The sequence below is a fragment of the Candidatus Chlorohelix allophototropha genome, assembly GCF_030389965.1.
In the GTDB taxonomy this organism is placed as follows: Bacteria; Chloroflexota; Chloroflexia; order Chloroheliales; family Chloroheliaceae; genus Chlorohelix; species Chlorohelix allophototropha.
This window is the reverse complement of record NZ_CP128400.1, coordinates 1,038,087-1,268,772: the sequence shown is the minus strand read 5'-3', so window position 1 is coordinate 1,268,772 and position 230,686 is coordinate 1,038,087. Positions and strand designations below refer to the sequence as shown.

At 46.9% G+C, this 230,686-nt stretch carries 186 protein-coding genes, 1 tRNA gene and 1 riboswitch (1 of these 188 running past the window's edge); of the genes, 91 read left to right on the top strand and 96 right to left on the bottom strand.

Annotated features, from left to right (window positions below):
* From priA to OZ401_RS18035, 4 genes are all read left to right on the top strand, one after another.
* Positions 1–2,376, top strand: the 3' portion of a protein-coding gene (gene priA / locus OZ401_RS18050) for a replication restart helicase PriA (protein WP_341469914.1). 321 nt of this gene lie to the left of the window's left edge; 2,376 of the gene's 2,697 nt are visible here — the last part of the coding sequence; its start codon lies off the left edge, out of view; its stop codon occupies positions 2,374–2,376.
* Positions 2,377–2,457: 81 nt separating this feature from the next.
* Positions 2,458–3,000 carry a peptide deformylase gene (gene def, locus OZ401_RS18045; RefSeq protein WP_341469913.1) on the top strand — a complete coding sequence of 181 codons (543 nt, stop codon included), beginning with the start codon at positions 2,458–2,460 and terminating at the stop codon, positions 2,998–3,000.
* A gap of 310 nt (positions 3,001–3,310) precedes the next feature.
* The gene (locus OZ401_RS18040) at positions 3,311–4,015 is read left to right on the top strand and encodes a PIG-L deacetylase family protein (protein WP_341469912.1); all 705 of its coding nucleotides are present in this window, start codon (positions 3,311–3,313) and stop codon (positions 4,013–4,015) included.
* A gap of 41 nt (positions 4,016–4,056) precedes the next feature.
* Entirely contained in the window at positions 4,057–5,724 is a 1,668-nt protein-coding gene (locus OZ401_RS18035) for a DUF885 domain-containing protein (protein ID WP_341469911.1), read from the top strand.
* Positions 5,725–6,018: 294 nt separating this feature from the next.
* On the opposite strand, the gene OZ401_RS18030 is transcribed toward OZ401_RS18035, so the two are convergent.
* From OZ401_RS18030 to OZ401_RS18015, 4 genes are all read right to left on the bottom strand, one after another.
* Positions 6,019–6,531 carry a chromate transporter gene (locus tag OZ401_RS18030; RefSeq protein ID WP_341469910.1) on the bottom strand — a complete coding sequence of 171 codons (513 nt, stop codon included), beginning with the start codon at positions 6,529–6,531 and terminating at the stop codon, positions 6,019–6,021.
* Entirely contained in the window at positions 6,528–7,142 is a 615-nt protein-coding gene (locus OZ401_RS18025) for a chromate transporter (RefSeq protein WP_341469909.1), read from the bottom strand. Before OZ401_RS18025 ends, OZ401_RS18030 begins: the two co-directional genes overlap by 4 nt.
* A 96-nt stretch (positions 7,143–7,238) precedes the next feature.
* Positions 7,239–9,791 (bottom strand): alpha-glucan family phosphorylase, encoded by a 2,553-nt coding sequence (glgP, locus tag OZ401_RS18020; RefSeq protein WP_341469908.1) that lies wholly within the window; start codon positions 9,789–9,791, stop codon positions 7,239–7,241.
* Between the two features lie 114 nt (positions 9,792–9,905).
* Positions 9,906–10,334 (bottom strand): MGMT family protein, encoded by a 429-nt coding sequence (locus tag OZ401_RS18015; protein WP_341469907.1) that lies wholly within the window; start codon positions 10,332–10,334, stop codon positions 9,906–9,908.
* 219 nt (positions 10,335–10,553) lie between these two features.
* Between OZ401_RS18015 and OZ401_RS18010 the strand changes: the two genes are divergently transcribed.
* On the top strand, positions 10,554–12,557 hold the full coding sequence (locus OZ401_RS18010; RefSeq protein WP_341469906.1) for a vWA domain-containing protein: 2,004 nt from the start codon (positions 10,554–10,556) through the stop codon (positions 12,555–12,557).
* 99 nt (positions 12,558–12,656) lie between these two features.
* Positions 12,657–14,216 (top strand): hypothetical protein, encoded by a 1,560-nt coding sequence (locus OZ401_RS18005; protein ID WP_341469905.1) that lies wholly within the window; start codon positions 12,657–12,659, stop codon positions 14,214–14,216.
* Here the strand turns inward: OZ401_RS18005 and OZ401_RS18000 are convergent.
* Both OZ401_RS18000 and OZ401_RS17995 read right to left on the bottom strand, forming a co-directional pair.
* The gene (locus tag OZ401_RS18000; protein WP_341469904.1) at positions 14,213–14,629 is read right to left on the bottom strand and encodes a c-type cytochrome; all 417 of its coding nucleotides are present in this window, start codon (positions 14,627–14,629) and stop codon (positions 14,213–14,215) included. The genes OZ401_RS18005 and OZ401_RS18000 overlap by 4 nt on opposite strands.
* Positions 14,630–14,634: 5 nt before the next feature.
* Positions 14,635–16,029, bottom strand: coding sequence for an aspartate aminotransferase family protein (locus tag OZ401_RS17995; protein ID WP_341469903.1), 1,395 nt, complete (start codon positions 16,027–16,029; stop codon positions 14,635–14,637).
* 249 nt (positions 16,030–16,278) lie between these two features.
* On the opposite strand from OZ401_RS17995, the gene OZ401_RS17990 reads away from it, so the two are divergent.
* The gene (locus tag OZ401_RS17990) at positions 16,279–16,818 is read left to right on the top strand and encodes a c-type cytochrome (protein ID WP_341469902.1); all 540 of its coding nucleotides are present in this window, start codon (positions 16,279–16,281) and stop codon (positions 16,816–16,818) included.
* Positions 16,819–16,872: 54 nt separating this feature from the next.
* On the opposite strand, the gene OZ401_RS17985 is transcribed toward OZ401_RS17990, so the two are convergent.
* Complete coding sequence (locus tag OZ401_RS17985; protein WP_341469901.1) at positions 16,873–17,694, bottom strand: J domain-containing protein; 822 nt, start codon at positions 17,692–17,694, stop codon at positions 16,873–16,875.
* 391 nt (positions 17,695–18,085) lie between these two features.
* Here OZ401_RS17985 and OZ401_RS17980 point away from each other — a divergent pair, with 391 nt between their 5' ends.
* The 3 genes from OZ401_RS17980 to ychF all read left to right on the top strand — a co-directional run bounded on the left by OZ401_RS17980 (position 18,086) and on the right by ychF (position 21,800).
* On the top strand, positions 18,086–19,315 hold the full coding sequence (locus OZ401_RS17980) for a S1C family serine protease (protein WP_341469900.1): 1,230 nt from the start codon (positions 18,086–18,088) through the stop codon (positions 19,313–19,315).
* A gap of 110 nt (positions 19,316–19,425) precedes the next feature.
* Positions 19,426–20,664 (top strand): ornithine cyclodeaminase, nickel-pincer nucleotide-dependent, encoded by a 1,239-nt coding sequence (locus OZ401_RS17975; protein WP_341469899.1) that lies wholly within the window; start codon positions 19,426–19,428, stop codon positions 20,662–20,664.
* A 23-nt stretch (positions 20,665–20,687) separates the two neighbouring features.
* A complete protein-coding gene (ychF, locus tag OZ401_RS17970; RefSeq protein ID WP_341469898.1) occupies positions 20,688–21,800 on the top strand; it encodes a redox-regulated ATPase YchF in 1,113 nt (370 codons plus the stop codon).
* A gap of 48 nt (positions 21,801–21,848) precedes the next feature.
* Here ychF and OZ401_RS17965 read toward each other — a convergent pair whose 3' ends face one another.
* The gene (locus OZ401_RS17965) at positions 21,849–23,717 is read right to left on the bottom strand and encodes a S9 family peptidase (protein ID WP_341469897.1); all 1,869 of its coding nucleotides are present in this window, start codon (positions 23,715–23,717) and stop codon (positions 21,849–21,851) included.
* Positions 23,718–23,982: 265 nt separating this feature from the next.
* On the opposite strand from OZ401_RS17965, the gene OZ401_RS17960 reads away from it, so the two are divergent.
* The 9 genes from OZ401_RS17960 (at position 23,983) to OZ401_RS17920 (ending at position 35,060) form a co-directional block, all read left to right on the top strand.
* Positions 23,983–25,476 carry a LysM peptidoglycan-binding domain-containing protein gene (locus tag OZ401_RS17960; protein ID WP_341469896.1) on the top strand — a complete coding sequence of 498 codons (1,494 nt, stop codon included), beginning with the start codon at positions 23,983–23,985 and terminating at the stop codon, positions 25,474–25,476.
* Positions 25,477–25,649: 173 nt separating this feature from the next.
* A complete protein-coding gene (locus OZ401_RS17955) occupies positions 25,650–26,051 on the top strand; it encodes a hypothetical protein (protein ID WP_341469895.1) in 402 nt (133 codons plus the stop codon).
* A 156-nt stretch (positions 26,052–26,207) separates the two neighbouring features.
* On the top strand, positions 26,208–27,698 hold the full coding sequence (locus tag OZ401_RS17950; protein WP_341469894.1) for an MATE family efflux transporter: 1,491 nt from the start codon (positions 26,208–26,210) through the stop codon (positions 27,696–27,698).
* Between the two features lie 161 nt (positions 27,699–27,859).
* Positions 27,860–28,072: a hypothetical protein gene (locus OZ401_RS17945; protein ID WP_341469893.1), complete on the top strand. Its 213-nt coding sequence runs from the start codon at positions 27,860–27,862 to the stop codon at positions 28,070–28,072.
* Between the two features lie 41 nt (positions 28,073–28,113).
* Positions 28,114–28,905, top strand: a complete 792-nt coding sequence (locus OZ401_RS17940; protein WP_341469892.1) for an SDR family oxidoreductase — start codon at positions 28,114–28,116, stop codon at positions 28,903–28,905.
* A gap of 4 nt (positions 28,906–28,909) precedes the next feature.
* Entirely contained in the window at positions 28,910–29,458 is a 549-nt protein-coding gene (locus OZ401_RS17935) for a hypothetical protein (protein WP_341469891.1), read from the top strand.
* Positions 29,459–29,663: 205 nt separating this feature from the next.
* Positions 29,664–30,197 carry an NADH-quinone oxidoreductase subunit NuoE family protein gene (locus tag OZ401_RS17930; protein ID WP_341469890.1) on the top strand — a complete coding sequence of 178 codons (534 nt, stop codon included), beginning with the start codon at positions 29,664–29,666 and terminating at the stop codon, positions 30,195–30,197.
* 17 nt (positions 30,198–30,214) lie between these two features.
* Positions 30,215–32,017: an NADH-ubiquinone oxidoreductase-F iron-sulfur binding region domain-containing protein gene (locus tag OZ401_RS17925; RefSeq protein ID WP_341469889.1), complete on the top strand. Its 1,803-nt coding sequence runs from the start codon at positions 30,215–30,217 to the stop codon at positions 32,015–32,017.
* A 106-nt stretch (positions 32,018–32,123) separates the two neighbouring features.
* Complete coding sequence (locus OZ401_RS17920) at positions 32,124–35,060, top strand: molybdopterin-dependent oxidoreductase (protein ID WP_341469888.1); 2,937 nt, start codon at positions 32,124–32,126, stop codon at positions 35,058–35,060.
* A 69-nt stretch (positions 35,061–35,129) separates the two neighbouring features.
* Here the strand turns inward: OZ401_RS17920 and OZ401_RS17915 are convergent, their stop codons facing one another.
* Positions 35,130–36,302, bottom strand: a complete 1,173-nt coding sequence (locus OZ401_RS17915) for a hypothetical protein (protein WP_341469887.1) — start codon at positions 36,300–36,302, stop codon at positions 35,130–35,132.
* Positions 36,303–37,057: 755 nt separating this feature from the next.
* Entirely contained in the window at positions 37,058–39,424 is a 2,367-nt protein-coding gene (locus OZ401_RS17910) for an NYN domain-containing protein (RefSeq protein ID WP_341469886.1), read from the bottom strand.
* Positions 39,425–39,566: 142 nt separating this feature from the next.
* Here OZ401_RS17910 and rph point away from each other — a divergent pair, with 142 nt between their 5' ends.
* Positions 39,567–40,313: a ribonuclease PH gene (gene rph / locus OZ401_RS17905; protein ID WP_341469885.1), complete on the top strand. Its 747-nt coding sequence runs from the start codon at positions 39,567–39,569 to the stop codon at positions 40,311–40,313.
* 42 nt (positions 40,314–40,355) lie between these two features.
* Here the strand turns inward: rph and hisC are convergent, their stop codons facing one another.
* Entirely contained in the window at positions 40,356–41,471 is a 1,116-nt protein-coding gene (gene hisC, locus OZ401_RS17900) for a histidinol-phosphate transaminase (protein WP_341469884.1), read from the bottom strand.
* Positions 41,472–41,847: 376 nt separating this feature from the next.
* Between hisC and OZ401_RS17895 the strand changes: the two genes are divergently transcribed.
* On the top strand, positions 41,848–43,200 hold the full coding sequence (locus OZ401_RS17895; protein ID WP_341471819.1) for an alkaline phosphatase family protein: 1,353 nt from the start codon (positions 41,848–41,850) through the stop codon (positions 43,198–43,200).
* Positions 43,201–43,243: 43 nt separating this feature from the next.
* Here OZ401_RS17895 and OZ401_RS17890 read toward each other — a convergent pair whose 3' ends face one another.
* A complete protein-coding gene (locus OZ401_RS17890) occupies positions 43,244–43,912 on the bottom strand; it encodes a redox-sensing transcriptional repressor Rex (protein ID WP_341471818.1) in 669 nt (222 codons plus the stop codon).
* Between the two features lie 77 nt (positions 43,913–43,989).
* Positions 43,990–44,757: a bifunctional demethylmenaquinone methyltransferase/2-methoxy-6-polyprenyl-1,4-benzoquinol methylase UbiE gene (ubiE, locus tag OZ401_RS17885; protein WP_341471817.1), complete on the bottom strand. Its 768-nt coding sequence runs from the start codon at positions 44,755–44,757 to the stop codon at positions 43,990–43,992.
* Between the two features lie 302 nt (positions 44,758–45,059).
* Between ubiE and trxA (OZ401_RS17880) the strand changes: the two genes are divergently transcribed.
* Both trxA (OZ401_RS17880) and trxA (OZ401_RS17875) read left to right on the top strand, forming a co-directional pair.
* Positions 45,060–45,398: a thioredoxin gene (gene trxA / locus OZ401_RS17880; protein WP_341471816.1), complete on the top strand. Its 339-nt coding sequence runs from the start codon at positions 45,060–45,062 to the stop codon at positions 45,396–45,398.
* A 69-nt stretch (positions 45,399–45,467) separates the two neighbouring features.
* Positions 45,468–45,800 (top strand): thioredoxin, encoded by a 333-nt coding sequence (gene trxA, locus OZ401_RS17875; RefSeq protein WP_341471814.1) that lies wholly within the window; start codon positions 45,468–45,470, stop codon positions 45,798–45,800.
* Positions 45,801–45,853: 53 nt separating this feature from the next.
* On the opposite strand, the gene galE (OZ401_RS17870) is transcribed toward trxA (OZ401_RS17875), so the two are convergent.
* A complete protein-coding gene (gene galE, locus OZ401_RS17870) occupies positions 45,854–46,840 on the bottom strand; it encodes a UDP-glucose 4-epimerase GalE (protein WP_341471813.1) in 987 nt (328 codons plus the stop codon).
* A 212-nt stretch (positions 46,841–47,052) separates the two neighbouring features.
* On the opposite strand from galE (OZ401_RS17870), the gene OZ401_RS17865 reads away from it, so the two are divergent.
* Positions 47,053–49,155, top strand: a complete 2,103-nt coding sequence (locus tag OZ401_RS17865; RefSeq protein WP_341471812.1) for a DNA polymerase — start codon at positions 47,053–47,055, stop codon at positions 49,153–49,155.
* 71 nt (positions 49,156–49,226) lie between these two features.
* Positions 49,227–49,760 carry a LysM peptidoglycan-binding domain-containing protein gene (locus tag OZ401_RS17860; protein WP_341471811.1) on the top strand — a complete coding sequence of 178 codons (534 nt, stop codon included), beginning with the start codon at positions 49,227–49,229 and terminating at the stop codon, positions 49,758–49,760.
* A 309-nt stretch (positions 49,761–50,069) separates the two neighbouring features.
* On the opposite strand, the gene OZ401_RS17855 is transcribed toward OZ401_RS17860, so the two are convergent.
* Both OZ401_RS17855 and OZ401_RS17850 read right to left on the bottom strand, forming a co-directional pair.
* Positions 50,070–51,515, bottom strand: coding sequence for a phosphodiester glycosidase family protein (locus tag OZ401_RS17855; RefSeq protein WP_341471810.1), 1,446 nt, complete (start codon positions 51,513–51,515; stop codon positions 50,070–50,072).
* A gap of 85 nt (positions 51,516–51,600) precedes the next feature.
* Positions 51,601–51,673: transfer RNA gene (locus OZ401_RS17850), tRNA-Ile, on the bottom strand.
* 54 nt (positions 51,674–51,727) lie between these two features.
* Here OZ401_RS17850 and OZ401_RS17845 point away from each other — a divergent pair.
* The gene (locus OZ401_RS17845; protein ID WP_341471809.1) at positions 51,728–52,483 is read left to right on the top strand and encodes a SpoIIE family protein phosphatase; all 756 of its coding nucleotides are present in this window, start codon (positions 51,728–51,730) and stop codon (positions 52,481–52,483) included.
* A 3-nt stretch (positions 52,484–52,486) separates the two neighbouring features.
* Complete coding sequence (locus OZ401_RS17840; protein ID WP_341471807.1) at positions 52,487–53,938, top strand: peptidase MA family metallohydrolase; 1,452 nt, start codon at positions 52,487–52,489, stop codon at positions 53,936–53,938.
* Between the two features lie 61 nt (positions 53,939–53,999).
* Here the strand turns inward: OZ401_RS17840 and OZ401_RS17835 are convergent, their stop codons facing one another.
* On the bottom strand, positions 54,000–54,509 hold the full coding sequence (locus OZ401_RS17835) for a VOC family protein (RefSeq protein WP_341471806.1): 510 nt from the start codon (positions 54,507–54,509) through the stop codon (positions 54,000–54,002).
* A 24-nt stretch (positions 54,510–54,533) separates the two neighbouring features.
* A complete protein-coding gene (gene hppD, locus OZ401_RS17830) occupies positions 54,534–55,685 on the bottom strand; it encodes a 4-hydroxyphenylpyruvate dioxygenase (protein ID WP_341471805.1) in 1,152 nt (383 codons plus the stop codon).
* Positions 55,686–55,920: 235 nt separating this feature from the next.
* On the opposite strand from hppD, the gene OZ401_RS17825 reads away from it, so the two are divergent.
* The 4 genes from OZ401_RS17825 (at position 55,921) to OZ401_RS17810 (ending at position 61,518) form a co-directional block, all read left to right on the top strand.
* Positions 55,921–56,736, top strand: coding sequence for an HAD family hydrolase (locus OZ401_RS17825; RefSeq protein ID WP_341471804.1), 816 nt, complete (start codon positions 55,921–55,923; stop codon positions 56,734–56,736).
* Positions 56,737–56,740: 4 nt separating this feature from the next.
* Positions 56,741–59,695, top strand: coding sequence for an exonuclease domain-containing protein (locus OZ401_RS17820; protein WP_341471803.1), 2,955 nt, complete (start codon positions 56,741–56,743; stop codon positions 59,693–59,695).
* A 37-nt stretch (positions 59,696–59,732) separates the two neighbouring features.
* A complete protein-coding gene (locus OZ401_RS17815) occupies positions 59,733–60,812 on the top strand; it encodes a P-loop NTPase (protein WP_341471802.1) in 1,080 nt (359 codons plus the stop codon).
* Between the two features lie 502 nt (positions 60,813–61,314).
* Positions 61,315–61,518, top strand: coding sequence for a hypothetical protein (locus OZ401_RS17810; RefSeq protein WP_341471801.1), 204 nt, complete (start codon positions 61,315–61,317; stop codon positions 61,516–61,518).
* 34 nt (positions 61,519–61,552) lie between these two features.
* Here the strand turns inward: OZ401_RS17810 and OZ401_RS17805 are convergent, their stop codons facing one another.
* Entirely contained in the window at positions 61,553–62,908 is a 1,356-nt protein-coding gene (locus tag OZ401_RS17805; protein ID WP_341471800.1) for a helix-turn-helix domain-containing protein, read from the bottom strand.
* Between the two features lie 226 nt (positions 62,909–63,134).
* Here OZ401_RS17805 and cobT point away from each other — a divergent pair, with 226 nt between their 5' ends.
* Positions 63,135–64,301: a nicotinate mononucleotide-dependent phosphoribosyltransferase CobT gene (gene cobT, locus OZ401_RS17800; protein WP_341471799.1), complete on the top strand. Its 1,167-nt coding sequence runs from the start codon at positions 63,135–63,137 to the stop codon at positions 64,299–64,301.
* A 47-nt stretch (positions 64,302–64,348) separates the two neighbouring features.
* Here cobT and OZ401_RS17795 read toward each other — a convergent pair whose 3' ends face one another.
* The 5 genes from OZ401_RS17795 to OZ401_RS17775 all read right to left on the bottom strand — a co-directional run bounded on the left by OZ401_RS17795 (position 64,349) and on the right by OZ401_RS17775 (position 70,548).
* Complete coding sequence (locus OZ401_RS17795) at positions 64,349–65,401, bottom strand: ABC transporter ATP-binding protein (RefSeq protein ID WP_341471798.1); 1,053 nt, start codon at positions 65,399–65,401, stop codon at positions 64,349–64,351.
* A gap of 111 nt (positions 65,402–65,512) precedes the next feature.
* The gene (locus OZ401_RS17790; RefSeq protein WP_341471797.1) at positions 65,513–66,538 is read right to left on the bottom strand and encodes an ABC transporter ATP-binding protein; all 1,026 of its coding nucleotides are present in this window, start codon (positions 66,536–66,538) and stop codon (positions 65,513–65,515) included.
* Positions 66,539–66,554: 16 nt separating this feature from the next.
* A complete protein-coding gene (locus tag OZ401_RS17785; RefSeq protein ID WP_341471796.1) occupies positions 66,555–67,538 on the bottom strand; it encodes an ABC transporter permease in 984 nt (327 codons plus the stop codon).
* Positions 67,539–68,486, bottom strand: coding sequence for an ABC transporter permease (locus OZ401_RS17780; protein ID WP_341471795.1), 948 nt, complete (start codon positions 68,484–68,486; stop codon positions 67,539–67,541).
* A gap of 229 nt (positions 68,487–68,715) precedes the next feature.
* A complete protein-coding gene (locus tag OZ401_RS17775; RefSeq protein WP_341471794.1) occupies positions 68,716–70,548 on the bottom strand; it encodes a peptide ABC transporter substrate-binding protein in 1,833 nt (610 codons plus the stop codon).
* A gap of 696 nt (positions 70,549–71,244) precedes the next feature.
* Between OZ401_RS17775 and OZ401_RS17770 the strand changes: the two genes are divergently transcribed.
* The 6 genes from OZ401_RS17770 (at position 71,245) to OZ401_RS17745 (ending at position 77,360) form a co-directional block, all read left to right on the top strand.
* Positions 71,245–71,739: a RusA family crossover junction endodeoxyribonuclease gene (locus OZ401_RS17770; RefSeq protein WP_341471793.1), complete on the top strand. Its 495-nt coding sequence runs from the start codon at positions 71,245–71,247 to the stop codon at positions 71,737–71,739.
* A 49-nt stretch (positions 71,740–71,788) separates the two neighbouring features.
* Positions 71,789–73,390 (top strand): glutamine-hydrolyzing GMP synthase, encoded by a 1,602-nt coding sequence (gene guaA / locus OZ401_RS17765; RefSeq protein ID WP_341471792.1) that lies wholly within the window; start codon positions 71,789–71,791, stop codon positions 73,388–73,390.
* Positions 73,391–73,402: 12 nt separating this feature from the next.
* Entirely contained in the window at positions 73,403–74,197 is a 795-nt protein-coding gene (locus OZ401_RS17760) for a response regulator transcription factor (protein ID WP_341471791.1), read from the top strand.
* An 88-nt stretch (positions 74,198–74,285) separates the two neighbouring features.
* Positions 74,286–76,040 carry a sensor histidine kinase gene (locus tag OZ401_RS17755; RefSeq protein WP_341471790.1) on the top strand — a complete coding sequence of 585 codons (1,755 nt, stop codon included), beginning with the start codon at positions 74,286–74,288 and terminating at the stop codon, positions 76,038–76,040.
* Between the two features lie 40 nt (positions 76,041–76,080).
* Complete coding sequence (locus OZ401_RS17750) at positions 76,081–76,446, top strand: response regulator transcription factor (RefSeq protein WP_341471789.1); 366 nt, start codon at positions 76,081–76,083, stop codon at positions 76,444–76,446.
* 14 nt (positions 76,447–76,460) lie between these two features.
* On the top strand, positions 76,461–77,360 hold the full coding sequence (locus OZ401_RS17745; RefSeq protein WP_341471788.1) for a phosphoglyceromutase: 900 nt from the start codon (positions 76,461–76,463) through the stop codon (positions 77,358–77,360).
* A gap of 6 nt (positions 77,361–77,366) precedes the next feature.
* Here OZ401_RS17745 and OZ401_RS17740 read toward each other — a convergent pair whose 3' ends face one another.
* Positions 77,367–78,122, bottom strand: coding sequence for a Type 1 glutamine amidotransferase-like domain-containing protein (locus tag OZ401_RS17740; protein WP_341471787.1), 756 nt, complete (start codon positions 78,120–78,122; stop codon positions 77,367–77,369).
* 379 nt (positions 78,123–78,501) lie between these two features.
* On the opposite strand from OZ401_RS17740, the gene OZ401_RS17735 reads away from it, so the two are divergent.
* Entirely contained in the window at positions 78,502–79,068 is a 567-nt protein-coding gene (locus tag OZ401_RS17735) for an acyltransferase (RefSeq protein WP_341471786.1), read from the top strand.
* A gap of 19 nt (positions 79,069–79,087) precedes the next feature.
* Here the strand turns inward: OZ401_RS17735 and OZ401_RS17730 are convergent, their stop codons facing one another.
* Positions 79,088–79,654, bottom strand: coding sequence for a hypothetical protein (locus tag OZ401_RS17730; protein WP_341471785.1), 567 nt, complete (start codon positions 79,652–79,654; stop codon positions 79,088–79,090).
* A 187-nt stretch (positions 79,655–79,841) separates the two neighbouring features.
* Between OZ401_RS17730 and OZ401_RS17725 the strand changes: the two genes are divergently transcribed.
* The gene (locus OZ401_RS17725; protein WP_341471784.1) at positions 79,842–80,480 is read left to right on the top strand and encodes a Maf family protein; all 639 of its coding nucleotides are present in this window, start codon (positions 79,842–79,844) and stop codon (positions 80,478–80,480) included.
* Between the two features lie 95 nt (positions 80,481–80,575).
* Here the strand turns inward: OZ401_RS17725 and OZ401_RS17720 are convergent, their stop codons facing one another.
* The gene (locus OZ401_RS17720) at positions 80,576–82,273 is read right to left on the bottom strand and encodes a TolB-like translocation protein (RefSeq protein ID WP_341471783.1); all 1,698 of its coding nucleotides are present in this window, start codon (positions 82,271–82,273) and stop codon (positions 80,576–80,578) included.
* 128 nt (positions 82,274–82,401) lie between these two features.
* Here OZ401_RS17720 and OZ401_RS17715 point away from each other — a divergent pair, with 128 nt between their 5' ends.
* Entirely contained in the window at positions 82,402–83,562 is a 1,161-nt protein-coding gene (locus OZ401_RS17715; RefSeq protein WP_341471782.1) for a glycosyltransferase, read from the top strand.
* 12 nt (positions 83,563–83,574) lie between these two features.
* Positions 83,575–85,215: a mucoidy inhibitor MuiA family protein gene (locus tag OZ401_RS17710; RefSeq protein ID WP_341471780.1), complete on the top strand. Its 1,641-nt coding sequence runs from the start codon at positions 83,575–83,577 to the stop codon at positions 85,213–85,215.
* Between the two features lie 9 nt (positions 85,216–85,224).
* On the opposite strand, the gene OZ401_RS17705 is transcribed toward OZ401_RS17710, so the two are convergent.
* From OZ401_RS17705 to OZ401_RS17690, 4 genes are read right to left on the bottom strand one after another with little or no spacing between them, the layout of a single operon-like run.
* Positions 85,225–86,178 (bottom strand): cyclase family protein, encoded by a 954-nt coding sequence (locus OZ401_RS17705; RefSeq protein ID WP_341471779.1) that lies wholly within the window; start codon positions 86,176–86,178, stop codon positions 85,225–85,227.
* Between the two features lie 17 nt (positions 86,179–86,195).
* Positions 86,196–86,330 (bottom strand): hypothetical protein, encoded by a 135-nt coding sequence (locus tag OZ401_RS17700; RefSeq protein WP_341471778.1) that lies wholly within the window; start codon positions 86,328–86,330, stop codon positions 86,196–86,198.
* Positions 86,331–86,362: 32 nt separating this feature from the next.
* Positions 86,363–87,316 carry an ABC transporter permease gene (locus OZ401_RS17695; protein WP_341471777.1) on the bottom strand — a complete coding sequence of 318 codons (954 nt, stop codon included), beginning with the start codon at positions 87,314–87,316 and terminating at the stop codon, positions 86,363–86,365.
* Positions 87,303–88,301 carry an ABC transporter ATP-binding protein gene (locus tag OZ401_RS17690; RefSeq protein ID WP_341471776.1) on the bottom strand — a complete coding sequence of 333 codons (999 nt, stop codon included), beginning with the start codon at positions 88,299–88,301 and terminating at the stop codon, positions 87,303–87,305. The genes OZ401_RS17695 and OZ401_RS17690 overlap by 14 nt, the downstream gene beginning before the upstream one ends.
* Before the next feature lie 234 nt (positions 88,302–88,535).
* On the opposite strand from OZ401_RS17690, the gene OZ401_RS17685 reads away from it, so the two are divergent.
* Positions 88,536–89,591 (top strand): ferritin-like domain-containing protein, encoded by a 1,056-nt coding sequence (locus tag OZ401_RS17685; protein WP_341471775.1) that lies wholly within the window; start codon positions 88,536–88,538, stop codon positions 89,589–89,591.
* 1 nt (position 89,592) lies between these two features.
* Here OZ401_RS17685 and OZ401_RS17680 read toward each other — a convergent pair whose 3' ends face one another.
* Entirely contained in the window at positions 89,593–90,948 is a 1,356-nt protein-coding gene (locus OZ401_RS17680; protein WP_341471774.1) for a fumarylacetoacetate hydrolase family protein, read from the bottom strand.
* 236 nt (positions 90,949–91,184) lie between these two features.
* Here OZ401_RS17680 and OZ401_RS17675 point away from each other — a divergent pair, with 236 nt between their 5' ends.
* The 3 genes from OZ401_RS17675 (at position 91,185) to OZ401_RS17665 (ending at position 96,399) form a co-directional block, all read left to right on the top strand.
* Positions 91,185–95,456, top strand: a complete 4,272-nt coding sequence (locus OZ401_RS17675) for an alpha-2-macroglobulin family protein (RefSeq protein ID WP_341471773.1) — start codon at positions 91,185–91,187, stop codon at positions 95,454–95,456.
* Between the two features lie 143 nt (positions 95,457–95,599).
* A complete protein-coding gene (locus OZ401_RS17670) occupies positions 95,600–95,878 on the top strand; it encodes a hypothetical protein (RefSeq protein ID WP_341471772.1) in 279 nt (92 codons plus the stop codon).
* A 203-nt stretch (positions 95,879–96,081) separates the two neighbouring features.
* Complete coding sequence (locus OZ401_RS17665; protein WP_341471771.1) at positions 96,082–96,399, top strand: hypothetical protein; 318 nt, start codon at positions 96,082–96,084, stop codon at positions 96,397–96,399.
* Positions 96,400–96,465: 66 nt separating this feature from the next.
* Here OZ401_RS17665 and OZ401_RS17660 read toward each other — a convergent pair whose 3' ends face one another.
* The 4 genes from OZ401_RS17660 to OZ401_RS17645 form a co-directional block, all read right to left on the bottom strand.
* Positions 96,466–98,268, bottom strand: coding sequence for a Rieske (2Fe-2S) protein (locus OZ401_RS17660; protein ID WP_341471770.1), 1,803 nt, complete (start codon positions 98,266–98,268; stop codon positions 96,466–96,468).
* A gap of 148 nt (positions 98,269–98,416) precedes the next feature.
* Positions 98,417–99,730, bottom strand: a complete 1,314-nt coding sequence (locus OZ401_RS17655; RefSeq protein ID WP_341471769.1) for a histidine kinase N-terminal 7TM domain-containing protein — start codon at positions 99,728–99,730, stop codon at positions 98,417–98,419.
* A gap of 149 nt (positions 99,731–99,879) precedes the next feature.
* Positions 99,880–101,856 (bottom strand): tRNA uridine-5-carboxymethylaminomethyl(34) synthesis enzyme MnmG, encoded by a 1,977-nt coding sequence (mnmG, locus tag OZ401_RS17650; protein WP_341471768.1) that lies wholly within the window; start codon positions 101,854–101,856, stop codon positions 99,880–99,882.
* Positions 101,857–101,993: 137 nt separating this feature from the next.
* Positions 101,994–103,625: a sensor histidine kinase gene (locus tag OZ401_RS17645; protein ID WP_341471767.1), complete on the bottom strand. Its 1,632-nt coding sequence runs from the start codon at positions 103,623–103,625 to the stop codon at positions 101,994–101,996.
* A gap of 202 nt (positions 103,626–103,827) precedes the next feature.
* On the opposite strand from OZ401_RS17645, the gene glpK reads away from it, so the two are divergent.
* The 5 genes from glpK to OZ401_RS17620 all read left to right on the top strand — a co-directional run bounded on the left by glpK (position 103,828) and on the right by OZ401_RS17620 (position 109,100).
* The gene (glpK, locus tag OZ401_RS17640) at positions 103,828–105,333 is read left to right on the top strand and encodes a glycerol kinase GlpK (protein WP_341471766.1); all 1,506 of its coding nucleotides are present in this window, start codon (positions 103,828–103,830) and stop codon (positions 105,331–105,333) included.
* A gap of 61 nt (positions 105,334–105,394) precedes the next feature.
* Complete coding sequence (locus tag OZ401_RS17635) at positions 105,395–106,387, top strand: sugar phosphate nucleotidyltransferase (RefSeq protein WP_341471765.1); 993 nt, start codon at positions 105,395–105,397, stop codon at positions 106,385–106,387.
* 87 nt (positions 106,388–106,474) lie between these two features.
* Positions 106,475–107,437, top strand: coding sequence for a thioredoxin-disulfide reductase (gene trxB, locus OZ401_RS17630; RefSeq protein WP_341471764.1), 963 nt, complete (start codon positions 106,475–106,477; stop codon positions 107,435–107,437).
* A 93-nt stretch (positions 107,438–107,530) separates the two neighbouring features.
* A complete protein-coding gene (locus OZ401_RS17625) occupies positions 107,531–107,695 on the top strand; it encodes a hypothetical protein (protein ID WP_341471763.1) in 165 nt (54 codons plus the stop codon).
* Between the two features lie 547 nt (positions 107,696–108,242).
* Positions 108,243–109,100, top strand: a complete 858-nt coding sequence (locus OZ401_RS17620; RefSeq protein WP_341471762.1) for a helix-turn-helix domain-containing protein — start codon at positions 108,243–108,245, stop codon at positions 109,098–109,100.
* Positions 109,101–109,348: 248 nt separating this feature from the next.
* Here OZ401_RS17620 and OZ401_RS17615 read toward each other — a convergent pair whose 3' ends face one another.
* On the bottom strand, positions 109,349–110,854 hold the full coding sequence (locus OZ401_RS17615; protein WP_341471761.1) for an ATP-binding protein: 1,506 nt from the start codon (positions 110,852–110,854) through the stop codon (positions 109,349–109,351).
* Positions 110,851–111,849 (bottom strand): ParB/RepB/Spo0J family partition protein, encoded by a 999-nt coding sequence (locus OZ401_RS17610; protein ID WP_341471760.1) that lies wholly within the window; start codon positions 111,847–111,849, stop codon positions 110,851–110,853. Before OZ401_RS17610 ends, OZ401_RS17615 begins: the two co-directional genes overlap by 4 nt.
* 281 nt (positions 111,850–112,130) lie before the next feature.
* On the opposite strand from OZ401_RS17610, the gene OZ401_RS17605 reads away from it, so the two are divergent.
* The gene (locus OZ401_RS17605) at positions 112,131–112,568 is read left to right on the top strand and encodes an SRPBCC family protein (RefSeq protein ID WP_341471759.1); all 438 of its coding nucleotides are present in this window, start codon (positions 112,131–112,133) and stop codon (positions 112,566–112,568) included.
* A 63-nt stretch (positions 112,569–112,631) separates the two neighbouring features.
* Here the strand turns inward: OZ401_RS17605 and OZ401_RS17600 are convergent, their stop codons facing one another.
* The 4 genes from OZ401_RS17600 to OZ401_RS17585 form a co-directional block, all read right to left on the bottom strand.
* Positions 112,632–113,150 (bottom strand): GNAT family N-acetyltransferase, encoded by a 519-nt coding sequence (locus OZ401_RS17600; RefSeq protein WP_341471758.1) that lies wholly within the window; start codon positions 113,148–113,150, stop codon positions 112,632–112,634.
* Between the two features lie 14 nt (positions 113,151–113,164).
* Entirely contained in the window at positions 113,165–113,953 is a 789-nt protein-coding gene (locus tag OZ401_RS17595; RefSeq protein ID WP_341471757.1) for a ParA family protein, read from the bottom strand.
* Between the two features lie 128 nt (positions 113,954–114,081).
* Positions 114,082–116,355 carry an MMPL family transporter gene (locus OZ401_RS17590; protein WP_341471756.1) on the bottom strand — a complete coding sequence of 758 codons (2,274 nt, stop codon included), beginning with the start codon at positions 116,353–116,355 and terminating at the stop codon, positions 114,082–114,084.
* Between the two features lie 264 nt (positions 116,356–116,619).
* Complete coding sequence (locus tag OZ401_RS17585; protein ID WP_341471755.1) at positions 116,620–117,954, bottom strand: AI-2E family transporter; 1,335 nt, start codon at positions 117,952–117,954, stop codon at positions 116,620–116,622.
* A gap of 276 nt (positions 117,955–118,230) precedes the next feature.
* Here OZ401_RS17585 and OZ401_RS17580 point away from each other — a divergent pair, with 276 nt between their 5' ends.
* The 5 genes from OZ401_RS17580 (at position 118,231) to OZ401_RS17560 (ending at position 121,017) form a co-directional block, all read left to right on the top strand.
* Complete coding sequence (locus tag OZ401_RS17580; protein ID WP_341471754.1) at positions 118,231–118,416, top strand: hypothetical protein; 186 nt, start codon at positions 118,231–118,233, stop codon at positions 118,414–118,416.
* A gap of 38 nt (positions 118,417–118,454) precedes the next feature.
* Entirely contained in the window at positions 118,455–118,598 is a 144-nt protein-coding gene (locus tag OZ401_RS17575) for a hypothetical protein (protein ID WP_341471753.1), read from the top strand.
* A gap of 179 nt (positions 118,599–118,777) precedes the next feature.
* The gene (locus OZ401_RS17570) at positions 118,778–118,927 is read left to right on the top strand and encodes a hypothetical protein (RefSeq protein ID WP_341471752.1); all 150 of its coding nucleotides are present in this window, start codon (positions 118,778–118,780) and stop codon (positions 118,925–118,927) included.
* Positions 118,928–119,057: 130 nt separating this feature from the next.
* Positions 119,058–120,056 carry a CobW family GTP-binding protein gene (locus OZ401_RS17565; RefSeq protein WP_341471751.1) on the top strand — a complete coding sequence of 333 codons (999 nt, stop codon included), beginning with the start codon at positions 119,058–119,060 and terminating at the stop codon, positions 120,054–120,056.
* Positions 120,057–120,096: 40 nt separating this feature from the next.
* On the top strand, positions 120,097–121,017 hold the full coding sequence (locus OZ401_RS17560; RefSeq protein ID WP_341471750.1) for an alpha/beta hydrolase: 921 nt from the start codon (positions 120,097–120,099) through the stop codon (positions 121,015–121,017).
* A gap of 37 nt (positions 121,018–121,054) precedes the next feature.
* Here the strand turns inward: OZ401_RS17560 and OZ401_RS17555 are convergent, their stop codons facing one another.
* The gene (locus OZ401_RS17555) at positions 121,055–121,789 is read right to left on the bottom strand and encodes a hypothetical protein (protein ID WP_341471749.1); all 735 of its coding nucleotides are present in this window, start codon (positions 121,787–121,789) and stop codon (positions 121,055–121,057) included.
* 176 nt (positions 121,790–121,965) lie between these two features.
* Here OZ401_RS17555 and OZ401_RS17550 point away from each other — a divergent pair, with 176 nt between their 5' ends.
* A complete protein-coding gene (locus tag OZ401_RS17550; RefSeq protein ID WP_341471748.1) occupies positions 121,966–123,072 on the top strand; it encodes a homospermidine biosynthesis protein in 1,107 nt (368 codons plus the stop codon).
* A 535-nt stretch (positions 123,073–123,607) separates the two neighbouring features.
* On the opposite strand, the gene OZ401_RS17545 is transcribed toward OZ401_RS17550, so the two are convergent.
* The 7 genes from OZ401_RS17545 to OZ401_RS17515 all read right to left on the bottom strand — a co-directional run bounded on the left by OZ401_RS17545 (position 123,608) and on the right by OZ401_RS17515 (position 134,088).
* Complete coding sequence (locus OZ401_RS17545) at positions 123,608–124,297, bottom strand: HAD family hydrolase (RefSeq protein ID WP_341471747.1); 690 nt, start codon at positions 124,295–124,297, stop codon at positions 123,608–123,610.
* A 134-nt stretch (positions 124,298–124,431) separates the two neighbouring features.
* The gene (gene galE / locus OZ401_RS17540; protein WP_341471746.1) at positions 124,432–125,460 is read right to left on the bottom strand and encodes a UDP-glucose 4-epimerase GalE; all 1,029 of its coding nucleotides are present in this window, start codon (positions 125,458–125,460) and stop codon (positions 124,432–124,434) included.
* A gap of 59 nt (positions 125,461–125,519) precedes the next feature.
* Entirely contained in the window at positions 125,520–127,391 is a 1,872-nt protein-coding gene (gene glmS, locus OZ401_RS17535) for a glutamine--fructose-6-phosphate transaminase (isomerizing) (RefSeq protein WP_341471745.1), read from the bottom strand.
* 120 nt (positions 127,392–127,511) lie between these two features.
* Entirely contained in the window at positions 127,512–128,627 is a 1,116-nt protein-coding gene (locus OZ401_RS17530) for an MJ1477/TM1410 family putative glycoside hydrolase (RefSeq protein ID WP_341471744.1), read from the bottom strand.
* Positions 128,628–128,737: 110 nt separating this feature from the next.
* Positions 128,738–130,282, bottom strand: a complete 1,545-nt coding sequence (locus OZ401_RS17525) for a hypothetical protein (protein ID WP_341471743.1) — start codon at positions 130,280–130,282, stop codon at positions 128,738–128,740.
* Positions 130,283–130,310: 28 nt separating this feature from the next.
* Positions 130,311–131,927: a GT4 family glycosyltransferase PelF gene (pelF, locus tag OZ401_RS17520; RefSeq protein ID WP_341471742.1), complete on the bottom strand. Its 1,617-nt coding sequence runs from the start codon at positions 131,925–131,927 to the stop codon at positions 130,311–130,313.
* 13 nt (positions 131,928–131,940) lie between these two features.
* A complete protein-coding gene (locus tag OZ401_RS17515) occupies positions 131,941–134,088 on the bottom strand; it encodes an Agd3-related carbohydrate deacetylase (RefSeq protein ID WP_341471741.1) in 2,148 nt (715 codons plus the stop codon).
* 1,176 nt (positions 134,089–135,264) lie between these two features.
* Here OZ401_RS17515 and OZ401_RS17510 point away from each other — a divergent pair.
* The 4 genes from OZ401_RS17510 (at position 135,265) to OZ401_RS17495 (ending at position 138,755) form a co-directional block, all read left to right on the top strand.
* Positions 135,265–135,702 carry a DMT family transporter gene (locus OZ401_RS17510; RefSeq protein ID WP_341471740.1) on the top strand — a complete coding sequence of 146 codons (438 nt, stop codon included), beginning with the start codon at positions 135,265–135,267 and terminating at the stop codon, positions 135,700–135,702.
* Between the two features lie 212 nt (positions 135,703–135,914).
* Positions 135,915–136,508: a non-canonical purine NTP pyrophosphatase gene (locus OZ401_RS17505; protein WP_341471739.1), complete on the top strand. Its 594-nt coding sequence runs from the start codon at positions 135,915–135,917 to the stop codon at positions 136,506–136,508.
* Complete coding sequence (locus OZ401_RS17500; protein WP_341471738.1) at positions 136,501–138,069, top strand: ArnT family glycosyltransferase; 1,569 nt, start codon at positions 136,501–136,503, stop codon at positions 138,067–138,069. Before OZ401_RS17505 ends, OZ401_RS17500 begins: the two co-directional genes overlap by 8 nt.
* A gap of 38 nt (positions 138,070–138,107) precedes the next feature.
* Positions 138,108–138,755 carry an HAD family hydrolase gene (locus OZ401_RS17495; protein ID WP_341471737.1) on the top strand — a complete coding sequence of 216 codons (648 nt, stop codon included), beginning with the start codon at positions 138,108–138,110 and terminating at the stop codon, positions 138,753–138,755.
* Between the two features lie 3 nt (positions 138,756–138,758).
* Here the strand turns inward: OZ401_RS17495 and OZ401_RS17490 are convergent, their stop codons facing one another.
* The 7 genes from OZ401_RS17490 to modA all read right to left on the bottom strand — a co-directional run bounded on the left by OZ401_RS17490 (position 138,759) and on the right by modA (position 145,510).
* A complete protein-coding gene (locus OZ401_RS17490) occupies positions 138,759–140,060 on the bottom strand; it encodes a hypothetical protein (RefSeq protein ID WP_341471736.1) in 1,302 nt (433 codons plus the stop codon).
* Positions 140,061–140,117: 57 nt separating this feature from the next.
* Positions 140,118–140,774, bottom strand: a complete 657-nt coding sequence (locus OZ401_RS17485) for a translin family protein (protein WP_341471735.1) — start codon at positions 140,772–140,774, stop codon at positions 140,118–140,120.
* Positions 140,771–141,526, bottom strand: coding sequence for an ADP-ribosylglycohydrolase family protein (locus OZ401_RS17480; protein ID WP_341471734.1), 756 nt, complete (start codon positions 141,524–141,526; stop codon positions 140,771–140,773). The genes OZ401_RS17485 and OZ401_RS17480 overlap by 4 nt, the downstream gene beginning before the upstream one ends.
* A gap of 397 nt (positions 141,527–141,923) precedes the next feature.
* Positions 141,924–142,520 carry a PadR family transcriptional regulator gene (locus OZ401_RS17475; protein ID WP_341471733.1) on the bottom strand — a complete coding sequence of 199 codons (597 nt, stop codon included), beginning with the start codon at positions 142,518–142,520 and terminating at the stop codon, positions 141,924–141,926.
* A gap of 5 nt (positions 142,521–142,525) precedes the next feature.
* On the bottom strand, positions 142,526–143,647 hold the full coding sequence (locus OZ401_RS17470; RefSeq protein ID WP_341471732.1) for an ABC transporter ATP-binding protein: 1,122 nt from the start codon (positions 143,645–143,647) through the stop codon (positions 142,526–142,528).
* Positions 143,644–144,570: an ABC transporter permease gene (locus tag OZ401_RS17465; RefSeq protein ID WP_341471731.1), complete on the bottom strand. Its 927-nt coding sequence runs from the start codon at positions 144,568–144,570 to the stop codon at positions 143,644–143,646. Before OZ401_RS17465 ends, OZ401_RS17470 begins: the two co-directional genes overlap by 4 nt.
* A gap of 22 nt (positions 144,571–144,592) precedes the next feature.
* Positions 144,593–145,510 (bottom strand): molybdate ABC transporter substrate-binding protein, encoded by a 918-nt coding sequence (gene modA, locus OZ401_RS17460; RefSeq protein ID WP_341471730.1) that lies wholly within the window; start codon positions 145,508–145,510, stop codon positions 144,593–144,595.
* Positions 145,511–145,664: 154 nt separating this feature from the next.
* Between modA and OZ401_RS17455 the strand changes: the two genes are divergently transcribed.
* Positions 145,665–146,657 carry an alpha/beta fold hydrolase gene (locus OZ401_RS17455; protein WP_341471729.1) on the top strand — a complete coding sequence of 331 codons (993 nt, stop codon included), beginning with the start codon at positions 145,665–145,667 and terminating at the stop codon, positions 146,655–146,657.
* A 17-nt stretch (positions 146,658–146,674) separates the two neighbouring features.
* Positions 146,675–147,844: an aminotransferase class V-fold PLP-dependent enzyme gene (locus tag OZ401_RS17450; RefSeq protein ID WP_341471728.1), complete on the top strand. Its 1,170-nt coding sequence runs from the start codon at positions 146,675–146,677 to the stop codon at positions 147,842–147,844.
* A 40-nt stretch (positions 147,845–147,884) separates the two neighbouring features.
* Here the strand turns inward: OZ401_RS17450 and OZ401_RS17445 are convergent, their stop codons facing one another.
* The 7 genes from OZ401_RS17445 to OZ401_RS17415 form a co-directional block, all read right to left on the bottom strand.
* On the bottom strand, positions 147,885–148,274 hold the full coding sequence (locus OZ401_RS17445) for an FHA domain-containing protein (RefSeq protein ID WP_341471727.1): 390 nt from the start codon (positions 148,272–148,274) through the stop codon (positions 147,885–147,887).
* A gap of 22 nt (positions 148,275–148,296) precedes the next feature.
* Positions 148,297–150,801, bottom strand: a complete 2,505-nt coding sequence (locus tag OZ401_RS17440) for a protein kinase domain-containing protein (protein ID WP_341471726.1) — start codon at positions 150,799–150,801, stop codon at positions 148,297–148,299.
* A gap of 128 nt (positions 150,802–150,929) precedes the next feature.
* Entirely contained in the window at positions 150,930–151,781 is an 852-nt protein-coding gene (locus OZ401_RS17435; protein ID WP_341471725.1) for an HNH endonuclease, read from the bottom strand.
* A gap of 78 nt (positions 151,782–151,859) precedes the next feature.
* Positions 151,860–154,379: a WD40 repeat domain-containing serine/threonine protein kinase gene (locus tag OZ401_RS17430; protein ID WP_341471724.1), complete on the bottom strand. Its 2,520-nt coding sequence runs from the start codon at positions 154,377–154,379 to the stop codon at positions 151,860–151,862.
* An 18-nt stretch (positions 154,380–154,397) separates the two neighbouring features.
* Positions 154,398–155,540 carry a 2Fe-2S iron-sulfur cluster-binding protein gene (locus OZ401_RS17425; protein ID WP_341471723.1) on the bottom strand — a complete coding sequence of 381 codons (1,143 nt, stop codon included), beginning with the start codon at positions 155,538–155,540 and terminating at the stop codon, positions 154,398–154,400.
* A 60-nt stretch (positions 155,541–155,600) separates the two neighbouring features.
* Positions 155,601–158,216 (bottom strand): FHA domain-containing protein, encoded by a 2,616-nt coding sequence (locus OZ401_RS17420; protein WP_341471722.1) that lies wholly within the window; start codon positions 158,214–158,216, stop codon positions 155,601–155,603.
* A gap of 531 nt (positions 158,217–158,747) precedes the next feature.
* A complete protein-coding gene (locus tag OZ401_RS17415; protein ID WP_341471721.1) occupies positions 158,748–159,632 on the bottom strand; it encodes a class I SAM-dependent methyltransferase in 885 nt (294 codons plus the stop codon).
* A gap of 493 nt (positions 159,633–160,125) precedes the next feature.
* On the opposite strand from OZ401_RS17415, the gene OZ401_RS17410 reads away from it, so the two are divergent.
* Complete coding sequence (locus OZ401_RS17410) at positions 160,126–161,520, top strand: alpha/beta hydrolase family protein (protein ID WP_341471720.1); 1,395 nt, start codon at positions 160,126–160,128, stop codon at positions 161,518–161,520.
* A gap of 46 nt (positions 161,521–161,566) precedes the next feature.
* On the opposite strand, the gene OZ401_RS17405 is transcribed toward OZ401_RS17410, so the two are convergent.
* Positions 161,567–162,586 (bottom strand): GNAT family N-acetyltransferase, encoded by a 1,020-nt coding sequence (locus OZ401_RS17405; protein ID WP_341471719.1) that lies wholly within the window; start codon positions 162,584–162,586, stop codon positions 161,567–161,569.
* Positions 162,587–162,862: 276 nt separating this feature from the next.
* Here OZ401_RS17405 and OZ401_RS17400 point away from each other — a divergent pair, with 276 nt between their 5' ends.
* Positions 162,863–163,063: a hypothetical protein gene (locus OZ401_RS17400; protein ID WP_341471718.1), complete on the top strand. Its 201-nt coding sequence runs from the start codon at positions 162,863–162,865 to the stop codon at positions 163,061–163,063.
* A 148-nt stretch (positions 163,064–163,211) separates the two neighbouring features.
* On the top strand, positions 163,212–163,586 hold the full coding sequence (locus OZ401_RS17395) for a hypothetical protein (RefSeq protein WP_341471717.1): 375 nt from the start codon (positions 163,212–163,214) through the stop codon (positions 163,584–163,586).
* A 57-nt stretch (positions 163,587–163,643) separates the two neighbouring features.
* Here OZ401_RS17395 and fabG read toward each other — a convergent pair whose 3' ends face one another.
* The 4 genes from fabG to OZ401_RS17375 form a co-directional block, all read right to left on the bottom strand.
* Positions 163,644–164,390, bottom strand: a complete 747-nt coding sequence (fabG, locus tag OZ401_RS17390) for a 3-oxoacyl-ACP reductase FabG (RefSeq protein ID WP_341471716.1) — start codon at positions 164,388–164,390, stop codon at positions 163,644–163,646.
* A 258-nt stretch (positions 164,391–164,648) separates the two neighbouring features.
* Positions 164,649–165,935: a DUF5666 domain-containing protein gene (locus OZ401_RS17385; RefSeq protein ID WP_341471715.1), complete on the bottom strand. Its 1,287-nt coding sequence runs from the start codon at positions 165,933–165,935 to the stop codon at positions 164,649–164,651.
* Positions 165,936–166,383: 448 nt separating this feature from the next.
* Entirely contained in the window at positions 166,384–168,273 is a 1,890-nt protein-coding gene (locus OZ401_RS17380; protein ID WP_341471714.1) for a hypothetical protein, read from the bottom strand.
* A gap of 19 nt (positions 168,274–168,292) precedes the next feature.
* Positions 168,293–170,428, bottom strand: a complete 2,136-nt coding sequence (locus OZ401_RS17375) for a hypothetical protein (RefSeq protein ID WP_341471713.1) — start codon at positions 170,426–170,428, stop codon at positions 168,293–168,295.
* Between the two features lie 365 nt (positions 170,429–170,793).
* On the opposite strand from OZ401_RS17375, the gene OZ401_RS17370 reads away from it, so the two are divergent.
* From OZ401_RS17370 to OZ401_RS17355, 4 genes are all read left to right on the top strand, one after another.
* On the top strand, positions 170,794–171,978 hold the full coding sequence (locus OZ401_RS17370) for an OmpL47-type beta-barrel domain-containing protein (protein WP_341471712.1): 1,185 nt from the start codon (positions 170,794–170,796) through the stop codon (positions 171,976–171,978).
* Between the two features lie 360 nt (positions 171,979–172,338).
* Entirely contained in the window at positions 172,339–173,529 is a 1,191-nt protein-coding gene (locus OZ401_RS17365; protein ID WP_341471711.1) for a hypothetical protein, read from the top strand.
* A gap of 315 nt (positions 173,530–173,844) precedes the next feature.
* Positions 173,845–175,011 carry a hypothetical protein gene (locus tag OZ401_RS17360; RefSeq protein WP_341471710.1) on the top strand — a complete coding sequence of 389 codons (1,167 nt, stop codon included), beginning with the start codon at positions 173,845–173,847 and terminating at the stop codon, positions 175,009–175,011.
* 214 nt (positions 175,012–175,225) lie between these two features.
* Positions 175,226–176,062, top strand: a complete 837-nt coding sequence (locus OZ401_RS17355; protein WP_341471709.1) for an SGNH/GDSL hydrolase family protein — start codon at positions 175,226–175,228, stop codon at positions 176,060–176,062.
* 18 nt (positions 176,063–176,080) lie between these two features.
* On the opposite strand, the gene OZ401_RS17350 is transcribed toward OZ401_RS17355, so the two are convergent.
* The 5 genes from OZ401_RS17350 to OZ401_RS17330 are packed head-to-tail and all read right to left on the bottom strand — an operon-like array spanning position 176,081 to position 182,570.
* Complete coding sequence (locus OZ401_RS17350; RefSeq protein WP_341471708.1) at positions 176,081–177,397, bottom strand: glycosyltransferase family 2 protein; 1,317 nt, start codon at positions 177,395–177,397, stop codon at positions 176,081–176,083.
* A 59-nt stretch (positions 177,398–177,456) separates the two neighbouring features.
* On the bottom strand, positions 177,457–178,641 hold the full coding sequence (locus tag OZ401_RS17345) for a glycosyltransferase family 4 protein (protein ID WP_341471707.1): 1,185 nt from the start codon (positions 178,639–178,641) through the stop codon (positions 177,457–177,459).
* A gap of 14 nt (positions 178,642–178,655) precedes the next feature.
* Positions 178,656–180,041, bottom strand: a complete 1,386-nt coding sequence (locus tag OZ401_RS17340; protein WP_341471706.1) for a glycosyltransferase family 2 protein — start codon at positions 180,039–180,041, stop codon at positions 178,656–178,658.
* Positions 180,038–181,285: a glycosyltransferase family 2 protein gene (locus OZ401_RS17335; protein ID WP_341471705.1), complete on the bottom strand. Its 1,248-nt coding sequence runs from the start codon at positions 181,283–181,285 to the stop codon at positions 180,038–180,040. The genes OZ401_RS17340 and OZ401_RS17335 overlap by 4 nt, the downstream gene beginning before the upstream one ends.
* Positions 181,275–182,570 (bottom strand): glycosyltransferase family 2 protein, encoded by a 1,296-nt coding sequence (locus OZ401_RS17330; protein ID WP_341471704.1) that lies wholly within the window; start codon positions 182,568–182,570, stop codon positions 181,275–181,277. The genes OZ401_RS17335 and OZ401_RS17330 overlap by 11 nt, the downstream gene beginning before the upstream one ends.
* Here OZ401_RS17330 and OZ401_RS17325 point away from each other — a divergent pair.
* Positions 182,535–182,768, top strand: a complete 234-nt coding sequence (locus OZ401_RS17325) for a hypothetical protein (protein WP_341471703.1) — start codon at positions 182,535–182,537, stop codon at positions 182,766–182,768. The genes OZ401_RS17330 and OZ401_RS17325 overlap by 36 nt on opposite strands.
* A gap of 146 nt (positions 182,769–182,914) precedes the next feature.
* On the opposite strand, the gene OZ401_RS17320 is transcribed toward OZ401_RS17325, so the two are convergent.
* The gene (locus tag OZ401_RS17320) at positions 182,915–184,126 is read right to left on the bottom strand and encodes an alpha-hydroxy acid oxidase (protein ID WP_341471702.1); all 1,212 of its coding nucleotides are present in this window, start codon (positions 184,124–184,126) and stop codon (positions 182,915–182,917) included.
* A 199-nt stretch (positions 184,127–184,325) separates the two neighbouring features.
* On the opposite strand from OZ401_RS17320, the gene OZ401_RS17315 reads away from it, so the two are divergent.
* On the top strand, positions 184,326–184,706 hold the full coding sequence (locus tag OZ401_RS17315; protein WP_341471701.1) for a hypothetical protein: 381 nt from the start codon (positions 184,326–184,328) through the stop codon (positions 184,704–184,706).
* A 22-nt stretch (positions 184,707–184,728) separates the two neighbouring features.
* Here OZ401_RS17315 and OZ401_RS17310 read toward each other — a convergent pair whose 3' ends face one another.
* From OZ401_RS17310 to OZ401_RS17295, 4 genes are all read right to left on the bottom strand, one after another.
* Entirely contained in the window at positions 184,729–185,175 is a 447-nt protein-coding gene (locus OZ401_RS17310) for a VOC family protein (protein ID WP_341471700.1), read from the bottom strand.
* 54 nt (positions 185,176–185,229) lie between these two features.
* A complete protein-coding gene (locus tag OZ401_RS17305) occupies positions 185,230–185,928 on the bottom strand; it encodes a pirin family protein (protein WP_341471699.1) in 699 nt (232 codons plus the stop codon).
* Between the two features lie 127 nt (positions 185,929–186,055).
* Positions 186,056–186,592 (bottom strand): YceI family protein, encoded by a 537-nt coding sequence (locus OZ401_RS17300; protein ID WP_341471698.1) that lies wholly within the window; start codon positions 186,590–186,592, stop codon positions 186,056–186,058.
* Positions 186,593–186,726: 134 nt separating this feature from the next.
* Positions 186,727–187,257, bottom strand: coding sequence for a GNAT family N-acetyltransferase (locus tag OZ401_RS17295; protein ID WP_341471697.1), 531 nt, complete (start codon positions 187,255–187,257; stop codon positions 186,727–186,729).
* A gap of 791 nt (positions 187,258–188,048) precedes the next feature.
* Here OZ401_RS17295 and OZ401_RS17290 point away from each other — a divergent pair.
* From OZ401_RS17290 to ribH, 6 genes are all read left to right on the top strand, one after another.
* A complete protein-coding gene (locus tag OZ401_RS17290; protein WP_341471696.1) occupies positions 188,049–190,640 on the top strand; it encodes a hypothetical protein in 2,592 nt (863 codons plus the stop codon).
* A gap of 202 nt (positions 190,641–190,842) precedes the next feature.
* Entirely contained in the window at positions 190,843–192,420 is a 1,578-nt protein-coding gene (locus tag OZ401_RS17285) for a hypothetical protein (protein WP_341471695.1), read from the top strand.
* Between the two features lie 125 nt (positions 192,421–192,545).
* Positions 192,546–192,693: riboswitch (FMN riboswitch) on the top strand.
* 128 nt (positions 192,694–192,821) lie between these two features.
* A complete protein-coding gene (ribD, locus tag OZ401_RS17280; protein WP_341471694.1) occupies positions 192,822–193,958 on the top strand; it encodes a bifunctional diaminohydroxyphosphoribosylaminopyrimidine deaminase/5-amino-6-(5-phosphoribosylamino)uracil reductase RibD in 1,137 nt (378 codons plus the stop codon).
* Between the two features lie 12 nt (positions 193,959–193,970).
* Complete coding sequence (locus OZ401_RS17275; protein ID WP_341471693.1) at positions 193,971–194,609, top strand: riboflavin synthase; 639 nt, start codon at positions 193,971–193,973, stop codon at positions 194,607–194,609.
* Between the two features lie 60 nt (positions 194,610–194,669).
* Positions 194,670–195,950 carry a 3,4-dihydroxy-2-butanone-4-phosphate synthase gene (ribB, locus tag OZ401_RS17270; RefSeq protein WP_341471692.1) on the top strand — a complete coding sequence of 427 codons (1,281 nt, stop codon included), beginning with the start codon at positions 194,670–194,672 and terminating at the stop codon, positions 195,948–195,950.
* A gap of 22 nt (positions 195,951–195,972) precedes the next feature.
* A complete protein-coding gene (gene ribH, locus OZ401_RS17265; protein WP_341471691.1) occupies positions 195,973–196,464 on the top strand; it encodes a 6,7-dimethyl-8-ribityllumazine synthase in 492 nt (163 codons plus the stop codon).
* 296 nt (positions 196,465–196,760) lie between these two features.
* Here the strand turns inward: ribH and OZ401_RS17260 are convergent, their stop codons facing one another.
* On the bottom strand, positions 196,761–198,446 hold the full coding sequence (locus OZ401_RS17260; RefSeq protein WP_341471690.1) for an RCC1 domain-containing protein: 1,686 nt from the start codon (positions 198,444–198,446) through the stop codon (positions 196,761–196,763).
* A gap of 545 nt (positions 198,447–198,991) precedes the next feature.
* Between OZ401_RS17260 and OZ401_RS17255 the strand changes: the two genes are divergently transcribed.
* The 3 genes from OZ401_RS17255 to OZ401_RS17245 all read left to right on the top strand — a co-directional run bounded on the left by OZ401_RS17255 (position 198,992) and on the right by OZ401_RS17245 (position 202,198).
* Positions 198,992–200,161, top strand: coding sequence for a class I SAM-dependent methyltransferase (locus OZ401_RS17255; RefSeq protein WP_341471689.1), 1,170 nt, complete (start codon positions 198,992–198,994; stop codon positions 200,159–200,161).
* A 91-nt stretch (positions 200,162–200,252) separates the two neighbouring features.
* A complete protein-coding gene (locus tag OZ401_RS17250) occupies positions 200,253–201,395 on the top strand; it encodes a FecCD family ABC transporter permease (RefSeq protein WP_341471688.1) in 1,143 nt (380 codons plus the stop codon).
* The gene (locus tag OZ401_RS17245; protein WP_341471687.1) at positions 201,395–202,198 is read left to right on the top strand and encodes an ABC transporter ATP-binding protein; all 804 of its coding nucleotides are present in this window, start codon (positions 201,395–201,397) and stop codon (positions 202,196–202,198) included. The genes OZ401_RS17250 and OZ401_RS17245 overlap by 1 nt, the downstream gene beginning before the upstream one ends.
* Here the strand turns inward: OZ401_RS17245 and OZ401_RS17240 are convergent, their stop codons facing one another.
* The gene (locus OZ401_RS17240; RefSeq protein WP_341471686.1) at positions 202,199–202,630 is read right to left on the bottom strand and encodes a nitroreductase family deazaflavin-dependent oxidoreductase; all 432 of its coding nucleotides are present in this window, start codon (positions 202,628–202,630) and stop codon (positions 202,199–202,201) included.
* 214 nt (positions 202,631–202,844) lie between these two features.
* Between OZ401_RS17240 and OZ401_RS17235 the strand changes: the two genes are divergently transcribed.
* From OZ401_RS17235 to OZ401_RS17215, 5 genes are all read left to right on the top strand, one after another.
* Positions 202,845–203,486, top strand: a complete 642-nt coding sequence (locus tag OZ401_RS17235; RefSeq protein ID WP_341471685.1) for a TMEM175 family protein — start codon at positions 202,845–202,847, stop codon at positions 203,484–203,486.
* Positions 203,487–203,585: 99 nt separating this feature from the next.
* Positions 203,586–204,110, top strand: coding sequence for a cysteine hydrolase family protein (locus tag OZ401_RS17230; protein ID WP_341471684.1), 525 nt, complete (start codon positions 203,586–203,588; stop codon positions 204,108–204,110).
* 262 nt (positions 204,111–204,372) lie between these two features.
* Positions 204,373–205,662, top strand: a complete 1,290-nt coding sequence (gene eno / locus OZ401_RS17225) for a phosphopyruvate hydratase (protein WP_341471683.1) — start codon at positions 204,373–204,375, stop codon at positions 205,660–205,662.
* Positions 205,663–205,770: 108 nt separating this feature from the next.
* Positions 205,771–206,946, top strand: coding sequence for a coiled-coil domain-containing protein (locus OZ401_RS17220; protein WP_341471682.1), 1,176 nt, complete (start codon positions 205,771–205,773; stop codon positions 206,944–206,946).
* Between the two features lie 79 nt (positions 206,947–207,025).
* Positions 207,026–207,532: a phage tail protein gene (locus tag OZ401_RS17215; protein WP_341471681.1), complete on the top strand. Its 507-nt coding sequence runs from the start codon at positions 207,026–207,028 to the stop codon at positions 207,530–207,532.
* Between the two features lie 27 nt (positions 207,533–207,559).
* Here the strand turns inward: OZ401_RS17215 and argC are convergent, their stop codons facing one another.
* The 5 genes from argC to OZ401_RS17190 form a co-directional block, all read right to left on the bottom strand.
* Entirely contained in the window at positions 207,560–208,621 is a 1,062-nt protein-coding gene (argC, locus tag OZ401_RS17210) for an N-acetyl-gamma-glutamyl-phosphate reductase (RefSeq protein ID WP_341471680.1), read from the bottom strand.
* An 89-nt stretch (positions 208,622–208,710) separates the two neighbouring features.
* A complete protein-coding gene (locus tag OZ401_RS17205; RefSeq protein WP_341471679.1) occupies positions 208,711–209,187 on the bottom strand; it encodes an HAD family hydrolase in 477 nt (158 codons plus the stop codon).
* Positions 209,188–209,189: 2 nt separating this feature from the next.
* Positions 209,190–211,844, bottom strand: a complete 2,655-nt coding sequence (locus OZ401_RS17200; RefSeq protein ID WP_341471678.1) for a flippase — start codon at positions 211,842–211,844, stop codon at positions 209,190–209,192.
* 1 nt (position 211,845) lies between these two features.
* Entirely contained in the window at positions 211,846–212,160 is a 315-nt protein-coding gene (locus tag OZ401_RS17195) for a hypothetical protein (RefSeq protein ID WP_341471677.1), read from the bottom strand.
* 145 nt (positions 212,161–212,305) lie between these two features.
* Positions 212,306–213,763, bottom strand: a complete 1,458-nt coding sequence (locus OZ401_RS17190) for an NAD-dependent malic enzyme (RefSeq protein WP_341471676.1) — start codon at positions 213,761–213,763, stop codon at positions 212,306–212,308.
* 219 nt (positions 213,764–213,982) lie between these two features.
* Between OZ401_RS17190 and OZ401_RS17185 the strand changes: the two genes are divergently transcribed.
* Entirely contained in the window at positions 213,983–215,341 is a 1,359-nt protein-coding gene (locus OZ401_RS17185) for a Glu/Leu/Phe/Val family dehydrogenase (protein ID WP_341471675.1), read from the top strand.
* 162 nt (positions 215,342–215,503) lie between these two features.
* Here the strand turns inward: OZ401_RS17185 and OZ401_RS17180 are convergent, their stop codons facing one another.
* Positions 215,504–215,782 carry a hypothetical protein gene (locus OZ401_RS17180; protein ID WP_341471674.1) on the bottom strand — a complete coding sequence of 93 codons (279 nt, stop codon included), beginning with the start codon at positions 215,780–215,782 and terminating at the stop codon, positions 215,504–215,506.
* A 232-nt stretch (positions 215,783–216,014) separates the two neighbouring features.
* Between OZ401_RS17180 and OZ401_RS17175 the strand changes: the two genes are divergently transcribed.
* Positions 216,015–216,422, top strand: coding sequence for a DUF2203 domain-containing protein (locus OZ401_RS17175; protein ID WP_341471673.1), 408 nt, complete (start codon positions 216,015–216,017; stop codon positions 216,420–216,422).
* Positions 216,423–216,425: 3 nt separating this feature from the next.
* Here OZ401_RS17175 and OZ401_RS17170 read toward each other — a convergent pair whose 3' ends face one another.
* Together OZ401_RS17170 and OZ401_RS17165 are read right to left on the bottom strand one after the other, a co-directional pair.
* Entirely contained in the window at positions 216,426–217,985 is a 1,560-nt protein-coding gene (locus OZ401_RS17170) for a tRNA nucleotidyltransferase/poly(A) polymerase-related protein (RefSeq protein ID WP_341471672.1), read from the bottom strand.
* 8 nt (positions 217,986–217,993) lie between these two features.
* Complete coding sequence (locus tag OZ401_RS17165; protein WP_341471671.1) at positions 217,994–218,674, bottom strand: hypothetical protein; 681 nt, start codon at positions 218,672–218,674, stop codon at positions 217,994–217,996.
* A 73-nt stretch (positions 218,675–218,747) separates the two neighbouring features.
* Between OZ401_RS17165 and recF the strand changes: the two genes are divergently transcribed.
* On the top strand, positions 218,748–220,007 hold the full coding sequence (gene recF, locus OZ401_RS17160; RefSeq protein WP_341471670.1) for a DNA replication/repair protein RecF: 1,260 nt from the start codon (positions 218,748–218,750) through the stop codon (positions 220,005–220,007).
* An 8-nt stretch (positions 220,008–220,015) separates the two neighbouring features.
* Here recF and OZ401_RS17155 read toward each other — a convergent pair whose 3' ends face one another.
* The 3 genes from OZ401_RS17155 to thpR form a co-directional block, all read right to left on the bottom strand.
* Positions 220,016–221,575, bottom strand: coding sequence for a glycosyltransferase family 39 protein (locus tag OZ401_RS17155; RefSeq protein ID WP_341471669.1), 1,560 nt, complete (start codon positions 221,573–221,575; stop codon positions 220,016–220,018).
* Positions 221,576–221,589: 14 nt separating this feature from the next.
* On the bottom strand, positions 221,590–224,916 hold the full coding sequence (locus OZ401_RS17150; protein ID WP_341471668.1) for a VWA domain-containing protein: 3,327 nt from the start codon (positions 224,914–224,916) through the stop codon (positions 221,590–221,592).
* Between the two features lie 301 nt (positions 224,917–225,217).
* On the bottom strand, positions 225,218–225,820 hold the full coding sequence (gene thpR, locus OZ401_RS17145) for an RNA 2',3'-cyclic phosphodiesterase (protein ID WP_341471667.1): 603 nt from the start codon (positions 225,818–225,820) through the stop codon (positions 225,218–225,220).
* Between the two features lie 135 nt (positions 225,821–225,955).
* Here thpR and OZ401_RS17140 point away from each other — a divergent pair, with 135 nt between their 5' ends.
* Complete coding sequence (locus OZ401_RS17140; protein ID WP_341470342.1) at positions 225,956–227,476, top strand: IS4 family transposase; 1,521 nt, start codon at positions 225,956–225,958, stop codon at positions 227,474–227,476.
* Positions 227,477–227,546: 70 nt separating this feature from the next.
* On the opposite strand, the gene OZ401_RS17135 is transcribed toward OZ401_RS17140, so the two are convergent.
* From OZ401_RS17135 to OZ401_RS17120, 4 genes are all read right to left on the bottom strand, one after another.
* Positions 227,547–228,086, bottom strand: coding sequence for a hypothetical protein (locus OZ401_RS17135; RefSeq protein ID WP_341471666.1), 540 nt, complete (start codon positions 228,084–228,086; stop codon positions 227,547–227,549).
* Positions 228,087–228,102: 16 nt separating this feature from the next.
* A complete protein-coding gene (locus OZ401_RS17130; protein ID WP_341471665.1) occupies positions 228,103–228,855 on the bottom strand; it encodes an RNA polymerase sigma factor in 753 nt (250 codons plus the stop codon).
* 144 nt (positions 228,856–228,999) lie between these two features.
* Complete coding sequence (locus tag OZ401_RS17125) at positions 229,000–229,569, bottom strand: Fe-S-containing hydro-lyase (protein WP_341471664.1); 570 nt, start codon at positions 229,567–229,569, stop codon at positions 229,000–229,002.
* A 52-nt stretch (positions 229,570–229,621) separates the two neighbouring features.
* Entirely contained in the window at positions 229,622–230,467 is an 846-nt protein-coding gene (locus tag OZ401_RS17120) for a fumarate hydratase (protein WP_341471663.1), read from the bottom strand.
* Positions 230,468–230,686: the final 219 nt, after the last annotated feature.

Below are 230,686 nucleotides of genomic sequence, written 5' to 3'. Positions count from 1 at the left end.
GCACGCTGGCTCTCTGAATATTATTGTGCAGGACTTTACGAGTGCGCCGTTTTAATGCTCCCTTCGGGTTTTACTAGATACGCTAAACCAACTTTGATACTGGCAAACGAAGCTCGAGAGGGGCTATTACCTACTGGGCTAAACCAGAACGAGTATTTCCTAGTCGAGTTATTGCGCCAGATGCTTGGCGAGCGTACCGTTGAACCCGAGGAGGAGGAAGAGACAGGCGAAGTACTGTTGAGCGATGCCCAGAAGGCGTATAACGCAAAACGAGCAAAATCGGGTTTTGAAAAAGCAGTTAAGTGCCTAGAAGAGTATAAATTGGTAAAGCGGGGTTTCTTCTTACCGCGCCCCGGTATCAAACCCCAAATAAAACTGTTTGCCCGTCTATCTCCGCTGATTTCACTGGAAGACGAAAGCTTGCTAAAAAAACTGGCACGCGCTAAAAAGCAGAAAACTGTACTGGAGTATATTAACACTTCCGCAGAACTGGACTACCTGTTACCAGCAGACGAAATCTGCGAAGCAACCGGAGTACAGCCAGCTTTTTTGCGAGCTATGGCTGAGAAGGGTTTGCTAGAAGTAGAGGAACGAGAAGTCAGACGTGACCCGCTGGCGAATCGCCCACAGCGAGAACGCGCCGAAGAACCCCCAATCCTCACCTACCGACAAGCGCAAGTATGGCGGGAACTGCTGGATGGTCTTCAAACCCCCGGCTATAAAACTTACCTGTTACATGGAGTAACGGGCAGCGGAAAAACCGAACTCTACCTACGGGCTATCGCGCGAACCTTGCGGGAGGGCAAACAAGCAATCGTACTGGTTCCTGAAATCGCGCTCACTGCCCAGACGGTAGATCGCTTTGCTGCTCGCTTTCCCGGTAAAGTGGCGGTTAAGCATAGCAAACTTTACCCCGGTGAGGCTTACGATGAGTGGCGGCGCACCCGTGAAGGTGAAGCGCAAATTGTTATAGGGGCACGCAGCGCAGTTTTTGCCCCATTGGTCAATCCCGGACTGATAATTATAGATGAGGAGCATGAAGGTAGCTACAAGCAGGACGAATCCGAGGGTAGGCTCGGCATGCCGCTGTACAATGCGCGGGAGGTGGCATGTGAAATCGGACGGTTGACCGGAGCAAAGGTTATCCTTGGCAGCGCAACCCCAGCCATTGAGAGCTATTTCCGAACGCAAATGGGTGAATTTAAGCTGCTGGAATTGCCCGACCGAGTTGCAGCGCCGCAGTCAGCCACCGAAACATCCTTTGATAAAACTGTCGGTACACTTCCACTACCCCCTATCCAGATTGTAGATCTGCGTCAAGAATTAAAGTCGGGCAATACCAGCATATTCAGCCGAGTTCTGCGACAGCAACTCAAACAAACCTTGGAACGAGAGCATCAGGCAATCCTTTTTTTGAACCGGCGGGGAACTGCCACCGTTGTAATGTGCCGAGATTGCGGTTATAACGAGCAATGCCCGGATTGCGAAACACCGTTGGTATGGCATGCCGACCTTGAAATATTAATCTGTCATCGCTGTGGGCGACATGCGCCCCATCCGGTACGTTGCGCCAACTGTAATAGCCAGCGCATTCGATATTTCGGAACAGGCACAAAGCGGGTGGAAGAAGAAGTTTTAAAACTCTTTCCCCAAGCGCGGGTTTTGCGCTGGGATCAGGATACCATTGGGGAAGGTGGCAGGGATAGTTACCAAACCCTTTACGATAAAATGGCAAATCACGAAGCGGATATTCTGGTTGGTACGCAAATGATAGCCAAAGGGCTAGACTTGCCGCTGGTTTCGCTGGTAGGCGTAGTAACTTCCGATACCGGCTTATACTTGCCCGATTTCAGAGCAACCGAACGCACCTTTCAAATTCTCACTCAGGTAGCGGGCAGGGCTGGTCGTCGTGCCGGTTCAAATGGAGTTGCCCGCGCTATTCTCCAAACCTATACTCCAGATCAGTATGCAATACAGGCTGCCAGCCGGCATGATTACATCTCTTTCTATCGACAAGACCTTGAGTTCAGGGCGCAAAGATTATACCCACCCTTTTGCAAGCTCATCAAGTTTGTATACGCCTACCCTAAAGAAGAACGTGCCCAGCTTGAAATTAAGCGAGTAGCCTCCGATTTGAAATTCCAATTTAACGAACTGGATATCCCACCCGAAAGTTGGAGCATGGTAGGACCTGCCCCCTCTTTCCAGCGAAAGTATAAGGGTTTGTATCGCTATCAATTTGTTTTGCGTATCCACCGTCCCGAAAGCTTTCCACCGGACGAGGCTGAACTAGCTATGCGACATGTTATAATGCGCCTGCGCCCCCAACTTGTACATGGTTGGACTTTAGACGTTGACCCACAAAATATGCTGTAATATAATTTCAGTAGAGGATATTATTCAAATTTATAAAAGGGATCGCAAAACCCATTTATTGATAAAAGTCGGAGTAAGTTAATGGCAATATTGAAAATTCTAACTGATGATAACCCACGCCTACGGCTTAAATCTCAGAAAGTCGTCAAGTTTGATAAAGGATTGCGTCAGTTAGCGACAAATTTGATTCAGACGATGCAGCAATCTAATGGGGTTGGCATCAGTGCGCCACAGGTCGGCGAATTGATCAAGCTGATAGTGGTGGATGTTCCGGAAGATATGGATTATGAAGGAAGTCCGGGATTTAAAGCGGTTGTAGTTAACCCTGAGATTGTAAAATGCGAGGGCGAGCAGTTGGGCGAAGAAGGCTGCTTGAGCGTACCGGGTTGGTATGGTGAAGTTAAACGCTTCAAAGATATAACCGTCAGAGGGCAAGATGTATTCGGTAAGCCGGTAAAAATTAAAGCCAGTGACTTTACAGCGGTGGTTTTCCAACATGAAATTGACCATCTGAGCGGTATCCTGTTTACCGATCTGGTGCTTCCCAACACCTTGCACAAAGCAAAAGCGGCGGAAGACTCCATTAAGGATGAAATCGAGGAAAAAGTAGGTGAGACCATTTAATCCATAGGTAGTCGAATCAGCATCGAGAGAGTGCACGCTAATGTACTCTCTTTTTTTGCTTGCTTACCTATTGACTTTATATCTTCAGAATGCTATTATGCTTTTGACAAGCTTTAACCAAAATCTCATATAGCTTGTTAGAAGTAAAAGGAGGTGATGCCCATGATTGATAACCGTAAGGGCATCGCCGGAGGTCTGGTTCGCTAGATCGCCTGCGATGCCCCACTAACTGCCTCGGCAGTATAAAAAAAGCCGCATGCCAGCAAGCTGGTTGCGGCTTTTTGAATTATAGGAGGGATTTATTTCAAGAATGAATATAGAAATTCCGCATAGCGCCTTGGTAGTTGGCGCACACCCTGATGATGCTGAGTTTGGTTGCGCCGGTACAGTTGCAAAATGGACACGGGCGGGTTGTGAAATCCACTATCTGATGTTGACCAGTGGTGACAAAGGCTCTGAAGACCCAGAAGCCGATCTAGCTGAATTACGCCAGATTCGCGAACAGGAACAACTTGAAGCAGCAAAAATACTTGGGGTGGCGGGTTGTACCTTCCTGCGCTTGAGTGATGGTGAGGTTGTCAATAATCTTGAATTGCGAGGATTGATAGTACGCGAGATTCGCCGCTTCAAACCGGAAGTAATTTTTACATGGGATCCGTTAACGCGCCTCTATCGTATGCATCCCGATCATCGCGCTTGCGGTCAAGCAACACTTGATGCGGCTTTTCCCGCCGCAATGATGCCGCACAGCTACCCGGAGCATCTTCGCAAGGAAGGGCTAAGTGTACACCGCACCAAACGGCTGCTATTGTTCGGTACAGATGACCCCGATTATGTAAGCGACATAAGCGATACACTTGAATTGAAATTTGAGGCAATGCGCAAGCATCCTAGCCAATTCAGTATGGACAATCCGGCTTTCATGGAACGGATGACAAAACGCGCTCAGGATGCCGCCAAAGAACAATCTTTTGAGTTCGGCGAAAGTTTCAAGCTGGTGCAGTTAGAAATGTAACTGTTCCCCTTATGCCAAAACATTCTGGAAGGAAAGAAAAAGTGACTGTAACAACTGATAACGAAACTCTTGAAACGCTTATAGATATTTATATCAAAGATTTGCTAGAAACATTCCCCATAGTTGGCACCGCTTGCGGGTTACATGAATACGATGGGCGACTGCCCGATACCAGCGCCACTACTTTCCGAAATCGTATGTTGCAATTAAAAGAATTCAGGGAGCGTGTACGCATAATCGGCATTTCGCTGGATGATAAAGAAAGTAAGTTCGATTACGAACTCCTATTGCACTGTATTGACAAAGAATTGTTCTCGCTAGAAGAAATGCGTGAACACGAAATCAGCCCCTTGTATTACGGGGGATTAACCGATGTCAGCGTGTACATAAAACGGGATTATGCTCCGCTGGAACATCGCCTCGAAATGGTCATCCGGCATCTAGAAAAGCTTCCGAAAGCGTTAGGGCAGGGACTCGAAAACCTTGAGATGTCACTATCCCGCCCGGCATTGGAAACTGCATTGGAAATGTTCAAAGGCATTATCACCTATCTTGAAGGTGATGTAACCACGCAGTTTGTGGAGTTGAACAACGCCACGTTAACCGCACAGTACACCGCCACTTGTCAGAAAGCCATTGAAGCGATAAACAACTACATAGATGGTCTAGAAAAGCGTCTGCCGCTTTCTCATAATAACTTTGCTATAGGCGCAGAACGCTATCGTAGAATGCTTTTCTTTGGTGAAATGGTTGGGCTTCCTCTCGATGAACTGCTTGAGGTGGGGCAGCGAAACCTGCGCGTGAATCAGGAGTTGCTAAGGAGTGCTTGCCAAAAATTTGCACCTGATCTTACGGTTCAGGAAGCGATGGCAAAAATGGCGAGCCATCATCCCACACCTGAGAGCCTGATAGCCGATACCACCGCCAAGTTGGAAGAAGTGCGTCAATTTCTAATCGAACACAATATTATAAGTGTTCCAAGCGAAGTCCGTTGTATAGTGGCTGAAACTCCTCCTTTTATGCGCTGGGCTTTCGCATTCATGGATACTCCCGGTGCATTTGAGGAAATCGCTACCCAATCTTATTACTATATCACTCCGGTAGAATCTCACTGGACTGAGCAACAAAAAGAGGAATGGCTAACCAAATTTGATTATTTTACCCTACAGGATGTCAGCATCCATGAAGCCTATCCCGGTCATTATTTGCATTACATGCATTTCAAATTATTGAATAATAGATTGCGGCGATTGTTATGGTCTGCCAGTTACAGCTATTCTTTTGTAGAGGGTTGGGCGCATTACACCGAGCAAATGATGATAGAGGAAGGCTACGGGACAAATGACCCACGTTACCATATGGCGCAGCTTTCTGAAGCCCTACTGCGTAATTGCCGCTATATAGTGTCTATCATGATGCACACACAGGGCATGGGCGTGGAGGAAGCCACCCGCTTTTTCATGGAAAATGCCTATATGGAAGAAACCCCTGCCGCCAGCGAAGCCCGTCGTGGCACATTTGATCCGGGATACCTCAATTATACTTTGGGTAAATTGCTGATTTTGAAGTTGCGCGAGGATTACAAAAAGGAAAAAGGCGAGGCGTTTAGTCTGCGCGAATTCCATGATCAATTATTGGCATATGGCGCACCACCGGTGCCGTTGGTCAAAACTATGCTCTTAAATAACAACAACAGCGAAGTGCTTTAACTAACAAGGTTCAATCGGGAATTATCAGACATAATAAAAAGAGCACCGCTGCTCATCAGTGCCCTTCTGTCTAGGAGGAGTTTAAGAGAAGATTTTGGAGGAAATTTACTTACTAAAAATAAAATAAGTAAAAATTATTGCTGTTATAAGTATCAGATTTTTCTACCTGTTTTCTTACATTTACATTCTAGCCTTTAATCACCTATCCCTTTATGTGGTATATCACATAAGAAGTGTGATTTAAGTCACATGAAAAGTGTGATGCAGATCACATTGCTTCCAAAGCATAGCCGATTAGAAGCTATACAGAAGAAAACCGCCGCCAGCCGCCAATACTAAGATCACTATAACCGGAACACGATTGCTGAAAGCAAGCAAAAAGGCAGCGCCACCAACGATAAAACTTCTTATATCAAAACCGAGCGAGATAACTATTGACCAACTAACAGTCAAAACCAACCCCACCGAGGCGAGTTGGATTCCGCGCATCAAACCCTGTGCCCATGCTTTGCTCTCAATTCGGTTGTACACAGCAGAAACAACCAATACAAGAGCGGGAGGGATCATTATTGCCAGCAGCGTCAGAATAGCTCCTAAAAAGCCATTTGTGAGGTAGCCGAGGCTGATAACCCACAAGCCGTTTGGTCCGGGACTTAATTGCCCGATAGTAACCGCATGCCCAAAATCAGCTTCCTGCGCCAAACCATTATCAATTAAATCCTGATGCAAGCTGGGAAGATTAGCTAAGCCACCCGAACTGAATAAAGAAGCCTTTAGAAAATAAAGGAAATAGGCAAATTGATTCACTGGTTTTCAGCTTTTTCCGTAGATTTTGAAAATAAGGGCAAGACTAGCGCGCCAAAAAATCCCATCCCCACCAATAAAACAAATACCTGCACTTTTGCCAGCAATATCAAGGCTACGCACAAAGCAATAATCAAGCAAGCAACCAACACACTGAACCAACCTTCTTTCTTGCTTTTTCTCAAAAGCGGGCGCGCGGTTCTGAGTCCAACTAGTAACATCAAGCCACTAGTAGCCGGAACTATTCCTTTTAGCATAGCCTGAACTGCCGGGAGATTCTGGATTCCTAGGAAAACGATGGTAAGCAATAAAGTAATAGCCGCGCTGGGTAACATAAGAGCCAATCCTGAAACCACCATACCCTTTGCACCACCCAGTTTGCGCCCGATTAAAATACAAAGAGAGAGCAAGTTAACGCCGGGCACAATACCGCACATCGCCCAGTAACGAAGGTATTCTTCTTCGCTAAGCCAATGGTATTTTTCCACGAAGGTGCGAAATATAAAGAACTGGGTGGAAGGTCCTCCCCCAAACGATTGAATCCCTATTGCAGCCCATAGTTTGAGCAGCTTAAACAAACTAACTGTGGGTTGACTGCTTGTTCCGGTTACCAAACTAAATCTCCTCTTTGTGCTATAAAAGCAGGAGGGCGCGCAATTAGCACGCCCTCCGACTACATATTGGTTTATCTCAAAACCGTAGCAACTACTTTAAGCCCAGCGTACCAGACCCAGTTCGTGCTTACTGGTAAGTGCAGGGTGTGTGGGCAGCACACGTACACCCATCACAATACTACCACCTTGCGAAACTTTGACGTTGGCAGCGTAATTATAGAGTGAGTTCTGGTCGGGACCACTGACAAGCTCCATAGTGATTATCTCTTGGTTTACCAGATTACCATCGTCATCGCGCGCCATCAAAAATTCTACCACCACGTCCGAAGGTCTTAGTTGTCCTAAGAACGTTTGCGCAGTTACTTTAAACTCCTGACCCAAAGCCAACTTGGATTCAGCAGGAGTTTTAGCGGAAATCGCCACCCGATTCCAACCATCGTAAATTGCACGTTTCCACGAGCTTAAAGTTTTAGCTCCGGCATAATTTTCGGTCGAAAGCATCAACGTTTGCTTGATGGAAGAAATGTAGAATTTGTTAGTGTAATCCTTCAGCATGCGTCGGGTGCTAAAGTAAGGAGCAACCGTTTTGATTGACTCTTTCATAACCTTGATCCAGCCTAGGGGCAAGCCATTCTCATCACGATTGAAGTAAGTAGGTACAATATCGTTTTCCAGCAAGTTATATAGAGCAAGACTATCTGCCTCATCCTGTATATCTTGGCTCTGGTAGGTGCGTTCTTCCCCGATAGCCCAACCGTTTTTACCGTTATAGGCTTCTGGCCACCACCCGTCAAGAATGGAGGCGTTAGGAACACCGTTAAGGGCTGCTTTCTGTCCACTGGTTCCGCTGGCTTCATTAGGGCGAATAGGGTTGTTTAACCACATATCAACCCCCTGCACCAAATAGCGACCCATATTCATATCGTAATTTTCAAGGAACACGATACGACCTTCAAAGCCCTCTTGCCGGGAAATCTGATGGACGCGCTGGATAAAGCTCTTTCCGGGTTCATCGGCAGGGTGCGCTTTTCCGGCAAACACAATCTGTACCGGGCGTTTTTTATCGCCTAAAAGTTTCTGGATTCGCGCCACATCTCTGAACACAAGGGTAGCACGTTTATAGGTGGCGAAGCGACGGGCGAAACCAATCGTAAAGGCGTTTTCGTCAAAGATATGCCCTGCCTCTTCTACCGAGCCAGTACCTTCACCCACCTCTACCCGCATTTGGATAACTCTTTTACGGAGGAACTCAATCAAGGTCTTTTTTGCCCGACAGTGAATATCCCACAACACTTGATCGGGGATTTTATCAATCGCCTGCCACATCGCCGGGTCATCAATCCGCTCTTTCCAATCCGCGCCCAGATACTGGGTATAAAGCTCATCTAGTTCAGGAGCAAGCCAAGTTTGGGTATGAATACCGTTGGTAACATGGTCAACCGGCACTTCATCGGCATCTACACCGGGCCATAGCCACTGCCACATCCGACGTGATACCGAACCATGCAAAGCACTCACACCATTATGCTGGTTAGAAAGGCGCATAGCCAGCACGGTCATGCTATAACCGGGACCCCAAGGTTGGTCGTGACGGGCGAGATTCATGAAACCATCGCGGTCAATTCCCAAATAAGGCCAGAAGCTACCGAAATAGCGGTCTACGAGGTCGTGATTGAAAACATCGTTTCCTGCTGCAACCGGGGTATGAGTAGTAAACACGCCAGATGCGGCAGCCGCTTCTTTAGCCTGATCAAAGCTAAGCCCTTGCGTCTGTACTAATTCGCGCACCCGTTCCAAACCTTGAAATACTGGGTGGCTGTCGTTAGAGTGATATACGGTGGCAGCAATACCGAGCGCTCGCAAAGCGCGTACACCACCGATACCAAGTACTATTTCCTGCATAATCCGTAATTCGTGGTCGCCGCCATAGAGCCGTGCGGTAAGGTCACGGTCGCTGGGAAGGTTGGGGTCAACGTCGGTATCCATCAAGTATAAAGGCACTCTGCCCACTTGAATTTTCCAGACTTTGGCATAAACCTTACGTCCGGGTAAATCGACCGAAATTACTACTTCCTCGCCCTTTGCGTTAACTGCGGCAGTAGCAGGCACTTCCGAAAAGTGTATTTTCTCATAGAAGGCTTCCTGTCGCCCATCGTAGTTTATGCGCTGAATAAAATAGCCCTGTGGATAAAGGAAGCCCACTCCTACCAGAGGCAAACCAATGTCGCTAGCTGCTTTGCAATGATCACCAGCCAATACGCCCAGACCACCGCTATAAATAGGCAGCGCTTCGTGCAAACCGAATTCTGCGGAGAAATACGCGATTACTTTATCCTTATATTCAGGATAAGTATCCTTATACCAAGTGGATGTGGGGTTCATGTAAGCATCGAAAGCTTCCAGAACGCTATCGTATTTTTTTAAGAACTCCTCATCGGCAGCAGCCTTCTCTAGCTTGGCAGGTTCCACATTGCTAAGAAAGCGTACCGTGTTGTGATTCAATTCATCCCACAGTTCAGAATCGATGGTACGATACAATTCTTGGGCTGTATAATTCCAACTCCACCAGAGGTTGAAAGCCAGCTCATAGAGTCGGGTGATGCGTTGCGGCATTACGGGGAAGACCGAAACGCGGCTGATAATTTTCACTAGTTACAGCTCCTTTTTGCGTTAACTACATATTGGATGAAACAATGGTTAAGAACGAACCCCGTTGTTCATCGTGTATTTTACCTTAAAAATAACATAAATGCTAAAGGAAAACTAATTCTTAGAGTTTTTCCTTCTCGGCTGACTCAGCCGCTCATTACTGAAAGCCAATTTTTGATTCAGCCGTTCGAGCGATTCGAGAGGTAGCTGAAGTAGCACAATCTCAGCTTCAGTTGGATGCCACTGATATTTTTCAAGATCAACGGTGAAATCCTCGCGAATCTCAACGCCATCTGCCTCAAGTTCGGCACGATGTGCCAGTTGCCCACCCCAGCCATAGCCTGCCGCCAACCCGCCATAGCGATTTACCACGCGCTGGCAAGGCACTTGATATTCTTCGGGAACGCTATGCAAAGCCCATCCTACTTGTCGGCTGGCACGTGGCACACCTAGCAGCAAAGCAATCTGCCCATAGGTCATCACTTTGCCTTTGGGTATAGCTTTTACAATTTTATAAACTTGTTGCGAGAAGGTGCTTTCCATATACCCTAACAAGGATTCTGAACCAAGAACAAGGGAGTTTGAACTCCGAATTACAGTATCTCTACTTTTTCACAAACAGGTTTGGGCGACAGCGACCTAGACGAATTTACTGTTGCATTAATTTTATCAGGGATGTATCATCTCCCTATCCGAGCCAAGTATATCAGAATATGAATCTAACCTCTAACCGCCGATAAGCGGCAGACAGGAACAATATATATGCTGTACCGATATTCCCGTTGGGATGGCACTCAACAGGTATTCCCTTTTGACGCTGAAGAAATAATGGAAGAGCTGAGCAAAGAACTGATAGATGATAATTTCAGTGATTTGAATAATGCTCTCCAGAAACTTTATCGCTGGGGTTTGAACGGACCTATGAATGAACGCATGCCCGGTTTGCAGGACTTGATGGAAAAGTTGCGAGCAATGAGGCAAGCGGAAATGAATCGCTATGACCTCGATTCGGTAATGCAGGACATCAAAGAAAAACTGGATAGTATAGTCAATAAAGAGCAAACGGGCTTACAACGCCGTCTGGATGAAACCGCCAACAGTGAAGAAAAAGCCTTGCGCCAATTGCTTGAAAAGCAAGTTGCCAAAAAACAACAGTTCCTCCGTGACATGCCTAAAGACCCAGGAGGGCAATTGCGCAAACTCTCCGATTACGAATTTATGGATGCAGATGCACGGCAAGAATTTCAAGAGCTAATGCAGATGATCCAGCAGCAGATTCTGGGTAGCTATTTCCAAGGCATGAAACAGGCAATGGAAAACATTACGCCTGAAGATATGAACCAAATGCGCGAAATGGTTCAGGATTTGAACCAAATGCTGCAAGACCGAGCGCAGGGCAAAGAACCCAAGTTCCAGCAATTTATGCAGAAATGGGGGCAGTTCTTTCCACCCGGTATAAATAGCCTAGATGAACTCATCAAGCATATGCAAAAGCAGATGGCACAAATGCAATCCTTGATGAATAGCATGTCGCCTGAACAGCGTCGCCAGCTTGAAAGTATGATGCAGGCAATGTTGAAAGATGACCGGATGCGTATGGAGTTGGCGCGGTTGGCAGCGAACCTTGAACAGCTTTATCCAATGCGCGGAATGAACCAGCGTTATCCTTTTCAGGGGGATGAACAACTGGGTTTAGGCGAAGCGATGGATTTGATGCAACGCTTACAACAGATGGATCAGCTTGAACAAGAGCTTAAGGACATCCAGTACGGCAGAAAAGGTTTAAACAGCCTCGATGAACAACAACTACAAGACTTGATGGGTGAAGAAGCTGCCGCTACCCTAGAGCGTCTCAAGGAATTAACCCGCATACTGGAAGAAGCAGGTTATATTGAAAAAAATGGCAACCGCTTCGAGCTTACCCCGCGTGGTATGCGCAAAATCGGACAGAAAGCCCTCAAGGACATTTTCACACAGTTGAAAAAAGACAGTTTTGGCAAGCACAAAACCAGCCTAGTAGGTTCAGGTGGTGAGCGCACCGACATTGGCAAGAAATACGAATTCGGCGACCCCTTCCTGCTAGACCTAGAAGAAACGGTAATGAATGCAGTTTTCCGGGAAGGGCAAGGCACACCTGTGCGAATCCGCCCGGAAGATTTCGAGGTGTACCGCACCGAGTTGATGACTTCCTCCTCTACCGTACTGATGCTGGATATGAGCCGTTCTATGATTCTGCGCAATTGCTGGGCAGCCGCTAAAAAAGTGGCAATGGCGCTCAATGCCCTAATACGTTCGCAGTTTCCAAGAGATAATTTGTATATCATCGGTTTTAGTGATCGGGCACGAATGCTTCAACCGGAGAGCCTCACCCAAATTACTTGGAACGAATATGTCTATGGCACTAATATGCAACATGGTTTTATGATGGCGCGTCAGTTGTTGGGTAGGCATAAATCCGGCAACAAACAAATCATCATGATTACCGATGGTGAGCCAACCGCCCATATCGAAGAAGACGGAGAAGTTTTCTTCAGCTACCCGCCCACCAGTCGCACCTTCCAAGAAACTTTAAAAGAGGTTACACGCTGTACCCGTGACCAGATTGTGATTAACACCTTCATGCTAGAAAAAAGCAAATATCTGGCGCATTTCGTCGAGCAAATGACCAAAATCAACAAAGGGCGCGCCTTCTACGCCTCGCCGGAAAGTTTAGGCGAGTATATCTTGGTTGACTACGTAAGTAGTAAGAAAAAGCATGTAAAGTAAATCAAATTTTAAATTATTGCCTCTTTCCTGACTTGGAAAGAGGCAATTTTATTGTATAATAAATACAGTAAACTTTGAATATGAGGGAAACAAAAGCTTATGCCTCAATTCGATTTGCAAACAATAGTTGCAACTGTTTCCTTCAGCGCCTACCTCTGGGTTGGTTTATATTTACTATCTCGCGCTTCTACCTTTAGCCCGCTTATAACCATCAGCGTAGTTGGTTCACTTCTCCAATCGGCTTATTTCTTTCACAACGTAGCGGTCAACATTGTGACAGGCTATGAGCTAAGTGTAGCGGTAAACCGCCTCGGCTGGTGGACTAATACTTTGCCTATTGCCTTCTGGTTTCACGTGAGCTTGCTAGTATGGCGGCGCGGCAAACCTGCCAGTATCTTTCCGCCTATCGTGACTATCATATATACCCTTGCGGTTTTAATTACCCTTATCGGTTATTCCACAAACCTGTTACTGGATTATGATGGGAAATTCTATGATCGCCCGGAACATCTGTATGTCAAAGCCGGACCTTTTTACTGGTTTTTCATTGTATATCTCGCACTGGCAGGGTTCGGAGCTTGCATCAATTTAATCCGATTATATATTCTAATGAGAAGCGGGAAAGAGCCTTCCTCAGCATCAAGTCGCACAAAAATAGTAATGTTAGCGACAGGGGCGTTCTGTTTTATCATAGGTGGCATCTATCTTGCCATTAAAGTAAATTTCTACCTCACCGAATTTCCCGACCTGCCAGCCCATATACTGTTATTGGTAGGCTTAGGTTTGTTCGGTTACGCTATAACCCATTACGACTTGCTGGTAGAAGGTAAAGAAATCGGGCGTGACTTTGCCTATAGCTTCATTTCAATTCTATTGTTCAATTTTATCTATATTGGATCGATGGCAATCGTTGGTTTTAATTCGCCGATTTCGGTACTGATAATGACCGGGCTGATAACCACCAGTCATACTTTATACGACCGCTTGCGCGACATATTGGATAAATTCTTCTTCAGTAAAGCCGAGCAAGTAGCCCGTACTGAAGCGCGTGAATATGCCTCAGAATTAGCTTTCCAGCCTGCGCCCGTGCCAGAAATTCAGCCGTTGGAAGAAAATACGATTCCACTTGTTACCAATCAGGGTCAAATACCGGAAGTAGAAGGGGGATTCAGCCAAAAAGCCTTTAAAGATGCGGTACGGCGCGCCATTTCCAGCCTCAAAAATTCCCCCCAACTCGTTAAAAGCCCCTTGTTGAGCCTGAATGTCGTGGAAAAAAGGCTCAAATTGCAGGATTTAGAAGATAATCGCCTAAATCGTGCCACAACCCTCAAAAGCCTTTTAACAGAGCTGATTGAGCGATTGCGCCCGGATGGCGCAATTTTCGGTACTTCAGAAGCGTGGCGCTATTACAATTCTCTATATTTCCCCTATATTCGAGAAGTTTCCAAGAAAAACGCCTTTGCCGAAGCCCGCAGATTGGCAGAAGAAAGACGTAAAAATGGCAATCGGGAACCCGGAGAAATAGAAAAGGTGTTGGAATGGCTCAGCGATGTGGACGAAGATACCTTTTACAAGTGGCAGCGACGCGGTTCCGATACCATCGCTGAAATCTTAATGGAAGAAGAAACCAACCTCAAGTCCGTTAAAATTGCGGTTTAGGTACCCGCGGCTGCCAATTTGAGCGCTTTCATATATGCCATTATTTTAGTAATATCGTCCTCACTGAGCACCGTATTGGCGGGCATCGCCTCTCTACCATTCCGAATTATATTGCGAATTGTAGCATCACCTAAATTGAGCGTACTAAGGCGAGGACCGATTCCAGCTTTGCGTCCCTCTGCCGAGTGGCAAACGTCACATTTTCCTTGTTGCGAGAAAAGCGCCTTGCCTTGCAAAGCAATTGGATCAAGATTAGCAGGAGCAGGGGTCTCTTTGGTATCGTTAAGTGTTAAAAGGAGCATAACGAATACAGCTATCAGCAATATACCGAACAACACCAACCCGAAAAATACGGGCGAAACGCCATTTTGCGCATCGCCCGATGGATTATTTTCTTTTACTTCATTGGACATAGGGGTTATAGTACTCCTGCTTTCTTGAGAGCGGCAAGTGCTTGCGAAAAAGCCTCGACCGTTTGGTCAATATCTTCTTCGGTGTGTGCAATTGATACAAACCCTCCATGACCACCCATTAACTGCACTCCTCGCAAATCCATCTCAAGGCGTAGCGGTTCCACCACTTCGGGTAAAAGACTCGTTTTGAGGCGGGCTTGCACTTCGGGTTTCTTAAAGTAGGGCAAAAAATCCTCTGATAACAAGTTTCCGTCTTCGGGCAATTCCACTACATAAGGCGCACCAAGCAACACATGGAAAACCGACCCGCGACCGTAAGAAGTAGCTTTCCCCTTCAAACCTGCATCGAGAATAGCGCCACGTAATCCACTACGAAGTCTTTCAGCCAATCTTCCAATATAATCATAAAGCGTAGTTTGCGCGTTTGGCTCTGCAATCAGCGAAAGCGCAGCCACACCTGCCGCGGCAGAAAGAGGATTGCCGTTGAAAGTACCATGATGGCGAATGAATTTTTTCCCGGAAGCAGGATCGAATACCGCCATTATTTCACGGCTACCAACCACCGCACCACCGTTCAAACCACCCGCCAGTATTTTGGCAAGGCAAGTTAAATCTGGTAATACCCCTTCGATTGCCTGAATACCACCCGGTCCGTAGCGAAAGCCGCTTACAATCTCATCGTAAATTAATAGCGCCCCTTCCCGCCGGGTTAGATCTCGCAGTCCCGCCAATAAACCGGGCGGATTTGGAACAGCGCCATAGCTTGCGCCATCGGCTTCCAATATAACCGCCGCTATATTTTTATCCGCCGCAAAGGCTTTCTCAATCTCTTGTAGGTCAGGGCTTAACACCAATATGTTGTCCGCTACCGCCTGTGGAATACCTATCGGTGCAACTTTGCTTTGATTTACACTGCTATAATCGTTCCAACCGTGAAAGCGCCCTTCCAGCTTCAGAATTTTCTCGCGCCCGGTAACGGTTCGGGCAAGACGCATCGCCATCATAGTAGCTTCGGTGCCACTGCTGAAGAAACGCACCTGCTCGGCGCTGGGAATCAATTTGCAAATTAGTTGCGCCCAACGCACCTCACCGGGATGGTTGCCGCCCAGATGAGTACCGCGAGAAGCTTGTTCTACCAGTGCCTGAGTAATAACCGGATGAGAGTGACCAAAAATAAGTGAGCCGTGTCCCATCCAATAATCAATATAACGATGCCCATCCACATCCCATTTATAAGCTCCCTGAGCGCGCTCGAAATATAAACCCGGCGCTGTTTCCCAATAACGACTGGCATGCGTTGCCCCGGTTGGGAAAACCTGTTGCGCTTCTTCGTATAATTCAAGCGAGGTGGGGTTTTGTGCCAGAAATTCATCAAGGCTATTAGTAACTTTAGCAGTCATTTTTTTATCTCCCTGCAAGCGGATTAAATAACAGGAGCGATTGTAACAAAGCATAGGCGGGCTTGGCAAACCAGCGGTATAGTGTCAAAGAGATGTCGAAAAAACCGTTTGTAGCCTATGCTATATTTTTTTTGCTCAAAAAAGATTACACTTTTTTTCAACGAGTATAAGGGCACTCGCAGGTTTTTTGCTCATGCAACGCTGCGGAGCCTGAACATGTAATAGGCTCAAGCTAGAGAGGATGGTCTTATGCCCATTAGACAGCCAAAACAATCGCGCAACGTTACCTCTGTATTAGGGGATGTGCCGGTGCAGCTTACAGTACTAGGAGTCTGGCTTACTGGCATTGCCATTGGCGTTGTAATGCTTCTGCTCATCGTACTTCCCAATTCGCTTGGCAATAACAAGGTGATTCCGGCAAACTTGGCTTCTGCTGATTTTACCAACTACAGCCAGATTGATCCGGTAGTTTACAAACAGTATGCCACAGATGGCAAAAAGGTTTTCAGTCTGAAATGCCAAATTTGCCATGCAGTAGGAGGTACTGCTGCAACAGGGCTTGGACCACGCCTTGATCGCAGCTTTAACGCCCGTGATGCCAATTTTATAATTAAGCAGGTGCGGTTTGGTGTTTATGGTCCGCAGCAACAAACAGGTATGCCTTACTTTAAAGAAAAATTGGCAGATGATAATGACCCTTATCCATACGTTATCAGCCCTCAAGAGCTTTACCAAGTAACCGTTTACCTGCGCTCTATTCAGTTAGCACCACGTGGTCCCAAGCCGTAATTGGCAAAAGCGGTAACGGAAGAATTAAAGAGGGGGTATTGCTACCCCCTCTTTTTAGCGCATTGTCGCAAAAGCCTCGGTAAATATTTTCTCCAATTGTTTTAACTGCGCCTGAGTCTGGGAAGCTACTACGCCTTCACCACGTCGTTCTCCTATCAAAAACAGAACAATCTTGGCATCTGATTTCAAGCGTTTGATTACTTCCAAAACCAGATAAGTGCTGTTAAGTCCATTAATCTGGCGACGATAAAAAACGTTATGATCACTATTGGTTTCAATGGGATAGAGTGGTTTTTCCATCGCAGCCAACGCTTCGGTTATTGCATCGGTCAGGTCAAACATCTCCAAGGATTGGATGAAAACCGAACCACTGCTAATTTTCCCGCTCACGTCCGGCGCGGTGGCATTGATATTGCAAATTTTCCCGAATAGCTTGTCGTGATACACCCCTATCCGAAGCAATTTATGTTCCTTATCATCTACCAACCTTTTCTGGTACAGATAGAAAGTATTGTCATCGGGAGTGGCTACATAAATCCGCTCTGTTCCTTTACTAACCGGCTGATTACGCTGAAATCCGCCCGTTCCATAATTTTGGGGGGGGTTGTAATTGGGTTGAGTATAAGAAGGGCGCATACCCTGCCCGCTACTCTGGGAAGAACTCTTACGGGCAAGCTCTGCATCAACTTTAGCGCGAGAGACGGAGTCTTTTAACATTTCGTAGGCGCGATTCACCTGTTGCATTTGGGTTTGCGCCTCCGCAGATTTATTCAAATCAGGGTGGTACTTTTTGCTTAATGCTCGATAAGCTGCGGAAATAACCTCTTCGTCAGCAGTAGGGTCAACTTTCAAGATCTTATAAGGGTCGAAATCCATATTTGTTCCAGTTCTTGCCTGTTACCCGGCACTAAAATGCTACATGCACGAATTAGGGAAGGAAAACGTTGTGCCGGAAATTCCAAACTAATTTAAAACCTCCCCTTTTCAGGATAGCTATTAGCATTTCAACTATTATACATCAGCTATTAAAAGTTTTGAATCTGAGTTTCTGTTTACCATATTTTTACAATTTTAGAATACTTTATTAGCAAATTAATGAGATAATAAAACCATAAGAGGCTAGTTAAGCTCTTTAACATAGATTTATAAAACCCATTAGGGTTTGAAGATATCCCCGGCATCGCCGGTTTTATATAGATTTTGTGACGATGACCGGGTTTGATAATCCGGTCATCTTTTACTTTATAACTCTCGGAAGGTGCTACCTATGTACCGACTTAAGATTAGTATATTGTTTATTCTCCTGCTGAGTCTAGCTTTATCCGCCTGTAGTGATACTACCCCTACCGCTACTACGACCACTCAGGTTTCAAGCCAGACAGTTACTGTTCCCACCACTATATCTACCGATACTAGCAAACCTGCTGCCACTGCTGCCGCAACTAGCACAGCCGCAAAAATTACACCAACCGCCACCACGGTTTTGAGCGCCGATCAAGTTGAGAGCAACTCGGTAGTAGGCGTAGTAAAAAGCGCCAGCCCTGCCGTCGTAACCGTTTATACCAAAGCTACGCGCACTACTACAGGTAGCCAATTTACTGTTGGTACCGGAAGCGGCGCAATAATCAGCGAAGACGGTTACATCATTACAAACGCGCACGTGGTAACCGGAGCGCAGGGTATCAGTGTTGCCTTCAATAACGGTCAGAAAGTCGTCACCGCCAAACTGATAGGTGAGGATGATGATGGCGATATTGCGGTCTTAAAAGTAGATGTAAAAGTGCCTGCCGTACTTAAATTCGGCGATTCAAGCAAATTGGAAATTGGGGAAACAGTTATTGCCATCGGCGCTGCTCTTGGAGACTTCCGCAATTCGGTAACAAAGGGAGTTGTGAGCGGAATTAACCGCACCATCCCCGGTGATACCTCACCCAATGTTTATATCCAAACCGATGCTCCGATCAATCATGGCAATAGCGGCGGACCATTGTTAAACCTGAAGGGTGAAATTATAGGGATTAATACAGCGGTAGTACGCAGCGTCAGCGGTAGCAGTAGCACTTCAAGCGCAAGCGATGTAGCAGAAGGCTTGGGCTTCTCGATACCTAGCAATGTGGCGGGCATGATATCTGAGCAGTTGATGACCAAAGGAGTTGCTTCCAAACCTTATTTCGGGATACGTTATCAAATGATAACTCCAGCTATAGCCGGTACGAGTCTATCAGGCATTAGCATACCCGAAGTGGAAGGCGCATGGATCAGCCCTAGCGGAAGACAGCCGGGAGTAGTTGCGGGAGGACCTGCCGATAAAGCCGGACTGAAAGATAACGACATTATTACTGCCATCAATGGCGTGCCACTAAACGACCTGAACCCGCTTGTAACCGCTATATTAAAATATAAACCTAATGACACCATTAGCCTTACGGTGCAGCGTGGTAAAGATACACTCACCTTACAACTCACTCTGGGCGAACGCCCCAAAACCCTGAACTGATTTCGCCTCATTCTTGCCCTCGGTTAGTCCGGGGGCTTTATTTTTCTGTACTTTTTCTGCCCAAACCGCTATAATCAGCAAAGCTTAACCAAATTTAGGTGAGGAGAATTATGACTCAGCAGCTTTACCAGCAAACCATTGAACTGCGCGGACATATAGTTGATAGCCTGATTTTGCCGCAATTGATGGACGGCATTATGGATCTCGGCGGAAACTACGAGGTTGAGGAATTCGAGCTAGGGCGTAACAAAACCGAACCCAGCTACTGCCGCATGCGTATCATTGCCACTACCGATAGAATTCTGATGGATGCGCTCTTAGTAGCACAACGACTCGGCGCAGTTATTCTTTCCGATGCCGATGCCAAATTTGAACCTGTTCCCCGCGATGGGGTTTTCCCTCTAGACTTTTACGCTACCACTAACTTGCAAACTCATATTCGTATAAACGGTGTATGGTTGCCGGTAGATAAAACCGAGATGGATTGCGGCATTATTTATGATGCCGAAAAGGGAACAGCCGAATGTATCCCTATGACCAAAGTTAAAAAGGGTGATTTATTGGCAGTGGGGCATTCCGGCATCAGGCTGGAAGTGCTGGAACGCGAACGCCAACGTGAAATCTTTGGCTTTATGAATAGCGCGGTCAGTAGCGAAAAACCCAAAGAATTGGCAATAAGCGGGCTGGTAGAAGAAATCAAGCATGTAAAAGCGCGGGGCGGAAAAATCCTGCTGGTGGGTGGTCCGGCAATCGCGCACACAGGTTCAGCTAAATATGTGAGTCGCCTCATCGAAATGGGCTTTGTGGATGTTTTATTCGCGGGTAATGCGCTAGGGGTACACGACATCGAAACCGCCCTTTACGGCACTTCATTGGGAGTATCGTTGTCGAGCGGGTTGAATGCGGAACATGGTCATCAACACCATTTGAAAGCCATTAACACCATTCGCTATTATGGCAGCATTGCTCAGGCGGTTGAACAGGGTGTATTAAAGAGCGGGATCATGTACACCTGTACCAAACACAATATTCCGTTTGTGCTGTGCGGCTCTATCCGCGATGATGGTCCGTTACCGGAAGTAATTACCGATGTGCTGGTTGCGCAGGATGTTATGCGCGAACATCTCGAAGGAGTGGAAATCACCCTCATGGTATCTACGATGCTACACAGCATCGCGGTGGGCAACCTGTTACCGGCACGAGTTCGATTGGTTTGTGTAGATATAAATCCCACCGTAGTAACCAAACTGGCGGATCGAGGCAGTAACCAAGCGCTAGGTATCGTTACCGATGTGGAAAGCTTCTTGGGTGAACTTTACCGGCAACTGAGCGGAAACAACGGCAACTAACTGGGTTCTTATTTTGGAGATATATGGCACTTACTTTAGGTATTATAGGTTTCAGTAAAAGCGGCAAAACTACCGTTTTTAACATTCTTACACACGGACACGCCGAAACCAGCGCATACGGTTCGGCTGCTACTCCCAACCTCGGTACTGTGAAAGTGCCGGACAAACGGCTGGAAGTGCTAACCGAAATGTTCATCCCCAAAAAAACCACCTACGCTACGGTTGAATATACCGACGTAGCGGGTATGAACCCCGGCGCTACCAAACAAGGGCAAGCACTTCCCGGCTTGAACTATATCCAGAAGGTACAAGCTCTGGTTCATGTGGTGCGAGCTTTCGAGGACACCAACATCCCACACCCTTCCGGCAAGGTTGACCCTATCCGCGATATTGAGACGATGGATTTAGAACTGGCTTTCAGCGACCTTAGTATTATCGAGAAACGCTTAATCAAGCTGGAAGAAAACATTAAGAAATTCAAATCTGGTCCTGAGCGCGATGCTTATGTTTTTGAGCAGGAAATTATGGTGCGCTTGAACGAGTCGCTTTCAAACGAAATTCCGATTCGCGATCTGGATTTGAACGAAGACGAGCTAAAAGTGATTCGCGGCTACCAATTCTTGAGTCAGAAACCGTTACTTACCATCCTGAACCTAGGCGAAGAAAAAGTAAGCGGGGCTGACCAACTACTGGCAGAAGTGCGAACATTAGCGGGCAAACGCAAACAAAGTGGAGTTGAAGCCCTGCGCGGGAAAATTGAAATGGAAGTCAGCCAACTTGACCCGGAAGAAGCCGAGATGTTTATGGAAGAGTTGGGCATCAAAGAAAGCAGCTTAGATAGAATTATCAAAGCGTCTTACGATTTGCTAGGCTTGATTTCCTTCCTAACCGCCGGAGCAGATGAAGTACGCGCTTGGACTATTCGGAAAAATACCCCGGCAGTACAGGCAGCTGGAGAAATCCACAGCGACATCGAAAAGGGGTTTATTCGCGGAGAAATCGTTAGCTATGACGATTTGATAAAAACAGGGAGCATGACTGAAGCAAAGCGGTTGGGTGTGTACCGCAGCGAAGGCAAAACCTACATCATGCAAGATGGCGACATCGTAAACTTCCTGTTCAACGTCAAAAAATAACCAGTTGCCCCTCCACCGATACATGTTGGAGGGGCAAGCAATCGCTTGCTAGGTGCGCTCTAGCACCCAATGTTTCAGAAAGCGCTCCATCCGCCGGTAGTAGTCCTGAATATTCTCGGACTTGCGCCAGCCATGACCTTCCCCTTCATATGCCACATATTCGAAATCGGATTTACCTGCTTTCTTGAGTGCATCTACCATTTCTTCACCCTGTTTAGCGGGAACGCGCTTGTCCTCAGCGCCCATCATAATCAAAAGAGGCGCTTTAATATTAGCGGCATAGGTTACTGGTGAACGTTCTACGTACAAGTCGTAATTTTCAGGACGTGCACCGAGCAAATCTTGCATAAGATAGCGCGCAAGTCGGTCAGTTTGATCGGGAAAGCTGGCGAAATTGGAAACCCCCACCAATGCCACGCCCGCTTTGAATAGTTCGGGGAATTTGCCGAGCAACAGCATAGTAGCATAACCACCACCGCTACCGCCCCAAGCTACAACTTTACGGGGGTTTACCAACCCTTCCTTAGTCAGATAATCTACCGCCCCGATATTATCGAGCATATCTTCATTGCCCCATGCCCCATTCAAGAGGTTGCGGAAAGTCCGACCATAACCGGTACTGCCCCGGAAATTCGGCTCAATCACTGCCCAACCCCGATTAACCCAATATTGCACGCTACCGTCCCAACGGCGATTATATTGTGCCACCGGACCACCATGCAAATGTAACAATAAGGGGTGTTTACCCGGTAGCTCCTTGCGGGGTCTGAAAAGCAGCCCTTCAATATTCAACCCATCGGGGCTAGTCCAGTGTACCGCTTCAGCCTTAACCAAACCGGACTGCTCTAACCCTCCTATCGTATTATGCGTTACTTGTTTTGCGGTATTCAGCGCAAGGTCGTACACAAAAATATTGGGTGGGAAATTTACACTTTGCTTGAGATAAGCCAATCGCTTCCCGTCCGGTGAAAATACCAGTCCGGTACAAACCGCTTCGCCATTCTCGATTACCAAAGTTTGACCTTCGCAAGTGGTATAGCTTATCCCTACATTACAATTCCGGTTTACAGTGTAGGCAATACCACGTCCATCCAGTGACCATACCGGCTCGCCCTGTTCAAATTCAGCCGATGCAAAGGGTGTTGCCTGACCCGTCTCAAGATTCAGAAGTTGAACGTTAGCCCACCCGCTTTCCTCAGTTACATAGGCAAGCCATTTCCCATCCGGTGAGGGGCGAGGCTGGTCATTTACCCTGTTTTTGCCCCAACCATCCACCAGCGTTTTACTTTCTCCGGTTTGTAGATTTAGAAGGTTGATACTGGTTTCACTCCACCAAAATTTCCGGTTATCATACTCACCATAGATCAAATACTTACCACCCGGAACCCATTGCGGATCAAAAACGATGTGATCGGTTTTGTTAAGCTTACGACCCCAACTCTCGCCGTCGCTGTCGCAAACAGCCAAGTCTATACGATCACCATAGCCCGTTACATAAGCGACTTGCTTGCCATCCGGTGAGAAAGAGGCGCTAAATTGCAGCCCTTCTCCCTGCAATGTCAGACGTTTAGCCACGCCACCCCTAACCGGAATACACCATAATTTCCCATCCTTACCACTCATATAAAGCAAAATCGCGCCATCTGGAGATACATCCAAAGCGCTTTGGGAAATTCGCAAAAGCCCGCCTGCCTCCACATCGGAAGTTAGTTGAATTGAAACTCCAGTTTCAAGATCAAGGCGAATAATATCGGTACGACCATTATAATCTTGGGGATAAAAAAGGGTATGTCCATCCGGTGACCATACCGGAGTACCAATATTTTTTAGCTGCGAAAGCATTCCTGAGGTCAGGGTAGGTTCCCAGTAACCGGGATTTTCACGTTCAAGCTCCGATAACGTTTTATATTCAGCCATAATGTCTGAACCTTTCATGTCTGGGAAGTAACTTGTATTTTATATGGCAGTAGAAATTTTATTATACCTCAGCTTTACCGTGTTATAACGGCTTAAACCTTGCTATAAGTATATTAAACAACCCTCTAGACATAATATGATATAATGGAAATAATCATGATATGTTAAGTTAATGGCTTGCAAATAAAAGAGAACTTCCGCAAAAATAATGTATAAAAACTCTAAGAGTGCCACTTTTCTAGGCGCATATGGGGGGGGGCAGAAAGTGACAGAAACGAGCGCAAACGATATTAATGCTCTGTTGGTGCAGGGCTTTAAGGCTGCGAAAGAGGGAAAACGTGAGGAAGCGTATAACCTTTTCTGCAACGTGGTCAACCTTGACTCAAATAATGAACACGGTTGGCTGTATCGAGCCGCAACCACAGATGACCTTTCGGAGGGATATGTTTGCTTACAACGAGTGTTGAGCATTAATCCTAACAACGCAAAAGCTCAGCGTGGCATCGAGCGAATCAAAGCCCGATTAGATGAGGAAGCACAAGAAACTGGCAAACCCGCCGAAACTTCTGCACAAGTGCCAGAAACCACCACACAAGAGAACCTTAGAGTAGGGGAACAAGAATTAGTTTCGGGGCTTGGTGTGAGTGATACACATGTAGAAAAGCAATCCCAAGACTTTGATAATGTTCAAACCAGCCAAACCTCCCGGATGAATCTGAGCAATATGTCATCTGGCACGCCTACCGTCTCATTTCGCCAACCACCCGGTCCTGCAATACCGCCATTTACCAGCCCACCTCCGGTTCAAGCAGAAGAAGTGGAGGAGCCAAGTTACGCCAGTAAGGATACCGTCCCTACTTTTAGCATTCCAAGCTTGCAAGTTGATTACTCTGCCGCAGAGGAAGATATACCACCGATAATTACTCCTCCAACCTATAGCCAACGTGCCAAAGGAGCTTATGAAGAACCCGGTTTGGACTCTTTAAGGGCTGAAATAGGAGGACGCAACAAGAAGAAGGAAAAACCGCAGCTTCAGGCTTTTGGAGGCGGCACTGCCACCAGCCTCGACCGCAGCGGCAGAGAACGTCAGACTAAACAGCGACGAAGATTATTACTGATATTAATTACCTTGATTGTTGCGTTTATTCTTTTAGCAGCAGTTGTTTCATATCGCAACCGTAATCAGACGACGGCTGATAATAGCAATGATAGCGCAACTGGCGTAGTGGCAACGACTGTGGCTACCACTATATCCACTACTGCTTCGCTCGCTACTACCGCCGCACCTGCAACTACCAATGCGGTTGTGACTACTGTAGCGGCTACCACTGCGCCCGCTACAACTGCCGCACCCGTTGTTACCACTGCCGCTCCAGCAACTACCGCGGCACAAGCTCCTGCGACTCCCCGACCAATAATCAGGGTGATTGTAAGCGGTGACAACCTGACCACTATAGCAAAACAATACAATACCTCGGTTGAGGCGATTGTGGCTGCGAATAGCAACCCGGCGGCAGTCGGTTCGAATATCCCGCTAATCACGGGTCCGAGCAACAATCTGCAGATTTACTTCAATACTAAGCTCGTTATTCCGGTTAATCAGCCTAATTTCCGGGGTAAGGCAGTGGTACTTAAAGCAGGCGAAACAGTTGAAAGTATCGCCCAGCAATACAAAGTAGCCGCATCCGACATCCTTAAGCTGACCGGATTGACTGCACCGGGTGATGCTAAAGTTGGCGACGCGCTGTTATTGCCTTAGCAGTTCGAAAATCGTGAGAGGTTGCACCTAAACCGTGCAACCTCTTTTTTGTCTTCAATATTACCCCTTATTCACATCGAATAAACATTAAAAGATTCTTCCCGAAGTATATAATGTTTGTAGAAGAATTGTTTAGGTTTGTGAAGATATGTACAAATTGAGGGTAGTAGTTTATGGCGAAGCTTATAAGTAAGTTACCGCATTGGGCATTTGTTGGCTGGGTGGGTCTTTTCGTATTATTGAGTGTCATCTGCCAGCAATTTCTAGACCTATCAGCAGCATTCGGCTGGGGGGTACTAACTCTTAGCACGTTTGCCTTCTACCTTCTAACGATAGAACAACAAGAAGTGCGCTGCGAAAAAGCCGGGTGGATTCTAACCCCCGGTGGAGTGCTAGCAATGCTGGCGTGTTTGCCCGATATTCAACTTTTTCTGGTTATAATTAGCATAATCGCTATCCTATACGCCGTTCTCTTGCAAATGGCGCAAAAGAACAACACTCTTCGACGACTTATATACCACAAGCAAGTAAAAGCGCCGCTCATAAAAGAACCGAAAGCGGCAAGACGTCACTAAACCCAAATAGCATAAACATATAACTTCTAACAAGCCCTTTCAATGGATTATGAGAGGGTTTGTTTTAGTATTACCGCCAAATTACCAATTGACATGACAGCAGCTTAATGTTTGAATTTTTACTATGGAGAATAATCTATCAAGGAAAGTACAAGGGTGAGCAAAACCCAAACGAAAAAGGAAATAGTATTTGAAGGGGAAATAACTCCAAACAGGTTACGTAAGCAAGTCTGGAGTTTGGCTTGGCCCACTATCGGAGAGCAATGTTTGAACCTGTTGGTAGGGCTTTCCGATGTGTTTTTCGTAGGTCATTTGACTTCAACGGCAGTGAATCAACTTGGATATGGCAGCGCCGAAGCATTAACCTCCGCTGCTTTGGCAACCTTCTTTACATGGGTGTCATTTGTAATATTCAGCGCAGTGAGCATTCCCGCTACCACACTGGTAGCGCGCGCTTATGGCGCACATGATATAAAACATGCTGCCCACATAGGACGGCAAGCACTGGTAGTTGGGCTGATTACGGGCATTATCGTGGGAATTATTCTCCACTTTTCTGCCAGTTACCTTATCTTAGCTTTTGGCGCAAGTGGAAATGTCGCACAGATTGGCACAATATATCTGGAAACCGCTGCTTTTGGCTTGCCGCTTTGGGCGCTTTTAACGATCGGTAATGCATGCCTACGTGGGTCGGGCGACACTCGTACCCCATTACTAATTATGCTACTGGTGAATAGCATAAATATTGTCGGTTCGGCGCTACTGGTAAACGGTACGCTTGGCTTCCCTATAATGGGCATTAGAGGAGCAGCTATGGCAGCCGCTACCGCTTGGACAGTGGGAGGGTTGGCGGTGGCTATCCGCTTGTATAAAGCACCGCGACTGGGAAATATAGGGGCACTTTATATTCCCTTCGGAGTTAAACTTGAGGCAGCCACAATTCTAGCTATGCTCAGGATTGGACTCCCTACGCTAGGAGAACAACTCGCTTTCCAATTCGGAATTTTCTTCTTCGCCCGCATGGTAGTTGGGTTGGGAACCACTAACTATGCCGCCCATAATGCCATAATCAGTATAGATAGCATAGCTTTTTTACCGGGTATGGGTTTTGGGATAGCAGCTACGGTGCTGGTAGGGCAATGCCTAGGAGCAAACCGTCCCGATCTGGCAAAACGCTATGCTATCACCTCTTACCAGTTGGGACTGGTTTTTATGACATTTATGGGTATCACCTTTGTACTTTTCCCTCAATTTTTTCTAAGTATATTGGTAAACGACCCCAATGTAATCGAAGCCGCTACCAATCCTCTACGCATTGCGGGAATGTTTGACCCGTTGCTGGCAACCGTCTTTATCTTCATCGGCGTGCTACGTGGCGCAGGCGATACCCGCTATCCGATGTACGCCCGGATAATTTCATCCTGTGGAGTACGCTTCATCCTCGGGTACATCTTTATTGAATTGATCGGGTTGAGCTTATATGGAGCGCGTCTAGCTATGGGTTTGGACTCGGTTGTGCTATCAATAATGGTGGTATGGCGTTTCAAAAGCGGACGATGGCAAAGCGCCATCAAAGACGAACCCGAACAACTAGAGGAATCTTCACTTCCCCAACTTGCAGCCATCCAATCTTCTGCTAATGAATAAAGAAGGTTGGGTTATCCTGAAAAGGCGTGCAAATTCGCCTTTTTTGCTTTTACTAGAGCTTGAATTTTCGCTTTGAAACTACTTGGGCTTTACAAAGTTATTCCTAAAGGTTAAGATTACGAACACACTTTATCGTTATTTTCAACTAGGAGAAATATATTATGGACGCCCAACAGTTAGAAAAAGAATTAAACGATTGGATGAGAGAACACGAAAGTGAGCTTTTCGAATTCATTCCCGATGCTATCCAAGAATTTGAAGAAGCGCATCCCGGTATAGATACAAATATGGTACGGGTAAATGCGCTATCTATGGCAGATCGCAAATTTATGGCGCGTGCTGTAGCAGAAGTTGTAAGCAAATACCTCAAATAGTGCCAAGCCCTGCTATATAATCAGCATAGGGAGATTAAAAAATGGACTTTGGAATAAAAGGCAAAGTGGCGCTTGTAGTTGCATCAAGTAGCGGAATTGGCAAAGCGGTTGCAATGGAACTTGCAAAAGAAGGAGCTAAGCTGAGTTTGTGCGCACGCAACGAGGCGCGATTATTGGCAGCAGCACAGGAAATCAGCGCTGCCACCGGAGTCGAAATACTGGCAGTTCCGGCGGATGTCACCAAAGCTTCAGATGTGGAAAGTTTGGTTAACAAAACAGTGGCACGGTTCGGGCAGATAGATATTCTGGTCAACAACGCGGGAGGCCCACCAACCGGGGCATTCGAATCGTTCAACGATGAAGAGTGGGCTAAAGCCATCGAGCTTAACCTGCTAAGTACAGTTCGCTTAACTCGCGAAGTATTACCGCACATGAAGAAAACAGGGGCTGGGCGTATTATTAATATTACCTCGATGACCGTAAAGCAACCTCTTGAAGGCTTTGTACTCTCCAACTCGGTCAGGGCAGGCGTAACAGGTTTGGCAAAAACCCTATCAAACGAACTGGCAAAACACAACATTACAGTCAATTGTGTTTTACCGGGCTGGACAGCTACCGATCGCGTGTTGGAAATTCAGAAAGCACGCGCCAAGCGAGAGAACCGCACCGAAGAAGATATACGCACTGAAATTGAACGCTCCATTCCAATTGGTCGCATGGCTGAGCCTGAAGAGTTTGGCGCAACTGTTGCTTTTCTGGCAAGCGAACGAGCCAGCTATATCACCGGGGTATCCTTACAGGTGGACGGTGGTTTCATTAAGGGCTTAATTTAAGCAAATGCGAAGCAAAGAAGATTTCGACTCGGAAATTCAACAGGTGGTCGAGCGAGTCTACGAAGATGAAATGCTACGCGCCGACCTGACCGACGAAGAAGCTCAGCCTGTGCTGGACTGGGCTTCGAACTATCTATACCAACGGCTGGAAAATAAATATTCGAATGCCACATCCGATACTGAATTGGAAGGCGCGCCGGACTATGAGTATGGGCTGGTAAAACAAGTGGTGCTAGCGATAATAGCGCTTTCTAACCCTCTGTTAAATGAGTCAGAAGCGCCGCAGCATGCCATCATGTTCAGTGCGGTAAGAACTCTGGCACAATCAATCGGTGGGCTTCTAGGAAACAAAAAGCTAGAATCAGTTGGAGAACCTGCAACGTCGGAAGGAAAATCGGAAGTATCCGATAAAGAGCTTGACCCCCACCAAACGACCCTATTTAATTTAGGATTAAGCCCAGCCACAGTTCGTAATTTACCACGACAACTCGCAGGGAAAAATCGACAGGAAAAAATCGATTTGCTGATGAGCCTATTGCAAACGGTAAACTAACCAAAATTTTCACAAAGCATTTTCCAATTTGTGCTATAATACGTGAAGTGAAAATGGAGAAACAGGCACGCTTAATTTTTTTTACGTGAGCGCCTTTTCTTAGCACGCTTATATCTGCTTAAAATGTTCCCATAGCGTGGGAGTAAAACCCCATGCATAATCACCAAATAAATAAAACCAATTCCTTTCCTTTGGAGGTGTGGTGTTGTCTCTCACAGTTTTCAACAATGGTGGTGCCGGCAGTAGTATAGAGCTTGCCAAAGCCAATGCTATACTGGATAAGTACGATTCGTGGGATATCAAACGCGAAGCTTTAATACCAGTTCTTCAGGATTTCCAGCACGAATATGGTTACATTCCCGCGCCAATTGCTGCTCTTATCGGTCAGCGATTGGATCTTACCCTTCCTGAAATCTATGGGGTAGCTACTTTCTACACTGACTTTAAAGTTCTCCAGAAAGCCGAACATCGTATCCTGCTGTGCGAAGGCATTGCATGTTATATGTGTGGTTCGAAGGGGCTAGGTAAGCTCGTTAAGGAAAAACTAGGTATCGAACATACCGAAGTTACTCCAGACGGAAAGTGGACGGTTGAGCGGGCTAACTGGTGCTTTGGGGCATGCAACTTGATGCCGATAGTAGAAATTGATCACACGGTTTATGGCAATGTGACTGCTGAAAAGCTAAGCCAATTGATTGATGATATCAATGCAGGCAAAATTAAAGAGCATCATCACTAGAGGAGTGCATCGAATAAATGAACCGCCAACAATTTCATGAGCTGCAAGCCCGTCTGGCTGGACAGCGTAAGGCGCTTTTTGAAAATAACACCGTCATTCAGGTTATGATGGATGGCGGTTCAATCCTTTCAGGTGCCAAACAGACATATGAGTATTTTCAAAAGGAAATTGTCAGTCGCGGACTGAAAAACGTGGTGGTCAAAATGGTGGGTAGTTTTGGCGCTATGTGGGCTGATCCTACCGTTTTCATCAGCAAACCCGGTGGTCCAAGAGTCCTTTATGGATTTGTAGATACCAAACGAGCAGGTGAATTGCTCACCAGATTTGTACTAGGTGATGACCCTTGCGCTAATTGGTCGCTTGGTTGGGTTTCAAATGACCCCTATCACTATCCAGATTTCGCTTGGGCAAAAGCCCCTGATGAAGAATGGCGAGGCATCTTGCCGATCGGTCGCACCGAATGGGGCAAGTTACAACAGCGCATTTCTGGGCGCAACCTAGGCTTTATTGACCCCGAAGACATCGAGGACTATATCGCAATCGGCGGCTACAAATCGCTGGAAAAAGCGTTACTCGATATGGATCCGCAAAAGGTTATTGACGAGGTTAAAGCCTCCAAATTGCGTGGACGTGGTGGTGCAGGTTTTTCAGTCGGTACTAAATGGCAATCAACCCACGATGAAACCCGCATGCCAAAGTATGTGGTGGTAAACGGGCATGAAGGCGAACCAAACGTATTCAAAGATCGCCGCCTGTTTGAAGGTGACCCTCATTCCACCCTCGAAGGATTACTTCTGGGCTGCTATGCTGCCGGAACTGGAGATGCTTACATCTATGTCGGTTCTGAACACCCCCTAGCCTTCAAACGTATTGGCATCGCGGTGGAACAGGCGCGCAAAGTAGGCTTATTAGGTAAGAACATTCTGGGTAGCAATTTTAGCTGCGATGTAAAGGTAATTATCGCGGCAGGCTGCTATATCTCCGGTGAAGCAAGTGCAATGCTCTACGGTATTCAAGGCTTACGTGGTATGCCCCGTGTAAAGCCGCCTCGTTCCTACGAAGCAGGTTTGTGGGCGCAGCCAACTACCGTTAACAACGTGGAATCTTTCAACAACGTGCCGGAAATCATTCTGAGAGGCGGCGCTTGGTATGCCGGGTTTGGTAGCGAGAAAAGCAAAGGTACTAAGCTAATTATGCTTTCAGGACCTTTCAAGCGGCAGTGCCTAGCAGAAGTCCCCTTTGGCGGTCCTATCTCCGACTCGATTAACATCGTCGGCGGCGGTTCATCAGATCCCAAACATCCGATTAGAGCAGTGCAAACTGGTTCGGTTTCGGGTGGTTGTTTCCCTCCTTCTATGTTCAATATACCCTTTGATATTGATGCTTTTGGCAAATGGGACTGTTTGTTGGGTAGCGGTAGCTTCACTGCCTATACCGATCAGCAGTGTCTCGTGGACGCAGCATACTATGTGCTTCGCTATAATCGCGACGAAAGTTGCGGCAAATGCGTCCCTTGTCGTATTGGCAACGAAGGGCTAACCGAAATGCTCTGGCGTATCAAGAATGGCGACGGCAAGGAAGAAGATGTGGAAAAAATGCTCCAAATCTCCGACCTAGTTATTGAACACTCAATCTGCGGTTTAGGACAAGCAGCGCCGCTGCCAATCCGCAACATGCTCAAGATTCCAGAGTTCAAAGCAGAGTTGATGGAACATATAATCAACAAGCGCTGTCGTTCCAATGTTTGCTCGATGGAACACTCTAATTTCAAAATGCTCGGTTTCGGTACCGGGGTACGAGCAAATCACCAGTATAAATAATGATAAAAGGGGCTTGGAAGATACGATTTCTTCCCGCCCCGTACAATTTTACAGTCAAACAAGAATCAGTAGTGTACTGAAAAACCCTTAGAGGAGTTTGATATTTATGGCTGATGCGACCCAGGGTGTGCAACTGGTCAAAGTAACTATAGATAATGTCGAGGTAAGTGTGCCGAAAGGTACATTCGCGATTGAAGCGGCTAAGAGAGCGGGTATTTATATATCCAACATGTGCGCTCACCCCGATGTACGTCCCTTCGGCTCTTGCCGTATGTGCACGGTAGGTACAGTTAGCAAGTGGGGGTTTGACTTTGAAATCTCCTGCGCCTTAGAGTGCAAAGACGGCATGGTAATCTTTACCGAAAACAGCAATGACCAAGTACGCGAAGTCAAGCAGTTTATTCTCGAATCTCTATTGATAGACCACCCGCTCGATTGCCCCATTTGCCCTTCCAGCGGCGCATGCGATCTACAAAATGCAACTTGGCACTATGGCATAAGCGAAAACCGCCTGGCACGTCCAAAAGACTGGTATGAGGTGGATTATCTCAGCCCTGCTATTGTTATCAAGCGCGATCGCTGCGTGAATTGCGGGCAATGTGTGCGTGTTTGCGAAGAACTGGTCGGTGCAAAAGCCCTGTGTTTCGCCAATCGCGGTATTGAATCTTACATCGACTCAGCTTGGGGCGGAGACCTCACCACTACAACCCCCTGCACCAGTTGCGGTATGTGCGTAGAAGTTTGCCCGGTAGGTTGTCTGATGCATGTGCAATTTGAAAATACCTTCTTGAACTGGAATCTCAAACGCACGCCCACTACTTGTAACTATTGCAGTACAGGTTGCCAAGTGAATCTTGAAGCCGAGGTAAATACCGGGCTGATAGAAAAAATAACCTTCAACGAAGCAGCAGGCGTAGGCGATGGACGCTCATGCGTAAAAGGTCGCTACGGACACCAATATATCAATAGCAAAGACCGTTTGACCTCACCGTTGATGCGCAAGGGCGAAGAATTTGTCGAAATAAGCTGGGATCAGGCTTATAACGAAATTCTAAATCGCCTCAACAAATATAAGGGTGATCAATTCGCGGCAATTGCCAGCGGGAAACTCACCAACGAAGAGAATTATCTTCTCCAAAAATTCACTCGTGGCGTGATGAACTCGAATAATATCGACAACTCAATCCGGTTCAATCACGGGGCATCAATAAACGCGCTGCTAAGCCAGTTCGGTATGTTTGGAATGACCAACACCGTACACGATGTGAAAGATTATTCCGGTTGCATGCTTATCGCTGGTTCAGACCTAGAAAATACCGCTCCGGTTATTAGCTACCACTGGCAAGAAGCAGTACAACGGCGCAAAGCTTTGAAAGTTATAGTGGTTGACCCACGCCCTTCCCGCTGGACTGAACGCGCCCATCTGTGGTTGCAAATCAAGCCGGGAACTGATGCCGCGCTGTTTAACGGTCTCGCCTACATCATCTTCAAAGAAAACTTGTTAAACACTGATTTTATCTCGGCACGTACCACCGACTTTGAAGCTTGGAAATCCTCGCTGTCTGAATACACGCCAGAGAAAGTAAGCGCGATTACTGGTGTTCCGGCGGCTAAATTGCTGGAAGCGGCGCGTCTATATGCTACCGGAGGTGCTGGTAAAGGCAACACGGGCAAGGATGGGAAATATCCAGCATCTGCCATAGTCTACGGTACTGGCATTACACAATGGACTAATGGCGTTGAGAATGTGCATACGTTGGCAAACCTAACCCTGTTAACCGGAAACCTTGGACGACAAGGCGGCGGTTTGAACGGTATTCTTGATCAAGCAAATGATCAGGGTGCTGCGGATATGGGATGCTTACCGGATTTCTTGCCCGGCTATGTACCCGTTACCAACAATGAAGGTCGCGCGGTACTGGAAACCCTATGGTTCGGACAAGCCAATGAAGCTATACCGGCTAAACCGGGCTTGAAATTTATGGATATTTTCAAAGCCGCCGAAGCCGGACAAGTTAAAGCATTGTACATTGTAGGTGAGAACCCGCTGGTAACTGCGCCTAATCTGCAATTGATACAAAGGGCACTCGAAAAGGTAGAACTGTTAATTGTACAAGACCTTTTCATGAGTGAAACTGCCAAATTTGCCGATTTCATTCTCCCTGCCGCTGGTCATGCCGAGAAAGATGGTACTTATACAAGTACCGAACGCCGAGTCAGCCGAGTTCGCAAAGCATTGTCAGCTCCGGGAATTGCGAAACCGGACTGGAAAATCCTGACCGAACTGCTAAATCGTCCCGGTTTCGCCAATAACTATAAATCGGCAGCCGACATTCTCGAAGAAATTGCACGGACGAACAGGTTGTATCAAGGTGTTACACTCCAGAAATTAGAGCGAAGTCGCACTATTTCCACCTTCAAGCCGGGTTTGTTGTTCCCGGGAGCAGATTATAGTCGCAAATATCCTTATGCTTTAACCCGCTTTGGTCCACAGACTCCGGTTAGCACCGAGGGAGTAGCCGAAGACGGTACACCGATCCTGTTCAAAGACAAATTTGCAACGGCATCGGGTAAAGCAAGGTTTGTAGTAGCGCGCTACAATGCCAGCAAAACAACCGTAAGCCGTGATTACCCGCTAATCCTGTCGGTAGGGCGTGCTTCCTACGCCAACGACCGCAGCGGGGTAATGCTGCGCCGCAATTACGTGCCTGAAGCGCTCGATCCTGAACCGGAGTTGGAGATTAATGAGGTTGAAGCGAAGAAACTCAATATCGAAAGTGGCGATATTGTAAAAGTTGCTTCGGCTTATGGTGCAATTGAAATCAAAGCTAAAGTCACCGACACTCAACCGCGAGGTTATGTATTTATGCCTTGGATGTTCCGTGAAGCGCCCGGTTTCGTGGTCACAAGCCGCGCTACTGACGAGCGTAGCGGTTCTCCTGAGCTTAAAAATACCGCTGTTTCGGTACAATTCGTGCGGAAAAGCCTTGCCGGATTGCTGCAAACTGCAGAAGGTTTACAGGTAGTACCAAGCCGCTCATAATCTAGTTTGGAATAAAATTAAAAAAGGGGGGCGGTTTTTAGAACCGTCCCCCTTTTTCTTGAGAAATTATTATAACTGCAAAATTCCCGGCTCAAAGGTCGTGCGACCGAGTATTGCCCCGCTACTACCGAATATAATCACAGTAAGGCGGATTTTCTGCGAAACACTCTTGCGTAGTTCAGCGCAAGCGCCTTCGCAAATTTTATCGAATATCCAACCAAGACCGTCATGGTTTATGAGTTTCATCAGGTTTGATAAGCTGAAGGCTTCTCGCAAGCTCTGAACCGTTCCTATCGGTAAATTAAAACGAGTTGCCAGTTGAGTTACTAGGCTGGTATCAAATTCGGTATTATTCTGCTCTGCCTGTCCCCCAAGTGCAATTTGCTGAATCGAATTAAAATTACCGCAAATCGTTATAGAATCAAGTAATTCAAATGAAAAAGCATGATTCAGGGCAGCTTGTAGCGACAAATTATGCTGAGACAAATCTATGAATACTTCATTTGAATTGTTAAGCATAGGTAAGATACCGCTACCGACCGAATCGAGCGATAAAGCGAGGTGAGTTAGAGCCGTAGTGTTATCCAGATCGGACAAATTCACCCCATCGTTATATTGGTATGACTGTTCTAACTTGGTTTGCAGGTTAGGTAATTTGAAGGAACTCTCATGAGCCAATCCAATCATAACTCGCACTCCGCGCTCCAGCCTGTCGGGAGATATTGAGTTAATAGCTTCGGTGATCGCACTAGCTACCAGTTCACGTGGAATTAGGCTTAATGCTTTTTCTTCTTCATGAGTGGAGGCGATAAAGTGAAGCAATAACGGCACTGCTTGGAGTGCGGTGGATTCATCAGTATTTACAGGAGAAAGAGTAAGCCAGTGTAATTCAACGCGGGGATCTAAAGCTGGAACAGGTTCAAGTGCTGAATCTACAACCGGGCTAAGGCTATGTTCCCACATAACTCTAACCCAAACTTCTGGGGTTTCAGTTTCGGGCAATGCTTCAGGGGTACCAATAATTGAGCACAGTGCACTTCCGGATTCAATAACGCATTTTTGGACTTTGAAATGTGCTACACCACCACCGGGCACATTCATTCGCACCCTTTTTATAACCTGATTTGTTAATAATGCAGTAGCAGCGGCTTTAGCGGCGGCAGCAGCCGTCAGATGGACAATATCACTTTGCGAACCACCGATATCCGCTCTGGACGCATCTTTTCTGATTTCGCGTCCCATAAGATTTCTTCTTTCTGAGCCCTTGAGTTAAGTACACCCTACTCGATTTAGCTTAGCTTACCTGCATCATCGAAAGGTAATGGCTGGAACAAGGCATAGCTTGATTTCCTAAATAATTGCCTAATTCTTAATTGTGTTAACGTCCAGATGCATCGCAAGAATTACGAGTGGACTCAACTCCGCAATTCTCATTATACTTCGACATCATTTTCTTACCGGAACAAGCATCAATATTTTGGCTTGCTGGAACACTTTTAAAACTGCAATTTTCAAAAATAAAATTCGGCTAAACCAACCACTACCAGATTTGGTAATAAATTAATATATAACATCAAATTACCGATTCCAGTTTTGTTGGAGTCATTTGCAACCTTGCAAATAACATTTTTAAGCCAAGCAATCGTTCAAATATTACCCGTTTAGAGTCCGTATCAGGTATCGTTACCTGCCGTCTCTATTTCATCGCTGTTGTTAGAATTCCTCTTAACGATTTGTTAATTCTTCATTCTTTATATTAATCATTTAGAGCTTCTCTAGATTGAGAAATTTAGGTTCAAATCATACTATGTTGTAAATGATTAATTAAGAAATCCGAAAGGATTCGTTATAAAAGAGTGAGGAATCCATTAAGATTAAATAAAGTATAACTCATGGGGGGAAGCAATGTCAATATTAATTGGTATTAACTCTGATTAGACTTTATTATCAAAAACCCCCTCTTTTTGAATAGAAGAGGGGGTTTTGAAAAGGCTATTTTAGTTTTCTGAATTTCCGCCTTCGGCATTTTCAGAACCGTTTCCATGCGGTATCTTTATTGGACGACGACGACGTGGAAAAGGCTTGCCGTCCATATCGAGTTTAACCCTGAGCGGTGGACGACGGCGAGGGCGTGGAGTCGCTTCCAAACTATCTGCCGTATCAGCAGACATAACCTCATCCTCAACCGCGCCTTCCTCAGTAGCTACTTCGATATCATCTACCCCTTCTTCGGTCTGATCTTCTACCTCTACCACTTGCTCCGGCTGTTCCACCTCTGCTACATCCACTTCATCAGTCGGAAGTTCCGGCAACGGTTCAGCGGAGTAGCTCAAAAGCCCGAAATAACCAAAGGTATCAGGCACGCTTGGGGATGAAGCTTCGATTTCTGGAGCCGACTCAACTTCGGCTACTTGCTCGACAATTTCATCTTGCGCAATTTCCTGAGTAGCAGTCATTTCAGGATGCGGCGCAACCATGGGCGCGGCATTCAATTCGTCAGGCATCTGCTCCATATGCGATTGTGCTTCTGCTGCTGCCAACATTGCATATTTAACCGCTTTGTGATCTTCCTGCAAATGTGCTACCTGTACGCGCATCTTGCGAGCGCCACGGGAATGCACTTCCACCGCCATTTTCAAGACACCTTCACTTAAAAGACGAGAGAGTATTGTTCCGGCGTGGCTCTTGGCTTCATTCTCGTTCATACCATGTTTATTTAAATAGTCGCGAACGTTGGAAAGCAATAATTCGTAACCAAGCCAGCGATTGCGATGGCGTAAACCCTCTATCAAAACAATAACTTCCTGGAAGTGAGGTTGGTCAAGTAATGTAGGTTTAGGTCCAAAAGGTGATACGCTCGTTTCCTTATGGAAGGATGAAACCGAACGTCCGCGGTTGCTGGAAGTAATCGCCGCCGCTTCCTGTTCTTCTGATTCAACGACAGGAGCAGGCGCTTCAGTGGCTACGTCCAATTGAACTTCAGGTGTCCCCGATTGATAGTCATCCGACAAGTTCTCAGCCGTTTCAGCAACTGCTTCAGTTACCGTTTCTTCACCGGCAACCTCATAGTTTTCTTCGGAATCCATATCTATGGAAGACTCGCCATCGTTAACCCCATCGGTATCATCATACCCACTCTCGGAAGCATCCATTCGAGGTGTGCCCGGCATAGAAACCCATAAAATATGTCCGATTTGATCCATTTGCAGGATATTAGCAAGCTCTAAAGCTGAAAGTAGGGCTTTGAATTTGCTGAATCCATAGCGGCGTTCATTAAAACTAGGTATTCGGCGTAGCAAATCTTCTTTGAGATCGCGGGCGCGCATTTGCGCTCTACCACTGGTAGAACGTTGGGACAGAATATTGCGGATTACTTCTTTAATATCCTCAAAATTGGAAGCATGCGAAGTTGCCTGTGCGTTAGTCGAGGCAGCAGGCTTGGTTGGGGCAGGTGGCGGAGTTGTTACTACCGGAACTGCTTGAACCGGAGCCTGCACAGGCTGAGGCTGCGGTTGCTGAACAGGTTGGTAAGAGTTTGTCACAACAGGATAGTTACCTGATGTTGCTGGTTGATATTGTCCAGTATAAGCGGTCGGAGCAGGATAGGAAGGCTGTTGCTGCTGCGGGATAGGAACCTGCATATAGGGTTGACCCACGCTTGTCGGCGGAGGAGTACCACGTCGATTTCCTGCCAAGCGTCGTCCATTTCGCCCTACAACAGTGGTTTGCTGTTGGTTTTGGGGTGGGGTGGGCTGTTGTTGGTAATATTGCTGTGCAGATGATTGCTGTGAATAAACCCCTTGATAATAGGCAGCATACGGGTCGGAAGGCAGCGAAGCTTGCGCCAACAATACGCGGTAAGGCACAAACTCATCACAAATTTGCTGCAAAACATTTGCCACATAATCCGGTCCGACAACAACTACCCGCCGCCCACGCATTTTAGCAAGGCGCACCACCGGCATCATATCTTTATCACCGGTTACAAGTACGTAAGTGCGGACACTGGGCATCAAATGTAAGAAGTCCACACAATCGGTCACCATCACCGGGTCTGCAAGGCTCTTGCCCTTACCGGTTTGTCCGCTCAAATCACGATCAGCGTGAAAAACGGGAGCGTAAACGGTTTCAACGCCAGCTTTGTAAACTTCAAGACGATCAACGGTATTTGACCATTCGGCGTAAGCACGGGCAAGCACCAAAGTGCCATAAGATTGTGCCTTTGCAATCAGCACGTCGAGATTAGGACGATTGCTGCCACGGTCGGCATAATTACTAATTACAAGGTTATCCCAATCTATGAATAAGGCTACCTGATCTGTTTCTTCTTCCTTGCGGTTATATATATTTGGATATATTGCCATGTTAAATCTAATCCTTTCAAGCCTCTAGCAAACTCTCAATAGAGTTGACCCGCTTCATTGCCGTGTCTATACTTGATACTGCATATATAGAAGCCGTGTTTTTTGTAACATTCTTTCGGACAAATGATAGGGGGTACTTAAGTTGTCTAATTCCAGAATAAAAAAGGTCGGGCGAGGCGATGAGCGATTGCTCGACCAATTGCGCGGAGTACGTATTACACCCAATGTTGTGGAGTGGGCGGAAGGTTCTGCTTTGGTTGAGTTTGGAAAAACCCGGGTGCTTTGCACTGCCAGCGTAGACGAGAAGGTTCCGCCCTACCGTGCGGGCAAAGGGATTGGTTGGGTTACTGCTGAATATTCGATGCTGCCACGGGCGACTCACTCCCGAACCCCTCGTGAAGCGGCGGTTGGAAAGGTCAGCGGTCGAACCCAGGAAATTCAGCGCCTCATCGGGCGTAGCCTGAGAGGTATTGTTAATTTTGTCAGCCTCGGAGAGAGGCAAATTATTGTTGATTGTGACGTTTTGCAAGCCGACGGAGGAACTCGTACCGCTTCGATAACGGGCGGTTACGTGGCGCTCGCGCTTGCCTGCAAGTGGTTGCAAAAAAAGGGTCTTATAGATACTTTTCCTCTTACTAACGCAATCGCCGCGGTGAGCGTAGGGATTGTACAGGGACAACATGTCCTTGATCTTAATTACAGTGAAGATAGCGCGGCGGCGGTAGATTTCAATGTTGTGATGTTGGACAGCGGCGAATTCGTAGAAGTACAGGGGACAGCAGAAGGTAGTCCGTTCAGCCGGAACGACATTGATGCCATGCTGAGCCTTGCTGAAAAGGGTATTCGTGAACTTTTTGAAATCCAGAAGCAAGCTATCTCCGAGGCATAAGCCCGGAGCAAGCCCAACTTTTTTGATTTTCAGGTACAACGTTCAAAGTTCCTCCGCCATTGCGAACAGGCATCGCATAAGCGCGTCGGTGTCTTCGGCGCGCCCCACGGAGATACGGAGATATTCAGGTAAACCAGGGAGGTTCAGGTATCTGACAAAAATACCTTGCCTCTCTAAACGCTTTTTTATTTTAAAAGCATCACCCCGGACTACCTTGCAGAGGACGAAATTTGCATTTGAGGGGTACGGTTGCAGAAAATTTAACTTGCGCAATTGGCGGAACAAGCGACCACGCTCATTCTTTATCCAGCCAATTACGGTCTCATAGTAGCGTGGATCATCCAGAACAGCCTCTATGGCTAACTGCTGCGCAGCGTCAAGCTTGTAAACTGCACGCAACTTCCAAACGTGCTTGAGAATCTCTTGTGAAAAGAGACCGTAAGCAACACGCATTCCAGCCAACCCAGCCCAATGACTAAAGCTTCGGGCTACTACTAGGTTCTCAAATTCCGTAACCAGGTTGGCAACACTATTTCCTGCAAATTCGTAGAAACTTTCATCTACGAGTACGACCACTCCAGTTTTAAGGAGTTTTACCACCTCGAGTGGAGATATTAAGTTGCCGGTGGGATTATTCGGCGAGCCGATCACTACTAACTTGGTGCGCTCGCTTACTGCCGCCAATACGTGTTCAACTTGCACTTCAAAAGTGCTAGAATTGCGCGGCACCTCCACTACCTGTGCTCCCGCCAAATTAGCATAGAAGCGGTAAAATTGCACAGTTGGAGGACAAATTATGACCTCATCACCCGGTTTTAGCAAAACCCGCATCACGAGGTCTGCCAGTTCGCTCACGCCATTTGTCAGCAGTATTCGCTCTCGACGTATACCGGTATAAGCTTCCAACCTGCTGCGCAACCCGGTCATCAATGTGTCCGGGTAACGATGATAAGCGTCGAAACTGGCTAATAATTCCTGTACCCGTACCGAACAACCAAATGGGTTTTCGTTAGCATCCAGCTTAATGATTTCTTCAGGCTCAAAACCCAATCGTCTACTGGCGACCTCTAACGAATCCCCCGGCAGATGGCTCTCCATCTCCACTATATCTGGGCGGACTAATGCCTCTATATCCACCTCATATGGTTCAGAAGGCAATATGTGAGCCACTCCTCTGCATCACGCCGTCCGTGTTCTTATCTCTTTCTCTCTGTTAAAGTCTGTTCTTGTTTTCTGACTTAACAAATTACTACTATGATTTAGCAAAAAACCTGCTCAGCTTTTTGTCCGAACATTGTTTTAATATTTTGCCTGTGCCATTATACACATTATTTAATATGTCAACAAGGGGCATAGCGAAAAGCTTAGTTTTCCGATTAGGTTTTGTTGCTTTCTAAAACCTGAGTTGATTTCTGCTAAAACTGGTTGCACCATTCCCTGTTAAAGTCTAGAACAATAGAACTATAAAAAGAGGTCGAATACTGCTAAAATTGAAACGCGATAATTCGACTGGAGTTTGATCAGGAGTAGATAGATGAGTAATCTCAAAGAAATTGCAGAGAGAAATTTGCTGCAAAAACAGCAGTTACCGGATTTTTTTGGTTCCGATATGGTTCGCCCTAGTTATGACGGCTTGGGGCTGACTAATATTCCCGCGCTTGCCTTGAAATTACTTGGGGCAGAGGGCGCAACCGTTCCGGCTTATAACCCGACAATGTATAACTCCAATGAGATAAGCGGCGCTTTTGAACAATTGACGAAACAAAGCCCGATTAATCATATTGTAGTTTTGTTAATAGATGCGCTTGGGTATGACCAACTTGAAAACCAGATCAAAGCGGGCAAAGTGCCGAGCTTCGAGCAAGTGACCCAAAACCCACATAATTTCTATGCGCCCATCACTTCGGTTTATCCCAGTACCACCACCACCGCCCTGACTTCGGTAGCAACTGCACGCGCACCTCAAGATCATGGCATTATGGGGACTTATAACTTCTTTCCAGATTTGGGTGTAAGTGTGAACTTGATTCGCTTCGCTGCTGCTTTCGATTCTTCTCTTTCCATTTCTACCCAACATCTGAATCAGGAAACGCTTGTGCCTGTACCGAATATTTTTACCATGCTAGAGCGTAAAGGCATCAAAACTTCGCAGATAAATTATTACGCTTTTGAGAATTCTGGCATCAGCCGTTTCACCTCTTCAGGGTCGAAGGCAAAATATAACGGGTATTATACGCCTGCCGATGCAATGGCAACTATACGCCAATCAATCGAACAATTACCTGTCGGGGGTAAGCAGAAAAGTTATACCTATGCCTATATCTCCACTATTGACACTACTGCACACGCTTACGGTCCACTTCAGCCTAACTATGAGGCGGAACTGGCAGCGATTGACTTTTCGCTAAAGCGTGAAATACTCTCGCGTTTGCAGCGCGAGGATGTACTTTTGATCATAACTGCCGATCATGGGCAAATTCATGGTCCCGACGACCGTATTGTGTGGCTGAATGATCACGCCGCGCTTACCAGCGCACTGATTACGCCTGTTACCGGAGAAAGTCGCGCTACCTATTTACATCTACGTAACGGAACAGGGGTACTGGAACGAACGCGCGCCTACATTGAAGCCAAATTCAAGGGGCAAGTAGTAGCATTGACCCGCAACGAGGCATTGGCTGCCGGGCTATTTGGTGAACCTGAGAAAGAACCCTCTCAGCAATGCCTCGACCGGGTAGGTGACCTTGTATTATGCCCGTTGGATAATTGGCAAGTCAGGCAAAGACTCAAGGGCGTTGACCGTCTGAGCTTCCTTGTAGGGGTACATGGCGGACTTACACGCGCGGAGATGCTTGTGCCATTTCTGGCTATGCGCTTAAACCAGTAAAAAGTTAGGCAAAGAAAAAGCGGGTTTTGCAACCCGCCTTTTTTTATTTGCTGTGTTTTCCGTTTCTGCTACGCGCTTTAGGGTCAGGGTTGAGGTAATAAGTCATACTTTGAAGCGCTGCAACCGGGTCTAGCGAACGAATACGCACATCCGCCGGAACCTGAACCGTGATGGGTGCATAATTGAGAATGGCTTTTACTCCAGCTTTTATCAGCAGATCGACTACCTCCTGAGCGCTATGAGCAGGCACAGCCACAATTGCCACGTTCAGCCCTAGTTCGGGAATAATTTCGGGGATTTTAGAAAAGTGGTTTACAGTCATTCCCATCTCTTCACCGCCCAGTTTGCGGGTATCAGAGTCGAAAAGAGCTTTTATCTCAAAGCCTTTATCTTTAAATCCGGTGTAATGAACAATTGCTTTGCCTAGTAAACCAACACCGACCAACGCCACTCCCCAAGAGTGCCCAAGATGTAAAATATCGCGAACTTGGTTTAATAAAAACTGGACATTATAGCCTTTGCCCTGCTTGCCAAATTCACCAAAATAGCTCAGGTCACGTCGGATTTGAGCAGCCGTTACGCCAATTCTAGCGCCAAGCTCACTACTACTTACAGTAGTTACGCCTTCACCTGTTAAATAGGTCAAAGTTTGAGCATAAATCGGCAGTCTTCTGATAACAATATCCGGTATCTCCGGGTCATTTATGGACATGGAGCTAGCATCCTTTCACGTCAACCTGCACCTTCGCCGGATAAGCCGGTCTGTGCTATCTATCCACACATAGGTTGCTATTTAGAGGCAACGTGTATAGCAACTGCGCCTAAGCCATACAGCTTGAATCGCACATCACGTAGTCCCGCTTTTTCCATTATCTGTTTAAGCTGTTCCGGCGGAGGGAAGTTCTTAGCTGATTCGGGGAGATAAGTATAAGCTTCCCTGTGCCCACTAATAAGACCACCGATAATGGGTACTATACGGTTAAAATACAATTGGTGTCCCCACCGCACCAACGCAAACTTTGGCTTGGCTACTTCGAGGCAAACTACGCGACCACCCGGTTTAACCACCCGGCACATTTCGGAAAACGCCCGTTCAATGTCCGACACATTGCGCATAGCAAAACCGGTTGTAATTGCGTCAAAAGTGTTATTAAGGTAAGGCAGATCAAGAGCGTCGGCTGCCATGAACTGTATCACCTTGCCTACACCTTTTTTGTCAGCCTTTCCAGGACCCGGACGCATCATCTCAAGGCTGAAGTCACTAGCTATAATCTTGCCAGTCTGCCCAACTGCCTCTGCAAGCGCAAGCGCGATGTCGCCCGTTCCGGTTGCAACATCTAGCGCAATGCCACCGGGCGTAAGCCGTGACTCTTGCACTACCACCTTACGCCAGCCCTGATCTAGCCCGAAAGTCATTAAACGATTCATCAAATCATATTTCGGAGCAATTTGCCCAAACATACGATTTACATAAGTTGACTTAGCTTCGGATTTAAATCCCGGAAGGCGCTCGGTTGGAATTACATGTTCAACCGAATCTTTTGTTTCCCTGTTCATGAACCTACTTCTTACTCTCCATAAATTTGAATGATCATCGATAATTATATCACAATTTCACAATGTGAGGCAAACCACATCGATTCTTATCCAACTACTGGGCTAAATTCGGCGCTTTTTAGCTGCATAGAGAAGGGATATGAAGATTGTGAATATATTGACATAGTAAATAGGGATAGCTATACTAGATTGTTAGCCGAATTAATATGGTTTATATATAAAACTTTACCCTTACTTTTACGTAAAAGTATTAGTATGTGTAATAATTAAAAGTGTTTGATCAAACGAGGAGTCCTTTTTTTATGGCGGTTAAACCCTTAACAATCAGTGACAATTCTTTTTCACAGGATGTTATCGCCAGCAGCAGTGACAAACCTGTTTTGGTAGATTTCTGGGCTGAATGGTGTGGTCCCTGTAAAATGATAGCGCCAACGCTTGAACAAATTGCCAATGAAAATTCCGATAGACTCAGAATAGTAAAGTTAAATGTGGACGAAAACCCGCAAACTGCACGAAATTTGGGTATAATGGGTATTCCAACCTTGATACTCTTCAAGGATGGCAAAGCCGTCAAACAAATTGTAGGTAACCGACCAAAAGATCAGATTTTAGCCCAAATCGAACAATTTATTAAAAACTAGGGCAAAGTGGTAGCAATCACAACGCTCTTATAATCAGATTATTTAGCAAATTAGAGGAGTTATTAAAAAATGGCTAAACCAGCAGTAGTTTCCGACAATACCTTCCAGCAGGAAGTTATCAACGCCAGCAACGAGCAACCGGTGTTGGTAGATTTCTGGGCAACTTGGTGTGGTCCGTGCAAAATGCTTTCACCGACCCTTGAACAGATTGCAGATGAGAAAATCGGTAAACTTAAAGTCGTTAAGATGGATGTGGACGACAATCCGGAAGTTGCCAGCAAATTCGGTATCCTGAGCATTCCTACTATGATTTTGTTCAAGAACGGCAAGCCTGCCGCTCAACTGGTAGGTAATCAGCCCAAGGCACGCATTCTTTCCCAGATTGACCCGCTACTCTCTTAAAGCAGAACCGTAGTAATTAAAAGACCCTCCCGACATTGGGAGGGTCTTTTAGCTTATTTATACCCGTTTGGATGTGTACTGTGCCATTCCCAAGCAGTACGAATTATTTCTTCAAGTCTGTATTTAGCTTTCCAGTTCAACTCAATTTCTGCTTTCGAGGTATCCGCCCAAATACCAACCGGATCGCCTAATCGCCGGGGAACCACTTCCGCTACAAAATCTACGCCACTGATACGCTTTGCCAAATCAACTACATCCTGTACTGTGCTGCCCTCTCCAGTACCAAGATTATACGCAGTAGTCTGATTGGTTGCACGCAGGTGTTCGAGCGCTGCCACATGTGCATCGGCGAGATCAACCACATGGATATAATCCCGGATACATGTGCCATCACGGGTAGGGTAATCATTGCCGAAAATCAACACTTTGGGAGTTACACCCAACGCCGCTTTCAACACCACCGGCACCAGATTTAATGACATCGTCCAGTCTTCCCCGATTTTAGAATCAAAAGATGCTCCGGCAGCATTAAAATAGCGAAGGCTAATAGAACGTAGTCCAAAAGAATGGTCGTACCACTTCAAAATCTGTTCCACCATATATTTGGACAAGGCGTAAGGGCTTTCAGGGTTAAAAGGGTTATTAGTTTCGCTGGCGGGCAAGTTTTGAGGTGTACCATACACCGAGCAACTTGAAGAAAAAATAAAATAGTTTATGTTATTGCGTACCATTGCATCTAACAAGCTCAAAGTTCCGGTCACATTGTTATTGAAATATTTGGAGGGGTTTGCAACCGATTCACCCACATTTTTGTAAGCAGCGAAGTGCATTACTCCATCGGGTTTTTCTGTCTGGAAAAGGCTATCCAATAAAGCTGAATCGGCAATGTTTCCACGTACCAGTTTTGCCTGACCCAGTAAGGCTTTTTCGTAGCCGTATTCCATATTATCTAACACAACCACTTCGTAACCACGATTGACCAATTCGCGCACGGTATGCGCCCCGATATAGCCTGCACCACCGGTCACAAGTACTTTCATACGTATATTAGCTCCTTCTTATTTTTAACATTGAACTTCTTAGCGATATTACGGCACTTTAAACCTTAACGCAACTGTGCATATGTGGAGAACGGTGGAAAAGTAGTGGATAAAATTGGTGGATAAAGGGATTAACTTTTTTGATGAATTATTATAAAATAAACATCGTAAAATTGTTCTAAAAACTCTTACAGGAATCAAAAACTACATAAATGTTAAAACTGGACGAATCACTAAAGCAAGACAAATCAGAATTACCCGCCTTCGAAGAATTGCTTCCTACTGTTAGCAAAAGTTCAAGTAATCCTGAAATTACTTTCCGTAGTGAAAATGAGTATCTAGAGATACTGAAGCAATATACGGAAGAAACTTCCGCGCGTAAAGCTGCCCAGTTAGTAGCGCTCGAAGAAACGAAGAAAAAAGCGCCTGTAAAAACTGTGCCTACACCCACCGAACCTAAACCACGAGTAGCCTATAACAAAGTTGACCATAGCAATATAGCCGAGAACTTCGGCACTACTACCTACCCGGTCATTCAGTCCGATGGGATGCCACCGATCAAATTCGAGCTGATTTCGGACAATTTGCGGTTAGAACAAGTAATAGACCTACTTCTCCATGAGCAATTGTTGGGAATTGACACTGAAACTAGCGGTTTGGATCCTTTTACCTCCAAATTGCTACTGGTACAGGTTGCCTCTCCACAAATATGCTACATTATCGACGCTACCAAAGTACGTCTGACACCCTTAAAACGTTTGCTAGAGAACCCGCGCATCCTGAAGATTTTACAAAACGCCAAGTTCGATTATGAAATGCTGAAAGAGCGCGCCGATATCGTGCTGGAAAATATCTATGACACAATGTTGGCAGAACGCTTGCTAACCGCCGGTGTCAGCAAAGAAAATAATTTGGCAGCGCTGGTAAAACGCTATACCGGGGAGATTATGGATAAGGAGGTGCGAAAAACCTTCTATGGGGCTAATTCCGTCGGGCATGTTTCGCAAGATCAGCTAGCTTATGCTGCCCGTGACGCACTGTGCCTTTTCCCAATATATGCCCAACAACTCGCCAAACTTAAAGAGGAAAAGATGTTCAAGGTCGCTGATCTTGAATTCCGTTGTGTAGCCGCAGTAGGCGATCTCGAACTGGCAGGTTGTAAGTTGGATACCAATAAATGGCGCGCCATCCTCGCAGAAGTAGAAAAGAAACGTGATCTAGCGCGGGACGAGTTAATGTCAATGCTACCCGGAGGCGCTACCAAACAAGGCTCAATGTTCGGAAACGATGAATATTTGATCAACCTGAACAGCAGTCAGCAAATTATGACCGAGTTCGGTAAGCTAGGTATCGTGCTGGAAGATACCTCTGAAGCCACGTTGAATAAATATAATCACCCTGCAGTTAAAAAGCTCTTGGAATATCGCAGCCACGAAAAAACGCTTGGATCCTTCGGCGAGGGCTTATTGGCGCAAGTCAGAACCGAAACCGGACGCATTCATCCTGATTTTATCCAGTATGGCGCAGATACAGGGCGTTTTAGCTGCTCGAACCCCAATGTGCAGCAAATTCCCGCCACTTCCGATTTCCGCTCCTGCTTCATCGCACAAGAAGGCTACAAGCTGATTACCTGCGACTATTCTCAAGCAGAGTTGCGTATTCTGGCAGAACTGAGCAGTGACCCCGCCTTCCTTGAAGCTTTCCGCACAGGCGGAGATTTGCATAAGTTAGCAGCCAGTCAAATGTTCCAGGTTCGCGTAGAAGATGTATCAAAAGAACAGCGCAATGCCGCTAAAGCAATTAACTTTGGGCTGGCTTATGGGATGGGTCCGCAAGGGTTAGCAGTACGCATTGATAAAACAGTGGATGAAGCACGCGAATTGATTAGCGCCTATTTTAAAGCCTTCAGTGGTGTACAAAAATGGCTGGATAAAGCCGGGCGCGACTCGGTGAAAAAGGGATATAGCCCTACCCCTCTGGGGCGCAAACGTTATTATAATCTGCCATCTTCAGATGACCCGGATTACCGAAAGCGTTCTTCTGAAATCGAGCGGCAGGGTAAGAACGCCCCTATTCAGGGCTGTAATGCCGATATGACTAAGATGGCGCTGGTATTTTTGCGCGAACGTCTGGTAGCCTATGATGCCAAAGTAGTTAACACTGTACACGACGAAATTGTAGTGGAAGTGCGCGAAGATCAGGCAGAAGAAGTTTGTAAACTGGTAGAACATGAAATGATACGCGCCGGTCATGAAATTCTTAAAGAAGTTCCAATCGTCGCCGATGCAAAAATAGGCGACTACTGGAGTAAATAAGGTTTCACCCGTCCTTCCTCCCGACAAGAGTAGGGCATTTCCAGTCAAGAGCAACGGGTATCGAGTGGATTTTGAAATCATTCGTTACTCGTTTCTCAATCTGGAAACTTGACTCGATCGAGTTGTGGGGGTATATTCTGAATATGAAAATCAAATTGCGGGCACAACTTGTAACTTGTTTTATTCTCCTGCTATCCTTAGCTACTCTTACTGCTTGTGGATATTCTACCCCTATCGGTGGAACACTTCAAACACCTTATATTGTTATTGTCACGCCCACCCTATCCTATGAACGCCTTACTGTAAATGCGCAGTCAACCTTTCAAGCCTTACCTACAGCGACTCCTTTGCCAACAGCTACACCGGCACAAACCCCTCGCCCAACTACTACTATTAAAGGTACGCCTTCCTCTACGCCAACCCTATCGGTAAGCGGTGATGTTTATGTGGTGCAGGCAGGAGACACCTTAACCGGAATTGCAGTACGCCTTAAAGTTGATATTGATGATCTAATATCGCTCAATAATTTGAATGACCCTAACTCACTTTTAGTCGGGCAAAAACTGAAAATCCCGCCCCGTGTCACGCCAACACCTACTCGATAATAATAGTTGTTAAGCTCTGGCTAAATTATTTTAAATCTACGTCACCCATAACTATACGCTGCGAGACTGCCGTACCGTTATGTGCTAGTTGATTATTTCAACCGAGCGTTAGTGAACCCTTTCAAGGGAACTTTTACTGGTCGCACTTTCCGGGCTTGCTACTACCGTTTTATTTCCAATTTACTGTACTATTACAAACCTTGAGTATGGTGTCAGGCTAAAGCGGGGGTTCTACAGCTAGTTCACAGCGAATCTAAAATATTTATGAGACCACTTACTAGGTTCAAAGTAACGGGGTTTCAAATTTCTCTAGCGGCTTCCGATATTTCGAGGAAGCGGTGGATCTTTCCAGTAAAATACTACGGCGTTTGGAACCTGACGTTCCACCAAACCGCTTCCGTCACTGGGACGACTTACCAACTTACCATCCAATGCCATTGTACTGCTACCACCACCATCCAATTCCATAGCAGTAGTCGCGCCAAACTCAAGAAACAGGTCGGCAAATTCCTTCTGAGTCATACCAATACTGAAGCCGGGCTGATAGCCATCAGATTGTGCCACCACTAGCAGGGTTTTCTTATCGTTATAACCAATACCCGTGCGAGGCATGCGAGTGGTTAGATAGTGGCTCATTTTCCATTCAAGGTCAAACTCTTCACAGCGCGCACCTTGATATTGCTTTTGAGTTACTTGGCTGCAATCTGTCAGATTGCACAGACAGTCCTGAACAAAGTCGCCATCTTTTAAGAAGATAGGACCGCCACTCACCGCTTGTTGGAAAAGTCCCAGATTATAATTTGTATTAATCATTATGTAAAGTGGCTCATATTTTACAGCATTTTGTTTGAGCCAACGCCAAGAATCTGTCCCCTGACGTGCCAAGAGCACATTGTAACCTTCGGTGATTTTCCAATCCTTGCCGGTATCGTCAATATCTATAACCATATTGTTTGGTGAAACCATCACCTTTAAATCGCCGCTGCGCCCTGATACTGTCCGCGCCATTTCATTGTAGATACATAGCAAATCTTCGCCTCGCCCACCACTACACGAGGTATTAAGCAGCTGAAGGCTATGTTTTTCGCCTTTAGCAGTAGAAACTGTGGAGGGCCATGTCCAATCCTGGGTAAAATAGCCAATAAAGGGCTGCCGATCTTTTGTCCAGCCAAAAGTAGCCCGATATTTCGGAGCCATCGCTACTTTGCCATCTGAAATCACCAAACCTTGAGGCAACCCCTGACCGCTGAACAAATCACCGTTTACCGCCGCTAAACCATTAAATTCCTTTAGCAGTTTACTGGTTGGCGCAACTCCGCTGAGGTAACCGTTCTTCATAACCACACGCAAGTCAAATTCGGGCGCAGTCAAATCGAATAGCATTATATTTATTTTCAGTGGTCCCGGTGAGGTAAGTTCGCGTCTGATATAAACTACACCGGGTCTTATTTGGCTTACTACATCTTTGGGTTTATAATAAAAACGGTTAGAAAAAGGCAATGGGGTAACAGTAGGCAATGGAGTTGGACTAGGCGTTGGCTTTGGAGTAGCGGTAGCAGTAGGCGTAGCAGTAAGTACTTCAATAGTTGACTCAAGCGTTGAAGTTGCAGTTGGTAAGGATGTATTAATAATAACGGTTTCGATTTTATTGCTAGGCTGTGATAAAATTATCGAAACCACTATTCCTAAAACAACCACCGATAACACAAAAGCAAACCAAACTTTAAGCTTTACTAAAGCCTTGAAAAGCTTCACCTATTGATTTTTCCTTCTATTTATACAACGGGAATTATGCTATAATTTGACCACAACAGTGTGGTAGATTGAGAAAGAAGGAAGATGGGCCCAGCAGGATTCGAACCTGCGACCTGTCGATTATGAGTCGATTGCGCTAACCGCTGCGCTATGGGCCCCTACATCTCAAAAAGTATACGGATTATAGCCGATTTGAAGACAGTTTTCAACTTATGCTGGAAGTACAAATAGCTACGGCTAAAGTGAATAAATATGCCAGCCGCGAGAGCGGAGATACCCTTGAAATTGTTGAAAAACCGGGAATGGCGGGCGGTTTTACCGCTATTCTGGTAGACGGGCAGGGCAGCGGTCGCGCGGCTAAAGCTATAAGCAACCTTGTGGCGGGAAAATGTCTTTCCTTAATCAAGGATGGGGCACGAGATGGCGTTGCGGCGCGAGCCGCCAGCGATTACCTATATTCGTTACGATATGGGCAAGTCTCAGCCACCTTAAATATACTATCAGCCGATTTCGCCACCAATACAATGGTTATAACCTGTAACAACCCCATACCAGCCTATGTAGTCCGCCCGTCCGAAAAAACCGCGTCAGAATTAGTAACATTGAAACTAGAAGTCACCCCTATTGGAATTTATCCACGTACTCGCCCCCATATATATGAGTACCCGCTCGAACCCGGTTGGTGGGCTTTCGCTTTCACCGATGGGATTACTGGGGCAGGATCGCGTTATAATAAATCAATTGACCTACCAACCGTAATTACCAACCTAATCTCTCAGGAAGATGCAAATGCTCAAAGCTGCGCTGATGCCTTACTTGAATTGGCAATAAGTTATGACCAGCGAAGACCTGCGGATGATATGAGTGTAGTGGTGATGGCGGTCAAGAATGGGTCTGGTGAAGATGGCGACTCAATTCCCCGACGCATTTCCATGAATATTCCTTATTTGCCTGTTATCGGGAGCTAAGAGTTGAAATCATTAATATATCCTCACAAAAGCTATCCTTTTGTTTTCGCCATCACTATTTTAGTGCTTTACAATGTCCTGATTCTATTTACAGCGCCGCCCGCACTGGCGCAAGTAAAAACTCCGGTGGTAGAATTTACCGATACATCCGCCCAAGCACGTTACAAAGTGGGTGTTAAATTCAACCTTAAAGCACAGGTATCCAACGCTTTATCTGACAAACTTGAGTTAAAGGTAAGGTTTGGGCGACAAGGAACCGAGCGCACTTATTCGGTTGATATACAAACCGGAACGCAGGTTAATGCAGATTATACTGTCCTGCATAATAGTACCAATATGCCCACCGGTATACCCCTATTATATAGCTGGGATTTAACCCTCGATAATGGGGCGCACGCCATTTCTAACCAAAACATTGTTGTTTACCAAGATACTAAAACTTGGAACCAACTTGAAGGGAAAAACGTCACTATTCGCTGGTATTCGGGTGATAACAGCTATGGGAACCTAATGTATAATGTTGCCACCGATTCACTGGCTACTAATGAAAAGCGTTTCAATATGATTATCTCAGATCATATCTACATTTCGATTTACGCCAGCGATAGTGATTTCTTTGAAGCGGTGGATGGGCGAATACCAGCATGGGCAGGTGGGGTTGCATATCCTGAAACGGGGGAGGTGCTGCTAATTGCAGCACTGGATAGCAACGCCAGCCAATATATCGGCTATGGCATACCTCATGAAATGGCTCATATGGCGCTTTATCAGTTTGTACGCAAAAGCGTACCACACTGGTTCGATGAGGGCTTTGCGGTATTCAACCAGAATACCCAAAATCCGAATTATCTAAAAATAGTTAAAGATGCAGTACAGAACAATACCCTTTTAGGATTCGATTCAATAACACACGGATTTCCGGTTGATTCAAAACTGGCAGAACTGGCTTATGCGCAAAGTGTAAGCTTCATTACCTTTTTAATAAATAAGTTGGGAGATGCTGCATTCATCAACCTGCTAGATCAGTTGCGTACTAAAGCCTTCAACGATGCTTTCAAAGCAACCTATGGAGTATCCTTTTCCGAGATTGAGCAACAGTGGCATAACAATATTATCGGTAAACCCATAACATTACCTACTCCTCTACTTAGCGGCAAGGTCAGTGCTTTTCTTTCCAGTGATAAAATAAACAGTGTTACGGTTAGCGGGCTGCGCTGGGAAATGTTTTTTGGCGGTGGGGTATTGACGCTGGTGATTCTATTTTTCTTGATCTTTTATACAACAAGACACGCCCGCCGCAAAGCCGACCGACAAAGAGCATTGGAATCTGCAAAAGATAACAATTTTTTCGATATAACATTGCCACCTTTTCAATCTAAGTATTATAGACAAATTCGATCAGTAAAATCGCCACCACCACCCGAATACTATTCTGATGATTATCTTACTCACTAATAACAAAAGAGCAGCTTAGCATTTCTGCCAAGCTGCTCGAAGTATTTAACCTATCCTCTGTTTATGCCTTTGCCATCAGAATTTTCTCGCGCTTGATAGCCCATTCTGCGGCAGCCTGATACGCTCGGTGGGAATCCTCTTCGGTCAAGGCACGTACTTGGCAGGCAAATTCAAGCCGAAGCCCATTCGGGTCATAGAAGTAGATGGACTTAAAAGCACTATGGTCAGTTATGCCTACAACCGAGTGCCCGCATTTTTCCAATTCAGCCTTCGCCGTATATAAATCTTCGAGGCTGTCCACTACAAAAGCGAGATGCACGAATAGTTTGTCTATTGCCCCACGCGGCTCAGGGTTTGGCAAGCTGGGAACCTCAAAAAAAGCAATTACACTGCCATCCGGCAATTCAAAAAAAGCATGAAAATAGGGGAACGGGTCGCCGGTGCTCGGCAACCGCTCTTCCTCAAAATGCTCGACCAGTTTAAACTTGAGTACCTCGGTATAGAACTTGATAGTTTCGGGCATATTCCAAGTCATATAAGCGGCATGATGAATCATACGAGGAGTTTTCATACTAACTTGCTCCTTTCTAACGGCTTAAAGATTGCCTCTAAGCGCTTGATCACGTTCAATAGCTTCGAATAATGCCTTGAAATTACCCTTACCGAAACTACGGGCATGATGTCGCTGGATAATTTCAATAAAGAAGGTGGGGCGATCTTGCAAAGGTCGGGTAAAAATCTGAAGCAAATAGCCTGAATCATCCCGATCAACCAACAAGCCAAGTCGCTTGACCTCTTCTAGAGGCTCTTTGATGTTCCCTACCCTTTCTTCGAGTTCAGCATAATAAGACTCAGGCACAGTAATGAATTCCACGCCTCGTTTGCGCAACTCACTCACGGTATTGAGTATATTTCCGGTTATAAGCGCCAGATGTTGCACGCCCGGACCATGATAATAATCAAGGTATTCCTCGATTTGAGATTTTTTGAGTCCTCGCGCCGGTTCATTAATTGGCAATTTAATCAAGCCACTGTTGTTGGTCATTACCTTGCTCATCAAAGCGCTATATTCGGTGGAGATGTCTTTATCATCATAGTGAACCAATTGGTGAAATCCTAGCACCTCACTATAAAACTCAACGGTTTTATCCATTTGGTTCCAATCAACATTAGCCACAATATGATCAAGTGCGGCAAGTCCGGTACCATGGGTGGGTTTAAGACTTTCGGGAGCATGTGGTAAGCTGTGAAAACCGGGCATGAAAGCGCCGATATAATCGGTACGGGTAAGGAAAGTATGGGTGGTATCGCCGTAAACTTCAATTGAGACTTTACGTACAGAACCGAATTCATCCTCAAGAGTAACAGGCGCGGCAGTAGCCTTTGCCCCATGTTTGGTAACTATGTGGTAGGCATAATCAACATCCGGTACTCTGAAACAGATATCTTTCACGCCATCGCCATGCAAACGCACATGCTCGGCTATCGGGCTATCAGGTGCAAGCGCAGAGGTCAAAACAAAAGTGATATTACCTTGACGCAACACATAACTGGTACAGTCACGTACCCCTGTTTCCAACCCACAAAACGCAACAGGAGTAAAACCAAAAGCGGTTTGATAGTAGTAAGCGGCTTGTTTAGCGTTGCCAACGTAGAATTCAACGTAATCTATGCTTTGTATCGGAAAAAATTCGTCGTTTCTAGCAGACAAGGCGCTGCTATTATCGGTTCTTAATAACTTTCCCATAATTGAAAGCTCCTTTGCAATCAATAACTGTTACTACCAAATAGTGGTAACATTTTGTATCTTCATTTGTAGCATTGTTAAATATTTCTGTCAATACTTTTCTAAAAATCAATTGACTAAGAGGGGGCTTTGGGATATATTGAACATTAGAAAGGTACTAAGATTGTACAAATGCTATTGTGGATGAATCTGTTGGGCGCTACTGTCGCTTGACCTAGATTGGATTTCTTCCTCATTGTCTTTAACTCCTGAATTTAAAGTTGGTTCCCAACGCTACGATGTGGTTTTCTTTGATATAGGTTCTACACTGGTGGGCGTGACCCCCTCATTCACAAAAGTCTACCACCAAGTTTTTCAACGAGCCGGGTATGATTTACCTATCGGCGAAGTAGAAGAAGCGGTTTCATATAGCTGGGATATTGTCGCCAAACAAGACCCACATGCTGAGTTTGAGCGTAGCCTTGAAGGTAATAGGCTATGGCAAAGGGCTGTAGAGCAGCGGGTAATGGATAAACTCAATATACACCCAGATATTCACGAAGAACTGTTCTGGCAAATTATTGAAGCCTTCGAGAATCCCGAAACATATATGCTCTACCCGGATGTAATGGAAACATTACAACGTCTAGAAGAAACAGGCTACCGGATGGGAATTATCAGCAATTGGAGTTGGCACTTGCCGGAATTGCTGGAACATTTAGGTATTGCCCGATACTTCAAGTATATAGGCGCTTCTGCGCGAGTGGGTTACGCCAAACCTCGCCGAGAATTCTTTGAAATAGCATTGCATAATTTGGATGTCACCCCTGACAAAGCGATACATATTGGAGACAGCTATACGGCGGATATTCTAGGCGCGTGGTCAGTAGGTATGGCGGCGCTTTGGTTGGAACGGCAAGGACAGGCGCTTCGCTTTGCGCCACCCGGTGACCCGAACAATCAAGCGAACAAAATCAAAATTGAAAACCTAGATAGTATGTGGAAGTATCTGGAACACGGAGTTTCCGTGGTAGCCCCCGGTTTTGGAAATAAGCAAGCGGACGCGGAGTAAAAGAATGAGTGTGGACAGAAACAAAAAACAGGGCTACCGCGATAATCACCCTGCGCGTGTGTATGTGGCGCTGGATATCGAAAGTACCGGGGGTGGCGAAGCTGATCAGGGCGAAATAATCGAGGTTGCGGCTATACGCTTCCGTTTGGAGGAAGGTAGTGTAGCACGGGTTTTGGAACGCTGGCAAACGCTGGTACGCCCGCGCAACCCCATCCCTTACAAAATCTCCCACTTGACGGGCATACGTCAAACGGATGTAGAGCACGCCCCTACCTTTAGTGAAATCCGAGACAAATTACAACAATTTCTGGGCAATTTCCCATTAGTTGGGCATTCCATCGAGAGTGATTTCGCTTTTCTGTCACGCCAAGAATTTCGAGTCTCGAATATTCCCTTAGATACCTACGAATTGGCTACCCTGATTCTGCCACAAATGGGCAATTACAGCTTGGTAGCAGTTGCCAATGCGCTGGAAATTCAGGCTAACGGTGAAGCGCATCGCGCCCTTGCCGATACTTACATGGCAATGAATGTTTTTGCAGCGTTGCTAGGTAAGTTGGAAGAACTCCCCCGTAAAGTAATAAATGAGGTAAATCGGATTGCCTCAAATTTGCAAGAGTGGCCCCTACGCCGTCTTTTTGAGGAAGCTTCAGAAATTCTGGCGCGGCAAGAACGCAATAGTGGCGGGTTAGGCAGCCTCGGCGCTTTGCTCAAGCAACAACTTTCTGAAAAGCAAGGTAGCGATAATGATTTAATCTTTCTGGTTTCAGAGGACAAGCCGCAACCGCTCCAGCCACGTCCAGATTTTAAATTTCCCTATTCGGAATTAAACGAGCGAGTTGCCAGCGCCAGTTTGCCGATACGCGCTATACTCGATTCAAACCAGCACATGCTCCTTGAGATGCCCGGAAATGACCATACCCGCGCCATGGGCTTATTAGCGCCGGCAATAGAAGTAGCCGTCCAGAGCGGTCAAAGCGTGGTTATCGCTGCCAATAGCGAAACCCAACGAGATCGTATGCTCAACAAAGCGATTCCGGAATTGCAAAAACTTCTGGCAACGCAGGAAACACCGGATGACAATTTCATTGCTACTAAAGAAAAGCGGCGACGGCGGAGTGAAGAAAAACCAACTTTTATTGCCAACACCGTCAAACATCAAAACTCCTATATATGCTTGCGCCGTTGGGAAAACTTCCGCAATATGGAAGGGCTGACCTCAGATGAGTTAAAGTTGCTAATCAAAGTGCTTTTGTGGTTGCCTAATACGACAAACGGCGACGGCGCGGAATTGCGCATAATGCAACAGGAAAGGTTGTGGTCGCGCATAAACACCCAGAAGGGGCTTTGCCTTGCCTCACACTGTCAGTATAATCAGCGCCACCAGTGCTTTTATTTCAAGGCGCGCGACCGGGCAGAAGCCTCGCACATCATCGTAACCGATCAAGCGTTGGTGCTTGCCGATGCAGCAGGGCAAGCAGGAACGTTGCCTCATTTTGATTACACCCTCATTGACGACGCGCATCACCTTGAAGATGAGGCAGGTCGCCAATTCGGTTCAGCCATCACCCCCAATACGCTATTCGATTTCCTAGATTGGATATACCGTCCTGTAACCTGGAAAACCGAAGGAGGAAGTAGCGGTTTCCTATCCACTTTCTTCCGTTACTTTGGTGATGATACCAGTACAGAAATCAAAGAACCCATAAATAGCAAACTTTCCGCTGCAATTTCCCATATCGAGATTTGCCGTAGCTCTACCGACAATTTGCTTCGAGACCTAACCGAGTTGGTTAACCAAATTAATCAGGATTCGGGGCAAGGGGATGGGCGTATCCGCTTAGATGGCAAATTCTACAGCAGCCCAGAATGGGGCAGCATTGCCGGAACGTGGGAAGTGTTCAAACAGGATTGGGAAGAGCTATATTATCATTTGCGCGATTTGCGCGACGAAGCGCATAATTTCAAAGGGGCGCTGCTCAATACCGAAGAAATGATGCTAGATTTGAATTATTACATCAATCAGGCAAACTATCTTCTCAACCGTCTTTCTCCCGCCTTTGACGGTTCTGACAATGCTCAGGTTCATTGGATGGCTTTGCATCCGCGTACCCAACTGGTCGGGATTTTTAGCGCACCGTTACAGGTCGATTCGGGTTTGCGGCATATGCTCTTCAACCATAAAAAAAGTGTGGTGCTGGCTTCCCCAACCATGACCACCGATGGGGATTTCAAGTTCTTGAGAAATCGATTAGGCTTGCATGAAGCAAAAGAACTGAGATTACATCCTGAGCGTGATTATGCGGCTACCACCCTGCTCTATCTACCCAACGATATGCCTGAGCCTTCACAACCGGGTTACCAGAAATCAATCGACCAGCATATCATCGACATGGTAAAAGGGTGTGAGGGGCGCATGCTGGCATTGTTCACTTCCAATAGCTCGTTGCGAATGACCTATAAAGCTGTACAACGCCCGCTGGAACAGCAGAATATTCTGGTGCTGGGTATGGGACTAGACGGTACTCGCCGCAGCGTGCTTAATCGTTTCAAAAACACGCCCCATGCCCTTCTGCTCAGCACATTGGGACATTGGGATAACCCAGAGCTTTTTAACGATGAAGAAAACAGCGCATTATCTTTCTCGGTACTCGCCATTACAAAGTTACCTTTCGACCCGCCCAGTGACCCTGTATTTGCTGCCCGTATCGAAAGCAGGCAATATAATGACCCATTTCTGCAATACAGTTTGCCGCGTACCATTCTGAGGTTCAAACAAGCCTACGAACGACTACTAGAGGCAATGCCGGGACGTGGGGTAGTAGTGGTTTTAGATAGTCGCTTGACTCGTCGCGCATATGGTCCGACTTTCCTAAACTCGCTTCCGGCGCTGCGTACCAAACATGATACACTGACGCATTTGGTGCCAGAATTGAGAAATTGGCTGGAATTATCCTAAGAAACTTATTACATGTTCTTCGAGGTATTATAGCTAGATGGCAGAATTTCAAAAAATCCAGTCTGACATGACTATTAAAACAGTGGTAACGGAGTATCCCGACACAATCCGGGTTTTTGCCAAACACGGGTTGGGATGCGCTACTTGCCACATTGCCGGGCTGGATACAGTTGAAAAGGGTGCGCGCGCTCACAAAATAAAGCTCGAACCATTGTTGGCTGATTTAAATTTGGTGCTGGAAAACCCTGCTGCTTTTCCCGAAATCGAAGCAGGCGGCTTGATGCCTAGCACACCCGGCAGCGAATTTGAAACTACCGGTCTGATAAAAAATGTTGTCGCAATAGTGAGCGGTAAGGGGGGCGTGGGGAAATCCTATGTCACCAGCATGCTGGCGGTTGGGCTGAACCGAATGGGCAAAAAAGTGGGGATACTCGATGCTGATGTAACGGGCCCAAGCATTCCGCGCACTTTTGGTATTCTGGCAAGACCAGCTTTACAGGATAACGGCAAAATTATTCCAGTGATTAGCTCTCAAGGTATCAAAATTATGTCCAGCCTTTTCTTTGTAGCAGATGAAGATGAGGCAGTTATTTGGCGTGGACCGTTGATTACCCGCATGATCCGAGATAATTTTTACAATAATACGCTCTGGGGAGAACTCGATTACCTCTTAGTGGATTTACCCCCCGGTACTAGTGACGCGCCTCTGACCGTAATGCAATCACTGGATGTAAAAGGCATAATTCTGGTAAGCTCACCACAATTGCTTGCCAACAGTATTGTTCGCAAAGCCATACGTATGGCTGATAAAATGCATACCCCCATTTTGGGTGTAGCCGAAAATATGAGTTGGTTTGTAATGCCCGGCAGCGATAAAAAGCTGGAGTTATTCGGGACATCGCAAGGGGAGGAACTGGCAACTTCGGCAAATGCCCCGCTTTTGGGACGGTTGCCGCTAGACCCGCAGGCGCGCTTGTTGATTGATGAGGGGCGAGTGGAAGAGTATCGCTCAATTGAAACAGACGAACTGGTGCAAAACTTTCTGAAATATGCCGAACCGCAAATGAAGAAACGTACATTGGTAATTCGGGATACAACCGAACCTGCCAAAGATTGAGCGCCACGGATTATTAATCTACCGCTTCTTCTTTCGCCCAAAGTACCAAACACTCCAAGAAAGATTGTACAGCAGTTCTAGTATAGCTTTACTAACTTTACCTTTACATACAATCATGTGATTTCCGATTGAGTACGCCTTGCCAACCCGCAAACCAGCGCCTAATAGCATTACACTTGCCGACTTGGAAGCAGCCTCCGAGTAAGCCTACAACACAAGCATAGAACCAGACAAGCGCAGAAGTTTTATATCTTAATAAGCCCCTAAAAACAATTATTAAAACCTACTAAGATTATTTGCATAATAAGATGCAGCAATTTTGTCATTTCCTGACCTTCAGAATTCTTGACAAGTTCAAACCTGTTTGCTAACATAAAAATCAGGCACAGTGAGATGAACATTTCACTTTGTTTGGTTCAGTTTTTGTGAGTTAGTTTTTTTATTAATGGCGTGAGTCAACCTTACATGCGACTCGCCATTTACAAATCGGAGGTAGAATACGATGGAGTTCTACAGCGTAAAGCACCGCGAAAAAATTAATGTGCCTGACAACGACATAAAAAAACGCAAGTTTAACAGTGGGGAAGGTGAGGGGCGTATCCGTTACGCTGCTGTAGCCGAAGTTACTCACAAAGGAGATAGTGTAAAACTAACTAAGTTTATCAACAAAGCTACATACGACGAACTCAAAGTTCCTGAAATATAATTAAACTGAACCGAATGAGCTTTGAGTTAAATTCTCAAAGCTCATATTTTTCTAGAAATTGATAGCGATTTGCCTTGTTGCGGGTGTTAAAAGCCAGAGACAGGTATTTCATACCGTTGTTTGAGTCGCCTCTTTCCACCAATAATTTCCCGTAAGTATAGTAAGCTTCAGCCAATTCGGTAAATCTGGAACTTTTTTCCAATAAGTTCAAGCCCTGTTCAAAGAAAGTATCTGCTTGTTTCCGGTCTCCCGCTTTCTCATAGATTGAGCCAGCAGTAACAAATAACCGTCCTTCTTCATGCATAAAGCGACCATCTGGAATTAATGCGTTCGCCATACTAATTACTTCCAACGCTTTTTGATCATTTCCCGACTCAAAGTTCAGGCGTGCAATATCGTTAAGCGCTAACAGCGGCATTGGGTCAGGCATGAAATTTGCAATTGAGCCTATCACCCGTTGATAAATAGTTAATGCTTCTTCAGTTTGTCCTTGGCGCAGATATTCTCTGCTCACTTCGTATAAAGAGCTACGAATTGCATAGCCGGTAGTCAAACTGTTGATCAAAGCATGACCTTTCTCCAGAAGTTCAACCGCTTTATTAATCTCGCCACACTCTTCAAGATTGCAGGCTTCCTGCAAATAATATTGCCTTAAATCTTCTACGCTATTGATATTAGAGGCTAATTCAAGGCATTCCCCAAGTAGCTTCTGGACATTCTCTTTATCAGCCAGAAGATAATAAACGCGCATAAGCAATGTTAAGATTCTCAATCTCAACTCAGGCGAGCTAATTTTACCGATATTTCTGGCTTTTTCGAGACAAGCAAGTGAAGAATGCCAGTTATTCTGCTGGATAAAAAGCAGCGCTTGATTAAATAGCAAACGTGCGACCCATTCGGTTTCGCCTATTTTTTCCCAAAATTCTAGCGATTCCTCAAAACATTTAGTAGCTGCTACCAACTGGTTATGAGAAAGTAAAAACCGCCCCTCAAGATAAAGTAGTTCCGCTTTCTCAGTATCCTTTAATTCTTCCCTTTTCAAGTCATTTATAATAATTGCGTAACTCTCATCACATATTGTAAGAGGGTTAGAAAGAATAAACCGTAAGCGAGCAAATTGAAGATCAGCCGTAGCCTTATTTTTCACTGTATGATTTGTATCAAGGAAAAACGAAACGGGCAAACCCAAACGTTCTGCCAATAAACCCAACGCCTTGATAGAAGGCTGCATCTTACCCAATTCTACGGCAGATACATAACTTTTGGAAAGAATATCTTTACTCAGGTCTTCCTGTGTCATTTGGAGAGTACGTCGGGCTTCTTTAATTCGTAACCCTACTGATAAGCCATTACTATTGAAGATTTTGTTTTTGTGATTACTTCTAGGCATATTTACTCTCTTATAGGTTATAATAATGTGCTATTAGGATACTAACAAGTTGGCATTGCAATTGTTTAAGTGCAATTATGCCAAAATAACGAATATCAACCGAATAGAAGACTAGTTGATTTATTTATGTTCCAATCCTAACAATAGGAAATCAAAAGTTATAACACACCAATTTAATTTGTATTAAAAATAACATACTATAGTAAGGATAAAATTCAGGTAAATCATGGTGAATATTAATAAAAAATTAATAGGTGTATATCATTTAGAAATCATTAACGACTTCCTTAACAGCATTAACGGGTTAACTCCCTATTTTTCATTAGTTGCTGCTTACACCGCGACTGTACAAATTCCGGGAGTTAGTGGCGCTGGTATAACCTCAGAATTACGGGAACTGACTGCTACCGCAGATGTAGAGATTCTGGCACTTGGTAAAGCAGTTTGCTTACAGGAAGGAGTACCGTCTAACCCGTCCGGTGCGCCTGGACCCTCTATCATAACCCATGCAGCTTTCAAACTGATACCGGAAATGACTTATCTTCCTATTGATGTTGGTTTAAAAATAATGCCAGCCGTAAAATCAATTGTTAAGTTAGAAGGCGCTTCACAGGCTAAGGCAGTTTCCAGCGGTCAAGCGTTGGAAAACGAGGCACAAGCGCAAAAGTTATTTTATTCCGGCTGGAAACTAGGGGTAAAACTCGGCAGCGAGTGTGCTAATAGTGGACATTATCTGATCATAGCGGAAACTATACCGGGAGGAACTACCACCGCCCTCGGTTTGTTACTGGCGTTGGGAATTAATGCTGAAGAACTGGTGAGCAGTTCGATGCCAGGCAATGCACACCATTTGAAGCTGGAAGCCGTTAAACAAGGATTCCAAGCGTTAGGTAAAGAAAAGGGCGCTTTTGCCAAAACACCACTGGCAGGTGTTGCCGCTTTAGGGGATACAATGCAACCGGCAGTAGCAGGTATGGCAATGGGCGCATCTATACATTGTCCGGTAATGTTGGGCGGAGGTACTCAGATGGCGGCAGTAGTGGCGCTGGCGGCGGCTCTAGTAAAAAATGGAGAGGTTGATAGAACTCGAATTAAGCCTGAAAATATTGCACTGGTTACAACCCGGTGGGTCAGTGAAGATGCAACCGCCGATTTATCCGGGCTAGGCGCAGCGATCGAAACGAAATTTGGACCATTTCCGGTCTGCTATATGTCCGCAAACCTTGACTTCAGCCAATCTAAATATCCCGGAATGCGTCAATACGAGCTTGGATTTGTTAAGGAAGGGGTCGGAGCAGGCGCAGCAGCGTTAGCGGCAATGCTAACAAAGAACCTTGACCCAGATGAATTTCTTCCTTACATTGAGCGTTCCTACGAACAGCTATGTCTTTAATAAAAAATCCCCCTTCTGGTTATTGAAGGGGGAAAGTAATTTCTTTATTAGTCAGGCTGTGGCAACGTTTCGAGGGCTTTCTCTGCAAAATGGCATGCCACTAAATGGTTGGGGCGTTTCTCCACAAAGGGAGGTTCTGTCTTGCAGATCTCCTGCGCTAACGGACAGCGAGTACGGAAATGACAACCGCTAGGTGGATTGATCGGACTAGGCACATCACCTTCAAGAATAATACGCTTGCGCTTTTCTTCTATTATCGGATCAGGCACAGGAACAGCCGATAGCAAGGCTTTCGTATATGGATGCATCGGCTCACTGTAAAGCTTGTTTCGGTCTGCCAATTCCACTACCTTGCCCAAATACATAACTGCAATACGATCGCTAATATGGCGCACTACCGAAAGGTCGTGGGCAATGAAAAGATAGGTTAAGCCAAACTGGGCTTGCAAATCTTCCAGCAAGTTGATAACCTGCGCTTGAATTGATACGTCCAATGCGGAAATAGGTTCGTCTGCCACGATAAAATCAGGCTGAACTGCCAAAGCGCGGGCAATACCGATACGCTGTCGCTGACCACCGCTAAACTCGTGCGGATAACGATTCACATAGTTCGGGTTCAAGCCTACTATACGCAAAAGCTCGCGCACCCTTTCAAGCTTTTCCTTACCTTTGGCAAGATTGTGAACTTCGAGTGGCTCACCTACGATACTACCAACCGTCATACGCGGATTAAGAGAGGCATAGGGGTCTTGGAAGATGATTTGCATTTGCTTACGCATCTTGCGCAAAGTCTCGCCTTTTAGCTCGGTCAGTTCAAGTCCCTTATACTTAACCGAACCAGCGGTAGGGCGATAAAGTTGAAGAATTGCCCGCCCGGTAGTGCTTTTGCCACAACCAGATTCTCCCACTAGACCAAGCGTTTCACCCTTCTTCACATTAAAAGAAATTCCGTCCACCGCTTTGACGGTACCCACACGACGCTGGAAAATAATACCTTCCGAAATGGGAAAGTGCATTTCCAAATTGGTGACTTCAACCAGATTATCCTCGGCTTTTATCGACCCGGAAGATGATCCGGACTGTTGCGTTCCTATTGTCATTCCTGCTATTTCTCCAGTGGCTGAATCTCAAAATTATAAGCCCCATGCGGGGAATCTGTACTATTTCTAGTTATTTACAGGAAATATCGCTCTTGAGATCGCCTAAATAATTTATGCAATCACCTTTTCAGCTAGATTAACGGTGGTAGGAGATTCTTTAGTTATATCGAACAAACAAGCCGAATTATGCTCGGCTTCCACTTCGCGCAATTCGGGAGTTTTGCTCTGGCACACCGCGCTATTGCGGTAGGCACAGCGTGGTTCAAAAGAACAACCGGGCGGCATAGTGATCATATCGGGCGGCAACCCTATAATCGGTACCAATCGGGCGGCACGATGCTCATCCAAGCGAGGGATAGAATTAAGTAACCCGATAGTATAGGGATGGCGCGGATTCACATAGAGTGGCTTTGCTTTAGCAGTTTCAACGATGCGTCCGGCATACATCACCTGAATCCGATCGCACATACCCGCCACAACACCGAGGTCGTGGGTAATCAGTATAATCGAACTACCAAGCTCATTGCGAAGTTTCTTTAACAATTCAAGGATTTGCGCCTGAATAGTCACATCCAAAGCAGTGGTCGGCTCATCCGCTATCAGTAATTTTGGGTCACAGCTAATCGCCATAGCAATCATCACCCGCTGACGCATACCGCCGGAAAACTGATGGGGATAATCGCCTAGGCGTTTATCGGCGGAAGGAATACCTACCAATTTAAGCAACTCAACGGCACGGTTTTTAGCCTGAATATCGGTCATTTTCAAATGAAGCTTAAGACTTTCGGTAATCTGCTTGCCGATGGTAAGCACCGGGTTGAGGCTGGTCATAGGGTCTTGGAAAATCATGGCAATTTCCCTGCCACGCACCTTCCGCATTTCATCCTCTTTGAGCTTGAGCAGATCACGACCTCGAAAAATAAGCTGACTGGTAGGATCAATACGAGAAGGAGGACTAGGCAATAGGCGCATAATTGCAAGGCTGGTTACCGACTTACCGGAACCGCTCTCGCCTACAATACCCAGTGTTTCGCCCTCGTTTAAGTAAAAGGATACATCATTGACGGCTTTAACCATGCCATCATCGGTTTTAAAGTTAACTTTTAGGTTTTTAACTTCGAGAAGAGGTTGAGCCATCCAAACTACTCCTGCTTTATTTGTTCTTAGTCTTGGGGTCAAAGGCATCGCGCAAACCGTCGCCGATAAAGTTCAGCGACATACAGGTTAAGGCAATTGCCATCGCCGGAATTAACAAAATGGTAATAGGGTTGGACTGAAATGCCCTGAAACCTTCATTTACGAGTTGACCCCAGCTAGTAGCCGGAGGTGGCACGCTGATGCCGATGAAACCGTAGAAAGCTTCTATCTGGATTGCTTGCGGTACGCCAAAGCTCACCGACACGATTATTGGACCGAGCGTATTGGGGAAGATGTGCCGGAACATCAGCTTTGAATTTTTCACACCAATAGCACGAGCGGCTTCTACAAATTCTTTTTCGCGCAAGCTCAACACCTGACCACGAATAAGGCGCGCCATCGGGGGCCAAAGCCCAATACCTACTGCTATCAACACCCAGATGATACTACTGCCAAAGGCGGACAAGAAAAGCAAACCGGCAAGAATAGAGGGAAAGGCATAAAATATGTTGACTATAAACATTATAAATGTGTCAATTTTCCCGCCGAAAAAGCCCGATATCAAACCTAAAGGTACACCGAGAGTAAGTACCATAACCTGAACAAAAACACCAACGAGTAACGAGACGCGCCCACCATGCAGCATACGCGCCCACAGGTCCCGATCTTGCCCATCAGTACCGAACCAAAATTTTTCTGAGGGAGCTTGATAGTTCTGGTCAAACAATCTTGGAGCGCCCGGTGCACGATTGTATTGCGAAATGGTGGGATCATAGCGCTGGAAAACATCTGCCCCGATCACCGGGATAACAATTATCAGCATTATCACAATCCCGGCAATCGCCAGTTTGTTTTTTATGAAGCGGCGACGGGCATCTCGCCACAGGCTGGAAGGTTTCGCGCTTTTGGGCGCTCCCAGCGTTTGAGCGGCGATGGCTGCCGCATCTAGATTGGGTTGTTCTTCAACCACTGTGCCTTTTGGCGTGTGTACTTCTGCCATCTATCCCACCTTCCTCGTAGTATATTTAATGCGAGGGTCGATAAACCCGTAAAGTAAATCTACTACTAGATTTATCACTACTACAATCATTGCATATAGCGAAGTGGTAATCAAAATCATTGCATAGTCACGGGCTTCAATACTGGAAACTAGATAAGCGCCGATGCCGGGAATGGCAAACACTGTTTCAATGGTTACACTACCCACCGCCAACCCCCCGAACTCGTCACCCAGTACCGTTACAATCGGAATAAGGGCATTTTTGAGCGCGTGACGGGTAATTATCATTCCACGACTCAAACCTTTTGCCCCGGCAGTGCGAATATAATCCTGTCCCAATACTTCAAGCATACTTGAGCGAGTAAGGCGAGTGACGATGCTGGCAGGGCGAATACCAAGTACAATACCCGGAATCAACAAATCAATAAAAGTCGGGTTTGTATTGGTCAATTTCGTAGTCCAACCGAAAGTATTATTCGACCACAGAATCAGGATTAGGGTCAGGATACCGAGAACAAAAGAAGGAATAGAGTAGAAGAAAAGGGATACCCCGGTAGCCACATAATCCAGCCATTTGTTATGGTTCAGAGCGGCAATAATACCGAAGGGTACACCGATTACAATTACAGTGGAGATAGCAATCACGGCTACCTGTAGGCTAAAGCCTATATGCTCCGCGATAATTGTACTAATTGGGCGACCCATTTGGAGCGATAGACTTACACCCCAGTCCCCACGCACAAAGTTGAATACATAAATTAGGTATTGTTCCCAGATTGGTTTATCAAGACCGTACGCAGCAAGGATTCGGTGCTGGGCATCAGCGGACAATTTGTCGCTGGTAAAGGGGTTTCCCGGTAACAAGTGCATAAAGGTAGAGGTAATGAGTGTTACCCCCAAAAAGACCGGGATTATCCAGAGAATGCGGCGAATAAAATATTTAATCATGTATTTCTTCCGGACAAAGGATTTATTTGCAAGTTAGTGTGAACAAATTTAGCAGGATTCCCTCTAATTTGCAACATAAAACCGATTTCAGATAAACAGATAAAGGGCGTAAGCCCCTTGTTTTTCTATAGCCAGATAAAACCTGTTTATAGTTGCAATCCCTATAATCTTAATTTAAGAAGCGCCGATCTAAAGCAGATCGGCGCTTCAAAATTCACCAGTTTAGAAATTATGGCTTGATAGTCATATACTTCCACTGGTAAGGGCTTTGCGCATTGTAACCATAGCCCTGAAGCTTAGGATTGATCAAGCGTACAACAATACCGGAAAAATTCGGTATGTAAGCTGCATCTGCTTGAAGCAGAGCTTCTGCCTGCTGATAGAACTCAGCCCGTTCCGCCGGAGTCTTACCCAAATCAGCCTTTAATACCAAAGCATCGAACGCAGCACTCTTGTACTGGCTCTGGTTGGTACCCGACTTGGACTGGAACAGTGCGGTGTAGAAATTCTGAGCGTCCGGGTAGTCAGCACCCCAGCTACCGCGATAGATTCCCTGGAACTCATGGTTGGTGTCGCGGCGTTCTAGGAATTCCTTGAAGGTTGCTACCGGGTTCAGGTTGAGACTCAGACCCAGATTGGTCTTAATCTGCTGCTGGACATTTTCCATCCAAGCTTTGGCAGCACTGGAGTCATTATTGAAAGCAATACCGCCGCTCTTGCCGCCACCGTAACCGTTGATGGTATCTTCAAGCGCTTTCACCTTGTCAGCGGTGTCATAGCCAGCATCCTTAAGCGTCTGCTTGGCTTTGTCTGCGCTAAAAGCATAGCTATCAAGTTGTTTAGCGCCCGGAATACCGGCTGGCAGCAAGATAGTAGAAGGCAGAGCCGAACCCTGCAAAGCGCCGTCAGTGATTAACTGGCGGTCAATCGCATAGGAGAAAGCTTGGCGCAACTTCAGGTTCTTGGCAAAAACGTTGTCACCACTCATATTGAAAGCCAACCAGCTAATACGAGCCTGCGGGAATTCGTGGTACGAATCCTTGTACTTCGCATCTTTCTTGGTTGCCTGGATATCGGATACCGGCACAATAGTGTCATCGAGTTCGCCGTTATCAAACTTCAGTTTGGCGGTGGCATCTTCTTTAATAATGTCCACAGTTACCTTGCTGATTTTTGGCTTGTTATCACCCACATAATTAGGGTTCGGGGCGAAAGCCATACTGACATCGTGCTTCCAGTCAGTAATAATAAAAGGTCCGTTTGTAACAATCTTGGAAGCATCAAGTGACCATGTGTTTTTATCATCAAACTTATTACCATTGCTCTCTACTGCTTTCTGGTTTACGGGCCAGTAAGCCCATAATGCGTTCTCGGTCAAGAAGTAAGAAGCAGCATCGGTGAGCGTAATAGTGGCAGTATAATCATCTACCAGTTTGATACCGGAAACGGTAGCCGCCTGGCGCTTGGCATCATCCTTCTCAGTACTGACCGCATCAAAGCCATCAATCAAGGAGAAAATGAAAGCGTACTGAGCCAATACGCCCAACTGAGCGACCCGGTTCCAACCGTACACAAAGTCCTTCATGGTCAACGCATCGCCGTTGCTCCACTTGAGACCCTTTTTCAGCTTGTAGGTATAAGTCTTGCCGTCCGCCGAAACGGTGGGCAGGGCTTCAGCCGCCGCCGGAACTACCTGAAGGTTATTATCAAATTCAACCAAACCTTGGAAAATGTTCTGACCGTAGCGAATACTGATTTCATCGGTGATTAAACCGGGGTCAAGGGTTTTGGGTTCGCTAGCCCAGCGGTCGCGGAAAGTACCGCTAGCCGCAGCCGCAGCGGTAGTAGCTGCCGCAGTGGTAGCTGCCGCAGTAGTGGCTGCCGACGCAGTAGTAGCTGCCGCAGCGGTGGTAGCTGCCGATGCAGTGGTAGCAGCGGCGGTAGTGGCAGCAGCGGTAGTGGTAGCAGGCACGGGAGTTGCAGTGTTATCACCGCAAGCCGATACCAGCGCAGCAATGAAAATGCCCACCACTAAAAGATGCAATTTCTTCTTAAGTATCATTCATTCTCCTCCTGAGATAGGGTAACCAATTATGATATTTGGTTAAGGTCACGCTAATTCGAAAGGTTAATAGCCGACTCCGATTTTACAACGGAATATCCTAGTTAAAGCCAGTTACCTTTAGGACTTTCGCTTCAGGCAAAGGACTTAAGCCCCTTGTCTCTAGGTACATTTTTACTGTTCCAAGCGAAAGCTCTAATTTAAATGGCAATCTTGCCATATGCTCAAGCAAATTGTTTGGCAAATGAACTAAGATCAGGATTGGTTTTTTTCGTATTGAAAACAGAAAGCTTATACCCATTCGCACCAATACGATGCGAGTCCTGTTGCTTTGTAAAATTACCAGGTATTGCAAAATAGAATCTTATGAATATGAGTGTGGTCAACCCTTGTAACTTCCTCAGCAGCCGGGACATTTTATGTGCATAGGGAGAGATTATAAATGCGATGTAGGCTCACCGCAACCTCAATACAACATGTCGCTATAATAGCAAAAAGCTATACAGTTTGCAAGCCAGAATGTATTTTCTGTTCAAAAACAAGAGTGAAATAATAAAACTAAGCTAAAGAGGATTGGATATTTTAGAAAGCACCCGCTAATGCCATTATTTTTAGAATAAATGCTTAACTTGAAGTGCTATTAATTTGAGTTGATTTATTAGTGACAAAAAAGTATTTCTTTAATATAATTATGTCATGATTAAAAAGAGTAAGGAGTCGGGTAACACCAGAGGAAACAAATTACCGACTCTTGAAATAACTTTGCCTCTACCTCCAAGTATTAATGTTCAGTATGCAACGGTTGAAGGGAAGCGTACTCTGACAGAAACCGCCCGAAAATGGAAACGGCAGGTCGAACGACGAGTCGAACAAATGGAAGAGGAAGAAGTTCTCACCGACGAGATGCTTACAGCTTTTACGCAAAATTATTTATCGGTATTTATGCAATTCTTCTTTCCTTCCCCCCACCGTCGGGATTTGGATGGCGGTTTAAAAATTGCCCTTGATGCGCTATGTGAGGCTTTACATCTTAACGATAACCGGGTAGTCGAAATACACCTTCAAAAGCGGATTGACCCTCTCGACCCTCGTGTTGAAGTTTTCCTTGAAGGAGTAAACGACTGGGTCTTCGACGAACAATATGTGTTGTTGGAAGATAACCCGGCGCAAGTTAAGAAAGTTGGAAACTGACTAAGAACTAAGCCATCACAAAATGGTCAACTAAAGGAGAATAGCCCCGATGTCCGGCACAGTACCAACCAGCAGGTCTTATACCGCGCCAGCGAATGAGTCCATTATCATCTTTGATTTCGGCTCTCAATTTACCCGACTTATTGCGCGCCGGATACGTGAAGCACATGTCTATTGTGAAATTCTGCCTGCCGATGCCCCCAAAGAGCAAATCGATGCCCTTAACCCACGCGGGTTCATTTTGAGTGGTGGACCTGCCAGCGTTTACGAAGAGGGATCGCCCCAACTCGCCAGCTACATCCTAGATTATGGTGTACCCGTACTGGGTATCTGCTACGGTATGGGATTATTGGCACGTGCCCTCGGCGGCAATGTGCAACCTGCCGAACTTCGCGAATACGGACAAGCTGATGTACAAATCGATCAGCGCAACCTCATATTCGCGGGCTTACCTAGTCCTCTTAGCGTTTGGATGAGTCATGGCGATCATATTGAGGCAGCGCCACCTAATTTTGAGATCATTGCCCATACGGAAAACAGCCCTGTTGCGGCAATGCTTGGCACGCTGCCTGCTACGGGCGCACTTGCAATCGGGTTGCAGTTTCATCCTGAAGTAAACCACACAGCTCATGGCGCAGAAATTATTCAGCATTTCCTGTTTCAGATTTGCCATTGTTCAGGAAACTGGACTCCCGACTCATTCATCCAAACTGCTATTAGCCGTATTCAGGAAACGGTCGGACCTGAAGGGAAAGCAATTTGTGCGCTTAGCGGAGGAGTCGATTCGGCAGTTGCAGCCACCCTCATATCCAAAGCGTTGGGAGATCGCCTTACCTGTATTTTCGTGAATAATGGCTTATTAAGGCAGGGCGAACCGGAGAGTGTCCTCAACACTTTTGGCAATAAAATGGGCTTGAAGCTAGACTATGTAGATGCTTCCGCTCGTTTTCTTGAGCGGTTGGCAGGTGTAGAAGACCCGGAAGAAAAACGTAAGATCATCGGCAACGAATTTATTCGTATCTTTGAAGAAGAAGCCCGTAAAATCGGACCGGTTGATTGGCTGGTACAAGGCACGCTTTATCCCGATGTAATCGAAAGCGCTACGCCCGAAACCAAAAATGCCAGTCGCATCAAAACCCACCATAATGTGGGAGGCTTACCCCCGGACATGCAATTCAAACTGATTGAACCGCTGCGTTATCTCTTCAAAGATGAGGTGCGCCAAGTTGGGCTGGAACTGGGATTGTCACGAGAGATAGTTTGGCGGCAACCTTTCCCCGGACCCGGTTTAGCAGTGCGGGTAATCGGTGCAGTCGATGAAAACCGCTTGGTTATTTTAAGAGCAGCGGATGCAATTGTACGCGAAGAAATTGTGAATGCAGGGCTGGATGGTGAAGGGGCAGTTTGGCAATACTTTGCCGTTCTGACCCCCTTGCAAAGCGTCGGCGTTATGGGAGATGGGCGAACTTATAATAATGTACTGGCAGTGCGCGCTGTCAGTAGCCGCGATGGTATGACAGCCGATTGGGCGCGTTTGCCGCATGAATTACTGGCGCGTATCAGTAATCGCATAGTCAATGAAGTAAAGGGCGTAAACAGAGTAGTGTATGACATTACCAGTAAACCGCCTGCCACCATCGAATGGGAATAGGGGGATATTAGCATGAACAGACCTACCATATTAGTGGTGGATGATGACCCAAATATCCTTAAACTGGTACGGAGCGCGCTGGAAGCTGAAAATCTTGACGTAAGCACCGCTATTACCGGACAGCAAGCCCTGACTAAAATAACCAAAGAATTGCCTAGCCTTGCAATTGTCGATCTCAATTTGCCGGATATTCACGGCTTTGAAGTTTGCCGCAGGTTGCAGCAATATGCCATAATCCCGGTAATAATGCTCACCGGAGTTGACTCCGAAGATACTATTGTAGAAGGTATCAATTCTTACGCTGAAGACTATATTACCAAGCCCTTCAACGCGCGTGAACTTGCAGCGCGGGTACGCCGGGTTTTGCGGCGCTTCGGAGATGTACAATCCACCAGCTCTTCAGCCGAAGTAGTGGTTGACCAAGAACTCAAAATCAATTTTGGACAACATTGGGCAGAAGTGCGCGGCAACAAACAAGAACTTACCCCAACCGAATCGAAGTTATTACATATGCTCATACGGCATGCCGGGCAGGTTCTAACTACCGACTCACTACTGGCGAGAGTATGGAGTTCCGATGAAGAAGTCTATGTAGAAGGCTTGCGAGTACATATCCGCCGCCTCCGTGAGAAAATAGAACCAGATCCCGGTAAGCCTAGCTATATACTTACCGAACGAGGGGTTGGGTATCGTTTCAAAACCTTCAGTAACAATCAGGAAAATGAAACCGAAATAAAAGAAGAGGGTAGCGACGAAAAAAAAGAGGGGATTTCAGAGAGCGAAAATGATGCATTAGCGCTTCCCTAACCAAAATCTCAATACCTCAAAATCCATTACAATCACAGTTATGTTCAAAGCACATAAACTGCCTTCACAAAAAGAGAGATGAAAAAGTATGAGCATCTCTGATGCTTACAACCGTGACCGATCAAAGGCGAGTTCAGATACTTCTACCACGCCTAATCGCTCCTCGAATAATTCAAAAAAAGGTGCGGACATTTCGCTTGAGTCTGAGGTGATTTTGCTGAGGCAGCGACTTGCCGAATATGAGGCAGAACTGCGGTCATTACATCTTCAGAATGAGCAATTGAGAGAACGTTTAAGCAATAGCCACGTAAGTGAAAAAGAACGGGCTGAATTCATTTCAAATGTAGCCCATGAACTTCGCAGCCCCCTCACCTCTATCAAAGGTTATGTGGATTTATTATTAGAAGGTGAAGCCGGAGACCTGACCGAATTACAAAATGAATTTTTATGCGTGGTAGGTGCGAATAATGAAAAACTCGCTCGTATAATAAGCGATTTGCTGGATGTTTCGCGTCTCGAATCGGGACGATTAAGCTTTAACCCCGGTCCTCGTAGCCTACGTGAGATTGCAGAACAAGCAATTGAAGCTACCAAAGCGCAGTTTGAAGCAAAATCTATTAATTTTGTGATTGAATTACCTGTAGCTTTAACCCGACACGGGGTTCTGGAAGTTAACGTTGACCCGGACAGATTGATTCAAGCTATCAAAGTATTGCTTAGCAACTCGACGCGCTATACCCCCAATGGAGGTACAGTAAAGTTTAGTGTTCAAGCGGATGAAGCCGATATGCAGGCTATAATCAGCATTACTGATCAAAGTCCTCCTATCAACCAACATGAGATTCCCGCTCTTTTCACTAAATTCTGGCAATCCGAAAATCCAGCATGGAGAGAAACAGGTAGCCCCGGATTAAGTTTAGCGCTTGTAAAGGCAATCGCCGAAATGCACGACGGTAATGTTAGTGTTGTACCCAACCCTGCCGGAACCAATACCTTCACTATAACATTGCCGCTCCTGATTACACCACAACCACACAAAGTTACAGAACTTACCGGAAATATCGAGGTACAGCACGCCGTACTGGTAATAACCCAAAACCCTATGTTTGCTAAATTTGCGGAAGAGGTGCTGTCGGATAGTGGATTTCAGGTGGTTGTAACAGAAGATTACTCGGTAATATCGTCTCCTATGCCTGCTTGGATTCCTGATTTAATCCTTGCAGATGGAAATGCCATAATTTCTGAGAATAAAAATCCGGTAATTGGAAGTGTGCCGTTATTACAGGTGTCGCTTTCGGAATTGGAAATGATGGTGTTGGCAGAAGGAGCAGTTGCCGTACTACCCTATCCTGCTTCAGATAGCGCCACTCTCGAATATATTTTGCAAATTATCGGCACTGAAGTACCGGAGGTTTTAGCTGAATCCTATCGAGCTACCGAGACTATCTTATTGGTTAGCCAAGTTAGTTCAAATCTTCGAAACCTTGACAAGTTGTTACGAGATGCAGGCTTTACTAAAGTATATCGTGCAACTATGGAATATGATGCACTGGCGTTAGCACGTAGATACCGCCCCTCTTTCATGTTGGTGGATTTAAATAATGGGAAAAAAGTAAGCGGGGCTTTATTCGAAGCACTAAACGAAGACCCATTACTTAGGAAAACTCTCTCATTGATATTTGTGCCACCCGATTATATAATGCAAACGGTAGTTCCGGATTACCAACCCGGTACATCTAATGTTGAAAAGTTTGACTCGAAGACTTATACCAATCACGTGCCTAAGCCTTTTTTGCGCCGACGCTTTTTAAGTCTCGCTAAGAGATTAGTTGGCAAAAGTTGACAAACGTCTCCAGTTTTCTTACACGTCGTTGGAGTATTCAATGAAGGTTCTTATCGCAGAAGACGAGAAAGATATAAGGCGCTTGATCAGTTTTACGTTGGAGAGAGCGGGCTTTGAAATTGTGGAAGCCGTAGATGGCAAACAAGCGATAGAAATGGCAAAGCTACACAATCCTAATTTGATTCTTTTGGACGTTATGATGCCTTATATGGATGGTTATGAAGTTTGCCGCCGTTTACGCTCCGAACCAGCCACTACCAATACCCCTGTACTTTTCCTCTCCGCCAAGGGGCAACACCACGAAATCGGTGAGGGCTTAAGCGCGGGTGCAACTGATTATATTGTAAAACCCTTCACGCCCCGTGAGTTAGTGGCTAAAGTAAAAGAACTTACCGGGACGGGTTAGCCCGGATAAAAGAAGTGCAAAAAAATTTTATATTCCTCTTTCTGGATGGGGTGGGTCTTGGAACAGATTCACCAGAAAATCCGCTTGCTCATAAAGAAGCAACTCCTTTTTTAAATGGCTTGTTAGGCAGTAAACCTCTAAGCGGTTATGAAGCTGATTATACCAATCTGCTGTTCAAATCAATTGATGCTCAATTGGGGATACCGGGTTTACCACAAAGCGCTACCGGACAAGCCGCTCTATACACCGGACAGAATGCACCCGCTTATCTTGGTAGACATATGACCGGCTTCGCCAATGGTTCGTTACGAGTTTTGATAGAAGAAAGCGGGATTTTTAAACAGGCGAAAGCGATCGGTGCAAAACCTACGCATGCCAACCTCTACTCTCAAGGCTATTTTCGGGCAGTGGAACAGCGCCGAATCCGTTATTCGGTTGGCACTTTGGTAGGGCTTACTGCCGGAGTGCCTTTTCGTATGCCCGAAGACTATGAAAGAGGTGAAGCAGTTTTCTGGGATATTACCGGAGAGCGAATGCCAGACCGAGAAGTACATATAAGCCCGATTGCGGCTACCGAAGCAGGAAAACGGCTGGCTAATATCGGAGGCAACCACAATCTTACGCTTTTTGAATGTTATCTACCGGATTTTGCAGGGCATAGTCAGAATATGGAGTTATCGCTCTCCGTATTGCAATTGATTGATCGATTTCTAAATAGTGTTATTCAAAATCTTTCCGGCGATACCACATTATTAGTAACAAGCGATCATGGTAATGTTGAGGATTTATCGACTAAAGGGCATACCTATAACCCCGTGCCGCTATTGGTAGTGGGACCTGATGCAGGTAAGTTCCGTGCTGTAAAAGATATTACCGGATTAACGCCTAAAATTATCGAATTATTGGGTGAATGAACGAGTTTAAATCTCCAAATTGAGAGTTTCGCCACTTCTGAAGATCTGCTGGTTATCTTTACCCCGAAAAAGAGTGACACTTTGCCTGCCCATTACAGACCACTCCCAGCCATTATCTTTGCGACTACGTACCAAAGCGGTATCTTCATCTATGCCAAGTTGCAACACTCCGAGAGGTGCATTAGAAATAATAGCTGTAAAAAGCGTAGGATTAACAAAACTATGCAAGCGATCAAAGTGGGGATATGTAACCAACGAGGGTTCTACGTTGAGCGCATTCATCCATTCCGGTGATTGTCCCTTAAAAGCAGAGCGCATATTGAGAGTGAAACCTCCAAACGCCATCGCTCCAGCGCTACAACCTGCCAACACTGCCCCTTGGCGATGTCGGTCTAATATAATTTCCCATGCAGGTGTATCCAGCAGGGTATCCACTAAATACATCGGGTTGCCGCCGGAAAAATAATAGAAATCGGCATCACGGAGTTTATGTAAAATTTCCGGTCGGGTAGTATCTTCGCGTTTGATAATCATAGCAGGCTCAACTTTAGCCCCTATTTTTACGAAATGCTCTACGCCCAACTGAGACCAACGGGCTGGCATTCCGGCTTCAAGACCACTAGCAGTAGGAATTAAAACAACCTTAGCTTTTTGGGGATTACCCAAAGTATTAAGCAAAAATCGGTCGGTTTCTTCCATCACGGGCAAATATTCCCCAGACCCAACCAGCGCTAACGCACCTGCAGTCATACCAGTTTCCATCTTTCTCTCTTGTTTTTAATCAGCTACAGCAAGGAACTGTTCATAGAGTTCAAATTTAATTACCCTATTATCGCAGGAATTGTCATATATTGGCAACATGGAGAATTTCCCGATTCATCCTTCCACAACGTTTCTAGCAGGTAGATTTTATACGAGGTTAATCTTTAGAATCGTACTAATAAAGATTAGGGCGTTTTTTAAGAAATGTCTCAAAATATACGTTATTTGTAGACTAGAATTAGCCTTACTGCAAATAAACAAATTGTAACAGCCTTTCAGGCGACTGTAACTTAACTATAACCATTGCTTGCTAAAATCAAACTAAGCTATAAGCAAATTTTATCATAGGTCAAGGTATTATTAGTTGAACGCTCTATCTATGTTACTAGATAATCAATACAAAATAAAAACTGCAATCCACGAAACTGCTGAAGTTTCAGATGAAGCATTTATCGGTATAGGAACCCAAATTTGGCACCAATGCCAAATAAACTCAGGGGTTGCCATTGGCAATAATTGTGTTATCGGTAAAGGCGTTTTTATAGATCATAAGGTTCTGATTGGCGATAATGTCAAAATTCAGAATCGCACTTCAATTTTTCTTGAAGTTATTATTGAGAATGATGTACATATCGGACCGCACGTTTGCTTCAGCAACGGTAAAAAAATTCTATTAGGAAAAACCAATAATAATAATCAACCAACCTTAGTTAAGGTGGGAGCCGCTATAGGAACAGGCACAATTATTACGCCCGGTGTAGTAATTGGAGCATATTCAATTGTAGAGGCAGGTTCGGTTGTCACTCAAAATATACCCGATTATGCCTTTTTTCAAGGCAATCCTGCCACTCTAGGAGGTTATATTTGTCAGTGTAACCGAACACTAGTCCTCAAAGAGGAAGCCATCTGGATTTGTGCGGGTTGCGGCAAGCAATATAATTTTTAGTCGCACTTTATCAAACTAGCTAAGCTTTAATCATTCCCCAACGCTTAGCCAGTTTCAATGCTCTTTTCTCCCCTACAATCGAAATAAAGAAAACCGGTAAGCAAGCGAGCCACCAGAAAACATAAGCTACCAACGCTACGGTAGCATGGAAGATCAACCAGCCCTTGCGTTCTCGTATCCGCAAATGCCAACGCCTTGCTCCAAGTACAGTCAGACTCATCGAAGCAGTTGGCACAAGTCCGGTTATAGCAAAGAACCAAAACAAAGGACGAGGGGTGTTTTTCACATCGTAGGTTAAGCCACCCACCTTGATCAGTTTTGGAGTTATTGCCCCAAAATAGGCGGATATAGCTAAATCCATACCGAAAGCAATCGCGGATAGTGTGAAACGCCGTTTATCACTTAAACGTCTAGAGGCATTAATACGCCCTGCACGTTTACAATCAATCAACACGTAGGTATAAATCGCCAGTGTAAGCAAACTTAACAACGACATCAAGCGCATGCTCCAATGAAAACCCTTTTCCACTTCCGATTCATTATGTAAATTAGCAGATTCAGAAACTTCCCATGGCTGTACTGCCATTGGCAACCTCTCTTCTAAGACAATCACGTTATTAGTTGTAAAAAAGTATCTTTTCGTGTTTACTCACTAATGCGAATATTCAGTTTGGTCAACGATTGCTAGAATAACATATGTCAATACTTGCTGCCGTAACGTGGAATTCACTTTTTGCACAAATAATTACTTTTTTAAGAAGATGGAGAAAGCATTGACCGGAAAATATCCTGAAATCAATATATTCGATAAAGTTCAAGTTATACTCGCAAGTGGTTCTCCGCGCCGCCGTGAACTTCTGAGCAGGTTGCTTCCAGCCGATAATTTTCACATCATAGTCTCTGAAGTAGATGAAGCCTTGCACCAAGACGAAGATTATCTAGACTACGTAAAACGGTTGGCATTATCTAAAGCAATTGCCGGCGGAAAACTCTGGTTTGAAAAAAATGAAGAGGCTGGCAGAGATATACTGGTTATCGGTGCCGATACTATTGTAGTATTGGATAATGTAGTTTTTGGCAAACCGCGCGATGCAGCACAAGCCGGGAATTTTCTGGAAAGCTTGAGTGGGCGAACTCATCTGGTAATCACCGGATTTGCCGTAATCACTATGAACCGACAAAAAGGAATAGAGCGTCAAGAGGTAAGCCATACTGTGAGTGAGGTAGAATTTCGTAATATAAGCGCCGCTGAGATAAACTGGTATGTAGCAACTGGTGAACCGGCAGATAAAGCGGGCGCATACGCGATACAGGGCTACGGAGGCGCGTTAATCGCAGCGGTACGGGGTGATTATTACAATGTAGTAGGATTGCCTTTAGGTCCGCTTATAGAGCAGCTCAGAAAGTTTTGAAATTAATCAGAACTTTCGCTTAGAACAGTAGAAAGAAAAATGTACCAAAACAAGGGGCTTAAGCCCCTTGCCTGAAAACCGTTCTGAAACCGAAATCAACTTGGCACAAACCAAAAGACCTGTTCTACGGCGCGAGTTCCCAAAAACTGGCGCATAATTTGACCACTAGGGCTTACCACCACCACCGAACCATCCGAACCGCGCCGAGAAGTGGCAATAAATGAACCATCCGCCGACCAAGCGGGACAACTACCCCCTGCTACAGTGCCAAGAGTTGAGCCGTCCAATTTGATAATCATAGTATCGTTACTATCCCAGTAAGCCAGTTGCTGCCCGGTTGGTGATAGCGCCGCGCAGTTCATTTTATCGCTGATAGCCGAACCGATTACACCGGGAGCAGTCAGAACACCTGCCAATTCTCGTTCCTCGCCGGGAATGTTTTGCCAGATTAGCAGCAGCGCGTTATTTGCGCCGGGCAACCACAGTGTTTTCTCCAGAGCAAAACCGCGCGGTTGACCGTAGAGCATGCGGGGAATACCACCGGCAACGCTTGCTACCCCTACATAGGAAAACCTATCTGCAAAAGTTAGGTTGCGCCCATCACTCGACCAGTTGATATACTGTACGGCGCTGCCCCCGGTTGGATAAGCTGCCCCATCGTTGGCAGGGTAAGGCGGTAACTGATTGCTGTAGAATAGTATATTCTCGCGCCGATCCGCGATACTCATAATCGCCAAAGCGTTATCATAGGGCACCAACATGCGAGGGGCATTGTAATAGGGATTCGCGGTTGGTGAAGTGCGGGTTTCAGGGGTAGCCGAACGCTGAGGCTTGATAATTGGAAATGGTGTAGCGTTTACTTGCGAAATAGACTTGACCGGAGTGGTAGTTACGTCCGGCGTTCCGGCGGGCAAGCTAGATTTGGTAGTAGCTCCAGTTGGCGAGGTGGTAGCAGAACTTTGCAAGGGTACATACTCAACCACCTCAAGGCGACGTGCGTGGGTAGCATAGGCTAACTGCCGCCCATCCGGTGACCATGCAAAACCGAAACCACTGGCAAGACGCTGCGGAGGAATCTGCTGGCTAGTTCCATCAAGGCGGGGTGAATTTGCAACGGGCAGTTGGGTATCAATCAGATAAATTTCCCCATCGGTAGTAAGCGATTGGGGCAAATTGCCATTAGACGGGCGAGTGGCTACTATCATATCAAAAGCGAGGTAACGCCCATCCGGCGACCATGCCGCAGTATTCAAAGTTTGAGATAGTGGATCGGGGCGGTATAGCGAAAGTTTGCGACCCGCTAGGTCGAACAGAGCTAAGCCATCGCGCAAGTCCATCACCGCTACCTTATCATGCAAAGGCGACCAGTAAACCTTATCAGCAGTAATAGTGCCGCTCTGGGTTAACTGCCTTCGATTACCGCCACGTTCGTCTGAAACCCAAAGATCGCCCGCTTGCAAATAGCCCATTTGCGCGGTAGCCAGCAACGTTGGTTGAATTTGCCCGAATCCCTGACTGTCTTCAGAGGAACCGCTTGCCCGATTCTCAATAGGGGTAGGATTCGCGGGCTTTATTGCACTAGATGTTGTCGTTACTGGTAAGGCGGGTTGAGCGGTAATCAGCGACGGTTTGGTGGGTGGAATTATCGGTGAAACATTCGGCATTTGACGTTCTATCGGAGTAACCGGAGGGGGCGTTGGTAGCTCGGAGCCACAAGCGCTCAGCACTAAACCGGCTACAGTCGCCCATAGCACCGTCCAGATGGCAAGTTTGACTCTTTTCGGTGGTTTCACTATGATTAATCCTTAGCGAGGTTGTATAATTACGGTTTTTTAGTTATGTCTATCTGACATTATACAATACTCTGTCTAGAGGGTAGTAGGTTAGACAATTAAAACCTGCTGATAACCGGGAGATACATTTGTTACTCTACCAAATCATCGTCACAGCGCCTATAGTATATATGCTATTGGTGTTGGTGGTAAACTTCTTTACCTTACGTGCGCTGGGTTCTTACGGCTACAACAGACGTTTTTCGGCAGCGGATGCTGCGCTGATTTCGGTGTTGGTTCCAGCGCGAAATGAAGCCGGAAATATTGCGCGTTGTATTCGCTCTTTGCTGAATCAGGATTATCCCAACCTTGAAATTATTGTGCTGGATGACGGCAGCGATGATGCTACCGTAGCAATCCTTGAGAGCATTGCCCGTGAAGATTTTTCTCACCGTTTACGTCTTGTTAGTGGGCAGGAATTACCGGAAGGGTGGCTTGGCAAAAACTGGGCATGTTACCAGCTTTATCATTATGCCGAAGGGGATTATCTGCTTTTCACCGATGCAGATACTGTTCACGGAGTACGCTCAGTTTCCAGCGCAATTTCGGCGCTTGAAAAAAACGAGGCGGATTTTCTAAGCATTTTCCCACGACAGGAAACTGATTCATTAGCCGAGCGTCTGGCAATCCCGCTAATGATGATGTACCTGATTGGGTTATTACCTACCTGGATGGTGAGTCGTAGTCCACGCCCTTCAATCAGCGCCGCCAACGGTCAATATATGTTCTTTACCCGGAATGTTTATGAGCAAATCGGCGGACATGCGGCGGTAAAAAATATCGTGCTGGAAGATGTCATCATGGCACGACGAATCAAGCAAGCCGGATACAAAGTTATATTACCGGATGGTACCGATTCAGTCTCCTGTCGGATGTATCGCAACATCTTTGAAGTATGGCAGGGCTTTAGTAAAAATCTTTTCGCCTTTTTTAACTATAAAGTTCGGTGGTTAGGACTTTTCCTGCTATTAAATATTTTGGCGTATATAGGACCATATTTCTGGCTGTTGGCAGGTTGGGTCACGGGGCAACCGGCATCCGTAGAGTGGTTATGGCTGCCAATCGCGCAAATATTAATGACCTGGATTATCCGATTTGGGGTGTCATTGCGATTCGGTTTCAGAGTACTTGATATTATCCTGCATCCCCTCTCAATAATTTATATGGTTATTATCGGAATTAATTCGGTGCGCTGGAGAAAACGTGGTGTTCAGTGGAAAGGCAGGGTTTATTCCCCTGAAATGCATTAAAGGAGGGATTTGATGTCTGAATCCAACGAAGCCGTAGAGTCCATCAAATCGGTAGAAACGCGCATCTCTGAAGTGACCGTTTACACCTCCCAAGCGTTGGTAACACGGCGTGGCAAGGTGAGCCTGAGCGGTAGCGAAAAAGAGTTGGTAGTAAGCGATCTGCCCAGCACCATTCAAACCGAATCATTCCGAGCAGGCGGAACGGGAACAGTAGCAGTACGCTTGCTCGGAGTACGCAGCGAATATGCCTATACCACCGAGCCTGTAGGTGCAAAACTTGCCGAATTAACCCACCGCCTCGAGGAACTGGAAACTCGCAAGCAGGAAACTCAGAGCAGGCTCGATACTCTGGAAATGCAACGCAGCTTTGTTGAAAACCTTAGCCAACACACCGTCGAAGAATTTTCCAAAGGACTAGCGCGTAGCCGGGTTGGATTGGAGGAAGTGCGCAATTTGCTAGGTTTCATAGGAGAGCAACGCACTGGCTATGAAGCTACCCTGCAAAAAGAGGAATTGGCTAACCGGGAACTGGATAAACAAATCGAAGTATTACGAGCGGAGATAAACCGAATTAGTATTCCCCGTGCGCGTGAGAGCTACAAACTTGTAGTTTCAATTGAGACGGCGGGCGAAGGCGAGTTTGAACTAGAAGTCTCGTATATGGTCAGTCGCGCCGGATGGACACCGCTATACGATTTACGAGTCAGCAACGCCGGAGATAAAGTAAATCTGAGTTACCTTGCCGAAGTGCAGCAGAGCAGCGGCGAAGAGTGGCAGGGGGTGCGGCTTACCCTTTCTACCGCCAAACCCGCATTGGGAACACTCCCACCTCGCCTCAGCCCGTGGTATCTCGATAGCTATCGCCCAAGCCCACCACGCACCTTTCAGGCAATGGCTCCCCAAGCAATGGTTATGGCTGCGCCATCACCCAAGCAATTTTCTGAAGAGTCGACAGGCGCATATGCATTTGCAGATTTGGCAGAACCTTTGCCCGAATTTAAGGCGGCAAGTGTCTCCGCAGAAGTTGCCAGCGAGGGGGGCGTAGTGACCTTCCGACTCGAACGGGATAGTAACATCCCTTCAGATGGCGCACCGCACAAAACCACCATTTTCAACGAAGATTTCCCTGCTCGTATCGAATTTATCAGTATTCCCAAGTTGGTCAGCTTCGCCTATCTACAAGCAACAGTTACCAATCGAGCAGTGGGCGTTACCTTACTACCCGGTAAAGCCAACATCTTCCGCGAGAATACTTTCGTAGGCACAACCATGCTGGAAAATATCGCACCCGGTCAGGAATTCAAGCTCAATCTGGGTATTGACGAAGGCCTGAAAATTGAGCGTGAGTTGGTAGAGCGCGAAGTGGATAAGAAGTTCATCGGCGGACAGCGTCGTACCACTTTTGGATACCGCATCAGCATAACCAATTTGCGCGAACAGGAAACGACCTTGCGCCTAACTGAACAAATTCCGGTCAGCCGCAACGAGCAAATCAAGGTGCGTCTGATTAAAGCCACCCCGCAAATCCAACCCGGTGAAATGGGCGTGCTGGAATGGGTTTTGGCTCTGCAACCGCAAGCCAAACGCGAAGTGAGCTACCAATTCACGGTTGAGCATCCCACAGATTTGAATGTTACAGGCTTGAGCGTCTAAACTCATCCATTATTTGATTGCCAGCGCGTTGGGAGGCGAAGCAATACCTCCCAATTTGTTGAGCGGTGCAGAGGTAAAGAAAAACTCGTAAAACCCATCGGCGGCGCAAGCCTCTGCCAATTTCTCAAGGAAAAACATTTCACCGATTGGCATGCCCCAAAGCCCTATAATGGTTTCATGCATGAAACCGTGTATTTCGTGGCGTGGATATGCCTCGAAAGCAAGTGTATCGCCGCCTACCGCCGCAAAGTGATTGTCCCACAAGAAGCGCAACGTATCCTCGCCCTGTGCTACTCCTACCGCAGTAGGGGGCATTTGCGCCACCGTCACGCGCTGTTCATAGCTCAAGCCCAGATACCACTCGATAAAGCCAGAGCGCACCAACAATATATCGCCCGTCTGAAATGTCACCCCTTGTTCGGAGGCAGCCGCTTGCAAAGCCCCTAAAGATATTTCGTAGCGTTCGCCCGGGTTATAGTGAATATCATGCTTTGTAGCCCAGCGTCGGAAATCCACCAGAACGCCGCGCCCGGCAATACCCTTTCGCGCCATCACCTGTATTCCGTTACGTGTCCCCGCTTGCCCGGTAATCTGTTCCTCTTGCACCCCGTTGTAATAGCCATGATAGTGAGGGTTGCCGTAATGGCTAGGACTATCCCACTGGGTGGACGATTGCGTATTAAAATCGTGGTACACATCGTCATTAACCCACGCACGTTTGTGTTTAATCTGATGGCGCAACTTCTCGCGACCAAAGAAGGGCGGATCGGGCAATTCCAGTTCCCAGTTCAGGGCAAAAACGTCACCGCTACGAACCAGTTTTGCCGCTTCTACCACACGTTCGGAAGTAAGCAAATTAAGCGTGCCGAGTTCATCTTCATCACCCCAAAGCCCCCATGCAGAGCGGGGCGGTTTGCCTACTACTGCTGGAAGTTCATCAAAAGATGGCAAATTTTTCGGCATAATCGTCCCTTCTTAGGCTAAATGTTGCGCTCTCGACCGCTCCAGAAACGTTCCCAAGTTTGAATCTGACGGAAAGTATATTGCTTATCCCCGTCGATAAACGCCAAGCTATCAGGGTACAGATTTGCTCCCCCATCAAAAAAACCGATCATGCGTATGGCTTATCTTCCTCCTCGAAGATGGTTTATTCGGTGATATCACGTCTGCTAAAAAAGTAAACCGCCAGCGCGGTGAAAATAAAAAGATAAATAGCCAGCATAATCCATGCCCACCACACTGGGTTGCTGATTACGATTTGCTCGTTTGGTATCGGCATACCTGTGGTAGAACCCAAGAAAGTTGTTTCCTGCATTATAATGCGGTTAAAGTTGCTATTGAGCAGAAACGGATTTATGAATTTTAAAATCGCAGCCAAAATCCCAAATATTCCGTCAGGATTGAAATTTTCGTTAATTGCGACAGTACTGAGCGAACTCAAGGAGGCATCAATGCTGTTATACACGAAATAGACAATAATACCCGCTACCACCGATTTAAACTGGAAAGTCAACGCAATTGCCAGCGAAGAATAGATAAAAGCCAGTAAACCTTGCAGGGCGAAATATTTCAGACCGCCCCCAAAGTCTGCCCAATCGCTGGCAGTAATAGTAAAGGGTTGGTCAAAAAAGTATCGGGTAAAGGGAATATAAAGCAGCCAGCAAAGCATAAAAGATACAGTGGCACAGAGAATAAAAGTAAAACAAAAAAACCACTTTGACAATACCAACCGCATACGATCAGGTTGGCGGGTTGCCAGAACTTTCATGGTGTTCCAACGATATTCGTTCGAAACCATCAGCGCACAACCGATGATTAACAACAGGCTGAAGACCCCGTAAAGCGGGGTAAGGGTGCCACTGGCAAAAGCCACGCTCCCTTCCAAGCCAAGCCCGTAAACATCATTAAGGTTAGTCAGGCTACTGGGACTCAACTTTGGATTGCCAAATACCTTCACCAGCGTTTGTATCAGCATTATTACAGCGGTTAGTAGTGGGGGCAGCAATAACACATAGCGATAGTATTTGAGCTTGGAACCCTTAAAAAACTCATGCCGATACGAATTAATCAGAGAAGGTCTTGAGAGATTATTGATTGCCAATGTTGTTACCTCCTGAGATATTCACGGCGGGTAGTTGATTAGAGCTGGTTAGGTTCAAATAATATTCCTCAAGGGTTTGACTACGCGACATTATCTCGCTGGCGTAAACCCCGGCAGTTGCCAGCACACGGTTTATGGTTGCGCTTTCGGTAGCGGGGGCTGTTACCAGCAAATGGTAGCCCTCCGCCCTAAGTTGCCCGGCGTAGCCTGCTGCTTGCAAGGTGTACCAAGCTTTTTCCCATTCTTCCTGACTTACCCGGATATATATCGCGCTGTTGGCGGAAAGTAGTTCTTCCACCAAACCTTGCCCGATTATCTGCCCGCGCTGGATAATAGCCACGCGGTTACAAACCTGTTGCACCTCGAACAACAGATGGCTGGATAAAAATACGGTGCGACCCTGTGCAGCAAGCTCTTTAATCAACTGACGAATCTCAGCCATACCTGCCGGGTCAAGCCCGTTAGTTGGCTCATCCAGTATGATAATATCGGGATCGGTGAGCAGAGCAGAAGCTATGCACAAGCGTTGCTTCATGCCGAGCGAGTAGCGCGAAAAACGCTCTTTCGCCCGCGCCGCCAAACCCATTTTCTCCAGCACCTCATCAATTTTCTTTTCAGGGTGGGAAAGCCCTGCTACCAACGCCATTGCCCGCAAGTTATCACGCCCAGTTAGGTCGGGGTATAGCGCGGGAGATTCTACTATGGCGGAAACTCGCTTTGATACTTCGACTCGCTGCTGAAAAGTATTTAGCCCAAAAACCTCAGCATTGCCGTCAGTAGGCTTAATCAGCCCCAGCAACATACGGATTATCGTGGTTTTGCCCGCCCCATTGGGACCGAGCAAACCAAATACATCGCCCTTCTGTACTTCCAGCGTGGCTTTATCTACAGCGATGGTTCGTTTAAACCGCTTGGTGAGGCTATTGACTCGAATTACGGCGGAGGGAGCGGCTACCTGTTCACTACTAAGAAATTGAGCTTGCAAAACTTGCATCTCCTTTAGTATTGATCCAATTGAATCTACGCTTCAAGTTATCCGTTCTTTAAACGTCTTACGGCTGGTGGAAGTTTCTTCAGCGCAAATTAAGCGCGGTTATCGCTGTAATTTAGACTTTGTGATCGATTCAGTAGGACATTTTTTGGGTATAATAAAGCTCATCTCATTATAGACCATCGAACTGAGCGTTTAAAATTAACCCGGCAGTGGAGGGTATTTTATATGTGGCAAGAACGTTTGGGATATTTGCAAGATGTCTATCGAATAACCGGGCGAAGGTTCGGTTATTTCGTGGCAAATGTGGCGAATGGTTCGTTAACCAACCGCCTGAATGCGCCTAGTTCAAGTAGCGCACTTTGGAATCTGGAATACGAACCAGATTTCGCTAAAGGACGCAAGCTCTATGACCTAGCAAAACTCAAAGGTTGGAATCCGGAAACCGACATAGAGTGGGATAAAATTACCTCATCAGACCAACCCTTGATGCGAGATGAATATTGGGGAGCGGCTTCGATGGGACTCACCGAAGTGCTGACTGAGGAAGAAACACTGGAACTGAATCGCTACGACTTAGGTTGGATTATCAGCCAACTAATGCATGGTGAGCAAGGTTCGTTATTGATTTGTGCGCAACTGGTGGATATGCGCCCCGATATGGACGGGAAGTTATTTCTGGCAAGCCAAGTTATGGATGAGGCGCGCCATACTGAGGTTTTCCGTCATTATCTGGATAGCCTCAAAGTAGTACCGCCCGATGTTAATATCAAGTTCATCATTGATAGTTTGCTTGGCACGGCTAACTGGTATAAGAAAGCCATCGGTATGCTCATCTTGATAGAAGGCTATGCGATGGGTGTCTTTAGTTATGTAAAGCGAGCTACACTCGACCCCTGTTTATTGCAAATACTCGATTTTGTGATGCAGGATGAGGGGCGGCATGTAGGTTTTGGCATTGAAAGTATTGCCGAAGAAGTACGCGATATGCTGGTGGATGAGCGGCAAGAACTGGAAGATTACGCCTACAGCCTTTGTCGCACTCTCTTTTTCGGACGAGAACGAGGCGGATTCCGCAGCCAGTTAAATAAATACTGGGAGATGTCGCAAGGGCGTACCGGACTAACCCGCGCCGAATTTGAGCATAAAGTTTATAACAGCAGCGCAATGATAGAGTTCCAGCACGATACTTTTTACAACCACCTCGCCACGAATCTAGATAGAACCGGACTATTCAGCGAACGAGTTAAGCCCAAATACCGGGAATTAGGCTTGCCTGTGTAGTTTAAGCTTTTATAACCTGAATGATTTCCGCGCTATGTTCTCGATAGTGGTTAGTATAGCGCTGCAACCGCTCATGAATAGTAACCTTTGCGCCACTGGACATAGTTGACGTAGTTTGAGTTTGCTCGTCAGTCAGCGAAAGATATAAATCTGCAACCTGATAGTGTGATTTTACCAGTTCATCCACCAATTCTTGCAAACTCTTTACGGCGCGTTCCTGTACCTGACTGGCATTGCGCTCATTCATGGCTTGGATTCCGGCTACAAGAGTACCATCGAGATGGCGCTGAATGGCGGTCGCGGCAAAGGTAATACCACCTGCCAGATGCGCCACCAATTCTTTTACCGACCAATCCGGATTGACAGTGGCAAGGTCATAATGTTGGGGTTGTACCAGACTTAAAGTCTGGAGTAATTCGTCCCGCGCCCTGTCAAAAGCTGCTACCAATGCCACCCGCTCAGGGGAAGCAATCAGGTGGCGCATCGTGCCAATGCCCTCAATAATGGTCTCCATCACATCCCGATGTGCTAAGTATTCGGGCGGGTTGCGGAAGTTACCCACGCCATCCGGTGTCCCGGTAGAAATAATATCGCCCGGTTCAAGCGTCATAGTTGTCGAAAGGTCGGCAATGATAGTAGGAATATCGAACATCAACTGTCCGGTGTTAGCCTCCTGTTTGATAATGCCATTAACCTTGAGGCTGATAGGTACATGCAACGATTCGGGCAGTTCATCGGGGGTTACAACAAACGGACCAATTGGGCAACTGCCATCCAAACCTTTTCCCTTAAACCATTGCTGGTGTTTGTATTGCACGTCTCTGGCGCTCAGGTCATTAATTATAGTGTAGCCGAAAACATGCTTAAGGGCATTTTCTTGGGCTATTTTCTTGCCGCCTACCCCGATAATCACCCCAAATTCTACTTCCCAATCGTACTTCTGGGTTATCTCATAATCAAGCGGGATGGGGTCAAAAGCGCCTGTTATGCTGGTAGGCGGTTTGGTGAAATAGATAGGCGCTTCGGGGGGCTTTTCTCCACTCTCACCACGCGCAACTGCTCCTTCCAAATAATGCTTGTAGTAATTGCGACCGAGGCAGATGACATTTTTTGGCGGGTTAGTATAAGGTGCAGACACCAGACCTTCGTGATAGAGTACCGCCGCGCCCTTTGCCTTTAACTCAGCCAGATTTGCGGACTTTAGTTTCTCAGCAACCGTGTCCCACAAAGCAATCCCGCCTTTTATCAAAGACAGTAAATCGCCAACTCCGGCAACTTGCTCTACATCTACAATATAGCCCTGTTGCAAAGAACCGAGACGGTTAATACCGCTCCGCCGATAGGTCAGGTAGCGCATTCTATATCCTCGCTCTATTTTACTTTTATGAATACCTGTTGGAAAGGCTGGCTAACGCAGGCAAATTTAACACTCGCAACGAACGGTGTCAAGAAAATAACCCGTCTAAAAACTCGTCCGCAAGTGCTGTAATTTTTTGCTATAAGTTTGCGTTTCTAAAATTAGGAACAACAAAAGCAATTATTAATCTCTTCCGCCGATCAATGTTTGTCAGTCAAAAAACAGGAGCGGGTACAATGATAAGCAACAAAGATTTCAGTCGTAGACACTTTATAAGAATAGCCGGTATCGTAACAGGTTCGGCAGCGTTAGGGGCGCTGGGAGCATGCAGCGATAATAACAGCAGCCCTACCGCCGGGATAACCCCTATTATTTCAACCACCAAGCCTACAGTGTTACCGGTGGGCAATCCCATTGATAGCTACATGGCTTTAGCGCCCGGCACTATGCGGGCTGGACAGGTCGAAAAAGTTTCCGTTTCGCTGTTCAGCGGCGTAGCGTTGGGAACCGATAACGTAAAGGTGGATTTGCTGCTAAACGGACAAAGCAAAGCCAATATAACAGGCGTTATACAAGGGCGGGGGGATTTAGCTTTAAATCTGCCTGCGTTAAGTGAGGGTACTTATACCCTACAACTTGCTACCTCTAATTTTCAGGCGCAAGCACAGGTTAAAGTAGAAAGCGGCACATTGGTTTTTCTGGAAACCGACAAGCCGATCTACAAACCGGGTCAAACAGTGCATATCCGCGCCATGACGCTTGACCCGCGCCTGATGCCTGTGCGCGAACAAGTCACGGTCGAAGTGCAAGACGCGAAGGGTATTAAAATCTACAAGAAAAATCTACAGACCGATGAATACGGCATGGCAACTGCCGATTTGCCGCTCTCAAGTGAACCGAACCTCGGCACATGGAAAATTTCAGGAGTAACAGGCAAACGGCGCGCGCAACTGGACATCCGAATCGAAAAATACGTGCTGCCCAAATACGAAATCACTACCCAATTTACCAAAGGTTGGGCGTTGGTAAACGAGTCTATCAAAGGCACAATCAAGGCAGAATACAGCTATGGCAAAGCGGTGCAGGGCGAGGCAGAAATTCACGCCTTCAAATACACGGGGACTTGGCAGGAATTTTCCACCCTTACCAAAACCATCAACGGGCAAGTGGATTTTGAATTACCCGCAGTAAATTATGTGGTGGGAGTGCCGGGGGCAGGCGGACAAGGGAATGTACGCCTAGAAGTGACGGTGCGAGAGAAAGACACCGGCTATGAGGAAAAAACCACCGAGTTGCTAACCATCGCTTCTGCACCGATAACCTTAAAGGTGATACCCGAAAGCGTGATTTTCAAACCGGCATTGCCCTTATCGCTATTGCTGGTAGCGCAAACTCCCGATAAAAGCCCGGCAGACGCACAAGTTAGCATCGAAGTGATATATACCAAAGCCGATTACAGCACCAGTCGCGAAACCCGGCAAGCGGAAGTAAAGCAGGGTACAGGTTCGGTGAAAGTTAATCCGCCCGGTGATGCGATTTCACTCACGCTTTCGGCTTCCAGCAATACCAGTTCGGGTAAAGCCTATACCTCGCTCACCATGCAAGCCGGATACTCGCCTTCGGGCAATTTTATCAGCTTGCAACAGGTCAGCAAGGGTGGGCTAAAAGTGGGCGATACCGCCAGTTTCAAAGTAAACGCTACCAAACAGGCGAGCGGCTTCTATTACGAGATAATGGCACATGGCACTTTGGTTTTTTCCGATTACTCCGCCTCACCCGACCTAGCTTTCACCGTTACGCCACAGATGGCGCCACAAGCGCGTTTGTTGGTTTACCAGATTATGCCCAACGCCGAAGTAGCTGCCGATTATCTGCCCTTCTCGGTTGAAGCGAGCTATACCCACAAGGTTGAAGCCAAATTTGATAAGGCAGAGGTAGAACCGGGGCAGGAAGTCAGTTTGAGTCTAAAAACCGAAGGAGCAGCAAAAGTGGGCGTGGCGGTTGTTGACCGCTCGGTCTTTATTCTGGCTGAGAATCGCTTGAATCTGCAACAAGTCTTTGACGAACTGGAAAAGCTGTATCAAAAACCGCAGATTGAGTTGCACGATGCACAACCTGTAGCGGGAGATGTAATACCAGCGCCCGGTATGAGCGGGAAAATGGACACGCTAAGCAGCAAAGAGATGTTCGCTAACGCCGGGGTAGTGGTGCTGACCAACAAAAATGTACCACAGGGCAAGAGCTATCAGCAACAATTCTTTGCCGAAGCGGGCGGAGTAGTAAGAGGTGCGCCGCTTGCCGCTGCGCCTAACACTGCTGCTGCCACCACCGCTGCGGCCCAAAATTCAGCCGCCGATGCCAGCAAAGCCGCCGATCAAGTTGGTACATTGGCGGAAGTGCAGCGAGTACGGCAGTTCTTTCCCGAAACATGGATTTGGGAGGATTTCAAAACCGGAGCAGACGGCACAGCCAGCAAGAAATTTCAAGCGCCTGACAGCATCACCACATGGATGCTGCATGCGGTGGCGCTCTCTCCCAAATTGGGCATGGGCATGGCAGAAGCGCAACTAAAAGTGCTGCAACCTTTCTTTGTAACGGTTGACTTAGTATATTCCGCCATTCGGGGCGAGCAATTTCCGGTTAAAGTGGCGCTCTACAATTACACCTCGCAGGAGGAACAGTTCACAGTTGAGCTAAATCCTGAAAGCTGGTTCGAGTTGCTGGATCAGAGTTCTAAAACGATTAAAGTGGGCGCAAACGGCACAGGCGGGGTATCCTTCACCATTAAGGCGAAAGAGCTAGGCAATAAGCAACTCAAAATCACGGCACGATCGCGCAACCGGGCAGACGCAGTGATCAAAGAATTGCTGATTGAGCCGGAAGGCGTAGCGCGCGAAGTGGTGGAAAACTATGTAATAACAGCGGGTAAGAATCTGCAACTGGATATGAGCGTTCCGGCTGGAATCGTAGCAGATTCGGCGCGAGCGTATCTGGCAGTAACAGGCAACTACCTGACGCAAACAATCGAGGGATTGGAAAATCTGCTGCGGATGCCCTACGGCTGTGGCGAGCAAAACATGATTTTATTCGCGCCAAACGTTTTTGTGGCGCGTTACCTGAAAGAAACCGGGCAGATTAAACCCGAATTGCAGGCAAAAGCGGAAAGCCTTATGGTGACGGGCTACCAACGCGAACTGACCTACCAGCGCACTGACGGCAGTTTCTCTGCTTTCGGCAATAGCGATAAAATCGGCAGCTTGTGGCTTTCAGCCTTTGTACTGAAAACGCTGGCTATCGCTAAAGATTTTATCTTCATAGATGACAACGTTTTGAATGTAACCCGCAGCTGGCTACTCAAGCAGCAAAAAGCGGATGGTTCTTTCGAGCCGGTGGGTTTCTTGCACCATCAGGATTTGCTAGGCGGTTTAAAAGGCAACCAAGCACTAACGGCTTATTTAGCAGTGGCATTGCAGGAGTCGGGCGATAAAACCGGAGCAGGCAAAGCGATTGCCTATCTGGAAAAGAATCTGGATGGCATGAGCGACCCCTATACATTGGCTCTTACCTCTTACGCGCTGGAACTGGCAAAAAGCGGACAAGCGGGCAAAGCCTTCGATATGCTGGTCAAGCTGGCGAAACAGGACGAGAACGGTTTGTACTGGGGTGAATTAGAGCAGATACCTGTAAATCCACAAACAGGGGCTAATCGCTATAACCCACCAAACCGCAGCGCCACTATCGAAACTACCGGCTACGCACTGTTGGCGCTTGTCGCTCACGGCGACCGGGTAACGGCAGCACAGGCAGCGCGCTGGTTGGTTTCAAAGCGTAATTCTTATGGCGGCTGGGATTCAACTCAAGATACGGTGGTGGGCTTGCAAGCATTATCCCAATATGTCGCAGGCAGCAAAACGGACGTGGATGCTACCATTACATTCCGCAACGGGAACTGGCAAAAAGAGGTTCGGGTCAATCCCGATAACGCCGATGTACTACAAACGATCGAGGCGCAATTGGGCGGTACGGTAAGCGTAGAGGTAGCAGGGCGCGGGCAGGCAGTTCTGCAAACGGTTCGTCGCTTTAATGTACCGGAGGCAGAGCGCAAAGAGCAAGCTACTTTCCAATTGAGTGTGGATTACGGCGCGTCACAAATTGAGTTGAGCAATCAGCTTAATGTAAAAGCGACAGTGCAATTCACGCCGCCCGAACCTATCAAGGCGGGTATGGTAGTACTGGACGTGGCGTTGCCAACCGGCTTTGCGCCTGTAACTGACACGTTAGCGGCATTGGCAAAACAGCAACCCAAAATCAAACGCTACGATGTAGCAGGGCGCAAGGTGATTCTGTATATCGAGGACATGTCACCAAACGAAACTCTAACCTTCGAGTTCAAGGCGGTAGCGCTCTACCCCATTAAGGCACAGGCAGTTACTTCACAGGCGTATTCTTACTACCGCCCGGATTGGAAAGGCGAGTCGTTGGGAGGCGCAATTGTAGTTAACGGCTAGCATAAGTATGTTAATAATTTCTCAAGCGTGGGGAGTAATCCTCACGCTCAATTTATTTTGAAAAAAGGTCTTGTCAGCGCGAAAAAAAGAAGGTATCCTTAACATTACCCAAACTAATAAATAGCAGTTCAGGAGGTTTGAATATGTGCCCATATGCTGCCGCTTCAGGAAGCGCAATGATGTCAGCTTTGCCGCTGGTTATCGGTCTGATTCTCGCCCCCTTCGTAATAACTTTAGCAATGAGTGGCTGGAATCGCTGGAAAGCGAATCGTGCCGCTAAAGCCCTTATCACAAACGAATTGGAACAGAGCATCGCTACCAACGCTGAACCTCGCCTCGACATTGTGAGTGAGGCAGAAGCAATTGCCGCATCTGCTTGGAACCAACCAATAGAAAATGATTCCTACGAAACAAAACTATAGATCGGTCAAAGCTACGTCCGCTGGCGGAGTTAAGCTCCGCCTTTTTTATTACACCACTTGACTAGAACCTCATATAGTTATATACTATATTCTGCTAACCAAGCTCTATGCGGTTACGCTGGTTAGAATCAATTATACAATGCTGGAATTACTCATTTATACGTACTGGGGATATGTCTCTATAACGTTGGTTATATAATATTATGCGTGAATTAGTCAAACAATTTAATTATGCCTCGCAGCAATTTCGTTTGTTGATGGATAATGCCGGAAACGGGGGTATTCCCAAATTGCGTCGTGTCCACGCTTACGAGGAGGCTTTCGCGCAGCTCGTTAAATGCCATGAAATTTATGAGCTGCTGCGGGCGCAGACTGACGAAGCCGAAATAACACGCCTACACCGCACTCTAAACGAGAATTTCAAGCTCTACACCGAGGGTTGGGGTAGAGTCAAGCGGGTAGTACAAGAGTCGAGGCAGGCGCGCCACGAGCGCAAACGCGAAGAAAGTTTTGATTACTAATGAGCGCGCCCCAATGTAACCGCAAGGATTACACCTTAACCTCGTCAAGCAAGCAAATTTGATCTTTCATTCCTCAAAAACCTTCTCTCCTCGGTTGAGTCGCAAAGCTATCTGATAAGTCTGGTTGGCGCTGCGGGCAGTGGGGGAATGCGCCGCTAGGTAACGCACCGCCGCAAGCAAGGCGTGGTTGGCTATTTTAGGATCGCCGGGAAATTCCAGCAGCATAGCGTACTGGCGAAAACAAGCTTCGAGCGATTGGATAGGATGAAATCCGGCATCCTCTCGCAAAAGCGCCTTGCCGAGAGTCGCCCGCAACTTATCCGGTGCGCCACCCATATTGAGATAAAGCGCCACCAATTCTGCTGCCTCGTTCACCTGTTGTTGTAGATTGAACAAATCAAAAAGCTTTTTCAAAAGCTCATCAGGAGTAGCCACAACCTGCTGTTCCAATAATGGCGCAGGCAAACGAGTGGGTGGAATATTCAGGAAGCGGTCGAGATAAATACTCAGCGCGGCATCAAATACACCACGCACCAGTTCAACCGAAGGAGCACGTCGCATTCCCATATGAACCGCATTGGCAAAGGTAAAGGTATGGTGTACTGTATTCCAATCTGGGTATTCGTTTGTAATGCCGTAATGTACTATTCTTCGCAGCGCGGTATATGCCACTATCCCTGCCAGTTGCTCGTAAGTTGCACCTTGCCTCAAAGCTTCCAACAGAAAGGTAACGATTGCTACAGGGTCATCACCAAGCAAAACATCTATTAAGGAATCATCCGAGTGCCAGCGCCACTCTTTGCCAGCACCTTGTGCAGCGGCTTGTTCAATTTGCCCGAAAGTATTCTCCAGTAAAGCTACGAGATCAATGGGATGCCGCCACTCGTTAGATTCTTCCATGCGGTCTGCGCCGGTATAATTCGGAACAAGACTTGCTAACACCGGGGCAGCTAGGTCAGTATCCCAACCTGCCAGATCAAGGGCTTCAAAGGCTTTGGTAGTAAAATCGAGCGGATGACCAATATCAATGTAGCGGTGATCCGTAGCAGCAGCATAGAAAATGTCCACCACCTGTGCAGGCGAGTAACCGGCACGCACCGCCGTTACAATGCAGCGTTCAGCGCCTTCAGAGTCGCGCACTTCTATGAACTGGCGAAACCACTTTTTCAAAAGGGCAATGTCAGCGGAAGCATCCGGTAAAGGTTCAACGGCAAATCGAGCGGGTTGTCCATCACAATCACGCGAAACGGCATTAAGTCCGGTAAAGAGCGCGCGTGGCTTATCCTCTTCATCAAGATGGGGCAGTAAGTTTTGCATCACCGCTAGAGTAGTTGCGCCGATACTCCAACCGCCACGCCGATTCGTAGCAGCAAACTTCAAGCCAGCGCGAAACGGTTCTAGGGCAGCGGTATCCAAGTTAGCCTGTCCGCTTAGCAAACCGAGCGTAGCTTTGGCGATAACCAACCTGATATTGCGTTCCAATCCACTGGAAAGGTTTTTTAGATAGCGGACGTGCATGCCCGGTAGCGGAGTAAGGTCGAGCCACACTAACCCATCCTCAAGCTTAACCGGAAAGGCGCGGACATCATCCGCCCACAGGTCAAAGGTTCCACCGCTGGCTAGGTCAAAACGGGCGTGATGCCAGTGGCAGGTAAGGATTCCTTCACGCACGTTGCCCTTATCCAATGGAAAGCCCATGTGAGGGCAGCGATTATCAACGGCATAAATCTGGCGGTCGAACTTGAATAAAGCAATGGTGTAGCCCCAGGCATAGACTGTCTTACAACCACTTTCGAAAACTTCGGAAGCGGAAGCAACCGAAACCCACTTCCCATCGGTACTGACTGGTTTAGCTTGTGTCTGTTGCATATATATTTTCCCCTCTACGGTTCAGGTTCTCCAAATTTCTGGAATCCATTATAAACCGGATAAGAGGTTTTATTAATATATTTAGGTATAGAAAAATATTTTATTTTTGTAGAATAATTTAATGGGGTAGGGAAATCAAAGATGCGGATTAGTTCTCAAGTTCTTTGAGGCTTCTCTCATCCTTCATATCTTTATAAACCAAGTCAACCAAATCAGGGTAGAGTTTCTGCATGCAATTGGGACAGATACCGTGACTGAAACGCATATCAGAATTATCTTCGAGGTAGGTTTCAACCTGATGCCAGTAACCCTGATCATCCCTAATATTCTTGCAACTGGCACAAATAGGCAACAAACCTGAGAGTAACTTTATTTGTTCCAATGCCTCGCGTAATTCGGCAATGAGATGCTCACGTTCATGCTCAATCTGTACCCGTTGGGATATATCACGCATAACAACCAAACTGCCATTTGTTGCAGTACCTTTGCTGCGAATTATAGTGACATTGACATCGTAATAATTGGTCTGATCATTCTTACTAAGTTGTAGTTCACCTCTTTTATCTGTCTTAGCCAATAAATAATTGAGAAGTTCAGGAGTGTTTTGCAGAGCAGTATCAGCACCTTGACCGAGTAATTTTTGTTTGGGTTGTTTCACAATTTCTTGAGCAGTTTGATTAAGGTCAACTATACGTCCCAAGCGATCAAGCACAATCCAAGCATCTTGCAGCACATCTACAAGCATACTACGTGCTACAGGCAAAAGATCGAGGAATTGATAACGATAATAGCTTACTACAATCAGCATGGTGGTAAAACTCAAGCCAACTGCTGAGAGATTAAGATTTGGAATAGGAGAGATACCAAATACATAGAAAACATTTATTACGAGCGGAATTAAAGCGCTAATCAATAAAAAAATTATCTGGCTGCGGTATGGACCAGAAGCAGATAATAGAGTGTTAACCAATAAACCAATAATGCTAAAGCTAAAGATATATAGTAAAGGCATCTGAACAAAGTAATACCAGATACCATAATTGTTTTGTAGAATTGGGATTGAGGTAGTGGTAATATCTAACAAAGGTTGTTTGCGAAACAGGTGGTGGAGAGGATCAGTCCAGATAACAAACTGACTAATTACCGGATATAAAATCATCGGTATAAAAAAGCGGCGTACTTTCTCGAAATACCCTAAGTAACTCAGAATCAAACCCACCCAAACGATCGGCAGTAAATCAATACCGATAAATTGTAGGTTAGCCAAAGTGATTTTTGCATCTAAAGTAGTGGCAGCGATTTCAAATATAAAGCCTATTATCCAAAGCTCAAGGCAGGCAATAAAAGCCAACATCAATTTAACAGTTACATTATGACGTAACCGCCAAATCAAAAGGGCAACAATAAATATGGATACCGCAGAAAAAATAAAAGGCAATAAATATGGGGTAAATTGGAACATATAACCCCTTTTAAATTTAAGTCGTTCATTTCAAAAGTACAGAGCCAATGTACTTTAAAACTACATGGGAATTATAACCCCTAGACGGGGTTAATAATAGAGGTTAGTTTTAGTTTACTACTATTAAATTTATTATATTTTTGTAGGTGCTATCCGGCTTTAGCAATATTTTGACGGTGGTTTTTTTCAAGATGCACCAGCAAAACCGCTATATCTGCTGGATTCACCCCATTCAACCGAGAAGCTTGCCCTAGAGTAGCGGGCTTAAATTGGGCAAGACGCGCTCTTGCCTCATTTCGCAAGCCAACCACCACACTATAATCGAGGTCGTCTGGTAAGCTACTATCTTCAAGGCGGCGCATACGCCCGACTGCTTGCTCTTGCTTGTTAATATAGGTGGTGTACTTGGCTGCGATTTCAACTTGTTCGGCTACATCCGGGGTAGGTTGCTCATCGGGGAAAAGCACCGCAAAGGCTCGCGTGCCTACATCAGGGCGGTGCAGATATTCAAAACCACGAGTCTCGCCTGAAAGAGCAGGAAGCCCAGCAGCGGTTAGTATCGCATTACGCTCAACACTGGGCGTAAGACTGGTTTTTTCCAGCTTCTTGAGGTAATAGGCAATACTATCTCGCTTATTCTCGACCGCCATATAGCGTTCCTTTGAAACCAAACCCATCTCATAGGCAAGTGGAGTCAGGCGCAGGTCGGCGTTATCGGTGCGCAGCAACAAGCGATATTCGGCGCGACTGGTCATCAAGCGGTAAGGCTCTTTGATTTCTTTGGTAGTAAGGTCGTCAATCATCACCCCGATATAAGCCTGTTCCCGCTTTAGAATAAAGGGAGGGCGACTCTGTACTCGTAACGCTGCATTAATCCCCGCCAAAATTCCCTGACCACCCGCTTCTTCATAGCCGCTGGTTCCGTTGATTTGCCCTGCCAAAAACAGGTTCGAAATACGTTTGGTTTCCATGCTGGCGCGAATCTCGGTGCTAGGAACCGCATCATACTCAACCGCATAACCAAAGCGCATAATTTCGGCTTTTTCCAAACCGGGGATTGAATGAATCAGGTCAATCTGTACATCAGCGGGCAAACTGGTGTTTGCGCCCTGCACATAAACTTCGTTAGTTACCCAGCCTTCCGGCTCAAGAAACAGTTGGTGCGATTCCTTATCGGAGAAGCGATTAACTTTATCCTCGATACTAGGACAGTAGCGCGGACCGACTCCCTCGATTACTCCGGTAAACATAGGGGCGCGATGAAAGTTGTTACGGATGATTTCGTGGGTGCGGGAAGTGGTATGCACCAGATAACAAGGTAACTGAGGTCGCCAACCATCCAGTGTTGAATGTGGGAAAGCTTTGGGGATAGTGGGCGGGGGCATAAATTCTACCCGGTCATTTTCAAAGTAGGTAAAGCTGAAATGGAGTGGCTCCGCGCTACCACGTTGCACTATCGTTTTTGAAAAATCAATGGTACGGGCATCAATACGCGGAGGAGTCCCGGTTTTCAAGCGATGAAGTGGAAAACCCAAACCAGCCAGATTATTGGAAACCTGTACACTGGGAGGCTCACCGGCACGCCCAGCGCTGGCGATATAATCGCCCATGATAATACGCCCCTTGAGAAAAGTGCCGGTGGTCAGCACTACCGTCCGAGAATGATAGGTTAGCCCATTGGCGATTACTACGCCACAAGCTTGCAAATTCCCGGTTTGTTCATCTCGCTGAATGAGTAACTCTTCGACCTGAGCTTGGCGCAAGGTGAGATTAGGGGTATTTTCAATGGATTCTTTCATAGCGAGTTGATAGAGCTTTTTATCAGCCTGCGCCCGCAAAGCCTGTACGGCAGGACCTTTTGAAGTGTTGAGCAAGCGAATCTGAATCAGGGTGCGATCGGTGTTGCGCGCCATTTGACCACCCAGCGCGTCAATCTCGCGTACAACATGCCCTTTCGCCGGACCGCCGATTGAGGGGTTACACGGCATAAGCGCGACACTGTCGAGATTTAGCGTTACCAGCATAGTTCGGCAACCCATGCGAGCCGCTGCCAACGCTGCTTCACAGCCAGCGTGTCCCGCACCAACCACAATTACATCATACTCGCCTGCGTTTATATAATCCACTTTTGATACAACCTCAAGAATCTATATTATGGGGTTACCCCGATGAATTCTTATTTATCCAATCGAATATTATACCTTAAGCGAGGTTGGAATGAAACAAATTTTGCGTAACTTTAAATATGTGGAAATTAGTAAACTCAAGAGCGAGCGACAAATTGGAGCGGTTTGGTGGTTTGTTCATTGAAACCGGGCGCAATCGGAAAAACGATGGTGAAAGTTGTACCGCTCCCAGAGGCGCTGCTGACTTCAATGCGCCCGTGATGGGCATGGATGATTTCTTTGCTAATAGCCAACCCCAAGCCTAACCCGCCATGTTCTTTGCTACGACTTTTTTCCGCCTGATAAAAACGCTCGAAAATATGGGGTAAATCTTTTGGAGAAATGCCTTGTCCGGTATCACTAACGGTAGCTACTAGATTTTGCCCGGCAGTCCGACAACTGACTACAATGCTTCCACCGGGAGGAGTGTAACGTAGAGCATTATCAATCAAATTATTGAATACCTGGCGCAAGCGATCGTAATCACCCAACATAGGCAGCACCGGGTAAAGATGCTTTGCCAGAGTTACTTCTTGTAATAAGGCGCGTTGCTCAAAGGTACTTAAGGACTCTTCGATTATTTCGCTTAACTGCAATTTTTCCTGCGCCATTTTAACCTGCCCGCTTTCAAGGCGAGAGAGATCCAACAAACTTTGTACCAGCCTAATCATACGCTCGGTTTCGTTGTTGATAATTTCGGCAGAATAGGCAAAATCTTCGGGGCGGCGCAAAGCCCCATCCAGCATAGCTTGAGAAAAACCACGAATTGCGGTAAGCGGAGTTTTCAATTCATGGGAAACATTACCGATCAGTTCTCGTTGCATCCGCTGATATTGTTCGATTTCCTTCGACATCTGGTTAAAGCTCTCAGCCATTTTTCTAATTTCATAGCTCCCACCGGGCGGTACGGAATAGCTATAATCCCCATGCGCTACTGCCTGAGCGGCTACGGTTGCTTTGGCAAGAGGACGGCTGATAGTTCGGGCAATGAACAAGCCCACAATAAATGAAACCAGCAACGCCACCAGACCGGAAATTGCCAGAACAGGACCTAAATCTTGTAGCACATTCGGCACAGGTTGGACAGGCACTAAACTGACTATCAAAACAGAGCGCACATCACCACGGGCATTAAGTAACCCGAACAGATTAATTTGAGTGCTCTCAAAACGAGTGTAGATCAGATCAAAATGCTCGTTCTGAGAGGAAGTGAAATCATCTCGCAGATAGGGCTGCTTACCAACAAGAATATCGGGAACTGGAGTTGGCGCAAGGGCATTTCCTGAACTGGGTGTGGGTGAAATCTGGCGAGGGCGAATCACCGGAAGCTGTTGCCCGATAATATTGCGACTCGGATTCCCTTCAGTATCATACAAAATCTGACGAGTCAGTGTTTCTACCATCAAAACACGAATGTTTTTTCCACCCAACATTTGCTGAAAGGCAGCATCTAGTTCTTCATGAGTAGGGGGCGTTATCTGGCGACAAGGCTTGGTTTTAGTGGTATTGCAAATGTAAGGGGCAAAGGCGTTGGTAGTAGCATCTTGATTGGCGCGGAGGCGGAAATTTTCAAGCTGATTAGCGGCATCGCGAATATCATTTTCACGATCTGCCCAACTGCGATCTTCTTGGTATCCTTGAACCAACGGTAATATTAGTGCGCCCATTATTGCAACAGCAAGCAGCACTACCGCTGAAAAGGATATTATCAAGCTTGAACGCAACCGCATAAGTAAAACTCCAACCAGCGTATAAAACTTCCTCCTATTTTAGGATAGAACGTTTTTGTAAAAGGTAAATGACCGGATTGTAAAACCTCTGTAAACTCAATACAACAAATAGTATTGGCTAACAAAACATCTCTGTTATAATGTAAATGCATTTTCAAGAAAACAAGAATGGTTACAATGACGCGCAGAAGGGGGGTCACCAATGGCGGATGGCTACATTCTAGCCATAGATCAGGGTACAACCGGCACAACTACTATCATATTTGATCATGATACAAATATTATAGGACGAGGCTATAACCCGATAAGGCAAATTTACCCGCGTCCCGGCTTAGTAGAACATGACCCGGTGGAAATATGGAACGGGACTATTTCTACAATCCAACAAGCAATGAGTCAAGCGCAAATTGGTTACAATGAGCTTGCTGGTATCGGCATTACCAACCAACGCGAGACAGTTGTACTTTGGGAACGTGAAACCGGACGTCCGATCGGCAACGCTATCGTGTGGCAAGACAGGCGTACCTTGGCAATGTGCGAACGGTTGAAGGCAGAAGGTCTGGAAGCCGAATTGCATCATAAAACGGGCTTGGTATTAGACCCCTATTTCAGCGCTACTAAAGTTGCTTGGTTGCTTGAAAATGTTGATGGACTGAAAGAACGTGCCAAAAAGGGCGAAATTCTTCTTGGAACCATTGATAGTTGGCTCATATGGAATCTCACCGGCGGTAAACTGCACCTGACCGATATGAGCAATGCCAGTCGCACCCTCTTTTATAATATCCACGAACTAAAGTGGGATGAAGATATTCTCAACTATTTGGGTATCCCAATCAGTATGCTGCCGGATGTACGCTATAGCTCTTTCCCCTTTGGTGAAGTACAACCGGGGTTGCTTGCGCCAGATAGCCCTGCCATTCCTATCGCCGGTGTTGCAGGCGACCAGCAAGCAGCTCTTTTTGGACAGGCAGGCTTTCAAAAAGGGGAATTGAAAATCACCTATGGCACAGGCGCATTTCTGATGGTGAATACCGGCACTGAACCGGTAGACTCCCAAAACGGGTTGCTAACCACTATTGCGTGGGGCTATAAAAATAAAGTGGAATATGCGCTTGAGGGCAGCACTTTCATTGCGGGGGCAGCGGTGCAATGGTTACGAGATGAGCTAAAGATAATCGGTAACGCTGCCGAAACCGAGCAAATGGCGGTGAGTGTACCGGACAACGGCGGGGTTTATATAGTACCTGCTTTTGTCGGTTTAGGCGCGCCATACTGGGATAGCCGCGCACGTGGAGCGATTTTTGGTCTGACACGCGGCAGCAATAGAAACCATTTGGTGCGAGCAGCTCTGGAAAGCATCGCTTACCAGACCCGCGATGTGGTTGAAGCAATGAAGCTTGACAGTAATGCTGAATTCCCTGAAATCAGAGTGGATGGAGGGGCAGTTGCCAATAACTTTCTAATGCAATTCCAAGCAGATATGATGGGGATTAAGGTTATCAGACCCAAAATTATCGAGACCACTGCACTAGGAGCAGCTTTCCTAGCAGGGTTGACCGTAAACTATTGGGATTCTCAGAGCGAAATTGCGCGGCTATGGAAAGTAGACCGCGAGTTTGAAAGCCAGATCGATGAAGAAAAGCGCAACAAATTCTACCGTACTTGGAAAAGAGCGGTAGAGCGCTCTTTGGATTGGGAAGATGACTAAGCCAGTTCGTGTCTGATGTCATTATTATATTAATCACAAGCTATCGGAGATATTTACTCTTATGAAAATCATCATTCCGCTGGCAGGTCTTGGTACACGTCTCAGACCACATACCTTCAGCAAACCCAAGCCGCTGGTAACTGTAGCCGGCAAACCCGTACTAGGTCATATTCTTGATGAGTTGGCTATACTTGATGTTGAAGAAATTATTTTCATTGTCGGTTATCTCGGTGATCAGATTGAAAAGTATGTATCAAAAAATTATCCGCAGTATAAAGCTCGCTATATAGTTCAGTCGGAAATGCTGGGACAAGCACATGCGGTGAACTTGGCGCAAGATTATATACAGGGCGATGTGCTAATTATATTCGCCGATACAATCTTCAAAACCGACTTGAGTCTCTTAAAGAACCTTTCAACCGATGGTGTCATTTATACCAAAGGGGTGGAAGACCCCAGTCGCTTTGGGGTCACTGAACTGGATGAACATGGAATTATCACCCGGTTGGTAGAAAAACCTACAACCTTTGTTTCCAACCTTGCGGTAGTAGGGATTTACTACTTTAAAAAAAGCGAATGGCTCTTTAGCGCTATCAATAAACAGGTGGAACGTAACATTCAGTTGGGCGGTGAATATTTTCTGGCAGACGCTATCTCAATAATGATCGAAGAGAAAGCAAAATTTAATGCATTTACCCTAGAAGTCTGGGAAGATTGTGGTAAAATAGATGCATTATTACTTACGAATCGCTATTTGTTAGGTAAGCTTAGCGGAGAATTTCACAAGGATGAATATCATGATTCGGTTATTGTACCGCCGGTTTATATTGCACCTGACGCTAAAATCGAAAGAAGCGTGATAGGACCATATGTCAGTATTGCAGCAGGCGCAGAGGTAATCGATTCTATTTTGCGAGATTGCATTATCAACGAAAAGGCGGTGGTAAAAGCCTCTACGCTAAGCAACTCGGTAATAGGCAGCAACGCAAGTGTGGCGGGTACTTTCCACCATCTAAACGTTGGGGATAACAGTGAGATAGATTACGGCGAATAGCAAAAAGACTTATTTATATATGTGGGCAGGTAACGGTTAATCGAAGAATACTACTTACCTGCCTTATTCAAAAGGAGTAAATTGAAAATGTCCTCGGAAAAGAATCGAGTGATTATTATCGGAAGTGGTCCAGCAGCACTCACCGCCGCAATTTATACTAGCAGGGCAAATCTTGACGTGCTATGTATCGCAGGTTATGCCAGCGGCGGGCAACTAATGCTTACCAGCGAAGTTGAAAACTTTCCGGGATTCCCGGAAGGCATTATGGGACCTGAATTGATGGGAAATATGCGCGCACAGGCAGAGCGATTCGGTACACGCTTTATCGAAGCCGATGCGAGCAAGGTAGACTTCTCCGGCACTGTACACCGGGTTTGGATCGAAGATGAAGTTTACGAAGCCGAGGCAGTTATAGTAGCTACCGGAGCAAGCGCCAAATGGTTAGGGTTGGAAAGCGAGCAACGCTTGGTGGGACGTGGAGTTTCAAGTTGCGCTACCTGTGATGGTTTCTTCTTCCGCAACAAAGAGATTGCTGTTATCGGTGGGGGGGATACCGCACTGGAAGAAGCCTTGTTCCTTACCAAGTTCGCCAGCAAAGTCAGCTTGATTCATCGCCGCGACAAGTTCCGCGCCAGTAAGATTATGCAGGAACGCGCCAGCAGTCACCCGAAAATCAATATCATTTATGATACCGCTATAGAAGAAGTGTTAGGCGAAACTAATGTCACCGGGGTTAAGCTGCGCAATCTAAAAACCGATGAGGTAACCGAGTTACCACTAAGTGGAGTATTTGTAGCAATCGGGCACCAGCCTAACACCTCGATATTTAATGGTGCTTTAAAAATGAACGAGTCCGGTTATATCGAGGCAGTGGGAGGGGAAACCCTTACCAGCGAAACTGGTGTGTTCGTAGCAGGCGATGTCTTCGATTTCCGGTACAGACAGGCTATTACAGCCGCTGGTAGCGGTTGTAAGGCGGCATTAGAAGCGGAGAAGTATCTAGAAGGCTTACATAGCGAGTCTGAGGAAGCCTTAACCGCTGCGAATTAAGGAATTAAAGACAAAATCAGAAATAAAAAAGTGGGAGGCGCTCGGTGCCTCTCCTTTTTTATTTCTGATATTAAATGCAAGGGATATGTCTTTTTGAAAAAGCGGGCTACGCAAGCAGCTTCAGTAATTCCAAACCCTCCAATAAACCGTCACCGCCAGATAAGCGACTTTCTGGCGGAATTTCCCAATATCCTGCCGTTTGAAAGCATGCCAATGTTTCAGGTGAATTACATAGAGGATAAAGACCAAAAACTCTAGTAACCTGATTGTTACTTAAGCCTTCTGACAATATTATTTTTCCCAAAAATATTCAATGATAAAGCATATGAATCCAATTATTCCATGCGACTATTTTCATGTCTTGACAAAATTCAGATTCACTCTAAAATGGGACTCATCAATACAGCTCATAAGTGGGGTCGGCTCAGGGGATAATTATACCTAATCTGGGTGTATTTTCGTTTGTTCCGACTTTATTTTTCTCACAACCTGTACTCATTGGTTGAATAATTAGTAGAATAACATCAGTCGGGAAATGTTTAGGACAAAGCATAACCCCTTATTATGAGGGGAAGGAGTTTCAAAGACTAACCGAGGATATAAATAAACCCGTGTTTAAACGGGTGTTTGTCTGAAAATGATCGATTAAAAGGTCTATAAAATAAGAAAATCCCCGCGGCCCGCTAAACCATTGGGGATCTTCACTAGGTACGATAGCCCTCACAGGGAGGACTTTCTTTTGTTTTCTGTCGTTTACAGAATAACATAAGAGATTCTCCATGTCAAGGGTTATGGAGGATTTTTTATGCCCAAAACACCGATTTCAGCATATTCTGCTGCCAATCTTTCTTCAAAACAGGCTTCTTCCACGCTCGTCTTCGAGCAAGAGCAAGAAGGCGGCTACTTTGTACAGGTTCCGGTAGAATTACTTAAGAGTGATATTTGTAGCCCAACCGCCTTGAAACTTTATCTGGTGTTACTTTCTTATTGCGGCAGGGGTGAAACAGCGTTTCCGGGTCAGGCACGACTGGCACGAGATATGGGTTTGAGCGAAAGACGAGTTCGGATAGTGCTAGGAGAATTACAAGAAGTTGAGTTACTTTCGGTAGCGCATCGCGCCGGAAAAACCAACATATATCGGCTGCACCGCTTCCGTCTTAGAGGTCAAACCGCCACTACCCCGGAAGAAAAGTTACCTGCTAAGCGGAAGAAAGATTCCGCACATGGTAGGAACATAACTTCCGCTGAATCACATGTTGAATCATATTTAAAAGAATCAGATTCAAACATGACGGAAAAGGTTGTTGCTGAAACTGTTAATGCTAAGAAGAGTGAGGAAGAGAAAGAGGCTACAAACAATAGTATTACTGAGGTAGAAAAAGAATTGCGAAAAGCCGGAATTAAACATGATGTTGCTCGTACTCTTGCTACCCTCGCTACCAGCAACGGACGTGATAGCCATTACATTAATAACCTTCGACAACGAGTTGAGAATAACCCTGCTCTGACTAACCCTGTCGGCTATCTGGTTACATTAGTACGCCAGAATGCAGAACCAGTCGTTCCACAGGCTACAGCACCGCTTGGAACAGGTAAGGGCGGAGCTATTGATTGGTCTAAATATATGCCGGGAGGTAAATATGCCTACCTTGCACGGGTTTAAGAGGTTTGGCGGGCAGCATATTTGCAATGATTCCACATTGCCAGATAGCAAACCAGACAAACCTATTAGATGCAAATAAATTGCTCAGCCAAGCTAGCCATGTAAGGCACTATTTGAGGTACTTCCGCAGTGGGCGGTAGTCTGCTTTTAGCTTTACTATCTCCACTTTGCGGGGTAAAGCTTACATTTTAGTTACCGGAAATAGGGAAATTGCTTTTAATATTTCGCATACAGGTCTTAAGCCAACCTTATTCCTTATCGAGGTTCGGATTCAGGATGTAATAAACCGCTCTACCAGTGGTGCCAATTTTCATTATCAGTTTGAGGTCAAGCAATTCGCGCAGGTCGTTGAGCGTGGCATCTACCGATAAACCGGAAATCTCCCGGTAAGTGGTGTTGTTAATTTTGCCATTCCTGATAAGGTATCTTAGAACTTCTTTTTGGCGATGTTTGAGTCGTGCCAACGGCATTTTCTGGAGCAATGCTTTTTCATGCAGGCTGATTTCGGCAGGGTCAGGGGGAGCGGAAGGTTTCTTTCGGGTGGGGAAAGGCTGGACAGTAGTGGTTTCCTGCACAAAGAGGGAGCTATTTTGTAGAGTCACTCGAAAATAATTTTCGTCCGCTTCGAAAATTGGCTTGGGTAAATTTGCTTCTTCCATAGCACGGCGCATGCGCCCGATGCCACTGCCGAACCTTTCCACATAGCCCATCGTGTGAAGCATTTCGACTATACGCGGGTTGCGTGGACGGTGGCGATTCTCTAGGGTTTTTAGTGAAAGCCCCGGTAGCAATCCACCGGGATTTTCTGCCACTATTCGGTCATCAAAAATCATAAGATGGGCAGGCACAATATTATAGTAGTCGCGATGCGCCACCATATTTACAATCATTTCACGATAGGCGGCAACCGGATATTCTGGCACATCCTGCGCTGCCATACTTTCGCCTACTGTATCGGGTAATTGCACCCGATAACGAATGTTTTTTTCTACAAAACGGGCGGTAGTATCTATTATTTGAGGTAGAGTGCCGCGAACGGTTATACGATCGAGTACTCGGTCACTATTGGTTCCTGCAAAACGTGCTGCTATAATCTGTGCGCCCGGTACAAATAAATCTGGTGTACCACTGAAAAAGAGTGCAGCGGCAACATTGGGCAATTGCTTACCGTTTTCTTCCACTGCGCATCCCAGATTTCGCAATATTTCAAAACGCGACATATTGGCGTATGAACCGTCCTCATAATCGCTCAAGCGCCGCTCCATATATCTTTCAATACTGGCTTGCCTCAAGTCTTCGAGTCGCAGAGTTTGGATTGAAGATTGCTCATAGTGCAAGATACCGCGCCGATAGGCTAGCGCTTGTGCCTGATCAAAAGTGAGGATTTTATTGTATGAACCTATTCTTAAGCGGTAAACGCCTGCTACCGAGTGGATGGCAAGTAATCCCTCCGGCACATAGGCAGCTACTACCATCCCATCCTTTGTATCTACGCTTTCCACTTTTATGCGTCCATGCAGAGGTGGTTCAATTGTGGCAGCGGCGGAATACAAGCGGTCTATTATCATCTTGGGGCGAGTGACTCCCACAATTTTACCGCTGTCATTAACCCCTACCAGCAACCACCCACCTATCGAATTTGCCATTGCACCCAGCACTTCTGCCAGAGCCTGTTGCTTTTCACTATCCAGTTTGAACTCAACAGTCAGGGCTTCATCCTGTGCAATGATTTTTTTTAGTTCTGCTTCGGTCATTTCAGCTTGCTTAGAAGAGTGTTCAAACGCTCTACAATTTCTTCTAGATAACTAATTTCGTCCTCTGCGAGCTTGTAATTTCTTTCGGCAACATGCAATTCAAAGCGAGACGCTAGCTTATCGAGGCGGCGCAGAGTGGAATCGCGCTCAAGTAGAGGGTCACGGTTGCTTTCACGTGAAACATTGTGATTAATATCACTATCTGCATCAGTGATGCTGCTTGTGAAATTATTATCAATGTGAGGCTGGGAAGGTTTTTTATCCTGTAGCTTTTCCCTTAACTGTTCAACGGTAAGGTTGTTTTCCAGAATATCTTTAATGAATAAAGCGCGCTTTTTCAGGTCATTAACCTGCGCTAACAGCTTGGCGTGGCTCATGGTTTCCGGCTTGGTTTCAACCATCTGCTTCACATCTTGGGGAGCTTGATATAGCGCTAAACGAGTCTGTACCCATCCGCGACCTTTACCCACTGTTTCTGCTACTGCTTCGGCAGATAAATTCTGGCTAGTATAAAGGTATCCGATAATGTTAGCTTCTCCAAGTGGGGTTAAATCCTCGCGGGAAAAGTTTTCGCTTGCCATAATGCGTGCCATTTGGGCATCGCTCAACTCGATAACCTTAACCGGCAAGGTTGCTAACCCGGCGCGCCTAGCAGCTTCTCGCCGCCTATGACCGTAAGCAAGTTCGTACTCGTCACCTGCGCCCCGCTTTTGTCTTGCCAGCAATGCCCCATAGAAACCGTTCTGCCGGATTGAATTGACTAGTTCCTGTAAGGCTGTTTCGTCAATAATCGGGCGTGCCAGTTCTTGGAAAGGGTTATCATGTAACCGATCGAGGGAGATTTCCTGAACAGGCAGATTCTCCGATGCGCGTTCCAATTCATCCCGAACCGGGTTTGCAATTTCTCCTACCACACCCAAACGTCCCTGACCTGTACCATTAGCCAGCGATGAGCGTTGACGATTCATTGCACCTGTAAAGTCTTTTGAAGGCATATTTACCTCAGTTAATCGGCTGTTTATCTTCAGTTATCCAAGAATACAATAACAGAACTAACTATCATTTGCAACAGGCTTACCCCATGTTAGATAGGAGACTCGACATGACAAAGAACAAATATTCGATAAATTACGCGATTAGAGAACAATACATATCCCAAATTATGAATATTATATGAGTATTACTGGTGTTAAATTAATGGAGAAAAGTGCTACAATCTTTGGCAACCTGGCAAAGTCCTTATTGATAAACCCGGCACTTTGGAAAGGATAGGCAAATGAAAATAGTACAAAAGGTGAAGATTATCAAACCGGTATCTGAAGTGTTTAACTTTGTTACAGATGTTACAAATGCGCCTCAATGGGCGGGTTTGATAGAAGCAGTTATAGTAACTTCCAGTGGACCTATTCTGGTTGGTTCGCATGGAATAAATCGGATGAAGCTTCTTTGGAAACGTGCCGAGGTGGGTTGGTTGATTACCGAGCTGGAGCAAGATAGAAGGTTTATTGTCAAAAGCACTAGCGGACCAGTTGAAGGGGTATATGATTATGTATTTAAGCCATCGGAAAATGGCACTATTTTGAGTCTTTCAATGGAGGTCGTGCCAAAGGGCTATCTAAAATTTCTTGAGCTGGTCTTTAACCCTACCTTGTCGCCTCAAATTTCCAGAGATTTAGAAATTTTAAAAGGGCTACTTGAAGGCAAGCTTTCTTAAAAGCTCGGCAAGTGGCAAATCCTGAATGGAACTCCGGTTAGCCTGCTCCAATGGAAGCAGAGGTTAATTGCGGAACCGCTGTTGAGTGCCACTATCAAGTTGTTGGAAATTACCTTTGGTGTACTCTTCAATAACCGATTTCCAGAAAGAGCGCGCTCGAAAATTACGCTCTAGCTCGTAAACCTGCCAGATTCCCCCCCGAAAAAGATTGAACGCCATATTTGCAGCGCAGCGTCCAACTCCTTGTCGTCTGAATTTAGGGGCAATATAGAAATCCATCAGTTCGAAATCTACATTTGGTAGTAAATGCGCTTTGTCGGTACAGATAATGGTAAAGCCCGCCGGTATGCCCTCCACTCGAATCAGGTAGAGCAGGCAATTGTCGCGAATCCACCAGTTCATACGCACGCATTCTTCAATGTTGGAAGGTCCGGGTAATCCATCGGGTGCCCAAGTGGGTAAACCGTATTCATTCAGGATGATATTTTCCTCGAACTCGGACAGGTCGGTAAAGTAAAAGACAAAGAAATGGTGTAATGCTTGGAGATCTTTCCCGGTTGCAAGGGTGAGGGAGACTTCCATTGCTCGTTCCTTTTCTAAAGTCCCATTCGAGTGGCGATTTCCTCAGCCAAACTGCGATAATCTCCGGCAAGGGCACTATCAGAGGCGTAGAGCGGCACCGGAGTTTCAAGGGCAGCCGCTTCACGGGCAAGCGTGGAACGTCGAATCTCGCTTTTAAAAAGATGCTTAGGAAAACGACGCTCTGCTTCTTCCCGAACTCCTTGCATGATACGGGTACGGTCACCCATGGTAATGAATACACCCAGCAGGGTGGTGGGCAAGTTATAAATGGCGGCGTTGTCCTGCGCCAATGTCAAAAGAGTATCGACAGAGCGTAGCCCCCAAGGACCATCCACCGGTACTATGAAAAAATCTGAAGCATTCAGCACATTTACTGCAAACTTGCCTAAGTTAGGGGGGCTATCCAGTATAATCAGGTCGTAAAGGTTTCGAATTGGCTCGAGACCGCGTCTGAGTCGCAGATCACAACCGGTCATACCGGGTAGGTTGATTTCTACCGCCGCCAGATCAACGGAAGCGGGAATCAAATCAACTCCCTGAAAGCGAGTATGTACGGTGACCTCTTCTGCACTGGCTTTTCCCAGATATAGGTCGGAAACCGTACCACGCAAGGTTTCTTCCCGCAGAAAATCTACTCCCAGTTGTAGGCTCAGGTGTGCCTGTGGGTCGCTATCAATACCTAATACCCTGAAGCCCTTTTCCCCGTATATGGCGGCAAGTGCAGCAGCAGAGGTAGTTTTGGCGGCTCCACCTTTTTGGTTGCTCAAGCCTAACGAATAAGCCCGCCCGGAATTTTTTGCCATTATGGTTTCTCCCTTGAGAAAGCTAAGAACACCTGTACTTGTAGCAGATTATAGCATAATTACAAATGAAAATTGGCGAGAGGTACGAACCACTTGCCAATTTTCTCCCTGTTACTAAGCCCTTTTTATCAAGCGGCTGCCAAGTCCGTCTCTTTCTCACCTGTGGTATGAGTCGGGAGATGTTCCGGTTCACTTTCTACGGTGATTGTAGGCAACCATTTCAGGAACTTAGGCATATACCAGTTGAACTCGCCCATCAAGCGCATTACAGCCGGCAACAGCATACAGCGCACTATTGTAGCATCTAGGAAGACGGCGACTGCTAGACCAAGCCCGAACTGTTGGATTTGCACATCCGACAAGCTCACGAAGAAGTCGCCGAACACTACTACCATAATTGCGGCTGCTCCGGTTATTGTACCGGAAGTGCTGCTAATACCTTTCAGCACTGCCATGTTGGATTTGAAACCGGCATCTCGCAGTTCCTTGATCCGGGTCAGGATGAACATATGGTAGTCCATCGAAAGCCCGAAGATAATGGCGAAGATAAAGACCGGCAACCAAGATTCCATTACACCGATACCCTTGATCCAAGCGCGCCCGTCTTGGAAGAACAGGATAACCACACCGTAGGCAGCACCAGTAGAAAGCAAGTTCAAAATGATCGCTTTTACCGGTATTACCACCGAACGGAAGACCATTAGCAGTACAAGGAAGCTCAAGCCTAGTACAAACAGCCATACCGTTGGGTTCATAAAGAATTGGGTCTGGTCAATGTTCTGGGCGGTCATACCACCTACATATGCTTCCACATTCGGCAAGCTCTTAAAGTAAGCAGGAACAACCTCACTTCGCAATTGCTTGACCACTTCAATGTTGCGGTCGTCATTCCAAGTACCGGATTGATAGAATGACATCATTACTACCTTGCCATCGCGAGAGGACATGTAACTCACCGGACCACTCAAACCGGGCTTTTGCAACAATGCCACTTCAAATTGCTTCATAGCTGCTTGGGTATCCGCTTTGTCAGCTTGGGTAACGGTAACAGTCAATCGCAGGTCGGCGCTCTGGGGCCACTTCTGCTGGATCAACGCAGTAGCTTTTTGACCTTCGGTTACTGGATCGGCGCTTACACTTATGCCCAGTTTTATGTGTAATAACGGGCTGGCAAGTACCACTAACAGGGTAATCGCCAATACTGTGATAACTACTGCGCGGCGCATTGAAGCGCCTACTATAGCAGCCCAGAAGCCTTTACCATCGTTGCTACCCTTATTCAGGAAAGGTACACGACCAAACTCAATGCCTTTACCCAGTATAGAGAGTGTTGCAGGTAAGAACGTTATGCTGCCTAGTACCGACAACAACACCACTGAGATAACCCCAATCGCCATCGGGATGAAGATGCTACCCAGAATGAACAAACCAGAGATTGAGATTGCTACCAACACGCCGCTGAAAAATACTGCTCTGCCAGCCGTACCGCTGGCAATCTCAATGGCAGTCAGCTTATCGCGACCCAATTGCCGCTCGTGGCGATAACGACTAATTACAAACAAAGAGTAATCTACTGCAACCGCTAATCCCATCAAAATTCCCAGCATCAACGCCTGTGTAATATCATTATTTCCAGTGAGGCGTGTGTAAATACTCATTACGCCGGTAGTGCCTACAATGGCGGTAATTGCTAGGATTAGAGGCACAATCGAAGCTACGAAAGCGCGGAAGACAAAGAATAATATTAGGAAGGTAGGTATAAGCGTTATCAGCATCGATTGCATTGCTTCGCTACTACCCTCTTTCGAGGCAGAAGCCCAGTTAAAATAAGTATTTTTAACCAGCAAATTATAATCAGAGAATTGTGCTTTCAAATCGGTCAATTTTGGTTCGACTGGTTCGAGGCGCTCCTTCATATTTTGCCAGCTCTCAAGTTCTTCGATCTGACCGTAAATTCTAACGGTTGTACCGTCCTGAGAAATTAATCCTGCCTCGGCTGGTGCTTCGTAAGGATTGACCAGTTTGGTAAAGACTGGTTGAGTTGCGCCATTTTCCGTATATTTGAAATTACCTAAAGCTTGCGTCATTTTACCGACTGTTTCTTTGAAAGCCGGGTCGGAGACATTTTGACCGGATTTAGATACAAGCAGATAGAAATCCATCTGCGGATTGGTTTCGCCACCATCAGCCGTTAATGCTTTCCAGCCCTTTACCGATTCCCAATCAAAGCTTGCATAAGCGTCATATTTTTTATCAGTGGCAGGTACTACGCTGCTGCCAAAAACCAGTCCGGCTATCAATACGAACCAGAGTCCGAATACAAGCCAGCGGTGCCGTGCGCTAAACGCTGCTATTTTTACTGTAACAGGTTTGGCGTTTCTACCGATGTAATTTCTCGCCATTTGTAAACCTCATTTCTCTCTTGTATGCTTGTTAAATAATGTCAGTGGTTACAGGGTTGATTTTAGGGCAGTAATCTGCGCTTGTGATGCGTCGATGGGTGATAAAGCGGCTAGGGCTTTTGCTTTGGAATAAGGTAGGTCAAAAGTATTAGTTGGGGTGGTCTTTGGGGTAAAAAAAGAGCGGCATTATTGTGCCACTCTAATATTAAACCGAGGTTTATTGAAAATAACTTGGCTTACCGCTGGTAAGGTTTTGTAAAAACTCTAAGAGTCATTACTTTTGATAAGCGCTTCAAGGGCTATATCAACCTGACTAGGAGGTTCGGCATTAGGTGTCAGTTTATTGCCCTGCTCCATTGCTTTGGTCTGCTCAGCTTTGGTCTGAGCTTTTGAGGGGGCGGTAACGGTAGTAGGTGCGGGATTCACTTTATCGGCATCCTCTTCAATTTTTATCAGTAGGTATTCTGTCATATTTTTTACAACCCCTGCCAGAGGTACTGCCAGCAAGACTCCAAATATGCCACCCACCTGTGAGCCTGCTAACAACACAAAAAGTGTGGTAAGCGGTCCGATTCCGACTTTGCCGCCCACAAGTTTTGGAAGAATAACATTCAACAAGGCAGTTTGAATTACAAAGAGAATAATCAGGACAATAATTATTGGTCTATCTTCTTTACTACCAAAACTTACCAGCAAAGGTGGTAATAATGAAAGTGGTCCTCCGAAGAAGGGAATTATCATTAGTAAACCACACACACACGCGGTGGTAACAGAATATTTAAAGCCGGTAACCGACATTAATATACCTACGGTTATGCCATAAATAACCGCGACTGTAAGCTGTCCGCCAAGAAAAACGCCAAAATTGCTTTCAAGGCTTTGTTGCAAACGTTTGTAGAATTGGAGCCAACTTGGTGGAAATTTCCTCCAGAGCCTAGAACGATCATCTATATCATTACTATAAGGATTTGTATCTGTATATCTGCGACCTGCTAGCAAGCTGAAAGAAATAATAAATACCAATAATAACTGGATTATAAACCCGGCTATTCCGGTGATAGTGTTCAGGGCGTTTTTCAATACATCGGTGCCGAAGGTTTGCAATGCCCCTACGAAATCGTTAATGCTAATACTGCCTAGCCCTAGCCCTTTAAGCCAATCATTGAGCGATTTTTGGATTTCGTTGGAGATTGAGCCAAGGCTGCCTATAAGGTCTTGGGTTTGGGTTATCAAACCCGGCACAACCAACACCATAAAAATAGCCAACAATGCCAGCACACTTAGATAACTGCCGACGACGGATACCAGTTTTGGGATACCCATATTGATAAGAAGACGTGTAATGGGGGTCAACAATAAGGCTAAAAGCCATGCGCTTACAAATAGCAAGATAAGCCCAGAGAAGGTAGCAAATATACCCCAAGCAATTGAGAAAAGGGTAAAGGTAAGAAGGACAATGACCATCACCAGCGCCAGTCGCCCTAATTTTTCGGTACGGAGTATCTTGCTTTGCGCCCAATTCAAAAGGGTGGGTTCTTGCGGTTTGTCCTCAGGTTGAGGCTTTGCTGATACCGCTGCGTTCTGGTTATTTTTTGGCATTTTCCAGAATCCTGTTCTATTTTTTACTACGGAAGTAAATTTGCTCAGCTTTCCAATTGTTTAGCCCATTATAACAGTTAATATTCGAAAAAAGAATTAAATAGGCTTATATGGTTACTAAGCCGTTTAGCCTAGACACGTGCAATTATGTAGTATAAAACCAGTCTTTAAACCCGGTTATTTGGCTGTTACATAAAACTCATTCGGTTAGTATGATTATCCTGTGAAAGAATTAAACTTAACAAACACAAATAGTTATTAAAAGTGAGGGAAACAATGACGTTAACTTACTATGATCTTGAAAAGATTGGAATCTCACGAGTTAGCGAGTATATAAAATCTGCCGATCACGATCGTCAGGTTGCTGAGGCGTTAGAAGCCCGTTCAAAAAATGAAAAAGTAAGCAATACTAATAATAAAACGCAACACCGTCACAATCTTCGGCTTCGAAGAGCGCATTAACCGGAACAAAGTTGTTATCGGAATTTAGGAGATACAAAATGGAACTGATATTAGCAATCACTCTAATAGTTACTATGATCGCCCTTTTTGATTTCGTGGCTGTAAAATGGGGTAAAAACATGCGTCGGGGCGAAAATTCAAATGGCTACGACCCTCGCGAGGACTGGAATCCCCACTACTAGGCGAGATTTCACATACATAATCAGGAAAGAGGGATAATTTATCCCTCTTTTCTACCTCAATCGCACACCACTAGATATAGACGAATTTATAAAAGAATACTGCTGAGCCGATAATTAACAGGTTCGCGCTAAATATATAAACTTCACAGGCTGATTTTATAGTACTGGAGGGTAATAAAATGTTGGAAGTAATGGTTGGATTTGTAGTAATAGTATTGCTGTTTGCGCTTCTCGATCTCGCGGCGTTGAAATGGGGCGCAGATAAGCGCCGAAACGGTTTTGTGAGTGGGTGCTATGACCCTCGCGACGATTGGAACGCGCAAAGCTAAGCTACTATAATAGAATATACTTGTTGAGGGGAAAGTAACCCCTCTTTTTTTATTGTCGGGTTTGCAGTAAGCCTTAACAAAAAGCTATAATTAAAGCTGTGTAACAAAAAATAAAATGAGGATAATGCTAATGATAGATTCGCCCGTAAAAGAAACCAAATTAAATCGCAAACCTGCTTATGTACTGGTAGGTTTTTTGGGAAGTGGCAAGACTACCCTTTTAGGAAAACTTATCGGTTGGTGTCTGGAGAACGGCATGACACCCGGCTTGATAGTAAATGAATTCGGTGCGGTTTCAATTGATGGTGAAATGATGCGGCAAGAGGGTATGATGCTCTCCGAGCTTTCCAACGGTTGTATTTGCTGCACAGCCGAAGGTGATTTGATACCCGCCCTTATCCAAATGTCTATTCATCCTAAAGTCGATTTGATAATATTGGAGGCGAGCGGTCTGGCTGACCCTGCCGATATGCTGGATGAATTAACCGATCCTGCTCTGTGGGAAGCGGTAGAAGTAGGCGGCATTATTTCGGTGGTAGATGCTCTACGTTTTGATGACCTTGCCGAGAAAACCCGCCTTGCCCAACGTCAGGTAGAGTATGCCGATGTGCTGGTGATGAATAAATGCGACTTGGTAACCGAAGCAGATGCTCTGACTTTGAAAGAGCAATTGATCGGTTTTAATCCGAAAGCCCAGATATTTCCCGCGCAGCAAGGTTTGCCGGAAGCCGGAATTGAGGCTTTACTTGATTTGGCGCGTAGTGTTGGGGCTGGAAACGCTGCCAAAAAAGAACATACCCATCACCAACACGACCATTCTCATAATCACCATGGTGAGGCGGATGCGCATATGTCCTTGCACACGCTGGATTTTGATATGGATTTGAGGCTAAACAAAGACGCTTTTGAACAATTCCTTAAAAATCTGCCGTCTAATGTATATCGAGCTAAAGGCTTTTTGTGGGTTGAAGGAGATGAGCGTCCCCATGTATTTCAGCAAATGCCGGGTTATGTGCGCGTTTTGCCATTCCAGCGTCACCGTCCTTCGCTAATGCGTGGGGTATTCATCGGGCAAAATCTGGATAAAGCTTGGATTTTGGAACAAATCGAAGCCTGCATTGTAGCGTGAGTTTTGCCTGATCTATAATCAACATCATCAGTAGCTAACAATGAGAACTTCCGGAGAAAAGAAAAAAGGGCTGCGCCTGTTAAGGCTTAGCCTTTTCGTCTTTTTTTGTCTGTTGGTTTCTAGCTATCTTGGGGCAAGCTATTTGTATGCCAACGCTTTTACCACCTCAAAAGACCGCTCGCTTGGTGATAAAACCCCCGCTACTTACGGTTTAACTTACGAAAATGTATCTTTTCCCGCTGCAAGTGATAAAAAACCGACATTGCGGGGCTGGTTTGTACCTAACTCCGCTTCAAACAAAGTATTGGTGTTGGTACATGGGCGCGATGCCACGCGCAGATTTGGTCTGTCCTTGTCAAAACCGCTCTGGGACGCTGGCTATAGCCTGCTTTTGTTCGATCTAGAGGCACACGGTCAATCCGATGGCGATCACTACTCTTTTGGGCAGCGTGAACAATGGGATGTGGTAGGGGCGGTTAATTACCTCAAAAGCAGAGGATTTGCGTCCCAGCATATTGGCGCACTTGCATGGAGTATGGGTGCGTCCTCAACCATAATGGCAATGAGCGATATACCCGACTTGAAAACCGCCGTTAGCGACTCGGCATACGCCGATTTCGCCCACCTACAAGCCTCTCGCGTTGCGACCTATCCTTTGCTACTCCAGTTTGTATTTCCGGGTGTGTTGGTGTTCGGACGGCTATTTTACGATGTGGATATTGAGGCTTCCAAACCTGTGCAAGCTATAAAAAGCCTCGGCGACCGCCATTTATTTCTAATTCATGGGGAAGCAGACACTACCGTTCCGGTTGAGAATTTTTATACGCTAAAAGAGGCAGGCGGCAAAAACATAACCGAAACATGGCTTTTGCCCGGCGTGGAGCATGTACAGGCTTTTGAGACATATCCCCAAGAGTATATTAGCCGCGTTACTGCCTTCTTCAAACTCGAATTGAGCTAGAAGCCACTCTTTATTCTCGCGCTACTGCCTCGAAAAGCTATTTGAACACTCCTTCCAATGGGTTGGAAGACAACACCACAAATACCGTTTTATTTTGGGTTTGCGCACTATCATTTGTAGCATCGGAGATTGCTGCCGGAGTCAGGATTCGCACTTCGGCGCGCGCCCCATTACTGCCAAAACCTTGAAGCAAACGTGCAAATCCTCGGCTTGGCGTACTGGTATCGGTCATAGCCACGTTATAACCCTTCTGGTCAAACTCTTTGTTATAAAAGAAATCGGCTATTTTATCAGGCGAATCTCCGGTTGCGTACACCTCTATTTTTAGGTTGGGGAAGTTAGTGATGGTACTTTTATAGCTATCCTTCAGGTTCAGTTTTACCGCCCCGGGATATACGCTCAGTTCTCCGATGCTGTTGGCAACCGTTTTTATCACTCCATTGGCTTGATTAAAAATATTCCAGCTAAAATAACCTACCGCGCCAAAAATAACCAGAAAAAATACCAGAAAAATTAACAAGCGCAGCCCGGTGCGCTGATTGTTTAATCCAACCGGAGTGCGAACATATTGCGGTTGGTAATAGCCGGGCGGTTGTTGATAACCATAACCCTGTTGCTGGAAACCATTTTGGGGTGGTGGCTGTTGGTAAGCTCCTTGCGGCGGTGGATAGTTAGGGGGTGGATAACTGCCGGGTTGTCCGTTTGGTGGTGGGAAACCGTATTGTGGCTGGTTTTCTTGGGGATTTTCATGTTGTCCAGACGGTGGATACATCCAATGCTCCTTTCATACTATTTTTGGCACACTTTTATTTCTATTATAGCCGGATAAGTAAATCCCTATTCTGAATTTCAGGCGACTTGTTTTTCAATATCCCTCTTATCTGATTGGTATATAATATTAGACGGCAAACTTTCAAAATGTTGAAACAAAAGGAGTTTTTCTCGCAAATGGCTGATGAAAAGAGGGTTTATGGGCGCAAACTAGACCCGCGCCCAATCCAGAAGGGTTTGACGGTGGCGCAGATGGTAGATGAACATCTGTTTGCCTATAATGCTGCCCGTCTGCGCGAAGCCTGCCAACTGCTGGCGCGCAAGGTAATGCAGCCGGATGTAACGGTGGGGGTGACTCTCTCCGGCGCATTGACTCCCACCGGGTTGGGTTATTCCGCGCTCGTTCCACTGATAGAGGGTGGTTATATCGACTGGATTATTTCAACGGGTGCGAACCTATACCACGATATTCATCGTTCTCTTGGGTTTGAGCTTTTCCAGAGTACCCCTTTTACCGATGACTTGGCGTTGCGGGAAGAGCATGTCATTCGCATTTACGACATTCTTTTCGATCAGGAAGTGTTGCTGAAATCCGATGCTTACCTGCGTGAGGTGATGCGTTTGCCGGAATTTCAGAAGCGCATGAGTACCTCAGAATTGCACAACGGCTTAGGCAAATACTTACGCGAGCGGGAAAAAGTGTTGGGCATTGAATATCGTTCTGTGCTAGGGGCAGCCTACGAGGCAGGCGTACCGATTTATACCTCTAGTCCGGGTGATTCCACTTTAGGTATGAACGTTGCTGCGCTACAGTTGATGGGGCTTGAGATTGGCTTCGACCCGGAAGCGGATGTGAACGAGACAACCGCAATTGTATATGATGCTAAAGCTAAAGGCGGCAAAAGCGCAGTGCTGATATTTGGCGGTGGTAGTCCCAAGAATTTTATCCTGCAAACTGAGCCACAGATTCAGGAAGTATTGGGCATTGCCGAGAAGGGGCATGATTACTTTATTCAGGTAACAGATGCGCGGGCTGATACGGGTGGTCTCTCCGGTGCGACTCCCTCCGAGGCTATGACATGGGGCAAGGTTGACCCCGAACAGTTGCCGGACAGCATAGTGTGTTACCTCGATAGCACGGTGGCGATACCCGTCATGGCATCCTATGTAATTGATCGCGCTCCGCAACGTCCTCTGAAACGACTTTACGACCGCCGAGATGAACTGGTTTCCAACTTACGTGAAACCGCTCGGAAGCACTATCTCTCACAAGAAGGCAACTGATAGGAATCAAATTTGTACATGCTCAAAAAAAGCCCAGTCACATTGACCGGGCTTTTGACACTGTTGGGTTAAGAATATGGATAGGAAAAAGGCTAGAAGAAGTCGGAAAAAGAACCAATATTTAAGTTATGGAATGAAGCCCAACGTGTATAACCAATAAGTACCCCTAGGAGTCGTAGTAATATTCAACCTCCCTTTACCGATTTTGATGAACTAGCATTTGTCCTATACCTAAACTCAAATAGCACTGAAAAGTAGCACGCTAATCGAAAAACTAGTACTTTTGATGTAGTTTCTGGGGTTTAGGTGGAAAGAACAAGGCTTGCATCTGACTTTGCTCACTATTGCATATATGTGCGTGAGAAATATCGAGTTGGTTAAATACAGGTATTGCCTGAGTTCAGGAAACAGCAAATAGTGTGAGTTGGGCTGGAAAGCGCTCGCTTCAGCACTTTACCCCTATCGGCATACGTACTACTGGAGTTAACAAGGTTTGCCATTTGGGTTTAACCCGGTTTTATTTACCTTGCATAGTCTATCTTGACCTTCCTTTATCCACATGTATAAGCTCTAGGTCATAGTCAAGGAGGGCAGCGAGGTTTTCCACCATTAAATCGGCGGGGGGATATTTTAAAAAGATATCAGGCTCATGGGCGTAGTGTCCTTGGCGCACGAAAATGGTGGTTACGCCCATACCCCATCTTTTTTTGATTTCGGTTAATAGACGCAACTTATCATCAACCATAATGTAATGGCTTGCCGGATAGCGCAATTCTACTTGATCTAATTGTTGTTCTTTATGGATTGTAACAAGTACCTTTCTGTTCACTGCTTTTAACAGACCAGCGCAGTTTATTTTGTGTGGCTGATATACCGCATCCCCGTCTGTCAGGATAACAACCGTTCCCCAACTACGAAAACGCTCGATTAATTCCAGTGCCCCGGGAAACAAGCGCGCCTTGAAAGGATAGTTCAACAAATAAAGAGAAACATCAATCAAGTTGGGTTGGTTCATGTTCTCCACGCGAAAGCGTTGTAATGTTCCTAAATGGTCGGAATAGCCCAATTCCTCTCTTAGTTCATCAAAAATCTGCCAGTATCGTTGTTGGGCTTCCTTACTGAAAATCTGTTCAAGATAAGCGCGTAGGTCGGCGGAAATGCTGTCGGTATCCAGCAGCGTGTTATCAACATCCAACAGAAATACATATTGGTTTGGTTGGCTCATACATTTATCCCTAAAATATTTTATTTTGAGCAAAAACCAATAATACCGGTAAGATAATTGCTGCCGGTATTATTGGTTTGTTGTGACCGCTTATTATATCTCTCTATAAATGGGGACAGTCTTTTTGTTAGTTATTAACCCATTGGAATTAATACTTCGCTATCCGATTGACGCCAGCCGTTGGGATGTGACTTATGCCACTGATACGCACTTCGGATCATATCCTCTAGGTTGTATCTGGTTTTCCAACCCAATTCCTGAACCGCTTTAAAACTATCTGCCCAAATTGCTGCCGGGTCACCCGGACGACGCGGACTCATTATTACTTTGAAATTCTCGCCGGTTATATTTCGAACCGTCTGGATAACATCCATAACCGAACTGCCCTTGCCTGTTCCAAGATTATAACAGGTGGCGGTATTGGTTGTTAGCAAATATTCCATTGACAGGATATGAGCTTGCGCCAAATCAACTACATGAATGTAATCCCTGATGCAGGTTCCATCATGGGTTGGATAATCCGAACCGAATACCTGTACACTGTCGATTACTCCCAGCGCCGCCTTTAATACCACCGGTATCAGGTTTTGGGCTTTAGTCCAATCCTCCCCGATTCTAGCACCTTCCGCTGCTCCTGCCACATTAAAGTAACGTAGGCAGACACTTTTTAACCCATACGCTCGGTCATACCAGCGCAGAATTTGTTCTACAATTAATTTGCTCTCCCCGTATGGGTTTTCAGGATTGGTGTTATTATTGTGTTCCTGTACGGGCAAGTAGCTTGGTGTCCCGAAAATTGCGCAGGTAGAGGAGAAAACCAGATTTTTTACCCCGTGGCGTACCATCGTATCCAGCAGGGTGGTGGTGCCGAACACATTGTTTTGAAAATATCGGTTGGGATTCTCGATAGACTCGGCTACCGATTTGTAGGCGGCAAAATGGATTACCGCTTCTGGCTTATACTCGCGAAAAACCCGATCTAATAATTGCGCATCTTGGGTGCTGCCTACAACGAGCCTATTTACTATTCCCAATTCTACTAACGCTTCGATATATCCGGTTTCGAGCGAATCCAGCACGATTACCTCATGCTGCTGCTTCAGTAATTCCATAATAGTATGCGAACCGATATACCCCGCTCCCCCGGTGACAAGCACTCTCATAAATTTATTTCTCCTAGTTTAATGTAATCTTGAACTTGAAGTTTATTTTAGCCCCGTTATTATTCCACCGTAACGCTTTTAGCCAGATTGCGGGGTTGATCCACATCGCAACCTCGCCGCACCGCTATATAGTAGCTGAGCAATTGCATCGGTAATGCCGCCAACACCGGAGTAAGCAGAGGGTCGGTTTCGGGTAGGTAAATAATCTGGTCGGCTTTTTCAGCCAGCAGATTATCGCCTTCAGTGCCTATCGCCAGTACCCATCCATCGCGAGCTTTTACCTGTTCTATGGCTGAAACAACCTTATCATATACTTTATCTTTGGTGGCAATTGCTACCACTGGCAAATCTTTGTTCACCAAAGCAATCGGACCGTGTTTCATTTCACCTGCCGGATAACCTTCGGCATGAATATAGGACAACTCTTTTAGTTTTAAGGCTCCTTCCAGCGCCACCGGGTAATTAATCCAGCGTCCCAGATACAAGAAATCGTTGGCATTGGTTATCTTGCGGGCAATCTGATCGTATATTCGATCTTCGGAAATGGTTGCTTCTATCAGTTTTGGCAAAAGAACCAAGCTATTTAACAAACTTAAAGCCCGTTGCGGCTTTATCACTTTTCTAAGCTGCCCCAGATAAACCGCTAACAACACCAAATCCACCAGCGAAGCGGTAAAAGCTTTGGTAGAAGCCACTCCGATTTCCGGTCCCGCTTGCATATAAATTACTCCATCGGCAATCCGGGCTGCTTGGCTTCCCACCACATTCACAATGGAAATAAGTTTGGTTCCCTTGCGTTGGGCTTCCTCCATTGCCGCCAGCGTGTCCACCGTTTCACCTGACTGGGTAATTGCCACCAATAGGTTTTTACTGGAAAGGATCGGGTCACGGTAGCGAAACTCGCTGGAATAATCCACTTCCACTGGTAATCCTGCCAGTTCTTCAATCAGGAATTTCCCCACTAATCCAGCGTGCCAACTTGTACCGCAAGCGGTAATAGTGACTTTCTCTATCTCGGCAAGTTCATTCTCCGAGAGTTTTATGGTATCTAGCCTAACTTTTCCAGCTTGTAAATCCACCCGACCCAGTAAGGTATCGCTGATAGCCTGCGGTTGGTCGTGGATTTCCTTCAGCATAAAATGTTTGTAACCACCCTTAGCTGCGCTGATAGCATCTGCGGTACTGGTAATAATTTCTTTTTGCACCAGTTCGTGTTTTTGGTTGAAAAAACTAGCGCCCTCTCTGGTAAGAACTGCTACTTCGCCACTGTCCAGAAAAGACATACGACGGGTGTGGGGTAAAATGGCGGGTATATCGCTGGCGACAAACATTTCCCCTTCCTGACCGTAACCTATGACTACAGCACCCGCATTAGAAAGACGGGCGCATACAATTTTATCCGGCTCATTAATAGTGAAAGCCACAATGGCAGCCGTACCCTTGATTACGCCTAGCACTTCCTCCATAGCTAGTTCTAGCGATAAACCCTCCACCGTCATATAGCGTTCTAGCAAGTGCGCTAAAACCTCGGTATCGGTTTCGCTCAGAAAGCTAAAGCGATAACCGTCATTGGCGAGACGTTCTTTTAGCCCCACATAGTTTTCGATAATACCGTTATGTACCACAATTACCTGTTCATTGGGGCTGCGGTGGGGATGTGCGTTGCCTTCAGTCGGTTTCCCATGGGTAGCCCAGCGGGTATGCCCTACTCCCAACTTGCAATCATACGCTTCCTCGTTCAGTAACTCTTCTTTAAGGCTGGTGGTTAGGTTGGATAATTTGCCCACCCGTTTGTGCAATTGAAATTTACCGCTGTTTTCTAGCAAAGCCACTCCAGCTGAGTCATACCCGCGATATTCAAGCCGTTCCAATCCCCCGATGATAATCGGAAGCGCGGGTTTATTACCTATATAACCGATTATGCCGCACATTTTATTTACACCTCCTACTTATTTTATTAACGGTCAGGTTTCTTGGCAGTTCGCTCACGGTTTGCCTTTATCTGGACTAAACCTCACCAGTTTGTTACTTGTTGAGCGCATCTATTTTTCTTAAGGTTCATGTCCTGAGTTTATGGTCAATTGGTCAAGATCACGGGTGGTAGCATAAGCAAGGAAGCCTTTAGCCTGAGCTTTAGTGTAAAAATCGTCTATCAAAGGGCGACTTGTAATATAGTCTGTAGCCAAAACCAATTTTCCTGCCTGTTTGAACAAATCTAGGTCGGCAAGTGTTCCCTTTATCTCGCTACTGGCATTGGCTTTATTGCCATCGTACCAAGTATCCTCGCGCCCTATTCCGGTAACTGTTTGCACATAATCTGGGTATCGCCCTAATGCCTCGCCGTTCTGCGGGAATATCCCGAACTCTGGCTTCTCGCGTCGCCCATATTGTGCTATTGCCTCTACCAGATTTACCATTTCCTGCTCTGCGCTGCGGCGATTCAACCCACTTTCCCCATCGGGACCCCAATATTCATAGGCATCGATAATATCTAGATAAACCCCATCAAAGCCCGCTTCGATAATTTTATCCATGTAGCTGTTTGGAGTGCCAAATAGCAGCGTTTGCCAACCGGGCTCCCAGTATTTCACCTTGTAATTACCTTGCCAATCTGGATTGGAAGTCCCTAACCAACTTGGCGCAGCAGTAGAGGGAATGCCGGTTTTAGCCGAATCCCAGGCGTTATTCCAGTACCAGCGATAATCTTCTGCCTCACCAATACTCAGATAAGCCAGCACCAGTCGGGGCGATTTCCCCGGACGAGTTTTCAGCGCGTTGATCTCGCTGGCAGTGAAGCGGGTTTCTTCGCTACCATCCTTGGAATAATCTAGGATAAGAAGGTCATAATTGGAGCGCTCTAGTTGGTTCAGCTCTATGTTTTGGAGCTGATACGCGAAAGATTTAACTGTTTGCCATTGCGAATCAAAAGACGGTAGTACCGCAGTAGTAGGGCGACTTTGCGCTGCTGAAGAGCTAATAGAGTTGGGCGTGTTTATAGTAACGCGCCTTTCTGCTGCCGTTATACCGAGAGTAACCGCGCGGGTTTGCCTAGCAGTGCCGCTAACCTGTGTGCTTATGTCGGTTTCATTGGTACATCCGGTTGCTACTGCCAACAATGACGCACATAACAGGCTTAACAATAGTCTTTGGAACAACTTTGAATTCATAATAAAGTGACACTACTAAACACTGGGTCTAAACCGCTTGATTTGATGCGGCTACCTGTTTTCGGATAGCCTTTGTATTTGCTCAAGTTTGTCGGTGGGCAAGCGTTTTATCAAAATGCTTGGTATAACATGTAATCGGTTGTTTTCAGCAGTCGGTTCAGCCAACGCTGGGTTAGCAGCACCAAACAAACCCCACCAAGTATCATTCCCAGAATACTGGCTTCAAAACCGAACCAGAAGCCTAATAACAGGCTACCGCTAATTTCCGCAACAATAGATGCGAAGAACGCTCGTACAGCAGACCAGGTGTGAATTACTGTTATAAGCAAACCACAGATATAAAGACCCCACGCCAGCAAGCCATAACTAATCAGGCTGAGTACCAGTAGATTAGGTAGCAATTGTCCTAGGGACTGGTTTAACCCGGCTACTTCCCAGATGCAAAATATTGCCAAGCCAAGCGTGGTAGAAATAATTACCTGCATTACTAGTAGTTTTTTCAGGTGGCTTTTAATAAAATAGCGTGCCTCGCTGTTGATTTCAGATTGATGATTGAAACGCAACCGCTGCTGAGCATTGTTGATGAAAGGCCAGAAGTTGTTTAGGGTTGACTCGGAGATGCCCTGAGTTAACAGTACCGATATCAGACCCAGCATATGCACAATATTCAAGGCTCCGATAGCCCGATCTTTAGTCCAACCAACAGGCAATTGAGAAAACCAGCCGCCAAGTTGCCCTATTACTACATAGCAAATAGATAACACCCCGTATACTATGTAAGGAAGGGCTTTGTATAGAAACTGACCTTTAGGTGGGAGGAAGAGATGTTCCTGTTTTTGTGACTGCCGGACTACCTTTCGGAAGGTCTTTGCCATTAAACCCACCAGAATAGTAGAAATCAGCAAATATCCAAAAATCACGGTGGTAAGTGCTCCAAATTGCCCTAGCCATGTCACATGCAGTAGCCATGTAACGACCATTCCGATACTTATTCCGATACCCATTTGGATTTGCTGCTTTAATAACATCAGGATACCGCTCATAAGTTGCAGAATGGCAATACCACAGCAGCTAATTCCAAAGCCCCAGAGACTAGAAACAGGGGAGTCCGCGAGTATTAGCAACCCTTCAATAGCTAAGGTGACTAACAAAACTAGGCTCAAACAAGCCGTTAACCCCATTACTAATAGCAAACGCCGAGGATGCCCGGTATCTTTGCCATGGATCATAGAAAGGCGCCAGCCTAGCACCTGCATCAGACCACCAACCAGAATTATTCCGCAAACCAGACCCAGCATAATAGATAAGCTAGGTATGCCCAAATCCTGAAGAGTAATCTGGTAAAAATTAACCGAGACTAGGAGTACTACCATCACCCACACCGTTAGTGGACCCCGCAAGTAGACCACCCAATTTTTCAAAAGCGTTGGGTTAGTTGCTTTAGAAGGAGTAATTGGAGTTGGTGGCGCTGGTTCTTTTTTAATGCTTAACTGGCGATGCGCCAAGTCAAACACATTATTGGCTCCCTGTTTTACTGCTACTGCATCGGTGATGCCCTGTGTTTCCAAAACTGCTGCCAACTCTAGGAGCATTTCGGAAGGGAGTGCTAGAGACGTTTGTTCTAAGGTATTCTCAAAAATCCCGAGAGTTTTCATATACTTCCTTGCTGACAGAGCTAGACAACTAATCTTCTTTGAGATTGACACTCAAACTATTGAACACACCGTTAAAAGCTAGTTTGGGGAATGCAAAACCTTTGAGTTTCTTTTCGCTACCTCTGTTATCGACAGTAGGCATTTCGGCAACTTTATGTTTCTGAAGCGCTAATTGCTGATAAGTTTCCGCATAGGAATCGATGCAACGCTTCAGTGTGAACTTTTCTAGAGCGTGCTCTCTGGCGCGTTCCCCCAACACCTCGCAGTGGGACAGATCGCTCAACAGTTCAATACAGGCTTCCGCCATAGCTTTGTGGTCGCGGGGCATAACTACTAGCCCTGCCTTGCCTACTACTTCCGGTACACCCCCTACATCTGTCCCTACTACGGGTCGTCCGCAAAACATTGCTTCTATTAACGAAAATGGAAGCGCTTCTGAAATACTGGAAAGCACTACTACGTGCCCTTTTGCGTAGGCGTGTTCGGGGCTTTGCGCAAAGCCCATAAACTTAATTGTTTCTTCTAGTCCTAGTTCTTGTTGGCGGTCTAGACAAAGTTGATTGTAAGCCTCGTTGCCGACGGGAGCTTTGCCGTAGATCAACAAGCTTACGTTCGGGATAGCCTTTTTCACTAGCGCCATTGCCTCAATCAGTGTCACTACATCTTTAAGCGGGTCGATCCTACCAACCCAGACTAGGGTAGGAACAGATCGGTCGGGCATTGGTTGGGGCGAAAAGCGATTAGGGTCAATTCCGTTGGCGATAGGTCTAATCCGCTCGACGTCTGCCCCAAGGTGTTGTTCCCAACGTGCATTCCAATTTGCCACCGGAGCGATGATATCGGACATCTCATAGCTCAATTCAACCAGACGATGGGTAACACGACCGAGGAAAAACTTTATAAACGGCTTCAAATCTTCTTTAGCCCAGTACAACAAACGCTCGCGCAAGTAAACTCCATGTTCGGTAAGTAATAGGGGCGTTCCATGTTCTAGTTTCGCGATAATGCCCGGCAGACTAGACAACCCGGCTGCGCTGGCGTGTACCAAATCGGCTTGAGGAACCGGCAATGCCAGTGGGGTTAACCAGCGATATAGTAAGCGTAGCGCTTCAATTACATCGCTAAGTGAAGGAGGCCAAGCTTCAGGAAACTGCTCCTTTAAAATCGGGCTGATATCATCGATTTGGTTTTTAAAGATTTCCCACGTAAGTGGATGTCGAAAAACCTTATCGTAATCGTGTTTCTGAAAAAACCGTACCAGTATCCGTAGCGCTTCCTTCAGCTTGAAAAAGTCAGGTTTATCTTCCAACAAACCTTTTAGCAGCATCTTGAAGGGTTTTTCAAAATCGGATTTCATAACACTGTCATTAATGCCACTACGCATGCGGTGCAATTTGCGCGTGCCGATTTCAGAACGAAGTTCGTTGACACCCCCGGTGCCCCACAATGGCATAGCTGCACAATGCTTAACGTTTGTGGGGAGGGTATAGCGGGGTTTTAATCCCGGCTGAGCAACCATAGATAAAAGCTCAAATTGAATATCCGGCATTTCCCGAATCAGCACATCGCACCAGGTACTTACCCCTCCTTCGAAGAAGGGGTAAGTGCCCTCAGTTGTCATAAGCACTGAGATTGGTTTAGCCACAACTGCTCTCCTGTTATACTATCTGGTAAGTAACGGATTGATTAGCTTTCAGAGTGATGGTGGCGATGGATTTACCGCCATAAGTTTCAGCCCCGCTAATCTTTAACCCGGTGACCTGTACTTTAGTGGCTTTTTTCGCGGTCAGGGTTATAGTTTTGGTACCAGCTACAGCGCCATTCTGGATGGTTGCCGTCACACCTGCTTGGCTATAAGTCAAACGGTTTGCGAAACTTGTTGCCAATTGATCCATGCTAGGGCTGACGATCGGAACAGTCGAAAGTTTGCTGTACTTCGCCAAGGCTGCATCAACTAGATCGCCTAACAAAAAGTGGGTTCCATCGTAAGCGCGTAAGTTGGATTGGTGGAACATCCAAGGGTTAAGGTCACCCTTCAGCATATAGAGCAACAGAGTATTACTCTCTTTGTCGATAATTTCGCTTACGGTCAGGTTCCGTCCCCAGAAGCCGTTGTACAAGCAGTTGTACTCAGCGACCCATTCTTGAGGAGAAGATACGTTGTAGAACAGGTTGACGGGATAGCGCGGCATAGCCAAGATTTGCTTGCCTGACGTAGTATTTACATACTGCGCTTGGGTAATGGTAGCGGAAGTCAACTTGGAAGTATCCGATACCACATAGCGTATCCCGCTATCGTAGGCAGCTTGCATAGCAGCAGGATTATTCAGACCAGATACATCCGGTTGTACCAAGTTTAGAGGGCTGAATTTGCTAAATTTCGATTTGCCAAGGGCAATGTTTTGGCTGAATTCCGATAGAGCATCTGCATAAGTAATTGCATCAAGATTGGCGTGCGAGTAGGTGTGGTCAATCCAGTAGAACTGGGATTGATTTGCAACAGCCACGCTCGTTAGTGAATTTCTGTCGGTGGTGAGGTCTGGGCTTTCCAACTGTCCAGCCATACCGGTTCCGTTGTAGACCATATTCAGGCGAAGAGTTTTGCTGATTGTATTAAGTTGCTTAGTTTGTTGCCATCTGACATTAGCCTTAACATCAGCGCCGCTCATTCTATAACTAGCGCCAGTTAGCTCCACGTTGGTGCCGCAGGGAGTAGTAGGTGTCCAGATATCATCCGGGATAAAGATATCATCAATCTGAGGGCTGACGTAAACGTGGCGGTCGCCCAAGAACAGACCTTTGGTAACCCAACTGATTAAATCGTACGAAAGCTGAATAGTGTGTATCAAATATTGATTGCCGTCAAAGGTCAACGCAATGTTCTGTCGCCCGTCCGGGTAATTCTTGAGGTTTATCAGAGCATTACCTTGCATATCAGTCATCAAAGCCGTGACAGTTCCAGTAGCGTCACTGGCGGCAGGTTTTGATTGATAAGTCCAAGCTTGACTAATATTTACCGGATTAGCAGAATTAACACTGGTAAATATTGTTTTTCCAGTTGTAGTTAGTGTACCGGGTAGAGCAGTTGTATCAGTACTAATTCCGGCTATTGCGGTTTGGAAACCGTAATCAGCGGTCGGAAAAGTGTACCAAGTTAACTGGCGGATACCGAAGCTGGCTTCATAGTTCCACAGGCTAGCCCACTCGTCGGCAGTCAATCCGCTGAGCCAAGTAGCGCCATTATCGGGAGTATAACCAAGATTACCCGTAGTCAATATTACGCCCTGAAAGTAGCCGTGGCTGCTGCTATCCGAAAGCAAACTGGTAAGCCGATTAACGGTTGTATCAGGAGCGGGGGAGGATCCTTTGAAAACGGTATATGGCGTACCGATACTATCCAAAATCTGAGTAATAGCCGGCAGTTCTACATCGGTGCCGTCTGCTGCAATCACCAAAATGTTTGCATCAATGATGGGATTTGCTACAGGTGTAACTGCTGCGGTAACTGCAAGAGGAGCCGCAGTTGCCAAGATTTGGGATGAACCAGCCGCTATTGCACTGGCAGCCCCCTGAAATCCGTTGCCAGTCGCGCCTCTTGTATTTCTTTTATTGCTGTCAGGTATTGAAACCGGTACTTGTGGTACAGAGCGCACTACAGGGGCGCTTACAGGAGCCTTCGAGATGGTGTGGGTGGCGTTCTTTTTCTTACCAGCTGCTTCCACAGTGAACGCCGGTGCTAGCGCCGCCGCCACCAAAAGATATACCGCCAGAATAATAAAAATACGCTGTAGTTTTTTTTGTCTCATGTTTCTAGTTCTCCTCAAGGATATACTTTCACTGTTTGATTCATATGCCAGAATCCAAATATTGGTCTGGGGAATCCTTTGATTTTTGGCAATACTAAACTAAACCTCTAGCTACAGTAGATAGAAAAAGCTAGAAGCCGATAGAAAATTAACACCTAATCAAATGCTAATTTACAACATTTGATTAGGCATATTAAAACCCCTTGAATAATTATTGCACTGAGGAAAAAAGATTAAATAATAGGTTAATCTAGATAAAAATTTGGTAAAAAACACACTTAATTATTTACTAATTCCAACTAGAGAAAACCAATCGATTATTTTAACCTAGTCCCAGGCTGTTCATCGCTGATAATTTCTGTTCTTCATTTCGGTCACAAATCAAATCGAATAAATAGCCTGTTTGGTTAGCATTATGCCAATGTCACATAGCTAAATAACCAGTATTCTGGCTTGCAAAATGTTTGCAATTTCACATCCGGTTTAAAATGTGTGTTACTGCGGGTCTGTTTCGTTGGCAATTGAAGCTGACGAAACTGTTTTACAACAAATGCTGGATGTAGGGAGGTAACGGGGTTTGCAGATAGTACCAACCGTAAGGTGGAATCTTACGTGCTAGTGATTAGTGTAACGTTGATCCATCATAACCTTGCCCAACAAAATGCTACTTATTAAAGTAACATACCAGTCTCTAAACTAACTAAGAGTTTTACCATCACCATAAAAAGATGTTAAATTTAAAGACGTTAAATATATAAAAAGATATTAACAAATTTATATACTTTCGTCAAGACAGTAAAATTACAATGTATTAATAATTAACAATGTTGAATAAATATTAAACGTAGATGAGATCGATTTTTTACCAAATTTTCACAATTGCTAAAAGTTGAACAAAAATTAAGCTCGACACAACTTGAACATGATTTAATTGCTTTATTTTTTTACCAATACGCTTATTACTGAACCGTTCCCACGGTGACCGAAGAGAAACAGTTTATAGTATGGCAAATATATTCCAACACCTAGCCTAGATTTCAAGCGCTTAGTGTTCCTCGGCTATCAAAACCCACAATTTGCCTGTGAGTACGTAGAATTATAGAATGCAAGCCTTGCAGATTTATTTGGTGCAAGTTGTTGCGTTAATGTATGTTGAAGGTAAGGTGCAAAAATTAATTGATAGAAACTATTTTAGGCGTGTTTCTCGGCTTGTTAGGTGGAGTAGCAGTTGGTATCCAATCACCCCTATCAGGGGTTATAAGTGAGCGAGTGGGTGGTACCTCTAGCAGTTTCATTATTCACGTTAGCGGTGCCATTGTGTCAGGGGTGTTATTGCTGGTGCGTGGTGGTGAAAAGATTCAAAATTGGCGAAGTCTGCCTTGGTATATGTTCGGACTAGGAAGTTTAGGAGTGGTGCTTTATCTAACCTTAAGCTATACCATTCCGAAACTGGGAGCAACATCAGCTTTGTCGCTTATAGTGGTGGGTCAGCTTTTTATGGGTTTATTGCTTGACACTTTTGGTTGGTTTGGCTTGGCAACTCGCCCCATCGATTTTACCCGTATCCTTGCTATGGGCTTATTGCTTTGCGGTTCTTATCTGATGATAAAATGATAGACTTATTTACTGCTCACTATGTCGTGTTAGGTTGTAAATATAGTCAAATGCAAATTCCCGACTCTTTTATAAAATTCTATCGAGGCGTTGGGTTTCCAAAAATTCCGGCGGTGGATACGCTATAATTGGCATGTCCTAAAACTGCAATTCTGGCTTTTGGCAATATGTGAATTCCGACGATTGTTGAAATAGAAGATTATAAATTGCTTATGCCCCGAATGTTGATGGCAACCAGAAATCAGATGAAGTACCTATTATTCCAGCCCTTGTTTGAGGAAGCCGGTTTTGAAACCCTTACGCTGGCTGCTGCCGGGCTGAATCATATCGGTGGGCTGGAAACGGGCGCTACCACGCTTGAAAATGCGCTGATAAAGGCGCGCTATTTTCATTCGCCTGACTATCCTTGGGTATTTGGCGATGATGCCGGGTTGGCAATTGATGCGCTAGACGGCGAACCGGGCGTGGAAACCCGACGTTGGGGCGGACAATTCAACGAAGAGGTGGACGACCAAACTTGGCTTGATTACCTGATGAAGCGTATGCAAGGCGTACCGCTCGAACGCCGCACTGCCAATATTTTCGCAGCATGGGCGCTGCTTGCTCCTGATGGCGCTGCGCACTATCGTGAGGTGCGTTTCCCCTTTACGATTGCCAGCGAACCGTTCCGCCCAATTTTGCCCGGTTCACCGCTCACCGCCGTTCGCATTGGCAATGCCGAAACGTTGCAAGAAAGACGCGCCGAGATTCGCGCCGAGTGGTATCGCTGGGGGGTATTGTCGGAACTGGTGAAACGTTTTGGATAAGCGGGGAAGTGCTTTGCCGCTGGTTGAGCGCACCGGAACGGTGATATTCGGGTTATTTGCGCTTTCTTTTTTGCTGCGCCTGCTGTACGCGCTACAATTGCCTTCCCCCGGTCTGGACGACCCGGCATATTATATTCAGGTAGCCCGCAGCCTTTACCATAACGGCAATCTGGATGTTTCGATACTCTGGAACTTTAATCCGCGCTTTGAAAACGTTACTCACCCCGGCATGGAGTTCTGGCAACCGCTTTCTTCCTTTGCCATTGCTCTTAGTTTTTTGCTGTTTGGAGATAATCTATTTGCGGCGCAACTACCCAGCCTTTTAGCCGGGTCGCTTTTACCGCCATTTGCCTACCTATTTGCACGCCGTCTGTCTTTGCAAAATGCCGCTTGGGTTGGCGTGCTGGCAGGGGCTTTGCTGGTTTTTAGCCCTTTGTTGGCTTATCAATCCACTCTACCGGATAGCTCAATGTTGTACGCTGTTCCGGTGGTGGTTGCTTTCCTGCTGCTCACCCGTCCACCGCTAAAACCGCTCACCGCTTTTGCAACCGGTCTATTGCTGGGCATCGCTTATCTGGCGCGCACTCCCGCTCTTTTTGCAGGGTTGGTATGGTTTATGCTGTTGTTGCCGCGCCTATTTGGGAAACGTGCCAACCACGAAAGCTGGCGCGAAGCAGTTTTTGGAGCGATAGGGGTAGCTATCCCGGTTGGAATTTGGTCGCTGCGCAATCTGCTGGAATTTGGCTATATCTCCTCGCCTGCCGGAACTCAAACTATTTTCCTGTTCGATTATGAGAGCCTTTTTAACTACTCCACTCCCTTAAACTTTCAGACATGGTTGGAAGGTGGCTTAGGAAAGATAGCGATGGTTCGGGTGGAAGCCTTGCTGGTAGCGTGGCGTGGTACACTTGACATAATGTTTATACCCAGTGTTATACCTGCCGCAATCGGCTTGTGGCTACTGGCGCGACGGTTCGCAGGGGTTCGTCCTGCTGCTTTTTATACGCTGCTACTTTTTCTGGGTTTGCCGCTAATCTTTGGAGTCGCCAGCACCAACGGCAGTTACTATCACTCTGCCGGGAGTTGTGCCCCCTTTCTGGCAGTGGGAGAAATTTACGCGCTACAACGCTTCGCCTTGTGGTTGTCACCTCACCTCAAAGTGGCTTCCCGCTCAATTTACGGGTTTCTGTTGGGCTTCTTTTTGCTGGCAAGCATTTTATGGTTGGCAACCAGCGCGGTGAGTGTGGTGCAAACCCATCGCACTGAAACTGCCCTGTTTAACGAGATAAATATTTGGTTATCGCAGCACCCACCCGTTCCGGTAATCACCAACCAACCCTCTACCCTGAATTATGTAAGCGGATTGCCCGGTATTCGTCTTCCCGCCAATGAGAGCCTTACCACGCTGTTGGAAGTAGCGCACCGCTATAAGGCAGGTTATATTGTTATAACCGAGCGCATGGGCTTGTATCCCGCTTTGTTGCAAGCGCCCGAAAACAAACTCTTTCCCCTGCTGTATCGCAGCCCAAAAGGGGATTTTGAAGTTTATGGGATTACTTGAGATTCAGAGCTAGGCTAAATTTAGAGATTGAGGAATAAATGTACAAAACGATTCTTTTCGACTTTGACGGCACACTCACCCCTTCGTTGGATTTATGGCTAGAAGCCTACCGCTATGCTACTCGTGTGTGTGGGCTGAATCTGGATGATTCAGAGCTAATCGAACATTGGTTTTATACTTCCTATACCGAGCTTTGCGCTTATTATAAGCTGCCTTCTCCTGAAATAGTGGATAAATTGGTGGAGGAAGGATTAGCGCAAGCATGGACGCATGCTGAACTTTATCCGTTGGTAGTGGAATTGCTGGAGAGTTGCCGGAATGCGGGCATGAATATTGGGATGGTCACTTCTTCCTACCGCAATCAGGTAGAACATTCACTGAAGAAGCTAGGTATCGCAAAGTATTTCGGGGCGGTAGTAGCGGCGGGCGATACTATAGAATTCAAACCTAGCCCTGAACCGGTTTGGCTGGCTTTGGATAGGCTCAAGGTTAATGCCGAAGATACGATTTTCGTAGGCGACTATGAAGTGGATATAAAGGCAGGGAAGGCGGCAGGAACCGCTACTGCCCTGTTCCTGCCAAAACAAAACGCCCCTTACTATGATTTTGAAGCTTTACGCGCCACCCAACCGGATTTCGTCTTTAGTCATTATCAAGAGTTGCTGCAATTTCTGCGTTTCGCCTGATAACTAAAGTTGGGCTTTGAACTGATCCAGCAATTTGCGCCGGGTAGGGAAATGGTAGTGAAAAGTGTCGTAAATTGCCTCAAAATGCTCTTTGGCAATGCGCGGTAAATCTTCATCGGTGATATTGTGTTCTACGAGGCGCACAAGTTCCGCCGCGCCCTGCCAACCTAACGCTTCGCAAATCCAGCTTTGAAAATCATGGGCGTAAGGTAGCACTTCGAGCAGGGTTTTAGCTTGGTACTGTCTTAAGAACTCGATTGCCTGCCCTTTATCTTCGTCAGGGTCGTGCAATGCCATGCACAACTTAACGATGGCGCTGGCGGGGCTTTTGTTGGTGCGCCAGCGATTAGAAGGAGGCAAATGCCCCAACTTCTTTTCTTCAATATAGGCGCACGCCCTCAACAGCCACTCGCTGCCGTGCAAATCATTGTAAAGCTTGAGCAGTGCTGCCGCTTGCTCATCCCCTTGTGTCACCTTTTCTACCAACTCCACTGCCAGTGAACGCCTGAAGCTTTTCAAAACTGCCACGAAATCGCTTGGTAGGTCGTGGTAGGCATCTGCTACTGTGCTATTACCGGGTGCGAGATTAAAGTCTTCAATTACGCTGGGAAGGGCATAAATAGCTTGTTTGTATTCAGAGTAGTCGAAAATCTTTTCCTTCCACAGCCGATAAAATAGCTGCGGGTAATATTTTCTCAATTCAGGCTCTTCCACCGCCCCCGGTTTTGCAATGCCCATCGCTCCGGCAATCATTTGTTGGATTATTTCCGAAGCTTCAAGCGATTGATCTTCCAGCAAGCTCAAAATCAGGTCAATCAAAGTGGGTTTGTAAAGGTCGGGCTTGCTATGGCTAGAAGAGTCTCGCAGGAGTTGCGATATACGCTCACTCATCAACGCATAGCTGGCATTTGACGTGTTATGGCGTAGCCACAGTCCTAACACAGATTGGATAATTTCGCCTTTAGCGTGGCGGATGTATCGCTCAAGGTCGGGCAAGTTAAAATTCCAGCTATATTGCTCGATCCATTGACCGGGGCGGTAATACAGGATAGCAGCTTGCAGGGTCAATGCCTCTTTGTCAAAAGAGGCTGATTCCAGCATGAGGTCGAAAGTATTAGAGATAAAAACATGCCCTTTTTCTGGGTCAGTAGCGGTTGGTCCGATAAAGGTAAAAAGGGGATAGGGTCTGGGTCGCCCAACGGGACTGACACACAGGGGCGGCACATCCCAAATTTCATCAACCGCACGGTTTAGCGCTTCGAGCAATTTATTGGGTTTCTGAACTGAAACAGTAGTAGCTTCCATTCTTGTCCGTATCCTTTATACGGTTTCATGCTTGAATTAATCAGAGTTTTAGTAAGGTTAGAGCTTTCCATCTACAGACGCATTATATCTTGCGAGAGCAAGCTCAAGCACGCGCTGACGTAGGGTAAGGGTAAGGTCGCCTCTGGTGCGTTCTAGCACCCCCCGTAACTGGTCGGTAGTACGGCGCAAGCCCCCGGTAAGCACATCCGGGTAATCTACCGTAACGAGACGGCTATATACTTCGTCCATCTTTTCCAGCAATTTTTCACATTCTTCGTTGTGTTCTGCGCCATGCCGGATTAGATCAAGAATATAGCGCCTCAGTTCGCTGGCGGCTTCGGCAAGTGCATTCAGGTAGGGCGCATCTTCCACCCCTAGCGTTTCCGGTAAGGGCAAAACTTCGCCACGAACCAGCGCATAGGTCAGGCGAGCTTCCGAATATTCCTTTTGCGCGTCTTGTACATAGCCCGCCCAGTATATATCCGGGAAAGAGGATAGGACATTTTTCAAGCCGAGCAATAAAGTACGCCCTTGTTCCAACATTTCCGCCGCTTGTTCAAACTCGTGGCGATGGAGTGCCCGAATGGAATTAGCGGCGTTGCGAATTACCTGCCGCGATTCGGCTAAAGCCTTTTCACGGGCGGCGTTTTTTTGCTCTATGCGCGCTGCAATAGCCGAAATAGTGGCTTCAATAGCGCTGCTGTTGTCACTCATTGGGTATCCTTTTCGATGTTTTTAATTGAATTGGCATGCAATTCGCGCGCGGTTTCCTCGATTATAGCCCGAATCTCCAATTTGTCCAACCATTCGGTCGGGATGGCTTTTATGCCATGATATGCTCCGGCAATTGCTCCGCAAATAGCAGCGCTTAAAGTGGGATTTCCGGCTGAAAGCGCCACCGTAACTGCCTCTTCAAAGCTGTTTTTGCGTGCGGTTACAGCGTAGAAAGCCGCTGCTACTGCTTCTTCGATATTTGCGCCCGCCCCGCAACGTCTGGCATTTCGCCCGTCAATTTCTAACAAATCAAGTTCCAAATCGCCCGCCAGCATATTATCAACCAGCGTTTGCCGCTCTTCGAGATAATCCTGAGCCACCAGCAACTTTGCCCGCAACGGATTCTCAAAAATGCCACCGGGCGGTAGAAAGTCGATTACCGCGCTCATCAAATCTTCGGGCAACAGTTCATGGCGGCACATTAGGCGCACCGCATGCCCCAATAGTATTTGACTTTCAAAAACCAGCATTGCTTGCGTGGTATCTGCAATTCCCAACGCCTGCGCCACCTTAAGCGGGTCGGCTGGTTGGCGTGCCAGCGCTTTATCCTCTTCGGTTAACGGCGCAAAAACCTTGTACAGCCCGGCACGCAACCCGGCGCGAAGGCTTTCGAATACCGCGCTCGTTTGGTTAGCGCTATTCAGGCTGAAACCCAACAAAGCGCCCTTAAAATTATCTAAATAGTTTGTCATATATTCTTGTGAAGAAAATACAGGTTCTAAACATCTTTTTTTGTAGTAAAAGCTACTCGATACAAAAGCAGTATAGCGGATAATATAAAGGAGCACACATAATTCATTTTCCTATTATCTATTTGAATTTTAACTACAGGTGGTTGGGAATGGAAGCATTTATCGGATTACTTTTTTTCAAGCAAAAATCATGGGGCACGATATGGATGCTCGTTAAGATGCTACGTCCACGTTTACACCCATCGCAGTCTTAAAGCCCTGTACCTGTCCCTTTTAAGCCGTGTATTGTGTGGTTTGCCGGGCGACCTTTTGGGGTTGCCCCCTTTTATTTAGAAGAGGAAAATTCCAGACAACTTGCTTGAGCAACTTGCCTCTATACCAGAGTTAGAAATGAAGTTTATTCCCCGGCAAGCTCTTTCTGACAAGAAGCTAACCACCGCAACGAGCCTTCATTCTGTTCCATTCTGAATTCTAGCACCCAGCGTGTGTACATGTTACTCTCTTGGTTTTGTAATTTCTTGCGTTCTTCCTTGAGGTGGTTTAACAAACTGAGGTTGTAATCGTATTGGCGTTTTACTAGCGCAATTGCCTCCGTGCCTCCTCGCCTCCGCGCAAAATAGAGTTTGACCAGAAAATCGAGTCGCATCTCGCGAGTGCGTTTTACGGGTTGCGCGAGCCATTTCTCAAATAGCTGTTTGCCTTCTTCGCTCAACTCAACCACATGGCGGGTTTTGTGTTCGCTTACAGGTTCTTCATGCCCTATCACCAAACCTTCCTTTTCCAACTTCTTGAGTAGGGCATAGAGCAGGCTCATTTCCAGTTGGCATACCTGTGCCAGTTCGGTATCTTCGCTGAAATGGCGCGTCAGTTCGTAGCCGTGACTTGCTCCTTCGCATAACAACCCTAGCAAAGCAAGTTCAGTAGCGGGGCGTTCTGGTTGGAGCGGTGATTTTTTGCTTTTTCCTTTGGTGACGTTTTCAGCTTCGATCGTCATTACTTTTAAACCTCTGAAAAGATTAAATGAGCTGTACTAGAAGCCAGCCTAACTCGCCATTGCCCGGAATCCATACTCTTAAGCGCAAGGTACTGGCGAGCAGGTAATTCTATTTCGAGGGGCGGAACTACTGTCATATCCCCTACAATCGGGGCAAAATATACTGTATATAGCGAACCCCGCGCCACTTCTTCGGTGATGATTCCCCGGAAACAATTGTGTGCCTCTTCCGCGTTGGTACGTACAAGTTCCAAACTTTCAGGGCGCAAGCACACTTTAAGCTTAGTTCCCGGTAGTGGTATTTTTTGCTCTTGCCTGATGGCTGCTTCAAGCATTAACCCGCCACAGTTCACCAGCACTGTTCCCCTCTCGCTGCTCACTTCTGTAACTTTCCCGGCAATTATATTACGAATACCCAGTAGCCGTGCTACACGTTCGCTGGTAGGGTGGTAAAAAATCTGGTCACGGCTACCGCTTTGCAAAAGTTGCCCCTTATCTAGCACCGCTAGTTTGTCAGCCAGCATATAAGCTTCTTCAAGGTCGTGGGTAATAAATACCACCGGAATAGCAAGCTCGCGGCTGAGATGCGCCAAATTCTGGCGTAATTCGGCGCGGATATTGCCATCCAGCGCGGAGAACGGCTCGTCCAGCAACAAAATAGAGGGGCGTGGCGCAAGGGCGCGGGCAAAAGCCACTCTTTGCTGCTGCCCGCCCGATAACTGACGCGGATAAAACTTTTCTAGCCCGTCAAGTTGCATCAAGCCTAGCAATTCCCGCACACGCTTTGTTGTGGTTACCCGCTCTGCGTGGCGCAACCCAAAAGCTATATTCTGCTCAACGGTAAGGTGTGGGAATAGCGCGTAATTTTGAGGAACATATCCCACATTGCGCTTCTGAATCTTTACGCTCAGGTTTTGACGGCTATCAAATATTGCTCTGCCGGAGATAGCGATATAGCCCGCATCCGGCTCTATAACCCCTGCTATACACTTGAGCGTCACACTTTTGCCGCTGCCGCTTGCCCCGAAAAGCACCAGTACTCTGGCTTCCTCTTCGCTCAAGCTCAATTCTGCTTCTAACGTGAAGCTTTTAAGTCGTTTTCGGATAGCCAGTTCTAGCGGTTTCATGGCAAAACCTCTAAGCCGTGCTCTTCGACCGGGTGCGACTCATCCGACCATGCTCTTGCGCCTGAGCGGGATAGCCATTTGAAGGTAAGCAAAACCGCGAAGGATACCACCACTAATATAACCGAGAGGGTTACCGCTTCGTCTAATCCCCCCGACCCATCAAAGGCGGCGTATATCGCCAGCGGCATGGTCTGAGTGCGTCCTGAGAAGTTTCCGGCAAACATAATGGTTGCGCCAAACTCGCCCAACGCCCTTGCCCATGTCATTACCATTCCGCCTAGCAGCGAAGGTAAAGCCAGTGGCACGGTTACACGCAAGAAGATTTGGAACCAACTCGTACCGAGGCATGCCGCTACCGTTTCGAGGTTTCGGTCAACCGACTCGAACCCGGCTTTTGCGGCTTTTATGTAGAAAGGGGCAGCAACAAAAGTTTGCGCCAGTACCACCGCCGTAGTGGTAAAGCCGATAGTGAGGTTGAATTGCTGGTCGAGCCATTGCCCGATCCAGCCGCGCCTACCGAGCGTAATTAACAATGCTACGCCCGCCACTGCGGGAGGTAATACCATCGGTAACTCTAATAGAGTATCCAGCCAGCGATAGCCCGGAAAACGATAACGCGCCATTAGATATGCCAGCGGTGTGCCGAAAATTACGGATAAAAAAAGGGTTAGCATGGTGGTAAGCAGACTCAACTGGAGCGCATTAATTACAGAAGGTTTGGAAAAATACTCGCCTAACGTGCCGCCTATAACCGAGCGTATCAATAAAGCCAACAATGGTAAACTGAGGAATAGCCACATTACTGCGCCGGATAGAGCCAGCCAGACTATATTGGGATTCAGCCGCTTAGTCCGTCCCTTTTCAAGCAAAAGAGCGTTATTGGCGGTTGTGGCAATCGGTTCTATTGGCTGGCTCTTATTCATGCAATTCCTTGCCTTTTAATGCTTAAGCGGCGGGTACAAAGTTGTTTTTCTTCAGAATGGCTTGCCCTTTCGATCCTAACAAATAATCAATGAAAAGCTTTGCCCCATTAGGATTTTGCACCGCTTTCAGGATAGCGATAGGGTAGGTGGCAATGGTGTTGAACTGGTCAGGTATGTCCAGCGTGACAATTTCAGGGTAAACTTTAGGTGATACATCCGAGATGTACACTACACCAGCATCAGCTTCGCCCAATTGCACTTTCGCCAGCACCTGCTTGACGTTCGCTTCCTGCGATACCGTGTTTGCCTGTACCTTAGTTGAAAAATCGCTGCCGAAAGAGGGGTCTTTGCGCATTGCTGCCAATGCCTGAAGTGTATATCCACCCACTGGCACGTCTTTCTGAGCGGTCACGAATTTCAAACCAACTTTGCCCAAATCCTGCAATTTTTCCACCTTACCGGGATTCCCTTTCGGGAGTATAACCACCAGCCTGTTTTTCGCAAAGATAGTCCCTTTGTTAAGCACTAACCCCGAATCAAAGGCTTTATCTACTTCGGTCTGATTAGCAGAGGCGAAAATATCCGCTTTTGCGCCCTGTTCCAACTGAGTACGTAGGGTGTTGGATGCGCCAAAGTTGTAAGTAATTTTCAAACCGGGGTTGGCATTTTCCAGTTCGGTTTTAATCTCGTTATACGGGTCGGTCAGACTGGAGGCAGCAAATACTACTATCTCTCCGGTAGCTGGTGAAGTGGTTACAGCATTGGTAGTGGCTGTAGCAGCAGTGATACTTGTGGTGGTTGCGGCGGCAGTAGTAGAGACGACTGTCGTTGTTGCTACAGGAGTGGCGGTGTTATCTCCACATGCCACTATCAGGGCAGAAAGCAGGATAAATGTCAGAATGAGGCTGGTTTTTTGAACAAACTTAAACGAAAGATGCATAGATTCTTCTCCAAAAATAAACTCAAACTTTGAGTATCCTCCTCATGGCTTGAGTATAGCTGTACACTCAATCCCTGTCAAATTTGTAGCGTGAAGATTTGCGTATGAAGCTTTCAAAAGGTATCTTTAGCAGGGTTGGAAAGGAGTTTATAAGGTGATTATTCCCACAAAAATACTGTTACCGCTGGCATTGGCAGCTACTACTGGTGGCATATTCGGCAGCAAAGTACCTGCGATGAAAAGTGTATTGCCGGGTGAGGCAAAAGAGTTCAACTTTAAGGGCTACCGCATCTTTTATAAATCTGCTGGAAATCCGCAAAAACCGCCGCTGGTATTTGTGCATGGCATCGGCGCGGGGGCAAGCAGTTTTGAGTGGCGTTATAATTTTGAGCCGCTTTCGGCGCACTTTCAGGTATTTGCCTATGATTTACTCGGCTTTGGTTTGAGCCAGCGCCCTGATCTAGAATATTCGCTAGAAACTTACCTGAAATTGCTCACCGCTTTCCTGCAAGAAGTGGTGCAGCAACCTGCCTATGTGGCAGCGGTTTCGGTAACAGCCGGGCATGCCCTACAGGTGGCATTGCGCCAACCCGAACTGATAAAGAAACTGGTACTGGTTGTGCCTGCCGGAGCTAATAACCTTACCAATAGTAAAGGACCGAATATAACCGGCAAGAGTAGCTATCCGTTTCTGAGATTGCCGGGAGTCGGTAAGAACCTTTTCAGTGTCTTTTCCTCGCGCTTTGGCATAAACAGCTTTATGCAGAATTTTATGTATTATGACCCCAAATTTATTACCCCTGAACTGGCAGATTATTACTATATCGCTTCGCACCAACCCGGCGCAGAGCATGCCCCTCTGGCGTTTTTCGCCAACCGCTTGAATGCCGAAATCGGCGAGAGTTTTGGCAAGTTAACACAGCCAACCTTACTGGTGTGGGGCAAAGAAGCGACTGTTTCGCGTCCTCAAGAGGGTTATGGCTTGCTCAAGCAGAACGCGAAGGCACACATGGTATTGCTGGAAAAGACTAAACTTGCCTGTAACGAGGAAGGTGCAGAAGCCTTTAACCGGGTGGTAGCCGCTTTCCTGAGCAATCCCGAAAGCAAGATTACGCTAGAAGAAAATGGCTTTAAGCTGGTACACTAAGTTTTGACAAGATTTCAATGAAAAACTCAGGTATAAATCAGACAATGTTCAAAGAAATGTTTTTGCTGCGTCCAGATATGGTTTTTTTGAATCACGGTTCGTTTGGCGCTTGCCCGCGTCCGGTTTTTGAGGAGTACCAACGCTGGCAACTGGAAATGGAACGTCAGCCGGTTGAGTTTCTGGCGCGACGTTACGATACCTTGTTATACGAAGCGCGTGCCGTTCTCGGCAATTACCTCAACGCCTCGCCCGAGGACTTGGTTTATATCTCCAACGCTACCACCGGAATTAATATTGTGGCGCGTTCGCTGAAGTTCGAATCGGGCGATGAGATATTGGGAACCGATCATGAGTACGGCGCAATTGACCGTACTTGGCGTTTTATCTGCCACCGTACCGGCGCACGCTATATCAATCAACCGATAGCCTTGCCTGTTACCAGTTCCGCCGAGTTTGTAGAGCATTTCTGGAAGGGCGTAACCCCTCGCACGAAGATAATCAGCCTGAGCCATATCACCTCCGCCACTGCGCTGATATTTCCGGTGGTTGCAATCTGTCGCAGAGCGCGAGAAGCTGGAATCCTAACCATTATTGACGGGGCGCATGCGCCGGGACAGATTCCGGTGGATTTGCAGCAAATCGGCGCGGATTTCTATAGCGGCAATTGCCACAAGTGGCTGTGTGCGCCTAAAGGGGCAGCTTTTCTTTACGCTCGCCCAGAAGTGCAACACTTGGTTGAACCACTGGTGGTAAGTTGGGGCTGGCAAAACCCTGAAGCGGGTGCGCATACCTTTGTGGATTGGTTGGAATGGCAAGGTACACGCGATTATGCTGCCTTCTTGAGTGTATCAGCCGCGATTGCTTTTCAGGAAGAACATAACTGGGCGAAGGTGCGCGAAGGCTGTCACGCTTTGCTCACGGATTATCGGCAACGTATTAATCAACTTACCGGGCTTGAACCAATCTGCCCTGATTCGCAGGAGTGGTATGCCCAAATGGCGACAATTCGCATGCCGGAGTGCGATGTGGCGCAGTTACAGAAGCGTCTGTGGGAGACTTACCGGATTGAGATTCCACATATCCTGTGGAATGATCAGCCCTTTTTCAGAATTTCGGTTCAAGCTTATAACACCCCCGAAGATATTGAGGCATTTATGGAGGCTTTGAAGCAGGAATTACACTTGTAAGAAATTCCCCTCATACAACAGCTAGAGGGGAATTAGCCGTTTAAGAAAACAACGCTACAGCAGGCAAATACAGGGTAGCCTGAGCGTCTTCGCGACTGGGGGGTGGGCTGGCGCGATAGCCTTCCGGTCTGAGTTGCAGACAAAAGATACTTTTGCCGATCACTATAAGATCGCGATGCTTAAGCGTTACTGGTATCCCCGCTTCTATCAGCTTGTCATTTACCATGACCCCGTTAGTACTTCCCAGATCGGCGATGGTAAGTTGTCCATTCACACTGGTGGAGATCATAGCGTGATACCGTGATACCAGCGGGTCATTTAGAATAATGACATTGTCGTTATTGCGCCCGAAAGTGATGCGCGCCTCATCCAGATTGATGCGCTGTCCGATTTCTTCTCCACGTTGAACAATTAAAAAACTGGTCGCCATTATAACTCCTCTATTTGTCAGTCTAAGAGCCGGTTACTTTTTTAATATCATCCAGAAGCTTGGTAGCTTTGGCATAACCTGGATCATTCTTGAGTATTTCCTGCGCTTGTGCCTTTGATTCGGCATATTTACCCTGTGCAAAATAATTGTAAGCCAGCGTGATACGATATAGCGAACTATCCGGCACTTTGTCCACCGCTTTTAGCAACAGCGGCTCTGCTTCTTTGTAACGCTTCAGCGAATAGTAGGCGCGCCCCTTGTTGTAAGATGCATCGGTATAAGTAGCTAGGTACTTCAGGGCATTATCGGCATTATCTATTGCCAGATTATAATACTGAGTGCGGAGGTTAGTATCGGTTGCGTTATCGCCCTTGAGCAGATAAGAATAAGCCAGCCCGTTATAAGCGGTAGCAGACCGTGAATTTATTTGGATGGCGCGTTTGAGATGGTCAATCGCCTGATCGTAATCGCCTTTGGCGTTGAGGGTATAGGCTAGTCCGGTGTGGCTGCTATCGTAGCTATCGTTAACGGCGAGCGCATTCTTGAAATTTTTGACAGCATCATCTAGCTTATCCTGATCATAATAAATCCAGCCCAACCCGGTAAGGGCGTAAGGGTAGCGGGGTTCAATCGCTAGCGCTTGCTGATACCATTTCTCCGCGTTTGCATAGTCGTTCTGGTCAGAATAATTTCCACCCTTGGCGCTATAGAAGGTCGCCATATTGGGAAACTTCTTAATCAGGAAGTCGATTTGATCAAGCGCTTCTATAGTACCCTGATTAGCCAAGAAGGAAGCCCAACGCGGCCATAAACCATCCTTATCTATATCGAGAGCTTTCTGCGCCTCACTTTTTACGCGCTGGTCGTCACCCCCTGCTACTGAAAGGGTCATTGAGTAGGCGGCGCGCACATTTCCATCGTTGGGGTCTAACTCAAGGGCGCGAGTAGCTTCTGCCAATGCTTTATCGTAAGTGTAACCATCGTGATAAACCATTGCTAGGTAAGCGTGGCTGCGAGCATCTTTCTCATTCAAACTGATGGCTTTTTGTAGGGCATCTACCTCACCGCCCTCGATATTCCATAAATAGAGCAGAATGCCCAGTTCACGGTAAGCCAGCCAGCTATTGGGGTATTGGGCAACCACCTTGCGCAAACCATCGGCAGTAGTCTTAAAATCTGCTTGCCCTGCGTAAAGCTTTCCGGTGAGACTCTGTACTTGAGTAGTAGCCGGGTCGGCAATAGTGGTCGCAGGGGTTGTCGCCGTAATGGAAGCGGTTGTGGTTGCGCTTGTCGTAACTGTGGTTGATACAGTAGTTCCGGTTGAGGTGGTAGTAACATTGGCAACGGGTGTAGGAGTCGGTTTATTGCCGTTTGTTATCACCAGCACCACCAACGCGATTACTGCCGCCACTGCTAGAGTACCGATAATGCCCAGCGTTACTACAAGCCCACTCGACTTTTTAGAAGGGGCGGTAGGTTGCTGTCCGGTAGCGTAGGCGTTTACCGGCAATGTCGCATAGTTTACCGGAGGGGCGTTAAAGGGACGCATTTCGGTAGAAGCAGAAGCAAGGTTGGGCTGGTAATAGCCGCCCTGTTGGGTTGGAATTGCGAATGGCGCGATTTCGGTTTGTGCCGATTGAGGGATAGCCGGAGTCGTCGGTCTGCCCGGCGGTACTACCATAGTGGGCATCCCTGTGCTTACTACGGGCGCATTTATGGCTTGTTCAAAGGCTCTAGCAAAATCTCCGGTGGTTTGAAAACGCCCTTCCTTCTTTTTGGCAAGCGCCTTACCTAACACCTCTACAATTTGAGGCGATAAATTCGGGTTTAACTGGCGTGGGTTGGGTAGGGGGCGATTGATATGCGCCATCAAGACGTTGAGCGGTGTATCGCCGTGAAAGGGCGTTTTGCCGGTCAACATTTCATATAGGATGACACCTAGCGAATATTGGTCGCTGCGTCCATCTAACGGCTCTCCTGAACCTTGCTCAGGACTCATATAATCGGGCGTACCGATGCTCATACCCGTTCCGGTCAAACTGGAAGTGTCTTCCATCAGTTTAACAATGCCGAAATCGCTCAGTACCGCTCGGTTGTTATCTCCTAACAGAATGTTGGAAGGCTTCACATCGCGATGGACAAAACCGTGCGAGTGCGCATAATCCAGCGCATCGGCGATTTGGGTTATGATGCGGTTGGTCACTTTCAGGTCGAGTGGATTCCCCATGCGCTCGCGTAGGGTTTTGCCCTCCATCAGTTCAGTGATCAGATAGGGGGTTGCCCCTTCTTGCCCGAAATCATATACTGCTAGAATATTGGGATGGCGCAGGATACCGATAGCGCGCGCTTCCCGGCGAAAGCGTTCTTGAAAGGTTGTGTCGCCAGAAAACTGACTTGACATAACTTTAATAGCTACTTCACGGTCAAGGCTTGGTTGGTAGGCACGATAAACCGTAGCCATACCCCCTCTACCTAGTACCCCTTTTATCTCATATTGACCGATTTGCTTTATTTCACCTGCTGCCATAATACTTGCCCCGGTTTACTTCCTAATTTCTACTTTCAGAATTAAGCCTATCTCACTACTACAAGAACTCTTTAATAATTTTCAAAAATACTGTGGTAAGCTATTTTAGAACAAATCCTATAAATCTTTTAACTATCTTTATGATTAGCCTTGGTTTCGACTTTGCTTATAATCTCTCTAAGTTCTTCAATTGTAAATATAGGATTTCTTGTATGAAGCATCGCATGACAATTTGGACAAACTGGTCTTAAGTCCTTTATTGCATTTAGTATGTATTCTTGTCTAATTTCTGATAGCGGTACAATATGATGCACGTGTATAAAGTATTCCCCCATTTCACCATACTTATTTTTGAAATTAAACCCACAAATAGAACAATTAAAACCGTAATAATTTAGGCACGCTTTCCTAGCTGCTCGGTTGCGTTCATATCCATTTACTGTTATTTTTTGAATTACCCCTTCGGGATATTCTATTTCTTCCTCAATTTCCTCAGCAATTTGCACACTAACATTTTGTGATTGTATAATTTTTAGTGATTTGAGTAATTCTTCCCATTCCTCTTCTAATTTTTGTGCTATGCTTGGCGGTATTGTTATACCTGAACTCTGAGGGTACCAATTCATTCTTTCCGTTATATTTGAGGTATGGTTGGGACGTTCCAGTATTGCAATTTCAGGATCTAATATTGTATCGAATTTAACATCAATATATAATGCCGTTTCATTAGTATTTGAATCATGGCTTTTCCAATGTGTTGCTTGATATACAGCAGAACTGGCGACACCAGAAGCAAAGATACCACGTGGAATTTCCCCTAATCTCATCAAAAATACTCGATCGCCAGTAACAATTCTTTTTGTTACACCACAACTCCAACTATCTTTGTAAAAACCCTTTGTCTTGATTTCGTTTATACAATCTTGCAAATCCTCCCATTTCCATTTATTTGGATTCCAAGTTAGTAAATACGTTGTCATCAACAAATACCCTTAAGCAAAAGTCTTATTTATATTCACGTTCATATAACGTAAATCCGCTCTAAAAGTTTGGTCGCTTTAAATTTTCCAGATGCGCGCGGTTTTATCGTAAGAACATGTAACCAGAGATTTGCCATCGGGCGACCAGATAACGGTACTGATCAGGTCGGTATGCCCGTTCAAAACTGCCAGTTCTTTGCCTTCAGGATTCCAGATACGGGCGGTTTTATCGCCTGAACCGGAAGCGAGGTATTTACTATCAGGCGACCACGCTAGCGTATAGACCGGACCTTGATGTCCATTAAAGCTGAGTAGGTATTTTCCGTCCTCATTCCACAACCGGATTGATTTATCACCCGAACTAGAAGCGAGATATTTACTATCGGGCGACCACGCCAGCGTATAAACCTCATCACTATGCCCGGTGAGGGTTGCAATGGCTTTCCCTTCGGCGCTCCACAAGCGCACAGTTTTGTCTTTTGAAGCGGATGCCACCACTTTACCATCGGGCGACCACGCTACCATACTTACTTCACCAGTATGCCCTTGCAAAGTTGCTATCGGCTTGCCCTCTGCGCTCCACAAATGGACGGTTTTATCCCATGAGCCGGAAGCCAATGTTTTGCCATCGGGCGACCAAGTAACTAACACTACCGTATTGGTATGTCCTTGCAAAGTTGCTACGGGCTTGCCATCCGCGCTCCACAGGCGCACACTGTAATCTTTCGAGCCGGAAGCTAAAGTTTTGCCATCGGGCGACCACGCAATATTGGTTACTTCTGCGCTGTGTCCTTTTAATTCACTTATGAAAGTGCCGTCCGCTTTCCAGAGCCTGATTGTGCTGTCCAGCGAACCAGTTGCTAGCATTTTGCCATCGGGCGACCATGCCACAATCACTACCCAGCCGGTATGCCCGGTGAGGGTTGCAAAAGATTTGCCTTGCGAATTCCACAAACGCGCCGTATTATCCCACGAACCGGTCGCTAGCGTTTTGCCATCGGGCGACCATGCCGCTATTGGCACGGAGTTACTATGCTCGCTCAATATGGCTGCCTCCGTTGCTGCTAATGTTGCGACCGGAGGCGGAGTGGCGGCGGTAGTAACTGGCGCTTGGGTTGTTGTAGCGGTAATACCGGTAGAGGTTGTGGCGGTAGTGACCTCTGGAGTTGTCGTAGTGGGTAGAGTTGTTGCGCTAGTTTGGGTAATCTCCGTTGTAGCAGTAGTCTGAGTCGAATTGGTGGTTATAGCAACTGCTGTGGGGGTATCGTTGCCTGCTATTCCTTTGGACGCGACCAGCACAATTACCACCACACTGACTATGATAACTACTGCCACAATCCCTACAACCAATGCAACCACCCCTCCTCGGCCTTTTTTAGCGGGTTGCGGCGGGAAATAAGGTGGGGGAACGGGTGTGCCGCCGGGCGGTGTTGGGTAAGGCTGGAAAGTTTGAGGGTTGTTATAGTTTGCATAAGGTGGCGGCGGAATTGGCGTACCCGCGGACGGTGTACCCAAACGGGTGGTTGCTTCACCGGGCGTTATAGTTGCTTCACTTACGCGCGTGACATTATTAGAAGGTTCTACTGACACATCATGCATAGAAATCTGAGTAGAAAGCCTATCAAGGTTTTCGGAAGGAGGCGGAGGCGTATTTTGCCTCAATTCCTTCAATACATCAACGGGCATAGTAGCATCGCCCGTTGTGAGGTTGCGCGCGCTGATGGTTGGGTCTGGTTGGGGTGAAACTGATCTGAGCGGTACATTCAGGGTCGGATTTTGAATGGCATGCTCAAACGCCATCGCAAACTCGGTGCAAGTTTTGTAGCGGTCATTCGGGTTTTTGGAAAGAGTCTTGTAAAGAATTTCAACCACTTCCGGTGGAAGCTCAGAATTGTGCTGGCGTGGGTCAGGCAATGGGCGATTTACATGCGCCATTAGGATGGCGATGGGCGTATCGGCGCGGAAGGGTGTCACTCCCGTTATCATTTCGTAGAGCATAACACCTAGCGAATACTGATCGCTTCTACCGTCCAACGGCTCGCCCATGCCCTGTTCAGGACTCATGTATTCAGGGGTTCCAACGCCGATTCCGGTAGCTGTTAGATGCATATTAGCGCGGTCGTTGAGCAATTTTACGATTCCGAAATCGCTCAATACCGCTCGGTCGCGTTGGTCAAGCAGCACATTGCTGGGTTTTACATCGCGATGTACAATCCCGTTCTCATGCGCATAATCCAGCGCGCTGGCGACCTGTAGCAAAATACGTGAAGCATAATTCAAATCAAGCGGCTTACCGAGCCTTTCGCGCAAGGTTTTGCCGCTCAACAGTTCGGTTACAATATAGGGTACATCTCCAAATTGCCCGGTATCAAACACTGTCAGGATATTGGGATGGTGCAAACTGGCGATGGCAAACGCTTCTCGCTTGAAACGCTCAACTGTTGCAGCGTCGTCAATAAAACGGGCAGACATCACTTTTATTGCAACTTCACGATTAAGGTTTGGCTGGTAGCAGCGATACACTATCGCCATGCCTCCTTTGCCTAGCACTCCTCTTACTTCGTAAGGTCCGATTTGTTTGATTTCGCCCGTTGCCATCCCGTTCTCCCGTTAAAGTTAGCGTCCGCCCTTCAGGCGATCTTGCAAAGCTTGCAACTCTTCCCATTTTTCTTCCTGCGCCAGTTTTGCCTGTGTCGGGAAGGAAGTAGGGTCATTCAGCTTTAACCCCTCTGCCAGCAATATTTCTTGTAGCACTATAACCGGGGTTTCCGCCAACTGCTTGTAAGTGTAAATTCCTGACTTATTCAAAACGCTGGAAATTCTAGGACCGATACCCTCAATTTTTTGCAGGTTATTCCGCTCGAATCTAGGGGCGGTAGGGGGTGTTTCTACTACCTTAGCGGGAGTAGGTGGCGGAGTGGGTATCGCTTGCACAGGTGCAGGGGCTTCCACTTTTACCACAGGTGCTGGCGGTGGAGGAGTAGTAGGTGCGGCTTGTACGGGCGCAGGGGCTTCCACTTTTACCGCAGGTGCTGGCGGTGGTGGTAGAGTGGGTGCGACCTGTACGGGCGCGGGAGCAGGCGGTGGTGGTGGAGTAGGCGCGACCTGTACTGGCGCAGGGGCAGGGGCAGGGGCGACCTTAGCGGGAGCAGGCGCAGGCAACTCTGCCGATTTTACTGCTTCGACCAAATTTTTCACGGTAGTCGCTTTGGGTTCTGGAAGGGCAGCAAGCTCAGCCCCCGAATTAGTATGATTAATTACTTTGACAGTATCACCCAGATAATTCTTCAGGTTACGCAACGAGAGTTCTGAACGCAAAGATGGGACTTGCTTGAGTACGCTTGGTATTCCGGTTGGTGTTTGTTTCAATGTGTCGGCAGTGATTTCCGCTATGTTGGAAACTATTTGCCAAGAGTTTTTGAGGCGCGATTGTCCTGAAGGCGGCAAGAAAGAATAGATGAATTGTCGCCGCAGGATTTCGACACGGCTTATTACCTGAACTTCACCTTCATCTACAAGCCGAGTCTGGCAAGCCAATCGGTAATTTTTACGTAACCGATTGAGAATCCTAGCTTTTTCTCTCGCCTCAGGTTTGCTGAGAGAGCTTTTTCCCTCAAGAACCTTACATTCACAGGTAGTACAAATACCTTGTCCATCACATATAAAACCGACATGCGCTCCGTTTCTTCGAGCTACTTCCAAAAGCGTTTCGCCCACTTCAGCCGGATACGCCTTCCCGTTAATGATTACTTTTGGCATCGCTTATCCCCCTAAAATAAATTTAAACAAAATCGGTATTAACAAGTTAGTACAAACAACTTACTTGCTGTAATCCCTATCCTTACGATACTGAAACAAAAATATCAGGGTAATGCTTACTACTATTATAAGACCGATAATGCCCCAACGCAGATAAACACTTACATCAAATTCTAGGTTACGCTTGGGAATCAAATACCAATCAGGTGCATCATATTTCAGGCTACCTCGGAAAAGTCTTTCCAAATCTGCGGCAAATTCAGGGGGTGGTCCTGAAAACCTGATTTTGGGTGAAGGCAGGTTATCCAAACCAACTAACGAACCGGTGGCTTCATAACCCCAACGTGCCACCATTACAGAAGATATTACGTGACCAATCGCCCCCATTTTATCAAGCGCCACCACTGCCCCGCTAAAAATGATCTGGGGAATCAGGATTAATGGTACAAAGTAATTAGCGCGATCGCTGTTTTTGCTGAGCGCACTAATTAGTAAACCCATCGTAACCCCACTCAGGGCAGTAAGTAACATCGTCAGGAATATATAAAACAGGTATTCGGGAGAGGGCTTGTTTAAGCCTATTCCCAACCATAAAATCAGCATCATTAGCAGGGTCTGAACCAACACCAGCAAGAATTGCACCGTTAGCTTAGAAAATATATAGGGTGCGAGCTTTAACCCGATACGCCTTTCGCGTCGGTAGATGCTGTTTTCCTTGACGATTTCGCGGGCAGCGTTGTTTGTTCCGAACCAGACCGCTACGATGGTCATCATAAATACCAGTGACTTGGCGCTGCCGAAATCTCCGGTGTCGGAATCCCAATCGCTTCGGTTAAAGACCAGCACCAACAGCAAAGCGATTATGGGCGCTTGTACCAGCAAGGTTATTAGGTTTCGGCGATCCGCCAGCAGCGTTTCAAAATAGCGGCGGGTGAGAATCAGGTATTGGGTTAAGGCTGAAACCCGCACTTTGGCATGGCGGAACAAAACCTTGGGCATTGTTTGCATGACTTGGTTGATCAAACCGGATACCGAAACGCTATTCTCAACGTTGATGCCGTATTTGTTAGCCTCGCCTGCCACTGCTCGCAAGCGTGATACCACATTCCGGTTGTAATAGGCTGATTGCTGGAATAACTGCGCCCACTCTTCGGGGCTGCGTTCTTGTTCCAGCTTAGTATAAATATCGGGGAATTTCTGAACACCAAAATAAGTGAGTGCGTCTGTTGGTTTCCCGTAGAAAGCCACAAACCCGCCTCGCGCTAGGAACAGCACCCTATCGCAAAGCTCCACATTTTGAGTAGCGTGGGTAATCAGCACTACGGTGCGCCCCTGATCTGCTAACTTGCGCAACAGTTGCATCATACGCCCTTCTAGACCGGGATCTAACCCGCTGGTAGGTTCATCTAGAAAGAACAGGCTTGGTTTGCTGATCAATTCTGCTGCTATGCTTACTCTTTTGCGCTGTCCGCCGCTCAATAGATTTATGGGAGTATCGCGCCTTTGGGTGAGGCTCAAATCGTCCATTACATCTTCGAGCCGTTCTTTGAATTCCTCTGCGCTGGTATCCTCCGGCAAACGCAGCCGCGCGGCATATCTCAACGCGCTCTCCACCGTCAATTCGGTTGGCACAATATCATCCTGCGGGACATAGCCAATGGCAGAACGATATACCTCCATTTGGGGGTAATATTCGGCTCGGTTGTACAGCACCGACCCTTTATTGGCAATTCGTACTCCGCTGATTGCATCCATGAGGGTAGATTTTCCGGTGCCGCTACCGCCTACAATCGCCACAAATTCGCGCGGCAAAATTGTAAAAGTGCAGTTGTGCAGAAGAGTCGTATTCGGGTTGACTTGCTTGCTCAGGCTCAACACATCAATACGTATGCTGTCATCATCTTGGCTGCGATACAGAAAACCCTGCGAAAACATAAAGCGAAACGGTCCGATATTTACCAAATCACCGTCATTTAATATCGTTGGTTCGCTTATTCGGTTTCCATTGATAAAGGTTCCATTGGTGCTGCGCAAGTCGTTCAAGGTGATAGAATTGTTTTGATTGATAATCTGGGCATGACGGCGCGAAACTTGGGGGTTATCCAGTACAATCTCGTTAGCAGTGCGGTCGCGCCCAATCGCGGTGAGTTGTCGAACGCGCAAGTCAATTTGCTCCAAACCGCGCTCATCTATCGGCGTAGGCACTACCGCAACTCCGGTTGGTGGGGGTGGTACTGCCTGAGCAGGCGGCGGTGCGCTTTGCAGGATAGCGGTAGGCTCGATCAGCGGAATATTAATCCCGGTAGAAGCCGGGGGCAGATTAAGAGCGGGTAACTCGCCTTGCGTGGTTCGGAACGCCATCCTGACCAGCCCAATGGTAATAATATCTCCATCTTTCAACACGGCGCGTTGGGTTTGGTGTTCGTTAACGTAAAAACCGTTGGCGCTGCCCTGATCTATGGCGGTATAAACCCCATTCTCAAAAGTGATTTCAACATGGCGGCGGCTGGTTTGAGGGTCAGAAATTACAATATCATTATTGATACCGCGTCCAATTGTGGTTACACGGTCAACCAAAGGATATTCGCGCCCTTGTTGTGTTCCTGCCAACATAAAGAGTCTGGCAGAGATTTGAGAGGATGTTCGCTGGCTTGCGCCTGTTTTAGTGTCACTCACGCTATATTCCCCGGCTAAAAGTAGATTTAACAATCAGGCTAAAATTGGAAATAAATTTCTACACAAAAAAGGACAAATAATAGTAGAAAATAGAAGAATGCCACTATACTTTGGTATCATTAATTTAACCAATACATAACAAAGGAAGACTCTCTAATTCGATAAAATCCATTTTACCACAGCCTTTCTTAAAGCGATTAATCAACTTTTACGAGTTTGGCAGGGCAAATATTTACGAATAAAAAAAAGGTTACCTTTGGTTAGATTTAGGTTCTGAAACTAGAATCAAAATCAAAAGAACCTCAATACATTATAACCAACTTACGGAGTATAGGACAGACCCTGCCGTTAGAGTCGGGGTTTATGCTACCAACAGTGATTTTCTTGCTTTGACCCTGACAAGCCTCTAAATTGACACAATTGCTTTAAATCTTTGCGCGAGGTTTGCACTAAACAATAAACCTTGCCAAATATTTGAACTAATTTAAGCGCCATTCGTTCAAATTTGCCTGAATACCTTTGCTGGCATATTTAAAGCGATTTGTAGGCAGTAAAAAGGGTTGCCCCATCGCGGATTTCCAGTTTGCCCTCTAGTTCTAGCAAAGCCGCCAACCTTGCTTCCATTGCTTGATAAAGCTTTGTCCAGCGTTCAGGTTCGATGCCGGGTTCGTCAAAGCCTAACGAACGTTGGAAAAGCAATCCGGTAGCATATAATTCCAGCGCTTCGGCTAAAGATAAAGGCGCAATTACCCGCTCGTAATCCAGTATTTGCCGCACTTCAAATCCCGCTTCGCGCAACCACCTTTCGCCGTTTTCGCGTCCCAATCTCTGGTCAGGTGGACTAGAACGAGTGTAAAAGCGTTCAGGAAAGCCGCTCTCTATCAGTGCTGCTTCATGCGCTTTTCGCAAGGTTGCGCCTTCTTCTCGTTCGGCGGTTACAATGAACAACAAGCCTTGTGTGACCAACACTCGCCGGATTTCGTTCAAGGCACGCTGAATAGCCCCGGTCAGATTTAGCATGCGGTTTGCCATTGCTGCGCCAAAAGTCTCCGGCGCAAAAGGGAGGTTCAGTATATCGCCTCGTAGCGGCTGTGCTTTTTCGCTATTGCCGGGAAATTGCGCCAGCGCTGCCGGAGATTTATCCATGCCTACCGCGAATTTATAGGAACCATCTAGCAAATTTAAATATAAACCGCTGCCGCACCCGACATCTAGCAAACACCCGTTGGCTTTGAAGTTAGTGGATTCCTGAAGTTGGGTAGCAATATTTGCCGCTGCCCAACTTGCGGTATCGGGGTAATTGTCGGTTAAGGAGATGGTACGTGCCGTTCTAAGATCAAGATGCCGTTTCTGGCGTGCCTCTGGATTAGCCCATAACTGTTTCAAGTATTGGCTGATTTCAATTGAATTATTCATATTCGGTTTAATCTTAGATTAATATTCTTACTCGATCACTGTTATTTTTTACAGTAATTTACAGTTTTTAGCAACAGAAATCCACTAATTAAGTCTTTAAAAGCCAGTAAAATGGGGATATAATGAAAATGTGAATAGCGTAACATAGTTTACAAAATCAACCTTTGCCTAATTTCTTGTGGCAGCAGCGCTAGCTTTACTCCCTCATTTAAGTCAGCTACTGCCCTTTCTTGAATACATACCGAAACAACTCCGTTCCTGCCCTAATAACGTTTCAGCTTTTATCGTAGCAGCATATTAACCCTTAGTGCAACGTTGCCGTAAAAAGCCAGCCTTCGGTCTGGTCGATTAATTGCGCCCCGATAAGGAACGGAGAAACACGCTCTACCAAAGGAAACTACCCGCACCGCAAACGTGGAAAAAAATTCTGGTTTGCGCCAGTTGCAGGTATTAGCTAGCGGGATACTCACAATTACAGTATGGAGGTTGAAAAATGAGAAAACGCAAGTTGCAGCATTTGTTCTGGAGTATGTTAGTTCTTATGGCTTTGATGTTCACCACGATCCCCCAAGCATGGGCTTACGATGAGACTGTGATTTCGGCGGCGACGGTCGAGCAGGCTTTTGAATCGGTTAATGCTCAGTCGTCCATTTTGTTTGATAGGGAACATCAGCTTATTCCTAATAAGTTTGATAGGGTGACTGACCTGAAGGTTACAACGAATAACACCGAGCGTTCCATAACCGCTACGGGCAAACTGGATGGCGCGTTATTCTTGCTCAAGATTCCGTTTAACTGGAATCATCAAGTAGTATTATATGCGCACGGCTATGCCAATCCCGGAACTCAGGATTTTAACGCTCCGTGGGCTGTTGGTGATAATATTAAGGCTGTGCTGAACACGGCGTTTGGTCAGGGCTTTGCCTATGGTTACTCTGCATATAGCAAAGACGGCTATGCGGTAGAGAACGGGGTGAAGAACACCCAATCGCTTAAAAAGCTGGTTGACCGGATTGGAAATCACCGCGCGTATATAATCGGCGACTCGATGGGCGGCAACGTTGTGATGGCGCTGATTGAAAAATACGAGGATGATTATGTCGGCGCGTTGCCCTTCTGCGGCGTGGTGTCTGGTTGGTACGAGCAGGTACGCTATCTGGCAGATTTTAGGATGGTGTATGATTTCTACACGCTGAATACTCCCTTCCAGTTGAAAGCGTTCGATGGCACATTAGGAGACCCCCGAAAACCTGTCCTTCCACAAGAGGCAGTAACTCAAGTAGCAACTCTATTTGGTGCGGCTGCATATCCAGACCCATCGGTTTATATCCCTGCTCAGTATATTATCCAGCAAGTCAGTGTTGCTGCCGGTATAACCCCTGAGCCTGTCTCTTTTATTACCGCATTGATGGGTGCCACTACCGGGTTTGCAGATCTAATCCAGACGGCAGGCGGTATTGGCTATAGTAATACTAAAGCTACCTATGCGGGTGGTCCTAACCTGTTTGGTGTCCCAATCAACAGCGGCATTTATCAGTTGGCAGTGGATAACCCGAAAGCGGTTACCTATTTGAACAACTGGTACACCCCCAAAGGCGATTTTGAAGCGAAGGTACTGAGCGTGCATAATACGGTTGACCCACTGGTTCCTTATAGCCACGAACTTACTCTGAAAGCCAAAGTACAGGCTCAACATAACAGTTCGCGCTTTGTGGTGCAGAATGTTGATCCCGGCGCATTCTCGTTCAATCCCTACGTTGACCCCAACACTTGGAGTCCGAAGCACTGCGACTTCAAGCCGTCCCAGATGGTTTTCGCCTGGAACGAGTTGAAGAATTGGGTGGAGAAAGGTGTAAAGCCTAAGGAGATGAATATTACTACCAAGTAGTAAACACGTAGTATCTTGAAAAGCCCCTTCGCTGAGAAGGGGTTTTTTATTGCAAAAGCTTGACCATCAGCATACGTTCCCCATCTCGTTCAACCATGCCGAGATTACGCGCCAATGTCTCTGCCCTGCGGTGGTGTAGGGCTGACCCGAAGCTCAACCACAACTGCGTATAACTGCGGGTATGGTGGATTAGGTTTTCAAGCAGGGCTTTTTCTTCAGACGTACCCCACAGTTCGGGTTTTAAGAAAAAACGCCACCGACCGCCGCGTGCGCCCCAGTCGAAAAAATCGGCGTGGGCTACTGGTGTGGTAGAACCCGCGATAGTTATGCTGAAGCTATAGCCTTTGGCGGTATCTGGCAACAAGGGGCGATAATATTTTTCCCAGACCCGTGCAGTTTCAGGATTGGAGGCGCGCTGCTCGATTTCAAAAAAGTGTTTCAGGCTTTTGGCAGCTTCGCGTCTGCGCATCGGGCGCATGCTGATTTTGCCGATACCGGGCGGTGGCGGTGTTATATCGGGCGGCAGGCGATAGTGGGGGCGCGACAAGAAAAAATGCTCGTGATGTTGGTCTAGGTAATTTAATTTACGATAGAGATTTATAGCGCGAATATTGGAATTGGTTACGCCTAGGGTGAGGAAGCGATAACCGCGTTTGCGCGCTTCCTGTTCGGCAAAATCCATAAGCAGATAACCGTAATGATTGCCTCTGAAACCCACGTTAATTTCGAGATCGTTCACATGGGTTAGGAATTTGCGGTGTTGCAAATAAAGCTGCCCGGCAAGTTTCTTTCCGGCACGTAAGCCATAGCCCCGGTTAAGTAACCAATAATACAAGGGACCTCGCACGAAACGCGAAAAGGGCTTACGCCAACCTGTCCCCATAATACGCTCAAAAACAGGGTCAGAATCCCGATAATTGCGGTACATTAACCCTACCGTGATCCAGTGTTCCCAGAAAGATAAGCGGGTAATCTTGAGGTCAGGTGGCGTTTCCTTTATTTGTGTCGTTGTAGCCGAAATCTCTTGAAGTGGATTTCGCGTATCGGTTTTTTGCTTGAAGAGCATAAATAATCCCCTGCCAGCCAGAAAATAATTTACTGGCTTAATTGTAACCCAAATGAAAATATCGTCAATCGCTTGATTGCTAATCTTAAAAAAGTTAAATTAAATGTAACAATTAGCTCATTTTTAAGACTTAAACAATTCAGACAGTTTCAGTTGACAAGGCTGATAGACTAACTGTATAACATTTGAGTAGGAACTAACACAACGCCGACCAATCCGATTTTCCTAAGCTTTTGAACTGAATAGATCCGAAAAATATTAAATAGGAGAAAATCTATGCAGGAGAAAAAAGAGGAACAAACCGCATTGCCTATCGTAGAAGGTGAACTAGCGGATGAAGCTCTGGAGAATGTAAGCGGCGGTACGGGAACTGGCGGGCAAGCAATCCTCGACCTCAATTCCCAAGTGGAAATGATCAGTAACATTATGAAAACTAAACACGATACCGTGAAAAACTCGATAAGCAATATCATGTAGCGTGTAGTGACGGGAGCGTTTATCAGTTATGGCAACTGGGCGATTTGCTCTTCGACTACTCACCTATACACGGCTTTATTTGATAACTTTCATAGGCTTCTTGCCCCAAGCGAAATATAAAACTTCATGAAAAAAGGGAAGTGTTGGCATGGCATTTGGATCAAAACGAGTCAAGCACGCTTATTTTTTTGTAGCGGCTACCACTCCACTCGACCAGCAACTGGCAAAGCGGGTTTTTTCAGTGGGCAGCCAGCAGCTTCGCAACTCTAGTTCCACCTTCAGAAGCCTTTTCGATCAGGTAGAAAAAAAGAGTAGCGCGCTTACTATTGGGGCGGGGCGCACCCCCTCGATTGATAACCTTGAGCAGACCTTCCAGACATGGCTGCAAACCCGAAACATTAATATCAAGAATATCCAGTCGCTTTACCAACAGCAAATTTTCTTTGCCAGTGGCGAAGATCGCCCTCCTTTGGGTGGTGGCTCTTATTGGTGGGCAACTGCGGTTTATTTTGAGCTTGGCTGAGAAATGAAAAAAACGCCGGAAGGTTCTCCGGCGTTAAGGCTATTGTTACAAACAAGCTTACATGCCGACGGTTCCGCCACCGTCAATAAAAATCACTTGTCCGGTAATATATGAAGATTCGTCGCTGGCGAGGAAAAGGTGCAAATTCGCAACTTCTTCCGGTTCGCCTTTGCGCTTGAGCGGAATCCGATTTACTACTGCCTCATGGACATGAGTTGGGATCGCGGCAGTCATCGAAGTGGTAATAAAACCGGGCGCAACCGCATTTACCGTTATATGATACCGGGCATATTCCAGCGCCAATGTCTTGGTCAAGCCGATAATACCGGCTTTGGCGGCAGCATAGTTTGCTTGTCCGATATTGCCCTGAGATGAGGTTGAACTGGTATTGATAATACGTCCGTTATTTTGGTGCTTCATGTGTTCAAAGGCTGTTCGGGAGCAAAAGAACGTACCTTTCAGGTGAATGTTCATGATGGTATCCCACTGTTCCTCAGTCATTCGGTGGGACATCGCATCGCGCAACACTCCGGCGTTATTGATCAGAATATCCAATTTTCCGAAACGATGCACTACATCTTTCATCATGTTTTTCACAAAGTCGGCATCGGTAACACTACCATGATAAAACTCGGCTCTTCCGCCTGCCGCGCAAATTTCTTCAACTTCCTTAATTCCCGCTGCCTCGTTCATATCGTTAACTGCCACAATCGCGCCTTCCTGCGCGAATCGCCGGGCAGTAGCAAGGCCAATGCCACCTGCTGCCCCGGTAATGAGAGCTACTTTGCCCTGCAAGCGTGCCATTGCTCGAACCTGCTTTCACTAAGAATTGTCAACATTTAAGGGTTGCACATAGATGTAATTTGTACTATTATACTGGCTTTTCTGCGTTATATGCAAGAGATTGACGATTTTTTGTGGAAGATTGCGAGAACATAATAAGGATAATAGGGCAGATGCCCTCATATACTTTACATAACAAAACGGGAATTACCCTTTCAATTCGGATAATCCCCGCTCTTTTTGGAACTCAAACTAACTTATTTGAGCTTGGAAGGGCTATTAACGCCCGTGACCATGACCCCCTCCCGGTCCTTGCTGTGGCTGTCCGAGTTGTATGAGGCTCGCAGTCATTTTTCCAGAACTGTCCACTTGTCCCTCCGCTTCAAGATTGGTTCCAACTTTGACATCGCTTAGGGTTGCAGCGGTCGTTCCATTCAGGTATTTGGTGCTGCTATTTATCTCAATGGTACGTGTGCCATTTCGGTCTTGCAGGGTAATGGTCGAACCATCTACTGCCGTAACCTGCCCTCGATATTCCGGCATTTGAATGTTGACCTGTAAAGCGGTTAGGCTGTTGCTGTCACTGCTCAACGTGCCTTCAGCATCCACCCGACTGCCGACTGCTATAGCAGACAACTGTACGCTTTGTCCGGCTGCGCTGTAAGTAGTGCTGCTATCAACTGTGATGGTTTTAGTGGTAGCGGTACTGGTTGTCACAGTCCCATTATTAGCGGCATTAGGCTTATTATGGTCTTGACCTTTTCTACCACCGCCCGGTGCGTCCCTACCATCAACTTGGATTGTAATTGAGTTGCCATTGATAGCCGTAACTGTGCCACCTAATCGGTCATGCTCGACTTCTATCACAGAAGCTTCCAAATTACCGTCGCTGTTAAGATTTCCTTCAACTTCAACCTTTACCCCACTTTTAAGGTCGCTCTGGTTGATAGTTTTACCAAGGTCGGTATAGGTAGTGTTCGAATTTAAAACTACTTTTAAGGTAGAATTATCCGCGCGAGTAATGGTCAAACTGTCGCTGCTAACGGCTGTAACTGTACCCTGATCGTGGTTTAGCTCCACCTCTACGGCTGAAACGGTATAGATGCCATTGCTGCTGCCGGTTTGCTTAAGGTGAACCCTTTCTCCAACTTTCAAACCTGCCAAAGTAATTGTTTTACCTGCTTCAGTATAGGTTGTGGTGCTATCCACTGTCGCAGTGATAATAGTAGCATCGTTACTTTTTAGGGTGATAGTGTTACCACTAATACTGGTTATAGCCCCTTCTAATTCCCCGGCTCTATCAGGGTTTTGCCCTCGCCCACCTTGCCTATCCTTCATGCCATGTTGCACTTGAGTAGATTGATCAGTTGTGGGCGCTACGGTGATATCGCTGCTACTTGGCGTAGCTGCCGGGGCGGTCTGTGCATAAGTTAGAGTGGTATTAGAATTAAGGATACTACCACCCCCGAAAGCGAGGGTTGCCACCAGCGCCGCCCCACCAAACATTTTAGCAAACCGCTTGTTTTTACCTTGTTTCGCTATTGTGCCGTTTTCTTTGCGTTTCATTTCTTTCTTTACCGAAACCTTTCTTTGCTGAATCTGACTTACGTTATCACGATTCGCTTTTAATTATTGGCGCTGTCGCGAGACAGCAATCTATATAGTTTGTATGCTCGGTGCGGAGGCTTCAGTTCAGGTCTTTAGCTTCTCGCTTCCGTTCATAGAACCAGCATAACTAACTTGCCTGAATTCTCACTGAAAGATATCTGAGTATTTTCTGAGATTATTGCCCCAATTGTTGCTAGGTTTCTGACAATAAAGGAACAATTTGAGTTCAGGAACGTTGATATCAGCTTGGCTGAGAGGTTTTAAGGAGGGGAAATCACCGAATTTATCAGCAGACTCTAAGCTTATTCTCAGTTTTGAAAGAATTGGGTTAAGGATAGAACAACCGGATTATTCGTTACATTAAAACAGGGGGTATAAACCCCCTGCCTGAAACAATTGTAAAAGCCTAATAGATGTCGGGCGCCCAGTTATCCTCTGAACTGGTAAGGGGCATTCGCTCCTGATGGTTGCCATCATCCAGCATCAGGTAAAGCGCTTGATCGGGCGTGCCGTCATCATTGCGATTGCTGGCAAAATCACGGTTGGAATGAAAGATGATATAACCCTGTTTCATCCAGCGCGGTCTTCCGTTAAAGCCTTCCGTAGTAAGCTGGGTTAGGCTATTATCTTTAAGGTTCAACACGTAAATTTGGGCGTTAATACCTTTGCCATCGCCGGTGCTAAAGGCGAGTTTCGTGCCGTCCGGTGACCAAGTGGGATAGCGGGCATTATCTACGTTTGGGTTGATAACGTGCCGATTTTCGCCTCCTGCCACGTCAATGATAACCAATTGCCATTTTCCGCCTATAAGTTCGGAATACACAATCTGCGCGCCATCTGGCGAAACACGTGGCGCTAACTTGGCGTTGCTATTACAAGTCAAGCGTTCGTTCGGTCCGTTGAAGTGGCGAAAATAGATTTGCTCGACCCCATTGCAATCATCCTTTATCACGTTCACGAAAACAAAGCCTTTTAACGGCGAAGGATGGGGCTGTGTTCCGTCCTCAATTTTGCGGAAGCCGCTACCGTCAGGGCTGACTACGTAAATTGAATCGCGGCAAGTCAGGTAGATTTCACTACCGAGCAATGACCAAACCGCCTCGCTACAGGCGAAACTCGGTTCGGAGAGGGCAATTTCAGCCCGTTTGGCAAAATCGTACAGATACACCGCGTTTTTGCCGTTGCGGGTGGAGGTATAAACCACTTTTCGATTATAGGTCGGGTTGCCGAGAACTATAGGGGTAGCAGTAGGAGTGGGAGTGGAACCTCCGCTGAAGAGCATGATATTCAAGCCTGTGCCGGACATTGCTATAACAAAGCTCGAATAACCTTTCATCTGGTCGAGAATTTTGGTTTCACTTTCGAGAGTCATTCCCGGAATATCTGCCAGAATAGTTTTATTATCATCGCGGTTGGCGGTTAGCAAGTAGACCGTAAAAACTAAGTCAGGCGTATCATTTTGAGCGTATGCACCTATGATTACATTATCCGCTGCAAATGGTTCACTCTCTCCTAATCCAGCAAAAGTATACTTGGCGGTAATGAATGAGCTATGCAGGTTTTTAGCCAACGATTCCGGTATCTCGGTGGAAACATACATTTTCATACTAAAATCCGGAATCTTCGACATAGAGGCGGTGGTTTCTTTCATGATTTGCGTGTCAAGTGGCACTTCCTTTATACCGGATACCGAGGTAAGAGGTTTGAATCCGCTTGCGCTGGTAGTGGCAGGGGGCGTAGTGGGTTTAGCGGTGGGCGTAGGCGCAATGGTGGTGGCGGCGATAGTGGGCGTAGTAGCCACAGTCGTTGCTTTGGCGGTACTGCTGTCGGTAGCAGTTGTGCTTGCTGGTGTGGTAGCCTGTGGCGCAACGCTAATTTTCGAGATGGCGGTCAGGGTTGGCGCAAGTGGGTCGGCGGCGACCGTAAGGGTGGTGGATGGTGTACTATTTTTACTGAACACCATTAAATACAATAATGCCCCGCTTGCCGCAATTAACAGCACCAGTCCGCTTATCAGTAAGGCAATCAAACCGCCTTTGCCCTTTTTAGGAGAGCTAGGCGGTATTGCGCCTTGCTGCATTACCGGATAAGCGGGCGGTGGTGGAGTCATGGCAAAGAAACTTAGCTGTCCATAATAGCGGAAATTCTGGCGGGAGAAATTTGCCAGCCGCGCCTCTACATCTGCAAAGTGGGGATATTGACGGTTCAAGTCAACCAAAGTTTCAAAGGCTGCCTGTGGGTTGCCCGCTCTTTCCTGATTAAGCGCATATTCGTATGCTTGTTGGGGTGTAACCACTGCTTTGTTCCTTTCCGGGTTAATGGCGTATCGTTTTGGTTCGTTTGTGTCCAAGCAGAAGTACAAGCGTTACTATTATTAATAATGCTGCCGCCGCTATAACACCGATAAGCGCAGGCACTACCCAACCCGGTATTCCCGCATCCGTAGCCGTAGCTTGCACGTCCGAAGAGATGGGGCTTAAATTTGCGGTTCTGACAGCAGGTTTTATTACCTCACCGCTGGCGCGACTAAGACTGGGCAGACTGTTTTTGGCACTTACGTCCATTGTCATTTTCTCGCCGGTACTGACCGGGCTGGTATAGGTGGCTATTTGCGAGGATTCAGGGTCAATTGCCACTAAATGTACGTTGCCTCCGCCTGAACCTTCCAACGTCACTTTATAATTCAGGTCGGGTGGCGCACTCCACAACATCGCCCATGTACCGTCTTTTTCTTGAACGGGCCAAATGGAGAAGGGCATATAACCGTAAAGTGCGCCCGTATTCTGGTCAATTGCCATCTTTAGGTTCTGCCCCTCCCAAGTCATATTAATAGGCGAACCTGTCATTACAAGTTTGGGCTTTGGTTTGGCATTTTTAGCCCCGAATATTGAAACAGTCGGTTGAGTTTTCGTGGCGGTAGTACCACCGGTCACATAATTTTTAACATAGCTTGCCAATCCCACAGCTGGATCCCAAGTGTAGCCCTTCACCCAATCTGCCACGCCTTTTGCGCCCGATATATCCACGCCCGATTTAGGGGCAATATTCCAGAGCCATGCACCCAGTTGCCCGCCCCACACATTGAAGCAGAATTTCTCAATATCGGGGTTGCGGTTGCCGAGTAATTGCCGATAATATTGCTCGGCTAGGTTGGCGAGTTCGGAACTGGTGCTTTGCGCGTCATCTTTGGCGGGTGTATAGAGGTTGCCACTCAACAAACCTTTAGCATTTTCCCATGTGAGCATATCTTTAATACTTGCCAGCGGGCCCCACTGTCCCTGACTCTCCAGTTCAAAGAAGGCAGTGCCGAACAGGTGATACCACGGACCGGCGTTATCGCCCTCACGAATTGTCACCAGATAGGGCGGAACTGCCGCGCTATTTTGGGCGTTAGCATTGTAGAAAGCCGGGTCTTGGCTTACTCCGGTGTAGGCGGCATCCCCCGCCCGTGCCAACGAACGCAAGGTGTTATGCGCCAGCAGCATGGCGTTCCGCACGCTCCCGTCCGCCTGTATCATTGCCAGATAGAAGACATCGCCGGGAGTAAGCGGTCTTCCTTCGCGGGTTGCTTTTAGCTGCATTGCTTCTTTCAATGCCGGTTCGGTGCCATGCTTAACCGAGTAATTACGCATTAGCGGGTCAAGCCCGTCTTTATTAAATACGTATTGTTTGGAGATGGAGTCGGACACCCCTCCTTCGGCGAACAACCACGTTAGCGCGGGAACTGCCCCACCTACATTGTAAGGTACATAGGGTTTCGGCAAGCCCATTTTTTCAAATTCGCCATTGTACTTGTTCCAACCCCCCTGCAAATCGTAGCGCATTTCGTCATAGCTCATTTTCATTTTGAAGGATTTAAAGGCTGTGCTGGAACTGACGTTGGCGTGAGAAAGTTCCTCATCGTTAAAGAATAGCTTTGCCTCCTCGCACAAATCTACCAGAGGTCCTCGCACAGTGCCAGATACTACTACTGAACGACCACCCGCATTGTACGAACCGTTTAGGTTAATGCTGAAGCTGGCGCTTGAAACCTCGCTGAATTTCTCGACTGTTACCGACACCTCGAAATTTTGCTTCCAGCCCCCTGCCGGACTTAGTCCGTTAGGCGGAAATGATTCGGCTTTGAAATTTTTTGTTTCTTTACCTACTGAAACGTTTACTGCTAGGTTTGCACCCCAACCGCTTGTGGCAGAGACGCTACCCGAGATTTTAAGGGTCGATTCGGTCAATACCCCGCGGTAATCTCGTCCGTTGGTAAAGCTGTAGCTATCAATAGGAGAGGTGAGCCTTGCTCCTGAAACGCTGTAATTGATTTGAAGCCCATTAAACGGTTCGGCAGGAAAAGTTCCACCTTCGGCGTAAGCTTCGGTGGGAAGCGTTGCTGCGATAATAAGGCTGGCGCAGAAAAGAAGTGCAACGAAGAGAGCAAAACGACCAACTTTCGGTTTCATCTGAGTACCTCCTTACTTGGTGTAGTATGACGCTTTCTAAATCGATACACGCTTGAAAGAAGTTAAAGTACTTGTACGAAATGTTAGTAAAAATATTTTAACCGACTGAGGTAAAAAGGCAGGTATTTGTGGGTATAGCCCAAGTTAAAAAAGGCGGTTTTATAAATAAGCGAGTACAAATCCTAGGGAGAGGTCATTTGTATAGCCGTGAATGCGGACGTTGCCAATCCTATGGCATATAAAAACATTGTAAGCGTGTACTTTTGAGGTATTGTTAGGTTCAAAGGACTTGTACTGACAGTGACTCTGGTCTTTCAGAAACGGCTTGCCCTTCTGACACTACCGTAACAGGTGAAGGTTCTAGCTTGACTGCAACCAGCGACACCTTTAAAGACATAGTTGGTAACGAGTCTACTGGTACACTTGGTAACATCAAGATTGATAGAACTGCGCCGAAAACCAACGCCAATTTACCACAGGCTAATGCCAATGGTTGGTACAGCAGTTCGGTGAATATCACTCTTGGAGCTACTGATAATTTGTCCGGAGTGGACAAGACTTGGTACAAGTTCGACGGTGATGAATACTCGTTGTATACCGGCGCACTGGTCTTTGAAACCAACGGTACACATTCCCTGTCCTTCTACAGCGTGGATAAAGCCGGTAACGAAGAAGCAGCAGGCAACGTCACCATTAAGCTTAATAACGGTAAACCTTCCATTAAGGGTGTGCCGGATCGTACTCCCGACGGAATGAGTGGCAACGTGGCTTGGTATCGCAATGAAGTGCTCGTACACTGGATTTGCACCGACGAGATTTCAGGAATTGCTTCCTGCCCTGAAGATACGCTGATAGATACCGAACGCACCGACAACGTTGTTACCGGTACTGCGATTAACAACGCTGGTTTGAGCGCCACCGCATCGGTAAAACTGAACTTGGACAAAACTGCTCCAATCGTCTCAATCAATGGTGTTGAGGAAAACGCTACTTACTCAATCGGTTCAGTACCAGCATTTAGCTGCGCCGCTACCGATAACCTTTCGGGAGTTCAAGGTAACTGCAAGGTCGAGTATCTTTACGGGGGTTCTCCAAACCAAGTTGGTTCGATAACCATCCGTGCAGTGGCAAGCGATGTTGCCGGTAACAACGCTCGCATCGATGCTCACTTCAAGATAGTTTACGACTTTGGGAGTTTTGTGGAAGCCTCCGGTTTGCCGGGTCGATATGATGAAAACCGCGTGCCGGTTTACAAAGCGGGTGGTATCCTGACCGTGAAGTTCCAAGTACGCAAAACTGATGGTACGGTAGTGCCGGTGCGCTACACTTCGAAGGAAGTAAACGGCGTGCAGCAACCTATAGTTGAGTGGCTGGTGCCGGTAAAAGGCAGCTCAGTATCTCAAGGCAGCGGGCACTCAGTAACTTGGGATGAAGGTGCGCAGGTTTTGGTCTATGACTGGAACACCACCAAAGATATGGTCGGATACTGGCAGGTAGGTATAAAGATGGACGATGGGCAGATATTCACAATGACCATCGGTCTAGAATAACACCTCATAGAGATCCCCTTTCGACCCCCTTGCCCCTCACCGGGCAGGGGGGTTTTTAATTCTTTCGATCACACAATATTTAGCAATAAACAAAATTAAACCGAGTTAAATTTTTTGTAAAAAAAGATTAATAGCATTGTTAGACTTATTGTAATGTTTATATGCCACTATTAACTTATAGTGAATGACTGCTACATTTTACAAATCTCTCACTTACCAGATTATGCAGTACGGTTGAATGTTCTAGAATCATTGCAATTTGTTGGGTTTTGCTCCATTAAAATTTACATCTGCCCTCCGTCAGCGGCTGCTTTCTACCACTACGCGACAGACGATCGTTTCAGAAAGGATGTTTTGAGTATGAAGTGCAGGCGATCCCATTTTGCCCTGAAACACCTTGGGCTGGCTCTATTCATGATGTTATCGCTGTCGCTGAGCGCGTTTGTAATGCCACAACAGGCCGCGAATGCTTCCACTCTCGAATATGATTTTGGAGGTGTAAAGGTAGGTTCTTACGTCCAAGTAACTTTTCCCTTCTCCACTCCATCAGGTGGTACAATTACGGAAACCAAAGTTACCTTTGAATCAATTGATAACGCCTTTTCCATTGTTTCTGATACTTGCACCAACTTTAATAATTCTGGCACTTGCCAAGTAACGATACGGTTTGCGCCACCCACTCCCGGATATTTCCTTAGCCCTATTGGCTTTAGCTACTACGATAATGAAGAGTATCATTCGCGAACTTATTACTTGGTTGGCACTGGTTTGACTGGTGCGTTGCCGATTTGCGCTGTGTCTGTTTCGCCCGACCGTTCGCTGAAGGTCGATAGCGAAACCGATATCGCGGTATCATTCAAGGTGAAGAATCAGGGCGTAAGTAGCAGCTATCAACAGGTTCTTGAAATGCCTTTCGATGCTACGTTAGTTCCAAGCCACACTTCCTTCTCTGACCCTAGCATGTGGGTTAGCCCGTCTGAGGGAGGCAAGGTAAAAATCGAACTGCCTGACCTCGCGCCAAATGAAACTTTGAGCGGGACGGTTTTCTTCCATCTCAATCCTGACAATATGCCAGTTGTCGGTAAGGAACTGAGCTTCAACTATTCGGTGTTATACTCTACCGACCAACTCAATCCGTACAGACCTAAGAACAACTATAATCCTGGAATATTAAACGGTTTCCAGAAGCGTGTCGCCGTAACCACAGTCACAGGTATTTGCACTAGCAATACCGTGAAGGTGAGCTTTACAGACGGTAATCGCGATGAGACGGTGGGCAAGGTAATGCCGATGACCCCCGGCGCAGCCGAAGCGGTAGCCGGAACTAAGGTAACGGTAACAGGGGACATGTTCATAGCGGGTGAACTTCTCAGCACGTGGATTACCACCCCTAACGGTCAAAGCACTGCTCTGGCAGGAGGTCGTGCCGATGCTGCTGGCGCGTTCAGCCTTACGGTAGATACCACCGGACTGGTGGCAGGCTCTTATGTAATCGCAATCTATGGACATGATTCAGAAATAACAGGTCGTACCATCCTCACCGTAAAATAACCTGATTGCACATTTCCAACTCCTTCTCGATTATTGTCGGGAAGGGGTTTTTTGTTGCACTTAATATTTTGAATATAAATAAAGTTTAATAAGATTTTTACGTTTATTGTAATGTTCATGTGAGAAAATTCATACTAAATATACTATAGCTTACAATTATAAAATCTACACCCACCGATCTACAAAAATCTACAAGGTGGGTTAAGGGTTAAATAATTTTAGGTTTTACTTCATTAACTTACATCTGCCCAACGTTGGAGGTTAAAAATTTATACCCCCACGCGACAGTTACTCGATGGAAAGGATGTTTTAAGTATGAAGTGCAGACAATTCTACTTTACTCTGAGACGCAGCGGGTTGGCTATGCTCATGCTGCTATCACTGGCATTTAGCGCTGCGGCAATGCCCCAGCAAGCGGCGAAAGCTGGTTTCGACTCTTATAATTATGGTAATTTAAAGCCGGGTTCTTCCAGCCAAGCTACTTTTACCTTTACTGTTGCAGCTTCCATTTCAACCTCAGTTACCACACTTGACCAATTTGGCTATGCCTTTTCGATTGTTTCCGATGGCTGTACCGGGTTTAGCGGAGACGGCTCCTGTAACGTAGTGGTAAGTTTTACGCCGCCTTTTTCTGGATATTTCTCTGCTATTCTTCAATTTAGTTATTTGAACGAAACTGAGCAGAATGCGCAGATCTATTTATTTGGAAAAGGTAGTATTGGCGCGTCACTAGTTTGCGCTGCGTCTGTTTCACCCGACCGCTCGCTGAAGGTTGCCACCGAAACAGTGGTAGGGGCAACTTTCAAGGTAAAGAATCAGGGTATCAGTGGCAGCTTTGACCAATATCTTGAAATGCCTTTTGATGCTACCCTCATACCAGCCTATACTTCCTTCTCTGACCCCGGAATGTGGGTTAGTTCGTCTGAGGGTGGAAAGTTGAAAATCGCGTTGCCATCGCTTGGCGCAGGTGCAACCTTTAGTGGGACAGTTTTCTTCCGCCTGAACCCTGAGAATATGCCAGTAGCGGGTAAAGAACTGAGCTTCAACTACTATGTGCTCTACTCTACCAATGCGCTGCCAGCAAGAGATATTGCTTGGGATTCCTCTAGCATTCTGCTTTTCCGCGAAGAATCTACAGTCACAGGTACTTGCTATAGCAATACCGTGAAGGTGAGCTTTACAGACGGTAATCGCGATGAGACGGTGGGCAAGGTAATGCCGATGACCCCCGGCGAAACTGCTGTAACCGCCGGGACTCAAGTGACAGTAGCAGGGGACATGTTCATAGCGGGTGAACTCTTCAGCGCGTGGATTACTGCTCCTAACGGTCAGAGTGTGGCTCTGGCAGGTGGTCGTGCTGATGCCAATGGCGTAGGCAGCTTGACGGTAGATACTACCGGATTGGCGGCAGGCTCTTATGTGATTGCTATCTACGGGCATGATTCAGAAATTACAGGTCGTACCATCCTAACCGTAAAATAAACAGTTTGTACAATTCCAACCCCCTTCCCGACAATAGCCGAGAAGGGGGTTTTTGTTGGATTAGGTACAAAACAAACGAGAGGCAGAGAACACTGGTAATAGCTGAATCTTAGGGGCGAATTGTTACGATTACTATTTCTGTTAGGTTTCCTGTAATGTTTATTTGGGAAAATTAAGGATACTTGAAAAATAAGACGAGGTTTGAAGCCTAAAGATGAAATCAGGTAGTTTTACACGACAATCAATATTGGTGGCGCTGGTTATATTTTTTGCTATTCCGTTACTGGGACTCTCGTTTTGGTATAAGTATGTTCCCAAAGAAACCGGACTGGCAATATTATTTTTAGGTAATAGTTATACTTCTAACAATTCACTGCCTACTCTTTTTCAGAATATTGCGGATAGCGCCGGTTATGACCGTCCGGCGGTCAGCGCCTATACGCCCGGCGGTTACAGCTTCAATCTTTTTCTGGCAGACCCTACGGCACAAGCGTTAATAAAATCCGGCGAGAAACAGTGGGAAGTCGTTATTTTGCAAGAGCAAAGCGAGATTCCGGCTTATTCAAGCGTAAACTCCACCCTGCAACGCTCGTCAATTACCGCTGCGGTGGGTTTAGCCCAACTTATCAAGCAATCCAACCCGCATGCTCGGATTATTCTTTTTGAAACATGGGCGCGAGATGCCCGACTTTGGCGCACAAATGCCGTAAGTACCGAGGGGGTTGGCGCAAACGCCGATGAGATGCAAACGCGCTTGCGGTCATGGTATGAGGAAGCGGCGAACGCTATGTCGGCTGCCATCGGCGAACCGATAAGCATTGCGCGGGTAGGCGATCTCTGGCAAATCAATTATCACTCTGCCCACCCGCTTTTGTTGCATGATAAGGATGGTTCACATCCGAACCCGGTAGGTTCATATCTGGCGGCTTTGGAAATCTTTTCAGAGGTGTATCGCACTTCTCTCCAAAAGGTGCAGTATCAGGGCGAAATCACGAGCGCTGAAATGACCTCGCTGAAGAATATTGTAACCCAACTCTATTCTACTCCCTAACAAGGGGCGAAAGATAGGTTAAATATCAACTAGTTCGGGGCGAATCGGGTTAGTACCTGCCCCATTCAACTCGCGGTGTATGCGGTTGGATTTTATAAAGGCACTAGCACCCATTGCTAACCCTGCCATTTCAATCAGTACCAACCCCATGGGGTATTTTTCACGCCCTCGCAAGATTCGATAAATACGTTTGGCATACCACCAGGGCAGGTCGTAGAAAAGCTGGCGTAATACTCTCATATCGCCGTCACTTACAAGGCAGCGCAACTGATAACTTACCTGCCCTTTGTGATAACTGTATAATTGTTTGCGTAGTGCTTTCATACTATTGCGGTGCTTGTGCCAAACATAGGCGGCAGGTTCGTAGTAGCATAAATGCCCGAACTTGAGGATACGATAAAACATATAAATGTCCTCGCCGACTCCGGTAGGGTAGCCAGGACCCAGCGTTTCGTCGAACATCCCGCTTTGTCGGATAACACTCTTGCGGATTGCCACATTGGCTGTACCACCTAATGTCCAGCTTTGTACCGAATGTTTGGTATTGAAAAATTCCTCGCCGAAGACTCGCGGAGCATAGCCGCGTCCCAAGCCCCCGTATTTCTCGAACATCTCTTGACTATCAGTTTCTAGTTCCAGCGGCAATACTAACCCACTGACACACATCACCCGTTCGTCACTGAAAGGGGCGAGGATTCGGCGCAACCAGCCAGAAGGCACAACCACATCATCATCAATATAAGCTACGATGTCACCTTTAGCAGCTCGCAAACCTTTGTTGCGGGCATACGATACGCCCGGTCTTGGCTCTGGTTCATAGCGTACCCCTTCGAACTCTTTAACCAATCGTTCAATTTTATCGGAGGCAGGGTGGTTATCAACCACGATCAACTCAAAGCGATGCCTTCCCGCTTCTAGTTTAACGAGGTTTTGCAGGCAGCGGCGCAAATCCTCCGGGCGATCATAGGTGCAAATAACGATACTCAAAAAATGAGTTTGCCCGGAAATGGGTTTCAAGTCGGGCAACAACTCTGAAAGTTCCGGTTCTTTCACAAATTCGGGCGGTATAGCGCTTTGCCTTAGCCCTAGCGCTTTTTCAAACTCCGCTCTATCCCGGAAATCTTTACCCCCGGTCAACTTCCAGTTCATCTGACGTATTATTTCGTTGCGTAAAAATTCTTGTGAAACAGGAACATGCCCGTTATCAATACCCACTACTCCTAGGGGCACATCCTCCCGCATAACGATTGCCCAGACAGAATCGTATTTTTCTGCGCCTTCAACTTTATCCGGTAAAGGGTTACTCAATTCTACAGTCACAAGTTTGGTGGACATTTATGCTTAGAACTCCTAGATTATTTAGTCTACAAATATATCATTTTACTTTATTAATACTATACTGCTGAGAGATAAATCTTATGCATCTTTTCAGCAAAAATAAGGGGATGATGGCTTTCTTTTATTCCGGTTATTGCTTTCTCCGCCTTTGCTATGAGCAAAGATTTATCGGCGAAGATTTGATGTACCGCCTGTTCAATACCATTTCGGATAGCGCTGCTAATCTTTAGCCGGTCTCCCTCGGTAGTATAGATTGCTTCCCCAAGACGGTTTTTTGGCACCGGTATTATCCAACCCTTACTGTTATCGTTAATTTCCGGCAATGCCCTGATATTGGTAGTAATAACTGGACATCCAGCAGCTTGGAATTCTAGCACCACATATCCATAGGTATCGGCATAGGTTGGCAATAAACCCACATGTGCTTTCTTCATTAATTCGAGCACTTCGTGATTGGGCAAGGAAGGGTAGTAGGTTATCCAATCCAGATTTTGTTTGATAAAACACTCTGCTTTGGCGACATCTTCGGGACTCTTTTTAGTAGCGTAATTATCAAATTTTAATGCGCTAATCAAGATTAGTTCAATTTTGTAACCATATTGTTCTTTTAGTTGTTTTAAAGTTTCTACAACCTCAATTCCCCCCTTTTGAAAAAACGAAATACCAACAAAGATAAATTTTATTTTTCCTTCAAGGCTTATCGATTTGTCTGAAAATCTGGAAACCAACAAGGGCTGGGGAGGTTGCAGAACCACCATCTTGTTTTCGATATTAGCGGCATAATCGGGGAATTCCCTTAGTAATTCTCTCTGAATGTTAGCGGCACATTCGGATATAGCAATAATTTTTTTACAGGCTGTTCCAGAGAGGTGCTGCAAAGCCTTTTTAATTTTCCGGTCATTTTTTAAAGCAGTGTAACCCGGTTTATTACCATGGTGGCAATTGAGAGTGTTTTTAAATCTTGGAAGGCAGGTTTCAAAAGTTGTAACCCATGGGGTGCGTCCGTAGCTTATTGCGTTGTAAAGGTGTATAAGATCAACCCGGTTTAAATTGAAATCATAGAATCGAGTAATTAAATGTAGTCGAGTTATTATTTCCCGGTGCGCCTTCTGATTCAGACTGAGAGAAGGATTAGTTATAATCTGAAAAAAATCGCTTACTTGAGCATATTCTACTGCGTCGATTTTTCCGATGATGTTTCTTTGTTCTTGGTAACCGGTGTATTTATAACCAATCAGCATAAATCCCTTTATATTTACGTATTTGCAATTTCTTTTGCCCGTTTTACTGCTCTAAAATAATTACGTGGGCCAGATAGCGAACCTTTAATTGAGGAGAGTAAAATCCGTTGCTCTGGCGAAAGTTTCTTCAGGCGCAACGCCAGCATGGGCAGTTCGGCAAGGCTAAATTCTTTGGTAAGGCGATGTAAATACCAACCGAAAAATCCATTGACCCCCATTTTCAGAGCGGCTAATCGGTTCTTGGGTTCTTTGATAAAACACTTTGTAAGGAATGCGAAATAGCCGCTTGCTCCCAAATTATCATGTTTTATCAGATATTGGAAATCATCGGGATAGCTGATTTTTACCAGCGCAGTAGGTTCGTACACAATTGCTTCGTACTCGCGTACCATGCGGTAGAAAAGGTCGGTGTCGGACGCGCTGCCTGATAGCGTGCCGCGTCCCAACGTCACATCAAAGCCCCCGAATTTTTCCAGCACGCCCTTCCACGCCGCCAGATTATATGCTCCACCGTAGGTGTTGGTATTGAAAGGATTTGCCGGAAAACCCTCCACTCGGCGCGAATATTCGCGGCGTACAAAGCCTTTGTCATGACCCCAATTGTGCGCGCAATGTACCTGCGCTTCATTTTTTATCTCCTGCGGATACGCTGCGCCTACCACCAAGCTAGTGGCGGGACGTTGCAAGGCTGCGACCAGCGAGAGTAGCCAGAGCGAATCAGGGCGGGCATCATCATCGGCAAAGGCAATTATATCGCCATGCGCTTCTTTGATAGCCCGATTTCGCGCCCAGCTTACACCCGGACGCGGCTCAATTAGGTAGCGAATTTTCGGGGAATTGTAGCGTTCTACCACTCGCCAAGTGGAATCATCTTCGGGCGCATTGTCTATTACCAAAATTTCAAAGTTGGGATAATCCACTTTTTCCAGCGCATCGAGGCAAGTTCCCAACTGCGCTGCGCCGTTGCGGGTGCATACGCCCACCGTGACCGACCAAGTAGCTTTTGAGCGTCTCCAAGCGATACAAGGTGGCTCAATTCCTTCTTGAGTTTGCAGGTTCGCCAGCAGGCTGACAAGACGTTCGCGTTCTGGTTTTTCGCCTGCCGTAACTTCCGGGATAAAGTGGGCTGAGTAGCCGGATTGCGCCAGTAGGCTATCTTCCAGCAAATGCAGCAGAATATTCCAGCCCAGTTCGGTTACGATTTTCTCCACTAGGAAATCCGGCTCAAGGCGGGGTATAATATTAGAAAATTTAACGTCGCCTACCGGCAAGCCGTGTAATGTGACCAGCAACCAGACTGCTTCGCTGCCCTGTAGGTCGGTGAGGGGCGCAAGCGGTTTGGATAGCTCTACCTCGAATACTTTAATCGAGCGTATCTTGGTTAGTTCTAGGGTTTTCAATCTGATTTGCTTTCCCAGCCAGCCTTGCCATAGCGGGCGATAGTTTTTTTCTTGATTTGCAAGGATTGATAATACTTGAAAGGACCTGTCAAAAAGCCTTGAAAATAAACCAGACGCATTTTGCGCTCTAGCCCTCGCGCTTTTAATACTTTCAGCAGATGGGCGTTAAGCAAGCGATAGTATAGCCAGAAAACCAGCGTGTCACGGCGCATTGGAGGATCGGAAATAAAGGTTTTTAGCAAAAAGGAAGCCGTGCCGTGTCCATAGCCGTTTATCTGGTAGTAGAGGCTTTTCATGTCCTCGCGGTGGTAGTGCCAAACCAGCGCATCGGGGTTGTACACAAGCCCGTATCCGGCTCTTATCAGCCTGTAAAATAGTTCGTTATCGTTGTGACCGTTATTTGGAACGCCATTTCCGAATGCTACATCGAAACCGCCCAACTCTTTGATAACAGCGGTGCGGAATGCCATATTTGCGCCTGCGCCAAAGTTGCCTGTTCCCAGCGGAAAAAATGTAGCGGTGCGCTGCCATGCCATATTTATATGCTTATACATAAAGCCTTTTCCCAGACCGCCAAAAGCCTCAAAAAGTTCTTGCGAGGGCGTATCCTGGCGCGCGGGCGCAACCAGCCCGGTAACGCACATTACGCTAGGTTCGGCGAAGGGGTGCACGATGGCTTTGAGCCACCCGGAATCTATTTCCACGTCATCATCAATAAATGCCACGATTTCGTGCCGAGCTTCTAGCGCGGCTCGGTTGCGTGCCCAGCTAAGACCGGGGCGCGGTTCTGTGGTATAGCGTACTCCCGTCATGGCTTCAACCTGACGGCGGGTAGCCTCTCCTTCCGGCGCGTTTTCGACTATCAGAATTTCCAATTTGTCGGCAGGATAATCGAGCTTGGCAAGCGATTCCAGTGTTCTGAAAAGGCTATCTTTGCGCCCGCGTGTGCAGATTGCAACGGTGACGTGCGGTAAGTAGGGTTGGGGCAAACCATTGTGGCTTAATAAATCCTTGCGTAACATATCCAGCATAATTGGAGTGTTTAACTGGTAAGCGGTTTGCAAGGCTATTTCGTCAGGTGGTGGAGGAGTGGCAGTTTCCGTTAGCTTAATCCAGCAGTAACCGAGCGGTTTGCCTGCCTGCCGTACTAATATTTGCAACGCACCGTATTTGGATAAATCTAGTTCTGCTAGGTTTAGTGTAGCGAATTTATTCAGTTCAATTTCAACGACTTTAGTTGCCATGCACTTTTAGTATAATATCGGAGGAATGGGTAGTCGGTACGCCCCGTCGCACTGTGGTTTCGGGCCATGTTGCAGCGGCGATGCGATTCGCTTTACGGCGGGCAAGTATATAAGCAGTCGGACCTTGCAGTGCGCCAATTGCTTCACCAATACGGAGGTTGCGATGAGAACCACCCCGTTTGATTAGGCGTTTGAGGAAACCGCGCCAGTACCACACTATTCCAAACCACAATGCCAACCAGCGCATATCCGGGTCTGTAAGAAAAACTTTAGTCCAAAAGGCGTAAACACCTCGCCCCCAATCCCGAATTTGCCCTTTCAGCACTTTGTAATCGCGGCGATGATAATGCCAGATTAGCGCTTGTGGTTCATATACTAGGGTGAAGCCATTATGTAGGGTGCGGTAATACATTTCAAGATCACCTGCCCCATGCGTGGGAGTACCAACATCTAGCGCCTCATCGAAGCCGCCCACACGCTCAAACAGACTTTTGCGGTATGCCATGTTTGCGCCAGTACCAAAACCACCAGAGCCAAGTGGGAAGAAAGCCCAATTTCGCCGCATACCTGGCACGTAGTAACGTTTCTCGAAGCCTTTGCCAAAGCCGTTGTATTCCTCGAACCAGTTCTGCGCGTCGGTGTCACGTTCGGCAGGTGCAACCAACCCGGTAACACACATTACATTAGGTTCTTCAAAGGGGCGGACGATGGCTTTGAGCCAAAGGCTGTCAACTGCCACATCATCATCGGTGTAGGCGATAATTTCACCCTGCGCTTCTTTGATAGCGCGATTACGTGCCCAATCTAGCCCCGGTCGTGGCTCTACCACATAGCTGAATTGGGGGAAGTGCGCCACCACTTTTTCGGTAGCATCATCGGGTGGAGCGTTATCTACCACCAGCACTTCAAGCTTGTCGGTGGGATAATCCAGCAGCAGCAGCGATTTGAGGGCACGTTCGAGGCTCTCCGGTCGTCCTCGTGTACATAAACCTACTGTGACGCTGGGCCAGTTGTAAGGTGTATCTTTCCACACGCCAATCGGTTGCGTTCCAAGCTGTCGTTCCAGTTCTATACGGTTGAAGCTGTCGTATAGTTGTCTTTCAATTTCGATCCGGATAAACTCTTCTCGCAAAAAGTGTTGACTGCGGGCATGTATCCAAGTATAACCAACTGGCTGCCCATGTTTTCGCACCAGTATTTGCACAAAGGGATAGCGTTCAATATCGTGATCAGTGAAAGAGGGTAGAGGTTGAGCTACATCTACTTCCAGAACTTTGACGGTCAAGACCATCACTCCTTAACTTTAGGCGTAACAGGCGAGGGGCTAAAGGGCGTTTTCTGCTTTCCCGCGCCACTGACGATACAAGCTGCTACGAAATGCTGTTACAGTATCAGCGATGCCGCACAAAGCTACGCTGCACCGCTATGTTCGATTGTAACAATGCTAAAAGGTTATTGCAAGGGGATTAGTAAAAAGGCGTGAGGGTGTTCACACGAACACAACTAGACGCACTCTCGTGGGGATGCTATAAACCGGAGGATAGGGCAGCAAACAAAAGGCGGTTTGAGAACCGCCCCTTTCAAATCGAATCTTATGGGTTTTGGTTTTTGCGGGCAATTATATCTATCCTACTTGATTCTTACCCGCTCGGCGTTTAGTTCAGAAATAGATTTGATTCCCAGAAGTTGCAAAGTTTTGTGCATTTCGATGCTCAGAATATCGGTGGCACGTTGTACGCCCCGCTCACCGCCTGCCATCAAGCCGTACAGATAAGCACGTCCCACCATACAGGCACGTGCCCCCAGTCCTACCGCTGCCAGAATATCTGCGCCGCTCAATATTCCGCCATCCAGATAGATTTCGGTTTTATCTCCGACTGCCTCTACTATACGCGGCAATTGTTCCAGCGGAGTGGGAGCGCGATCCAGTTGCCTCCCGCCGTGATTGGAGACTACTATGGCATCTGCGCCCAACTCGGTTGTCTTTTTTGCGTCAGCGATATTCTGGATTCCCTTAACTACCAACGATCCTTTCCACTCGTTTCTCAGCCATTCTAAGTCTGCAAAACTGGCAGAGGGATCGAACATCACCGCTACCAATTCCGCCACTGTCCCGTTCCATGAGTTCAACGAGGCGAAACTGAGCGGTTCGGTGGTGAACATATTAATCCACCATTCCGGATGCAGTGCGCTATCGAACATGGTTTTAAGGGTGAGCGCGGGTGGTATGGTCAAGCCGTTGCGGACATCACGTTGCCTTGAACCGGCGATGGGCGTATCTACCGTGAGGACAAGCGCTTCGTATCCGGCTGCCGCTGCCCGTGCAATCAAATCTCGGCTGGCGGCACGGTCTTTCCAAAGATAAAGCTGGAACCAACGCCGCGCATTTGGCACAGTTTCAGCCAACACTTCTAGCGAGGTTGTACCCATTGTGGAAATGGCATAGGGTATGCCCGCGCGGTTGGCTACCTTGCCGACTGCAATTTCGCCTTCGTGATTCATCATACGGGTGAAGCCGGTAGGCGCAAAAATCAGGGGCAATTCGCTACGTTTACCGAGGATGGTGGTTGAGGTATCCACTTTGGAAACATCTTGCAAAATGGAGGGCAGAAACTCAACTCGGCGAAAAGCTTCTCGCGCTCGTTGCAAACTGATTTCTTCCTCGGCAGCGCCATCTACATAGTCGAAAACGGCTTTTGGAACTTGTCGACGCGCTATCTGCCGCAAATCATTAATGGTGACTGCTTTCGACAAACGCCGTGTTACCGGGTTAAGCTGGATAGGCTGGGGGCGTATAAGTGTTTTCAATTCTGACCAGCGCGGTAAGCGTCGGGTAGTCATGAGGTAAACTCCTTCTGTTTTCAAATAATACTGCCGGGACTATTCCGAAACATAACAGTATTTTAGCCCAAATCCGCCCAAATATCATTTATTCGGTGGGAGAAGGAAGGTTTTTTGTAAATCGAGACTTAACTGCACCAACTTCATACAGTGACATGGTAAGATGGAATCTGTAAAAATTCTAGCTTAAAGTGTAAAAATGGAAAGAATAAAAATCTATTTTCCGGGCTTTTTCGGAGGCTTTATTTTGCTGGTAGTATGGGCGCTGATCGGTCTTAGCGCCAGTCCAAGCCCTACTCCTGTAGTAGCTAATTTCGGACAGGGCGCAATTTTTATCGCTTTACCCGCCTTATTAGGTACTTGGGGCGTGTGGCGTTCTATAAAAAAGCCGGTACTAGGCGGTTTTGTGCAGGTTCTATTGGGCTTGCCGGGAGCTTATTTTTGGTCGCAGGCGCAACTCTATATTATTTTTGAGAAGAAAGACGGTTTGCTGGAAGCTTCCTTGGCAACCCTTGGCGCAACCTTGTTTTTAGTAAGCGGCTTTTTGTCGTTGCGGCGCAACCGGAACCGGGTAGAATAGCGGTTCCGGCTAACGCTGAAATTCATAAATAGAGCGGTCTGGTGGGGGCGGCTACGGCAGTAGGGTCTTTTCGCCAGAGTTCAGGATCAGAGTCAACGTATATTTCTATTTCGTTGTCATCCGGGTCTAGCAGATAAATGCTCTTGGTGACGTAGTGATCACTCATTCCTACAATTCTCACACCCGCTTTTTCCAAATCCTGTTTGGCAGCCTTCAATTCTTCGAGGGTGTCGCCCACTTTCAAGCCTATATGATACAAACCGGCGCGATAACCCCGTGCTGCCGCCGGAACTTGTGCGCCTACTTCGATTAGCAATAATTCATGGTGGGTGCGTCCGGTAGTAAACATTGCTGCTTGGGGCATCTCGATTTTTATTTGGGGAAAGCCTAAAATCTCCCCATAGAAACGCACCGATTTTTCAAGGTTGCGCACGAACAGCACCACATGTCCGAGTTCTTTAACTTGCATAGCTTTATCCTCAATCATTTTTGGCGTATAGCTTAACACTGTCGCAGTTAGTATTTAGAACAGATCAAATAATAGAATTTCGGCTTTTTCCTCGCCTACCAATTTGAGCAATTCACCGGGGGATGCGGCTACGCCATCGCCTTCTTTAAGAAAATGCTCATTCAACATAAGCTCGCCTCGCGCTACTTGTACCCATGTATAGCGATTATCCGGTGTTTTGTACTCCAAATACTCCCCGCTTTCAAGCAGTGCGGCGTAAAGGCTTACATCTTGGTTGATGGATACCGAATCGTCCTGACCATTCGGAGAGGCTACCAACCGTAGTTTGCCGCGTTTGTCACTCTCTGTAAAATACTTCTGCTCGTATCCGGGAGTTATACCCTTGCGTTCCGGTATAAGCCAGATTTGCAGGAAATGTACTAAATCATCCTTAGAATGGTTATATTCGCTGTGAGTTATGCCGGAACCCGCGCTCATCCGTTGCACATCGCCGGGACGAATAACCGAGCCGTTGCCCATACTATCTTTATGTTCTAACGCGCCGTCCAGCACATAGGAAATTATTTCCATATCACGGTGCGGGTGGGTTGGGAATCCCATAGCGGGCTTTACCCGATCTTGGTTTATGACTCGTAATTGCCGAAAGCCCATATGTTGTGGGTCATAATATTCGGAAAATGAGAAGGTGTGTCGGGTATCTAGCCAGCCATAATTCATATGTCCTCGTTCATCTGCTTTGCGCAGCGTTATCATTTTCTACTCCTTTTTATTATATTGGGTTCTATAATTTATTGTTATTTCTTAGTTTTCAATAAGAAAGAGCGACCCAAACCGGGTCGCTCCTATCAATTTCCCGGTATTTTATTTTATAGAGAAACGCTTAGGCAGCGGCTGGCGCCAGTTTTAAAGCCTCTACTTCAAGCTCAATAGTGACCTTATCGCCTACTAGTACACCACCGGTTTCGAGCGCCACGTTCCAATTTAAGCCAAAATCCTTGCGGCTAACGCTGGTTTTAGCAGTAAAAGCAGCCCGATGATCGCCCCATGGTCCGTTAGCGGTACCTAGAAATTCTACATCGAACACTACTTCTTTAGTAATCCCGTGAATAGTCAGATCGGAGGTTACTTTAAACTCATTCTCACCGGCTACATCAACCTTTTTGCTCTTGAGGGTGATGGTCGGGTAGTTTTCTACATCAAAGAAATCGGGGGATTTCAAGTGACCATCGCGCTTTTCATCGCGGGTATCAATGCTGGTAACATCGGCGGTGGCTTCTACGGTAGCAGCCGTAGGGTTGGCGGGATCAAATTCAATCGTACCGGCTACCGCGCCGAAACGTCCGCGCACGGTGGAAATCATTAAGTGTTTTACAGCAAATGCAGCATTAGTATGTGAAGTATCAATTGCCCAGGTCATTGTATCTCGTCTCCTTGGTTATATTTATAAGATTTTATGATGTGGACTGCTTACTCAGCAGAACAACTTACTATTACATAGTAACTATACAAAAGTAAGTTAATAATGTCAAGTAGAAAACTGTTAGATTTTTGTTAATTTATGCTGACTTTGGGATTAGTGGGTGGTTCCAGCACTTCTTTATAAATGTTAAACCCTCGTTTGAGGTAGTTATTGAGCGCATATTTACCATCCAGCGTGCAGGTATGTAGCCATACTCGTTCGGGTTGTGCTTCCCACGCGCGTTGTACGCCAAAGCTCAAAAGGTGTTTGCCGATGCCATACCCGTGAAATTGAGGGATTAGCCCAAAATAGACGATTTCAGTGCCCGGTTCGCTTGCTTCGCTTGCCAATTCGATATATCCGGCAGGTGTGCCACGGTAATATGCCACCCAAATGGCGATATTGGGTGATGCAAGGTACTCATTCAATTGGTGGTCTGTCCAACTCAAGCGGTCAATCCATTGGTAATCGCGCCCAACCGTGCCATACAGGAAGCGGTAGAAGGCGGGCAAAGGCTCACAAGCTTGCACAATTGATAACTGGGAGTCTTTTATGAAGGCGGGAATAAATTCTTCCGCTTTTAGCATTTGCAAATAGGTTGTTATGATTGGTTGATTTTCCATTTTGCTCCCGTTGCTTTAACTATTTCCAATTTAGTTATTTTAGCAGATGTATCAGTCCAATTCGTATTAATTGCGATTTGAATATAAATGAAAACTGTTCAAAGCCAAAATTAATAAATCCCCTTTTAGTAATAATTAATTACGACAATTAATTGCTTGTAATTGAATTAGACGTTTACTTCTTGAACGACTTATGACTCCTCATATATTAGTAAACATTCTTTCACCAAGTGTTTACTTGAGATAAATAATCAGGTTACAATTTATTAAATCAATGTGGGTTGTAGCTCATGCTACAATATATGCTTAACGTCTCACATATCATTTTTATGAAAATATTTAAATCATTATGAAATGATTACAAAATCGGGCTATGGGGGTTTATTAGATAGCTTTGCTCAGTTTGCCATTTGAGCAGAAATCAAGGTATTTTGTCGCTTTGTACTACAATCATTTAATCAAATATTAATAATCACCAAGAAAAAAAGAATAAGTAATTATGTAAACAAATTTACATTAGCTATTTATTATTTAAAATCACATCATTTCTTTCCTAATAATAAGCAAAAAATAATAGAACTGTGGACAATGGCTGGTTGTGAATCATACATAACCGAGTTTTAGACATGTGCGTTAAATCTAATCGTTTCATTCAAGTATCCGATTGAAATGGTTTAATTTTTAAGCTCAGTCTAAAACCGAAGAAGATATATCTTTACTTTTAGTTGGGAATACAGCACAAGCAAAGACAATTAGGTAGCATTATTTTGACCCCATTGAAAGGAGCCATTATGTTTAGGTTGAGAAGGTCGTTGGCTATTGCCGGAGCAGCGTTTTTGGCGCTGCTTTTTATAGCAGCAGGTACTGTAGTAATTCAGGCTGCTCCACAGACTACTGTCACTGTTAAGTTGCAGGATAGTAAAGGTAACGAGATTACCAGCGGGGCGAGTCTCCGCTATTATGATGGAAACTGGAAAGATGCAACATTTGATAGCGCTACCAACTCTTGGATGGTCTATACTAGCGCTAACAGCCTTTACTATGAAATGACCTACAACAATGGTCGGCAAACAAAGCCTAATGTTTCTGTTACCGAAAAAACTGTAATATTTCAGACAGTTGCTACAACAGTTAGTCTGGTAGATTCGAAGAATACGCCAATAACTCCGGATTCTGGGGATGGCACAGTGCGTTACTATCAGCTAGGCTGGGCGAATTTTGGTCCTGCCAACACTACTCAGGAATTGCTACCGGGTAGCTACTACTTCGAAATGACCTACAACAACGGTCGCCAGACCTTCGCCAATTACACTATTTCGGCAACGGATAATGTAGTCAAGTTCCAAACAGTAGCCACGAAAGTGCAATTGGCAACGGCAGGAGGAGTCGAGCTTAGCGGTGGCACAGTACGCTACTACCAGCTAGGGTGGAAGGATTTTGGGGCTGCCAACACTACTCAGGAACTGCTACCGGGTAGTTACTACTTCGAGATGACCTACAACAACGGTCGGCAAACCTTCGCCAATTACAAGATACCTACAACTGAAAATGCAACCACTGAAACCGTTGTTTTCAAGACCGTAGCGACTACGGTAAGTTTGACAAAAGCGGATGGAACAGCGCTGGCTGATGCAAATACTGGCACAGTGCGTTACTATCAGCTAGGCTGGGCGAATTTTGGTCCTGCCAACACTACTCAGGAATTGCTACCGGGTAGTTACTACTTCGAGATGACCTACAACAACGGTCGGCAAACCTTCGCTAATTATGATATTAGTAAGGCAAATGCTCTTCCTGTAGTATTTACCACCACTGCGGTTACATACCAGTACAGTGGTAGTATCAAATACTATCAGTTAGGTTGGGCTCCCTTTAGTAAACCAACAATGAATCTGTTGCCGGGCAACTACTACTTCCAGTTCGATAACAATCAAGTACAAATTACTGTTGGTAGCGCTGCAATTACTCAAACCATGTTGGTTGTAAAACTAGTTGACCATGGCGGTTATTATGGTCTTGCCAGTGGTACTGCCCAGTATTATCTCAACGGCTGGAAGAATATAGCAGGTACTACTACTTCAAATGGCGTACTGGTTTATGGTATTGACGGCTTGGTAAGTCCTAACCTTTCCTTCGCGATGAATTACGCGGGGGCAAGGCAGGAGATCTCACAGAATATCGCAACTAACCCGATTGTGACGTTCAAGACTAGTCTAGTAACTGTGGAGTTAAAAGATAGCGCTAATAAGTGGCTCACCGATGCTGCTGGAACAGTGCAATATTATGCCAATGGTTGGAAAACCTTTGGGACTGGAACAACCATCGGCGGTAAAATCAGTATGGAATTGTTGCCAGTCGGCTATAGCTTCGCGATGAATTATGTTGGAGCACGACAGGAGAAGGGTCAAGCAATTAGCCTTACTCCTCTCACTCAAACCGTTACCTTCCAAACCGCAAATGTGCAGGTGGAGTTACGGGATAGCAGCAATGGTTTGCATAGTGATGCTGGAACAGTTGAATATTATGCGAATGGCTGGAAAACCTTTGGCGCTATCAGCAATGGTGTAGCTAACAAAGAATTGTTGCCAGTCGGCTACAGCTTCGCGATGAACTATGTTGGAGCACGACAGGAGAAGGGTCAAGCAATTAGCCTTACTCCTCTCACTCAAACCGTTACCTTCCAAACCACGAATGTGCAGGTGGAGTTACGGGATAGCAGCAATGGTTTGCATAGTGACGCTGGAACAGTTGAATATTATGCGAATGGCTGGAAAACCTTTGGCGCTATCAGCAATGGTGTAGCTAACAAGGAATTGTTGCCAGTCGGCTACAGCTTCGCGATGAACTATGTTGGAGCGCGTCAGGAGAAGGGTCAAGCAATTAGCCTTACTCCTCTCACTCAAACCGTTACCTTCCAAACCGCAAATGTGCAGGTGGAGTTACGGGATAGCAGCAATGGTTTGCATAGTGATGCTGGAACAGTTGAATATTATGCGAATGGCTGGAAAACCTTTGGCGCTATCAGCAATGGTGTAGCTAACAAGGAATTGTTGCCAGTCGGCTACAGCTTCGCGATGAACTATGTTGGAGCACGACAGGAGAAGGGTCAAGCAATTAGCCTTACTCCTCTCACTCAAACCGTTACCTTCCAAACCGCGAATGTGGCTGTTTCAGTAACTGCTGCAGGTGGGAATCCGGCTCAGACTGTTCCAGTCCAATATTATGCGAATGGTTGGAAGAATCTTGGTACAACCGATACTAATGGTAAAGTTAGCATGGAGTTGTTGCCCGTCGGCTACAGCTTTAGCGCTACTTATAATAACGTTCGGAAAGAGTTAGGTCAGAACGTTAATACTAACCCAAATGTGACCTTTGCCTTCTAGACTAGTTTCGTAATAGTTAGTCAGGTTTAGACCAAAATCAAAGGCGACTCTCTTGGTAGAGAGTCGCTTTTGTATACCACAGTTTGTAATTTTGTGATCGGTAGGTTGAACATTTGCTTGATAAGAGATAAAATCTGCACGGGTCCCCAATTATCACGCAATTAGACTTGTATTATCCACCGCAGAGAGGAGATTCTGTTCAATGCGTATGGTACGAAAGGGACTTGTAATCCCTGTGCAACTTTCAATTTGCCTGTTTCTGCTTTTTTCTTTGGTTGCGCCACAGGTAGCAAAAGCAGAACCCACCTTCCCCAATGATCCCTTCAAGAGCAAATGGCAACGCGCCGACAAACCTGTGAGTGATATTACTGCCAAGCCCACCCGTAGTTGGCTGTGGGGACCAGAATCTTTCCAACCCTCAAACGGCGTGACTGAGGCTTATGCTCAAAGTCCCGGCGGAAATCGTCAGGTGCTTTATTTTGATAAAGCCCGCATGGAGATTAATAACCTTGCTAACGGTCAGGTTACTAATGGCTTGTTGGTACGAGAGTTGATTTCAGGAAAGTTGGCAATCGGAGACGCTGTTTATATTCAGCGGCAGGCAGCAGATGATATACCGATAGCGGGAGATCAGGCGAACAATAATGCGCCAACTTACGCCAGCTTTGCCAATCTTGCCAGCCTCAACAATGACAATCCCTCCCGCGACCGCACCGGGCAAGCCGCCAGCGATACCCTTGATAAAAGCGGCAACGTTGGTGCAAACACCACGCTTGGAAAACTGGCGAAATACGTATATTTTGACGGCACCGGGCTAAAACACAACATTCCCGATGTTTTCTGGAATTTTCTGAATCAGAAGGGTAATGTTTATATCAACGGCAAGCTGGTGGATAATCAGCCTGTGTTAGGCGATAACCCACTCGCGCCATGGCTGGATGCCACGGGATTACCTATAACCGATGCCTATTGGACAAGCGTAACGTTGGCAGGGCAGGTAAAGGATGTGCTGGTGCAGGCTTTTGAGAGACGAGTGCTTACTTACACGTCCTCAAATCCTTCCGGCTTTCAGGTAGAAATGGGCAATGTGGGGCGGCACTATTTTAACTGGCGCTACAGCCCGAAATACGACATTCCGGTGGTGGATACTACTCCCACACCTACGCCTACATCGGGCACTACCAGCAGTTGTAATAACCTTCCCTCCAGCGATGCTTCCTTGCTGCCCAAATGCGGTCCTGCCGGAATGTACTTGCTGTTGGGCTGGAAAGCCAATGCTAATGACAAAGTAACGGTTACTCCGATTGACCCTGATGGTAATGCCGGAACTGCTATTAACCTTACTGCAACCGCTAACGGAGATGTAAACACTACTCTTGAAACGAAACTGGCTTATAAAAGCGGAATGTGGACTTACAAGCTCACCTCATCTAGTGGTAAAACCGGCAACGCCTACATTTGGCTAGATCCCCCCGCAACAAAACCAACCATTCTCCAAATCAATACGGCTGGCAAAACGGATACAATTTTCTGGTTTATTATTGTGGGATTTAAGCCAGATGAACAGCTAAACTTTACCCTCAAAACCCCTAAAAACATTGGCGGTACTGCTTATTACAAACCTTTTACAAATGCTCAAGGTTCGTACTTGGATACCATAAGACCTCTTGATGATATTCATCCTACCTCTGAAATTGTACCGGGGGATTATACTTATACGGTGAATGCTCTAGCCGATGTAAATCGCTATGCGCGGGTAACTTTCAAGATACTGCCTTGAGAATTATTATCAAAGCCTGTTTTCTAACCCGTTATTAACGGATTGAGCATTGCACAGGTCTTGACTTGTGGCGAGAAACAGGCATATAATTGTGACGAAAACAACAAATGAATACCATGTTGCGCCCTGACCTTCAGGGCATGGTGCGGTAGGTTTTGTCCTACCAATTCCTGATCGGCGGTATAGCCCGCGAGCCTGTAGCGCGTTAGCGTGAAAGCATGAATCGGAGAGACTCCGATGCCGACGGTATAGTCCGGATGAAAGAAGGTTCGGCGCCTGACATGCCTGTAACTGGTTTATGGGGTTGCGCCTTTTTATATTTCGGCGCAACTACTTAGAGCTATTTTTGGGGCGTGAAGGCTTGCCAACCTTCACGTCCTTTTTATTTTGGTGAAAAACTCATGATGAGCGATAGCTTTACCGAAGTTGATATAACACATATGAAACGTGCCCTTGAGTTGGGGCAAATGGGGCGTGGGCGTAGTTCTCCCAACCCGGCGGTGGGTGCGGTTATAGTGGATGAAGCCGGAAATAGGGTGGGTGAAGGCTTTACTATGCCACCGGGACAGGCACACGCCGAAGTCGTAGCTTTGGGTATGGCGGGTGAACGGGCAAGAGGCGGCACGCTCTATGTAACTTTAGAGCCGTGTGCTTCCTACGGACGAACTCCGCCTTGTACGGAAGCGATTATAAAGGCGGGTATCAAGCGCGTCTTTTATGCGGCGGCTGATCCAAATCCCAAGATGCAAGGGGGGGCTGAGGTGCTGCATAATGCCGGAATCGATGTATATTTTGGTTTACTTCAGGAAGAAGCTATCGAAGCGCACGCTCCTTTCTTTCATTGGCTAAAAACGCGCCGTCCTTATGTTATCGCCAAGTACGCCATGACTTTGGATGGCAAGATAGCTACCGTTACGGGCGATAGCCGTTGGGTGTCGTGCGAAGCATCACGACAGGAAGTGTACAAATTGCGGGACGAGTGTGATTCTATTATCGTTGGTGCCGGCACTGTACTGGCGGACGACCCTTTGCTGACGGCGCGCTTACCCGCTTCATATATGGAGGGTAGGCTCCCACACCAACCTGTTCCGGTGGTGCTGGACAGTAGAGGACGCATCCCCATTACCGCAAAAGTAGTACGTCCCGGCGCAATACTCGTCACTACCGCTCAAATAAATCCAGAATTGCGCAAGGCTTTTGAGGCTAAAGGTATGGAAACCCTGTTGTTAGAGCAAGATAGTTCCGTAAGGGTTGATCTATTGGCACTTCTCGAAGAGCTTGGGCGCAGGGGTCATTTGCTTTCGCTATTAGAGGGTGGGGGCGAGTTGATGTCCAGCTTTTTCTTTTCCCCACCGCGTCCGCTGATAAACAAAGTGTGGGCATTTATTGCGCCGAAAGTGGCGGGCGGGTTGGTTGCGCCCGGTCCGATGGGAGGCGTGGGGGTTAACTTTATGCGTGAAGCTTTGCAATTTGGGAAAGTAGCATACCGTCAATCCGGCGTTGATTTGCTGGTTGAAGCGTGGTTGCCGGAGGAATAAGGAGAGGAAAGTTTGTTCACCGGAATTGTCGAAGAACTGGGCGAAGTAGTGGTGTTGGAAAAACGCGAGGGCGCAACCTGCTTTACTTTGGGTGGCAAACTAGCGTTGGGTGGCATCGAAATCGGGCATAGCATTGCGGTAAACGGTGTGTGCCTGACGGTTATTAGTTTTGACCAAAACAGTTTTACGATTGAAGCTGTGCCGGAAACGCTGCGCCGCACCAACTTGGGCAATTTAACGGTCGGTAGCCCGGTAAACCTTGAGCGTTCTGCCAGAGCAGGTGCGCCGGTGGGCGGTCATTATTTGCAGGGGCATGTGGACGGTATCGCCACTGTAACCCGTATCGAGCCGGAAGGCGAGGCATTGAACTTTTACTTCAAGGTTGCACCGGAGTTTATGCCCTATATCGTGCCAAAAGGTTTTGTGGCGCTGGATGGGGCGAGCCTGACGGTGGTAACCACTACACCGGATACCTTCAGCCTGACGCTAATTCCCCATTCCCAGAAAATGCTGGTGATGGGAAATGTGCAGGTCGGCTATCGCGCCAACCTTGAGGTGGATGTGATGGGTAAATATCTTGAGAATATCGCGGGGGCGCGTATTGCTGCGCTGGAGGCGAGAATCGCCGAATTAGAGCGCAAGTTAACATAACTACGAATATTCAACCTTAATCGGTTTATCATAAATTCACAAGTATGGGGGAAATGCGGCATGACAAAACGCAATTGGGAAGCAGAAATTGAAGCGGCACTGGATGATTTCAAAGCCGGGAAAATGGTGGTGGTGGTGGACGATTACGACCGCGAAAATGAAGGCGATTTGTGCCTTGCGGCGGAAATGGTTACACCTGAAGCTATTAATTTTATGGCGCGTTTCGGGCGCGGCTTAATTTGTCTTTCCATGACCGGGAAACGGCTAGATCAGCTTGGCATTCCGCTCATGGTTGCGCCAGAAGCCAACGGCGCATCACATGCTACTGCTTTCACTGTCTCGATTGAAGCGCGTGACGGTGTAACCACCGGAATTTCGGCGGCTGATCGTGCTGTTACCATCAAAAAGGCAATTGACCCTGCCACGAAACCACAAGAAATCGTGCGTCCCGGTCATATTTTCCCCTTGCGCGCTCAGGAAGGCGGCGTGCTAGCCCGCAACGGGCATACCGAAGCGGTGGTAGATATGGCGTTGCTGGCGGGTTTGACTCCTGCCGGGGTTATCTGTGAAATTATGAAGCCGGACGGTACAATGGCGCGTTTGCCCTATCTGAAGCGATTTGCCCAACGTCATGGGCTGCGTATAATCAGCATAGCCGACCTGATAGCCTATCGTCTCGAAAAGGAAACACGCCTCCATCTGGTGCAGGCGGTTAAAACTTCCCTTGTCACCAAAGTAGCCGAAGCTAAATTGCCCACTTCCGCCGGAGTGTTCCGCTCGGTTATTTATCGCGAGGAGAGTAGCGGGGCACAAATCATGGCGCTTATCGGCGCAAAATTTGACCCGCGTAATGGAAATCCCTTGGTGAGAGTACACAGCGAATGTCTCACCGGGGATGTTTTCGGGAGCTTGCGCTGCGATTGCGGACCGCAACTAGAACGCTCTTTGCAATTGGTCGCACAGGATGGCAACGGCTTGGTGCTGTACTTGCCGCAGGAAGGGCGCGGGATTGGGCTTGCCAGTAAAATTGCTGCCTATGCCTTGCAAGAACAAGGGTTGGACACCATCGAGGCGAATCTGAAACTGGGTTTCTCGCCGGATATGCGCGATTATTCGGCGGCGGCGGCAATTCTACGCGATCTCAACGCTCTTTCAATTCGGTTATTGACCAACAACCCGCACAAAATCAGCGAGTTACAGCAACACGGCATTTCTATTATTGAGCGCGTACCGTTGGAGATAGCGCCTACTCCCGAAAATCTGGTATATCTTCAGACTAAGCGTGAAAAGATGGGGCATGAGCTTGACTTACGACAACTGACAGTGAGCGTTGCAAACTAATTTTATTTAAAGAGGAAGGTAAATGGCGATTTACGAGGGCACAATGGATGGGCGCGACATGCGCTTTGGGATAATTATTGCTCGCTTTAACTACGCTATCGGGCAAAATCTTCTGGAGGGCGCAAAAGATACGTTGCGGCGGCATGGCGTAGCCGAGAGCAATATTGATACAGCTTACGTGCCGGGTGCATTTGAAATCCCGATGGTGGCAAAGAAAATGGCGGAAAGTGGACGATACGCTGCTGTTATCGGGCTTGGGGTGGTGATAAAAGGCGCAACCCCCCATTTTGATTATGTGGCAGGCAATGTGGCGAGCGGTTTGGCGCAAACATCCCTGCAAACCGGAGTACCTTGTATCTTTGGCGTGCTTACCACCAATACGATTGAGCAAGCGGTGGAACGCGCCGGAACAAAGGCTGGTAACAAAGGCTGCGATGCCGCGGCTTCAGCTTTAGAAATGGCGAATTTGCTTAGAAGTATCGAACCCGTAGCTAGTAAGCAACTAATCGGCTAACCCGACATGCCTTTCTGAACCAGATTTGTAAAATTTCATCCCCACGATAGAGGCGGTTCGTCGGTTTGTCTGTGCTCAGGATATGGCACGAACCGCCTAGCTAGGGCTTACATTAAAAAGTACCAATTCAGGTCCACATGTAGATTCTTAAGAGTTAGAGCTACAAAATCATTTGTAAAAGAGCAAATATTCAGGGTTTGCTTTAACTTCAAAGAGTTTGAAGTCTAATACTAAATATTGTAGCTTGCCCCCTTGCAAAATTCACATAGTGAGCCTGAAAAGTAACAAATATTGGGTTAATGAGTTTGAAGCCAGTTAGCGAATTGCGTTAGCTTGGCAGCTTGTTGCGCCGTTAGCGCCCTGCTCTTCTCCCCAGCCTGCACAATGGTTTTGTAAACATTGAGCAATTCATTTCTTACTTTTGTTTTACCGTGTTCCTCCGCTGTCTGTGACAGTGCAAGGGTTCCGCACAATCCGGTATCAATCGCCCACTTGGTGGAGAAGCTCTTGCTGAGAGTGCAAAGGCTGTGGTAATCAACGTTGAGCGTGAAGTTGATTGCGCCGTTGCCGACATTTCCGGCTTTGTCATTGGCGCTTGTGGAGAAGTTGTTTGTCCCAAGAGCGAAAGTGTAAGCCGCACCATTTATATTAGCACAAGCGCTGGAAGCTAAGCCGGAAAGATCATCACTGGTGCTACAAGTAATATTGACAATCTGGTCAACAGTATACGTATTTGCATTACCCGAATAGCTTATCGTTGGGGCAGTCTTGTCAATTTTGACTATCAGGGTTTTGAAGGCTTCTTGGTTCCCACTTTTGTCGGTGCCGTAATATGATAAGGTAGTAATACCTTCTAGGTTGATAGTTACGGAGGCAGTGCTACCGAGTAAGGTGGTGAAATTGATGCCATCCGTGCTGTAGCTAACAGAAGCTACACCGCTACCACCCGCATCATCCGAAGCGTTTAAGGTTACGGTCACATCGGTGTTATTCCAGCCTTCGACGTTGGCATTAGGTGTTGCACTGGCAATTGTAACCGGTGGCGTGCTATCCAATATCACTAGCCCTAGGCTGTGATTGCTTCCGGCAGCAATAGCTTTAAAGCCCGTAATATTGGTCGGTACAGAGCACTGCCCATAATTTATATAAATTGACACTTGGCACTCAATTGTTCCATCATTCTTAAGAAACATACTATGGCTGGAACCAGCGGAAATGGCTTTAACATTACTTGAAATGCCATTCATATTAAGATAGCCTATACCATAACTGCCCCAACCATATACGGTGCCGTTGTCCTTAAGAGCTAGGCTATTATTGTAATTGGCAGAAATAGCAATTACATTACTCAATCCGGTCGGAATAGTTATTTGTCCTGATCCATTATAGCCCCAGCCAACCACAGTACCATCACTTTTAAGAGCCAGGCTGTGGTCTCCACCGGCAGCAATTGCTACAACGTCAGTGAGACCTGTCGGAATATTTAACTGTCCAGACCAGTTGCCTCCCCAAGCAATCACCGTTTTGTTCGTTAGTAGAGCTAGACTCATGTTCATCCCTGCGGCGATTGCAGTAACGTCACTCAAGTTTGACGGCACATTACATTGTCCTGAATTACCATATGAGCCACAACCCCAAGCCACTACAGTACCATCGCCTTTGAGTGCCAAACTATGATAATACCCGGCTGAAATGGCAGTGACATTAGTCAGTCCCTGTGGGATGTTCAATTGCCCAAACCCATTATAACCCCAGCCAATCACAGTACCATCGCTTTTGAGGGCTAGGCTATAATTTCCTCCGGCAGAAATAGCCACAGCGTCACTCAAGCCCGTAGGCGGGTTTATCTGCCCGTACCAATTAGCGCCCCATCCATAAACTGCTGAGTTTATAGCAGCTATGGAATTAAGGGGGGAGAATAAGGAAACTAGAAGAAGAATTACCAGTAACATTACTGCATTCCGACTAAACCTTAGTATCATAACTACTCCTTTCATGACCATTTACAGACCATTTTGAAGCATACAAATTTGTATATTGCTTCATATAAATAAAACCCATCTGTAAATGGATAAAACTGTCAATGCCACTTAGCATGAATGTAGTTAAAATTGCAAGCAAAGAAACTGTATTTGAATCATCGTATATGCTGTATATATTTAATGTATTAATATTTTAATATGCTGTCTAATACATTTTTAAATATGAAATACATAGGAAAACCAATATGATTTGTAACTTCTCACCACAAAACTGTGGGGAAAGGAAAAAGTGTTATGAGTTATGTATCTAATCCAAGGCACCTAACTAATTCTTGCTACAACGACAAAAGGATGTCAATCGGGAATACAAAACCTTCCAGAATCGGCTGATACATCTCGTCCTGATTTCCTCTATGCAGGCGCAGTTAAATGCGCCTGTTTTGCACTCCATCTCATAAGAATCCCCCTTTTTAAACCTGTTATAATAGTTCCGATTATGCTGACAAAAATCATATTACTTTACATAATACCCGGAGAAGCTTGAAATGCTCACGCTTGAAGAACTAGCACAACGCAACGTTGCTATTGTCGAGAAGTACGGTCCATGGACTCATAATATTTATTTGGGCGAAGGCTTTTACACTTTGTCAGATGGTCTTGAGCATGCCGATTACCGGGTAAAGCTTTTCCTGCGAATCGTTTCCGACTTGGCGGGCAAGCCGCTGAACACCTTGCGGGTGTTGGACTTGGCGTGTCTGAACGGCATATACGGGCTGGAATTTGCCATGCACGGGGCGCAAGTAGTGGGAATCGAGGGACGCGAGGCGAATCTGGTTAAAGCTCAATTCGCCAAAGATACGCTCGGTCTGGATAACATCGAACTGGTAGTGGATGACGTACGCAACCTGAGTCGCGAGAAATACGGGTTATTCGATGTGGTAATTTGCTCAGGTATTGTCTATCATCTTGACACGCCAGATGTGTTCGGCTTTATCGAGAAAATCGGCGAGGTTTGCACCGGATTGACCATTGTGGACGGGCATATCAGTTTTACCCCGAATGAAAAGCGCGAGTACAAGGGCGAAACTTACTGGGGACGCTCCTATCGTGAGCATGTTCCCGGCGCAACTGCTGAAGAAATTGAGAAAAATCTGCTGGCATCGCTGGATAATTCCAGTAGTTTCTGGCTCACTTTACTTTCGCTCAATAATTTGTTGGCGCGTTCAGGCTTCACTTCCGTTTATGAATGCCATTATCCGGTGCGGATCGAGCGATACCGCGATCGGGTGACGCTGGTTGCTATGAAGGGCAAGCCTTTGCATCTGCAAACTACCCCTTTGCTCAACGATACGCCCGAACAGTTCTACCCGCGCCAATTGCCGGACATTGCGCATCCTTCGCAGCAAAGCGCCTATACTGAGATAGCGGTGGGGCAAGAGCTTGGCAGTTTGCTCAAACAACTTGAAGATAGTCCCGATCGAACAGTGGTAACGTTGGCACAACTCTCCGGTAAATTGGTGGATGCGAAAGATTACTGGCAGAGCGAAGCCGAGCGTTTGCGCCTCGAATTTTTCAAATTACAGAGCTATACCCGCGATCTTGAACAAGAATGGAACGCGAAAAACCGTCGCATTGATGCGCTCGAAACGCGCCTGAATCAACAAAGCTTGCGCGCGCGCCTCTCCACTTTAGTTAGCAAATTGCGCGGGAGGTGAAATAGCCCATTCGGCTGTATATGTCGCTACAACCCTCATTTCGATTTATGCTAAAATATGAGGGTTATTTGCAGCAAACAGAAAGGGAATTATGCGCCTCGATGCAAAGGGAGAATCAGAAAGCACCCCGTTAGAACTTAATCGAGCGGAACAACGCCGCCCCTCCGGCATTCGATTAGCGGGTTCACCACTATACCGTAGTTGGAAAAGACGTGCCGTATTGGTCACGGGCGGGTTGGTGACGTTGGCGCTGGTATTGCTGTGGTGCAGCACAATCGGGGCAGTGTCGGTGCCACTTGGCGATGCGCTCAGTATTATCTGGAATCACACGCTTGGTAAGATTTTCCCGCCTTTCTCCGAAACTTATTCGCAAGGTCACGACTCTATAATCTGGGATGTGCGCGTGCCGAGAGTGTTGCTGGCGGGAGTGGTGGGTGCAAGCCTCGCCTCTGCCGGAGCGACCTATCAAGGGCTTTTCCGCAACCCGTTGGCAGAACCCTATCTGGTAGGAGTGGCGCAAGGGGCAGCGGTTGGCGCAGTGGTGGCGTTGGTGTTACCGCTACCGCTCTTTTTGTATAGCGCGGGAGCAGTACAATGGATGGCGTTTGCAGCTGCGGCTGTCACCGTTACAGCGGTTTATGGATTGGCGCGAGTGGGTGGGCGCGTTCCTACCACTACCCTATTGCTGGCGGGTATCGCGATTGGTTCGCTGGCAACAGCGTTCACCTCCTTGCTTACCTACCTTAACGCCGATAAACTGGTAACTGTTTATAGCTGGCTGCTAGGTGGATTCAACCTGTCTAGTTGGGATAAATTGCTGCAAACCCTGCCCTATATAATAGTAGGGCTTACCCTCGTGAACCTGTATGGGCGAAGGCTAAACGTGCTGCAACTGGGCGAAGAACAAGCTTCCAATCTCGGCTTAAATGTTGAAGCGTTGAAATTGGTGCTGGTGTTGGCGGCAACCCTCATGACGGCGGCGGCGGTTTCAGTGAGTGGAATAATCGGCTTTGTTGGTTTGGTTGCACCCCACACTGTGCGCCTTTTGACCGGAAACGACCATCGCTTGTTGTTGCCGCTCTCGGCTATCTTCGGCGCAACTTTTATGGTGCTAGCGGATATGTTGGCGCGTACCCTTACCCAGAGCGAAGTTCCGGTAGGGATTATCACCGCTTTTGCGGGCGCACCCTTCTTTATCTATCTGCTCAGGCGCAAGAAACGGATGGTTTTTTAATGCCGTTGCTAGAAGTAGATTCCCTACGAGTGGGTTACGGTTCGCGGGAAGTGGTTAGGAATGTTTCGTTGGCGGTGGAAGCAGGCGAACTGGTGGGCATTATCGGACCCAACGGCTGCGGCAAATCTACTCTCATCAAAGCGGTAAGCGGTTTGCTCAAACCCGCTTCGGGCAAGGTTCGTTTGGCAGGACATACGCTCGCTACTCTAAAACATGCCGAACGTGCGCGTCTCATTGGGGTCGTGCCGCAAAGCCCCAACCTACCCGAAACCTTCACCGCCGTTGAGGTGGTAATGTTCGGGCGCACCCCCTACCAGCATCTGCTGCAAAACGAATCGCTGGAAGATTGGAAAGCGGTGGAAAAAGCGATGCGCTCTACCGATTGCTGGCAACTGGCGGAACGTTACGTGGGCGAACTGAGCGGTGGAGAGCGCCAGCGTGTTTTGCTGGCGATGGCATTAGCGCAAGAGCCGAGCTTTTTACTGCTGGATGAGCCGACTACCTTCCTCGACATCAATTACCAGATCGAAGTGATGGAAATTGTGATGGGCTGGAAAGCGGAGGGCAAGGCAGGGCAAAAACGCGGGGTGCTGGCAGTTTTCCACGAATTGAATCTGGCAGCCCAATATTGCGATCGTCTCGCGCTCATGTCCAAAGGCGAAATGTTGGTTACGGGTACGCCTGCCGAGGTAATTACTGCTGATAATATCCTGCGAGCTTACGGAGCAAGCGTGATGGTTGCACCGCATCCGGTTAATCAACAGCCGACCACCTTTATCCTCCCCAACCTTCGAAAAAACTGATTAAACGCTAATCGAAAATACCGGATGGAGTTTGCCTTCCGCCTCAAAGGCTTCCAAAGTAGCATCGACGGAAACATTAAAATAGGGTTGAGTTATCGAGGCTAGTTTGAGATATTTTTTGAGAATCTCGCCACGTTCTGTACCATCAATTTCAGTAATTGTTACAGTTTCGGTTAAACCTTTTCGTTTTAGCGTAACCTGACCAACCGCACGCGCATTTTTTACCCATTGCACTTCCCCGTAAGGTGAAACTAGCCACCGCCGGGTATTTTCTACTACCAAGATTACCGGGGTAGTATAAATCTTTCCACTTTTGCGCCCTTTCACTTCCAGAATATACTGGTTTTTTGGCGCAATCCCCAATTTGGTGAGAAAAGTGACCAGCGTGTTAACAAACTTTACGATAAAATTCCGTTGATATGCTTTTGGCATATAGGTTCTCCACACTTTTTTCTTATAGGAACTTATTTATAAAGGTGTATCTAACTTTCATACGAAAAACCAAGATTAAAAGTTCCTGAGTTCTAATACAAAACTCATTTAGAATTTTCTAATATATCGCTTGAAGCGCTTGTTAATCTGCTATTAATCATTTACCCTGTATCGAAACTTTTAAGAAATATATAATCGAGGAGTTTCCATAGATATGTCGAGTGAAAACCGTATTAGAGAAGCAGAAGAAAAGGATACTAACCGATTAGAGGCATTTAGTGATGGCGTGTTCGCGATTGCCATAACCTTGCTGGTATTGGAAATAAAAGTGCCACAAAATCTTGGAGAAGACAAAAGCCTCGCCGATGCCCTAATTGGTTTGTGGACTTCCTACGCTGCTTTTGTGGTCAGTTTTCTGACCATCCTGATTATGTGGATCAATCATCATCGCCTGTTCAAGGTAATCAAACGTACGAATACGATGTTATTGGTGTCGAACGGAATCCTGCTGATGTTTATCACTTTTATACCATTCCCTACGGCAGTATTAGCTGCCTACATTGATAAGCCAGACCAGACCGCTGCTGCCATTTTTAATAGCATAACCTATTTCTTTATAGCGGTTAGCTTTAACCTGCTGTGGTGGAGTGCTGCCTACAAAAAGCGCCTGCTCGACCCGCGTAGTGATACAGAACTGGTTAAAGCAATCACCTTTTCTTATTATTTTGGTCCCCCGCTCTACCTTCTAAGCGGGATTCTGGCGTTATACAGTGTGGCTGCCAGCCTTTTGCTGGTAGTAGGTCTGGCTTTTTTCTTCGCTTTTTCCCGCTCGGAAATTAAAACTACAAAAGATTAATATTTGGCAGGCAAACGACCTTATACCTGCTGCTTGCTTTTATCAAACGCTTTTTTGTTCAGTTAAATTGTGATTCTTTTATGATTGGAGGAACAATATATGAGCCAAACTACCGCTTTGTTAATTATTGATGCGCAACTGAATATGTTTGACGAGAACCATCCAATTTACAAGGCTGAAGGGCTTCTTCAAAACCTACAAACTCTCATATCAAAAGCTTCGAAGGCGGCTATTCCTGTTTTCTTTGTGCAGAATAACGGTGGCGTAAACGAACCGGACGAACCGAGTACGCCCGGTTGGCTAATTCACCCCGCTCTTGCTCCAAGTAATAACGACAACCTAATCCAAAAAACTACCGAGAACGCTTTTTACCAAACCTCTCTGAAGCAGAAATTAGACGAGCTAGCTGTAAAAAGATTGGTTATTGCCGGAATGCAAACCGACTTTTGTGTGAATGCCACCACCCGTGGGGCTGTTGCACTGGGTTATGAAGTAATCTTGGTAAGTGATGCCCACAGTACCTTTGACAGTTCTAACTTATCTGCTTCTCAGATTATTGACCAGCACAATGTAGCATTTGGCAAATTAGGCAAACTTCTCACTACGAGCCAGGTAGGATTTTGAATCCACCAGCAAAAGTAAACTCAGTCAGTACCAACTGTCCGTTACTGCGCGATACTTGGGAATTGTCTGCAGGCATAGCACCCTGACTCTAAACCGTTACCGAATCCTATGAAGCTAATAATTTCCCAAAAAAGCGCAGTAACGGACAGTTCATCTTTTTGTTCCGCTAAATTGTGATTCTTTACTGATTCGTGTATCATGGCAAAGGTATTTTTAGTATTGAGTTGAAACAGAAAATAATTAATTTGAGAGTGAGATCAAGATGACTGAAATTGAATCAGTAATTGCACGGGAAATACTCGATTCGCGTGGGAATCCCACCGTTGAAGTAGAAGTAGGCTTGTCCGGGGGCGCTCTTGGGCGTGCCGGAGTACCGAGCGGAGCTAGCACTGGTGCACATGAAGCAGTTGAATTGCGCGATGGCGATGCCAAGCGTTACGGCGGCAAGGGCGTGCTGAAAGCAGTTAACAATGTAAATACCCTTATTGCTGATGCGTTGGAAGGGTTAGATGCCAGCGACCAAGTCGGTATTGATAAAATCATGCTCGAACTTGATGGCACTCATAACAAGGCAAAACTGGGCGCAAATGCTATTCTGGGTGTTTCAATGGCAGTGGCACGCGCCGCAGCAGAACAATTTGGCTTGCCTTTGTATCGTTATTTGGGCGGCGTAGGCGCGCGTACCTTACCCGTACCGATGATGAATATTCTGAACGGTGGGAAGCATGCTGAAGATTCCACCGATTTCCAGGAATTCATGATTATGCCAGTAGGGGCAAAGAGTTTCGCCGAAGCCCTGCAATGGGGCGCGGAGATTTACCAATCTCTCAAGAAGGTGATTCATGGCAGAGGTTTGAGCGTAGGCATCGGCGACGAGGGTGGTTTTGCACCTAGCCTCAAGAATAACGAAGCTGCAATCGAGGTAATTCTCGAAGCAATCCAAAAAGCAGGTTACACCCCCGGCGAGCAAATTTTCATCGCCCTAGACCCTGCCACCACTGAGCTTTATCAGGATGGTAAGTACGTGCTGGCTAAGGAAGGGCGTGAATTGAGTAGTGCCGAGATGGTTGATTTCTGGGCGAACTGGGTGGAAAAATACCCAATTATTTCTATCGAGGATGGTTTGGCTGAGGACGATTGGGCTGGCTGGAAACTGATGACCGATCGTTTGGGGAATCGTCTCCAAATTGTTGGTGATGATCATCTAGTAACCAATACCAAGCGGCTTTCCCGCAGCATCCTTGAAGGTACTACCAACTCGATGCTCACCAAAGTGAACCAGATCGGCTCTCTCACTGAAACTATCGAGGCGGTTACGATGGCACAACGCGCCGGCTTTACTGCCGTAATGAGCCATCGCAGCGGCGAAACCGAAGATACTTTCATTGCTGACCTCGCGGTTGCCCTCAACACTATGCAAATCAAGACCGGCGCACCGGCTCGTAGCGAGCGTGTGGCGAAATTCAACCAGCTTCTTCGCATTGAGGAAGAACTGGGCGTAGGCGCGGTTTATCCGGGTAAAGCAGCGTTTTATAATCTCGGCGCGAAGTAATCCCGTTCTAATTCCTGCCCGCTGCTCCTTTCTGGTGTAGCGGGCAAGGGGTTTAACCCGTTTCAGGTTTGCCCAACATCTCTCTTCAAGTAATAAGGAAGGTTTTCGATGGATTTAACCCGCAACTACCGCGATGATGATTCTCTCAAGAAGGGCGAAGCGCAACTTTACCAGCTACAGCAGCAGGTGGATGAAGTACGACGTTTGGTGCGTGAACAAATGGCGCGCCAGCACTCCGTTGAGGATAACTGGAAACAGAGCGAGCTGCGTGTAATCCAAATACGTGAGCAAATGGATCGTTTCGTGGCAGAGGTTACGCAAGCAACGCAGGTGCGTAATATGGACGAGCAGCGTATTAAGCAGGAGTTAGCAGAGTTACAGTTTCGGGCTGGCGAACCGGCTAAAGCGGTACGAGAGTTGCGTTCACAGTTTACCGATATAGTCGAAACGCGCCGCAAGGAAAACGAGCAACTCGGTTTGGATCGGCTTCAGCTTGATAAACTCCTTATGACAGTGCGAGATGGGCAAAGCCAGATTACTCGATTGGACGGTGCTATTCGTGATTTGCGCGAAGCTATCAAAATTACTGCCAATGCGCAGGAGTTTTACCAGCGCGAACTGGATCGGGTATTGGATATTATCCATAATAACGAGCAGAGTGTGCGCCGCGCAACCGAAGAATTTAACCAACAAGTCGTTGATTTGCGGGCAGAGGTGCAGCTTTTCGCAAATCGCATCACACGCCTCGAAGATTTGCAGCGCCAAGATACTGTTCGCATTGATGAGATAGCGCCGGTACTGGACGTTTTGCGTAAAGAAGATGAGCGCGTAATGAGCAATATAGTGAGGGTGGAGCGTCTGTTTAATGAGCGCATCGCCGTTGGTCAGGGTCGTCTTGAGGAAATCCGCCAGCAACTTGAGGGTCAGTTTTTCAATGTGAATCAGGTTATCGCCGGTAATAACGAGAGTACCCAGACACGTTTTGTTACGCTGGATGAACGCTTACGCACTCTTGATAAGACTATACTAGAGTTACAAGTCCGTATAGAGCAGGTTAAGCAGGTAGAGGATAGCGAGGTTTTTGAGTTGTACCAATTGGAAGAGACGCGCCTTGCTCGCCAGTTAGAAACGCTTCAAGCCGAATTTGATCTGGTGCGCCAACATCGCAGCCGTTCACAGGCGGGTGGTTTGGCAGGGCGCCGCGCTGTAAAAGCACGGGCTAAAGCGCGTGCAGAATCTCAAGCACAGGAACAATCCGAACCTGAAACCGACGACTCGATTTAAACCACAAAGGCGATAATGACACCACTTGCATTAAAATACTTATGTTACCTTTCAGGTTAGTTTTAGAAAGGAAAAAGCTATGTCAGCATCCGACAATTCAGACCCTTTTATGGGTGACATCAGACTCTTTGAGGGGACAGACGAACATCGAGGCTGGATTTTATGCAGTGGGCAAACATTGCAAATCTCTAATAACACCGCCATGTTTAGCCTTATTGGTACTATGTATGGTGGAGATGGCGTAGTTAACTTTAGGATACCCAATTTTAACGAAAACGCATCCCCGGACCTACAATTCTATATTGCGCTGTCCGGTATTTACCCGTCACGTTCACTTGCTCCTTACGTCGGTGACATCAGGTTGTTTAATGATATGGACGCACCGAACGGTTGGGCTTTATGTGACGGGTCTATGTTGCCAATCTCTCAATACCCCGATTTGTATGCCTGCATCGGCACTACCTACGGCGGGGACGACAATGAAAATTTTGCTTTGCCCAATTTTAATGGAGGCTCTTGGGATAATAAACACATAATTGCCCTGACAGGTAGTCCACGCCAACCCGGAATCAGGCTTTCCTTCTAAGCTGATACAAAATAAAAGCGAGGGGTTCTAGGGGTATATGCCCAACGCTTCCAATCCGAGAGATTCCGGCAGTCCCGACAACAAGTTCATGTTCTGAATTGCCTGTCCTGCCGCACCCTTGACCAGATTGTCGATCACCGAGATTACCACTAACCGCCCTGCTTCAATATCAACGGTGGGGTAGAGGAAGCAATAGTTTGAGCCAAAGACCTCTTTGGTGGTCGGTGGGGTCGTGACTATTCTTACGAACTGTTCTCCGGCGTAGAAATTGCTGTATAGGGTGCGAATTGCGGCGTTGGGGTTGGCGGAGTATTGCGCCAGCCATTCGGGTGAGAGGCGCGCCGAGCAGGTTGCCAGCATACCACGTGCGAGCGGCATCAAGTGTGGGGTGAAGGACACTGTAACCTTAGCTTGTTGGTTTACATCGGTTAGAATCTGGGTAATCTCAGGGGCGTGGCGGTGACCCTCCAGACCATACGCGCTGGCGCTATCGTGCATTTCGCTGTAGTGTAGGTTTTGCTTCAAACCGCGTCCTGCCCCGCTCGTGCCGGAGAGTGCGTTTATGACCACATACGGTTCGATGATTTTTTCAGACAATGCAGGCGCAAGTGCAAGGCTACTGCAAGTAGGGTAACAACCGGGGTTAGCTACAAGGCGGGTGTTAGCGGTTACTTGCTTGCGATAAAGTTCCGGCAAGCCGTAGAGAGCTTCGGGCAATAGGTAGGGAGCGTGATGTTCGCCATACCATTTTTCGTAGGTGGTGCGGTCGCGTAGGCGAAAATCTGCCGATAAATCTATAATACGGGTATTCGGCGCTTGCTCGAATATTTCGGCGGCGCGTTCGGCGGAGGCGTGATGGGGCAAACCCAGAAAGATAAAATCGGCTTCGGCAGGGCGTTCGAGTTTTTCCTTGACGCTCAAGCCCAGTGGGGCTAGGTGTGGGAAGACATTGCCGAGCGGTTGTCCGGCGGCGCTACGCCCTTCCAGTTCCAGTAATTCCACCTGCGGGTGACGTACTAGCAAACGTACTAGTTCGCTGCCGGTATAACCTGTTACGCCCACTATCGAAACTTTGATTTTACTTTCCATTTCGCCTTTTCCCAAAATTAATTATAAGCTTATCATATTGCTTTTGGCAGTAACAGTATAACGGCTATAGGGTTTAGCGGCAAGACTTGTTACAGGGAGATTTCCGATAGCGTACTTGCCACACGTAAGCCGTTGTTGCCGAACTTTTCTTGCCATAACTCAAGCGCGGCGGCAGTATTCTCCGGTTCGTCATCTACAAAGAGCGTTTCACCATCGGGTGCGCCCTTTCTGCACACCACTGAGGCTTTCCACTGCGGGGTTTTCAAGCCGTCTTTTTTGGCAGGGCGTAGGATTATTTCGTGTCCGTCCAGTCCGTGCTTTTCCAGCCATTTTTTAGAAGGTTCGAGAATCCGTTCGGGGCGCGAAGAGAGGTAGATAACTGTCCAATTAGCTTCTTCCAGCCGTGCAATTATTGCATCTGCGCCCGGAATCAACGTGTCCAGGCCGAGCATGGGTGGATGGAAAACCAATCCCCAATTGATTTTGCCGTTTTTGGTGGCTTTTTCAAAGCGGAGCACGCTATTTGCCACTACTCCATCCAAATCTATAAAAGCAATTTTATCCATATCTATTTCCGAACTATTTTACGTAGGTAGCGCATATCTTCCCCGGTAACTCCGCCAAACAGCACCAATCCACCTAGGAATACTGCTACTCCTACAATAATTGTGACAAAGAAATTGTTGAAGCCGAAGACTACTGTAATCAACGTCAAAACCGCCATCATTACTAGCGTAGCCACAACAGGACGCGCCATCGTTTTAAAAAATGGGATGGGCGCAAACATTCGGCGCATCAGGATACTGTAGATTATCAGCAATATTACTTCGGTGGCGATGGTCATGGCGCTAGCAGCGATATAGCCGAAGAAGGGAATGAAAATCAGATTTCCCCCAATGTTTACTCCGGCGGTAATCAACACTGCTATTGTAATATAGCGTTGCTTGTCTAGCGCAATCAGCACGTATTGGGTGACACCGTTTATGTAGCTGAAGGGCAGGAACCAGATCAGAATTTGCAGAGCGATTGCACCACCCGGTAAGAATTTGTCGCCGAACGCTGCGCCAATCAGGTCGTTTGCTATAAAGAGAGTTCCGGCTGAAATGGGCAAACCGATGATAATCAATAGGCGCAGGGCTTCCGAATAGGCTCGCATCAAGTTTTCGCGCGAGTCGCGGCTGTAGGTGCTGAAAAGGGGGAACAATGCCAGCGTGATAGCAGAGGGAAAAATCAGTAGCGCGTCTATAAACTTGTAGCCAGAATTATACAAGCCTACCTCAATATCGCCCCTGAAGGGAAAGAGCAAGAATACATCACTCTTGAACATTATGCTGATGAGGAAGCCATTCAGCATCAAAGGGAAGGCGCTTTTTAGCATTGCAGGTACAAGCGCACGCTCGAAGCCCTTGCGAATATCGGGCTTGATTACTTCGCGTGTAAAAATAGTCCATAGTGAGGACATCGCTATCAGGTTCACTGCAATGGAAGTGGCGGCAAGACCTGCCACACCCCACCCGATGAGCAATGCGCCTAGCCCCAGTGGGACTTTAATGATGGAGCCTAGAATTTGGTTCGCTGCCAGATATTCGAATTTTTCGTGACCCCGAAAGACCGCCGACAGTGTGCCGGAAACCGCACTAGGCATCATGCCTACCATTAGCAAGGCAACCGCCAGCGCCACATCCCCCGTCATTTCTCCGGTGAGGCTGAAGCCGCCCACCCATAGCATAGCGATGGGCAGCGACAAGGCGGAGAAGCTCAAGCGTGTTACCAGCATGGTACTGAAATAGCGGTTGGTGTTAGCGTGGCTGCGGTCACGGGCTACTTCGCGTGTAACCAACGTTTCCAGACCAAAATCTGCCAGCGTATTGAAGAAGAGCCAAGTGGTTACGGCGAAAGTATAACGCCCGTTGCCTTCAGGACCAAGCAAGCGAAGGGAGATAAAGGCGAAACCGAAATCGATTACTTTGCCCGCCAGTTGCGCGAACATCGGTGTAACGCTGTTTTTCACGATACGCCGCAAAGGATGATCGCGTTCATCTTCGCGATAGAAGCGTATCCAACCAAGTACCAGCAGAATCATTGCCATGCTGGCAACCGAAAGGAAGGTAGCGTACAGACCCAGCGTAAAGGAGATGGGATTGTAACGCAGGCGCACGGTTAATACATTCGTTCCGGGGGTTGATTCGAGGCTAATTTTGCGCCAGCCCTCTGGAGTGCTTACCAACTTCGCCTCGCTGAATTTGTTTGGCTCATCGGGCAGGCTATATTGCGCTTGCCAACCGCTATCGTAACGCTCCGGCACTACCATTTCGATGTTGTGGGATGTGCTGGAGGAGTCTATTTGCAGGGTATAGCGCAAGTCCGTTTCGTTGATTTGTCTGATTCCGAGTAGAGTTGCGCCGTTTATTTGCGGTTCTAGGGTGGCGGGAGTGCTGTAGTTGATGGGTTGGTAAGAAAGGCGCGGAAATAGTTGTGGACCTGCCAGCCCCAAAGCCAACGCCAGCACGATTATCGCCCACAGCATGCTGCCAAAAACCGCTTTGCTTTTCCATTTGCCTGCCTTAGCTTCTACCAATATTAGCCACAAGCTTACGCCACCTAGCAGCGTAAGGGCGAAAGTAGTTTCTACCGCCAGCGCTATGAAGCCAAGCGCCAACGCCAGCCCTAGCATTTTCACATAACGGCGAGAGGAGAGGGGCAACCAAATAGCCAGCGGTAGCCATGCCAATGCCGCCATATGATCGGGGCGTAAGGCTGGTAATCCCACTAGAACCAGGGCGAATCCGGCTAATATTCCGCTGATGCGCCATGCTTTGTTTTGTAATCGTTTCGCCAGTAGCCCGATTCCTATCAACGCGACCCATAGATGAAAAGCGGCGAATAGGAATATATTTAAGTTTACATAATATAATATTGAGAAGGGATATAGCGCTGGAACAGGACTAGATGCTAGCAAGGGGCTATTGGCGTGCCAGAGCGGGGGTTGGCGATCAAGCAAGAGGTCACGGGCGGCATCCCAATCGTATCGTAAAGAGTCATTTATCGGCTGTGTAGAGATTATAGAAACACTCAGGGTATTTTGGGAAGTGACTAGACCGGGCAAGCAAGCGAGGCAGGCGAATATTAAAAGCGCCAACCCTAGCAATAAATTTTGCCGAAAACGCTGGCGCGTAGGGACGGGCGCTAAATTATTCTTGCCGGGTGGAGTGTGAGTTTGCACCCTATGGCTGGAAGCCTCGGCTCTCGCGCAGGAACTTTATAGCTTCCGCAATTTCGCTTTCCCCTTTGGCTTCGTCACGGCGACCAAGAAACCAACGCATTGCCAACAGAACCACCACCACTTTTAGCAGGTTTGGCATTTGGCTGAGTTTATCACGCTGGCGAAAGCTGTAACGGGCAAAAGCCAGCGATGTTTGCGGTTTTTTAGCAGCGGCTTCCCGCTCACTTTGAGTCTTGGCAGCTTGCTTATCAAGTGTTTTGATAGCTTTCTGCCCGGTTGCCAGAGTCTTTTTATCTACATTAACTGATTTTGCCATAAGATTCTTTCCTGTTGTAAGGTTAACAGATGGAGTATCTTAGCATTTTAAGTAGCAGGGCGCAAACGAGCGAAAGCCAATTGGGATTTGAGGAACGCTCAAAGTCGGGCAAATATTTCCGACTTTGAGCAATAAGAAAAGCGATTTATACGGAAGTGGGCAACGGCGCAACTGTATTACCGGAACTGGATTTGCGTTCGCGGCGTGCCACGCCTGTTTCGTAAGCAGCATCCATTACCGCTTTAGCTACACTTACACCCACCCGGCGATCAAACACACTGGGTATGATATAGTCTGCACTCAATTCATCCTCGGAAATGATAGACTGGATAGCGCGGGCTGCCGCCAATTTCATCTGGTCATTAATCTTGGTGGCTCGGCAATCTAGCGCACCGCGAAAGATACCGGGGAAACACAGCACGTTGTTAATTTGATTGGGATAGTCGCTACGTCCGGTCGCCATAACTGCCACATAGGGCGCGGCATCCTCAGGCTGGATTTCCGGAGTGGGGTTGGCGAGGGCGAACACAATCGGGTCGCGTGCCATTTGCTTGAGATGTTTGACGGTACAAGTATTGGGACCGCTTAAGCCCAAGAACACATCCGCATCTTTCATCGCATTCACCAAAGTGCCGCGTTCGCCTTCAAAATTGGTGTGTTCGGCGTACCATTCTTTGGCAACGTTCATATCTTCGACACGCCCTTTATAAACTGCGCCGCGTCGGTCACAACCAATGATATGCTGTACCCCTGCTGCCATCAGGATTTTGCTGCAAGCTACTCCGGCAGCACCAATCCCATTTACCACCACTTTTATTTCGCCGATATTTTTGTTGACCACTTTGAGGGCGTTTAAAAGAGCGGCTAACACCACTACCGCCGTACCATGCTGGTCATCGTGCATTACCGGAATATCGAGTTCCTCAATCAGCCTTTTCTCAATTTCGAAGCAACGCGGGGCAGAAATATCTTCTAGGTTAATGCCTCCAAAAGTAGGCGCTATGGCTTTTACAGTCTGAATTATCTCTTCGGTATTCTGCGTTGAGAGGCAAATCGGGAAAGCGTCTACCTGTCCGAACTCTTTGAAGAGCATGGCTTTGCCTTCCATGACTGGCATAGCTGCTTCCGGTCCGATATTGCCAAGTCCCAAAACCGCCGTTCCATCCGTGACAACTGCAACTGTGTTGCCCTTTATAGTTAGAGAATAGACCTTGCTCTTGTCTTCAGCAATGGCGTTGCAAACACGCGCGACACCGGGAGTATAAGCCATGCTCAACTGGTCGCGGGTTTTAAGCGGGATTTTGGAGTTAACCGAAATTTTTCCGCCCAAATGAAGTAGGAAAGTGCGGTCGCTGACATTGATAATATTCACATCTTCAATAACGGCAACATTTGAAGTAATTTCATCGGCATGTTGCTCAGAGCCGGCTGATACCGTAATATCACGAACCATTTTGTCACGGCTAGCCTGTACAATATCAATTGCACCGAGGTCTCCGCCGGAGTTGGCGATAGCAGCCATTATTTGGCTTAACATCCCTACCCGGTTAGGGATTTCGATTCGCAGCGTAAAACTGTAACTGGCATTCGGGGTGATATTCATTTTTTCACACCTGTAAAAGAATAATGAGGTTATGGGGACTTCTCTTCACTTCTTCGTGGATTATCAAGATTATAACATACCGCAGCTAGGTGTGAGCGCAGTAAATATAAGTTTAAATGAAGTAAACGTGATTATTTCGTCTTGATTTAAGCTTGGGCAATATGCTAAAATAATTGGTGCATATTTGTGCAAGATGTACATAAAGATGGAGGAAATTTGATGACTCTCGCAGCAAACCGCCTCAATGGTGAGGCAGCGGCACTGTCGCCTGCTAAGGAGACAATACCATCGTATTCAAATGAAATAAATAAGGTAAAAGAAACTGTTATAGCACGCTCACCTTATGAGATAGCGCAAGAACAGTTTTTTTATGCGGCAGATAAATTGTGTTTGGATGATGGCTTGCGGGAAATATTGTCAGTACCGCAACGTGAATTGAAAGTTAATTTCCCGGTACGTTTGGATGATGGGCGTATCAAAGTGCTTACCGGCTATCGGGTGCATCATAATAATGCGCGTGGGCCGGTTAAGGGCGGGATTCGCTACCACCCCAACGTTTCAATGGACGAAGTGCGCGCACTTGCAATGTGGATGACGTGGAAATGTGCGGTGGTAAATATACCTTACGGTGGGGCAAAGGGCGGGGTGGTGATAGATGCTACCCAATATTCACAGCGTGAACTGGAAAGATTAACTCGCCGTTTTACAACCGAAATCTCTATATTAATCGGACCTGAAACCGATATTCCTGCTCCCGATGTGGCAACAAACCCGCAAACGATGGCATGGATTATGGATACCTACTCGATGCACCGAGGCAAAGGTATTACCGGAGTGGTTACCGGTAAACCGATTAATACAGGTGGTTCGCTAGGGCGCGTGGAAGCGACCGGGCGAGGGGTTAGCGTATCGGCGCGAGAAGCGGCGAAGACAATCGATCTTCCACTTGCCGGGACAAGAGTGGTGGTACAGGGCTTCGGGAATGTAGGTTCGGTTTCGGCGCGCCTGATGCATGAGTTGGGTTGCAAGGTGGTGGCGGTTAGCGATGTCTATGCAGGTCTTTATAATCCGAAAGGCATAGATATTCCGGCGCTACTTGCCTATACCCGTACCACTCCGAATAATACTATATTGGGTTATCCGGAGGCTGAAGCTATTTCAAATCTCGAAGTATTGACCTTGCCCTGCGATATTCTGATACCGGCAGCGCTTGAGAATCAATTGACCGAGCAAAATGCCAATCAGGTGCAGGCACGTTTGATAGTTGAAGGCGCGAACGGTCCCACTGCCCCCGAAGCCGATCACATTTTTCGGGATAGGGGAATCTTATTGGTTCCGGATATTTTAGCCAACGCAGGTGGGGTGACGGTCAGTTATTTTGAGTGGGTGCAAGATCGGCAGGCTTTTTTCTGGACGGAAGAAGAAATTAACCGGAAACTGGTTGATGTTATGGCAAATAGCTTTGCACAGGTATATAGCATTTCGCAGCGTGAAAAAACTGATATGCGCACAGCCGCTTATTTGCTGGCGATAGGGCGTGTGGCGGACGCAACCAGCATACGTGGAATTTATCCTTGATTATGATTGATTTCGCAGTTATTTTGTGGCTCAAAGCGACGAGTGTAAAGCTCGTTGCTTTTATTTTATAGTAGTATTTATGAATCTAGTTTCGGTTAAAGAGTTTAACCAAAATAAGAGCTGAGTCTCTAAAAGACGATGTGAGCGGGATTGTAAGAAAGGCTAGGCTACTTCATCTTCCAATAATAATATTGGCATATTGGTAGCGCCATCGTTTTGTAAAATACCGTTCAACAGCTTCATATCATCTTGGCTCTTTTGAAGCTCGCCCATTATTTTAACGAGTTCGACTTTAAGTACATCAAAGTCTTCGGGAGTCATGTTACGTACTGAGCCACATAACTCTAGTGTAAGTGATGCAGTAAGCAGATAATTTGCGATTTCATGATTATATTGGCGCAGCCGTTGAACAACATTTAGCGCGACAGGATTTTTACTCATTGTGCTGACCCCAATGCAAAATAGTAAGAATGTCTTTAAAAGCTATTTACCTTTAACCGATCTATCTACCAGTTGCACCCTATATCAATAAATATATTTTAATAGAATTAATGTTAATCTACTATGAGAACATGGTCATAGGAATTAAGTACTAGAAAGGATTATTTTTGATAAAATCCCCATGTAAATTTATTTATATTGATCTTATAAGTTGGAATTAAGGAAACAAAAGATGGCATTTGAGCAACTTTTTACTTTGGAAGATGCGCTAGCATTGTTACCTCGCTTGCGCAATCTACTACAGGTGTTAATGGCAGCAATGGAGGAGTTTAGCGCGAAGGGTAACGAATATAAGGCGTTGGATGATAGCAAGGCGCATGGAAACGGATATGAAGTTAAGAGAGAGGGGCTAACCTCGCGCCTTGCTGAGTTACGACGCTCAATTGATGAGAATATCGAAGCAATCAATCAGATCGGTTGCCAGGTAAAAGACTTAAACTTGGGGCTGGTAGATTTCCCGGCGCGTCGGGCAAACGGCGAGATAGTTAATTTGTGTTGGCGTATGGGCGAGGAAACCATCGAATACTGGCATACGCTCGATACAGGTTTTATGTCGCGGAGACCGCTCTCGGAGTTTTAAGATTTAGCAGCCCAAAAGGCGACGCGCTAATTCTAACGCTTCTTCTGTGCTGCTGATTTCGCCAACTGCCTGACTTTCTTCGATTTCACGTAGGATTTTGCCTAGTTGCGGTCCCGGTTCAAGTTTCAGTTCCTGCATTAGTGCATGCCCGTCCAACAGACGCGGCTTGCCAATCAGTTTTTCCTCCACCGAACCCAAATATTTAAGGGAAAGCCTATCTATAAAATGGAGATGATGCTCCCAGCTTTTTAGCTGACGCGCTTGTGCAATCCAAGGACCGACTACGGCGGCATGATCAGCCAGCGAGAGCGGCATCATTTCAATTTGCACCGGGTCAGTATCTTTGAGAAAGCGAAAAATAGCGCGATTACTGACTCCACTGCCGCTTTTCACATCGTAATTGGCTTTTAGCATACCAATACGCATATGGTTATCTACCAGTGTAGCGATGCCTTCGATCATCTGGCGGCTAAAATGGAAGCGTTCAAGGATGGCGCGTGCCATTTGCGCTCCTACCTGAGCGTGATGGTAGAAGTGGATTTCACCTTCGCTATCCACGCTACGCGCGCGAGGTTTGCCCACATCGTGGAGCAGTGCGCCCCATAGCAACCACAAGAGCCGTTCCTGTTCGTGGGCGTAGAGTTTTGTGATAATCTCTTGCCAGTGGCTGATATAATTTTCAGGTCGTTCTGCCAATATCATTTCATCGAGGCTTTGCCCACGATAGTTAGGACGCACCAGCCATTCCACCCGATCAACCGTTACCAAGCTGTGATTCCAGACATCGTAATAATGGGCGTTCATCTGAATATTGCCTTTGCCCTCGTCCAGTTCAGGGATGAGCAGCGAGAGCAACCCACACGAGTCGAGCAACCGTAAGCTGTCAATTACGCCACCCGCCAGCAGGATTTTGTTTAGTTCTGTCGCGCAACGTTCGCCCGCTGATTGTTTTATGAGCGGGGCGTTGCGGCGGAAAATTTCGAGCGCATCTGCAGTAAGTTGCCACTCCGATTCGAGGTTGGAAAGCTGTGCTTTAAGGCGGACTCCCCGCAGCATACGCAGAGGGTCACTGATGATGTTTGCCTCGCTGATGGGGCGAATCAGGTGCGCTTTTATATCTTCCAGTCCTCCGCACAGGTCAATTACGGTTGCTTCCAAACCATGCTCAAGGAAATCGGGTAGCACAATGGCAAGGGCATTGAGCGTGAAATCACGCCGTAGCAAATCGGCAGTAAGGTTGTTTTGCTGAAGGGCGGCGAAATCGAAATAGAAATGTTCATTGTCTGATTTAAAAACTATACGCGCCACACCGTTCTCGGTATCAAGCGGGAAATAGGAGATTTGCCAGCCCGGTAGGTGCGTTTGGACGGTGTTGGAGAAACGCCGCGCAAGTGCCAGCACTTCGACAGGCGAACCGCTGACCGCTAAATCGACATCATCAGCCAAGCGGGATAGCAAGGTATCGCGCACCCACCCGCCCACCAACCAAAGCGAGTCAGAATCAAATAGTTGGGTAGCTATTTCTAGCGCTACTTTTTGCGGTTCAGAAAGAGGGTAGGACATGAATTTGCTCAGTTTTTGCGCTTATTACTACGGTTGTTGTCGTTACGGACGAGCGGTTGCGCAGCGCGGGTTTTAGGGCTAGTTCGAGTCGGTTTTTTCACCTGCGTCAGTCCTTGCGGTTCGGCTAAGACGACAACTTCATCGGGATTATAATAGCTGATTTCGGAATAGGGACCAAAATCAGGATCGCTGAAGAAATAGGCACCTCCGCTTTTCGCCTGTTGTTTTTCCATTTTTACAACAAAATGCCATTTGCCAATTCCGCTACCTACTAACCAACCCCCCGCAAAACTGCCCAACGAAAGACCAACTAGATCGGTCAGGATGTAGGTGAGGATTAGCACCGCAATAAACACCACTACCAGACGAGTGATTTCATAGTTCATGTAGGGTAACCCGTTGCGGGTTGGCTCGGCGGCGGGTATTTTATTAAGTCGCGTGATTTCGGTTTTGTTCCAGTTTTGTTCTTTGGTTAGGTTCATGTAAATTTGGCTGGTGAGCATAACACGTAAAAAATACCAGCCTGCACCAAAGCCTAGAAACGAGACAAGCGCACCGATGAGCGACTCCCCGATTAAAGCCGAGCTTGGAAGTAGCAATATCCACGCGCCTGTACCGACGATTGCTACTACTAAGCCGCCTATAATATTATTCATTGCCACTTTGCGTATGTGATTAAGCCCGTACATTGGTTTGTTTCTCTTTCAAGCCTATATTATTTTGTCAGCCCTCACCCCAATATTATCCGAGCTTACGAGGGATTTGTCCAGCTTATGCTATAATCGGCTTATGTATTGCACTCAACTGCATCTCAAAGATTTTCGCAATTACAGCAAGCTGGACTTGTCGCTTTCACCCGGTTTGAGCGTGTTTCAGGGTGAAAATGCGGCGGGTAAGACTACCCTGCTGGAAGCGATTTATATGCTTGCTACTACTAAATCGGCGCGTGCCGGAAGTGATCAGGAACTGGTGAATCTGGCGGCAGAACCTCAATTTGGCGTGCCTGCTTTTGCTCGCCTTCATGCCAACGTGCAGCGCACCGATGACGAACTAGAAGCGGAAATAGTGATCACCCGTGATGCTTCAGCGGGCGAAGAACTTGAGCAACCTGTCCCGGCGCGCAAACGTGTCAAGCTAAACGGTTCTGCCAAGCGGGCGATGGACTTGATCGGCAAGGTAAATGTAGTGCTATTTTCGCCGGAAGACCTCGATTTGATAATCGGTGCACCGTCGCTGCGCCGCCGCTATTTTGATATTACCCTTTCGCAAGTAGATCACCGTTATCTGCGCTGTCTTCAGGATTATAGCAAAGTGATTGCACAGCGCAACGGTTATCTGCGGCAATACCGCGAGAAGCAAAAGGCTCAAAAGTTGTCAGGTACACTGCGCCAGAAAGAGCAACTGGAATTATCTATCTGGGACGAGGAACTGGTAAAGGCAGGGTCGTACATCATAAAGCGGCGCTATGAGTGTGTTCAAGGGCTAAACCGCCGCGCCGCCTTGCTTCACTCCAATTTGCTTGGCTTGTTGGGTGATAGTATTACCCCCGATTTTGAATTGGTTTACCAGACCAGTTTTGAATTTACAGAGGGGGTTGTAGAGAATGAGGGGCAAATTGCCGCCGCTTTTACCGCGCAACTGGAAAAGGTAAGGGTGCAGGAATTTGCGCGAGGCGTTTCGTTGGCAGGTCCGCACCGGGACGATTTGAGTTTTTTGTATGAGGGTAAGAATCTGGCAGTATTCGGCTCACGCGGACAACAACGTACCGCTGTGCTGGCGTTGAAACTGGCAGAGGCAGGTTGGATGGAGCAACAAACCGATGAGCGTCCGATTCTGTTGCTGGACGATATTCTCTCCGAACTGGATGCAGGACGACGGCAATATGTGCTAGATACGGTGCTGGCAATTTCGCAGCAGGTATTAATCACCACCACCGATTTGTCGCTATTCGGTGATGCCGAGCGACTTAAGAAAATAGCTCAATTATATAAGGTGGAAATTGGCAGAGTCGTCAGGCTTTGAAGGTTTCATTACTCAGCTTCGATAGCGGCTACTATATCCCGTTGAATTTTTAATCTTTGCCAGCTATTCCAAATTATTATAACTAAAATGATTCCGATAAGCCCCCCGACTATCAATCCCATCCAACCGTTTGTCGCGCCTTCGGGGTTGGCGAAGCGCAACCACCAGAGGTCGAATTTGTCGTAAGGCGCAAGCTCGATTTTTTTTGTAACGGCATGCACTCGTTCGGCATCCCACCCGGTATAGTCCATTTGCAGGGAAGCGCCTCCGGCGGTACGGCTGAAGGCGGATGCAGCTAAAAACACTTGTCCGCGTAGGGGCGAGAGTTCGGGTACAAAACGCCAGTCCGGTTCAGCGTTAGCAGCGCCGCTTACATAGAAGTAATAGTTGAACTCAACCAGCGACCCGGCAATATTCACCAGAATCCCGGTGACTAGTACCAGTTTGAAGAACCAGCGCATCGGTTTGCTACGGTTTTGCAATAGCGGCAGCGCAAAGAGGAACAGGAAGGGCAGCGCAGGGTAAAGATAACGCGAACCCCATGTCCAATCGCCTTCCCAGTTCCAGAAGAGCGCATAAAAGATTAGGTAGGTCGTGAACAAACTCAGCCCGAAAACCGCCTCCGTTTTTTGCCTTTGCCAGAATGGTTTTAAGCCGAAAAGGGCAAGAACTAGACCGGGCGCATAGAGGAAGATACTTTTGCCGGAACTGAACAGAAAGCCGTAAATCCCGCCGTAAACAGAACCGAAGGCAAACTGGTCGGCTATTGCGCTATAGCCCGATTCGGTGAATTTGCCGTAGCGGTAGAAGTTGTACCAGAGTAGCAGTGCGGCGGTAGCCAATAAAGGTAGCGCCAGCCATAGCATTGCTTTTAGCGCATTATGCCGTCCTGATTTCATTATCAGGTAAAGCAGTAGGGGGAAAAGGGCAATAGCCGCTACCGTTTTAAAGAGAATGGCAGCGCCTAGCCAAAACCCGGCGCAGAATAAATGTCGCTTGTCTTGTCCTTCCAGCAGCGCGCCAAACATGAGCAAATAACAGAGCGTGACTAACGGTTCGCTGAAATCGAGATGGCTGTACACCCAACTCATCGAGGCGATGCCGTAGAGCAGCGTTACCGAAAAAGCGGAGAGCGTGCCGAATCCCAATTTTCTGCCAAGCTTGAATAGTAATAGTTGGGTAGTGGCGCAAACGAATAAGTTCAGCGTGCTAACCAGAAAACGAGCGGTGGCATCTTCGGCAAAACCGGTTGAGAAAAGCGAGAGCAGTTTTATGAAAAGAATAGGGGGAATTTCAACTAACGCTTGACCCAGACCATATTTGCCGTAGAGCTTGCCGTCAGCCCCACGTAGGGCGAAGCGAGTATCGTTACTATAGTTATCCAATGCGCCGCCGTTGCCTTCAATGAAGCTTCGAGCGGTGGCGTAGCTGGTAAAACCGTCACCACTGTAGAGATGCCCGCCGAAAGTTAGGAAGAAGAGTAACAAGAAGAAAATGAAAATACGCCGATTCAGCTTCGAGTTTTGAACTTTTAGTTTACTACCCGATACCGATGGCGCAAGGTTCATTTTCTTTAATCTGCCTAGTTTTCTTTCTGTTGTGTTGTTTCCTCGTCCTTGCGACTGCGTTCCTCATAAACTCGCCGTTTGGCGCGCAGCAATCTGCCGGTCATACCGCTTTCTTCTCCCGAAACTGGCTCGGGTTCGGGTATTTTAGAAGGGGCGCTTTTGGGCTGGGTAGGCGTTGCAAGCACAGTCTCAATTTTTGTCACCGGGCGAACAGGTATTTTAATACCTAAGACCGCTTCCTCTTCTGGATCAACTAGCGGAGTTTTTGCAGGTTGGGCTGTTGCGGGTTTTTCATCCACACGAGAAATCGGCGCGGAGGGCGTGCGATTGAAGCGGCGTGCCATCGCACCATAAACAGTTTCTTCCTCAGCTTCGGGCGTGGGTTCTGACACAACTTTGGGGTTAACCGACGCAGTTGTAGGTTTGGCTGATACTGGTGGGGCGCTATTGCGTGAACTGCTGCTGACAAAAGGTCGCGTTTCGCTGGCAACCCCGGATTTTGCGCCAAGTTCGCCGTTGTTGCTCAAGCTTGCGCCGGAACGATGCGTTTCGGTTTCAGTATGGTGCGCTCCAGTATGCGCGTATGCTCTTTCTTTTGCCATAAAGAGGCGACTCACTTCTGGACTGACCATTGTAGCTTCAAATTCGGCAGCCCTTTCCGGTTCTTCTTGTTTACGCTTGCGGAAGCCATTGAGAAGCGCACGCGGCGAGAGATTAACCCGTCTTAGCCCGATATCCAGCGGGTATAACAGCAATAGAAGGGCAAGCAAGATTGGCCATAGCGATTGACTACGGCTGGTGTGCTGCAAATTATCGTTAAACGCTTCTTCAGGATTGGAAAGGGTGTAGCCGCTTGTAAGGGAAGCTATTTCATCCAGTAACGGTTTGTTGGTACCCAATTGCTTGTATTCCGGTGAATAACTGGCGACTGCACCAACAGTTTGAGAGAGGTTGCCAACGTCCGCTACCTGTCCATTGTCCACCGTTACGGTGTTGTTGTTCGCCCCTCCTTGTACATTGATGATATAACTGCCCGTGTTTTTGGGGACAAAAGACCCTTCATAATGACCCGGGGCGGTTTGGGAGAGCGTAACTTCTTCGCTGCCACCGTTCAGGTTGCTGTTTACTACATTAGCATTTATATCCAGCCCGTTAAGGTACTGGCTACTATTATTTATAGCGTCGGCTGAGATTTGAACCTTGTTGCCTACGATTTTGGTACTAACCTGCATGCCTCCGGTTTCGCTTTCGGCAATAGTCCAGCGCACCGTTTGCGCCCAGAAGCGTGGGAAATCATTCCATTTTAACCAATCGGTAGCCCAACGCGCTTTTGCATCGCTAGTCCAAGCTACCACACGCCCAAGCCCTACCTGCCAGTGTGCCAAAAGCGGGTCGCCTCTGCCGGTGACAAGGGCAGTGGTGGCGAGCGGTTTTATTTTAGTGCCTACATAGCCCAACAGTTGGGGTGTAGCGGTAATCCCTTTCAAAATGGGGCTTGGCGCATTTACGGTAGGTATAAAAGGTTCTTCGATGATGTAGCTGCGGTAAGCAAGATGCGTTTCTTTGGTAAAAATTTTGGGCAAGTTACTGGGGTCGGTCACGAAATAATAACGCCCACCGCCTTGGTCAGCCAGCCCTTTGAGTCTTTTTTCATCCACATCCTCGCCCAACCCAACGGTGCTGATGGTAATATTGGCTTTATTTGCTTCCGCTATCAGCGCGTCATAGCTGGTATTGTCGGCATCCTGACCATCGGTAAGCAAGATTATATGCTTATTCTGGGCAGTGGCTTTTTTCAACTCGTCAACTGCCGCTGAAAGTCCGGTGGAAATTTGAGTACCGCCTCCGGGTGCAATGCGTCCAATTGCGCTAACCAGATTGCTAGGGTTGCCCATTGGAGCAAGATTTACCACCCATTGGGCAGTAGTATCGAAGGTGACAACTCCGACTTGATCCGAATTGTTTAGCTGAGTGGCGGCAAGATAAGCCGCATCTTTGGCGATTTCGATTTTAGGAACGCCCGAAGCGCCTGCCCCAGGTCCGTTGTACGCATCCGCCATGCTGCCGCTGCGGTCAATTACCAGCGCCATTGCTACGCTAGGCGCTTGCAATTTGTTGGGTAATTGAAGTTCCACCGGAAGCATTTCTTCAAGCGGGGTACGGAAATAACCACCCAATCCATAGCTTTCTTCGCCGCCAACTACAATCATACCTTTGCCTAAATTTTTGACATAAGCTTGGATGACATTCATGTTATTGGCAGTAAGGCTGCTGGCAGGTACATCTACCAACACCAGCGCATCGTATTGCGCTAGGTCGGTGAGGTTTGGGAAGCGTTCGGGTGGAATAATAGTCGGTTCAATTTCTCCGGCTGTGAGCGCATTCTGGAGATTAGCCGCTTCTTGTTCATCGGGATGTCCATCTACCAATAGCACACGGGGTTTACCCTTGACCACGCTATAGGCATTGGCTTCATTATTCTGGTCAAGAGTATCCCGATCGGGGATAATACGCACCGTGTAATTTACAAAGCCCTTGCTGGTAGCAGTTAGCGATTGGGTGAAGGTGTTACTGCCTTTTTTTAGAGTAACCTGACTTTCGCTTACTACTTGATTTTGCTGCAAAATATAAAGTTTGGTGCTACCCTCGTAGTTACTATCAATATTGACGGTTAGGCTGAATTGCTCACCTTCGCGCAAGTTGCTGGGGACACTGATATTACCTACTGCTACTTCAGGTCCGTCGGTTTGTTCCAATGGAACTACATCAATTTGGACTCCGGCTGCTGCCGCCAGCTTGGCAGCGCTACGCACTTCATCTAGGTTCTGGTTTCCATCCGAGATAAGCACTAAGCGACGCTGTGAATCGTTGGGCAGCATAGAAGTGCCAAGCCGTACCGCTTCCGCTAAATTAGTGTAATTTGTACCGGGAGCGCAGGTAGGATTATCAAAATGCTGCTGTTTGTCCACTACTTTTTCTATACAAACGTCTTGCCCGAAAACTGCTACGCCGTATTCCTGATTGCCCTTCATCTTTTCGGAAGCCTGCCGGATAAAGTTTGTACCCTGCTGCTTTCCGCCCGCACCTACGCTATCCGAACCATCTAACAGGAAGACCACCGCTAATTTATCGCTTTGGGTGATTAGCTGAATATCGGCTATTGTAAGTACCAGTAAGGTTACTATGAGCAGACGCACCCCAACGCTCCAACGACGATTGCGGCGACGTAAAAGAGTGCGAGTTGGTATCCTGTTTTTGCCGGGGCGTGCGATTAGATAGACCAGAGGCAGGAGTAAAAGCAGAAAGAGAGCTTGAGGATAACCAAAAGAGATATTGGGCATTGCATACTTCTCCAATACCCCATACGGGGCAAAGGTGGAACGATAAGTTTCCTTGCGGCATTATACATCAGCCCTTTGGAGAATCACAACCCTAAACCGGAAAATTCGATTAGTATCAAACTATTGTAACAATTCACCCCCTACCCCCTCAAGGGGGAATAGGAGAGAGGAGTTCAAGGGACACCCCTTGCCACCCCGCACATGGGTTGCACCCCTGAGAACCCCGCTCCGATTCCTTTAGTTACATAGGTCTATTTTCTATCTGCTTATAATTTGCAGGCGCAAAAATAGCTGGTATTAGCTAGGGGGCAGCCCCTTCAAATTTGAAATGGGCGAGAGGGGTATAAATCGCGCCATCGGGTAGTAACGTACTTTGCATTAATACCGCTTCCTCAAAGCGGTAATGCCCAAAAGAATTTTTGCCGGAAAAGGTTTGAAGCAGTTGTCCGAGGCGGCGTTTTTCTTCTGCGCCGATATCGGGAACGCGCCCCAAGGTTAGATGTGGTGAGAAAGGGCGCGTTTCGGGGGCAAAGCCAAGCGGCACAAGACTTTTTTCTACTGCTTGTTGCGCTGCCGCTAACGCTTTGAGGTTGCCATCCAGTCCAACCCAGATTACGCGAGGGGCATCTGCTCTGGGAAAGACCCCCAACTTAGCGGCAATTAGGCTAAACGGTTGGACAGGAGCAAGCGCATTTTCGGTTACAGAAATGATTTCGGGAAGGCGGGGGGCAGCTACTTCCCCCAGAAATTTTAAGGTGAGGTGGATACCATCCGGGCGCACCCAGCGCACCTTACGATTCCGGTCGAGTTGTTGTAATTCGGTTATCAGCGTGGTAAGCTCTTGCTTGAGAACGGGTGGTAATTCCAGCGCCACAAAACAGCGGATAGTTTCTTTATCGTTCATAATTTAGACCAGACAATAAGACAGGGGTCTACCCCATAAGCGTATAGTTAAGAGAATCACAAATAGAAAGAGGTGAGTTCCTCTGGTAAGATGTAAGACTCTTCAACTCTTACTACAAAACCAAAGGAAACTCACATGCCTAGTATAGACGAAATAGTTGGAGCTTTGCAAAAAATATTTGGGGAACGAGCCAAAGCACTAGCGAACGAGCAAGGAGTGAACAAACGCAGCTCGAAAATCACAGGGACAATTTTGGCACTGGTGTTGGTAACAGGCTTTATGAGCCAGCCCGGCGCTAGCCTTAACCAATTGAGCCAAATAGCCCAACAATTCGGTGTAAATGTCACCCGCTCGGGGTTGAGCCAACGCTTAACCTCAGTGACAGTGGAGTTTTTACGCTTGCTATTCGAAGAAGCGCTACAAGTGTGGCAGCAGCGAGAAGGTTTGTGGTTGGAACTGTTTGAACCTTTTAGAGGAGTGTACCTGATAGATAGCACTCATATAGGGCTAGCTAACAAACTGGCGGATAGTCAGCCTGCCAGTGGTGGACAGGCTGGCAAAGCCGGTATGAAGTTACAAATAACCTATGATTATTTGCAGCAGCAAGTGGAGGTTGTGACGGCACAAGCGGCGCTGGAACCAGATCAGAGCTTTGAAGATAAGTTGGAAAAATTACCGGAAGGCAGTTTGGTACTGTTTGATTTGGGTTATTGCACCCTGGAACGGCTAAAACGGCTGATGGCAGCTCATTATTTTGTGAGCCGCTTGCCCCCCAAGGTGCATTTGTATGAGCAGGGGAGTAACCAGCCCCTGGCTTTAGGGTCGGAATTAAGGCGCAGAGGAGGTACCTGCGCAGGAACAGTAATAGAGTTAAGAGTGGAAGTAGGGCAAAAAGAACGGTTGAAGTTACGGGTAGTGGCACAAGTGCTACCGCAAGAAGCTTATCTCCAGCGGTTGGCGCAAGCGAAAAAGGTTAGCCAACTCAAAGGGCGGGAGTTGAGTGCCGCGACAGCTAAGCGGTTACGCTGGAACTTGTATCTAACGAATGTGCACGAGAGCCTGTTAAGTGGTTATCAGGTGGGTATAGTCTATCACTTGCGCTGGCAAATCGAGTTACTTTTTAAGCTCTGGAAAAGTGGTTTGGGACTAGCACAGAGCGGCAACAAGAAATTGAGCCGGGTATGGTGCGAAATCTATGCCCGGTTAATTGGCTACACCCTGCTGATCTATTTGAGTTGGGGAGTAGCAGGGAGTGAAGAAATGGGGGAAGCGGAAGAAACCAACTTGGTGGAAGCACTGGTGGGATCATCAGGAGGAGAAAGCAACCGTCAATGGCAAGAAACGGACAAAGCGAAGTTAGGCAGGGCGAAGCCCCTTATATTGCAGGCGCTCATAAAGACAACGCGGGAGTTGAGCCTAACGAAAGCGCTTCAGACCTTAGGTACAGAAATCGTAAGGCTGGGCAAAGCCTTGCTGAGAGGTAAAGACAAGAAAGTAAAGAAATTGATTAAAAAGCTCAGGAAAAGATGGGGCCGCTATAGTTTGAAAGAGAAAAGAGCAGATCGCCTCACTAGTTACCAACAGATTAGCCAAATTCAGTTAAGCACCCGCGAGCTACATGCTCCCGACCTTACACTAATATGCAAAGTTGCCTGATTTTAACTTGTGAAAGGCTTAACTATACGCCTATGGGCTAACCCCCTGTCTGAAAATATTTTTTGTAGATTTAGGCCGTTTCCCGATAACGCTGTACGCGGAAGATCAGCAACATTATTACTAACCCGGCTATCAGGCTCAGGAAGGAGGGCAGATAAGGCGCGGCATGTGAGAAAAGATTAAGCAGGTTGCGCCCGTAGCTCATCAAACCGTCCTGCGTGTCCAGTATCCAGTAAATCAGCCCGAATTTATCGCCGTTCAAAAGCGGGGAAAGCACGAAGAACCAAGCTAACGCCCCAAGCCCAATCAGCAAGGAAACCCAACCCAGGGCAAACAGGTAGAAGCCAAGACGACGGTTTATTGGCAGGGAGTCTTCATCCTCAATATCGGGTAGCGGTAGAGCGGTGGGCGGCGCGTATTTAACGCGAGTTGCCATCATAACCTGTGCTTCCGCCGGTTGTAGGGCGGCAAGCCTCGCCAGCACACGTTGGGAAGTATTGCGCGGCGCTTTCAAAACCGGACGCTCCGACAAGACCCGCTCAAGGGCATCATAATAGTGGATATGAACCCCTGAAACGTTGCTATTTTGGTTGTTTTCTTTCATATCCATATTTACCACCCCAAAGTCAACTTAGAATACCCTTCTGGTTTAACTCAACCAACCGGGTTTTGAGGAGTGCTTTGGCACGATAGAGATGGGTTTTTACGGTTCCCACCGGAATTTCAAGTGCGGTAGCGATTTCCTCGTAGGATAATTCGTCCGAATAATATAAAACAATTATAGCGCGATATCGAGCGGGAAGCGCATCTACCTGATTCCAAATTATATCGCGCTGTTCACGCCCTTCGTATTGGATGGCGGGTAAGTCGCTTTCATCGCCTGGTAGATTAGCCAGAATATCATGTTCTTCGTTATCCTCTCCGCTGTACCATTCAACCGAAACGGTTTTAGGGTTACTACGGGCAGAGCGTAAGCGATTCAAACAATGATTATGGGTTACACGATAGAGCCAAGTGCTAAATTTGGCATCACCCCTGAACGTGGGTAATGCTTGCCACGCCTTCAGGAATGTTTCCTGCGCGGCATCATCGGCTTCTTCGGCGTTTTGCAGGATTCGGAAGGCAAGATTGTAAACCCGATCTTGATGCAACTCAATAAGCGCGGCAAAAGCTTGCTGGTCGCCTGCTTTGCTTCGCTCAATTAAATCTGCTTCGGTCGGGGCGGTTCGCGCGGTCTGCGCTGCCACTACGTGATAGGGGTTCGCCCCGACCTGTGTGTTCAAGCGATTTGGTTCGGTCATTCTCGCTGCCGTTTGTTTACCCTTGCGGGCGGTTAGTGTATCTACTCCACTACGGCGTAGCGCTAACGAAAATCCCATTGTGCCTTACCTGCCATACTATCATAGTAACTTTAGAGCGACAAGGAGATTTTGACTTATCCCGTTTATCGCAATAAAAAAACCTCTTGTCGCGTCCTACAGATTAAGACACACAAGAGGTTTGATTTGTTTCAGCGATTTTGATTATTCTTCCAAAGCCCATTCTTTAACGGCGCTGCTGTATAAATCACCGCCATGAGCGTCACATAGCACTACGGCCGGGAAATCCACAACTTCGAGGCGATGTACCGCTTCTGCCCCTAGGTCGGCATAGGCTACCACTTCGGATTTTTTGATGCACTTTGCCAGTAATGCGCCCAATCCACCGATAGAGCCGAAATATACCGCCCCATGTTTTTTGAGAGCATCTCGGACGGCTTCGCTGCGTTTGCCCTTGCCAATCATGCCGCGCAAGCCCAACTCTAGCAGTTGGGGAGTGTAGCTGTCCATGCGAGTGGCGGTGGTGGGACCTGCCGAGCCGATAACCTGACCGGGCTTTGCCGGACTAGGTCCTACATAGTAGATTATTTGACCGTTCAAATCTACCGGCAAGGCTTCGCCACGTTCCAACGTTTCGGAAAAACGCTTGTGGGCGGCATCTCGCCCGGTGTAAAGTGTGCCTGTTATAAGCACCTGATCGCCCGCTTTAAGTTGAAGCGATTGTTCTTTGGTCAAGGGCGTATGGATTTTTACCGGGTCTTGTACTACGCTCATATTTATCCCCCTGAAGGTAATGCGCCACCAACAAGTAGCGCGGGTTATTTCTTTAGATTGTTACGCTAGCACGCCTGACCGCATGGCATTGCAGGTTGACGGCAACTGGCAGTGAGGCGATATGGGTTGGGAAGGTTTCAACGTGTACTGCCAGAGCGGTAACGCGCCCACCGTAACCCTGCGGACCTACGCCGGTAGCGTTGACCTCTTCCAACAATTCCCGCTCGAACTGGGCGATGCGCTCGTCTGGATGCGGCGAGCCAACTTCGCGAAGGCTGGCTTTCTTGGCAATCAACATAGCTTTATCGGCAGTGCCGCCCACGCCCACGCAAACTACCAACGGGGGGCAGGCGTTTGGTCCCGCCATTCGTACTGCTTCCACTACCGCTTTTTTAACGCCTTCTGCGCCCTGTGCGGGAGTAAGCATATAGAGTTTGGTAGAATTTTCAGAGCCGCCGCCCTTGACTATCAGCTTCAGATGTACTTGGTCGCCCGGTTCAAACTCGTAATGGGTCATAGCGGGAGTGTTGTTGCCGGTATTGGTACGATTGAAGAGCGGGTCTTCTACCATCGAAGCGCGTAGATAGTTTTGCTTATAGCCTTTGCCTACCCCCGCTTGAATAGCTTCTTCTAATTCGCCGCCGATTATTTTTACTTCGGTGCCAACATCGGCGAATACAATTACAAAGCCGGTATCTTGGCAACTTGGCACTTGTTCGGCGCGGGCTACTTCCTGATTCTGGTCTAGCAATTGCAGGGTTCGCAAGCCGCGTGGTGAGGCTTCTTTGGTTTGAGCTACACGCAGGGCGGTTACGAAATCCTGGGGAAGTTCAAAATTTGCAATACGACAGAGTTCTGCGACAGCGTCGCTGATGGTGGATACTGGTATTTCTCGCATACCAAGGCTCCTGTCTATAGGTAATGTGAAGTTTGTCTCAATCTGTGACTCAGTATAACCCTTATGGTGGTTGTAAGCAACGTTAAGGCAGGGCATGCAGGATAGGCAGGTTCAATAAAAATCATCATAAGCATTGATTCCCGGCAAAACGGAATGAAAAAGTATGACAATAGGCTCTATAATATTGGATATTGCTTTGCATAAATGGGCGTAATATTC

Excerpts from the sequence above, each read along its gene's own strand:
- OZ401_RS17635 (WP_341471765.1), top strand. The coding sequence starts at position 105,395 with ATGAAAATCATCATTCCGCTGGCAGGTCTTGGTACACGTCTCAGACCA.
- ribH (WP_341471691.1), top strand. The coding sequence starts at position 195,973 with ATGGCGATTTACGAGGGCACAATGGATGGGCGCGACATGCGCTTTGGG.
- OZ401_RS17775 (WP_341471794.1), bottom strand. The coding sequence starts at position 70,548 with ATGATACTTAAGAAGAAATTGCATCTTTTAGTGGTGGGCATTTTCATT.
- OZ401_RS17465 (WP_341471731.1), bottom strand. The coding sequence starts at position 144,570 with ATGAATAAGAGCCAGCCAATAGAACCGATTGCCACAACCGCCAATAAC.
- OZ401_RS17310 (WP_341471700.1), bottom strand. The coding sequence starts at position 185,175 with ATGCAAGTTAAAGAACTCGGACATGTGGTGCTGTTCGTGCGCAACCTT.
- OZ401_RS17355 (WP_341471709.1), top strand. The coding sequence starts at position 175,226 with ATGAAATCAGGTAGTTTTACACGACAATCAATATTGGTGGCGCTGGTT.
- trxA (WP_341471816.1), top strand. The coding sequence starts at position 45,060 with ATGGCGGTTAAACCCTTAACAATCAGTGACAATTCTTTTTCACAGGAT.
- OZ401_RS17515 (WP_341471741.1), bottom strand. The coding sequence starts at position 134,088 with ATGAGACAAAAAAAACTACAGCGTATTTTTATTATTCTGGCGGTATAT.
- OZ401_RS17485 (WP_341471735.1), bottom strand. The coding sequence starts at position 140,774 with ATGAGTGACAACAGCAGCGCTATTGAAGCCACTATTTCGGCTATTGCA.
- OZ401_RS17835 (WP_341471806.1), bottom strand. The coding sequence starts at position 54,509 with ATGAAAACTCCTCGTATGATTCATCATGCCGCTTATATGACTTGGAAT.
- OZ401_RS17395 (WP_341471717.1), top strand. The coding sequence starts at position 163,212 with ATGGCATTTGGATCAAAACGAGTCAAGCACGCTTATTTTTTTGTAGCG.
- OZ401_RS17660 (WP_341471770.1), bottom strand. The coding sequence starts at position 98,268 with ATGCAACAGACACAAGCTAAACCAGTCAGTACCGATGGGAAGTGGGTT.
- OZ401_RS17770 (WP_341471793.1), top strand. The coding sequence starts at position 71,245 with ATGATTAAAAAGAGTAAGGAGTCGGGTAACACCAGAGGAAACAAATTA.
- OZ401_RS17405 (WP_341471719.1), bottom strand. The coding sequence starts at position 162,586 with ATGCTCTTCAAGCAAAAAACCGATACGCGAAATCCACTTCAAGAGATT.
- OZ401_RS17440 (WP_341471726.1), bottom strand. The coding sequence starts at position 150,801 with ATGGCAGCAGGTGAAATAAAGCAAATCGGTCAATATGAGATAAAAGGG.
- OZ401_RS17290 (WP_341471696.1), top strand. The coding sequence starts at position 188,049 with ATGTTTAGGTTGAGAAGGTCGTTGGCTATTGCCGGAGCAGCGTTTTTG.
- OZ401_RS17790 (WP_341471797.1), bottom strand. The coding sequence starts at position 66,538 with ATGGCTCAACCTCTTCTCGAAGTTAAAAACCTAAAAGTTAACTTTAAA.
- OZ401_RS17995 (WP_341469903.1), bottom strand. The coding sequence starts at position 16,029 with ATGACTGCTAAAGTTACTAATAGCCTTGATGAATTTCTGGCACAAAAC.
- OZ401_RS18010 (WP_341469906.1), top strand. The coding sequence starts at position 10,554 with ATGCTGTACCGATATTCCCGTTGGGATGGCACTCAACAGGTATTCCCT.
- OZ401_RS17425 (WP_341471723.1), bottom strand. The coding sequence starts at position 155,540 with ATGCCAAAAGTAATCATTAACGGGAAGGCGTATCCGGCTGAAGTGGGC.
- ubiE (WP_341471817.1), bottom strand. The coding sequence starts at position 44,757 with ATGAACAGGGAAACAAAAGATTCGGTTGAACATGTAATTCCAACCGAG.
- OZ401_RS17505 (WP_341471739.1), top strand. The coding sequence starts at position 135,915 with ATGCCCCGAATGTTGATGGCAACCAGAAATCAGATGAAGTACCTATTA.
- OZ401_RS17525 (WP_341471743.1), bottom strand. The coding sequence starts at position 130,282 with ATGAAAACTCTCGGGATTTTTGAGAATACCTTAGAACAAACGTCTCTA.
- OZ401_RS17435 (WP_341471725.1), bottom strand. The coding sequence starts at position 151,781 with ATGACAACGTATTTACTAACTTGGAATCCAAATAAATGGAAATGGGAG.
- OZ401_RS17495 (WP_341471737.1), top strand. The coding sequence starts at position 138,108 with ATGTACAAAACGATTCTTTTCGACTTTGACGGCACACTCACCCCTTCG.
- OZ401_RS17300 (WP_341471698.1), bottom strand. The coding sequence starts at position 186,592 with ATGACCTGGGCAATTGATACTTCACATACTAATGCTGCATTTGCTGTA.
- OZ401_RS18005 (WP_341469905.1), top strand. The coding sequence starts at position 12,657 with ATGCCTCAATTCGATTTGCAAACAATAGTTGCAACTGTTTCCTTCAGC.
- OZ401_RS17205 (WP_341471679.1), bottom strand. The coding sequence starts at position 209,187 with ATGGATAAAATTGCTTTTATAGATTTGGATGGAGTAGTGGCAAATAGC.
- OZ401_RS17560 (WP_341471750.1), top strand. The coding sequence starts at position 120,097 with ATGAGAACTTCCGGAGAAAAGAAAAAAGGGCTGCGCCTGTTAAGGCTT.
- OZ401_RS17470 (WP_341471732.1), bottom strand. The coding sequence starts at position 143,647 with ATGAAACCGCTAGAACTGGCTATCCGAAAACGACTTAAAAGCTTCACG.
- OZ401_RS17180 (WP_341471674.1), bottom strand. The coding sequence starts at position 215,782 with ATGAGTAAAAATCCTGTCGCGCTAAATGTTGTTCAACGGCTGCGCCAA.
- OZ401_RS17615 (WP_341471761.1), bottom strand. The coding sequence starts at position 110,854 with ATGACCGAAGCAGAACTAAAAAAAATCATTGCACAGGATGAAGCCCTG.
- OZ401_RS17245 (WP_341471687.1), top strand. The coding sequence starts at position 201,395 with ATGCCGTTGCTAGAAGTAGATTCCCTACGAGTGGGTTACGGTTCGCGG.
- OZ401_RS17550 (WP_341471748.1), top strand. The coding sequence starts at position 121,966 with ATGGCTGATGAAAAGAGGGTTTATGGGCGCAAACTAGACCCGCGCCCA.
- OZ401_RS17235 (WP_341471685.1), top strand. The coding sequence starts at position 202,845 with ATGTCGAGTGAAAACCGTATTAGAGAAGCAGAAGAAAAGGATACTAAC.
- guaA (WP_341471792.1), top strand. The coding sequence starts at position 71,789 with ATGTCCGGCACAGTACCAACCAGCAGGTCTTATACCGCGCCAGCGAAT.
- OZ401_RS17140 (WP_341470342.1), top strand. The coding sequence starts at position 225,956 with ATGCCTAGTATAGACGAAATAGTTGGAGCTTTGCAAAAAATATTTGGG.
- OZ401_RS17785 (WP_341471796.1), bottom strand. The coding sequence starts at position 67,538 with ATGGCAGAAGTACACACGCCAAAAGGCACAGTGGTTGAAGAACAACCC.
- OZ401_RS17865 (WP_341471812.1), top strand. The coding sequence starts at position 47,053 with ATGTTAAAACTGGACGAATCACTAAAGCAAGACAAATCAGAATTACCC.
- OZ401_RS17600 (WP_341471758.1), bottom strand. The coding sequence starts at position 113,150 with ATGGAAGTCTCCCTCACCCTTGCAACCGGGAAAGATCTCCAAGCATTA.
- OZ401_RS17555 (WP_341471749.1), bottom strand. The coding sequence starts at position 121,789 with ATGTATCCACCGTCTGGACAACATGAAAATCCCCAAGAAAACCAGCCA.
- OZ401_RS17610 (WP_341471760.1), bottom strand. The coding sequence starts at position 111,849 with ATGCCTTCAAAAGACTTTACAGGTGCAATGAATCGTCAACGCTCATCG.
- OZ401_RS17315 (WP_341471701.1), top strand. The coding sequence starts at position 184,326 with ATGGAAAGAATAAAAATCTATTTTCCGGGCTTTTTCGGAGGCTTTATT.
- OZ401_RS17645 (WP_341471767.1), bottom strand. The coding sequence starts at position 103,625 with ATGCGGTTGCGTTCAAGCTTGATAATATCCTTTTCAGCGGTAGTGCTG.
- OZ401_RS17250 (WP_341471688.1), top strand. The coding sequence starts at position 200,253 with ATGCGCCTCGATGCAAAGGGAGAATCAGAAAGCACCCCGTTAGAACTT.
- OZ401_RS17565 (WP_341471751.1), top strand. The coding sequence starts at position 119,058 with ATGATAGATTCGCCCGTAAAAGAAACCAAATTAAATCGCAAACCTGCT.
- glmS (WP_341471745.1), bottom strand. The coding sequence starts at position 127,391 with ATGTGCGGCATAATCGGTTATATAGGTAATAAACCCGCGCTTCCGATT.
- OZ401_RS17240 (WP_341471686.1), bottom strand. The coding sequence starts at position 202,630 with ATGCCAAAAGCATATCAACGGAATTTTATCGTAAAGTTTGTTAACACG.
- OZ401_RS17530 (WP_341471744.1), bottom strand. The coding sequence starts at position 128,627 with ATGAATTCAAAGTTGTTCCAAAGACTATTGTTAAGCCTGTTATGTGCG.
- OZ401_RS17450 (WP_341471728.1), top strand. The coding sequence starts at position 146,675 with ATGAAAAACTCAGGTATAAATCAGACAATGTTCAAAGAAATGTTTTTG.
- OZ401_RS17680 (WP_341471774.1), bottom strand. The coding sequence starts at position 90,948 with ATGCGCTACCTGACCTATCGGCGGAGCGGTATTAACCGTCTCGGTTCT.
- OZ401_RS17125 (WP_341471664.1), bottom strand. The coding sequence starts at position 229,569 with ATGAGCGTAGTACAAGACCCGGTAAAAATCCATACGCCCTTGACCAAA.
- OZ401_RS17170 (WP_341471672.1), bottom strand. The coding sequence starts at position 217,985 with ATGTCCTACCCTCTTTCTGAACCGCAAAAAGTAGCGCTAGAAATAGCT.
- OZ401_RS17810 (WP_341471801.1), top strand. The coding sequence starts at position 61,315 with ATGGAGTTCTACAGCGTAAAGCACCGCGAAAAAATTAATGTGCCTGAC.
- OZ401_RS17175 (WP_341471673.1), top strand. The coding sequence starts at position 216,015 with ATGGCATTTGAGCAACTTTTTACTTTGGAAGATGCGCTAGCATTGTTA.
- OZ401_RS17730 (WP_341471785.1), bottom strand. The coding sequence starts at position 79,654 with ATGGCAGTACAGCCATGGGAAGTTTCTGAATCTGCTAATTTACATAAT.
- OZ401_RS17285 (WP_341471695.1), top strand. The coding sequence starts at position 190,843 with ATGCGTATGGTACGAAAGGGACTTGTAATCCCTGTGCAACTTTCAATT.
- OZ401_RS17475 (WP_341471733.1), bottom strand. The coding sequence starts at position 142,520 with ATGACGATCGAAGCTGAAAACGTCACCAAAGGAAAAAGCAAAAAATCA.
- OZ401_RS17570 (WP_341471752.1), top strand. The coding sequence starts at position 118,778 with ATGTTGGAAGTAATGGTTGGATTTGTAGTAATAGTATTGCTGTTTGCG.
- OZ401_RS17685 (WP_341471775.1), top strand. The coding sequence starts at position 88,536 with ATGTGGCAAGAACGTTTGGGATATTTGCAAGATGTCTATCGAATAACC.
- OZ401_RS17215 (WP_341471681.1), top strand. The coding sequence starts at position 207,026 with ATGTCAGCATCCGACAATTCAGACCCTTTTATGGGTGACATCAGACTC.
- OZ401_RS17220 (WP_341471682.1), top strand. The coding sequence starts at position 205,771 with ATGGATTTAACCCGCAACTACCGCGATGATGATTCTCTCAAGAAGGGC.
- OZ401_RS17795 (WP_341471798.1), bottom strand. The coding sequence starts at position 65,401 with ATGACAATAGGAACGCAACAGTCCGGATCATCTTCCGGGTCGATAAAA.
- OZ401_RS17575 (WP_341471753.1), top strand. The coding sequence starts at position 118,455 with ATGGAACTGATATTAGCAATCACTCTAATAGTTACTATGATCGCCCTT.
- OZ401_RS17990 (WP_341469902.1), top strand. The coding sequence starts at position 16,279 with ATGCCCATTAGACAGCCAAAACAATCGCGCAACGTTACCTCTGTATTA.
- OZ401_RS17760 (WP_341471791.1), top strand. The coding sequence starts at position 73,403 with ATGAACAGACCTACCATATTAGTGGTGGATGATGACCCAAATATCCTT.
- OZ401_RS17345 (WP_341471707.1), bottom strand. The coding sequence starts at position 178,641 with ATGCTGATTGGTTATAAATACACCGGTTACCAAGAACAAAGAAACATC.
- OZ401_RS17430 (WP_341471724.1), bottom strand. The coding sequence starts at position 154,379 with ATGGCAACGGGCGAAATCAAACAAATCGGACCTTACGAAGTAAGAGGA.
- OZ401_RS18015 (WP_341469907.1), bottom strand. The coding sequence starts at position 10,334 with ATGGAAAGCACCTTCTCGCAACAAGTTTATAAAATTGTAAAAGCTATA.
- OZ401_RS17815 (WP_341471802.1), top strand. The coding sequence starts at position 59,733 with ATGGCAGAATTTCAAAAAATCCAGTCTGACATGACTATTAAAACAGTG.
- thpR (WP_341471667.1), bottom strand. The coding sequence starts at position 225,820 with ATGAACGATAAAGAAACTATCCGCTGTTTTGTGGCGCTGGAATTACCA.
- cobT (WP_341471799.1), top strand. The coding sequence starts at position 63,135 with ATGGTGAATATTAATAAAAAATTAATAGGTGTATATCATTTAGAAATC.
- ribD (WP_341471694.1), top strand. The coding sequence starts at position 192,822 with ATGATGAGCGATAGCTTTACCGAAGTTGATATAACACATATGAAACGT.
- OZ401_RS17445 (WP_341471727.1), bottom strand. The coding sequence starts at position 148,274 with ATGGCGACCAGTTTTTTAATTGTTCAACGTGGAGAAGAAATCGGACAG.
- OZ401_RS17590 (WP_341471756.1), bottom strand. The coding sequence starts at position 116,355 with ATGGCGAGAAATTACATCGGTAGAAACGCCAAACCTGTTACAGTAAAA.
- OZ401_RS17335 (WP_341471705.1), bottom strand. The coding sequence starts at position 181,285 with ATGGCAACTAAAGTCGTTGAAATTGAACTGAATAAATTCGCTACACTA.
- OZ401_RS17190 (WP_341471676.1), bottom strand. The coding sequence starts at position 213,763 with ATGAATATCACCCCGAATGCCAGTTACAGTTTTACGCTGCGAATCGAA.
- OZ401_RS17255 (WP_341471689.1), top strand. The coding sequence starts at position 198,992 with ATGCTCACGCTTGAAGAACTAGCACAACGCAACGTTGCTATTGTCGAG.
- hppD (WP_341471805.1), bottom strand. The coding sequence starts at position 55,685 with ATGGGAAAGTTATTAAGAACCGATAATAGCAGCGCCTTGTCTGCTAGA.
- OZ401_RS17150 (WP_341471668.1), bottom strand. The coding sequence starts at position 224,916 with ATGCCCAATATCTCTTTTGGTTATCCTCAAGCTCTCTTTCTGCTTTTA.
- OZ401_RS17780 (WP_341471795.1), bottom strand. The coding sequence starts at position 68,486 with ATGATTAAATATTTTATTCGCCGCATTCTCTGGATAATCCCGGTCTTT.
- OZ401_RS17155 (WP_341471669.1), bottom strand. The coding sequence starts at position 221,575 with ATGAACCTTGCGCCATCGGTATCGGGTAGTAAACTAAAAGTTCAAAAC.
- OZ401_RS18040 (WP_341469912.1), top strand. The coding sequence starts at position 3,311 with ATGAATATAGAAATTCCGCATAGCGCCTTGGTAGTTGGCGCACACCCT.
- OZ401_RS17965 (WP_341469897.1), bottom strand. The coding sequence starts at position 23,717 with ATGGCTGAATATAAAACGTTATCGGAGCTTGAACGTGAAAATCCCGGT.
- OZ401_RS17165 (WP_341471671.1), bottom strand. The coding sequence starts at position 218,674 with ATGTACGGGCTTAATCACATACGCAAAGTGGCAATGAATAATATTATA.
- OZ401_RS17755 (WP_341471790.1), top strand. The coding sequence starts at position 74,286 with ATGAGCATCTCTGATGCTTACAACCGTGACCGATCAAAGGCGAGTTCA.
- OZ401_RS17910 (WP_341469886.1), bottom strand. The coding sequence starts at position 39,424 with ATGGCAATATATCCAAATATATATAACCGCAAGGAAGAAGAAACAGAT.
- OZ401_RS17700 (WP_341471778.1), bottom strand. The coding sequence starts at position 86,330 with ATGATCGGTTTTTTTGATGGGGGAGCAAATCTGTACCCTGATAGCTTG.
- OZ401_RS17920 (WP_341469888.1), top strand. The coding sequence starts at position 32,124 with ATGGCTGATGCGACCCAGGGTGTGCAACTGGTCAAAGTAACTATAGAT.
- OZ401_RS17350 (WP_341471708.1), bottom strand. The coding sequence starts at position 177,397 with ATGTCCACCAAACTTGTGACTGTAGAATTGAGTAACCCTTTACCGGAT.
- OZ401_RS17940 (WP_341469892.1), top strand. The coding sequence starts at position 28,114 with ATGGACTTTGGAATAAAAGGCAAAGTGGCGCTTGTAGTTGCATCAAGT.
- OZ401_RS17655 (WP_341471769.1), bottom strand. The coding sequence starts at position 99,730 with ATGTTCCAATTTACCCCATATTTATTGCCTTTTATTTTTTCTGCGGTA.
- OZ401_RS17410 (WP_341471720.1), top strand. The coding sequence starts at position 160,126 with ATGAGAAAACGCAAGTTGCAGCATTTGTTCTGGAGTATGTTAGTTCTT.
- OZ401_RS17985 (WP_341469901.1), bottom strand. The coding sequence starts at position 17,694 with ATGGATTTCGACCCTTATAAGATCTTGAAAGTTGACCCTACTGCTGAC.
- OZ401_RS17975 (WP_341469899.1), top strand. The coding sequence starts at position 19,426 with ATGACTCAGCAGCTTTACCAGCAAACCATTGAACTGCGCGGACATATA.
- OZ401_RS17595 (WP_341471757.1), bottom strand. The coding sequence starts at position 113,953 with ATGGCAAAAAATTCCGGGCGGGCTTATTCGTTAGGCTTGAGCAACCAA.
- OZ401_RS17670 (WP_341471772.1), top strand. The coding sequence starts at position 95,600 with ATGTGCCCATATGCTGCCGCTTCAGGAAGCGCAATGATGTCAGCTTTG.
- OZ401_RS17955 (WP_341469895.1), top strand. The coding sequence starts at position 25,650 with ATGGCGAAGCTTATAAGTAAGTTACCGCATTGGGCATTTGTTGGCTGG.
- fabG (WP_341471716.1), bottom strand. The coding sequence starts at position 164,390 with ATGGCACGCTTGCAGGGCAAAGTAGCTCTCATTACCGGGGCAGCAGGT.
- OZ401_RS17820 (WP_341471803.1), top strand. The coding sequence starts at position 56,741 with ATGAGTGTGGACAGAAACAAAAAACAGGGCTACCGCGATAATCACCCT.
- OZ401_RS17320 (WP_341471702.1), bottom strand. The coding sequence starts at position 184,126 with ATGACTACCCGACGCTTACCGCGCTGGTCAGAATTGAAAACACTTATA.
- OZ401_RS17135 (WP_341471666.1), bottom strand. The coding sequence starts at position 228,086 with ATGGATATGAAAGAAAACAACCAAAATAGCAACGTTTCAGGGGTTCAT.
- ychF (WP_341469898.1), top strand. The coding sequence starts at position 20,688 with ATGGCACTTACTTTAGGTATTATAGGTTTCAGTAAAAGCGGCAAAACT.
- OZ401_RS17935 (WP_341469891.1), top strand. The coding sequence starts at position 28,910 with ATGCGAAGCAAAGAAGATTTCGACTCGGAAATTCAACAGGTGGTCGAG.
- OZ401_RS17295 (WP_341471697.1), bottom strand. The coding sequence starts at position 187,257 with ATGGAAAATCAACCAATCATAACAACCTATTTGCAAATGCTAAAAGCG.
- OZ401_RS17665 (WP_341471771.1), top strand. The coding sequence starts at position 96,082 with ATGCGTGAATTAGTCAAACAATTTAATTATGCCTCGCAGCAATTTCGT.
- OZ401_RS17490 (WP_341471736.1), bottom strand. The coding sequence starts at position 140,060 with ATGGAAGCTACTACTGTTTCAGTTCAGAAACCCAATAAATTGCTCGAA.
- trxB (WP_341471764.1), top strand. The coding sequence starts at position 106,475 with ATGTCCTCGGAAAAGAATCGAGTGATTATTATCGGAAGTGGTCCAGCA.
- OZ401_RS17385 (WP_341471715.1), bottom strand. The coding sequence starts at position 165,935 with ATGAAACGCAAAGAAAACGGCACAATAGCGAAACAAGGTAAAAACAAG.
- glpK (WP_341471766.1), top strand. The coding sequence starts at position 103,828 with ATGGCGGATGGCTACATTCTAGCCATAGATCAGGGTACAACCGGCACA.
- OZ401_RS17925 (WP_341469889.1), top strand. The coding sequence starts at position 30,215 with ATGAACCGCCAACAATTTCATGAGCTGCAAGCCCGTCTGGCTGGACAG.
- OZ401_RS17195 (WP_341471677.1), bottom strand. The coding sequence starts at position 212,160 with ATGGCAAAATCAGTTAATGTAGATAAAAAGACTCTGGCAACCGGGCAG.
- galE (WP_341471746.1), bottom strand. The coding sequence starts at position 125,460 with ATGAGAGTGCTTGTCACCGGGGGAGCGGGGTATATCGGTTCGCATACT.
- OZ401_RS17845 (WP_341471809.1), top strand. The coding sequence starts at position 51,728 with ATGCTGGAAGTACAAATAGCTACGGCTAAAGTGAATAAATATGCCAGC.
- OZ401_RS17740 (WP_341471787.1), bottom strand. The coding sequence starts at position 78,122 with ATGGAAACTGGTATGACTGCAGGTGCGTTAGCGCTGGTTGGGTCTGGG.
- OZ401_RS18000 (WP_341469904.1), bottom strand. The coding sequence starts at position 14,629 with ATGTCCAATGAAGTAAAAGAAAATAATCCATCGGGCGATGCGCAAAAT.
- OZ401_RS17305 (WP_341471699.1), bottom strand. The coding sequence starts at position 185,928 with ATGATAACGCTGCGCAAAGCAGATGAACGAGGACATATGAATTATGGC.
- OZ401_RS17585 (WP_341471755.1), bottom strand. The coding sequence starts at position 117,954 with ATGCCAAAAAATAACCAGAACGCAGCGGTATCAGCAAAGCCTCAACCT.
- def (WP_341469913.1), top strand. The coding sequence starts at position 2,458 with ATGGCAATATTGAAAATTCTAACTGATGATAACCCACGCCTACGGCTT.
- OZ401_RS17260 (WP_341471690.1), bottom strand. The coding sequence starts at position 198,446 with ATGATACTAAGGTTTAGTCGGAATGCAGTAATGTTACTGGTAATTCTT.
- modA (WP_341471730.1), bottom strand. The coding sequence starts at position 145,510 with ATGCATCTTTCGTTTAAGTTTGTTCAAAAAACCAGCCTCATTCTGACA.
- eno (WP_341471683.1), top strand. The coding sequence starts at position 204,373 with ATGACTGAAATTGAATCAGTAATTGCACGGGAAATACTCGATTCGCGT.
- OZ401_RS17400 (WP_341471718.1), top strand. The coding sequence starts at position 162,863 with ATGCAGGAGAAAAAAGAGGAACAAACCGCATTGCCTATCGTAGAAGGT.
- OZ401_RS17130 (WP_341471665.1), bottom strand. The coding sequence starts at position 228,855 with ATGGGATTTTCGTTAGCGCTACGCCGTAGTGGAGTAGATACACTAACC.
- OZ401_RS17185 (WP_341471675.1), top strand. The coding sequence starts at position 213,983 with ATGACTCTCGCAGCAAACCGCCTCAATGGTGAGGCAGCGGCACTGTCG.
- OZ401_RS17365 (WP_341471711.1), top strand. The coding sequence starts at position 172,339 with ATGAAGTGCAGGCGATCCCATTTTGCCCTGAAACACCTTGGGCTGGCT.
- ribB (WP_341471692.1), top strand. The coding sequence starts at position 194,670 with ATGACAAAACGCAATTGGGAAGCAGAAATTGAAGCGGCACTGGATGAT.
- OZ401_RS17890 (WP_341471818.1), bottom strand. The coding sequence starts at position 43,912 with ATGTCCATAAATGACCCGGAGATACCGGATATTGTTATCAGAAGACTG.
- trxA (WP_341471814.1), top strand. The coding sequence starts at position 45,468 with ATGGCTAAACCAGCAGTAGTTTCCGACAATACCTTCCAGCAGGAAGTT.
- OZ401_RS17580 (WP_341471754.1), top strand. The coding sequence starts at position 118,231 with ATGACGTTAACTTACTATGATCTTGAAAAGATTGGAATCTCACGAGTT.
- OZ401_RS17120 (WP_341471663.1), bottom strand. The coding sequence starts at position 230,467 with ATGCGAGAAATACCAGTATCCACCATCAGCGACGCTGTCGCAGAACTC.
- OZ401_RS17805 (WP_341471800.1), bottom strand. The coding sequence starts at position 62,908 with ATGCCTAGAAGTAATCACAAAAACAAAATCTTCAATAGTAATGGCTTA.
- OZ401_RS17705 (WP_341471779.1), bottom strand. The coding sequence starts at position 86,178 with ATGCCGAAAAATTTGCCATCTTTTGATGAACTTCCAGCAGTAGTAGGC.
- OZ401_RS17980 (WP_341469900.1), top strand. The coding sequence starts at position 18,086 with ATGTACCGACTTAAGATTAGTATATTGTTTATTCTCCTGCTGAGTCTA.
- OZ401_RS17675 (WP_341471773.1), top strand. The coding sequence starts at position 91,185 with ATGATAAGCAACAAAGATTTCAGTCGTAGACACTTTATAAGAATAGCC.
- OZ401_RS17360 (WP_341471710.1), top strand. The coding sequence starts at position 173,845 with ATGAAGTGCAGACAATTCTACTTTACTCTGAGACGCAGCGGGTTGGCT.
- OZ401_RS17230 (WP_341471684.1), top strand. The coding sequence starts at position 203,586 with ATGAGCCAAACTACCGCTTTGTTAATTATTGATGCGCAACTGAATATG.
- OZ401_RS17480 (WP_341471734.1), bottom strand. The coding sequence starts at position 141,526 with ATGACAAACTATTTAGATAATTTTAAGGGCGCTTTGTTGGGTTTCAGC.
- OZ401_RS17415 (WP_341471721.1), bottom strand. The coding sequence starts at position 159,632 with ATGAATAATTCAATTGAAATCAGCCAATACTTGAAACAGTTATGGGCT.
- OZ401_RS17605 (WP_341471759.1), top strand. The coding sequence starts at position 112,131 with ATGAAAATAGTACAAAAGGTGAAGATTATCAAACCGGTATCTGAAGTG.
- OZ401_RS17375 (WP_341471713.1), bottom strand. The coding sequence starts at position 170,428 with ATGAAACCGAAAGTTGGTCGTTTTGCTCTCTTCGTTGCACTTCTTTTC.
- argC (WP_341471680.1), bottom strand. The coding sequence starts at position 208,621 with ATGGAAAGTAAAATCAAAGTTTCGATAGTGGGCGTAACAGGTTATACC.
- OZ401_RS17915 (WP_341469887.1), bottom strand. The coding sequence starts at position 36,302 with ATGGGACGCGAAATCAGAAAAGATGCGTCCAGAGCGGATATCGGTGGT.
- OZ401_RS17895 (WP_341471819.1), top strand. The coding sequence starts at position 41,848 with ATGAGTAATCTCAAAGAAATTGCAGAGAGAAATTTGCTGCAAAAACAG.
- OZ401_RS17545 (WP_341471747.1), bottom strand. The coding sequence starts at position 124,297 with ATGAGCCAACCAAACCAATATGTATTTCTGTTGGATGTTGATAACACG.
- galE (WP_341471813.1), bottom strand. The coding sequence starts at position 46,840 with ATGAAAGTACTTGTGACCGGTGGTGCAGGCTATATCGGGGCGCATACC.
- OZ401_RS17710 (WP_341471780.1), top strand. The coding sequence starts at position 83,575 with ATGTCTGAATCCAACGAAGCCGTAGAGTCCATCAAATCGGTAGAAACG.
- OZ401_RS17620 (WP_341471762.1), top strand. The coding sequence starts at position 108,243 with ATGCCCAAAACACCGATTTCAGCATATTCTGCTGCCAATCTTTCTTCA.
- OZ401_RS17750 (WP_341471789.1), top strand. The coding sequence starts at position 76,081 with ATGAAGGTTCTTATCGCAGAAGACGAGAAAGATATAAGGCGCTTGATC.
- OZ401_RS17945 (WP_341469893.1), top strand. The coding sequence starts at position 27,860 with ATGGACGCCCAACAGTTAGAAAAAGAATTAAACGATTGGATGAGAGAA.
- OZ401_RS17735 (WP_341471786.1), top strand. The coding sequence starts at position 78,502 with ATGTTACTAGATAATCAATACAAAATAAAAACTGCAATCCACGAAACT.